This is a genomic window from Pseudomonas siliginis (genome assembly GCF_024072275.1).
Lineage (GTDB): Bacteria > Pseudomonadota > Gammaproteobacteria > Pseudomonadales > Pseudomonadaceae > Aquipseudomonas > Aquipseudomonas siliginis.
In genome coordinates this window covers 1,379,572-1,605,980 of sequence record NZ_CP099598.1, presented here as the reverse complement: position 1 = coordinate 1,605,980, position 226,409 = coordinate 1,379,572, and the positions used below count along the sequence as shown (strand labels likewise).

Annotated in this window: 214 protein-coding genes, 2 tRNA genes, 3 pseudogenes and 1 riboswitch (2 of these 220 only partly in view); of the genes and pseudogenes, 101 read left to right on the top strand and 118 right to left on the bottom strand. The window is 60.4% G+C overall.

Annotated features, from left to right (window positions below; translation table 11 throughout):
* The 4 genes from speB to NF676_RS07640 form a co-directional block, all read left to right on the top strand.
* Window positions 1–724 carry the 3' portion of an agmatinase gene (gene speB / locus NF676_RS07655; RefSeq protein ID WP_003222717.1) on the top strand. It extends 227 nt beyond the left edge of the window, so the window shows 724 of its 951 coding nt (coding positions 228–951); its start codon lies beyond the left edge, outside the window; the stop codon is at window positions 722–724.
* A gap of 9 nt (window positions 725–733) precedes the next feature.
* On the top strand, window positions 734–1,156 hold the full coding sequence (locus tag NF676_RS07650) for a YybH family protein (protein WP_150636595.1): 423 nt from the start codon (window positions 734–736) through the stop codon (window positions 1,154–1,156).
* Between the two features lie 51 nt (window positions 1,157–1,207).
* Window positions 1,208–2,710 carry a purine-cytosine permease family protein gene (locus NF676_RS07645; RefSeq protein WP_056783681.1) on the top strand — a complete coding sequence of 501 codons (1,503 nt, stop codon included), beginning with the start codon at window positions 1,208–1,210 and terminating at the stop codon, window positions 2,708–2,710.
* 159 nt (window positions 2,711–2,869) lie between these two features.
* Window positions 2,870–4,249, top strand: coding sequence for a sodium:solute symporter family protein (locus NF676_RS07640; RefSeq protein ID WP_252887479.1), 1,380 nt, complete (start codon window positions 2,870–2,872; stop codon window positions 4,247–4,249).
* 161 nt (window positions 4,250–4,410) lie between these two features.
* On the opposite strand, the gene NF676_RS27570 is transcribed toward NF676_RS07640, so the two are convergent.
* Both NF676_RS27570 and ptrR read right to left on the bottom strand, forming a co-directional pair.
* Window positions 4,411–4,539 (bottom strand): PA1414 family protein, encoded by a 129-nt coding sequence (locus NF676_RS27570; RefSeq protein ID WP_003184145.1) that lies wholly within the window; start codon window positions 4,537–4,539, stop codon window positions 4,411–4,413.
* Window positions 4,540–4,681: 142 nt separating this feature from the next.
* Window positions 4,682–5,575: a putrescine utilization regulator PtrR gene (gene ptrR / locus NF676_RS07635; RefSeq protein WP_252887478.1), complete on the bottom strand. Its 894-nt coding sequence runs from the start codon at window positions 5,573–5,575 to the stop codon at window positions 4,682–4,684.
* Between the two features lie 103 nt (window positions 5,576–5,678).
* Here ptrR and NF676_RS07630 point away from each other — a divergent pair, with 103 nt between their 5' ends.
* Window positions 5,679–6,860 (top strand): MFS transporter, encoded by a 1,182-nt coding sequence (locus NF676_RS07630; RefSeq protein WP_252887477.1) that lies wholly within the window; start codon window positions 5,679–5,681, stop codon window positions 6,858–6,860.
* Here the strand turns inward: NF676_RS07630 and NF676_RS07625 are convergent.
* From NF676_RS07625 to NF676_RS07615, 3 genes are all read right to left on the bottom strand, one after another.
* Window positions 6,808–7,737, bottom strand: a complete 930-nt coding sequence (locus NF676_RS07625) for a DMT family transporter (protein ID WP_252887476.1) — start codon at window positions 7,735–7,737, stop codon at window positions 6,808–6,810. The two genes, NF676_RS07630 and NF676_RS07625, sit on opposite strands and share 53 nt — an antisense overlap.
* Before the next feature lie 252 nt (window positions 7,738–7,989).
* Window positions 7,990–8,382 (bottom strand): DUF2177 family protein, encoded by a 393-nt coding sequence (locus NF676_RS07620; protein WP_150636587.1) that lies wholly within the window; start codon window positions 8,380–8,382, stop codon window positions 7,990–7,992.
* A 96-nt stretch (window positions 8,383–8,478) separates the two neighbouring features.
* The gene (locus NF676_RS07615) at window positions 8,479–9,315 is read right to left on the bottom strand and encodes a CvfB family protein (RefSeq protein ID WP_016771157.1); all 837 of its coding nucleotides are present in this window, start codon (window positions 9,313–9,315) and stop codon (window positions 8,479–8,481) included.
* 339 nt (window positions 9,316–9,654) lie between these two features.
* Between NF676_RS07615 and NF676_RS07610 the strand changes: the two genes are divergently transcribed.
* The 3 genes from NF676_RS07610 (at window position 9,655) to NF676_RS07600 (ending at window position 11,710) form a co-directional block, all read left to right on the top strand.
* Window positions 9,655–9,843: a PFL_1563 family small protein gene (locus tag NF676_RS07610; RefSeq protein ID WP_016985943.1), complete on the top strand. Its 189-nt coding sequence runs from the start codon at window positions 9,655–9,657 to the stop codon at window positions 9,841–9,843.
* Window positions 9,844–10,046: 203 nt separating this feature from the next.
* The gene (locus NF676_RS07605) at window positions 10,047–10,763 is read left to right on the top strand and encodes a TorF family putative porin (RefSeq protein ID WP_252887475.1); all 717 of its coding nucleotides are present in this window, start codon (window positions 10,047–10,049) and stop codon (window positions 10,761–10,763) included.
* A 77-nt stretch (window positions 10,764–10,840) separates the two neighbouring features.
* Window positions 10,841–11,710, top strand: coding sequence for a DUF6279 family lipoprotein (locus NF676_RS07600; protein WP_252887474.1), 870 nt, complete (start codon window positions 10,841–10,843; stop codon window positions 11,708–11,710).
* Between the two features lie 120 nt (window positions 11,711–11,830).
* Here NF676_RS07600 and NF676_RS07595 read toward each other — a convergent pair whose 3' ends face one another.
* The gene (locus NF676_RS07595; RefSeq protein ID WP_095180673.1) at window positions 11,831–12,223 is read right to left on the bottom strand and encodes a transcriptional regulator; all 393 of its coding nucleotides are present in this window, start codon (window positions 12,221–12,223) and stop codon (window positions 11,831–11,833) included.
* A 174-nt stretch (window positions 12,224–12,397) separates the two neighbouring features.
* Here NF676_RS07595 and NF676_RS07590 point away from each other — a divergent pair, with 174 nt between their 5' ends.
* The 3 genes from NF676_RS07590 (at window position 12,398) to NF676_RS07580 (ending at window position 13,950) form a co-directional block, all read left to right on the top strand.
* Window positions 12,398–13,141 carry a DUF899 domain-containing protein gene (locus NF676_RS07590; protein WP_252887473.1) on the top strand — a complete coding sequence of 248 codons (744 nt, stop codon included), beginning with the start codon at window positions 12,398–12,400 and terminating at the stop codon, window positions 13,139–13,141.
* Between the two features lie 256 nt (window positions 13,142–13,397).
* Window positions 13,398–13,571, top strand: coding sequence for a YhfG family protein (locus tag NF676_RS07585; protein ID WP_110645024.1), 174 nt, complete (start codon window positions 13,398–13,400; stop codon window positions 13,569–13,571).
* A 103-nt stretch (window positions 13,572–13,674) separates the two neighbouring features.
* Window positions 13,675–13,950 carry a hypothetical protein gene (locus tag NF676_RS07580; RefSeq protein ID WP_041478956.1) on the top strand — a complete coding sequence of 92 codons (276 nt, stop codon included), beginning with the start codon at window positions 13,675–13,677 and terminating at the stop codon, window positions 13,948–13,950.
* Between the two features lie 53 nt (window positions 13,951–14,003).
* On the opposite strand, the gene NF676_RS07575 is transcribed toward NF676_RS07580, so the two are convergent.
* On the bottom strand, window positions 14,004–15,344 hold the full coding sequence (locus NF676_RS07575; protein WP_024012040.1) for a DEAD/DEAH box helicase: 1,341 nt from the start codon (window positions 15,342–15,344) through the stop codon (window positions 14,004–14,006).
* A 191-nt stretch (window positions 15,345–15,535) separates the two neighbouring features.
* Between NF676_RS07575 and NF676_RS07570 the strand changes: the two genes are divergently transcribed.
* Entirely contained in the window at window positions 15,536–16,834 is a 1,299-nt protein-coding gene (locus tag NF676_RS07570) for a mechanosensitive ion channel family protein (RefSeq protein WP_252879612.1), read from the top strand.
* Between the two features lie 106 nt (window positions 16,835–16,940).
* Here NF676_RS07570 and NF676_RS07565 read toward each other — a convergent pair whose 3' ends face one another.
* From NF676_RS07565 to NF676_RS07555, 3 genes are all read right to left on the bottom strand, one after another.
* Window positions 16,941–17,807, bottom strand: a complete 867-nt coding sequence (locus NF676_RS07565) for a carboxylate/amino acid/amine transporter (protein WP_252887472.1) — start codon at window positions 17,805–17,807, stop codon at window positions 16,941–16,943.
* A 619-nt stretch (window positions 17,808–18,426) separates the two neighbouring features.
* On the bottom strand, window positions 18,427–19,026 hold the full coding sequence (locus NF676_RS07560) for an FMN-dependent NADH-azoreductase (protein WP_252887471.1): 600 nt from the start codon (window positions 19,024–19,026) through the stop codon (window positions 18,427–18,429).
* Between the two features lie 232 nt (window positions 19,027–19,258).
* Window positions 19,259–19,573, bottom strand: coding sequence for a hypothetical protein (locus tag NF676_RS07555; RefSeq protein ID WP_016771198.1), 315 nt, complete (start codon window positions 19,571–19,573; stop codon window positions 19,259–19,261).
* A gap of 49 nt (window positions 19,574–19,622) precedes the next feature.
* Between NF676_RS07555 and NF676_RS07550 the strand changes: the two genes are divergently transcribed.
* The 4 genes from NF676_RS07550 (at window position 19,623) to NF676_RS07535 (ending at window position 23,852) form a co-directional block, all read left to right on the top strand.
* A complete protein-coding gene (locus NF676_RS07550) occupies window positions 19,623–20,546 on the top strand; it encodes a PA3225 family LysR-type transcriptional regulator (RefSeq protein ID WP_016771199.1) in 924 nt (307 codons plus the stop codon).
* Window positions 20,547–20,560: 14 nt separating this feature from the next.
* The gene (locus NF676_RS07545) at window positions 20,561–21,364 is read left to right on the top strand and encodes an alpha/beta fold hydrolase (protein ID WP_252885531.1); all 804 of its coding nucleotides are present in this window, start codon (window positions 20,561–20,563) and stop codon (window positions 21,362–21,364) included.
* A 3-nt stretch (window positions 21,365–21,367) separates the two neighbouring features.
* Window positions 21,368–21,931, top strand: coding sequence for a peptidylprolyl isomerase (locus NF676_RS07540; protein WP_252887470.1), 564 nt, complete (start codon window positions 21,368–21,370; stop codon window positions 21,929–21,931).
* Between the two features lie 88 nt (window positions 21,932–22,019).
* Complete coding sequence (locus tag NF676_RS07535; RefSeq protein WP_252887469.1) at window positions 22,020–23,852, top strand: ABC transporter ATP-binding protein; 1,833 nt, start codon at window positions 22,020–22,022, stop codon at window positions 23,850–23,852.
* A gap of 118 nt (window positions 23,853–23,970) precedes the next feature.
* Here NF676_RS07535 and NF676_RS07530 read toward each other — a convergent pair whose 3' ends face one another.
* Window positions 23,971–25,095 (bottom strand): GNAT family N-acetyltransferase, encoded by a 1,125-nt coding sequence (locus tag NF676_RS07530; RefSeq protein WP_252887468.1) that lies wholly within the window; start codon window positions 25,093–25,095, stop codon window positions 23,971–23,973.
* A gap of 280 nt (window positions 25,096–25,375) precedes the next feature.
* Between NF676_RS07530 and NF676_RS07525 the strand changes: the two genes are divergently transcribed.
* A complete protein-coding gene (locus NF676_RS07525; RefSeq protein WP_252887467.1) occupies window positions 25,376–26,698 on the top strand; it encodes a putative porin in 1,323 nt (440 codons plus the stop codon).
* Window positions 26,699–26,955: 257 nt separating this feature from the next.
* Here NF676_RS07525 and NF676_RS07520 read toward each other — a convergent pair whose 3' ends face one another.
* The 5 genes from NF676_RS07520 to aceK form a co-directional block, all read right to left on the bottom strand.
* Window positions 26,956–27,195 (bottom strand): anti-sigma factor family protein, encoded by a 240-nt coding sequence (locus NF676_RS07520; protein ID WP_056783624.1) that lies wholly within the window; start codon window positions 27,193–27,195, stop codon window positions 26,956–26,958.
* Entirely contained in the window at window positions 27,189–27,800 is a 612-nt protein-coding gene (locus NF676_RS07515) for an RNA polymerase sigma factor (protein ID WP_041478829.1), read from the bottom strand. The genes NF676_RS07520 and NF676_RS07515 overlap by 7 nt, the downstream gene beginning before the upstream one ends.
* Before the next feature lie 135 nt (window positions 27,801–27,935).
* Window positions 27,936–29,057 (bottom strand): beta-ketoacyl-ACP synthase III, encoded by a 1,122-nt coding sequence (locus NF676_RS07510; protein ID WP_056783622.1) that lies wholly within the window; start codon window positions 29,055–29,057, stop codon window positions 27,936–27,938.
* Between the two features lie 403 nt (window positions 29,058–29,460).
* Entirely contained in the window at window positions 29,461–33,372 is a 3,912-nt protein-coding gene (gene hrpA / locus NF676_RS07505) for an ATP-dependent RNA helicase HrpA (RefSeq protein ID WP_150636562.1), read from the bottom strand.
* 274 nt (window positions 33,373–33,646) lie between these two features.
* Complete coding sequence (gene aceK / locus NF676_RS07500) at window positions 33,647–35,368, bottom strand: bifunctional isocitrate dehydrogenase kinase/phosphatase (protein WP_056783617.1); 1,722 nt, start codon at window positions 35,366–35,368, stop codon at window positions 33,647–33,649.
* A 214-nt stretch (window positions 35,369–35,582) separates the two neighbouring features.
* Here aceK and NF676_RS07495 point away from each other — a divergent pair, with 214 nt between their 5' ends.
* Complete coding sequence (locus tag NF676_RS07495; protein ID WP_252887466.1) at window positions 35,583–36,491, top strand: DMT family transporter; 909 nt, start codon at window positions 35,583–35,585, stop codon at window positions 36,489–36,491.
* Window positions 36,492–36,604: 113 nt separating this feature from the next.
* Here the strand turns inward: NF676_RS07495 and NF676_RS07490 are convergent, their stop codons facing one another.
* The gene (locus tag NF676_RS07490; protein WP_252887465.1) at window positions 36,605–37,468 is read right to left on the bottom strand and encodes a DMT family transporter; all 864 of its coding nucleotides are present in this window, start codon (window positions 37,466–37,468) and stop codon (window positions 36,605–36,607) included.
* Window positions 37,469–37,914: 446 nt separating this feature from the next.
* On the opposite strand from NF676_RS07490, the gene NF676_RS07485 reads away from it, so the two are divergent.
* Both NF676_RS07485 and NF676_RS07480 read left to right on the top strand, forming a co-directional pair.
* A complete protein-coding gene (locus tag NF676_RS07485; protein WP_056783608.1) occupies window positions 37,915–38,451 on the top strand; it encodes a hypothetical protein in 537 nt (178 codons plus the stop codon).
* Window positions 38,452–38,494: 43 nt separating this feature from the next.
* Window positions 38,495–38,671 (top strand): hypothetical protein, encoded by a 177-nt coding sequence (locus NF676_RS07480; RefSeq protein WP_191622380.1) that lies wholly within the window; start codon window positions 38,495–38,497, stop codon window positions 38,669–38,671.
* Between the two features lie 46 nt (window positions 38,672–38,717).
* Here NF676_RS07480 and NF676_RS07475 read toward each other — a convergent pair whose 3' ends face one another.
* Together NF676_RS07475 and cysK are read right to left on the bottom strand one after the other, a co-directional pair.
* Window positions 38,718–39,656, bottom strand: coding sequence for an aspartyl/asparaginyl beta-hydroxylase domain-containing protein (locus NF676_RS07475; RefSeq protein WP_041478836.1), 939 nt, complete (start codon window positions 39,654–39,656; stop codon window positions 38,718–38,720).
* 184 nt (window positions 39,657–39,840) lie between these two features.
* Window positions 39,841–40,815 carry a cysteine synthase A gene (gene cysK / locus NF676_RS07470; RefSeq protein WP_041478837.1) on the bottom strand — a complete coding sequence of 325 codons (975 nt, stop codon included), beginning with the start codon at window positions 40,813–40,815 and terminating at the stop codon, window positions 39,841–39,843.
* A 141-nt stretch (window positions 40,816–40,956) separates the two neighbouring features.
* Between cysK and NF676_RS07465 the strand changes: the two genes are divergently transcribed.
* Complete coding sequence (locus tag NF676_RS07465; protein ID WP_056783605.1) at window positions 40,957–42,033, top strand: DUF748 domain-containing protein; 1,077 nt, start codon at window positions 40,957–40,959, stop codon at window positions 42,031–42,033.
* Here NF676_RS07465 and NF676_RS07460 read toward each other — a convergent pair.
* On the bottom strand, window positions 42,030–42,527 hold the full coding sequence (locus tag NF676_RS07460; RefSeq protein ID WP_095180658.1) for a helix-turn-helix domain-containing protein: 498 nt from the start codon (window positions 42,525–42,527) through the stop codon (window positions 42,030–42,032). The two genes, NF676_RS07465 and NF676_RS07460, sit on opposite strands and share 4 nt — an antisense overlap.
* Before the next feature lie 225 nt (window positions 42,528–42,752).
* Between NF676_RS07460 and NF676_RS07455 the strand changes: the two genes are divergently transcribed.
* Complete coding sequence (locus NF676_RS07455; RefSeq protein WP_007911294.1) at window positions 42,753–43,598, top strand: AAA family ATPase; 846 nt, start codon at window positions 42,753–42,755, stop codon at window positions 43,596–43,598.
* Between the two features lie 12 nt (window positions 43,599–43,610).
* The gene (locus tag NF676_RS07450; protein WP_016771218.1) at window positions 43,611–44,789 is read left to right on the top strand and encodes a vWA domain-containing protein; all 1,179 of its coding nucleotides are present in this window, start codon (window positions 43,611–43,613) and stop codon (window positions 44,787–44,789) included.
* Between the two features lie 88 nt (window positions 44,790–44,877).
* Here NF676_RS07450 and NF676_RS07445 read toward each other — a convergent pair whose 3' ends face one another.
* The 4 genes from NF676_RS07445 to NF676_RS07430 all read right to left on the bottom strand — a co-directional run bounded on the left by NF676_RS07445 (window position 44,878) and on the right by NF676_RS07430 (window position 48,600).
* Window positions 44,878–45,801: a 5-oxoprolinase subunit C family protein gene (locus NF676_RS07445; RefSeq protein ID WP_252887464.1), complete on the bottom strand. Its 924-nt coding sequence runs from the start codon at window positions 45,799–45,801 to the stop codon at window positions 44,878–44,880.
* Complete coding sequence (locus tag NF676_RS07440; RefSeq protein ID WP_252887463.1) at window positions 45,798–46,502, bottom strand: 5-oxoprolinase subunit B family protein; 705 nt, start codon at window positions 46,500–46,502, stop codon at window positions 45,798–45,800. The genes NF676_RS07445 and NF676_RS07440 overlap by 4 nt, the downstream gene beginning before the upstream one ends.
* A complete protein-coding gene (locus tag NF676_RS07435; RefSeq protein ID WP_252887462.1) occupies window positions 46,499–47,251 on the bottom strand; it encodes a 5-oxoprolinase subunit PxpA in 753 nt (250 codons plus the stop codon). The genes NF676_RS07440 and NF676_RS07435 overlap by 4 nt, the downstream gene beginning before the upstream one ends.
* 62 nt (window positions 47,252–47,313) lie before the next feature.
* Window positions 47,314–48,600, bottom strand: a complete 1,287-nt coding sequence (locus NF676_RS07430; protein ID WP_095180653.1) for an MFS transporter — start codon at window positions 48,598–48,600, stop codon at window positions 47,314–47,316.
* Window positions 48,601–48,759: 159 nt separating this feature from the next.
* Between NF676_RS07430 and NF676_RS07425 the strand changes: the two genes are divergently transcribed.
* Window positions 48,760–49,674 carry a LysR family transcriptional regulator gene (locus NF676_RS07425; protein ID WP_252887461.1) on the top strand — a complete coding sequence of 305 codons (915 nt, stop codon included), beginning with the start codon at window positions 48,760–48,762 and terminating at the stop codon, window positions 49,672–49,674.
* A gap of 254 nt (window positions 49,675–49,928) precedes the next feature.
* Here NF676_RS07425 and NF676_RS07420 read toward each other — a convergent pair whose 3' ends face one another.
* From NF676_RS07420 to NF676_RS07410, 3 genes are read right to left on the bottom strand one after another with little or no spacing between them, the layout of a single operon-like run.
* Complete coding sequence (locus NF676_RS07420; RefSeq protein WP_016771223.1) at window positions 49,929–50,471, bottom strand: DUF2937 family protein; 543 nt, start codon at window positions 50,469–50,471, stop codon at window positions 49,929–49,931.
* Between the two features lie 12 nt (window positions 50,472–50,483).
* The gene (locus NF676_RS07415; protein ID WP_252887460.1) at window positions 50,484–51,260 is read right to left on the bottom strand and encodes a class II glutamine amidotransferase; all 777 of its coding nucleotides are present in this window, start codon (window positions 51,258–51,260) and stop codon (window positions 50,484–50,486) included.
* 15 nt (window positions 51,261–51,275) lie between these two features.
* Window positions 51,276–51,773 carry a hypothetical protein gene (locus tag NF676_RS07410; RefSeq protein WP_041478845.1) on the bottom strand — a complete coding sequence of 166 codons (498 nt, stop codon included), beginning with the start codon at window positions 51,771–51,773 and terminating at the stop codon, window positions 51,276–51,278.
* Between the two features lie 236 nt (window positions 51,774–52,009).
* Between NF676_RS07410 and NF676_RS07405 the strand changes: the two genes are divergently transcribed.
* Together NF676_RS07405 and NF676_RS07400 are read left to right on the top strand one after the other, a co-directional pair.
* Window positions 52,010–54,064 (top strand): S9 family peptidase, encoded by a 2,055-nt coding sequence (locus tag NF676_RS07405; protein ID WP_252887459.1) that lies wholly within the window; start codon window positions 52,010–52,012, stop codon window positions 54,062–54,064.
* Window positions 54,065–54,299: 235 nt separating this feature from the next.
* Window positions 54,300–54,773: a cyclic nucleotide-binding domain-containing protein gene (locus NF676_RS07400; RefSeq protein WP_016771227.1), complete on the top strand. Its 474-nt coding sequence runs from the start codon at window positions 54,300–54,302 to the stop codon at window positions 54,771–54,773.
* On the opposite strand, the gene NF676_RS07395 is transcribed toward NF676_RS07400, so the two are convergent.
* Entirely contained in the window at window positions 54,770–55,054 is a 285-nt protein-coding gene (locus tag NF676_RS07395) for a hypothetical protein (RefSeq protein ID WP_016771228.1), read from the bottom strand. The genes NF676_RS07400 and NF676_RS07395 overlap by 4 nt on opposite strands.
* Before the next feature lie 80 nt (window positions 55,055–55,134).
* On the opposite strand from NF676_RS07395, the gene NF676_RS07390 reads away from it, so the two are divergent.
* The 4 genes from NF676_RS07390 (at window position 55,135) to NF676_RS07375 (ending at window position 57,354) form a co-directional block, all read left to right on the top strand.
* Complete coding sequence (locus NF676_RS07390) at window positions 55,135–55,821, top strand: spermidine synthase (RefSeq protein WP_056783581.1); 687 nt, start codon at window positions 55,135–55,137, stop codon at window positions 55,819–55,821.
* Window positions 55,822–55,870: 49 nt separating this feature from the next.
* Window positions 55,871–56,242: a YajD family HNH nuclease gene (locus NF676_RS07385; RefSeq protein ID WP_003222612.1), complete on the top strand. Its 372-nt coding sequence runs from the start codon at window positions 55,871–55,873 to the stop codon at window positions 56,240–56,242.
* A 182-nt stretch (window positions 56,243–56,424) separates the two neighbouring features.
* On the top strand, window positions 56,425–56,895 hold the full coding sequence (locus tag NF676_RS07380; RefSeq protein ID WP_007911337.1) for an RNA methyltransferase: 471 nt from the start codon (window positions 56,425–56,427) through the stop codon (window positions 56,893–56,895).
* An 81-nt stretch (window positions 56,896–56,976) separates the two neighbouring features.
* Complete coding sequence (locus NF676_RS07375; protein ID WP_236167964.1) at window positions 56,977–57,354, top strand: YgaP family membrane protein; 378 nt, start codon at window positions 56,977–56,979, stop codon at window positions 57,352–57,354.
* A 121-nt stretch (window positions 57,355–57,475) separates the two neighbouring features.
* Here the strand turns inward: NF676_RS07375 and NF676_RS07370 are convergent, their stop codons facing one another.
* From NF676_RS07370 to NF676_RS07350, 5 genes are all read right to left on the bottom strand, one after another.
* Window positions 57,476–57,925, bottom strand: a complete 450-nt coding sequence (locus tag NF676_RS07370; protein ID WP_016771232.1) for a YcgN family cysteine cluster protein — start codon at window positions 57,923–57,925, stop codon at window positions 57,476–57,478.
* A gap of 254 nt (window positions 57,926–58,179) precedes the next feature.
* Window positions 58,180–59,112, bottom strand: a complete 933-nt coding sequence (locus NF676_RS07365) for a D-2-hydroxyacid dehydrogenase (RefSeq protein ID WP_041478849.1) — start codon at window positions 59,110–59,112, stop codon at window positions 58,180–58,182.
* A gap of 105 nt (window positions 59,113–59,217) precedes the next feature.
* Window positions 59,218–59,511 carry a YcgL domain-containing protein gene (locus NF676_RS07360; RefSeq protein WP_041478850.1) on the bottom strand — a complete coding sequence of 98 codons (294 nt, stop codon included), beginning with the start codon at window positions 59,509–59,511 and terminating at the stop codon, window positions 59,218–59,220.
* Complete coding sequence (gene rnd / locus NF676_RS07355; RefSeq protein WP_056783576.1) at window positions 59,508–60,641, bottom strand: ribonuclease D; 1,134 nt, start codon at window positions 60,639–60,641, stop codon at window positions 59,508–59,510. Before rnd ends, NF676_RS07360 begins: the two co-directional genes overlap by 4 nt.
* 163 nt (window positions 60,642–60,804) lie before the next feature.
* The gene (locus tag NF676_RS07350) at window positions 60,805–62,454 is read right to left on the bottom strand and encodes a phosphoethanolamine transferase (protein ID WP_056783573.1); all 1,650 of its coding nucleotides are present in this window, start codon (window positions 62,452–62,454) and stop codon (window positions 60,805–60,807) included.
* 403 nt (window positions 62,455–62,857) lie between these two features.
* Here NF676_RS07350 and NF676_RS07345 point away from each other — a divergent pair, with 403 nt between their 5' ends.
* Both NF676_RS07345 and NF676_RS07340 read left to right on the top strand, forming a co-directional pair.
* The gene (locus NF676_RS07345) at window positions 62,858–64,030 is read left to right on the top strand and encodes a cyanate transporter (protein WP_252887458.1); all 1,173 of its coding nucleotides are present in this window, start codon (window positions 62,858–62,860) and stop codon (window positions 64,028–64,030) included.
* A gap of 176 nt (window positions 64,031–64,206) precedes the next feature.
* Window positions 64,207–65,142 (top strand): LysR family transcriptional regulator, encoded by a 936-nt coding sequence (locus NF676_RS07340; RefSeq protein WP_252887457.1) that lies wholly within the window; start codon window positions 64,207–64,209, stop codon window positions 65,140–65,142.
* Between the two features lie 3 nt (window positions 65,143–65,145).
* Here the strand turns inward: NF676_RS07340 and NF676_RS07335 are convergent, their stop codons facing one another.
* The 6 genes from NF676_RS07335 to NF676_RS07310 all read right to left on the bottom strand — a co-directional run bounded on the left by NF676_RS07335 (window position 65,146) and on the right by NF676_RS07310 (window position 70,850).
* On the bottom strand, window positions 65,146–65,511 hold the full coding sequence (locus tag NF676_RS07335) for a 5-carboxymethyl-2-hydroxymuconate Delta-isomerase (RefSeq protein WP_041478855.1): 366 nt from the start codon (window positions 65,509–65,511) through the stop codon (window positions 65,146–65,148).
* 164 nt (window positions 65,512–65,675) lie between these two features.
* The gene (locus NF676_RS07330; protein ID WP_056783563.1) at window positions 65,676–66,596 is read right to left on the bottom strand and encodes a LysR substrate-binding domain-containing protein; all 921 of its coding nucleotides are present in this window, start codon (window positions 66,594–66,596) and stop codon (window positions 65,676–65,678) included.
* Window positions 66,597–66,685: 89 nt separating this feature from the next.
* Complete coding sequence (locus NF676_RS07325; RefSeq protein ID WP_252887456.1) at window positions 66,686–68,791, bottom strand: DUF6311 domain-containing protein; 2,106 nt, start codon at window positions 68,789–68,791, stop codon at window positions 66,686–66,688.
* Window positions 68,788–69,174 (bottom strand): GtrA family protein, encoded by a 387-nt coding sequence (locus tag NF676_RS07320; protein WP_252877648.1) that lies wholly within the window; start codon window positions 69,172–69,174, stop codon window positions 68,788–68,790. The genes NF676_RS07325 and NF676_RS07320 overlap by 4 nt, the downstream gene beginning before the upstream one ends.
* Window positions 69,171–69,881, bottom strand: coding sequence for a class I SAM-dependent methyltransferase (locus NF676_RS07315; protein ID WP_252887455.1), 711 nt, complete (start codon window positions 69,879–69,881; stop codon window positions 69,171–69,173). The genes NF676_RS07320 and NF676_RS07315 overlap by 4 nt, the downstream gene beginning before the upstream one ends.
* A gap of 3 nt (window positions 69,882–69,884) precedes the next feature.
* The gene (locus NF676_RS07310; protein ID WP_150636528.1) at window positions 69,885–70,850 is read right to left on the bottom strand and encodes a glycosyltransferase family 2 protein; all 966 of its coding nucleotides are present in this window, start codon (window positions 70,848–70,850) and stop codon (window positions 69,885–69,887) included.
* Between the two features lie 275 nt (window positions 70,851–71,125).
* Between NF676_RS07310 and NF676_RS07305 the strand changes: the two genes are divergently transcribed.
* Window positions 71,126–71,317 (top strand): YegP family protein, encoded by a 192-nt coding sequence (locus tag NF676_RS07305; RefSeq protein ID WP_016771242.1) that lies wholly within the window; start codon window positions 71,126–71,128, stop codon window positions 71,315–71,317.
* Window positions 71,318–71,430: 113 nt separating this feature from the next.
* Here the strand turns inward: NF676_RS07305 and NF676_RS07300 are convergent, their stop codons facing one another.
* Together NF676_RS07300 and NF676_RS07295 are read right to left on the bottom strand one after the other, a co-directional pair.
* On the bottom strand, window positions 71,431–72,408 hold the full coding sequence (locus NF676_RS07300; RefSeq protein ID WP_252887454.1) for an SDR family oxidoreductase: 978 nt from the start codon (window positions 72,406–72,408) through the stop codon (window positions 71,431–71,433).
* 152 nt (window positions 72,409–72,560) lie between these two features.
* A complete protein-coding gene (locus tag NF676_RS07295) occupies window positions 72,561–74,138 on the bottom strand; it encodes a histidine kinase famiy protein (protein ID WP_252887453.1) in 1,578 nt (525 codons plus the stop codon).
* A 196-nt stretch (window positions 74,139–74,334) separates the two neighbouring features.
* On the opposite strand from NF676_RS07295, the gene NF676_RS07290 reads away from it, so the two are divergent.
* Window positions 74,335–75,333: a ribonuclease Z gene (locus tag NF676_RS07290; protein WP_252887452.1), complete on the top strand. Its 999-nt coding sequence runs from the start codon at window positions 74,335–74,337 to the stop codon at window positions 75,331–75,333.
* 23 nt (window positions 75,334–75,356) lie between these two features.
* Here the strand turns inward: NF676_RS07290 and NF676_RS07285 are convergent.
* The 7 genes and pseudogenes from NF676_RS07285 to dapA all read right to left on the bottom strand — a co-directional run.
* A pseudogene (locus NF676_RS07285) lies at window positions 75,357–75,491 on the bottom strand (hypothetical protein); the annotation flags it as partial.
* A gap of 40 nt (window positions 75,492–75,531) precedes the next feature.
* Window positions 75,532–76,887: a chromate efflux transporter gene (gene chrA, locus NF676_RS07280; protein WP_252887451.1), complete on the bottom strand. Its 1,356-nt coding sequence runs from the start codon at window positions 76,885–76,887 to the stop codon at window positions 75,532–75,534.
* Window positions 76,888–77,007: 120 nt separating this feature from the next.
* Window positions 77,008–77,097: transfer RNA gene (locus NF676_RS07275), tRNA-Ser, on the bottom strand.
* An 84-nt stretch (window positions 77,098–77,181) separates the two neighbouring features.
* Window positions 77,182–77,895, bottom strand: a complete 714-nt coding sequence (gene purC, locus NF676_RS07270; protein ID WP_016771262.1) for a phosphoribosylaminoimidazolesuccinocarboxamide synthase — start codon at window positions 77,893–77,895, stop codon at window positions 77,182–77,184.
* A 28-nt stretch (window positions 77,896–77,923) separates the two neighbouring features.
* Window positions 77,924–78,685: an MBL fold metallo-hydrolase gene (locus NF676_RS07265; protein WP_024012002.1), complete on the bottom strand. Its 762-nt coding sequence runs from the start codon at window positions 78,683–78,685 to the stop codon at window positions 77,924–77,926.
* Window positions 78,686–78,691: 6 nt separating this feature from the next.
* Window positions 78,692–79,807 carry an NlpB/DapX family lipoprotein gene (bamC, locus tag NF676_RS07260; RefSeq protein ID WP_076566403.1) on the bottom strand — a complete coding sequence of 372 codons (1,116 nt, stop codon included), beginning with the start codon at window positions 79,805–79,807 and terminating at the stop codon, window positions 78,692–78,694.
* A gap of 17 nt (window positions 79,808–79,824) precedes the next feature.
* Window positions 79,825–80,703, bottom strand: coding sequence for a 4-hydroxy-tetrahydrodipicolinate synthase (gene dapA / locus NF676_RS07255; protein WP_016771265.1), 879 nt, complete (start codon window positions 80,701–80,703; stop codon window positions 79,825–79,827).
* Window positions 80,704–81,031: 328 nt separating this feature from the next.
* Between dapA and NF676_RS07250 the strand changes: the two genes are divergently transcribed.
* Window positions 81,032–81,592 carry a glycine cleavage system transcriptional repressor gene (locus NF676_RS07250; protein ID WP_024012001.1) on the top strand — a complete coding sequence of 187 codons (561 nt, stop codon included), beginning with the start codon at window positions 81,032–81,034 and terminating at the stop codon, window positions 81,590–81,592.
* Between the two features lie 10 nt (window positions 81,593–81,602).
* Complete coding sequence (locus tag NF676_RS07245) at window positions 81,603–82,076, top strand: peroxiredoxin (RefSeq protein ID WP_041478861.1); 474 nt, start codon at window positions 81,603–81,605, stop codon at window positions 82,074–82,076.
* Between the two features lie 119 nt (window positions 82,077–82,195).
* Here the strand turns inward: NF676_RS07245 and NF676_RS07240 are convergent, their stop codons facing one another.
* Complete coding sequence (locus tag NF676_RS07240) at window positions 82,196–83,266, bottom strand: AI-2E family transporter (protein ID WP_041478862.1); 1,071 nt, start codon at window positions 83,264–83,266, stop codon at window positions 82,196–82,198.
* Window positions 83,267–83,298: 32 nt separating this feature from the next.
* Window positions 83,299–83,538, bottom strand: coding sequence for a sulfurtransferase TusA family protein (locus NF676_RS07235; RefSeq protein ID WP_041478863.1), 240 nt, complete (start codon window positions 83,536–83,538; stop codon window positions 83,299–83,301).
* 96 nt (window positions 83,539–83,634) lie between these two features.
* On the opposite strand from NF676_RS07235, the gene NF676_RS07230 reads away from it, so the two are divergent.
* Complete coding sequence (locus NF676_RS07230; RefSeq protein WP_252887450.1) at window positions 83,635–85,068, top strand: M48 family metalloprotease; 1,434 nt, start codon at window positions 83,635–83,637, stop codon at window positions 85,066–85,068.
* An 81-nt stretch (window positions 85,069–85,149) separates the two neighbouring features.
* Here the strand turns inward: NF676_RS07230 and NF676_RS07225 are convergent, their stop codons facing one another.
* The 4 genes from NF676_RS07225 to rpoE form a co-directional block, all read right to left on the bottom strand.
* Window positions 85,150–86,583: a DegQ family serine endoprotease gene (locus tag NF676_RS07225; RefSeq protein WP_150742398.1), complete on the bottom strand. Its 1,434-nt coding sequence runs from the start codon at window positions 86,581–86,583 to the stop codon at window positions 85,150–85,152.
* 208 nt (window positions 86,584–86,791) lie between these two features.
* The gene (locus NF676_RS07220) at window positions 86,792–87,757 is read right to left on the bottom strand and encodes a MucB/RseB C-terminal domain-containing protein (RefSeq protein WP_252887449.1); all 966 of its coding nucleotides are present in this window, start codon (window positions 87,755–87,757) and stop codon (window positions 86,792–86,794) included.
* A gap of 8 nt (window positions 87,758–87,765) precedes the next feature.
* The gene (locus NF676_RS07215; RefSeq protein ID WP_008077804.1) at window positions 87,766–88,353 is read right to left on the bottom strand and encodes a sigma-E factor negative regulatory protein; all 588 of its coding nucleotides are present in this window, start codon (window positions 88,351–88,353) and stop codon (window positions 87,766–87,768) included.
* Window positions 88,354–88,383: 30 nt separating this feature from the next.
* Window positions 88,384–88,965: an RNA polymerase sigma factor RpoE/AlgU gene (gene rpoE, locus NF676_RS07210; protein ID WP_003172477.1), complete on the bottom strand. Its 582-nt coding sequence runs from the start codon at window positions 88,963–88,965 to the stop codon at window positions 88,384–88,386.
* 556 nt (window positions 88,966–89,521) lie between these two features.
* Between rpoE and nadB the strand changes: the two genes are divergently transcribed.
* Window positions 89,522–91,138 carry an L-aspartate oxidase gene (nadB, locus tag NF676_RS07205; RefSeq protein ID WP_150742396.1) on the top strand — a complete coding sequence of 539 codons (1,617 nt, stop codon included), beginning with the start codon at window positions 89,522–89,524 and terminating at the stop codon, window positions 91,136–91,138.
* Here the strand turns inward: nadB and NF676_RS07200 are convergent.
* Both NF676_RS07200 and NF676_RS07195 read right to left on the bottom strand, forming a co-directional pair.
* Entirely contained in the window at window positions 91,107–91,559 is a 453-nt protein-coding gene (locus NF676_RS07200; protein WP_252887448.1) for a protein YgfX, read from the bottom strand. The two genes, nadB and NF676_RS07200, sit on opposite strands and share 32 nt — an antisense overlap.
* Window positions 91,543–91,797 carry an FAD assembly factor SdhE gene (locus tag NF676_RS07195; RefSeq protein WP_007911418.1) on the bottom strand — a complete coding sequence of 85 codons (255 nt, stop codon included), beginning with the start codon at window positions 91,795–91,797 and terminating at the stop codon, window positions 91,543–91,545. The genes NF676_RS07200 and NF676_RS07195 overlap by 17 nt, the downstream gene beginning before the upstream one ends.
* 150 nt (window positions 91,798–91,947) lie before the next feature.
* On the opposite strand from NF676_RS07195, the gene ygfZ reads away from it, so the two are divergent.
* Both ygfZ and NF676_RS07185 read left to right on the top strand, forming a co-directional pair.
* Window positions 91,948–92,889 carry a CAF17-like 4Fe-4S cluster assembly/insertion protein YgfZ gene (ygfZ, locus tag NF676_RS07190; RefSeq protein WP_252887447.1) on the top strand — a complete coding sequence of 314 codons (942 nt, stop codon included), beginning with the start codon at window positions 91,948–91,950 and terminating at the stop codon, window positions 92,887–92,889.
* A gap of 34 nt (window positions 92,890–92,923) precedes the next feature.
* Window positions 92,924–93,745, top strand: a complete 822-nt coding sequence (locus tag NF676_RS07185) for an HDOD domain-containing protein (protein WP_016770675.1) — start codon at window positions 92,924–92,926, stop codon at window positions 93,743–93,745.
* Between the two features lie 129 nt (window positions 93,746–93,874).
* Here the strand turns inward: NF676_RS07185 and NF676_RS07180 are convergent, their stop codons facing one another.
* Complete coding sequence (locus NF676_RS07180) at window positions 93,875–95,260, bottom strand: sensor histidine kinase (RefSeq protein ID WP_039760888.1); 1,386 nt, start codon at window positions 95,258–95,260, stop codon at window positions 93,875–93,877.
* Window positions 95,253–95,924 (bottom strand): response regulator, encoded by a 672-nt coding sequence (locus NF676_RS07175; RefSeq protein ID WP_252885513.1) that lies wholly within the window; start codon window positions 95,922–95,924, stop codon window positions 95,253–95,255. Before NF676_RS07175 ends, NF676_RS07180 begins: the two co-directional genes overlap by 8 nt.
* A gap of 445 nt (window positions 95,925–96,369) precedes the next feature.
* Between NF676_RS07175 and NF676_RS07170 the strand changes: the two genes are divergently transcribed.
* Genes NF676_RS07170 through NF676_RS07155 form a run of 4 tightly spaced genes read left to right on the top strand, consistent with a single transcriptional unit; the run spans window position 96,370 to window position 100,404 of the window.
* Window positions 96,370–97,347 carry a Bug family tripartite tricarboxylate transporter substrate binding protein gene (locus NF676_RS07170; protein WP_024011991.1) on the top strand — a complete coding sequence of 326 codons (978 nt, stop codon included), beginning with the start codon at window positions 96,370–96,372 and terminating at the stop codon, window positions 97,345–97,347.
* Window positions 97,348–97,402: 55 nt separating this feature from the next.
* Window positions 97,403–97,861, top strand: a complete 459-nt coding sequence (locus NF676_RS07165) for a tripartite tricarboxylate transporter TctB family protein (protein ID WP_095180598.1) — start codon at window positions 97,403–97,405, stop codon at window positions 97,859–97,861.
* 1 nt (window position 97,862) lies between these two features.
* A complete protein-coding gene (locus NF676_RS07160) occupies window positions 97,863–99,377 on the top strand; it encodes a tripartite tricarboxylate transporter permease (protein WP_016771277.1) in 1,515 nt (504 codons plus the stop codon).
* A complete protein-coding gene (locus NF676_RS07155; protein ID WP_056783516.1) occupies window positions 99,370–100,404 on the top strand; it encodes an AbrB family transcriptional regulator in 1,035 nt (344 codons plus the stop codon). Before NF676_RS07160 ends, NF676_RS07155 begins: the two co-directional genes overlap by 8 nt.
* 119 nt (window positions 100,405–100,523) lie before the next feature.
* Here NF676_RS07155 and ung read toward each other — a convergent pair whose 3' ends face one another.
* Window positions 100,524–101,216 carry a uracil-DNA glycosylase gene (ung, locus tag NF676_RS07150; RefSeq protein ID WP_252877641.1) on the bottom strand — a complete coding sequence of 231 codons (693 nt, stop codon included), beginning with the start codon at window positions 101,214–101,216 and terminating at the stop codon, window positions 100,524–100,526.
* Window positions 101,217–101,348: 132 nt separating this feature from the next.
* Here ung and dspII point away from each other — a divergent pair, with 132 nt between their 5' ends.
* Window positions 101,349–102,461: an enoyl-CoA hydratase/isomerase DspII gene (gene dspII / locus NF676_RS07145; protein WP_095180596.1), complete on the top strand. Its 1,113-nt coding sequence runs from the start codon at window positions 101,349–101,351 to the stop codon at window positions 102,459–102,461.
* A gap of 64 nt (window positions 102,462–102,525) precedes the next feature.
* Here the strand turns inward: dspII and NF676_RS27565 are convergent, their stop codons facing one another.
* The 4 genes from NF676_RS27565 to NF676_RS07120 form a co-directional block, all read right to left on the bottom strand.
* On the bottom strand, window positions 102,526–108,057 hold the full coding sequence (locus tag NF676_RS27565) for a calcium-binding protein (RefSeq protein ID WP_290128314.1): 5,532 nt from the start codon (window positions 108,055–108,057) through the stop codon (window positions 102,526–102,528).
* A gap of 2 nt (window positions 108,058–108,059) precedes the next feature.
* Window positions 108,060–108,914, bottom strand: a complete 855-nt coding sequence (locus NF676_RS07130; protein WP_217852417.1) for a hypothetical protein — start codon at window positions 108,912–108,914, stop codon at window positions 108,060–108,062.
* Window position 108,915: 1 nt separating this feature from the next.
* The gene (locus NF676_RS07125) at window positions 108,916–110,160 is read right to left on the bottom strand and encodes a glycosyltransferase family 4 protein (protein WP_252887446.1); all 1,245 of its coding nucleotides are present in this window, start codon (window positions 110,158–110,160) and stop codon (window positions 108,916–108,918) included.
* 196 nt (window positions 110,161–110,356) lie between these two features.
* Window positions 110,357–110,761 carry a hypothetical protein gene (locus tag NF676_RS07120; protein WP_039760873.1) on the bottom strand — a complete coding sequence of 135 codons (405 nt, stop codon included), beginning with the start codon at window positions 110,759–110,761 and terminating at the stop codon, window positions 110,357–110,359.
* Between the two features lie 349 nt (window positions 110,762–111,110).
* A riboswitch (guanidine-I (ykkC/yxkD leader) is annotated at window positions 111,111–111,211 on the top strand.
* Between the two features lie 63 nt (window positions 111,212–111,274).
* Between NF676_RS07120 and NF676_RS07115 the strand changes: the two genes are divergently transcribed.
* From NF676_RS07115 to NF676_RS07060, 12 genes are all read left to right on the top strand, one after another.
* On the top strand, window positions 111,275–112,342 hold the full coding sequence (locus NF676_RS07115) for a putative urea ABC transporter substrate-binding protein (protein WP_252887445.1): 1,068 nt from the start codon (window positions 111,275–111,277) through the stop codon (window positions 112,340–112,342).
* An 18-nt stretch (window positions 112,343–112,360) separates the two neighbouring features.
* A complete protein-coding gene (locus NF676_RS07110; RefSeq protein ID WP_041478876.1) occupies window positions 112,361–113,176 on the top strand; it encodes an ABC transporter permease in 816 nt (271 codons plus the stop codon).
* Window positions 113,173–113,961 (top strand): ABC transporter ATP-binding protein, encoded by a 789-nt coding sequence (locus NF676_RS07105; protein WP_150742388.1) that lies wholly within the window; start codon window positions 113,173–113,175, stop codon window positions 113,959–113,961. Before NF676_RS07110 ends, NF676_RS07105 begins: the two co-directional genes overlap by 4 nt.
* Window positions 113,962–113,974: 13 nt before the next feature.
* Window positions 113,975–114,700, top strand: coding sequence for an urea amidolyase associated protein UAAP1 (locus tag NF676_RS07100; protein ID WP_016771290.1), 726 nt, complete (start codon window positions 113,975–113,977; stop codon window positions 114,698–114,700).
* Between the two features lie 11 nt (window positions 114,701–114,711).
* Window positions 114,712–115,353, top strand: coding sequence for an urea amidolyase associated protein UAAP2 (locus NF676_RS07095; RefSeq protein WP_125917748.1), 642 nt, complete (start codon window positions 114,712–114,714; stop codon window positions 115,351–115,353).
* A gap of 278 nt (window positions 115,354–115,631) precedes the next feature.
* A complete protein-coding gene (gene uca, locus NF676_RS07090; RefSeq protein ID WP_252887444.1) occupies window positions 115,632–119,267 on the top strand; it encodes an urea carboxylase in 3,636 nt (1,211 codons plus the stop codon).
* Window positions 119,268–119,292: 25 nt separating this feature from the next.
* Window positions 119,293–121,065: an allophanate hydrolase gene (gene atzF, locus NF676_RS07085; RefSeq protein ID WP_252887443.1), complete on the top strand. Its 1,773-nt coding sequence runs from the start codon at window positions 119,293–119,295 to the stop codon at window positions 121,063–121,065.
* Between the two features lie 281 nt (window positions 121,066–121,346).
* A complete protein-coding gene (locus NF676_RS07080) occupies window positions 121,347–122,834 on the top strand; it encodes a sensor domain-containing diguanylate cyclase (RefSeq protein WP_236167983.1) in 1,488 nt (495 codons plus the stop codon).
* Window positions 122,827–123,057 (top strand): cysteine-rich CWC family protein, encoded by a 231-nt coding sequence (locus NF676_RS07075; RefSeq protein WP_236167984.1) that lies wholly within the window; start codon window positions 122,827–122,829, stop codon window positions 123,055–123,057. Before NF676_RS07080 ends, NF676_RS07075 begins: the two co-directional genes overlap by 8 nt.
* Before the next feature lie 33 nt (window positions 123,058–123,090).
* Complete coding sequence (locus tag NF676_RS07070; RefSeq protein WP_252868936.1) at window positions 123,091–123,783, top strand: pseudouridine synthase; 693 nt, start codon at window positions 123,091–123,093, stop codon at window positions 123,781–123,783.
* Window positions 123,784–124,099: 316 nt separating this feature from the next.
* Entirely contained in the window at window positions 124,100–124,984 is an 885-nt protein-coding gene (locus NF676_RS07065) for an alpha/beta fold hydrolase (RefSeq protein WP_236167986.1), read from the top strand.
* Window positions 124,985–125,141: 157 nt separating this feature from the next.
* Window positions 125,142–125,215 (top strand) — tRNA-Gly (locus tag NF676_RS07060).
* Between the two features lie 145 nt (window positions 125,216–125,360).
* Here the strand turns inward: NF676_RS07060 and NF676_RS07055 are convergent.
* Entirely contained in the window at window positions 125,361–125,531 is a 171-nt protein-coding gene (locus NF676_RS07055) for a hypothetical protein (protein WP_252887442.1), read from the bottom strand.
* Window positions 125,532–125,663: 132 nt separating this feature from the next.
* Complete coding sequence (locus NF676_RS07050; RefSeq protein ID WP_252887950.1) at window positions 125,664–125,951, bottom strand: helix-turn-helix domain-containing protein; 288 nt, start codon at window positions 125,949–125,951, stop codon at window positions 125,664–125,666.
* Between the two features lie 218 nt (window positions 125,952–126,169).
* Here NF676_RS07050 and NF676_RS07045 point away from each other — a divergent pair, with 218 nt between their 5' ends.
* Together NF676_RS07045 and NF676_RS07040 are read left to right on the top strand one after the other, a co-directional pair.
* Window positions 126,170–126,472 (top strand): type II toxin-antitoxin system HigB family toxin, encoded by a 303-nt coding sequence (locus NF676_RS07045; protein WP_252887441.1) that lies wholly within the window; start codon window positions 126,170–126,172, stop codon window positions 126,470–126,472.
* The gene (locus NF676_RS07040; RefSeq protein WP_252887440.1) at window positions 126,472–126,828 is read left to right on the top strand and encodes a helix-turn-helix domain-containing protein; all 357 of its coding nucleotides are present in this window, start codon (window positions 126,472–126,474) and stop codon (window positions 126,826–126,828) included. The genes NF676_RS07045 and NF676_RS07040 overlap by 1 nt, the downstream gene beginning before the upstream one ends.
* A gap of 66 nt (window positions 126,829–126,894) precedes the next feature.
* Here the strand turns inward: NF676_RS07040 and NF676_RS07035 are convergent.
* A pseudogene (locus NF676_RS07035) lies at window positions 126,895–127,253 on the bottom strand (DUF6124 family protein).
* Between the two features lie 343 nt (window positions 127,254–127,596).
* Window positions 127,597–128,367, bottom strand: coding sequence for a trans-aconitate 2-methyltransferase (gene tam / locus NF676_RS07030; RefSeq protein ID WP_056783474.1), 771 nt, complete (start codon window positions 128,365–128,367; stop codon window positions 127,597–127,599).
* Window positions 128,368–128,543: 176 nt separating this feature from the next.
* Here tam and NF676_RS07025 point away from each other — a divergent pair, with 176 nt between their 5' ends.
* Window positions 128,544–128,954, top strand: a complete 411-nt coding sequence (locus NF676_RS07025; RefSeq protein WP_016771301.1) for a low affinity iron permease family protein — start codon at window positions 128,544–128,546, stop codon at window positions 128,952–128,954.
* Between the two features lie 162 nt (window positions 128,955–129,116).
* Here the strand turns inward: NF676_RS07025 and NF676_RS07020 are convergent, their stop codons facing one another.
* The 6 genes and pseudogenes from NF676_RS07020 to NF676_RS06995 form a co-directional block, all read right to left on the bottom strand.
* Window positions 129,117–129,620 (bottom strand): DUF4142 domain-containing protein, encoded by a 504-nt coding sequence (locus tag NF676_RS07020; RefSeq protein ID WP_095180584.1) that lies wholly within the window; start codon window positions 129,618–129,620, stop codon window positions 129,117–129,119.
* 152 nt (window positions 129,621–129,772) lie between these two features.
* The gene (locus tag NF676_RS07015) at window positions 129,773–131,122 is read right to left on the bottom strand and encodes a sensor domain-containing protein (protein ID WP_150742381.1); all 1,350 of its coding nucleotides are present in this window, start codon (window positions 131,120–131,122) and stop codon (window positions 129,773–129,775) included.
* Window positions 131,123–131,197: 75 nt separating this feature from the next.
* The gene (locus tag NF676_RS07010; RefSeq protein ID WP_041478891.1) at window positions 131,198–131,836 is read right to left on the bottom strand and encodes a LysE family translocator; all 639 of its coding nucleotides are present in this window, start codon (window positions 131,834–131,836) and stop codon (window positions 131,198–131,200) included.
* 61 nt (window positions 131,837–131,897) lie between these two features.
* Window positions 131,898–132,029: pseudogene (locus NF676_RS07005) on the bottom strand (glutathione transferase); the annotation flags it as partial.
* Window positions 132,028–132,759, bottom strand: a complete 732-nt coding sequence (locus tag NF676_RS07000; protein ID WP_252887439.1) for a PA3715 family protein — start codon at window positions 132,757–132,759, stop codon at window positions 132,028–132,030. The gene NF676_RS07000 and the pseudogene NF676_RS07005, both read right to left, overlap by 2 nt.
* Before the next feature lie 348 nt (window positions 132,760–133,107).
* A complete protein-coding gene (locus NF676_RS06995; RefSeq protein WP_252887438.1) occupies window positions 133,108–134,412 on the bottom strand; it encodes an NHL repeat-containing protein in 1,305 nt (434 codons plus the stop codon).
* Window positions 134,413–134,630: 218 nt separating this feature from the next.
* Here NF676_RS06995 and NF676_RS06990 point away from each other — a divergent pair, with 218 nt between their 5' ends.
* Window positions 134,631–135,302, top strand: coding sequence for a hypothetical protein (locus NF676_RS06990; RefSeq protein ID WP_252887437.1), 672 nt, complete (start codon window positions 134,631–134,633; stop codon window positions 135,300–135,302).
* Here the strand turns inward: NF676_RS06990 and yiaY are convergent.
* The gene (gene yiaY / locus NF676_RS06985) at window positions 135,263–136,411 is read right to left on the bottom strand and encodes an L-threonine dehydrogenase (protein WP_056783452.1); all 1,149 of its coding nucleotides are present in this window, start codon (window positions 136,409–136,411) and stop codon (window positions 135,263–135,265) included. The genes NF676_RS06990 and yiaY overlap by 40 nt on opposite strands.
* A 154-nt stretch (window positions 136,412–136,565) precedes the next feature.
* Here yiaY and NF676_RS06980 point away from each other — a divergent pair, with 154 nt between their 5' ends.
* On the top strand, window positions 136,566–137,585 hold the full coding sequence (locus tag NF676_RS06980) for a DUF4917 family protein (protein WP_252887436.1): 1,020 nt from the start codon (window positions 136,566–136,568) through the stop codon (window positions 137,583–137,585).
* Window positions 137,586–137,749: 164 nt separating this feature from the next.
* Here NF676_RS06980 and NF676_RS06975 read toward each other — a convergent pair whose 3' ends face one another.
* The 6 genes from NF676_RS06975 to NF676_RS06950 form a co-directional block, all read right to left on the bottom strand.
* On the bottom strand, window positions 137,750–138,094 hold the full coding sequence (locus NF676_RS06975; protein WP_071174640.1) for a YegP family protein: 345 nt from the start codon (window positions 138,092–138,094) through the stop codon (window positions 137,750–137,752).
* 80 nt (window positions 138,095–138,174) lie between these two features.
* Window positions 138,175–138,756 carry a DJ-1/PfpI family protein gene (locus NF676_RS06970; protein WP_056783443.1) on the bottom strand — a complete coding sequence of 194 codons (582 nt, stop codon included), beginning with the start codon at window positions 138,754–138,756 and terminating at the stop codon, window positions 138,175–138,177.
* A gap of 200 nt (window positions 138,757–138,956) precedes the next feature.
* A complete protein-coding gene (locus NF676_RS06965) occupies window positions 138,957–140,183 on the bottom strand; it encodes a class I SAM-dependent methyltransferase (RefSeq protein WP_056783440.1) in 1,227 nt (408 codons plus the stop codon).
* Between the two features lie 177 nt (window positions 140,184–140,360).
* Window positions 140,361–140,978 carry a TPM domain-containing protein gene (locus NF676_RS06960; RefSeq protein WP_016771315.1) on the bottom strand — a complete coding sequence of 206 codons (618 nt, stop codon included), beginning with the start codon at window positions 140,976–140,978 and terminating at the stop codon, window positions 140,361–140,363.
* A 33-nt stretch (window positions 140,979–141,011) separates the two neighbouring features.
* Entirely contained in the window at window positions 141,012–141,764 is a 753-nt protein-coding gene (locus NF676_RS06955) for a TPM domain-containing protein (protein ID WP_252887435.1), read from the bottom strand.
* Between the two features lie 13 nt (window positions 141,765–141,777).
* Window positions 141,778–142,386, bottom strand: a complete 609-nt coding sequence (locus NF676_RS06950; RefSeq protein WP_095180575.1) for a LemA family protein — start codon at window positions 142,384–142,386, stop codon at window positions 141,778–141,780.
* Window positions 142,387–142,644: 258 nt separating this feature from the next.
* Between NF676_RS06950 and bglX the strand changes: the two genes are divergently transcribed.
* On the top strand, window positions 142,645–144,936 hold the full coding sequence (gene bglX, locus NF676_RS06945) for a beta-glucosidase BglX (protein ID WP_252887434.1): 2,292 nt from the start codon (window positions 142,645–142,647) through the stop codon (window positions 144,934–144,936).
* Between the two features lie 196 nt (window positions 144,937–145,132).
* Here bglX and NF676_RS06940 read toward each other — a convergent pair whose 3' ends face one another.
* From NF676_RS06940 to NF676_RS06920, 5 genes are all read right to left on the bottom strand, one after another.
* Complete coding sequence (locus NF676_RS06940) at window positions 145,133–146,281, bottom strand: phospholipase D-like domain-containing protein (protein ID WP_252887433.1); 1,149 nt, start codon at window positions 146,279–146,281, stop codon at window positions 145,133–145,135.
* Between the two features lie 8 nt (window positions 146,282–146,289).
* Window positions 146,290–146,880 carry a YceI family protein gene (locus NF676_RS06935; protein ID WP_039762684.1) on the bottom strand — a complete coding sequence of 197 codons (591 nt, stop codon included), beginning with the start codon at window positions 146,878–146,880 and terminating at the stop codon, window positions 146,290–146,292.
* A 170-nt stretch (window positions 146,881–147,050) separates the two neighbouring features.
* A complete protein-coding gene (locus NF676_RS06930) occupies window positions 147,051–147,347 on the bottom strand; it encodes an amidase (RefSeq protein WP_252887432.1) in 297 nt (98 codons plus the stop codon).
* Window positions 147,344–148,423: a serine hydrolase domain-containing protein gene (locus NF676_RS06925; protein WP_252887431.1), complete on the bottom strand. Its 1,080-nt coding sequence runs from the start codon at window positions 148,421–148,423 to the stop codon at window positions 147,344–147,346. Before NF676_RS06925 ends, NF676_RS06930 begins: the two co-directional genes overlap by 4 nt.
* 164 nt (window positions 148,424–148,587) lie before the next feature.
* Window positions 148,588–149,466 carry an acyl-CoA dehydrogenase middle domain-containing protein gene (locus tag NF676_RS06920; RefSeq protein WP_252887430.1) on the bottom strand — a complete coding sequence of 293 codons (879 nt, stop codon included), beginning with the start codon at window positions 149,464–149,466 and terminating at the stop codon, window positions 148,588–148,590.
* 153 nt (window positions 149,467–149,619) lie between these two features.
* Here NF676_RS06920 and olsB point away from each other — a divergent pair, with 153 nt between their 5' ends.
* Together olsB and NF676_RS06910 are read left to right on the top strand one after the other, a co-directional pair.
* Entirely contained in the window at window positions 149,620–150,375 is a 756-nt protein-coding gene (olsB, locus tag NF676_RS06915) for an L-ornithine N(alpha)-acyltransferase (protein WP_016771324.1), read from the top strand.
* A complete protein-coding gene (locus tag NF676_RS06910) occupies window positions 150,375–151,169 on the top strand; it encodes a lysophospholipid acyltransferase family protein (RefSeq protein ID WP_150636454.1) in 795 nt (264 codons plus the stop codon). Before olsB ends, NF676_RS06910 begins: the two co-directional genes overlap by 1 nt.
* 106 nt (window positions 151,170–151,275) lie before the next feature.
* Here NF676_RS06910 and NF676_RS06900 read toward each other — a convergent pair whose 3' ends face one another.
* Window positions 151,276–151,860, bottom strand: a complete 585-nt coding sequence (locus NF676_RS06900) for an acyl carrier protein phosphodiesterase (RefSeq protein ID WP_252887429.1) — start codon at window positions 151,858–151,860, stop codon at window positions 151,276–151,278.
* 168 nt (window positions 151,861–152,028) lie between these two features.
* On the opposite strand from NF676_RS06900, the gene NF676_RS06895 reads away from it, so the two are divergent.
* Genes NF676_RS06895 through NF676_RS06885 form a run of 3 tightly spaced genes read left to right on the top strand, consistent with a single transcriptional unit; the run spans window position 152,029 to window position 154,615 of the window.
* Window positions 152,029–152,331 (top strand): ArsR/SmtB family transcription factor, encoded by a 303-nt coding sequence (locus NF676_RS06895; RefSeq protein WP_016771327.1) that lies wholly within the window; start codon window positions 152,029–152,031, stop codon window positions 152,329–152,331.
* Between the two features lie 34 nt (window positions 152,332–152,365).
* Window positions 152,366–153,532, top strand: a complete 1,167-nt coding sequence (locus NF676_RS06890) for an MFS transporter (protein WP_252887428.1) — start codon at window positions 152,366–152,368, stop codon at window positions 153,530–153,532.
* Between the two features lie 33 nt (window positions 153,533–153,565).
* Window positions 153,566–154,615 (top strand): alkene reductase, encoded by a 1,050-nt coding sequence (locus NF676_RS06885; protein WP_016771329.1) that lies wholly within the window; start codon window positions 153,566–153,568, stop codon window positions 154,613–154,615.
* A 211-nt stretch (window positions 154,616–154,826) separates the two neighbouring features.
* Here NF676_RS06885 and emhR read toward each other — a convergent pair whose 3' ends face one another.
* Entirely contained in the window at window positions 154,827–155,459 is a 633-nt protein-coding gene (gene emhR / locus NF676_RS06880) for an efflux system transcriptional repressor EmhR (protein ID WP_016771330.1), read from the bottom strand.
* A 266-nt stretch (window positions 155,460–155,725) separates the two neighbouring features.
* Between emhR and emhA the strand changes: the two genes are divergently transcribed.
* The 5 genes from emhA to NF676_RS06855 all read left to right on the top strand — a co-directional run bounded on the left by emhA (window position 155,726) and on the right by NF676_RS06855 (window position 164,283).
* Window positions 155,726–156,883 (top strand): efflux RND transporter periplasmic adaptor subunit EmhA, encoded by a 1,158-nt coding sequence (gene emhA, locus NF676_RS06875; protein ID WP_039762673.1) that lies wholly within the window; start codon window positions 155,726–155,728, stop codon window positions 156,881–156,883.
* 3 nt (window positions 156,884–156,886) lie between these two features.
* A complete protein-coding gene (emhB, locus tag NF676_RS06870; protein WP_252887427.1) occupies window positions 156,887–160,051 on the top strand; it encodes an efflux RND transporter permease subunit EmhB in 3,165 nt (1,054 codons plus the stop codon).
* Entirely contained in the window at window positions 160,048–161,508 is a 1,461-nt protein-coding gene (emhC, locus tag NF676_RS06865; protein ID WP_252885491.1) for an efflux RND transporter outer membrane subunit EmhC, read from the top strand. The genes emhB and emhC overlap by 4 nt, the downstream gene beginning before the upstream one ends.
* Before the next feature lie 416 nt (window positions 161,509–161,924).
* The gene (locus NF676_RS06860) at window positions 161,925–163,184 is read left to right on the top strand and encodes an OprD family porin (RefSeq protein ID WP_252887426.1); all 1,260 of its coding nucleotides are present in this window, start codon (window positions 161,925–161,927) and stop codon (window positions 163,182–163,184) included.
* 292 nt (window positions 163,185–163,476) lie between these two features.
* Window positions 163,477–164,283, top strand: coding sequence for a methyltransferase domain-containing protein (locus tag NF676_RS06855; protein WP_252877615.1), 807 nt, complete (start codon window positions 163,477–163,479; stop codon window positions 164,281–164,283).
* Window positions 164,284–164,386: 103 nt separating this feature from the next.
* On the opposite strand, the gene pcaC is transcribed toward NF676_RS06855, so the two are convergent.
* The 11 genes from pcaC to pcaR form a co-directional block, all read right to left on the bottom strand.
* The gene (pcaC, locus tag NF676_RS06850) at window positions 164,387–164,779 is read right to left on the bottom strand and encodes a 4-carboxymuconolactone decarboxylase (protein ID WP_252887425.1); all 393 of its coding nucleotides are present in this window, start codon (window positions 164,777–164,779) and stop codon (window positions 164,387–164,389) included.
* Window positions 164,780–164,789: 10 nt separating this feature from the next.
* On the bottom strand, window positions 164,790–165,581 hold the full coding sequence (pcaD, locus tag NF676_RS06845; RefSeq protein WP_252887424.1) for a 3-oxoadipate enol-lactonase: 792 nt from the start codon (window positions 165,579–165,581) through the stop codon (window positions 164,790–164,792).
* 11 nt (window positions 165,582–165,592) lie between these two features.
* The gene (locus tag NF676_RS06840; protein ID WP_150742363.1) at window positions 165,593–166,957 is read right to left on the bottom strand and encodes a 3-carboxy-cis,cis-muconate cycloisomerase; all 1,365 of its coding nucleotides are present in this window, start codon (window positions 166,955–166,957) and stop codon (window positions 165,593–165,595) included.
* Between the two features lie 45 nt (window positions 166,958–167,002).
* Window positions 167,003–168,298, bottom strand: a complete 1,296-nt coding sequence (locus tag NF676_RS06835) for an MFS family transporter (protein ID WP_041478914.1) — start codon at window positions 168,296–168,298, stop codon at window positions 167,003–167,005.
* 262 nt (window positions 168,299–168,560) lie between these two features.
* A complete protein-coding gene (gene pcaG / locus NF676_RS06830) occupies window positions 168,561–169,127 on the bottom strand; it encodes a protocatechuate 3,4-dioxygenase subunit alpha (RefSeq protein ID WP_076566302.1) in 567 nt (188 codons plus the stop codon).
* Window position 169,128: 1 nt separating this feature from the next.
* Window positions 169,129–169,833 carry a protocatechuate 3,4-dioxygenase subunit beta gene (gene pcaH / locus NF676_RS06825; RefSeq protein ID WP_041478916.1) on the bottom strand — a complete coding sequence of 235 codons (705 nt, stop codon included), beginning with the start codon at window positions 169,831–169,833 and terminating at the stop codon, window positions 169,129–169,131.
* 36 nt (window positions 169,834–169,869) lie between these two features.
* Window positions 169,870–171,075 (bottom strand): 3-oxoadipyl-CoA thiolase, encoded by a 1,206-nt coding sequence (pcaF, locus tag NF676_RS06820; RefSeq protein WP_252887423.1) that lies wholly within the window; start codon window positions 171,073–171,075, stop codon window positions 169,870–169,872.
* Window positions 171,072–171,851 (bottom strand): CoA-transferase subunit beta, encoded by a 780-nt coding sequence (locus NF676_RS06815; protein ID WP_016771341.1) that lies wholly within the window; start codon window positions 171,849–171,851, stop codon window positions 171,072–171,074. Before NF676_RS06815 ends, pcaF begins: the two co-directional genes overlap by 4 nt.
* A complete protein-coding gene (locus NF676_RS06810) occupies window positions 171,851–172,708 on the bottom strand; it encodes a CoA transferase subunit A (RefSeq protein WP_024011937.1) in 858 nt (285 codons plus the stop codon). Before NF676_RS06810 ends, NF676_RS06815 begins: the two co-directional genes overlap by 1 nt.
* 269 nt (window positions 172,709–172,977) lie before the next feature.
* Window positions 172,978–174,324 (bottom strand): 4-hydroxybenzoate transporter PcaK, encoded by a 1,347-nt coding sequence (pcaK, locus tag NF676_RS06805; RefSeq protein ID WP_041478919.1) that lies wholly within the window; start codon window positions 174,322–174,324, stop codon window positions 172,978–172,980.
* A 293-nt stretch (window positions 174,325–174,617) separates the two neighbouring features.
* A complete protein-coding gene (gene pcaR, locus NF676_RS06800; protein ID WP_016771343.1) occupies window positions 174,618–175,460 on the bottom strand; it encodes a pca regulon transcriptional regulator PcaR in 843 nt (280 codons plus the stop codon).
* A gap of 631 nt (window positions 175,461–176,091) precedes the next feature.
* Here pcaR and NF676_RS06795 point away from each other — a divergent pair.
* Together NF676_RS06795 and NF676_RS06790 are read left to right on the top strand one after the other, a co-directional pair.
* Complete coding sequence (locus NF676_RS06795; RefSeq protein WP_008080067.1) at window positions 176,092–176,292, top strand: hypothetical protein; 201 nt, start codon at window positions 176,092–176,094, stop codon at window positions 176,290–176,292.
* Window positions 176,293–176,662: 370 nt separating this feature from the next.
* Entirely contained in the window at window positions 176,663–178,138 is a 1,476-nt protein-coding gene (locus NF676_RS06790) for an inorganic phosphate transporter (protein ID WP_016771345.1), read from the top strand.
* A gap of 975 nt (window positions 178,139–179,113) precedes the next feature.
* Here the strand turns inward: NF676_RS06790 and ccoM are convergent.
* The 3 genes from ccoM to NF676_RS06780 form a co-directional block, all read right to left on the bottom strand.
* Complete coding sequence (gene ccoM / locus NF676_RS27560; RefSeq protein WP_016771346.1) at window positions 179,114–179,227, bottom strand: cytochrome c oxidase subunit CcoM; 114 nt, start codon at window positions 179,225–179,227, stop codon at window positions 179,114–179,116.
* Between the two features lie 154 nt (window positions 179,228–179,381).
* Window positions 179,382–179,543: a hypothetical protein gene (locus tag NF676_RS06785; RefSeq protein ID WP_016771347.1), complete on the bottom strand. Its 162-nt coding sequence runs from the start codon at window positions 179,541–179,543 to the stop codon at window positions 179,382–179,384.
* 94 nt (window positions 179,544–179,637) lie between these two features.
* Window positions 179,638–179,979, bottom strand: a complete 342-nt coding sequence (locus NF676_RS06780) for a hypothetical protein (RefSeq protein WP_024011931.1) — start codon at window positions 179,977–179,979, stop codon at window positions 179,638–179,640.
* Between the two features lie 251 nt (window positions 179,980–180,230).
* Between NF676_RS06780 and rapA the strand changes: the two genes are divergently transcribed.
* A complete protein-coding gene (gene rapA, locus NF676_RS06775) occupies window positions 180,231–183,077 on the top strand; it encodes an RNA polymerase-associated protein RapA (RefSeq protein ID WP_041478023.1) in 2,847 nt (948 codons plus the stop codon).
* A gap of 110 nt (window positions 183,078–183,187) precedes the next feature.
* On the opposite strand, the gene NF676_RS06770 is transcribed toward rapA, so the two are convergent.
* Window positions 183,188–184,537, bottom strand: a complete 1,350-nt coding sequence (locus NF676_RS06770) for a spinster family MFS transporter (RefSeq protein WP_217864180.1) — start codon at window positions 184,535–184,537, stop codon at window positions 183,188–183,190.
* Between the two features lie 301 nt (window positions 184,538–184,838).
* Between NF676_RS06770 and NF676_RS06765 the strand changes: the two genes are divergently transcribed.
* Window positions 184,839–185,207, top strand: coding sequence for a YkgJ family cysteine cluster protein (locus NF676_RS06765; RefSeq protein ID WP_252877612.1), 369 nt, complete (start codon window positions 184,839–184,841; stop codon window positions 185,205–185,207).
* Window positions 185,208–185,357: 150 nt separating this feature from the next.
* Window positions 185,358–187,640, top strand: a complete 2,283-nt coding sequence (locus tag NF676_RS06760) for a putative bifunctional diguanylate cyclase/phosphodiesterase (RefSeq protein WP_252887422.1) — start codon at window positions 185,358–185,360, stop codon at window positions 187,638–187,640.
* Here the strand turns inward: NF676_RS06760 and NF676_RS06755 are convergent.
* Window positions 187,531–188,427 (bottom strand): NAD(P)-dependent oxidoreductase, encoded by an 897-nt coding sequence (locus NF676_RS06755; RefSeq protein WP_252887421.1) that lies wholly within the window; start codon window positions 188,425–188,427, stop codon window positions 187,531–187,533. The genes NF676_RS06760 and NF676_RS06755 overlap by 110 nt on opposite strands.
* Before the next feature lie 196 nt (window positions 188,428–188,623).
* Between NF676_RS06755 and NF676_RS06750 the strand changes: the two genes are divergently transcribed.
* The gene (locus NF676_RS06750; RefSeq protein ID WP_252887420.1) at window positions 188,624–190,822 is read left to right on the top strand and encodes a hypothetical protein; all 2,199 of its coding nucleotides are present in this window, start codon (window positions 188,624–188,626) and stop codon (window positions 190,820–190,822) included.
* Window positions 190,823–191,106: 284 nt separating this feature from the next.
* On the opposite strand, the gene NF676_RS06745 is transcribed toward NF676_RS06750, so the two are convergent.
* Window positions 191,107–191,412, bottom strand: coding sequence for a DUF2288 domain-containing protein (locus tag NF676_RS06745; RefSeq protein WP_252887419.1), 306 nt, complete (start codon window positions 191,410–191,412; stop codon window positions 191,107–191,109).
* Between the two features lie 351 nt (window positions 191,413–191,763).
* On the opposite strand from NF676_RS06745, the gene NF676_RS06740 reads away from it, so the two are divergent.
* The 10 genes from NF676_RS06740 (at window position 191,764) to NF676_RS06695 (ending at window position 200,797) form a co-directional block, all read left to right on the top strand.
* Window positions 191,764–192,891: a branched-chain amino acid ABC transporter substrate-binding protein gene (locus NF676_RS06740; protein ID WP_016771354.1), complete on the top strand. Its 1,128-nt coding sequence runs from the start codon at window positions 191,764–191,766 to the stop codon at window positions 192,889–192,891.
* A 229-nt stretch (window positions 192,892–193,120) separates the two neighbouring features.
* Window positions 193,121–194,044 (top strand): high-affinity branched-chain amino acid ABC transporter permease LivH, encoded by a 924-nt coding sequence (livH, locus tag NF676_RS06735; RefSeq protein ID WP_016771355.1) that lies wholly within the window; start codon window positions 193,121–193,123, stop codon window positions 194,042–194,044.
* Entirely contained in the window at window positions 194,041–195,297 is a 1,257-nt protein-coding gene (locus NF676_RS06730) for a high-affinity branched-chain amino acid ABC transporter permease LivM (RefSeq protein ID WP_016771356.1), read from the top strand. The genes livH and NF676_RS06730 overlap by 4 nt, the downstream gene beginning before the upstream one ends.
* A complete protein-coding gene (livG, locus tag NF676_RS06725) occupies window positions 195,294–196,061 on the top strand; it encodes a high-affinity branched-chain amino acid ABC transporter ATP-binding protein LivG (RefSeq protein ID WP_016771357.1) in 768 nt (255 codons plus the stop codon). Before NF676_RS06730 ends, livG begins: the two co-directional genes overlap by 4 nt.
* Window positions 196,062–196,763, top strand: a complete 702-nt coding sequence (locus NF676_RS06720; RefSeq protein ID WP_150636427.1) for an ABC transporter ATP-binding protein — start codon at window positions 196,062–196,064, stop codon at window positions 196,761–196,763.
* Between the two features lie 292 nt (window positions 196,764–197,055).
* Complete coding sequence (locus NF676_RS06715) at window positions 197,056–197,361, top strand: BufA1 family periplasmic bufferin-type metallophore (protein ID WP_041478029.1); 306 nt, start codon at window positions 197,056–197,058, stop codon at window positions 197,359–197,361.
* A 25-nt stretch (window positions 197,362–197,386) separates the two neighbouring features.
* Window positions 197,387–198,274: an MNIO family bufferin maturase gene (gene bufB, locus NF676_RS06710; RefSeq protein WP_252887418.1), complete on the top strand. Its 888-nt coding sequence runs from the start codon at window positions 197,387–197,389 to the stop codon at window positions 198,272–198,274.
* Entirely contained in the window at window positions 198,271–199,029 is a 759-nt protein-coding gene (locus tag NF676_RS06705) for an HvfC/BufC N-terminal domain-containing protein (protein ID WP_252887417.1), read from the top strand. Before bufB ends, NF676_RS06705 begins: the two co-directional genes overlap by 4 nt.
* Entirely contained in the window at window positions 199,026–199,502 is a 477-nt protein-coding gene (locus NF676_RS06700; protein ID WP_252887416.1) for a DoxX family protein, read from the top strand. The genes NF676_RS06705 and NF676_RS06700 overlap by 4 nt, the downstream gene beginning before the upstream one ends.
* Before the next feature lie 323 nt (window positions 199,503–199,825).
* The gene (locus tag NF676_RS06695) at window positions 199,826–200,797 is read left to right on the top strand and encodes an IS110 family RNA-guided transposase (protein ID WP_252867835.1); all 972 of its coding nucleotides are present in this window, start codon (window positions 199,826–199,828) and stop codon (window positions 200,795–200,797) included.
* Window positions 200,798–200,828: 31 nt separating this feature from the next.
* Here the strand turns inward: NF676_RS06695 and NF676_RS06690 are convergent, their stop codons facing one another.
* Window positions 200,829–201,743: a LysR family transcriptional regulator gene (locus NF676_RS06690; protein WP_056783386.1), complete on the bottom strand. Its 915-nt coding sequence runs from the start codon at window positions 201,741–201,743 to the stop codon at window positions 200,829–200,831.
* Between the two features lie 104 nt (window positions 201,744–201,847).
* On the opposite strand from NF676_RS06690, the gene NF676_RS06685 reads away from it, so the two are divergent.
* Complete coding sequence (locus tag NF676_RS06685; RefSeq protein ID WP_252868912.1) at window positions 201,848–202,447, top strand: short chain dehydrogenase; 600 nt, start codon at window positions 201,848–201,850, stop codon at window positions 202,445–202,447.
* A gap of 4 nt (window positions 202,448–202,451) precedes the next feature.
* Here NF676_RS06685 and NF676_RS06680 read toward each other — a convergent pair whose 3' ends face one another.
* Window positions 202,452–202,799 (bottom strand): hypothetical protein, encoded by a 348-nt coding sequence (locus NF676_RS06680; RefSeq protein WP_252877606.1) that lies wholly within the window; start codon window positions 202,797–202,799, stop codon window positions 202,452–202,454.
* Window positions 202,800–202,936: 137 nt separating this feature from the next.
* On the opposite strand from NF676_RS06680, the gene NF676_RS06675 reads away from it, so the two are divergent.
* Both NF676_RS06675 and NF676_RS06670 read left to right on the top strand, forming a co-directional pair.
* Window positions 202,937–203,590: a COG3650 family protein gene (locus NF676_RS06675; protein WP_130902004.1), complete on the top strand. Its 654-nt coding sequence runs from the start codon at window positions 202,937–202,939 to the stop codon at window positions 203,588–203,590.
* 96 nt (window positions 203,591–203,686) lie between these two features.
* Window positions 203,687–205,300: an NAD(P)/FAD-dependent oxidoreductase gene (locus NF676_RS06670; protein WP_041478036.1), complete on the top strand. Its 1,614-nt coding sequence runs from the start codon at window positions 203,687–203,689 to the stop codon at window positions 205,298–205,300.
* Between the two features lie 138 nt (window positions 205,301–205,438).
* Here NF676_RS06670 and NF676_RS06665 read toward each other — a convergent pair whose 3' ends face one another.
* The gene (locus tag NF676_RS06665) at window positions 205,439–206,533 is read right to left on the bottom strand and encodes a PLP-dependent cysteine synthase family protein (RefSeq protein ID WP_041478037.1); all 1,095 of its coding nucleotides are present in this window, start codon (window positions 206,531–206,533) and stop codon (window positions 205,439–205,441) included.
* A gap of 251 nt (window positions 206,534–206,784) precedes the next feature.
* Here NF676_RS06665 and nhaA point away from each other — a divergent pair, with 251 nt between their 5' ends.
* The 3 genes from nhaA to NF676_RS06650 all read left to right on the top strand — a co-directional run bounded on the left by nhaA (window position 206,785) and on the right by NF676_RS06650 (window position 209,549).
* Entirely contained in the window at window positions 206,785–207,969 is a 1,185-nt protein-coding gene (gene nhaA / locus NF676_RS06660; RefSeq protein ID WP_041478038.1) for a Na+/H+ antiporter NhaA, read from the top strand.
* 171 nt (window positions 207,970–208,140) lie between these two features.
* The gene (locus NF676_RS06655) at window positions 208,141–209,325 is read left to right on the top strand and encodes a colicin E3/pyocin S6 family cytotoxin (protein ID WP_252887415.1); all 1,185 of its coding nucleotides are present in this window, start codon (window positions 208,141–208,143) and stop codon (window positions 209,323–209,325) included.
* A complete protein-coding gene (locus NF676_RS06650) occupies window positions 209,322–209,549 on the top strand; it encodes a hypothetical protein (protein WP_056783366.1) in 228 nt (75 codons plus the stop codon). Before NF676_RS06655 ends, NF676_RS06650 begins: the two co-directional genes overlap by 4 nt.
* Window positions 209,550–209,676: 127 nt before the next feature.
* On the opposite strand, the gene NF676_RS06645 is transcribed toward NF676_RS06650, so the two are convergent.
* From NF676_RS06645 to dinG, 6 genes are all read right to left on the bottom strand, one after another.
* Window positions 209,677–210,141, bottom strand: coding sequence for an outer membrane lipoprotein (locus NF676_RS06645; protein ID WP_016771369.1), 465 nt, complete (start codon window positions 210,139–210,141; stop codon window positions 209,677–209,679).
* A 180-nt stretch (window positions 210,142–210,321) separates the two neighbouring features.
* Entirely contained in the window at window positions 210,322–210,969 is a 648-nt protein-coding gene (gene pdxH / locus NF676_RS06640) for a pyridoxamine 5'-phosphate oxidase (protein WP_150743359.1), read from the bottom strand.
* Window positions 210,970–210,993: 24 nt separating this feature from the next.
* Complete coding sequence (locus tag NF676_RS06635) at window positions 210,994–212,097, bottom strand: OmpA family protein (protein ID WP_252877605.1); 1,104 nt, start codon at window positions 212,095–212,097, stop codon at window positions 210,994–210,996.
* Between the two features lie 113 nt (window positions 212,098–212,210).
* Window positions 212,211–213,356, bottom strand: coding sequence for a serine hydrolase domain-containing protein (locus NF676_RS06630; RefSeq protein ID WP_150636404.1), 1,146 nt, complete (start codon window positions 213,354–213,356; stop codon window positions 212,211–212,213).
* Window positions 213,357–213,567: 211 nt separating this feature from the next.
* Window positions 213,568–216,036 (bottom strand): beta-galactosidase, encoded by a 2,469-nt coding sequence (locus NF676_RS06625; RefSeq protein ID WP_252887414.1) that lies wholly within the window; start codon window positions 216,034–216,036, stop codon window positions 213,568–213,570.
* Window positions 216,037–216,131: 95 nt separating this feature from the next.
* A complete protein-coding gene (gene dinG, locus NF676_RS06620) occupies window positions 216,132–218,276 on the bottom strand; it encodes an ATP-dependent DNA helicase DinG (protein WP_150636400.1) in 2,145 nt (714 codons plus the stop codon).
* Window positions 218,277–218,373: 97 nt separating this feature from the next.
* Between dinG and NF676_RS06615 the strand changes: the two genes are divergently transcribed.
* Window positions 218,374–218,838 carry a CopD family protein gene (locus NF676_RS06615; RefSeq protein WP_016771373.1) on the top strand — a complete coding sequence of 155 codons (465 nt, stop codon included), beginning with the start codon at window positions 218,374–218,376 and terminating at the stop codon, window positions 218,836–218,838.
* A gap of 200 nt (window positions 218,839–219,038) precedes the next feature.
* Here NF676_RS06615 and NF676_RS06610 read toward each other — a convergent pair whose 3' ends face one another.
* The 4 genes from NF676_RS06610 to NF676_RS06595 all read right to left on the bottom strand — a co-directional run bounded on the left by NF676_RS06610 (window position 219,039) and on the right by NF676_RS06595 (window position 221,740).
* Complete coding sequence (locus NF676_RS06610; RefSeq protein ID WP_056783356.1) at window positions 219,039–219,797, bottom strand: collagen-like triple helix repeat-containing protein; 759 nt, start codon at window positions 219,795–219,797, stop codon at window positions 219,039–219,041.
* Entirely contained in the window at window positions 219,790–220,071 is a 282-nt protein-coding gene (locus NF676_RS06605; protein WP_016771375.1) for a DUF1145 domain-containing protein, read from the bottom strand. The genes NF676_RS06610 and NF676_RS06605 overlap by 8 nt, the downstream gene beginning before the upstream one ends.
* Before the next feature lie 160 nt (window positions 220,072–220,231).
* Window positions 220,232–220,954 carry a PA1041 family peptidoglycan-binding anchor lipoprotein gene (locus NF676_RS06600; protein WP_150636395.1) on the bottom strand — a complete coding sequence of 241 codons (723 nt, stop codon included), beginning with the start codon at window positions 220,952–220,954 and terminating at the stop codon, window positions 220,232–220,234.
* A 90-nt stretch (window positions 220,955–221,044) separates the two neighbouring features.
* A complete protein-coding gene (locus tag NF676_RS06595) occupies window positions 221,045–221,740 on the bottom strand; it encodes a PA1041 family peptidoglycan-binding anchor lipoprotein (RefSeq protein ID WP_016770616.1) in 696 nt (231 codons plus the stop codon).
* Window positions 221,741–221,939: 199 nt separating this feature from the next.
* Here NF676_RS06595 and NF676_RS06590 point away from each other — a divergent pair, with 199 nt between their 5' ends.
* The 4 genes from NF676_RS06590 to NF676_RS06575 all read left to right on the top strand — a co-directional run bounded on the left by NF676_RS06590 (window position 221,940) and on the right by NF676_RS06575 (window position 223,713).
* On the top strand, window positions 221,940–222,437 hold the full coding sequence (locus NF676_RS06590; RefSeq protein ID WP_252868904.1) for a DUF6231 family protein: 498 nt from the start codon (window positions 221,940–221,942) through the stop codon (window positions 222,435–222,437).
* Window positions 222,438–222,441: 4 nt separating this feature from the next.
* Window positions 222,442–222,918, top strand: coding sequence for a YchJ family protein (locus NF676_RS06585; RefSeq protein WP_041478058.1), 477 nt, complete (start codon window positions 222,442–222,444; stop codon window positions 222,916–222,918).
* 100 nt (window positions 222,919–223,018) lie between these two features.
* Complete coding sequence (locus tag NF676_RS06580) at window positions 223,019–223,504, top strand: LEA/WHy family protein (RefSeq protein ID WP_252883290.1); 486 nt, start codon at window positions 223,019–223,021, stop codon at window positions 223,502–223,504.
* Window positions 223,505–223,509: 5 nt separating this feature from the next.
* Entirely contained in the window at window positions 223,510–223,713 is a 204-nt protein-coding gene (locus NF676_RS06575; RefSeq protein ID WP_003198420.1) for an SEC-C metal-binding domain-containing protein, read from the top strand.
* Window positions 223,714–223,859: 146 nt separating this feature from the next.
* Here NF676_RS06575 and NF676_RS06570 read toward each other — a convergent pair whose 3' ends face one another.
* Window positions 223,860–224,417 (bottom strand): cysteine hydrolase family protein, encoded by a 558-nt coding sequence (locus tag NF676_RS06570; protein WP_252887413.1) that lies wholly within the window; start codon window positions 224,415–224,417, stop codon window positions 223,860–223,862.
* A 201-nt stretch (window positions 224,418–224,618) separates the two neighbouring features.
* On the opposite strand from NF676_RS06570, the gene NF676_RS06565 reads away from it, so the two are divergent.
* Window positions 224,619–226,409: the 5' portion of a penicillin acylase family protein gene (locus NF676_RS06565; RefSeq protein ID WP_252887412.1), read on the top strand. It continues 660 nt past the right edge of the window; only the first 1,791 of its 2,451 coding nucleotides appear in the window; the start codon lies at window positions 224,619–224,621; its stop codon lies beyond the right edge, outside the window.

Below are 226,409 nucleotides of genomic sequence, written 5' to 3'. Positions count from 1 at the left end.
CGCCGCGCCGTTCGACTCGCTGTCGGTTGCCGACATCGGTGACGTGGCGATCAACACCTTCAACCTGCTCGACGCCGTGCGCATCATCGAAGAAGCCTACGACAACATCCTCGAGCACAACGTTATCCCGATGACCCTGGGTGGCGACCACACCATCACCCTGCCGATCCTGCGCGCGATTCATAAAAAGCACGGCAAGGTTGGCCTGGTACACATCGATGCCCACGCTGACGTTAACGATCACATGTTCGGCGAGAAGATCGCCCATGGCACCACGTTCCGTCGTGCCGTCGAAGAAGGTCTGCTCGATTGCGATCGCGTGGTGCAGATCGGTTTGCGTGCCCAGGGTTACACCGCCGACGACTTCAACTGGAGCCGCGATCAGGGCTTCCGCGTCGTTCAAGCCGAAGAGTGCTGGCACAAGTCGCTGGCGCCGTTGATGGCCGAAGTGCGCGAGAAGGTCGGTGGCGGTCCGGTGTATCTGAGTTTCGACATCGACGGCATCGACCCGGCCTGGGCGCCCGGCACCGGCACCCCGGAAATCGGCGGCCTGACCACCATTCAAGCGATTGAAATCGTCCGTGGCTGTCAGGGCCTCGACCTGATCGGCTGCGATCTGGTAGAAGTCTCGCCCGCTTACGACACCACCGGCAACACCTCGCTGCTGGCCGCCAACCTGCTGTACGAAATGCTCTGCGTACTGCCTGGCGTGGTTCATCGCTGAGGGTCGGTCATGCACGCACGTGATCAGGTTTTGCACGCGGCCGCCGAGTTGGTCGCCGCGTTTGCGCGTAACGATCGCGAAGCTTACTTCGGGGCGTTCAGCGCCGATGCCAGCTTCGTCTTCTACACCCTCGACCAGCCATTGCTGTCGCGCGATGCCTATCAGGCGTTGTGGGACCGCTGGCGTGCCGAGGATGGTTTCGAGGTGCTGTCGTGCACCTCGAGCAACGCCTTTGTCAGCCTGCAGGGTGACGTGGCGGTTTTCATCCATGACGTGGCCACCGAGCTGCGCATGCAAGGGGAGCAACATTTCAGCCAGGAGCGCGAGACGATTGTTTTCAGAAGACAAGCGTCGAGCCTAGAACAACAAGGCCTATGGCTGGCCTGTCACGAACATTTGTCCGCAATGCCGGAAGGGCTGCCACCCCCTTAGCCAATGGTGACGCTCACGCACGATGAGCGCGCCTGATGATCGGAGCAGATCATGAATAACAACAACAACGAAAAAAGCCTTAGCAGCATCGAAACAAACGGGGTCGAACAGATCCCGGATCATGAGCGCGACGCCCGGCCCAGCGACCTGTTTCGCTTGATCTTCGGCGGCGCCAATACGTTTGCCACCGCTGTGCTCGGCAGTTTCCCGGTGCTCTTCGGCCTGTCGTTTCAGGCCGGTGTCTGGGCGATTGTCCTGGGTGTGGTGGTCGGTGCGCTGATCCTCGCGCCGATGGGCCTGTTCGGCCCGCTCAACGGTACCAACAACGCCGTGTCTTCCGGTGCGCACTTCGGCGTGCACGGGCGGATTGTCGGTTCGTTCCTGTCGTTGCTGACGGCGATCGCGTTCTTCTCGCTGTCAGTGTGGAGCTCGGGTGATGCGCTGGTCGGCGGCGCCAAACGCCTCGTCGATTTGCCGGAAACCGACCTGACCCTGGGCCTGGCCTACGGTCTGTTCGCGCTGCTGGTGCTGACCGTGTGCATCTACGGTTTCCGCATCATGCTGTGGGTCAACCGCATCGCCGTGTGGGCCGCGAGCCTGTTGTTCCTGCTCGGCATCTTCGCCTTCGCCCCCGCTTTCGACAGCCAGTACGCCGGCAGCGTGGCGCTGGGTCAGGCCGGGTTCTGGGCGGCATTCATCGGCGCGGCGCTGGTGGCGATGAGCAACCCGATTTCCTTCGGTGCGTTCCTCGGCGACTGGTCGCGCTATATCCCGCGTGAGACGCCGAAGGGCCGGATCATGCTGGCGGTGATCGCCGCGCAACTGGCAACGTTGATCCCATTCCTGTTCGGCCTCGCCACCGCCACCATCGTCGCGATCAAGGCACCGGACTACATCGCCGCGAACAACTATGTCGGCGGCTTGCTGGCCGTGTCGCCGAGCTGGTTCTTCCTGCCGGTGTGCCTGATTGCGGTGATTGGCGGCATGTCCACCGGCACCACGTCGCTGTATGGCACCGGGCTGGACATGTCCAGCGTGTTCCCGCGCGTGCTCTCCCGGGTCAAGGCGACCTTGCTGATTGGCGTGCTGTCGATCGCCTTCATCTTCATCGGCCGGTTTGCGGCGAACCTGGTGCAAAGCGTGTCGACCTTCGCCGTGCTGATCATCACCTGCACCACCCCATGGATGGTGATCATGATCATCGGCCTGCTGGTACGGCGCGGCTTCTACTGCCCGGATGACCTGCAAGTGTTCACCCGCGGTGAACAGGGCGGACGCTACTGGTTCAACCACGGCTGGAACTGGCGCGGCCTCGGCGCGTGGATCCCCAGCGCACTGGTCGGCCTGTGCTTCGTCAACCTGCCGGGGCAGTTCGTTGGCCCGCTGGGCGAACTGGCCGGTGGCATCGACATCAGCTTACCGGTGACATTGGGCCTGGCGTCGGTGGTGTATCTGACGCTGCTCAAGCTGTTCCCGGAACCTCGGGAGGTGTTCGGGCCAACGGATGTGCGCAGTGAAGCCGCCATAAAACCCGAACTACGTCACGCCGCCTGACACGAATCCCCTGTGGGAGCGAGCCTGCTCGCGAAGACTTCAGCACATCCAACATTGGTGTGACTGACAGACCGCCTTCGCGAGCAGGCTCGCTCCCACAGGAAGCCTTGCAGACCCCATTTGCTTGACCATAAAAAAGACAATCGGAGACACGCCATCATGGCTTTGGATTTATTCGTCGTACTCATTTATGCCGCTGCGATGCTGATTCTCGGCTACTACGGCATGCGCAAGGCCAAGACCCACGAAGACTATCTGGTTGCCGGGCGTAACCTGGGGCCGTCGCTGTACATGGGCACCATGGCAGCAACCGTACTCGGCGGCGCGTCCACCGTCGGCACGGTCCGTCTGGGCTACGTGCATGGCATTTCCGGTTTCTGGCTGTGCGCGGCACTGGGCTGCGGCATCGTCGCGCTGAACCTGTTCCTCGCCAAACCCTTACTGAAACTCAAGGTATTCACCGTCACCCAGGTCCTGGAGAAGCGCTACAACCCGATGGCGCGCACCGCCAGTGCGACGATCATGCTCGCTTACGCGCTGATGATCGGCGTGACCTCGATTCTGGCGATCGGCACCGTGCTGCAAGTGTTGTTCGGTCTGCCCTTCTGGATTTCCGTACTGCTGGGCGGCGGTATCGTGGTGATTTACTCAACAATTGGCGGCATGTGGTCGCTGACCTTGACGGACATCGTCCAGTTCGGCATCCAGACGGTGGGCCTGATGTTCCTGCTGCTGCCGATCTGCCTGTACCGCGTAGGCGGCTGGGATCAACTGGTCGCGCAACTGCCGGCGGCCAGCTTCAACTTCACCAGCATCGGCTGGGACACGATCATCACCTACTTCATGATCTACTTCTTCGGCATCCTGATCGGCCAGGACATCTGGCAGCGGGTGTTCACCGCCAAAAGCGAAAAGGTCGCCAAGTACGCAGGCACCTCGGCCGGGATCTACTGCATCATTTACGGTCTGGTCTGCGCCTTGATCGGCATGGCTGCGCATGTGCTGATTCCGGATCTGGACAACGTCAACAACGCGTTCGCCGCCATCGTCAAAGTCTCGCTGCCCGACGGCATCCGTGGCCTGGTGATCGCTGCCGCACTGGCGGCGATGATGTCCACCGCCAGCGCCGGCCTGCTCGCCGCGTCCACCACGCTTACCGAAGACCTGCTGCCGAAACTGCGCGGTGGCAAACAGTCCAATATCGCGGTCAGCCGCCTGTTTACGCTGCTGACAGGGATCGCGGTGTTGGGCATTGCTCTGGTCGTCAATGACGTGATCAGTGCGCTGACCCTGGCTTACAACCTTTTGGTCGGTGGCATGCTGATTCCGCTGATGGGGGCGATTTTCTGGAAGCGTGCGACTACTGCCGGGGCGATCAGCGCCATGACGCTGGGCTTTGTCACTGCGCTGGTGTTCATGGTCAAGGACGGCATGGACGCGAACACGCCGATCTATTACAGCCTGGGTGTCAGCCTGGTGAGCTTCGTACTGGTCAGCCTGTTCTCGCCGCGCCCGGCGACCGTGGCCACTGCGGTGTGAATCGACTGTAACGAGGTGATGTTTTCTTCAGCGGGTGTGGCGTCGGTAGCCACACCCGTTTTTTTCGCTTGGCGAAAAGCAAAAGATCGCAGCCTTCGGCAGCTCCTACCATTTGTAGAAACTGCCGACGGCTGCGATCCTGAAATCTCTGATCGGAGGTATTAACGGCGACGTGGCTGGCGCCGACGCTGTTCGTCGTCCGTGCGAATCGGTACCGGTTGCAGAGGCGGTTCGATCAAACCGAGGGCAACTCCCAAATCGTGCAGCCAGTTCTGGATTTTCTCTTTCATCGTCATGCCCCCTTCAGGGTGGTGCTGAGCGGCCGGAATTCTGAGGCCGCTTCGCACTGATAATAGTCCGAAGTCCTACGCAATGCTCGGCCAAATCCGCAATGATCTGTTACTGAATTGAACAGAATCTGTTGCGATTGGTTCACGCGGTTTCCCGCACTTCATGCAAAGCCACGGGATAGACCGCTTGCTGCACGTCGATCCAGGCATTCAGGTTGGCCCCGGCCATACCCTTGCGCCACATGAGCCACGTTGTCGCACCCGCGAACGGCTCGGCCAACGGATGCACGGCGACGCTTTCGCGACCCGGCAGGCTGGCCAACATCGACTCGGCCATCAACGCCACACCACTGCCGGCAATCACACAGGCGAGCATGCCCTGATACGACTCGATCTCCATCGCCCGGCCCATCGCCGCATGGTAGTGAGAGAACCATGCCTCCAGGCGCATGCGATATGAACAACCCTGGCGAAAAGTGAACACCGAGCGCCCTTCCACGTCCCGCGCGGTGCGTACTGGCGGATGGTCGATTTCAGTGATCAGCACCAGCCGTTCCTCGCACAACGGCACGCCATCGAGCCCGGCCAGTTGCAGCGGTCCGTCGACCAATGCCGCGTCAAGGCGACCGGTGAGCAAACCTTCGAGCAGTTCGCCGGTCGGCGCCGATTGCACCTGCAAATTCACTGTCGGGTATTGCTTGTGATAACGCGCCAGCAACGCCGGCAGATGAATCGCCGCCGTGCTGTACATGGTGCCCAGCACGAAGTCGCCGGCCGGTTGCCCGCCCATCACCGCCGCACTGGCCTGATCGCGCAGAGCGAAGAGTTTGCCGGTGTAGTCGAGCAGCACCTTGCCCGCCGGCGACAACTGCAAACGCTGCCGTTCGCGCACGAACAGCTCAACGCCGAGCTGCTCTTCGAGCTGTTTCAGGCGCGTCGACAGATTCGACGGCACACGATGCAGGCGCTCGGCGGCGCGGGTGATCGAGCCTTCCTCGGCGACCGCCTGAAATATCCGCAGTTGGCTGAATTCCACTGCTTTCTCCTGAACAGAACAAGTTACTCACTATTATTCAATTTTAAAGAAAGTCAATCGATCCTAGCCTGACGGTCATCGCTCCCTTGAAGGAAGCCCGACCATGTCGCCGCTGATACGTTTATCCGCCTGTTTCGTTGCCCTGATGATGGCCATGGGCATCGGCCGTTTCGCCCTGACGCCACAGATGCCGCACCTGCTCAGCGAAGGGCAGATCGACCTCACCGCCGCCGGGCTGATCGCGGCGGCCAACTACCTCGGCTATCTGCTTGGTGCTGTGGATGCGATGTTCGCGCAGCGGCCGCAGCAGGTGCAGCGACGGCTGCATGGCGGGCTGTGGCTGTGCGTGCTGCTGACACTGGCGTCGTTCTGGGCCAGCGGTTTCTGGTCGCACCTGCTGTTGCGCTTTGGCACCGGGGTGGCGAGTGCCTGGGTGCTGGTGATGATTACTTCGCTCAGCCAGCCGCTGGCGGCGGCAGCGGGTCGCCCGCGCTGGGGTGCTCTGGTTTTTGCCGGGCCGGGTCTGGGGATTTTTCTCACAGGCTTGCTGGCGCTGGTCTCGCATCGATTGCAGCAGACATCGGCAACCCTGTGGCTGATTTACGCGGCGGCTGCGCTGCTGATGATGCTCGGCGTCTGGCGGTTGTTACCGCAGCCCACGGCGGCAGCGAGGCCAGCGACAATGCATGTGAAAACAGCGAATCGAGGCATTGGCCGACTGGCGCTGGTGTATGCGCTGTACGGCATCGGCTACATCATTCCGGCGACGTTTCTGGCGCAAATGGCCAACGCGCAGTTTCATGGCCAGTGGCAGGCAGATCTGTTCTGGCCGTGTTTTGGCCTCGGCGCGGCGATCGGTGTGTGGCTGGTGAGCTTGCGTCGGCATGATCCCGAGACCACGCGGCACTGGCTGATGGCGACGCTGTGGATGCAAGCGGCCGGAGTGTTCGCCTGTCTGCTGGGCAGCGGCCTCGGCCTGGCGTTGGGGGTGATCCTCTGCGGCACGCCGTTTCTGGCGTGCATGCAACTGGTCATGCAGCGTTCGCGAGAGCTGGCGCCCCACGCCACTCAGCGCAACGCCGGGATGCTCACGGCGTGCTTCGCCGTCGGCCAGCTCAGCGGCCCGCTGCTGGCGGCGCTGAGCAGCCATTTCAGCGGCGGTTTGCAGCCGGCGCTGCTGATCGCCGGCGCCGGCCTGTTGCTGGCCGGCGCGCTGGCGATGCAGGCCAAGGCTACTGGCCCAGCGCCTTGCGCAAACGCCGACGCAGCCACTGCTCGGCGCTGACGAAAGTGATGCCGAGCAACACCAGCACGGCGCCGATGACGAAGTTCAGGCTCAACTGGTCGCCGAGCAGCAGCACGCCGAAGGTCACGCCGAACAACGGCGTCATGAACGAAAACACCGCAAGGTTGGCCGCCAGATAACGGCGCAACAGCCAGAACCACACCAGGTAACTGAAGAACGACACCACCAGGCCCTGGAACAGCACACTGGCCACCGCCACGGTGGTCAGGCTGACGTGGGTGATCTGGCCGCTGAACAACGCGATCAACAGCAGACCGATAAAACCGACCAGCAACTGATAGAACAGGGTCAATGTCACCGGCGCTTCCGACAGTCGCGAGGCCCGCACCACCACGGTGGTCGCGCCCCAACAAGCGCCGGCCAATACGCCGAAGGCATCGCCCAGCAGCATGCGCCGATCAAGGTTGTCCCACGACACACCGCCGGCGAAGGCAATCGCAATGCCGATGAACGCCAGCAGAATCCCCAGCCATTGCAACGGGCGCAACCTCTCGCTGGCGAGCAGGAAATGCACGCCGAGTGCGGTGAAGATCGGCGCGGTGTAGAGGAACACCGACATGTGCGCGGCGGTGGTCAGTTGCAGGCCTTCGGCGATGAACAGGAATTCCAGACCAAACAGCGCACCGGCCAGCAAACCGCCGCGCCAGGTGCTGCCGACCTGATCCCAGCCACCCTTCCAGCAGATCAGCAAACCGACCAGCAACGCAGAAATTCCCGAGCGCCCCGCCGCTTGCATCACCGGCGCGATGTCAGTCGCCGCCCATTTGATCAGGACTTGCTGCACACCCCAGATCAGGCACAGGCCGATCATCACTTGCAGGGCAAAACCGTCGGCATTGCGCCGCTCGGCACTCACCGCAACACCTCGAACACACACAACATGGCAGGCCATCCATTGGTCAGGAAACAGTGTCGGGGATTATCAATCAGATGCGCGGAAAAAGCCGTCTGGAAAAGACCTTTATTTGGTCAGTGGCGTCAGCGCTGAATGGTTGACGGCTGCGCCGTCATTCGCGGGCAAGCCCGCTCCCACAGAGGGTTCGGTGAACATGTGGGAGCGAGCCTGCTCGCGAAGAGGCAGCATTGCCAACACAACTGCCGGAGCAGCTCAGGCAAACCGCTTCGCCACCAAATAACCCACCGTGCAAGCAACGGCCGTCGCCACTGTCCCCCACGCCCAATCCATCAAACTCACCTGCACCGACCAGTCGCGCAATGTCGCCCAATTGGTCAGGTCATAAGTGCCGTACGCCACCAGCCCCAACAGCGCACCAAGCTTCGCCGCTCGCTGCCAGCTCAGCGCCGGCAAGACCACGAATACCACGCAGCCAATAACGTACAGGCAATAAAAAACCGCTGCGGGCAACAGCAGCGGTTTATCCAGCATCAGCGAACCGAGCAGTTCGCGATAGGTCGGCGCCATCAGCAGCCCGAGCCAGATCCCATCGAGCAGCAGAAACGTCAGTAGCGTCGAGACGTATGCGATCAGCGCCTTTTTCATTGGCTCACCCCTTTTAGATGTGGGAGCCGCCGATTTTCAAGATCAAGATCAAAAGATCGCAGCCTTCGGCAGCTCCTACCATGGGCCTGCGGTGAGTCAGGTTAGTTCAATACGATCGGCGTGGATCACGATCTTGCCTTCCTTGTACAGCGAGCCGATGGCTTTCTTGAAGTTGCCCTTGCTGACGCCGAACAGGCTGCTGATCAACGCCGGATCACTCTTGTCACTGACCGCCAGGGTGCCGTCGTTTTCGCGCAACTTGCCGAGGATCTTCGAACTCAGGCTGCTGGCCGCTTCCTGGCCAACCGGTTGCAGGCTCAGGCTGATCTTGCCGTCGGCGCGCACTTCCTTGATGAAGCCTTTCTCGCGCATGCCCGAACGCATGAACTTGAAGATTTCGTTCTTGTGGATCAAGCCCCAGTGCTTGTTGTTGATGATCGCCTTGAAGCCCATGTCGGTGGCTTCGGCAACCAGCAGATCAACTTCCTGGCCCGGGCTGTAGGTGGCCGGGGTCTTGTCCAGGTAACGATCGAGGCGCGCGGTGGCGGTGATGCGGCGCGTGTGTTTGTCGAGGTAGACGTGCACCACGCAGTATTCGCCAGCGGTCATCTGGCGCTTTTCTTCCGAGTACGGCAGCAACAGATCTTTCGGCAGGCCCCAGTCGAGGAACACGCCGATGCTGTTAACTTCAACCACTTTCAGGCTGGCAAATTCGCCGACCTGAACTTTGGGTTTTTCCGTAGTGGCGAGAAGTTTGTCTTCGCTGTCCAGATAGATGAATACGTTGAGCCAGTCTTCATCTTCGCTGGGAATATCTTTGGGGATATAACGGTTGGGCAAAAGAATTTCGCCGTCGGCACCGCCGTCCAGATATAAACCGAAGTTAGTGTGTTTAACCACTTGCAAACTGTTGTAACGCCCGACTAAAGCCATTTCCGAAACCCTCAATACGTGGGCGGCATTCTACCCGTTTTTGCCGCAAACGTCGGGCGACAGATCCTCGCAGCGGAAAATCTGCGTCAACCTGTTGATTTTGCTTGATCACTGCCCGGTGAGGTGCCGCTCGTCAGTCCGGCCCAGCGGCTTACGGCTGCGCACAATTGCCTCACGCCGATTCGATGTTCTTATTTAAAACAGGGAGTTAGCTAAAAATTAACAGTGTCGATCAGGCAATAATACAGCGCTGGGCTTGGTTATTCCGGGGGATATTTACCAAGCTATTGTCAAGTTATTCCTGTACGATGCCTGGCCGAGTTACTTTTCTAAAGGTTAATGGCCGCCATGCGTGTAAAAGCATCCACCAGCAAAGCAAAGCCAGCTCCAGCCGTTGAAACCAGCGAATCGATCAACGATCAGATCGCAGCATTCCTCAAGTCCGGCGGCGAGATCCAGCAAATTGCCAAAGGCGTCAGTGGCCAGACATTCGGCCCGTCCAAGCAGATCAGCCTGGGCAAGAAGTAACACCGGTTTTACCCCGTCCAGAGGCGCTTTGAGCTTCGAAGCGCCTGGACTGGCACCGCGCAACACCCCTTCGCTTTAAACAAAAATCCTCAAAAATCGACGAACGGCCATCAATGCCGGGCATTCGCCGGTATCCTTGCACGCGTCTAGATCAAGCGTTTCAGCAGGCCTTCGCCCTGCGCTCGCGGTTCATGGAGTGACGCATGCGCCCATTTCCCTGTTTATTGTTCGTCAGCCTGCTGTCAGGCGCGAGCGCGCACGCGCAGGTTTTTCAGGGTGAACTGGGTGATTTCGATCTCAAGCTCGGCACCACGCCCAGCCGCAGCATGGCCCAGGGACTGGTCAAACCGGCGGCGGTCGGCTCGTTCCACGGTGGCCTTGATCTGAGCCACGACAGCGGCGTGTATTTCGGCCAGTACGCGCCGAGCATGGGCATCACCCCCGGCAAAAACCTCGAGATCGATTCCTACGTCGGCTTCAAGCAGCCTTTCGATCAGGTGCTCGGCTACGAAGTCGGGATGATCCATTACAGCTACCCCCGCGTGGACACCCTCGACAGCCAGGAGCTGTTCGGCGGTCTGACTCTGCTCGGCAGTCGCTTCGGCATCGCATTGAGCAACGACCCGGATAAACAGAACAACACCTTGTTTGCCGACCTCACTGGCAATCAGCCGTTCGGCATCGGCGTGAGCATGAAATACACCACCCATCAACTGAACACACCGGTGGCGGTGGACGGTGGTTATGTCAGCAGTTTCACCGATTGGTCGGTGAAGCTGTCGCGACCATTCATGGGTGTCGATCTCGATCTGATCTACAGCAATTCCAGCCTCAGCGGCAGCGATTGCTCGGCCTATTCCGGGCACAACAGCGAGTGCGACGGCCTCGTCACCCTCAAGGCTGTACGCACGTTCTATTGATCGGCTGAACTGCCGCGTGCATCCTGCATCACATAAGAATCAGATTTCCGACGCCAGGCTCTCGCAAGGATTTGCCCATGTCTCGCTGGTTCAAACAGATTGCCGCCCTGCTCATCTTCACCCTCGCCCTCGGCGCTTGCAGCCGCGTGGGCCTGGCCTACCGCAACCTCGACGTGATTATTCCATGGTCGCTGAGTGACTACGTGGACATGAACGGCGAGCAGAAAGACTGGTTCAACGACCGGCTCAAAGAACACCTGAGCTGGCACTGCACCACGCAGTTACCGGGTTACCTCGACTGGCTGGACCGATTGCAGGCCATGGTCGAGAGCAATCAGGTCAGCGACGCCGCCCTGCAGGAGCGCACCGCCGAAGCCAAGCAGGCCATTGCCGAAACCGCCCGGGAAATCACCCCTTCGGCCATCGAGTTGCTACAAGGTCTGGACGATAGACAGGTGGCAGAAATGAATGATGCGTTTGCCAAGGATCTGCGCAAACGCCAGCAGGAATACGTCAAACCGCCGCTGGCCCAGCAGATACAGGAACGCGGCGAGCGCATGGAAAAACGCCTGAACGACTGGCTGGGTCCGCTCAGCGACACACAGAAACAACGCGTCGCGGCCTGGACCAACGCCTTGGGCGACCAGAACACTCAATGGATCGCCAACCGCGCGCACTGGCAGCAACAGTTCAGTGCCGCCGTTGCGCAACGCCAAAGCCCGGAATTCCCACAACGCATCGAGACACTTCTAGTCAACCGCGAGCGGTTGTGGACAGCGGACTACCGCGAGGCCTACGCCAACACTGAAGCCCAGGCACGCTCGCTGTTTGTCGATCTGATGGCGCAGAGCACGCCGCAACAGCGTGAGCGGTTGTTGAAGAAAATCGAGAAAGTGCGTAAGGACTTCAATGACCTGAAATGCCTGAAGGCCGCGCAGAAACCTTGAGATTACTGGAATCCAATGTGGGAGCGAGCCTGCTCGCGAAAGCGGTGTATCAGACAGTTCAATGTCACTGACAAACCGTATTCGCGAGCAGGCTCGCTCCCACAGGGGGATTTCGCTGGCTCAGGCGATTTGAGCCTTTGAAGCGACTTCATCAAATGTCACCTCATCCAGCGCATCCTCCTGCTCATCCAGCACCTGACGCGGGTGGTCGTTGCCGGGGATGCTGCTGTCGATCAGGCTCAGCAGGCTGGAACCGCGCTGCGTCAGAATGAAATTGTTGCCGGTACTGCCTTCATGATCCGGACGCGGCTCGATATAACCACGGTCAAGCAGCAGACTTTCATACTCACAGGCCAACGTTTTCAAATGGTCGAGATTCTCGATCGGCTCGCCAGCGCTGGCTTTCTCGGCCGCGTAGGCTTCGGCATAAGCGCGGGGAGCGAAGCTCTGTCCAGCGCTGTTCTGCACTTCATGCAGCAAACGTTCAATCAAATCCCAGTTATAAGTTGTCATCCTGGTTCAACCTCCGGTGCGGGTGATTTGTGCCGCTTTCAAAGGTTGTGACCCAAGCGCTGCGCAGCCGTTCAGCCGCATATCTTCGCGGCGACCGACCGGCGGTCTGTCGATTCTCTCGCTGGTTAAACGACTAGTCTGAAACAGCCGGTTCAACCCGCAGGAGACATGGTCATGAACGTTGCAAACCATCCGGTGGTATCACGCGAAGAATGGCTCGCTGCCCGCCAGCAGCATCTGGCCCACGAAAAAGCCTTCACCCGGGAACGCGATCGCCTCAGCGCCGAGCGCCGCGCCCTGCCGTGGGTAAAAGTCGACAAGGACTATCACTTCCAAGGTCCGAACGGCGAACTGAAGCTCAATGACCTGTTCGGCAACAACAGCCAGTTGGTCATCTATCACTTCATGTTTGCCAAAGACTGGGAGCAAGGCTGCCAGGGCTGCTCGTTCCTCAGTGACCACATTGATGGCGCCAACCAGCACCTGGCCCACCACGACGTCGCGGTGGTTGCAGTTTCCCACGCGCCGTTCAACGAGTTTCAGGCGTTCAAACAACGCATGGGCTGGAAATTCGACTGGGTTTCGTCAGAAGGTTGCGATTTCAATTACGACTTCGGCGTCTGCGCCCGGGCTGAAGATGTCGCCGAGGGCAAGGCTACCTACAATTACGAAAAAACCGACAGCGCCGAGGAAGAAATGCCGGGGCTGAGCGTGTTTTATCGCAATGACGAAGGCGAGATTTTTCACACCTATTCAACGTACGCACGCGGTCTGGACATGCTGGTCGGCGCTTACCACTACCTTGATCTGACGCCCAAGGGCAGGAATGAAGACGAGATCATGGAATGGGTGCGACATCATGATCGGTATGACGGTGTGCCGAAGTCGGGTTGCTGTCATGGTGAGCAGCGATCTTGAGTTCACTGTGGAGAAAACACACGAGGACCTGTGGGAGCGAGCCTGCTCGCGAAAAACGATTACACGACAAGGCGGTGCTAACGTGTCGCCTGTTTCGCGAGCAGGCTCGCTCCCAAGGAGAACAATGTCTGGTTGGGAATTTGGCACGCACGTCGAAATGTTGTTCAACGCTGTATCGTTTGTGCCGTATTAAGCCGACAGGGCTCTGCGGATGTGCGTCCGCTATAATACGAGGTTCTGACATGGACAGGCGCCAATGCAAAAGCTCAGTTTAGAAACCAAAAAAATCTGGTTTGCCAAGCATCGCAAAGCCAACTTCGCAGCGAGTTTGCGTCTTGAAGGTTTCGTTCCGTCTGCTTGTGAAGGCGAGATCAAGCTGCCGACGCGAGAGGCCGCGTTGAAAGCTATCTTGCAATTAGCTGAAACGTAGCTGTGGACTTTGATCCGCATTCCTCCTGCGAAGCTTACTGAACTTTTGCCACGCTTCAGCCCTCAACCGGTTAACCCGCCTTAACCGGAACTGAGGCCTGCCCATGAAAATCCTGATCAAGCTCTCCCTCGCCGCCACTCTCGCCTGCGCCCTGCCCGTCTGGGCTTGCACGCCGGAAGAGGCGACGATCAAACGCGAACAACTGGCCAAGGAAGTCTCAAAGCTCACCGAGCAGAATCCGGAAAAAGCCAAGGAGATTAACGCCGAGTTGCAGAAAATGGATCTGGGCACGGCCAGCGCCGATCTGCCGGACAAGTGCCAGTTGATCGATCAGCGTCTGAAGGAACTGGGATCGGCGGAGAAAAAAGCCGACAGTTGAGGACGAAAAAAAAAACCGGACATTGTCCGGTTTTTTTATGCGCGTTCTAAAGCTTACTCAGCCGCAGGTTCTGCTGGCTTGCGACGCTTGAGCGGGGCCATGCCGTCGCTGCTCACCAGAGAATCCGGCTTTGGACGGTTGACGCTCTTGCGCTTGGTCGGCGTCTTGGCGGCGGTTTTCTTCTTGTCGCCCTTGGCGTCGGTCTTTTTCTTCTTCACGCCGACGGCTTTGCCCGAGGCCTTGACCTTTTTCGGCCCGCCGTAGGTGCCTTTGACTTCCTTGATCGTGCGGCGCTCGAAGCTTTGCTTCAGGTAGCGCTCGATGCTCGACATCAGGTTCCAGTCGCCGTGGCAGATCAGCGAGATCGCCAGGCCATCGTTGCCGGCACGGCCGGTACGACCGATGCGGTGCACGTACTCGTCGCCGCTGCGTGGCATGTCGAAGTTGATCACCAGATCCAGACCGTCGACGTCCAGACCACGGGCCGCAACGTCAGTGGCGACGAGGATCTTCACACCGCCCTGCTTCAGACGATCGATCGCCAGTTTGCGATCCTTCTGGTCTTTCTCGCCGTGCAGCACAAACGCTTTGTATTCCTGGGCCACGAGGCGGCCGTAGATGCGGTCGGCCATGGCGCGGGTATTGGTGAAGACGATGGCCTTCTGGTAGGTCTCGTTGGCCAGCAGCCAGTTCACAATCTGCTCTTTGTGCTGATTGTGGTCGGCGGTGATGATTTGCTGGCGAGTCGTCGAGTTGAGCTGGCTGACCGCGTTGAGCTGCAGGTGCTCAGGGTTGTTCAGGACCTTGGCGATCATTTCGCGCAGGCCGGAACCGCCGGTGGTCGCGGAGAACAGCATGGTCTGCTGACGGTTCGGGCACTCATCGACCAGACGCTGCACGTCTTCGGCGAAGCCCATGTCGAGCATGCGGTCGGCTTCGTCGAGGACCAGCACTTCGACTTCTTTCAGGTCGAGGTTGCCGGCATTGAGTTGCTCGATCATCCGCCCCGGGGTGCCGATGAGGATGTCCGGCACTTTGCGCAGCATTGCCGCCTGCACCTTGAAGTCTTCGCCGCCGGTGATCAGGCCGGACTTGATGAAGGTGAACTGCGAGAAGCGTTCGACTTCCTTCAAAGTCTGCTGGGCCAGCTCACGGGTTGGCAGCAGGATCAGCGTCTTGATGCTGACGCGGATCTTCGCCGGGCCGATCAGGCGATTGAGGATCGGCAAGACGAAAGCGGCGGTTTTGCCGCTACCGGTTTGCGCCGTCACCCGCAGATCACGCCCCTGGAGCGCCAGCGGGATGGCCGCGGCTTGCACTGGCGTTGGCTCGACAAATTTCAGCTCGGCCACGGCTTTGAGCAGGCGTTCGTGCAGGGCGAATTGGGAAAACACGGGTGCTACCTCGAAGATATGCAAAAAAACAGCTGCATAGGTTACCGGTTTCGAGCGCTCAGGCCGAGTTTCTTTGTGCAAACGCCGACAATCAGTGGTTTTTTTGTTGCCCGATTTGTCACTCGCTGCAATACACAGCGTCTTAAATGCTCTAATCGGCCCTCGCGTCTTACAGAAGAAACGTTTCGCTCATGGATATCAAACAGCTCTGGCTCAAAGCCCAGGACCTATGGGGCACGCTCGAAGAGCACCCACTTCTGCAATCGGGACTGGCGCTGCTGGTGTTGCTGGTCATCGCGCTGGTGCTCGGACGGGTGGCGCGTTACCTGATCCTGCACGCCAGCCGCATGCTCGGCCGCCAGCCGGCGCTGCACTGGATCAACGACTTTCGCCACAACAAAGTGTTTCAACGACTGGCGCAGATGACGCCGTCGCTGGTGATCCAGTTCGGCCTGCACCTGGTGCCGGAGCTGAGCAAAACCGCGATGAATTTCCTCGGCAACGTCGCGCTGGCCTTCACCATTCTGTTCCTGCTGCTGGCGGTCAGCGCCCTGCTCAACGCCCTGCTCGACATCTACGCGCGCACCGAGCATGCGCGTACACGCTCGATCAAAGGCTACGTGCAACTGGCGAAAATGGTTTTGTACGTGTTCGGCGCGATCATCATCGTCGCCACTCTGATCGACCGCTCGCCGCTGTTGCTATTGTCCGGTCTGGGTGCGATGTCGGCAGTGATTCTGTTGGTCTACAAGGACACCCTGCTGTCGTTCGTTGCCAGCGTGCAACTGACCAGCAACGACATGCTGCGCGTCGGCGACTGGATCGAGATGCCGCAAGTCGGCGCCGATGGCGACGTGGTCGACATCACGTTGCACACGGTCAAAGTGCAGAACTTCGACAAGACGATCGTCTCGATCCCGACCTGGCGGCTGATGTCCGAGTCATTCAAGAACTGGCGCGGCATGCAGCAGTCCGGCGGTCGGCGGATCAAACGCAGCCTGTTCATCGATGCCAGCGGCGTGCGCTTCATCCGCGACGACGAGGAAGAAAAGCTCTCGCAGGTGCACCTGCTGACCGACTACATGGGCCGCAAGAAAGCCGAGCTCAAGGCTTGGAACGAAGCGCAGGGCAATGTCGCAGCCATGTCAGCCAACCGCCGCCGCATGACCAATATCGGCACCTTCCGCGCGTATGCGCTGGCGTATCTGAAGAGTCATCCGGAGATTCAGCCGAACATGACCTGCATGGTCCGGCAGATGCAGACCACCGCGCAGGGCATTCCGCTGGAAATCTACTGCTTCACCCGCACCACGGTGTGGGCCGATTACGAGCGGATTCAGGGGGATATTTTCGATTACCTGCTGGCGGTGTTGCCGGAGTTTGGCTTGAGCCTGTATCAACAGCCGAGTGGCGGGGATTTGCGCGCCGGATTGCTGCCGGCGGTGTTGGGCTCGGCGAGTATTCCCGAGCCGGAAAAACACCTGATGTAACCCAAAGATCAAATGTAGGAGCGAGCCTGCTCGCGAATGCAATGTGTCAGTCGACCCATACTTATCTGACCCAACGCCTTCGCGAGCAGGCTCGCTCCCACAGGGGTTATGCGGCGGCCGGGGATTTGCGGATGCCCACCCGACTGATCCACACAGCCGCTAGAATCACACCCCCGCCAAGGAACAACCGCCCCAGTTCCTCATGCTGATTCCAGATCAGCAGATTCAACAGCAACCCCACCGGCACGTGCAGGTTGTTCATCACCGCCAGTGTTCCGCCGTTGACCATGCACGCGCCCTTGTTCCACCAGTACAGACCCAATGCAGTCGAGACCAGTCCGAGAAACAGCAACACCGCCCATTGCAGCGGCGCTTCCGGCAGGAAGTTCGACTTGCCGAACAACAGGAACGCTGGCAGCACAACCGCCAATGCACCGAGGTAGAAATAACCGAAACGGCGGTAATGCGGCAGGTCACTCGGATGCTTCGCCACCAGATGCTTGTACAGGACCTGCCCGGCGGCATAAGTGAAGTTGGCCAGTTGCAGCAGCAGGAAGCCCATGAAGAAGTCGGGACTGATGCTGTCGAAGCGAATCACCGCCGCACCCCCGACTGCTACCAGCGCAGCAATCAACGCCCACGGGTTGAAGCGGCGGTTCAGCGCGTCTTCGATCAACGTCACGTGCAGCGGCGTGAGAATCGTGAACAGCAACACCTCCGGCACCGTCAGCACACGGAAGCTCAGGTACAGGCAGACGTAAGTCACCCCGAACTGCAACGCGCCGATCAGCAACATGCCACGCATGAACGCCGGCTCCACCGAACGCCAGCGCGTCAACGGAATAAACACCAGCCCGGCCAGCAACACACGCACCAGCACCGCAAAGTAACTGTCGACATGCCCAGCCAGGTATTCGCCGATCAGACTGAAGGAAAACGCCTGGATCAGCGTGACAAAAAGTAGATAGCCCATGCTCGCCTCGAAAATCGAATGGCGGCGACGATAGCGGTTTTTCGGATGGGCTCCAACAGCAAACGGCGCCGGAATCAAAAGCCCCTCACCCTGGCCCTCTCCCGGAGGGAGAGGGGACTGACCGAGGTGGTTGGGCAAGCTACGCCGACATGAAATACCGCATCGAATCCAAAGAAGCCAAAAACCGGCCCTCCACCGCTCAACACAATGAGCGCAAGCTCGAGTACCGCTCTTGATCTTGATCCACCCGCCCCGTCGGCAGGCTGAGCGGAGGGATCGATCCCGCAGCGAAGGAACCCCGAGCCCCATCGAGCGGGCCGAACGTTGGGGCACAGACCTTTGGTTACTTTGGAGCGTTTGCCAAAGTGACCCGCTGTAAGAGCGGAACCGCCAGCCGCAACACCGCAGTAACGGATATTCACCCAAAACCCCAAGAGCCTGGTCGGCCCAAAGGCCGCCAAGAAAACCCAGACAAAAAAAAGCCCGATCTCGCTAAAGCGTTCAATCGGGCTACAGCACTCAGGAGCAAAAGTGCAAAGGGAGGTTCGATGCGCGTGGAACCTTGAAGGGGTTGCGCCAGGTCACTTAAACAATCGGCGATTATCTGGCGATTAACCGATCAAGCGACCTGAGACAATTTGGCGTTGGCCTGATTCAGGCCCTTCTCCTGGAAGTCACCGCCCAGGTTCATGCCCTCAGCATGGATAAAGGTCACGTCGTTGATCCCGATGAAACCCATCACCTGCCGCAAGTACGGTTCCTGATGATCCGCCGGGCCACCGGCATACACGCCACCGCGAGCGGTCAGGACAAAGGCGCGCTTGCCGCTGAGCAGACCTTGCGGGCCGGTTTCGGTGTACTTGAAGGTCACCCCCGCACGCAGCACATGGTCAAGCCAGGCCTTGAGCGTGCTCGGGATCGCAAAGTTGTACATCGGTGCAGCCATCACCAGCACGTCGGCGGCGAGCAGCTCATCAGTCAATTGGTTGGAGCGGTCCAGCGACGCCTGTTCGCTGTCGTTGCGCTGCTCGGTGGGCTTCATCCAGCCGCCCAGCAAGTTGGCGTCCAGGTGCGGCACCGGGTTCGCGGCGAGGTCATGCACGGTGATCTGATCGGCAGGGTGCGCGGCTTTCCACTGAGCGATGAAGGTCTGGGTCAGTTGACGGGAAACCGAATCTTGCTGGCGGGCACTGCTTTCGATGATCAGAACGCGGGACATGGTGTGTAGCCTCCATCCGAGAATGTTGTAAGTCGATGGAGTGAAGGTTAAACAGAGTCGAATCGATGAAAAAGCGCAAATATCCGCTGTAATCCATCGATAAATTCGTTTATAAGCTAAACCCATATCCCCTGTGGGAGCGAGCCTGCTCGCGAAAGCGGAATGTCAGTCACATCATCTCTGGATGACGCTCCGTCTTCGCGAGCAGGCTCGCTCCCACAGGGTATTAGCGTTATTTCGGGGTGCAGGTCAGTTTGATGCGCAGCTTGATGATCTCGCGGGTGAACTTGGCCGTGGCGTTTTTATGCTTGCCGGCCGGGACATCGATGCTGCGCGTGCGCGGTGCTTCCGGGCCGTTGCTGAACACCGCACGGCAGGTCGCGTCGACATCACCGTAGTTGGCCACACGGATCGAGCCGATGTCGTTGTCCGTGTCGTAAGTCTCGTAGTCGATCTTCATGCCGTTGAGATCCTTTTGCACATCGATCGGATAGGCAAACGCGGTCAACGGCAGCAGCGCCAGCACCACACAACAGAATTTTTTCATTCGGCAGTCTCCATGAGGGACGGCCAGCTTAGGACAAGAGGAGCTATTGATGAAAGCGCCCCGCGTGACCCTTGATCAATGGCGAACGTTGCAGGCCGTGGTCGACCACGGCGGATTCGCCCAGGCCGCCGAGGCCCTGCACCGTTCGCAATCGTCGGTGAGCTACACCGTCGCCCGCATGCAGGATCAGCTCGGCGTGCCGTTGCTGCGCATCGACGGGCGCAAAGCTGTGCTCACCGAGGCCGGCGGCGTGTTGTTGCGCCGTTCGCGGCAATTGGTCAAACAGGCCAGCCAACTCGAAGACCTCGCCCATCACATGGAGCAAGGCTGGGAAGCGGAAGTGCGGCTGGTGGTCGACGCCGCCTACCCGAGCGCGCGGATCGTCCGCGCGCTGACCGCGTTCATGCCGCAGAGTCGCGGCTGCCGCGTTCGTCTGCGCGAAGAAGTATTGTCGGGCGTTGAGGAAGTGCTGCTCGAAGGCGTGGCGGACCTGGCGATCACCGGCCTGAGCATTCCGGGCTACCTGGGTGCGGAGTTGAGCGATGTCGAGTTCGTCGCCGTTGCCCACCCTGATCATCCGCTGCATCGGCTCAACCGCGAGCTGAGCTTTCAGGATCTGGAAACCCAGATGCAAGTGGTGATCCGCGACTCCGGCCGCCAGCAGCCGCGCGATGTCGGCTGGCTCGGCGCCGAGCAGCGCTGGACCGTCGGCAGCCTTGCCACCGCCGCGACCTTTGTCAGCAGCGGCCTGGGTTTTGCCTGGCTACCGCGACACATGATCGACCGCGAATTGAAGGATGGTTCGCTCAAGCTGCTACCGTTGGATCGAGGCGGCAGCCGCAATTCGAGCTTCTATCTGTATTCGAACAAGGACAAACCCCTGGGCCCGGCCACGCAGATCCTCATCGAACTGCTGCGCACCTTCGACACCTTGCCGCTGGACGCACCGTTCGCCGCACCTGAACAAGCCTGACACGGAGTTCACCGATGGCGTATTTCGAGCACGAAGGTTGCAACCTGCACTACGAGGAATATGGCCACGGTGCGCCGCTGCTGCTGGTTCACGGGCTCGGCTCGAGCACCCTGGACTGGGAAATGCAGATCCCGGCGCTGGCCGCGCACTACCGGGTGATCGTCCCGGACATTCGCGGCCACGGGCGCTCGGACAAACCCCGCGAGCGCTACAGCATTGCCGGGTTCAGCGCCGACCTGCTGGCCTTGATCGAGCACCTGCGCCTCGGCCCGGTGCACTACGTCGGGCTGTCGATGGGCGGGATGATCGGTTTTCAGCTGGCCGTCGATCAGCCGCAGGTGCTCAAGAGCCTGACCATCGTCAACAGCGCGCCACAAGTCAAATTGCGCACCCGCGACGACTACTGGCAGTGGTTCAAACGCTGGAGCCTGATGCGCCTGCTCAGCCTGGAAACCATCGGCAAAGCCCTCGGCAGCAAACTTTTCCCCAAGCCGGAACAGGCCGATCTGCGACGGAAAATGGCCGAACGCTGGGCAAAAAACGACAAACGTGCTTATCTCGCCAGCTTCGATGCGATCGTGGGCTGGGGCGTTCAGGAACGACTTTCCCGGGTGTCCTGTCCAACGCTCGTCATCAGCGCCGACCGTGATTACACACCGGTGGCGTTAAAAGAAACCTATGTAAAACTGCTGCCGGATGCGCGGCTGGTGGTCATTGACGACTCGCGCCATGCCACCCCGCTCGATCAACCCGAACGCTTCAATCACACGCTGCTGGATTTTCTCGCCACAGCCGACCTTCACTCTCAGGATCACTGACCCATGCTGAAAAAACTCGCCCTCGCCGCCAGCTCCGTACTGTTTGCCGCCAACCTGATGGCTGCTACCCCGGCCAAGGCGCCCCACGTGCTGCTGGACACCACCAACGGCCAGATCGAAATCGAACTGGACCCGGTCAAGGCACCGATCAGCACGAAGAACTTCCTTGAATACGTCGACAGCGGTTTCTACAACAACACCATTTTCCACCGCGTGATCCCGGGCTTCATGGCTCAGGGCGGCGGCTTCACCCAGCAGATGCAACAGAAAGAAACCAAGGCGCCGATCAAGAACGAAGCCAGCAATGGCCTGCACAACGTTCGTGGCACCCTGTCGATGGCGCGTACTTCCATTCCTGACTCGGCGACCAGCCAGTTCTTTATCAACGTTGCCGACAACGCATTCCTCGATCCGGGCCGTGACGCCGGTTACGCGGTGTTCGCCAAAGTGGTCAAGGGCATGGATGTCGTGGACATCATCGTCAACTCGCAGACCACCACCAAAAGCGGCATGCAAAACGTGCCTGTCGACCCTGTGATCATCAAGTCGGCCAAGCGCATCGACTGAGTTTCGCCGGGCATATCGAGCGGCGTGGGGCTGAGCCTGCGCCGCTCGCACTGATAAAAGGAGAGCCCGGATTCCGGGCGGTTATCTGATGCTCTATCGCCGTTTCGAACAACTGATCGATATCTTCCGCGACGCCCCGACGGCGTCCCCGCCGGACCGCGTCTGGCCCTTCTATACCTATTACCTGAAGCAGGTCTGGCCGAGCTTCGCCGCCCTGCTCGTGGTTGGCCTGTTCGCCGCGTTGATCGAAGTGGCGCTGTTCAGTTACCTGAGCCGCATCATCGATCTGGCCCAAGGCACGCCCAACCCGAATTTCTTCAGCGACCACGCCCTCGAATTGACCTGGATGCTGGTGGTCGCCCTGGTGTTGCGACCGATTTTCTTCGGCCTGCACGACCTGCTGGTGCATCAGACCCTGAGCCCGGGCATGACCAGCATGATCCGCTGGCAGAACCACAGTTACGTGCTCAAGCAGAGCCTGAATTTCTTCCAGAACGACTTCGCCGGGCGCATCGCCCAGCGCATCATGCAGACCGGCAACTCGCTGCGCGATTCCGCCGTGCAAGCGGTGGACGCGCTGTGGCACGTGGTGATCTATGCGATCAGCTCGCTGGTGCTGTTCGCCGAGGCCGACTGGCGCCTGATGATCCCTTTGCTGACCTGGATCGTCGCCTACATCGGCGCGCTGTATTACTTCGTGCCGCGCGTGAAAGAGCGTTCGGTGGAAGCCTCTGACGCGCGCTCGAAATTGATGGGCCGTATCGTCGACGGCTACACCAACATCGCCACGCTGAAACTGTTCGCTCACACCAACTTCGAACAGCACTACGCCAAGGAAGCGATCGAGGAACAGACCGTCAAAGCGCAGATGGCCGGTCGCGTGGTGACCAGCATGGACGTGGCGATTACCACCATGAACGGCCTGCTGATCGTCGGCACCACCGCGCTGGCATTGTGGCTGTGGACGCAGTCGCTGATCACCGTCGGCGCGATTGCCCTGGCCACCGGCCTGGTGATTCGCATCGTCAACATGTCCGGCTGGATCATGTGGGTGGTCACCGGCATTTTCGAAAACATCGGCATGGTCCAGGACGGTCTGCGCACCATTTCGCAACCGGTCAGCGTCACCGACCGCGAGCAGGCCAAACCGCTGGCCGTGGCCTCGGGCGAAGTGCGTTTCGAGCACGTGGATTTTCACTACGGCAAGAAGAAAGGCATCATCGGCGACCTCAATCTGACGATAAAACCGGGGGAGAAAATCGGCTTGATCGGCCCGTCCGGCGCCGGCAAATCAACCTTGGTCAACCTGTTGCTGCGCCTGTACGACGTCGAGGGCGGGCGCATCCTGATCGATGGGCAGAACATTGCCGAAGTCGGCCAGGAAAGCCTGCGTGCGCGGATCGGCATGATCACTCAGGACACCTCGCTGTTGCACCGCTCGATCCGCGACAACTTGCTTTACGGCAAACCCGACGCCACCGACGCTGAACTGTGGGAGGCGGTGCACAAGGCTCGCGCCGATGAGTTCATTCCACTGCTGTCCGACGCTGAAGGCCGCACCGGTTTCGACGCGCATGTCGGTGAGCGCGGGGTGAAACTGTCGGGTGGTCAGCGCCAGCGCATCGCGATCGCGCGGGTGCTGCTCAAGGACGCGCCGATCCTGATCATGGACGAAGCCACCTCTGCACTGGATTCGGAAGTCGAAGCGGCGATCCAGGAAAGCCTCGAGACCTTGATGCAGGGCAAAACCGTGATCGCCATCGCCCACCGTCTCTCGACCATCGCGCGCATGGATCGCCTCGTGGTGCTGGAAAACGGCAAGATCGCCGAGAGCGGCACCCACGCCGAACTGCTCGCCCATCGCGGCTTGTATGCGCGCTTGTGGGCACACCAGACCGGAGGCTTTGTCGGCATCGACTGATGCCTGGCGGTGCGGTGAAAAAACTGTGGGAGCGAGCCTGCTCGCGAATGCGGTGGATCAGCGACAAATTCGTCAACTGACCCGACGCTTTCGCGAGCAGGCTCGCTCCCACAGGGATCTATGCTTGGCGATAGGGCAAGGCGGTTTTCGCTTCTTCGGCATAGGCGAGGATGCCGGCGCGTTCCTGTTGCAGGAAATCTTTTACCGCTGCCTTCAACCCCGGATGGCGCAGGTAATGCCAGGAATGGGTGATCACCGGTTCGAAGCCGCGAATCAACTTGTGCTCGCCCTGCGCCCCGGCATCGAAACGCTGGATGCCATGGGCAATCGCGTAATCCATGCCCTGATAAAAACACGTCTCGAAATGCAGCCGATCAAACTCGGCCAGGCAGCCCCAATAACGCCCGTAGAAACTGTCACCACCGACCAGGCTGAACGCCATCGCCACCGGCCGTGAGCCCTGTTTGGCCAAGACCACGCGAATCGCTTCGGGCATACGTTCGGCCAGCAGGCTGAAGAACTCCCGCGTCAGATACGGCGCCTGACGCCGCACCGCGTAGGTGTTGGCATAGCAGGCGTAAACAAAATCCCACTGTGCCTCGCCCAGCTCTCGCCCCTCCAACCACTCGAACTCGAAGCCCTGCCCCGCCACCTGCTCGCGTTCCTTGCGCATCTGCTTGCGCTTGCGCGAACTGAGGGCGTCGAGGAAGTCCTGAAAGTCGCGGTAACCACGGTTCTGCCAGTGATATTGACAGCCGATGCGCTGCAGCCAGCCCGGTTGCTCGGCCATCGCCGCATCGGTAAACGGATCGGTGAAATTGATGTGCGCGCTGGACAGTTCTTCGATCTGCAGATAGCCCGGCAGGCTGTTCAGCAGTTCGAAACCGTCCTCGACCTTCGCCGCCAGCAAGCGCGGACCGCTGACCGGGCTGAAGGGCACGGCAGTCAGGAGTTTGGGGTAGTAATCAATGCCGGCACGCGCGCAGGCGTCAGCCCAACCGTGATCGAAGACGTACTCGCCGTAGGAGTGCCACTTGCGATAACTGGGCAGTGCGGCGATCAGTCGATCATCTTCGATGTGCAGTAAATGTTCGGGCTGCCAGCCCGAATGCGGGCCGACACTGCCGCTGTCTTCCAGCGCGCTGAGAAAGGCGTGACGCAGGAACGGCTGGTTGTCCGGCACCAGCGCATCCCAGCTTGCCGGGGCGATTTCTGACAGGTCTTGCAGGCGTTGCAACGGCATTCACTGGCACTCCACAGCTTGGCGACAAAGCCCGGCGAGTATCGCTGATCGCGACCCGGTTGCACACGCTCAATCGGCCGACAGCGCTCTAACTCGATAGTTCACGCCTGATACGCATCGTCATCAACCTGCCATCACTGTGCCACCGCTCTGTCATAAACCATCGCGATACTGGCGCCTGTTTTTAGAGCGCCGGGTTCTAACCCGGACACAGTTTTCCGGCCTTCAGCCGGTTGTGCCCAGGATGGTTCAGCCATCCCCTTCATCTTCGGAGATTGCTATGCGTCTTGCTTCCACGAAAACTGCAGCGGCCCTGTGCGGCGGCTTGTTGCTGGCCATGAGCGTTCCGGCCAGTGCTGCAGTCGACGCCAAACTGCTCGACATGCTCAAGGCCAACGGGTCGATTTCCCAGGCGCAGTACATCGAGCTGCAAACAGAACTGGCCAAGGATCAGAAGGCTCAGCAAATCGCCCAACAGGCGCAGCAGGAAACCAACGAACAAGTGGCGGCGGTCGCGAAGAAGACCAACGAACAGAGCCTGTTCGACCAGAAACTGGCCTGGGCGGCCAAGACTCAGTTCAAGGGCGACGTACGTATCCGCCAGGAAACCATCAAGATCGACGGCGAGCCGAACAACGGCGGCCGCGACAAGGATCGCCAGCGCATCCGTGCGCGTCTGGGCGCCTACACCGAGATCAACCCGCAAGTCGACACCGGTATCCGCATCGCCACTGGCGGCGGTGACGACGCGCGCTCGACCAACCAGGATCAGGACAACTACTTCGACAAGAAGCAGATCTGGCTCGACCTCGGCTACATCGACTATCACCCTGATCAGATCAAGAACCTGCACGTGATCGGCGGCAAGATGCTGCAACCGTGGGTGAGCATGGGCGACGTGATCTGGGACAGCGATATCAACCCGGAAGGTCTGGCCATTACCTACAAGTATCCATTGGGCGGCAGCGCCGAATTGTTCGGCAGCCTGGGTAACTACAACCTCAAGGACAACGTTGACGGCGACGGCGTGCAATTCCGCCACGACCTGCGCCTGACCGCTGGCCAGTTGGGCAGCCGCTTCAACATCACCGACAACCTGAAAATGACCGTCGGCGGCAGCGTCTACGCCTACCAGAACGACGAAGACAGCCGCTGCACCGGCACCTCGACGCCGTGCGCCCTGGCAGTCAACGGCAACTCGGCGAACAACGAATTCCGTCTGTATGAAGGGTTCAGCCAGATCGACATCGGCGGCCTGCCAATGCCGCTGTCGTTCTACGGCCAGTACGTGAAGAACAACGATGCCGTGACCGATCAGGACACCGCATGGTTGCTCGGCGCCAAGTCGAAAGTCTTCGGCTTCAACCTCGACTACAACTATCGCGACGTGCAGCGCAACGCCGTGGTCGGCGCCTTCACCGACTCCGACTTCGCCAACGGCACCACCGGTTCGCGCGGGCACAAGTTCAAGGTCGGTTACGACATCGACAAGAACTTCGCCGTCGGCGCTACGTACTTCCTGACCAAGGCCGACTTCGCCAGCCGCAGCCAGCGCGATGCAGACGCCAACACCCTGCAGCTGGATGCTGAAGCGAAGTTCTAAAACGGTAGCTACAAGCTACAAGCTACAAGCCAAGAGCTGCGAGTGAATGCCTTTACTTGCAGCTTGAGGCTTGAAGCTTGAAGCTGCCTCACTCCGGAGCGGGCGGGACGATCCCCATCATCCGTTCGTTTCACCCGCACCGGGTTATTTCTGCAGGATGCAAAAACCCCTTTAGGAGCTGCCGAAGGCTGCGATCTTTTGATCTTGATACTGAAAACAAGATCAAAAGATCGCAGCCTCGTTTCACTCGACAGCTCCTACAGGGGGTTGTCTTTTCGTCGTTGCTCGGCCAGGCGTTCGGCCAAGGCATCGACGTTCTCGTCCGGTTTGTCCGGCAGCGCCTTCAGGGTTGCCTGCATCACGCGCATCTGCCGCATGAAGCGCCGGCAGTTCGGGCAGAACAACAGGTGATGACGCACCATCAGCGTCTCGCGAAAGCTCAGTTGGCCGTCGAGATAATCGCTGGATCGTGCCACTTGCTCCTTGCAGGTCAACATTCTCCTGTCTCCTCAAAATGTTCCACGGTCGCAAAGACCTTCAAGCGTGCCCGGTGCAGCAGCACGCGGACATTGGAGAGCGAAATCTCCAGAAGATTACAGATCTCTTCCAGCTCCAGGCCCTGGCGTTCGCGCAACAGCAGGACACTGCTCTGCAACTCGGACAGACTCAGCAAGGTGTGCTCGAGGCATTCGCGCAGTTCGTTTTCGGTGAGTAGCGCTTCGGGGGTGTCCTGATGCCAGGCAAATGGCGCGACCAGCCAATGACCGTCGCTCGAGGAAAATCGATCATCACCGATGGTGCCGTGGGGCGATGGCAGGTCGTCGAGCAGGACCTCCCGGCGATTGAGCTTGTAGCGACTCTTGGCCGAATTGGCGGTGATGGTCAGCAACCAGGTCTTGAGGCTGGAGCGGCCTTCGAAGCTGGCCAGATGACGCACCACCGACAGCCAGGCATCCTGCACCACTTCCTCGACATGACGCTGGCCGACAATCGCGTAAGCCACAGCGCGCATGGCGCTCTGATACGTGGTGACCAGTTCCTTGAAAGCCTTTTGCTCCCCCGCCAGCAGGCGCGTGAGCAGTTGGGTGTCGTCAGCCGCCATCCATCAATCCCCTTGTCCGGACTTCGAAAATGAACGCGGCAGGTGTGCACCTGCCGCGACGTCCGAAAAATTACAGCGTTTCAATCGCTTCGGATGTAGGAAAGATCGACGCGATTAAGGGGAAATTAACCTGTTTCAGCGCTTGCGCAGCAACACGCTACCGATCGAATAACCGGCACCGAAGGAGCTGAGCACCGCCAGCGAACCCGAGGCCAGATCATCCTGATATTTATGGAAAGCAATGACAGAACCGGCCGAGCTGGTGTTGGCGTAGCTGTCGAGAATCACCGGGGCTTCTTCTTCGGTAGCTTCGCGGCCGAGCAGCTTGCGCACGATCAAGTGGTTCATACTCAGGTTGGCCTGGTGCAGCCAGAAACGCTTCACGTCGCCAACGTTGAGCTGGTTCTCTTCCAGGTGCTCGCCAATCAGCTCGGCGACCATCGGGCAGACATCCTTGAACACCTTGCGGCCTTCCTGCACGAACAGCTTGTCGCGGGCACCGATGCCCTCTTCCGCCGCGCGGTTGAGGAAGCCGAAGTTATTGCGGATGTTGTTGGAGAACTTGGTCAGCAATTTGGTGCTGACCACGTCGAACTGGTACGCGGAGGTCGCCAGATCCGCGCGTTCGATGATCACCGCAGTCGCGGCATCGCCGAAGATGAAATGGCTGTCGCGATCACGGAAGTTCAGGTGCCCGGTGCAGACCTCCGGGTTGACCATCAGGATCGCCCGCGCCTGGCCCAGTTGCACGCTGTTGGCGGCGGCCTGGATGCCGAAGGTGGCGGAAGAACACGCCACGTTCATGTCGAAACCAAAACCTTCGATGCCCAACGCTTCCTGGACTTCGATGGCGATGGCCGGGTAAGCGCGTTGCAGGTTGGAGCAGGCGACGATCACGCCGTCGATGTCGGCTGCGGTTTTGCCGGCTCGCTGCAAGGCTTGCTCGGCTGCGCCAACGGCCATCTGGCAGAGCACCGACCATTCGTCGTTGGAGCGCTCGGGCAAGCGCGGGGCCATGCGTTGCGGATCGAGGATGCCGTCCTTGTCCATGACAAAGCGGCTCTTGATGCCAGAGGCTTTTTCGATGAACGCAGCGCTGGATTCTGTCAGGGCCTGGACTTCACCGCTGGCAATGGCCTCGGCGTTATCGGCGTTGAACTGGGCGACGTAGGTATTGAAAGACTGCACCAGCTCTTCGTTGGAGATGCTGTTGGCCGGTGTGTACAGGCCGGTGCCGCTGATGACGACGTTATGCATGGTCGTTTCTCTAATCTGTTCAGGCAGAAAGTGCTGGAACCGTCGTACCAACACGCAAAGGGTCTATTCCCATCCGGGGGACGCAAACCTGGCATCGTTTTATTCCGCAGCGCGACACGGCCGAAGGCTCTGGGTCGCGAAACGGCGGGTTATGGTGGCGAAGTTTGCCATAAACCCGAGGTTTTGGCGCCGTTCTCAAGCACAACTGCCATTCACCATATGAACTCAACTCTGTGGCGAGGGGATTTATCCCCGTTCGACTGCGAAGCAGTCGCCAACCCACCACGCTCGGTATAGCTGATGAACCGAGGTTGCAGTTTTTGGGGCGGCTTCGCCACCCAACGGGGATAAATCCCCTCGCCACAAAGCCCGCTTTCACAGGGGGATTGTGTATGGCTGCAGGTCAGGGCTCGACCTGACTCCACTGTTTGCTCAGGCGCTTGTCGGAGATCGGCACTTTCGTCCCCAACTGCTGAGCAAACAACGACACGCGGTATTCCTCCAGCCACCAGCGGTACAACTCCAGCTGCGGATCACGCTTGCCTTCCTGCGCATGCTTGGCCGCGCGGGTCTGGTATTGCGCCCACAGGCCAGCGAGTTCGCCACTCCAGACGCGATCCTTCTGCACCTGTGCGCCGAGTTTCTCGAAACGCTGCTCGACCGCTTTCAGGTAACGCGGCAACTCCTTGAGCCACTGCATCGGCGTCTCGCGGACGAAGCCTGGATAAACCAGATTGCCGATCTGCTGCTTGATGTCGTTCAACGCCACCGCTTGCGCCAGATCGATCTTGCCCTTGAAGCGTTTTTGCAGACCGTGCCAGATCTTGAGGATTTCCAGCGTCAGCCGCGCGACGCGCTCGGCGTGCTCGGTCCAGTTGCCGCGTTTGCGTTCGGCCAATGCCGCCAATCCGGCGCCATCGCGGGGCAACGGGTCTTCACCTTCGAGAATGCAGCTGTCGAGGCTGGCCAGCAGAATGTCTTCGACCAGCGCATCGACGCGGCCCAGTTCGCGATACAGCAGGCCCAGTTCAGTCTGCCCCGGCAACTTGCCCCGGAGGAATTTCGCCGGCTCGGCCAGTTGCTGCATCAACAAACGCTGCAAGGCCCGACGATGCTGGAACTCGGCTTCGGCCGGGGTCGAGAAGCGCCCTTCCTTGACCGCGCCGCCCTCTTCCACCAGCGCCGGGTACACCGTCATCGACAGCCCGGCGATCTTCTGCTGGGTCTTTTCTGCTACCGGCGCAAAGACTTTCGCCTCCACCGGCTGCTGACTTTTCGCACTCTGCGGCACCGCCAGCGCGGCCTGGCTGGCTTCGGCGAAGCGTGCGGTCAGCTCAGCCAGATCGCGGCCTTCGCCAAGGAACTTGCCCTCGCCATCGACAATTTCCAGGTTCATGCGCAGATGGCTTTCAACCTGCTGCGCCGCTTCCGCCCACGCCTCATCACTGACCCGCGCGCCGGTCATGCGCAGCAGCTCGCGACCGAGCGCTTGCGGCAGCGAACCTTCGGCGAAAGTCATGCGCTGCAACGCGGCCTTGATGAAGTCCGGCACTGGCACGAAGTTCTTGCGCAGGGCTTTCGGCAGGTTGCGCACCAGAGCAATGCACTTGGCCTCAATCAGCCCCGGCACCAGCCATTCCAGACGCTCCGGCGGCAACATCGGCAGCAACGGCGCCGGCACGCGCAAGGTCACGCCGTCGCGCGGGTGATTGGGTTCGAAATGGTAGGTCAGCGCCAGTTCCAGATCGCCGATGTGCAGGGTGTCCGGGTAATCACGGGCGGTGACTTCACTGGCCTCGCGGGCCAGCACGTCTTCTTCGCGCATGATCAGCAGCTGCGGGTCTTTCTGGCTGTTGACCTTGTACCAACTGTCGAAGGTCGCGGTCTGGTGGATCTCCGCCGGCAGACGTGCATCGTAGAAGGCGTACAAGGTTTCTTCGTCGGCGAGAATGTCGCGACGGCGAGCCTTGGCTTCCAGTTCGTCGAGCTGTTCGAGCAGTTTCTGATTGGCGCTCAGGCACTTGGCCCGCGACTGAATCTCGCCGCGCACCAGGCCTTCGCGGATAAACAGCTCACGCGACACCACCGGATCGACCGGGCCGTAATGCACCGGGCGGCGACCGACCACGATCAGGCCGAACAGGGTGATCTGCTCATAGGCTACGACCTGACCGCGCTTCTTCTCCCAATGCGGCTCGAAGTGATTCTTCTTGATCAGGTGCCCGGCCAGCGGCTCGATCCAGTCGGCATCGATCTTGGCGACCATGCGCGCGTAGAGTTTGGTGGTTTCGACCAGCTCAGCAGTCATCAGCCACTGCGGACGCTTCTTGCCGATGCCCGACGACGGATGAATCCAGAAGCGCCGTTGCCGCGCGCCGAGGTAATCGCCGTCTTCGGTTTTCTGGCCAATCTGGCTGAGCAAGCCGACCAGCACCGCTTTGTGCAGCTTCGGATAATCCGCCGGCTCTTTGTTCAGGCTCAGCTGCATGTCGCGGCAGATCAGGCTCAACTGACGATGAGAATCACGCCACTCGCGCAAGCGCAGGTAATTGAGGAAATTCTTCCGGCACCAGTTGCGCAGCGGATTGGCGGTCAGCGCCTGACGTTGCTCTTCGAAACCACGCCACAGATTGACCAGCCCGGCGAAGTCCGAATCCGGGTCCTTCCATTGTGCATGGGCCTGATCCGCCGCTTGCTGACGCTCCGGTGGACGTTCGCGCGGGTCCTGAATCGACATGGCGCTGGCGACGATCAGCACTTCCTGCAAGCTGCCGAGCCTGGCCGCTTCCAGGAGCATGCGGCCCATGCGCGGGTCGACCGGCAAGCGCGCCAACTGGCGACCGAGCGGCGTCAGCTGACTGTTGCGATCTACTGCCGAAAGCTCTTGCAGCAGGTTGAAACCGTCGCTGATCGCCTTGCCGTCCGGCGGTTCGATAAAGGGGAACGCGGTGATTTCGCCGAGGCGCAGATGGAGCATCTGCAAAATAACGGCGGCGAGGTTGGTGCGCAGAATTTCCGGATCGGTAAATTCCGGGCGGCCGAGGAAATCCTCTTCGCTGTACAAACGCACGCAGATACCCGGCTCGACCCGCCCGCAGCGACCTTTACGCTGATTGGCGCTGGCCTGGGAAATCGCTTCGATCGGCAAGCGCTGCACCTTGGCCCGATAGCTGTAGCGACTGATGCGCGCGGTGCCGCTGTCGATCACGTAACGAATGCCCGGCACGGTCAGCGAGGTTTCGGCGACGTTGGTCGCCAGCACTACACGGCGGCCCGGGTGCGACTGGAAAATCCGCTGCTGTTCAGCCGGCGACAGGCGCGCGTACAGCGGCAGGATTTCAGTGTGCTTGAGCTGGGCCTTGCGCAGCATGTCGGCAGCATCGCGAATCTCGCGCTCGCCGGGCAGGAACACCAGCACATCGCCGGGGCTGCGCCGTTCGCTGCGCTCGTAGGCGGCGATTTCGTCGAGGGTGGCGAGAATCGCCTGATCGACGGTCAGGTCATCCTCGACCCGGTTGCCCTCCTCGTCCTGCTCAAGCGTCAGCGGCCGGTACCAGGTTTCCACCGGGAAAGTACGCCCCGACACTTCGACGATCGGCGCGTCATCGAAGTGCTTGGAGAAGCGCTCCAGATCGATGGTCGCCGACGTGATGATGACCTTCAGGTCGGGACGGCGTGGCAGCAGGGTTTTAAGGTAACCGAGGAGGAAATCGATGTTGAGGCTGCGTTCGTGGGCTTCGTCGACGATGATCGTGTCGTAGCGTTCCAGATAACGGTCGTTCTGGGTTTCCGCCAGCAGAATACCGTCGGTCATCAGCTTGATCAGGGTGTTGGCATCGCTCTGATCCTCGAAGCGCACCTGATAGCCGACCAGCGCTCCGAGTGGCGTGCCGAGTTCTTCGGCGACACGGCTGGCGACGCTGCGCGCGGCAATCCGACGCGGCTGGGTATGGCCGATCAGACCGTGCTGGCCGCGACCGATTTCCAGGCAGATTTTCGGCAACTGGGTGGTTTTACCCGAACCGGTTTCGCCAGCGATGATCAGCACCTGATGTTGCTCCAGGGCCTTTTTGATTTCGTCGCGCTTGGCCGCGATCGGCAAACTGTCGTCGTAACGAATCACCGGCAGGCTCGCGCGACGCGCCAGTACCTGATCACAGGACGCCTGCATGCGCGTCACCCACTGGGCCAGTTTGGCCTCGTCGGGTTTCTTGCGCAGTTCAAGCAACTGCCGCCGCAGCCGGTGACGGTCGGCGAGCATGGCGTGATCGAGGTTTTTCAGCAGTTTGTCGATGGAGGGCGATTCGTCGGTCATCGGGTAGGCAATTCGGTCGTCTATTTATGCAGGAGCGGATTGTCGCAGATTTGGGGGGGTTGTGGCGTGTCAGGGGGATTGCGACCCTCACCCTAGCCCTCTCCCAAAGGGAGAGGGGACCGATTGGGGGATGCTTCAAAGGTACATCGACCTGAAAGAGCTTTGCCGAATCCATAATCGCCGAGCTCTTTCAGGTCGGCGTTTGACCCAAGACACCTCGGTCAGCTCCCTCTCCCTCTGGGAGAGGGCTTGGGGTGAGGGGCTTTTAAAAGAGCTACTCGTTGTCGAGGCCCTTGCGCCGATATGGGAAGACGTCTATCACCTTCCCCGCCCGAATCGCCTCCTGCAAGCCCTTCCAGTAATCGGCGTTGTACAACTCGCCATGCAACTGGTCGAATAGCTTGCGCTGCCCGGCATCGGCAAACAGGAACGGTGGAAACTCTTCGGGAAAAACGTCCAGCGGGCCGATGGAGTACCACGGCTCAGAGGCCATTTCATCCTCCGGCGTGCGCGGTGCCGGGATGTGGCGGAAGTTGGCTTCGGTCAGGAAGCAGATTTCGTCGTAGTCGTAGAACACCACCCGGCCGTGTCGAGTGACGCCGAAGTTCTTCAGCAGCATATCCCCGGGAAAAATATTCGCCGCCGCCAGCTGCTTGATCGCCAGGCCGTAATCCTCAAGCGCTTCACGTACCTGGGCGTCGTTGGCATTTTCCAGATACAGGTTGAGCGGCGTCATCCGGCGTTCGGTCCAGCAGTGGCGGATCAGCACGGTTTCGCCTTCGACCGAAACCGTCGACGGCGCCACCTCTAGCAATTCTTCCAGACACGCCGGATCGAACTTGCTCAGCGGAAAGCGAAAATCGGCAAACTCCTGGGTATCGGCCATACGCCCGACCCGATCGACGCTTTTCACCAGCCGATACTTTTCGATCACCGTGGCGCGATCGACGTTCTTCGACGGTGAGAAACGGTCCTTGATTATTTTGAATACGGTGTTGAAACCCGGCAGGGTAAACACGCTCATGACCATGCCGCGCACGCCCGGGGCCATGATGAACTGGTCGTCAGTGTTGGCCAGGTGATTGATCAGCGCGCGGTAAAACTCCGACTTGCCGTGCTTGTAGAAGCCGATCGAGGTGTACAGCTCGGCGATGTGCTTGCCCGGCAGGATGCGCCGCAGAAATCCGATGAACTCCGCCGGCACCGGGACATCGACCATGAAATACGAACGGGTGAAAGAGAAGATGATCGACACATCGGCTTCGTCGGTGATCAACGCATCGATCTGAATGCCCCGACCTTCGCGGTGCAACAACGGAATCACCAGCGGCCATTGCTCGTCGCGGGTGTAGATGCGCCCGACCAGATACGCGCCCTTGTTGCGGTAAAGCACCGAGGAAAACAGCTCGACGCTTAGCTCCGGGTCCTTGCACACCCAGTCCGGCAGGTTCTCGCGCAATTGCGCTTCGAGCCGCAGCAAGTCGCCGGGCAAATCAGCGTAATCCTCGCTGAAGCGGTAATCGGCGAAGATGCTGGCGAGCATCCCGGACAACTGGCCCTGCGGCTTGTACGTACGGGTTTGCGCGGCGCGGGCACGGCGCAGGCTTGGGCGCGTGGTGTGGATGAACATGCAGCCGTCGCTGATCAGGTCGTGGCTGAACAGCCCGCAGAAAATCGAGTTGTACCAGGTTTCGGACAGCTCATCGTCGAAGCGCAGGTCGATGACACTGATATAGGCGCTTTTCACCAGCGGCCAGCAGCTGACGTTCATCAGGGTCTCTTCGTCGAAATACTCGCGCAGGCGAGCGACGGTTTCGCCGACCTTTTCCTCATACAGACTGATCCGCGCCGCCGACGCGGCCTGCGCCTCCTGCCAGCGCGCCTGTTCGAAGCGCTCCCGCGCGCCATCGGTGATGCGGCGGAAATGCTCGCGGTAATCGTCGAAGCCGGCGAGGATCATCCGGGCGATCTCGGTGGCTGGCCATTGCTGCGACATAAATGAAACCTCGGCGGGAATTCGGTTGGTCTGAGCTTAGTCACGGAAGCGCTCGCAGGAAAAGCGCAATTTCTGCCAAAACCGATACAGCGCTGACCGTTGACGGTGTTTCTCGCGCAGGTTAATCCCAAGGCAGAATTAAAAGCCCGAATAGCGGTTGCCATGATCCGGACGCTCGGCAACACTCTCGTCCCGATCAAGCAAGGAGCCCGCCGTGAGCCCTGTCGATATTTTCCGCATGTTGTCGCTGGCCGCTATCTGGGGCGCGAGTTTTCTGTTCATGCGCATCATTGCCCCGGTGATCGGCACGATCCCGACCGGGTTCTTTCGCGTGTCGATCGCGGCTGCCGGGCTGCTGGTGATCCTTGGGCTGATGCGCATCAGTTGGGACTTCAAGGGCAAGCTGAAGACCGTGATGCTACTGGGCGTGATCAACTCGGGGATTCCGGCGACGCTGTATTCGGTTGCCGCCCAGGTATTGCCGGCCGGCTATTCGGCGATCTTCAACGCCACGACGCCGCTGATGGGCGTGTTGATTGGCGGTTTGTTCTTCAGCGAGAAACTGACGATCGCCAAGCTGGGCGGTGTGTTCCTCGGCCTGTTCGGCGTCGGCGTGCTGACACGCGCCGGTCCCGTGGCCTTCGACCTGCAACTGCTGATGGGCGCGGTCGCGTGCCTGCTGGCGACCACTTGTTATGGCTTTGCCGGTTTCCTCGCGCGGCGCTGGCTGGATCAGGCCGGTGGGCTGGACAGCCGTTTGTCGGCACTGGGCAGCATGCTCGGAGCGACGTTGTTTCTGCTGCCGCTGTTCGCCTACAGCGTGATCACTGCGCCGCCGGTCAGCTGGGGTGGCTGGCATGTCTGGCTGTCGCTGCTCGGCCTGGGCCTGGGTTGCACGGCGTTTGCCTACATCATCTATTTCCGCCTGCTCAGCTCGATCGGCCCGGTAAAATCGATGACCGTGACCTTCATGATCCCGCCGTTCGGCGTGTTGTGGGGGGCGTTGTTGCTGGATGAGCCGTTGTCGATGGCGCACATTTATGGCGGGGTGCTGATTGCGGCGGCGTTGTGGCTGGTGTTGAAGCCGGCGGTGGTGAACCCTGCAAACGCGTCAGTCCGTTAGATTTTCTGCCGCAGATATTCGCGAGCAGGCTCGCTCCCACAGAAAAATACATTCCAATGTGGGAGCGAGCCTGCTCGCGAAAGGCGGCGCAACAAGCGCCACCTGCCTATCGGCTATCCGGTTTTACGGAACACAAATACCAATCCGACAACAATCAGCAGCATCCCCAGCACACTCAACGCCGCCAGCCGATTACCGAAAATCAGGTAATCCATCACTGCCGTCACCGCCGGCACCAGATAGAACAGGCTGGTGACATTCACCAGATTGCCCCGCGCGATCAATCGATACAGCAACAGCGTCGCCAGCACTGAAACCACCAGGCCCATCCATAACACCGGGACAATAAAGCCTGCGCTGTGCTCGAAGTGAAACGGCTGGAACGGTACGAACACCGCGCACAGCAACAGGCCGGCCAGGTACTGCACTGGCAGCGTACCGAGCGGATTGTCGGTGATGCGTTTTTGCATGATCGAGCCGAGCGTCATGCTCGCCAGCGCCAGCAAACCGAACAACATGCCGGCCCAGGACATTCCGGCCAGACCGATGCCCTGATAAACCACCATGACCAGCCCGGCCAGGCCCAGCGCCAGGCCGAACAGGCGGCTCGCCGAACGCTGGCGCTCCATCAGCACCACGGTGAGAATCGGCTGAACGCCCATCAGAGTGGCCATCACCCCCGGCGTGACTTTGCAGTCCAGCGCCAGCAGATAAAAGATCTGATAGGCGCCCAACAGCACCACGCCGGTGGCGATCGCAAACAGCATCGGTTTGCCACCCTTGGGCAGCTTCAATTTCAGCAGCGGCGCCAGCAAGACCAGCCCGCACAGGGCGATGGCAAAGCGAATCAGCAGGAAGGCAAAGGGCGAAGCATGGGCCAGGCCCCATTTGGAGAAAATCGCCCCGCTGCTCCACAGCAGAACGAACAGGCTCGTGGACGTCGCCGCGAGCGCGGATTGTTTCGAAAGGACAAACATGAATACCACCTGTAGTCAGGCAAGAAGCCAACTCAGCCGAAGCTGAAATTCAGTAGGTTTTTCTGGCGGGCGCGGGGGTCAGCAGAAACTGCCGATCAGCCCCGAACACCAACGCCCGGCGGCGAAACGACTGCGCACACCGGCGTGCTACTGACAGGTGGAGGGTAATGACTGATCTGCACAGACTGCCGATTCCCGCACGGCACGACGCCAGCGTTGACCGCTGAATCGACTACCGCGTTGATGAGGGATGCAGGCATGGATGCTGATCTTTATTGAGGAAATGAAGGCGTGAGCATGGCGCTCAAGCGGGCTGACTATAACCAGCCCGGGACACAGATTGCAATGACTTGGGCAATGGGCCGGTAGCGACAGTGCGGCGCCGGGTGGGTAGGGTTATTGGCGTGGCAACGGATTGTCAGGAGACATGGAATGCAAGAGATCATATGCCAAGGAAACGGACGTATTTGCGGTATCAGGTTTATCGGTCGGAGGCGAGGAAGCGGGCGGCAGTTACATTTGCGAAGCTACACAGCGAACTCGAGGCGCGCGCAATTGTTGACGTTGATTATTCCAAGGTTCGCTTCGAGGCTATTGATGCGTCCGCCATGAAAGCTTATGAGCAATGGCTCGATCCGCATTTCTGCTGGGAGGAAATTGTCCGATGGAAAGCCAAAGAACCAATGAGCTTCGATCTGGCAATCTGGTTTGATCGTGAACTGTGCGGACTTTGTTTCGCCAATCCGAACCAAAGCCGACTGAGAGTCAAAATTGTGCGTCTTGAGGGGCACCCAAACGAACACCCGCTCAAGGGCCGAATAGCGACCTTCGCCCTGACTGCCGTCACTCATTTCGCACGTATCATCGGCAGCCAGCAAATCGAAATTCAGGAGCCTCTTTCGGGAGCTATACCTCTATACCGTCAACTGGGTTTCGAATTCGACTCTGAGGGCCGTCTTGTGAAGCGTATTGACCAAGTCTAGTATCTGAGCACCTGCTCATTTAGTGATCAACGTGGGAGATCCCATGAAAGCTGTCGTTGAAAAGAAAGCATCAAACTTCAAATCCAGAAAGATGGAGAAAAAGCAGCCATCTGTTGAATTATCTGAAACCGAGATGCATCGCATCAGGAATGCACTGGTCAATCCAGCCGTTGAAGAGCCAAGCGGCGCATTAGCCGGGTCGTCCTTTTCCTTCCGCTAATGAAAAACCGCTCCCAAAGAGCGGTTTTCTATTGTCTTATCCAGCCTCAACCAAACAACCAATACCCCAGCAACGTCAGCACCAACACCGCCAGCACCGGGCGCATTACCCTGTAGGCTTTGGGATGGCGACGTTTCCACTGCTTGACCACGCCGCTGAAACGGTCGCTGAAGTTCTTGCTCCAGGCATAAGCCTGGTTGATGCCGCCAACGCGCTCGTCATCAAGATTCTGCGGCGCGGTGGCGCGGCCGAGCCAGCCGCTGATGAAGCGGTTGATCCGGGTCATCAGGCGGTTGCTCAGCGGACGTTCGATGTCACAGAACAGAATCACTCGAGTCTGAGCGGTTTCATTCTTGACCCAGTGCACGTAGGTCTCGTCGAACATCACGTCATCGCCGTCGCGCCAGGCATAGACCTGACCGTCGACGAAGATCCGGCAATCATCGGAGTTGGGCGTCGACAAACCGAGGTGATAGCGCAGCGAGCCGGCGAACGGATCGCGGTGCGGGTTGAGGTGACTGCCGCCCGGCAGCAGCGCAAACATCGCGCCCTTGACGTTGGGAATGGCGCTGACCAGCGCCACGGTTTTCGGGCACAGGGCTTCGGCCGATGGCAACGGTTTGTCGTACCACTTCAGATAGAAACGCTTCCAGCCTTTCTTGAAAAACGAACCGAAACCGGCATCGTTATTCTTTTCGGCAGCGCGAATGTAGCCTTCGTCGAACAGGTGCATGGCTTCGTCGCGGATGGTTTCCCAGTTGTCGCGCAGAACATCCAGTTCCGGAAACTTGCTGCGATCCAGATACGGTCTGGATGGCACTGCGGAAAACAGGTACATCAACGCGTTGTAGGGCGCGAACAGCGCGGAGTGGTTGACGAACTGGCGCAATACCGGCAAACGCGCCTTGCCGCGCAAATGCACATAGAGCGTGCTGCCCAGAAACAGCAACAGCACAAACGCCTTGGCGGCAAACGAAACGGTCATCAACAACTCCTTGAATAAAGACAACGCTGCGCAATGCCCTTTACCCGGCATGGCAGCCGGCCATGATAAACACTACCGGCCTGCGGAAAAACCCGCCTGACACAAGATTCAGTGTTAAGCATTACGCAACAAAGCCTTTATTAGCATGCAGCACCTGAACCTCGGCTGACCTGAATCAACAGGCTTACTGCTGGTTCTCCTGCTCGGTAAACAGGTCACTGAACAGCATGCTCGACAGGTAACGCTCACCCGAATCCGGCAGCACCACGACGATGGTTTTACCCTGCATCTCTGGTTTCTCCGCCAGACGCACCGCCACCGCCATGGCAGCACCGCAGGAAATGCCGCACAAAATCCCCTCTTCCTGCATCAGGCGCAGAGCCATGGCCTTGGATTCTTCATCGGTCACCTGTTCGACACGATCGACCATCGACAGATCAAGGTTCTTCGGCACAAAACCGGCACCGATGCCTTGAATCTTGTGCGGGCTCGGCTTGATCTCGGCGCCGGCCAGAGCCTGGGTGATGACGGGCGAAGACGCCGGCTCGACAGCCACCGACAGAATCGGTTTACCGGCGGTGTTCTTGATATACCGCGAGACACCGGTAATGGTTCCGCCGGTGCCGACGCCAGCCACCAGCACATCCACGGCGCCGTCGGTGTCGTTCCAGATTTCCGGGCCGGTGGTCTTTTCGTGAATCGCCGGGTTGGCCGGATTATCGAATTGCGCCGGCATGAAATATTTATCGGTATCGCTGGCGACGATTTCCGCAGCTTTCTCGATGGCGCCTTTCATGCCCTTGGCCGGCTCGGTCAACACCAGTTCCGCGCCCAAGGCTTTAAGAACCTTGCGGCGCTCGATGCTCATCGATGCCGGCATGGTCAGCATCAACTTGTAGCCCCGCGCAGCGGCGACAAAGGCCAGACCGATACCGGTGTTACCGGAAGTCGGCTCGACAATGGTCATGCCCGGCTTGAGTTTGCCGCTGCCTTCGGCGTCCCAGATCATGTTGGCGCCGATTCGGCATTTGACCGAGTAACCGGGATTGCGCCCCTCGATCTTGGCCAGAATCGTAACCCCGCGCGGCGCGATGCGGTTGATCTGGACCAGCGGCGTATTACCGATGGAATGGGCGTTGTCAGCGTAAATACGGCTCATGGCTGGGTCCTTATGCAGCGTTGAATTCAGCCTTCCAAGGTAAGCCCGTTGCCGATCACAGTCCAGTCGGGTCGAACGTCTGCAAACGCGCGGAGTCAATCGCTTTGAATCGTCAAGCCACACTCTTGAAGGAACAATGGCATGAAACGTCGTTACAGCTGGCCGCTCTGGACCCTGGCGGGTGTCGTGGTGCTGCTGGTCGCCCTGCATTTCGCCCTGCCCTATCTGGTACGCGACTACCTCAATGACAAGCTCGCGGACATGGGCGATTACCGTGGCCAGATCACCGACGTCGACCTCGCGCTGTGGCGTGGTGCGTACAAAATCAACGGCCTGAAAATCGTCAAGGTCGACGGCAAGGTCCCGGTGCCGTTCGTCGATGCGCCGTTGATCGACCTGTCGGTGAGCTGGCATTCGCTGTGGTACGACCATGCCGTGGTCGCGCAGGTGCAATTCCTCAATCCCGAAATCAACTTCGTCGACGGTGGCCCCAACAAGCAGAACTCGCAAACCGGTCAGGGCACCGACTGGCGTGAACAATTGGGCAAGCTGCTGCCGATCACCCTCGATGAAGTGCAGATCAACGACGGCCGCATCACCTTCCGCAACTTCAATTCCAAGCCGCCGGTGAACATGAATGCCAGCAACGTCAACGCCAGCATCTACAACCTGACCAATGTGGTCGACAAGGAAGGCAAACGCGACGCCCGCTTTGAAGGCAAGGCCTTGCTGCTGGGCCACGCGCCATTGGAAACCACCGCCACCTTCGATCCGCTGAGCAACTTCGAAGACTTTGAATTCCGTCTGCGCGCTCGCGACATCGAGCTCAAACGCATGAACGACTTCGCCGCCGCCTACGGCAAGTTCGACTTCAACGCCGGCCACGGCGACGTGGTTATCGAAGCGAAAGCGGAGAAAGCCCGACTCACCGGCTACATCAAACCCCTGCTGCGCGACGTCGACGTTTTCAACTGGCAGCAGGACGTCGAGAACAAGAACAAAGGCCTGTTCCGCTCAATCTGGGAAGCGCTGGTCGGCGGCACCGAGACCGTGCTGAAAAACCAGAACAAAAACCAGTTCGCCACTCGCGTCGAACTCAGCGGCAATGTTCACCAGCAGAACGTCAACGCCTTCGAAGCGTTTTTGCAGATTTTGCGCAATGGCTTCATCCAGGCATTCAATGCGCGATATGAGCGGCCGAAGCCGGATGAGGGTTAATTTTTGCGGTTGACGACATATCGACCTGTGTCTTCGGCCGCTATCGATGAACGCTGTTGCAGCGAATCCCAGCCCAGACAGGCCAACGCCAAAGAACGTGGCACTGCTTCACGCCCATTGCTGTAACGGCTGATGCTGCGAGCGCTCACACCGAGCGCTTCGGCCGCATCATTGAGAGAAAGTCCGGTACGGGCGCGCCAATCGATAAAAATGCGCGTGTTCTCATCCTGGGCATTTTGCGCTAGCGCATCCATATACAACGTGTCTGCACCGATCTGTACGTCGGGATCAACCCATTCAACGATCCACCCCTCGTCCCCGACTACGGCAGTCGCAAAGACTTCGCGATCAAGCAGTGGCCGCAGACCTGGATAAGTATGAATATCCATCCCCAAATCAACTGTCAGTTCCTGACCATTGATAAATGTCAGCGCCAACCTGAAATCCGACAGGACGTGCGCAGATCGCAGACGCGGCCGTTTCATGGGTAACATCGATTTTCTGCCCTTTTTACTAACCAAGTAAGAAAGGCTATCGCCAAATCGGCGATACCGAAATACTGGCCATCCGCCGAGACTGAGTCAACATGTGACGCTCCATTCAGAGACTGAATAAGCCGTCTGCGTTCACAGTCGACCGGCGTGCGCGTTATAGTCGGGCATCCGATTATTCGCCCCGCCCTGCCCGCAAGGTCAGCGTTACCGTTCGAGGATTTGCAGATGAAGTTCGAAGGCACCCAGGCCTACGTCGCCACCGATGACCTGAAGCTGGCGGTCAACGCCGCCATCACCCTGGAACGGCCGCTGCTGGTCAAGGGTGAGCCGGGCACCGGCAAGACCATGCTCGCCGAGCAACTGGCCGAGTCGTTCGGGGCCAAGCTGATCACCTGGCACATCAAGTCCACCACCAAGGCCCATCAGGGTCTGTACGAGTACGACGCGGTCAGCCGTTTGCGCGACTCGCAGCTGGGCAATGAAAAAGTCCACGACGTGCGCAACTACTTGAAGAAAGGCAAGCTCTGGGAAGCCTTCGAGTCCGAAGAGCGGGTGATTCTGCTGATCGACGAAATCGACAAGGCCGACATCGAGTTCCCCAACGACCTGTTGCAAGAACTCGACAAGATGGAGTTCTACGTTTACGAGATCGACGAGACCATCAAGGCCAAGAAGCGCCCGATCATCATCATTACTTCCAACAACGAGAAAGAGCTGCCGGACGCCTTCCTGCGCCGCTGCTTCTTCCACTACATCGCTTTCCCCGACCGCACTACCCTGCAGAAAATCGTCGACGTGCACTACCCGGACATCAAAAAGGACCTGGTCAGCGAAGCGCTCGACGTGTTCTTCGACGTGCGCAAGGTACCGGGCCTGAAGAAAAAGCCTTCGACGTCCGAGCTGGTCGACTGGCTGAAACTGCTGATGGCCGACAACATCGGCGAAGCGGTGCTGCGCGAGCGCGATCCGACCAAAGCCATTCCGCCGCTGGCAGGCGCACTGGTGAAAAACGAACAGGACGTGCAACTGCTTGAGCGCCTGGCGTTCATGAGCCGGCGCGGCACCCGCTAAGAGGCTGCTGCCATGTTGCTCAACCTGTTCAACGAAATGCGTGCAGCCAAGGTGCCGGTGTCGGTACGCGAGCTGCTCGACCTGATCAACGCGCTGAAACAGCGCGTGACCTTCGCCGACATGGACGAGTTCTACTACTTGTCGCGGGCGATTCTGGTGAAGGACGAGCGCCATTTCGACAAGTTCGACCGCGCGTTCGGTGCCTACTTCAATGGCCTGGAGAAACTCGACGATCACTTGCAGGCGCTGATTCCCGAAGACTGGCTGCGCAAGGAATTCGAGCGTTCGCTGAGCGACGAAGAACGCGCGCAGATCCAGTCCCTTGGCGGGCTGGACAAGCTCATCGAGGAATTCAAGAAGCGTCTGGAAGAACAGAAGGAACGTCACGCCGGCGGCAACAAATGGATCGGCACCGGCGGCACCAGCCCGTTCGGTTCCGGCGGTTTCAACCCGGAAGGCATCCGCGTTGGCGATGCCGGCAAGCGTCAGGGCAAAGCGGTCAAGGTCTGGGATCAGCGCGAGTACAAGAACCTCGACGATTCGGTGGAACTGGGCACGCGCAACATCAAGGTCGCCCTGCGTCGTCTGCGCAAGTTCGCCCGTCAGGGTGCGGCGGAAGAGCTCGACATCGACGGCACCATCGACCACACCGCCAAGGATGCCGGCCTGCTGAACATCCAGATGCGCCCCGAACGGCGCAACACGGTGAAGCTGCTGCTGTTGTTCGACATCGGCGGTTCGATGGATGCGCACGTGAAGATCTGCGAGGAATTGTTCTCGGCCTGCAAGACCGAGTTCAAGCATCTTGAGTATTTCTACTTCCACAACTTCATTTATGAATCAGTGTGGAAGAACAACATGCGCCGCACTTCCGAACGCACCTCGACCCAGGATCTGCTGCATAAATACGGCGCCGACTACAAAGTGATCTTCATCGGTGACGCCGCCATGGCGCCGTACGAAATCACCCAGGCCGGTGGCAGCGTCGAGCACTGGAACGAAGAGCCGGGTTACGTGTGGATGCAGCGCTTCATGGAGAAATACAAGAAGCTCATCTGGATCAATCCGTATCCGAAAGATACCTGGGGCTATACCTCGTCGACCAACATCGTCCGCGATCTGATCGAGGATCAGATGTATCCGCTGACGCTGCGCGGGCTTGAAGAAGGGATGCGGTTTCTTTCCAAATAATCGTTAACTCGACGAACGCCTTCGCGAGCAGGCTCGCTCCCACATTGGAATGCTTTTACCTGTGGGAGCGAGCCTGCTCGCGAAGCTTTTAGCGATCTTTAAAGCGCTGCAAATACTCGACATGCTCGCGGTGCGCGACGTCCTGCACTACCGGCCTCAATTTCACCTTCGCTCCCGGCAGGCATTGCGCCAATCGCGCCAACGCCAGCGGCGTCAACGCGCCCAGGCGCGGATAGCCGCCAATGGTCTGGCGATCGTTGAGCAACACGATCGGTTGGCCATCGGGCGGCACCTGCACCGCGCCCAACGGAATCCCCTCGGAGATCATCGGCGCGCCCTGATATTGCAACGCCGAGCCGAGCAGGCGGATGCCCATGCGGTCGGCGCGACTGTCGAGTGTCCAGGTGCTGTTGAACACATCGAACAGGCTCTGCCCGCTGAACTGGCCGATCTGTGCGCCGAGCACCAAATCCAAAGGCGCGTGCATTTTGAAATCCGGCCGCAGCGCCGAAGGCATTTCCCGTACTGCCAACGCTTCGCCGCTGTAACCGAGCACCGCCCCTTTGGCGAGCGGAAGGCCCATGCCATCAAGCCCGCCCAATTCTTCGCGCACCACCGTGGCACTGCTGCCCAGTACCTTGGGCGCAGTAAACCCAAAGGGCGCGGCCAGATACGCCCGGGCGCCGAGCAAAGGCTGCGTGAACCGCAATGTCTGGCCTTTCGCCAATTTGAAACTGCGCCACGGCGCCAGCGGCTGGCCGTCGATCTGCGCGCCGAGATCCGCTCCCGCCAGCGCCAGCAGGCAATCCTCTTCAGCCACAACAGCAAACCCGCCGAGGGTGATTTCAACCACTGCTGCATCCAGCTCATTGCCGAGCAGCCAATTGGCCCAGCTCATCGAACACCAATCCGCCGCGCCGCCCTGGGTCACGCCCAGATGCCGCACGCCAAACCGCCCGGCATCCTGCAACAGGCACAGCGGTGTGCTGGCTTCGATCGTCAATCGACTCATGCCAACGCCTCCAGTGGTGTGTCATCGCCGCCCAAGCGTATGAATTCGGCGTGATCGACGGCTTCGAAGCGCACCGTGTCGCCCGGTTGCATCAGGCTGTAGCCGTCGCGATGGCGATCAAACAGTTGCGCCGGGGTGCGCCCGATCAGGTTCCAGCCACCAGGTGAAACTACCGGATAAGCCGCCGTCTGCCGCTCAGCGATGCCCACGCTGCCGGCGGCAACTTTCTTGCGCGGCGTGCTCAAGCGCGGCGCGGCGAGCATTTCTTCGACCAGACCCATGAAGGCAAAACCCGGCGCAAAGCCCAGCGCGAACACCTGATATTCCCGTGCGCTGTGCCGACGAATCACTTCCGCCACTGGCAGCCCGCTGCGTTCGGCCAACAGGCTCAATTCCGGGCCGACACTCAAGTCGTACCAGACCGGCAAGACGTGACACTGCCCGGCACGGCGCGCATTCGGCGCCAGATCGACCAGCGCTTCGGCGATCAATTCACGCGCCTGCGCCGGACTCAACAGCGTCAGGTCGTAATGCACCATCAACGTCGTATAGGACGGCACCAGATCGATCAACTGTGCACCAAACGCCGTGCGCAAACGCTCGCTCGCGGCGAGCAGCCACGGCATGTTGGCTTCGGCGATTTCATCGAACAGACGCAACATCAGGCAGTCGAGCGCCACCACTTCAATCCGTGGGTTCATGACGCACTCGACTGCTGCAAGGCCTGGCGAATGCGCTGCACGGCGGCCACGGAACTGGCGTTGTCGCCGTGGACGCACAAGGTATTGGCGCGCAGGTTCAAAGCGCTGCCATCGCTGGCGGTGAGCGCGCCGCCATTGGCGATGGTCAGCGCTTGCTCGACGATTTTTTCGGGATCGTGATGCACGGCGCCCGGCAGTTGCCGGGAGACCAGCCGGCCGGCGCTGTCGTAGGCACGGTCGGCGAATGCTTCAAACCACAGCGTTACGCCGTATTCATCGCCAATTTGCTGCCCCGCAGCGTTGTCTCGGGTCGCCATCAACATCAGCGGCAGATTGCGATCATAAGCGGCCACGGCCTGCACCACCGCGCGCAACTGCGCAGGGTTGGCCATCATGTCGTTGTACATCGCGCCGTGGGGTTTGACGTAGCTCACGCGCCCGCCCTGCGCCTTGCAGATGCCGTCGAGGGCACCGATCTGGTAATGCAGGATGTCTTGCAGCTCTTGCGCGGAATACGCCATGGAGCGTCGGCCGAATCCGACCAGATCCTGATAGGCCGGGTGCGCGCCAATCTGCACGCCGTGCTCGAGCGCCAGCGCCACGGTTTTGCGCATGATGCTCGGGTCGCCAGCATGGAAACCACAGGCAACGTTGGCGCAATCGATAAAGGGCATGACTTCGGTGTCCAGACCCATGGTCCAGCTGCCGAAGCTCTCGCCAATGTCGCAATTCAATAGCAGGCGGCTCACGGTGAACACTCCTGTAGCTGCTGGTCTTTTTATCTGTAGGAGACTTCTGCGCAGGGTATCAGTTACTGCGCGTCGAGTTGCTTGCCACGGGTTTCCGGCAGGCTCAGCGCCGCCAGAATCACCACGCCATAGGAGACCGCCGCGAAGGCGCCGATGCCCATGCTCAATGGCACTTTCTGGCTGAGCAGGCCGATCAACAGCGGGAACAACGCCGCCAGCGCGCGGCCGATGTTGTAGCAGAAACCCTGGCCCGAGCCGCGAATCCGCGTGGGGAACAGTTCGGTGAGAAACGCACCCATGCCGCTGAAAATTCCCGAGGCGAAGAAGCCCAGCGGAAAGCCCAGCCAGAGCATCACGCCATTGCTGACCGGCATCTGCGTGTAGAGCAGAACGATAGTGAACGAGCCGACGGCAAACAAAATGAAGTTCTTTTTCCGCCCCAGCAGGTCGGTCAGATAAGCGCTGGTCACATAGCCGACGTAAGAACCGACGATCACCATCGCCAGATAACCACCGGTGCCAAGCACGCTCAAACCGCGCTCGTTCTTGAGGAAAGTCGGCAGCCAGGAGGTAATCGCGTAGTAGCCGCCCAGCGCACCGGTGGTCAGCAACGAAGCGCGAAATGTGGTGAAGAGCATGCCCGGTGCGAAGATCTCGTAGAACTTCGCCGGGTTTTCCGGAGTTTGCGCGGCTTTGGCTTCGCGATAGATCTCCGGATCTTTCACCAGTCGACGGACAAAAATCACGAATATCGCCGGCACGATGCCGAGGATGAACAGCGCGCGCCAGGCATCTTCCGCTGGCAACACCGAAAACAGCAGCGCGTACAGAATCGCCGTCAGGCCCCAACCCAGCGCCCAGCCGGATTGCACCATGCCCACCGCTTTGCCGCGATCCTTGGCGCGGATCACTTCACCGATCAACACTGCGCCAGCGGTCCATTCACCGCCGAAACCGAAGCCCATCAGGGTGCGGGCGATCAACAATTGTTCGTAGTTTTGCGCGAAGCCGCAGAGGAAGGTGAAGAAGGCGAACCACAGCACCGTCAGTTGCAGGGTGCGCACACGGCCGATGCGGTCGGAGAGAATCCCGGCGACCCAACCGCCGATGGCCGAGGCGATCAGGGTGCTGGTGTGAATCAGTCCCGCTTCGCCCGTAGTGATGCCCCACATCGCGATCAGCGTCGGCACGACGAAGCTGAGCATCTGCGTGTCCATACCGTCCAGACCGTAGCCGATCTTGCAGCTCCAGAACGTGCGGCGCTCCTGCTGGTTGATGTTGCGATACCAGTCGAATGGCCCCGGACGCGCCGCAGGCTTGGATAAAGGAAGGGTGTCGGGAGCACTCATGGCAAATCTCCGCAGGGCTTTTATTGGTCTTGTTCGAAGCTCCGACGACGCCTATCGTGGGAACCGGATGCGCCGATTTTTCGTCGCCCTGCCCTGCGCCGTCCAACGAATAAAAACCCGCCTTAGGCATAAGAAAAATTTGTCACTCGAGCCTTGTCCATGAATCTGAAGTTTCTCGAGACCTTTGTCTGGGTCGCGCGTCTGAAGAGTTTTCGCCTGACCGCTGACAAGCTGTTCACCACCCAGGCATCGATTTCCAGCCGCATTGCAGTGCTCGAAGGCGAGCTGGGCGTAAAGCTGTTTTTGCGCGACTCACGCGGCGTCAGCCTGACCCCGGAAGGCCTGAAAGTGCTGGACTATGCCGAGCAGATGCTCGACACCATGGCGGCGCTGAAGCAGTCGATCGAGACCCGTTCGAGCAAGGTCGGGCGGGTGCGTATCGGCGTGATGGACACAGTGATCCATACCTGGCTGAGCCCGCTGGTGGCGCAGATGACCGATCTGTACCCACGGGTGGAAATCGAATTGATCGCGGATACCGCGCTGAACCTCTGCGATCAACTGCAAAAAGGCTTCCTTGATCTGGTTCTGCAAACCGATCTGGTCCGTCACGAAAGCGTGCGCAGCCTCGAGCTGGCAAGCCATCCGCTGGGCTGGATTGTCGCGAGCAATTCGATCCACAACCGTGACTACGCCGACCTCGCCGAACTGGCACAGGAGCGGATCATCACCTATTCGAAAAACTCACGACCGCATCAGGATATCGTCGCGCTGATGCAGGCCAGCGGCGTCATGGCGCCACGCTTGAATTGCGTGAACTCGGTGTCGGCGATCACCCGGTTGTTGCGCGATGGCTTCGGTATCGGCGCGCTGCCGCCGGTGCTGGTGACCGAGGAGCTGGCGCGTGGCGAATTGATCGTGCTCGACATCGAGCAGCGGCCGGCGAATCTGCCGGTGGTGGTGTCGTGGCGGGTCGGGGTTGAGTGGGTCGAGGAGATCGTGACGTTGTGTCAGCAGGTCCTGGCGGGGTATGCGCACAAGGTCGGCAAGGACTACATCACCCTTACTGAATGATTACGTGGCGAGGGGATTTATCCCCGCTCGGCTGCGCAGCAGTCGTGATTGCGGCCAACGCGGTCTTTCAGTGCAGGTTTTGGGGCTGCTGCGCAGCCCAACGGGGATAAATCCCCTCGCCACAGAACTCATTCACCACAGAACCCACTCGCCACAGAACTCATTCACCACAGAACCCACTCACCCCAGAGCCCACTCACCACAGAATCCCCCATGCCATAAGGCCTCTCTTGCCAGAGGGGATTGTGCAAGTCTTACAAACCGCGCACATCGCGATCTTCGATCGGTCGGCTCTGGCGCAGGCGGCGGCCGCCGAGGACGACCCAGTCGATCAGGCGGAACAGGCATTCGATGCCGAACGACAGCAGCAATGCGCCGCTCATGCCCCAGATCATCGCCTCTGGCGTCAGCAAAATCTGGTAGCTGTAGCCGTTCCAGGTTTCCTTGCGAATATCCGGATCGGCGGCCAGCACCACTTGCAGGAAGCGCACATACCACGGGCCTTGCATCGCCTGGAATTGCTTGTCCAGCGCGACCTGGCGGGTGAGCAAAGTATTCAGGCTGTCGGCATCGCTGCGAAAAATCGGGTCTTCGCTGGCACGGTAATGTGCGACCAGCGCCTGCATATCGCCTTTGAAAAACTGATCCGCCGTGCCCTGGAAACCACGCAGGCCGGTCTGCGCTTCGATCAGGTGCGCTTCGACACGTTGCGCGTAATCGTTGATGAACCCCGGCACCTGGACACCGATCAACAGGCCCGCCGCAAACAACACCAGCCGTAGATAACTGAGCAACATGGGTGCAAATCCTTATTCGGTCTTGCCCTGGCTGACGCATTCGCCGCGTCGCCACAGGCTCCATTGGCCCGGTTCGTAACGGGTCCAGGTTTCGTTTTCGGTCAAAGGCTCGGTGGCAATCACCGTGACCACGTCGTTGGGCGTGGTTTCGGCCTGGAAGTCGACGATCACATCGACATCCTTGAGCCGCGCCGGGCCGAACGGTGCGCGGCGGGTGATCTGGGCGAGTTTGGTCGAGCAGTAACAGAACAGCCAGTCACCGTCGCTGAGCAGGCAATTGAACACGCCTTTGCTGCGATATTCGGCGCACGCTGCGACCAGATCCGGCAGCAGCGTTTCGATATCGACCGGCTCGGGGAAGGCTGCGCGTACCCGGTTGAGCAAATCGCAGAACGCCGCTTCGCTGTCGGTATCGCCGACCGGTCGGTAGAAACTCTTGATCGCAGTGAAGTCGGCGAGCTGGCCGTTGTGCGCGAAACACCAGTTGCGCCCCCACAGTTCGCGGACGAACGGGTGGGTGTTGGACAGGCAGACCTTGCCGACGTTGGCCTGGCGGATGTGGCCGATGACCACTTCGCTCTTGATCGGATAACGCTGCACCAGGTTGGCCACTTCCGACTCGCTGCTCGCTGCCGGATCCTGAAACAGCCGCAGGCCCCGCCCTTCATAGAAGGCGATGCCCCAGCCGTCGCGGTGCGGGCCGGTGCGGCCGCCGCGCTGCATCAGGCCGGTGAAGCTGAACACGATGTCGGTCGGCACGTTGGCACTCATGCCCAGTAATTCACACATGTGCGGACTCTCGGGTTACAGACGCGGCTCGACCCGCATGCGCTGCGGATTGTTCGGTACTGGCGGGCGACCGTAGCGGTCGTCACCGGCGCCGCCGAACGGTTGATCATCGTCGCGCTCTTCGGCACGGGCCGCAGCCTTGGCGGCCTCGGCGCGTTCACGCCGTGCTGCCGAGGCACGCTCGATCGGCAGGCGGATCAAAACGAAAACCAGATACACCCCGAAGGCGATCATGCCGTACATGAACAGATCGGAAACCGCGCGCCAGGCGTTGTTGCCGACCTTGAACAGCATGTCCAGGGCGGTGATGGCGATGGCCGGTGCAACTTTGGCTTTCACCGGATCGACGATGGTCGGGCTGAACAGCAACACCGCCATCAGCACACGCAGCGGCTCGCGCAGCCAACGCCACATCCAGGTGGTCAGGCGCATCCATACCAGCAGGCAGCCCACGGCGGCAAAGGCGTAAAGGCCCCAGGCGATCAGATAGTCGTTCTCGGTCATGGTGTCCATGGCAAGGCAGGCAAATAGGCGCTTATAGTAACGACTTTTCGCCCATGCGGCTTGTCCCAATACCAGACGGCCAGCAGCCGCCCCTGTGGGAGCGAGCCTGCTCGCGAATACGGACTGTCAGTTGCAACAGCGTTGCCTGACACACCGCTTTCGCGAGCAGGCTCGCTCCCACACGGGCTGCGGCGCTTTCAAGACCTGCGAACAACCCAATTCCGAATATTGTCCGAGAGCCTTCCATGCCCCAATCCGCCAATGTCATGACTGCCCCGATTGCCCACCGGGCGCCCGGCGCCGACCCGTATGCCTGGCTGCAGGAACGCGATACCGACGCGGTGCTCGACTACCTCAAGGCTGAAAACGCTTATCAGGAAGCGCAAACCGCCGATCAGGCCGAGCTGCGTGAAAGCCTGTTCAACGAGATCAAGGGGCGGATTCTCGAGACTGATCTGTCCCTGCCCTCGCCCTGGGGCCCCTACCTTTATTACACGCGCACCACCGCCGGTGACGAATATGCCCGGCACTACCGCTGCCCGCGCCCGGCGGACGACAGCCTGACCCTCGATGAAAGCCGCGAACAATTGCTGCTCGACCCGAATGCGCTGGCCAATGGCGGCTTCTTCTCCCTCGGAGCTTTCAGCATCAGCCCCGATCACCAGCGCCTGGCCTACAGCGTTGATGCCTCGGGCGATGAGATCTACACGCTGTTCGTCAAGGAGCTGTCCAACGACAAGGTCAGCGAACTGGAATTCGAGGACTGCGACGGCAGCATGACCTGGGCCAACGACAGCCTGACCCTGTTTTTCGGTGTGCTCGACGACACCCATCGCCCGCATAAACTGTTCCGCTATCGTCTCGATGGCACCGCCGCTGAAGAAGTCTTCCACGAGCCGGACGGTCGGTTCTTCCTGCATTGCTACCGCGCCAGCTCCGAACAGCAATTGCTGCTGTCGCTGGGCAGCAAGACCACCAGTGAAGTCTGGGCGCTGGACGCCAACCAACCGCACCTGCCGTTCAGCTGCCTGGCGCCACGGGTCGAAGATCACGAATACGACGTCGACCACGGCCTGCTCGATGGCGTCTGGACATGGTTTATCCGTACCAACCGCGACGGCATCAACTTCGCCCTGTATCAGGCCCCGGACACTGGCGTGCCGCCGAGCGAGGCCGACTGGCAGAACCTGATCCCGCACAACGAAGAAGTGATGCTCGACGGTGTCAGCCTCAACACCGAGGCGATGACTTTGAGTCTGCGCGAAGGTGGCCTGCCGATCATCGAGGTTCACCCGCAGGGCTCGGCGCCGTATCGCGTGCAATTGCCCGATGCGGCCTACAGCCTCCACGTGCAAAACAGCCTGGAATTCGAGAGCGACCGCATTCGCCTGCGCTACGAAGCGTTGAATCGCCCGGCCCAGGTGCGCCAGTTGATTCTTGCCAGCGGCGAACAAACGGTGCTCAAGGAAACCCCGGTACTCGGCCAATTTGATGCCGACGCCTATGTCAGCCAACGCCTGTGGGCGACCGCCCCGGACGGTACGCAGGTGCCGATCAGTCTGGTGATGAAACGCGAGATGGTCGGTAAACCGGTGCCGCTGTATCTGTATGGTTATGGCGCTTACGGCTCCAGCCTCGATCCGTGGTTTTCTCACGCCCGCCTGAGCCTGCTCGATCGCGGCATGGCCTTCGCCATTGCCCACGTACGCGGCGGCGGCGAGCTGGGCGAAGCCTGGTATCGCGCCGGCAAGCAGGAACACAAACACAACACCTTCAGCGACTTCATCGCCTGCGCCGAATTCCTGATTCTCAACGGCATCACCACGGCGGAGAAACTGGCGATCAGCGGCGGCAGCGCCGGTGGCCTGCTGATCGGCGCGGTACTCAATCAGCGCCCGGACCTGTTCGGCGTGGCGATTGCCGAAGTGCCGTTCGTCGACGTGCTCAACACCATGCTCGACCCCGATCTGCCGCTGACCGTCACCGAATACGACGAATGGGGCAACCCGGAAGAACCGGACGTCTATGATCGGATCAAGGCTTACGCACCGTACGAAAACGTCACCGCGCAAGCTTATCCGCCACTGCTGGTGATCGCCGGCTACAACGACAGCCGCGTGCAGTACTGGGAAGCGGCCAAGTGGGTAGCAAAATTGCGCGCAACCAAGACCGACGACAATGTGCTGCTGCTCAAGACCGAACTGGGCGCCGGGCATGGCGGTATGAGCGGGCGCTATCAGGGATTACGTGACGTAGCGCTCGAATATGCATTTGTGTTCAAGGTTTTGCAGATTGCCTGAGGAACTCTGTGGGTGGCTTGGGTCTTACAGCAGACCCTTGTGGCGAGGGGATTTATCCCCGTTGGGCTGCGAAGCGGCCCCAAACCCTGCAAACTCAGTATTCCTGAAGCACCGAGTTGGCAGGATTTGCGACTGCTGCGCAGCCGAGCGGGGATAAATCCCCTCGCCACAAAAGCCCATTCCTACGGGATCCGTGTATAGCCTTGAAATGTGATAACAAAAAGACCGCATCGACATGTCTGAACCGACCTTTCTGAACAACGAAATCCGCGACTGGCTGATGGACTGTGGCCTGTTCGATCAATTGCAGCTGGCCGACTTCGCGGCCGCTTCCGGCTATTTCAGCATCAGCACCGTGGCTGAAGGCGAGGCGATTTTTCGCGAGGGCGATGCCGGCAGTTTCATGTGCATCATTCACACCGGCCAGGTCGCCGTGCAGAAAACCGGCGCTGACGGCCAGGTCATCACCATGGCCACCCTGCGCAGCGGCCGGGCCTTCGGTGAAATGGCCGTGCTCGATGGCGAGCGCCGCTCGGCTACCTGCATCGCGGCGAGCAATTGTCAGTTGCTCAATCTGGGCAAGGACTCGCTGGAGAAAATGCTCAACGACGCACCGAAAATCGCCGCAAAAATCATCCGCGCCCTCGCCGTCTCGCTGTCCAAACGCCTGCGCATGGCCGATGGCCAGCTCGCCGCGCAACAGGTTTAGCCGCCCGGGGATTTGACCTTGTTGCCGTTCGGCTCGATGCCCGGCACAGGTTGATCCTTGCTCGGCGGGCTGGGCATTTCAATCGGCACCAGTGGCGGGCTGCCGCTACCGGCGCCCGACTTGGGCAGGGTGATCGGGGTGATCTGCGGATACGGTGTCGGCGTCGCGGTGCCGGGCGAGCCGGGCTGCGGCGTCGGGCTGACCGGAACGCTCTGCTGGGCCTGCACTGCAGTAATCGCGAGCGCGGCCAGGGTAATGACCGTTAGAATGGTGCGCTTCATCAAGGGCTCCGTTTGGCCTTTAGTCTGTGCTCAGGCTACTCCCAACGCGCCTGCTTGCCTTCCCCCCTTTAGAGATTTCCATGAAACGTTTCGTTCTGCTCGACACCACCCCGATCCCTGAAAACGGCGGTGCCCTGTGCCTGTTCGAGTATGGCGAGGATTTCGTCATCAAGATCCAGGGCGGCGACGGCGGACAGTTGATGAACACGCGCATGCACGGTTCCGAGGACGCACTGGCAGAAATTCCCTGCCGCAAGGTCGCCGGCCGGTCGAATTCGCGGGTGTTGATCGGTGGCCTGGGTATGGGTTTCACCCTCGCCTCGGCACTCAAGCACCTGGGCAAGTCCGCCGAAGTGGTGGTCGCTGAGCTGGTGCCCGGCGTAGTCGAGTGGAATCGCGGCCCGCTCGGGGAGAAGTCCGGTCGGCCATTGCTTGACCCGCGCACGGTGATCCGTCAGGAAGATGTGGCCAACGTGCTGCAAAGCGAGCCGAACGGTTTCGATGCGATCATGCTTGACGTCGACAACGGCCCCGAAGGCCTGACTCAAAAGGCCAACAGCTGGCTGTATTCCGCCGCAGGTCTGAATGCCTGCGCCAAGGCGCTGCGCCCCAAAGGTGTTCTCGCGGTATGGTCGGCCAGCGCCGACCGACAGTTTTCCGACAAATTGAAGAAGGCCGGTTTCAAGGCCGAAGAAGTCCAGGTCTTCGCCCACGGCAACAAGGGCACCCGTCACACGATCTGGATTGCCGAGAAGCTCAAGGGCTGAGCTAAACTCTGCGCATAACCGTCATCAGTCTTTCTGCAAAGGTGAACCCATGAGTTCGTCCACCCCCACCAACACGTCGAAGCTGGACCGCATCCTCGCCGACAACCAGCGCGACAAGGAAATGGGCTACCGCGACAAAGCCCTGAAGATGTACCCACACGTCTGCGGCCGCTGCGCCCGTGAGTTTTCCGGCAAGCGCCTGAGCGAACTGACTGTGCATCACCGTGACCACAACCACGACAACAACCCGCAGGACGGCTCGAACTGGGAGCTGTTGTGCCTGTATTGCCACGACAACGAGCACTCGCGTTACACCGATCAGCAGTATTTCGGCGACGGCTCGCTGAGCACACCGAAGATCGCCAAGGCCACGCATAACCCGTTTGCGGCCCTGGCTGGCTTGATGAAAAAAGAAGATTGAAGATCTTCATCGCCTGAGCTGGCCCTTTCGCGAGCAGGCTCGCTCCCACAGTTGAAATGCGTTCCCCTGTGGGAGCGAGCCTGCTCGCGAAGGCGGCCGGCCAGGCACCACAAATCTCGAATCTGCCCGCCCTCCCCCAATCCCCGTATAATCGCCCTCTTTTTCCCGAAGGCACCCCGCTCGTGGCAGACAAACGGTACAGCTGCATTGGTTTGTATAACCCCAAATCACCGGAGAACGTCGGTTCGGTGATGCGCGCCGCAGGCTGTTACGGCGTGGCGTCGGTGTTCTACACCGGCAAGCGTTATGAACGCGCGGCCGATTTCGTCACCGACACCAAGCGCGTGCACTACGACATCCCGTTGATCGGCATCGACGACCTGAAAAAAATCCTTCCGCTCAACTGCGTGCCCGTCGCGGTAGAGCTGGTCGAAGGCGCACGGCCGCTGCCGGAATACACCCACCCCGACCGCGCCCTCTACATCTTCGGCCCGGAAGACGGCTCGCTGGATAAAGAGATTCGCGACTGGTGCGAAGACGTCGTGTACATCCCCACCACCGGCTGCATGAATCTCGCCGCCACGGTCAACGTCGTGCTCTACGACCGCATGGCCAAGGGCCTGAACACGCGCTCCGGGCCGAAATTCCGCTGAAGCGTCGCACATTCGATGGAACAAGCTGACCGCCATGGCAGTCAGCTTATCTATCAATCGCACCCTGCCTGGAGATAGATCATGAGCGAGCTCAAACGCGTAGAACGCATCGAATCCACCCCGTTCCAGTCGCCTTCGCACAAGAATGTGCATGGCTGGGAGCGCATCGGCTCGTTGACCGGCGGCGTGCTGATGGTCGGCAAGGGCCTGCGCCGTGGCGGCGTATTCGGCCTGCTGCAAGTGGCACTCGGCGGCATGGCCGTAGCCCGTGGCATCACCGGGCACTGCTCGGCGAAAAGCCTGTTGGAAAAAGGCCGTCAGGACATGAACAACGTGCGGGCGAAGATCGAACGCGCCGGGGAAGAACTGAGCAAGTTGAAGACCAATGCCGAAGTAGCCACCGAAACGGCAACCGTTACCGGCAATGATTCGCTGACCTCGCCGAAAGCCGGCGTCTGAGGCTTTAAAGCAAAAGATCGCAGCCTGCGGCAGCTCCTAAACGGAGTCACGTTTTCCATTGTAGGAGCTGCCGAAGGCTGCGATCTTTTGATCTTTACGGGTTCAACAACTCACCATCTCATCAGCCCGCGCGAAAAATCAGATGATCTTCCCAGTCATCCTCCGGCACGCTGCCTTCGGCGAGCATGCGCCCGGACTGGGAAATCCGCTCATGGTGCACCGCGTCGCGGTCGCCACACACCAGGTGATGCCATAACGGCAGATCCTTGCCCTCGCTGACCAGACGATAACCACAGGTCGGCGGCAGCCACTTGAATTCCTCCGCCTGACCCGGCGTGAGCTGAATGCAGTCAGGGACAAACTTGATCCGGTTCGGATAATCGCTGCACTGGCAGGTTTTCAGATCCAGCAGTTTGCAGGCGATGCGCGTGTAATAGACGCTGTTGTCTTCTTCGTCCTCGAGCTTTTGCAGGCAGCACAGACCGCAGCCGTCGCACAGCGATTCCCATTCCTCGTGATCGAGTTGATCGAGGGTTTTGCGTTTCCAGAACGGTTCGACTATGGCGGCCATGGCTCAAGCATCAACATCAAGGTGGTGAAATGGTCGCCAGTCTAGTGCCAGCGGGCGTGGGGGCCAAGCGCTGGCGACTGCCGGTAAATCCGCTTGTCCGCACCAGCGCCGCCCGCTGAGCAAACTGGTGGCTACACTTTGAAACCAAAGTGGGAGCGAGCCTGCTCGCGAAAGCGCTGTGTCAGACACGCTGTTGTCGACTGACACGCCCTCTTCGCGAGCAGGCTCGCTCCCACAGTGAAATCGGTGGAGAGTCAGTAACCGCGGGTGAAATCCACCTCGCCACGCAACGCCTCACCCGCCTCGTACGCTTTCAAGTTCTGCACAAACAAATCCACCATCAGCGCCGGCGAGGTCGGTGCCGAACTGTGCCCGGTCAGCAACAAGCCCCACGCGGTCCAGAACGGGTGACGTTGCGGCAATGGCTCCTGACGGCAAACGTCGATCACCGCGCCGGCCAGATGCCCTTCTTTCAAGGCTTCTACCAGATCGGCATCGACCACTGCGACACCACGCCCGGCGTTGATGAACAATCCGGTCGGCTTGAATTGCTTGAACAGCGCCGCGTCGTAGATATCGTGGGTGTGTTCGGTGTTCGGCAGCAGATTGACCACGTAATCCACTTCGCCCACCAATCGCGGAAGATCGGCCAGCGCGCCGACTTCGACAAATGGCGCCTGTTCGCGGGCACTGCTGGCGATACCGTACAGCTCGACGCCGAACGGCCGCAGAAACTGCGCAACGCTCTGGCCGATGTCACCGGTGCCGACGATCAGCACCTTGCGCCCTACCAGACTCTGGCCGCTGCGGTTGTCCCACTTGCGCTCGACCTGGCTGACCAGCCGCGCCAGCACTTCGCGTTCGTGGCCGAGGATGTAGGTCAGCACGTATTCAGCCATGACCTGACCGAAAATCCCCACGGCGCGGGTCAGACGATAGTCGCGGCGCAGGCCGTCGGCGAGCAGCGGCGTGATGCCGGCCCAGGTCGATTGCAGCCATTGCGGTTGATGGCCCTGGCGCAGCAAGGTCGCCAGCAGATCCGGCTGGCCCAGCCACACCGGGCAATCGGCGGCCTGACGCGCCAGTTCGGCGGAGTCGCCGCTGGTCAGGATTTCAAGCTCGGGCAGCGCCTGACGCAGCAGGCGGGCGTATATCGCGTAGTCGTGTTCGGCAATCAGAACGCGCATCTTCAAACCTTTCGCAAACCGTGCAGACAGCCGCCGGGTTCGGGCCGGCCATCGCGGTAAAAACAGTTCCAGGGTTAACCGAGGCCCAGAACAGGGCCTCGCGGGTCAGACCGGGTCGTTGCGTCGCAGCAACTCTTCGGGCAAGTGCTCGATGTACTCGTCCTCGGCCGGTGGCATTTGCAGGTGATAGCCCTGCTTGTCGAGGTTTTCCAGAACCACGGTGATGTCTTCGCTGGCCAGCTTGCGCTCGGGCGACAGCACCAGATCGAAGGAATGCTTCGCTTTGCCAAAAGCCGTCATCAGCGCTTCCGGCACGCGCTCGAGCGCATCGCTCTTGAGCACGTAGAGATACATGCCGCTGCGCTTGGAGCTTTGGTAGATGGAGCAAATACGTTTCAAGGCTGTTCTCCGGCGGTGGCCAGGCTGTCGAGCAGCTTCTGGCCGAGCAATTCGCGGCGCCAGCCACGCAGCGAATCGGGCAATTGGTAAGGCCCCTCGGGGAAGCCGCTTTTGACCAGGGCTTCGAGGGTTTTCTTGCGCAGCATCAGTTCCGGGGCAATACCCAGGCGTTCGGCCTCGGCCTGACCCAGCGCGCGCAGTTGCTTGATCAGCGCAGCGGCTTCGATCGGCAACGGCTCCGGCACTGCCGGCGGCCATTGATCTGGCCCCACACTGCCAGAGCGCTTGATCAGATCAAGCAGAAACTGACCGTCCTGACGTACGGTACGCGGGTGCATGTCTTCAATCTTGCCCAGCGCCGCGAGGTTATCCGGCTGCGTGCGGGCCAAGGGCCACAGCGAGTGTTCACGGACGATGCGGTTGCGCGGCAGGTCGCGGGCGCGGGCTTCTTTTTCGCGCCAGGCGCACAGCTCACGCAGCACGGCGAGTTGTGCACGGGACAACTTCCATGCCAGTTTCGCCTCGCGATACACCTCGTAAGGATCGGTTTCGCGGCGCAGGTTGGCGACCAGTTCGGCGCCATCCTCCAGCACCCAGGCGAACTTGTCGTCGGACAGCTTGGGCCGCAACTCGACGAACACCTCGGCCAGATGCACGGCATCTTCGGCGGCATAGCTGATCTGGGTTTCGGACAGCGGGCGCTGCAACCAGTCGGAACGGGTTTCGCCCTTTGGCAGGTCGATGCCGAGCACCTCCTGCACCAGACGCGAGTAGCCCATCGAAAAGCCGAGGTTCAGGTAAGCGGCGGCCAGTTGCGTGTCGAACAGAGGCGCCGGCAGGCTGCCGGTCAGGCGCAACAGTACTTCGAGGTCTTCGCTGCAGGCGTGCAGGACTTTCAGCACCGCCGGGTTTTCCAGCAACTCGGCCAGCGGTTGCCAGGCGTTGATGGTCAGCGGGTCGATCAGGTAGGCGCGTTTGCCGTCGCCGATCTGCAACAGGCCGGCAATCGGATAGAAGGTGTCGACCCGCATGAATTCGGTGTCGAGGGCAACGAACGGCAGCTGCTGCCACTCGGCGCAAAACTGCGCGAGGCTTTCGTTGTCGCGAATCCAGTGAATATCGATAGCCACACGGCTCTCCCTTGAAGAATGGCGCGCAGTATATATCGCCACCGACGATTTACGCGCCTTTGAAGGGCAAGAGCTGTAAGGAAATGTCTTGCCTGTCAGCAAGAATAGTCTGACAGCAGAAACAGAAAGGCCCGTCGCATTGGCGCGACGGGCAGGAAACGCTTCACTGCTTGGCCAACACGCCGTCGATCACCGCGCCACGACAGCCGGCAAACATGTCCAAGGCAGGTTGATAGACGCTGCTGCGTACTTCCAGCAGGCCGAGCATCGAGTGGAACAGATTGTCCTGGCTAAGCGGCTTGTCCCGGCTCAGTTGCAGGCAATGGGTGTCGACCGAATAGGCCTTCTGATAGCTGTCAGAGAACCACGCCAGCATCGCTACATGCTTCTGTTGCTCGGGCGCCAGCATATAAGGCGTGCCGTGCAGAAACAGGTTGTACTCGCCCAGCGATTCGCCGTGGTCCGACAGATAGAGCATGGCGGTGTCGACTTTGTCCTGATTGCTGCGCAGCACATCGATCAGGCTCGCCAGCACATGGTCGGTGTAGACCAAGGTGTTGTCGTAACCGTTTACGATACTTTCGCGGCTGCAATTGTTCAGCGCGTTACTTTCACAGACCGGAGTGAAGTGTTCGTACTCCTTGGGATACCGCTTGAAGTAGTCCGGGCCGTGACTGCCCATCTGGTGCAGAACCAGGACGGTGTCCTTGTCCAAGTGATCGATAAAACTTTGCAGCCCTTGCAGGAGGATTTCATCGCGACATTCGCTGTTGGCGCACAACGCCGGGTCTTGCAACTTGCTGACATCCTGCACCGTGACGCGGTCGCAAGTGCCTTTGCAGCCGGACTGGTTATCGCGCCAGATCACATCAATGCCGGCGCGCTTGAGCACATCGAGCAAGCCTTCTTCGTTCTTGGCCTTGCTGGCGTTGTAATCCTTGCGGCCCATGTTGGAGAACATGCACGGTACCGAGACTGCGGTTTCCGTGCCGCAGGAATGCACGTCAGTGAAGGCGATCAGGCCAGCCTCTTTGTCCAGTTGCGGGGTGGTGTCTCGGTCGTAACCGAGAATGCCGAAGTTCTGCGCTCGCGCACTTTCCCCCACTACCAGCACGGTGAGGGATTTGCGTGGCTGTAGCTGCAAGTCGGGGTTGCGCAGGGCATCTTCGCCGATCTTGATGAACGGCTGCTGCGCCGAGACAACTTGCTCTTGCAGATAACCAATGGATGCGCCGATGTAATTGCTCGGCACCAGCATCAGGCGAATTTCGTGGTGATTGCGAAACAGCGACGACAACCCTTGATAGTTGGCCAATGCCACAACACCGATTACCGCCGCCGAGGCAACACTGACAATAACTTTGCTGAACAACTCGCGATGCCAGCGCCGATAATTGACCGGTACCTTCCACAACAACAAACACGGCAAAACACCCAGCAAGAGAATATAAGCGAACAACTTCAACGAAAGCAGATCACGCACTTCCGTCGCGTTGGTCTCGGCAAAGTTGCGCAACATGCCCGCATCAATCATGACGCCATATTGGCTCATGAAATAAGCCACGCCGGCGCTGACTAAAAACAAAAGAGTCAAAAGTGGTTTAAGCAGTGGCCGGAACGCGAATATCGTCAGCACGATATTGAACGCGGCAAGGATCATCACGCCGAACGCCACGCGCATGGCGATGCCCTTGCCATCGGCGGCGGTGATCTCGAACAGGTGTTGCCAAAGCACCAGATTGAAACCGAGCAACAAAAAGGCGCTGGCAGACAACGTCACCCATTCCGGGCGCACGGCTTTTAACTTCAGCATGATGAGTGACTGTTCCTGAAAGAAGAGCCTCGTCAAGTGTGAAAACTTCATTCACCGAGGCATGCCAAACTTTAGGCAGGCATGGATCAATTTTTCGTGAAAAAGATGCTAATGATTAGTTGCCTCGGAGTACGAACGTGAAAGTTTGCGAGTATTTGAGAATGGTTCAGGGTTTATTCAGTTTCAGGCACTTCACAATGTCCTCTGTGGGAGCGAGCCTGCTCGCGAAAGCGCAATGTCAGCAAATGAATGTCTGTCTGGAGGAACGCATTCGCGAGCAGGCTCGCTCCCACATCGGGACAGGGGTGTTATCGAGTTTTTAGGTCTGGCCCGGGGTTTTCTGATTTGCCGATGCGCGCGCCGCGACGCCTAATCATCAGCCTCCCCACTCAAAGGCCTGCTGATGAATCACTCCCGCCCCGCCGCTTGGCTGATACTCGCGATCATTCTTGTTGCACTTAATCTGCGCCCCTCAATGGCAGCCATCGGGCCGCTGCTGTCGGCGATCCGTAGCGATATACCGTTGAGCTTCACGCTTGCCTCTTTGCTGACGATGCTGCCGGTCATGGCCATGGGGCTGGCGATGTTCTTCGGCCTGCGCATCAGCCAGCGTCTGGGCGAACAACGCACGGTGCTGCTGTCGCTGCTTGTCATCGGGCTGGCGAGCCTGTCACGGCTGTTTATCGATTCTGCGGGCGAGCTGATCGTCAGCGCGATACTGGCCGGTATTGGCATAGCCCTGATTCAGGCATTGATGCCGGCGCTGATCAAGACGCGCTTTGCTGACAACGTGGCGTTGTGCATGGGCATCTACGTGACTTCGATCATGGGCGGCGCCGCGATTGCCGCATCGTTCGCGCCGCTGGTGATGGTGCAGACCGGCAGTTGGCGCGTCGGGCTGGCCATCTGGGCGGCGTTGGCATTGGTCGCGTTGCTGGTCTGGTGCTTGCAGCCAGCGCAAGCCCTATCAAGGGTGACCCAGCGGGAGTCTTTCATCACGCGCCGTCGCGCCTGGTTGCTGGCGATTTTCTTTGGCCTCGGTACGGCGTCCTACACCTGCGTCCTCGCCTGGCTGGCCCCGTACTACGTGGAAAAAGGCTGGAGTGAACAAAACGCCGGGTTGATGTTGGGTTTTCTTACAGCGATGGAGGTCATTTCCGGGCTGGTAGTGCCGGCGATCGCCAATCGCAGTCGTGATAGGCGTGGGATATTGGCGGTTCTGCTGTTGCTGATCATCGGCGGTTTCTGCGGGCTGATTCTCGCCCCGCTAACTCTGGCCCTGTTATGGCCTTGTCTGTTGGGGTTGGGGATTGGCGGTCTGTTTCCGATGAGCCTGATCGCCGCGCTGGATCACTGCGACGAGCCGCAGCGCGCCGGTGGCCTGACCGCGTTTGTACAGGGGATCGGTTATCTGATCGCAGGACTGTCGCCGCTGTTGGCAGGGATCATTCGCGATCGGCTGGGCAGTTTCGAAGGTGCGTGGTGGGCGCTGACTGCGGTAATGGTGCTCATGCTGCTGATGGTTGTGCGCTTCAACCCTCGCGACTACACACGTCGCTTGCCCTGCCCGGGCTAGAGGCCTCTGGCCATCTTTTGCGCACGAGATTGGCAACGTCGTGTTGCTAAAAGTTTCTGTCCCACATGTGTCCGTGAAATGTCCTACAAAGGTTTCTCCTGGCACCATCGTTCCGTTAGGATCGTACGCACACGTTTGCGCGAATTCTGCGCAAGGGGCACAGCGAGACGGAACTCATGCTGAACAGTAATTTGCTTCGCAAGCTCGATATGCAGGACTTGATGGTATTCGTCGCCGTGTACGAGCAGAGCAGTGTCACCGATGTCTCGGAAACCCTGTTCGTCAGCCAGTCCACCGTCAGTTATTGCCTGAAGAAACTGCGCACCAGTTTCGAAGACGAACTGTTCATCAACACCCGCACCGGCATGCGCCCGACCTACAAGGCCTGCAGCATGTACGGCCATGTGCAGAAAATCCTCGAAAGCATCAACCTCTGCCACGCCGGTGCCCCGGCCTTCGACCCGAGCCGGCAGGCGGTGACTTTCAACATCTGCGCCCCGGAATACTTCGAGCAATTGATTCTGCCGCGACTGTTGAAGCGCTTCGATTTCGACGACTTGCCAGTGATGGTCAACATGCACAAGTTTGAAACCGACGTTCCGGCCGAAGAGTTGCGCGACGGCAGCCTCGATCTGGTGATCAGTTTCGGCCCGCACTTTCACCGCCAGCATGCGGATCTGAAATCCCGGATGTTGCTGGAAGATGACCTGGTCTGCGTCTTCGACAAACGCGCCACACCACTCGAACCGCGCCTGAGCCTGCAAGCATTCACCGAACGTCGGCATGTGTTTCCAACGCCGTGGACTTCAAGCACCAACATGGTCGACGGCTGGCTGGCGCGGCAAGCGCAAAAGCGCCAGATAGTGGCCCGATCGAACAGCTACAGCGCCGCGTTGAAGATGATCACCGGCACCGATTTCATCCTCACCCTGCCCCGGCGTATCCAGCGTCTGCTGACCAACGACGCAGTGTTCAACCACTGCGAAGCGCCCAACGGCCTGCCGGGTTTCACCCTCGACATGCAGTGGAGCCAGAGCGCCGATCAGGACAGCGCCAACGTCTGGCTGCGCGAGCAGGTGATTCAGGTGTGCAGCGAGCTGGAAAACGCCTGAACGTCAGATGCCGATGGCGGCTTTGCTGTAGGACTCGCGATCGATGTCGAGCAGTTCCACGCACAGTTGCACTTCGAGCCCGGCCGGCCATTCGCAGAGTTCCTGCAACACTGCCAGCAGACTTTGCGAGAGCTGCTTCTTGATCTCCGCCGAGCGCCCGCTGAGCAAGGCCAGTTTCACATGGACGAAGGCACGCTCGCCCTGCGCCGTGCCGACCTTGAAGTTGTCGATCTTGATCGCGCGGCTCTTGATATCGAACTCCGCGCCGAACTGACCGGAACCGACCAGCGTGTTGTTGAGCCGGATCAGGGCGATGTCAGCGTTCAACTGCGTCAGGTTGGCGGTGTATTCCATGTGCAGGTGTGGCATTGCGGATCTCCAGTCGGCGGATGCGGGGCGTACATATACCACAATCACACAGCGTCATTTGTGGGAGCGAGCCTGCTCGCGAAAGCGTCCTTTCAGTTTGCACACCCGCGCCTGCTGAACCGCTTCGCGAGCAGGCTCGCTCCCACAGGGATACGTGGCATCTGTTAGATCTGAATAAGCGGCCGTTCACTCATGAATGCTTCCAGCCGCGAGCGCAGCCAGCGTTCGGCAGGGTCGCTGTCGACGTGGCTGAGCCAGACCATCGACAGGTCCAGTGTTGGCGTCTTGAACGGGAACGGTTCCTGGAACAGCGCCCCGGACGCCGCCATCGCCGCTGCGGTGTAATCCGGCAGGCTGGCGATCAGGTCGGTGCCGGCCAGCAAAGCCGGCAGTGCGCTGTATTGCGGCACCGACAACACCACCTGCCGCGTGCGGCCCAGTTCCGCCAGCCACTCATCGGCGTAGCCACTGACATTGGCCGTGTGTGACACCAGCACATGCGGGCGGGCGCAATATTCGTCGAGGGTCAGCGGCGTATCAGAGGCATCGGCGCGCAGGATGCTTGGCTGGATATGCCGCAGCAGTTTGCGTTTGGCGTTGGCCGGCAGGCCACGGGTCTGGCTGATGCCGACGGTGATATCGCCGGCAGCGAGCAGGTCGGGAATGCGCCAGTAATCGACATGCTGCACCACGAACACCACGCTCGGCGCCTCTTGGCGCAACGCGCGCAACAGCGGCGGCAGCAGGCCGAATTCGACGTCGTCGGACAGGCCGATGCGAAAGGTCATGGTGCTCGTCGCGGGATCGAAATCGCGGGTCAGGCTCAGCGCCGCCGACAGTGAATCCAGTGCCGGTTTGAGATGGCGGTAAATATCTTCAGCGCGGGCCGTCGGCTCCATGCGATGGCCGACGCGGATGAACAGCGGATCGTTGAGCATCGTGCGCAAACGGTTGAGCGCCGAGCTGATGGTCGGCTGGCCGAGGAACAGTTTCTCCGCCGCGCGGGTCACGTTGCGTTCGAGCATCAGGGTCTCGAACACCACCATCAGGTTGATGTCGGCCTTGCGTAGTTCATTGCGGTTCATCCTTTGCCCCTGCTCCCCGGAATAGCGGCAGTGTAGAAAGGCCCAAGAACCGCGTCTATGGGCCGCTGCGCCGAACAGTCACTGAAGGGTCAATGAAGCGTCAACGCCAGAATGCCAATGGCCAGTTTGCGCGGATCGAGTCCCATGCCCAGCGCTCTCGGGCTGACGGCATCGGCGTGCTGGAAACGAATCACCAGCACGCCTTCACGCTCAATGCGCTGCTGGACTTCCGCTGGCAGATCAACGCTGACAACGTTCGCTTCGGCCTTGAGCAAGCGGGTGGAGAGCACCGGCACATCGTTGACGCTAATCTCCAGCCCCTGTTCGGTATGCGACGGCGCAATCAAAGCGTTGGCTTCCAGCACAAATGATCTCACCGGGGCCTCGGGCCGCAGAATGATTTGCGATTCACTGCCCTCGGACCACGTACCCCACGGTTCGCTTTTCGACCATCCGCTGCCGAGGAAAAACGTCGCCAGGCTGGTAACGTTGAAGGTCACGCGCTCGTTCGACTTCATTGGCGAAATCAGCGTAAGGGGATCCGCGGCCACGATGGGCGGGCAATCGGCGCAACGCTTCCAGCCGGGCGCCAGCACGTTCAAACCGTCGATTCTGGCGAGTACGTCAGTCTCGCGATTGAGAGTCAGCGCGGCCGGCAGCACAGTGCGGCTATCGAGTACATACAGCGTATCGGTGGCGTATTGACCAGAGCTGACCATCTGGTCGGCCACAGCTTGGGCCGCCTCGGTGGCCTTGGTACTCATGCGGCCGAGGTAGACCGCATTGGTCGGCAGATGATGGCGTCCCGCATACTCGGCCAGCGTTCGCCACTGCTCCGGATAATTCTCCGGGCGCAGCCAGCGCACCGCCTGATAATGGCGGGCTGCCTGATCCCAGAACGGATCAACCAGTGGCGTCGGCCATTGTGGCGCCGGCGTGGTCATGAACAGGTTGCGCGACTCTCCCCAGCCGGACCGCGTATCCGCCACTTGCAGCACCAGGGCAATGCCCAGCAGAACCCGCGCAGTGCGCGCAGCGTGCCCGCGAATCACCACGTACAGGATGGCGAAAATCGCCATGTACATGACAGGCCAGATCATCCGCCCCGAACCGCGAAAAATCGTCGCCACCGCCACCACCGCATCCGGCAGCGGGATGTGCAACTCGAATGGGCCGACCCCGATGTTGTTGGAAAACGCAAACAGCGCCAGGCCGGCGAGCGCGAGCAACAGCAACGGGTAGCGACGTGGCTTGAGGTGAACATCCGTGCCGCGTTGCAGCCATGCCGCGAAGGCGCAGATGAACAGGAACACCACACCCAAACCAAGGAAAGCAAAACCGTCACCATCGCCCAACACACCGGGCATGTCGCGCAGGGCAAACGACCAGGTTCCCGGGTCGAAAAAGCTCAGCACATTGGCGCGGAACAGACCGTAGCCCATCAGTGCCAGACCGTCATCGCCGACGCTGAAGTAGCCCGCCTGCCAGCAACACAGACTCACCAGCAAAAACAGACCGATCAGTTCGGCCACAGCTTTGCGCGGCGCCAGATGTCGCCGCAGGGTGTGCGCTGCGAGATCGGCGAGCCAGATCAGCGCAATCATCGCCAGCAGATAGGCGTGAATCAGCGCGGACGCCGCCAGCAACGTTCCCCAGGCCAGAGAGCGTTTTGGCGTGAATGGCCGCAGCGCCAGGTACAGCGCGGCCAGCAACATGAAATGCCCGCCCAGGGACAGGTGCACGCTCATGCGGATCAGCATGGCCGGAACGAATAAAAACAGCCCGGTGCCGAGCAACCGCAGAACCGCGTCGCGGGTCACCAGGCCGAGCAGTTTCCAGGCAAACCAGCTCTGCAGAATGAAGCAGGTCAGCAACCACAGTCCGAAATACTGAAACGGCTCCGGCAACAGCGCCGAAAACGGCTTGAACAGAAAGGCAAACAGCGGATTGGAATCGGAAAAGATCAAGCCATTGCTCAATTCAAGTCCATAAGACGGATTGAGCCCCAGCGGAAAGCTCCATGGCGAGTGCCGGAAAAACACCCAACCCTGGTAATGGGTGGCTGGGTCGCCGTCGCCCAGCCAGGCAATGTTCATCGGGTTCAACGCCCGTGGGCCGACCACGATAAAAAAGGCCAGAATGCCTAGCAGCACAGGCAACAGCGCAGCCGCCCGAGAGGTTGAGCAAAGCTTCATCGATACGTCCAGAAATTATGCAAAACGAATGTGAACGCCGGCACCGTCATGGCCACGGCACCGATCCCGAGCAGATAATGCAACCCCGCCACTTGCGCCGCCCAGGCAACCAGCATCGCCAATAGAAAACCGCCCGCCGAGACCGACACAAAGCGCAGTAACGTGCGCCCGTGCAGGCGAGCTGAAAAGCTCCAGGTGGTATTGATCACATAAGACACAACGGTCGCCACGGCAAAGGCGAAACCATTGGCCAGCGGCGGTTCGGGCGCGATGAAGCGGATGAACATCACGGCCACCAGCGCATGCAGCGCAGTGACGAACAGCCCGGTCAGGGCAAAGCGCAGACCACGGCGAACCAACGCTGAACGATCACTGTCGATCACGGTTTCTGCGCCAGCACAAAGACGCTCAAACCGGCCAGCCGGTTGCTGCCCATCAACGGCAACTCCAGTCGGCAAAGAGTCTTGAGCACGCTGTTGACCCACGGGTGATGACGCTTGAGTTGCGACTGCGGCCGTGCGGTTTGCGAACCTTGAGGTATCAGGCGCAACGCTGCGGCGATAGGAAACACCGCACCGAAATAGTAGGCGCCGCGCTGCACGGTCAAACCGGCATCGCCCGCCAGGGTTTCGAATTGCGTGAGGGTGTAGCGGCGCTTGTGCTCAAGAAAATCATCATGACCGCTCCAGAGAAACTGAAACGCCGGCACCGTCATCAGAAAACGACTGCCCGAAGGCACTTTATCGACATAGTTTTTGAGCAGGCCGAGGTCGTCGTCGACATGCTCGAGCACGTCCATCAGTAACACCAGATCGGCATCGATGCTGTCGATGCCGCGGCGGTAATGCACCGGTTTGCCCGCGGTGGTGGCGCTTGAATCGGCGGGGTAACTGATGTCGACGCACCACGCCTCATGCGCGTCGGTGTGGGTCAGCAGATGATGCGAGAAAAACCCCGAGCCGGCACCGACATCGAGTATTCGTCGGATCGGCATGTTACCCAGCAATCGCCGGGTCGCCGCCGCTTTGCAGCAGTAATACCAATGCTCATCGATGCTGTCGCCGAGGATGTCGGTTTCCTTGAGATCCATCTGTCAGTCCTTGGGGTCGTAAACGCGACGCACCAGAAAAACCGGCCGGCGTTTGGATTCGATATAGGTGCGGCCAAGGTATTCGCCGAGTACGCCAATGCCGATCAATTGCAGACCGCCAAGGAACGTGACTGCGACCATCAGCGAGGCATAACCAGGCAAGTCGACACCGTGGATCAGTGTGCGCAGGACAATGAACATGGCGAACGCAAACGACACCAGCGAAACCGTTGCCCCCAGGTAAGTCCAGACCCGCAGCGGCTCGGTGCTGAAACTGGTGATGCCTTCGAGGGCGAAGTTCCACAGCCGCCAGCCATTGAATTTGCTTTGCCCGGCCACGCGCTCGGGGCGCTCGTAGTCGACATGAGTGGTGCGGAAACCGACCCAGGCGAACAGACCTTTCATGAAGCGTCGCGACTCAGGCAGGGTCAGCAAGGCATCGACCACGCAGCGGTCCATCAAGCGGAAGTCGCCAACGTTCTCCGGCAACGGCTGTTCGGCGATGCGGTTGTGCAGGCGATAGAACCAGTGGGCCGAGGTCGATTTGGCCCACGTGTCGCTGCGGCGGCTGACACGATGCCCCAGCACCACTTCGTAACCTTCGCGCCAGCGCTCGATCATCTGCAAAATGACTTCCGGCGGGTCCTGCAGATCGGCGTCGATCGGAACCACGATCTGCCCGGTGGCCATTTGCAGACCGGCCGACAACGCCGCTTCCTTGCCGAAGTTGCGGCTTAGATCGACGATGCGCAGACGCGAGTCTTGCCGCTGCCGCTCAAGCAAGCGCTCAAGGGTGGTGTCGGTGCTGCCATCGTTGATGAAGACCAGTTCAAGATCGATCAGTGCCTGCGTCTGAAAGACGTCGTCGATGCGCGAAAGAAAGCTGTCGAGGCTGTCGGCCTCGTTGAAAACGGGGATCACCAGCGACAACGTCACCTGCCCGGCCTGTTGCGTTCCGTGCTCAGTCAAAGGAGTGCTCTTTTTATAGTTTGTCGGTCATCGAAAGTCTTTCGAGGCCATGAGCCGTGCCGTATTAAGCAGCAGCCGGCACGCACGTGCAAGCAGGACACGGCGTCATATCGGCCAATTCGCCGGGCAGTCGCGGCGCTCTGGCCAGCGTCTTTCAGAAACATCCGCGAACGATTGGAAACAAATCCGCGATAGCCAAAAAAACCCGCTGCGCTAGGCTTGCGTCGATGCGCCACACAGGTTGGCGCGCCTTTCTATCGCAGGGAGCGAACCCCATGTATTTCGAAATCTACCGACAAACCCGAGGCACCCCCAGCACTGGCAAAGGCCAGTGGCGCTGGCGTCTGCGTGCGCGCAACCACGAGACGGTGGCCAGTGGCGAATCGTATGTGAACAAGGCTGATTGCCTGCACGTGATCAATCTGATCAAAGCCGTTCAAGGCGAGACGCCGATCAAGGAGATTTAAGCGAAACCACATTCATCAAAGGTGCATGTGCTGCATTTGTTGCTTCCATGCACCCCAGCGCCTCTAGCAGCGGGCGCAGAGATGCGTCGACAGTGGAGCGAACCAGGAAAGCATCAGAGCTGTAACAGAACCACGCCGACCAATATGGCAATCACTGCCGATATCGCCAGCACTTGTGTCGAGGTCAAGGCCAGCGCCGCGTCCCTGGAACGGCCGACGAAGCGGCCGCGAATCTGATGCCGATCCGACTGCGCTTCGAACAGGTTGTCCGGGTGCTCGTTGTCTTCAGGCTCATTGGTCTGCTGACCGGACCATGCACTTCGCGCCATCAAACGGTCGAGCAGACCGGGCATGACCGACTGCCCAATAATAGCTTTGATCGTCGACCACCCCAGCCACAACTCTCGCGGAGGATGCTTTACCACACTGAAAATCGCCCGTGCCGCTACGTCGGGGTCGTGAATCGGTGGCACCGGTTGGGGACGCTTGGGCAATTTGTTGCGCGCCCAGTCGAACTGCGGGGTATTGATCGCGGGCAATTGCACCATGCACACGCGAATATGGCTGCGCTCATGCAGCAACTCACAGCGCAACGAATCGGTAAAACCGCGCACGGCAAATTTTGCCCCGCAGTAAGCGGCCTGCAACGGAATGGCCCGATAGGCCAGCGCCGAGCCGGCCTGAATGATCAATCCTTTGTTACGCGGACGCATCAACGACAGCGCTGCCAACGTGCCATGAACCGTGCCGAGATAGGTCACCTGAGTGACGCGCTCGATCTCGGCGGCGGACAATTGTTCTATCGGCGAGAGCACCGTGACCATCGCTGCATTGACCCACACCGCCAGCGGCCCGAGCGTGGCTTCCAGTTGCTGCGCGGCCTCTTGCACGGCGAGCGCATCGGCGACATCGACGCTGACTGTTTCAACCTGAACGCCATACGCTTGCAGTTCCTCTTGCGTGGCGGCCAGGCCCGCCGGATCACGCGCCAACAGTCCGATGCGGTAGCCGCCAGCGGCAAACCGATGGGCCACCGCGCGCCCTACGCCAGCACTGGCGCCGCTAATCACCACCAAAGATTGCTCCTGCATGAACCGTCCTCGTCGACGCTCAGTCGATCGGCCCGTTATTGATCATCAAGTCATCGCTCACTGCCAACATCTCCTCAGGGATCGGGTCCCTCACTGGTTGTTCAATGCAGTCTTTAGGATGGACGCCGAACGTGCGCCGTCAGTTCGTTTTTTCAGCCGAGCATCAAGCGCAGCTTGCGCAAAAGGTCCACCGGCGCGTAGGGCTTGGCGATCAATTCGAACTCATTGTCAGCCAGCTCATTGGGCGTCGACTCGTCCGCGCAGTACCCGGTCGTCAGCAGGATCTTCATGGCCGAATAGCGCTGGCTGATTTCCCGCGCCAGTGCCAGCCCGTTCATCTCGCCCGGCATGACCAAATCGGTGAATACCAGGTCGTATTCGCTACTCTGCAGCACGGCCAGTGCCTCGCTCGCATCTGCAGCGAGGTCGGTGTGGTAACCCTGTTCGGACAATACAAAGCGCGCCAGTTCAGCGACTTCGGCGCGATCCTCGACGATCAGGATGCGCTCCGTGCCCTTGAGATTTTCTGCGGCTTCAGCGGAGCCAGATGCCGATAGCTGACTGTCATCCGCCGGGAAGAACAGGCGCACCGTGGTGCCGAGTCCCGGCGTCGATTCGATTTTGACCACACCGCCGGATTGCTTGACGAAGCCGTAAACCATCGACAAACCGAGGCCGGCACCGTTGCCTTCCTCTTTGGTGGTGAAAAACGGCTCCATCACTTTGTCGAGATCGTCAGCGGCAATGCCCACGCCGTTATCGGCAACCGCGATGCAGACGTAACGCCCCGCCGCCAGTCCGCCTTGGTGAGGATCCGTCGAGTCCGGTACATCGACGTTGCGGGTCTGCACGGTGATCGCAGGTTGCTGCTGGTCAACCAGCGCATCGCAGGCGTTGGAGAGCAAATGGTTCAGCGCCATCTCCGCCTGCGCCGGGTCGAGCCGGCAGTTCCACAAGTCCTCGGCCAGTTCGAATCGCGGTTCCAGATCGGCGGATTCATGCGTCGGCAGCGTAGAGCGCTCAAGTAAGGCATTGAGATTGATCACCCGGCCTTCGAGCCGTTGTCGGCGGGAGAATGCCAGCAGATGCTGGGTCAGCAAACGTGCTTTTTCCGCCGCCGCGCGAGCGTGGCCGGCGCCGACCACGATGCGTTGCGGATCGATGCTCGGCCGCTTGGCGGTGTGCTGGATCAGCTCGATGTAGCCGATCATCACTTGCAACAGATTGTTGAAATCGTGGGCAATGCCTCCGGTCAACTGCCCGAGTGCTTCCATGTTTTCGCTGTATCGCAAACCGTCCTCGGCGTCACGGCGGCGGCTGACGTCCATTTGCGAAGCGAAGAAATACACCAGTTGTCCGCGCTCGTTGAATAGCGGCGCGATGAACAGCTCGTTCCAGAACGACGAGCCGTCCTTGCGATAGTTGAGCACCTCCACGCAGGTTTCGTGGTGATGTTTCAGCGCTTGCTTGACCCGTTGCAACACCGCGCGATCAGTCTGCTCGCCTTGCAGAAACCTGCAGTTGCGCCCGAGCACTTCTTCCAGCTCGTAGCCGCTGAGTTCAAGAAACGCATTGTTGGCAAAAATGATGGGATCGTCGGGCTGCGCTGGATCGGTGACAATCATGGCCATGCGGCTGACCTGCACCGCCGCGAAAAACACATCTTTGCGTTCTTGCGAAAGGGTCGCCGCATCGGCGCGGTCGACGATCGGCCTGGATTTTCTTGGCAAGTTGACCTCCGCTAAGTGACTCCGTTTCGCTGTGACCATCATCAGCGAGCGAAGTGCCAAGGCCAGAAGCCGACAGCGCGGGTGTCCGATGAATTGTCGCAGTCCATCGATGGATCCGAATCGCCTCGCTGATTGTCGAAAGCTCACCGAGAACTGCACGCAATATCTGAAATCCGATCCGCCAGGGAGAACCACCGTGGATTTGTTGTTTCTGGGCACGTCTGCCGGCGTGCCGACCCGCCAGCGCAACGTCAGCGCGACGGCACTGATCGCGTCTGCCGGCAAGGGCTGGTACCTGATCGATTGTGGTGAAGGCACCCAGCATCAGGTGCTGCGCACGCCGCTGTCGCTGAGCGAGTTGCGGGCGATTTTCATCACTCATGTGCATGCCGATCACTGCCTGGGCTTGCCGGGCCTGCTGGCTAGCACCGGCATGTCCGGACGCACGCGACCACTGGACATTATCCTGCCGACAGCGCTGCATCCCTGGCTGAAAATGAGTCTGGAGGTGACGCAATCGTATCTGCCGTTCGAGATCAACCTGCATGCTGTGGAAACGCTTACAGAGTGGCGCAGCGTCAACGTTCAGGTGCAGACCGTCGAGTTGTCGCACCGTGTGCCGTGTCATGGTTATGTGTTCACCGAGTCCGACCCGGAACCGCGTCTGGACGTGCAGCGCCTGGATGCCGAGGGTATCGAACGCGGCCCGCTCTGGGGTCAGTTGGCCCATGGTCAGGACGTGGAGGTTGACGGGCGGATGCTGCACGCTCGCGACTATCTGCTGAGTTCACGACCTGATCGACGCATCATTGTCTGCGGCGATAACGATCGGCCGGCACTGCTGGCCGAAGTGGCGCAATCGGCGGATGTGCTCGTGCATGAAGCGACATTCGTGCAGGCAGCAATCGACCGCGCTCGTGCCAGTTACGGCCACAGCAGCGCCGCCGCTGTCGCTGGATTTGCCGAATCAGCCGGGGTGCGCAATCTGGTGTTGACGCATTTCAGCGCGCGCTATCAGGCCAATCCGGCGGTGAGCCCGTCGATCGAGGATGTGCGCAACGAAGCGGCAGCGCTGTATCACGGCCAACTGATTCTGGCGCGGGATCTGCAGCGCTATCACCTCGACCGTTTGGGGCATTTGCAGCCCGTAGCGATCGAGCGCAAATCTTTGCAAGTCACGAACATTTCCCAGTGATCAACCGGGGCGCGCCGCCTGATGTCAGGCGCGCGCCTCATCAAGCGCTCATAGACGATCTTCGCCCGTGCTTCAGCTGCGATGTTGGAGCGCATGTCGGCGCCCTTGTTGAGCATGACGATGATCGAGCCAATGATCTCCAGGTGACTGAGTTCTTCAGGCCTCCAGCGCGCGATTCGATTTCCGGCGCCGCGACCACTAACGCAGCAAATGCACCACCAACCCAACCAACGCACAGCCCAGCAACACCTGAATCACTCCGCGTTTGAAGCGAAACAGCGCAATGGCCGCCGCAAGCGCAATCAACGCCGACGGCCAGTCCAGGCTGCCGCTGAAACCCGGCGGCCAGAGCACGTGGTAGCCGAAGAAACACGCCAGGTTGAGAATCACCCCTACCACCGCGGCGGTGATGGCGGTCAGCGGCGCGGTGAATTTGAGTTCGTCATGCGTAGACTCCACCAGCGGGCCGCCGGCGAGGATGAACAGGAATGAGGGCAGAAAGGTAAACCACGTCACCAGCGCGGCGGCGACCGCTCCGGCGAGGAACACCTGATCGGCGCCGAACACCTGCGACACATAAGCCCCGACAAAACCGACAAACGCCACCACCATGATCAGCGGCCCCGGTGTGGTTTCGCCCAGCGCCAGGCCGTCGATCATCTGGGTCGGGGTCAGCCAGCCGTAGTGACCGACCGCACCTTGATAGACATAGGGCAGCACCGCATAAGCTCCACCGAAGGTGAGCAGCGCTGCCTTGGTGAAGAACCAGCTCATTTGCGTCAACGTGCCCTGCCAGCCGAATAGCGCGGTCAATACACCCATCGGCAATGCCCACAGCGCGGCACCGATCACGGCGATCAAGGTCAGTTTCTTCCAGCTGAAACGGGCATGGGCCGGGGTTGGCGTGTCGTCATCGATCAACGCCGCGCCGAAAGACTTCTTCGCCGCGCTCTGCCCACCGGCCCTGAATTTCTCCGGCGCCATTCGACCGCCGAAATAGCCAATCACCGCCGCGCCCAGCACGATCAGCGGAAACGGCACATTGAACGCAAAGATCGCCGTAAACGACGCCGCAGCAATCGCCCACAGCCAGTTGTTCTTCAGCGCCCGCGAACCGATCCGATGGGCCGCCTGCACGACGATGGCCGTCACCGCAGGCTTGATCCCGTAAAACAGCCCGGCCACCACCGGCACTTCACCGAAGGCGATATAAAGCCACGACAGGAAAATCAGGATGAACAGCGAAGGCAGCACAAACAACGCCCCGGCCACAATCCCGCCCCAGCTTCGATGCATCAGCCAGCCAATGTAGGTCGCCAGCTGCTGCGCCTCCGGCCCGGGCAGCAACATGCAATAGTTCAAGGCATGCAGAAAACGACGCTCGGAAATCCAGCGCCGGCGCTCGACCAACTCCTGGTGCATGATCGAAATCTGCCCGGCCGGCCCGCCGAAACTGATAAAGCCCAGCTTCAACCAGAACCAGAACGCCTCGCGCAGACTCACGCTCTGCGGCCTAACGTCATCATCACCCGCCAACGGCTGAACTTCACTCATCGAGCTGTTCCTTTTATGCAGTCGGCAGGTTGTACCCGAAAAGCATTGCGAACAAAACGCCAGAAACGAAAAAGCCCCCGTAATCAGCAATGATTACGGGGGCTTCGTCTTGTTCAATAATGGCGGAGAGATAGGGATTCGAACCCTAGGTACCGGTGAAGGTACAACGGATTTCGAATCCGTCCCATTCGGCCACTCTGGCATCTCTCCAACGGCGCGCATCATAACAACACTTTCGTCGGTTGCGAACCCCCCAAACGAAATTTTTTCCGTGCTATCAGATGCTTGCGTCGATTAAAGCGGTACGCCCAGACGAGCGGCGACTTCTTCGTAGGCTTCGATGACGTCACCGAGGCCTTGGCGGAAGCGGTCCTTGTCCATCTTCTTCTTGGTGTCCTTGTCCCACAGACGGCAGCCGTCCGGGCTGAACTCGTCGCCGAGGACGATGGAGCCGTCGCTGAACACGCCGAATTCAAGCTTGAAGTCGACCAGCAGCAGGCCGGCGTCGTCGAACAGTTTGCTCAGGACTTCGTTAACCTTGAGCGACAGTTCCTTCATGCGCGCCAGTTGCTCGGCGGTGCCCCAACCGAATGCCACAACGTGGGATTCGTTGATGAACGGGTCGCCCTTGGCGTCGTCCTTCAAGAACAGTTCGAAGGTGTACGGGTTGAGCTTCATGCCCTCTTCGACGCCGAGACGCTTGACCAGGCTGCCGGCGGCGTAGTTACGCACGACGCATTCCACCGGGATCATGTCGAGCTTCTTCACCAGGCACTCGTTGTCGCCCAGCAGTTTGTCGAATTGGGTCGGCACGCCGGCAGCTTCGAGTTTCTGCATGATGAAGGCGTTGAACTTGTTGTTCACCATACCTTTGCGATCGAGCTGTTCGATGCGCTTGCCGTCGAACGCCGAAGTGTCGTTGCGAAACAGCAGGATCAAGCGGTCAGCGTCGTCGGTCTTGTAAACCGATTTGGCTTTGCCGCGGTAGAGTTCTTCACGTTTTTCCATGATGGGCTCCGCTTGCTAAGTAGGTGGGCTAGGCGATGTGGCGCCAGTCGAGCCCTGAATCTTGATCGGCCAGTTGCAGCCAGTCCGGGTCGCACCCGAGAGTGTCGACAAAACATTGCCGGGCCAGCTGCGGCAGGTTGTTCTTGCTGCTCAGATGGGCCAGGACCAGGTGTTGCAAGCCCTGCCAGCCCAACTCGGCCACCAGGAATGCCGCCTGATGGTTGTTCAGATGTCCGCGTTCGCCGCCCACCCGCTGCTTGAGAAAGTACGGGTAGTGACCACGGGCCAGCATGTCGCGGCAATGGTTGGACTCGATCATCAATGCATCGAGGTCCCGATAGCCATCCAGCACCCGCTCGCAGAACGATCCCAGGTCGGTCAGCAGGCCGAAGCGCCGCTGTTCCTGATCGCTGAAGACGTACTGGGTCGGCTCCTGCGCGTCATGGGCCACGGCAATGACCCCGACGTTCAGTGCGCCGATCTGCAGTTGCTCGCCGCCGGCGAGAAAGCCTGCCGGTTCCAGCGGTTTGCGCATCCCGCGCAGTGTGCCGCGACTGAGGTAGACCGGCAGATTGTAGCGCCGAGACAGCAAACCCACGCCATGCACGTGGTCGGCATGTTCGTGGGTCACGAGTATCGCGCTCAGTTGCGCCGGGTGCACACCCAGGCGCAACAGACGTCTTTCGGTTTCCCGCAGGGAAAAACCACAATCCACCAGCACGTACGTATCAGCACTGGCGATCAGCGTGCCGTTCCCTTGGCTACCGCTGCCGAGAACGGCAAAACGCATATCGGATCAGCCCAGGTTGTCCTGAATCACGCTCAACACTTTACGCGCGACATCGGCCGGCGCGACGGTGTTGATGTTCTTTTCGACGGTGACCTGGATGTTCTCGCCCACCTTGCTCAGGCGAACCTGATAACGCTCGGCGCGGGCTTCGACTTCTTCCTTGCTCGGCGCACTGCCGAACAGGCTGCTGAAGAAGCCAGGCTTGTCGTCTTTCTTCTCGGCTTTTTCGGCCAGGTTGATGTAGTAAAGGCCCAGGCTGCGGTTGATGTCTTCAACGCGCCATTCGCCCTGTTCCAGCGCACGGCCGACGCTCGACCAGGCGCGGTCCAGATCGGTACCGACGTTCAACACCGGGTTGCCGCTGCCGTCTTCGTTCAGGCTGACACGGCTCGGCGCGTCGAAATCACGCGAGGCCAGCATCGACACCGAGCCGCCCTTCTCGGAGGTGCGACTCATGCTCGCGAGCATGTCGTCGACCAGCGCAGCGTCCAGGCCAGTGTTGACCGAACGGTTGGTGAAGGCCACGTCGGCCGTGCTGCCGGCAGGACGCTCGGCGCTGACTACGTAGATTTCACTGGTGTTGCGCTGCACGCCCGGCTCGATACGTACGCGCACACGGGTTTCGCTGTCGCTGGCGATACCGGCCGCACTCAGGCGCTTGGCCATCGAAGCGGACAGCTCGTCGGAGTGCTGCCAGGTAGTGGTGAACTCGCCGGTCTGCGGACGTTGTTCATCCAGACGGAAACCGTTGTCCTGGAAGAACTGCAGCGCCACTGGCCAGACTTCGGCCGGTGGGTGCTGGGCCACGACCCAACGCGTATCACCGCTCTTCTGCAGCGAGTAATCCGTGGCATCGGCAACCGCCGACAGCGGCTGAGGACGCGGCACGACGTATTCGCCCGTCGCGGTGTCATCGGCCACATTGCGCGGGATCGGCAACAGCGGATCGAGACGCTTGGCAGTGCTCACATCCGGTGGCAATTGCATCGGTGCAGTCTGTTGCGCTTGCAGGTAATCGCTTCCACGGTCGCGGAAATAACCTTCCGGCCCCCAGACCCATCCGCAGCCACTGGTGCTGGAGATAATCAAGGCAAGTGCGGAAAGTCCGGCCATTCGCTTCATGCGTTGTACTTCCTCAATTAAACCAGGACGTTGCACTGGCGCAGGGCCGAGCGCAGCGTTTCATGACAAGGGGTGCTCAGCCAGGTCAGTGGCAGGCGGATGCCTTCGTGCATCAGGCCCATTTCGACCAAAGCCCACTTCACCGGAATCGGGTTGGCTTCGATGAACAGGTCCTTGTGCAGCGGCATCAGTTTTTCGTTGATTGCGCGTGCGGTATCGGCGTCGCCCTTCAGCGCGGCCTCGCACAGGTCAGCCATTTCGCGCGGGGCGACGTTGGCGGTGACCGAGATGTTGCCTTTGCCGCCCAGCAGGATCAGCTCGACAGCAGTCGGATCATCGCCGGACAGCACGATGAAATCCTTGCTCACGCCATCGATGATCGCTTTGGCGCGCTTGAGGTCGCCGGTGGCTTCCTTGATGCCGATGATGTTCGGCACGGTGGACAGGCGAATCACCGTCTCGGCCTGCATGTCGCAGGAGGTGCGGCCGGGAACGTTGTAGAGAATCTGCGGAATGTCGACCGCTTCAGCGATGTGCTTGAAGTGCTGGTACAGGCCTTCCTGGGTCGGCTTGTTGTAATAAGGAACCACCAGCAGGCAGGCATCGGCGCCGGCGGCTTTGGCGTTGCGGGTCAGCTCGACGGCTTCGCGGGTCGAATTGGCGCCGGTGCCGGCGATGACCGGAATGCGCCCGGCAACCTGTTTGACCACGGCTTTGATGACGGCGATGTGCTCTTCTACATCAAGGGTGGCCGACTCGCCGGTAGTACCGACGGCGACGATGGCATGGGTGCCGTTCTTGAGGTGGAAGTCCACGAGTTTGCTGAGGCTGTCCCAGTCAAGACGCCCTTGTGCATCCATGGGAGTGACCAGTGCCACCATACTGCCCGCAATCATGAAACCGCTCCTGCCGGAAAAAGAGAGCGGTAATGGTACTGGCGCCAAGATGCTTGCACAAGCGAAGTACTGCGCCGCTGCCATTCCCCTTGGCGCCGCTTTTCGCTACCCTTCAGACTTTGATCGGTACAGATCAGCTTGTACGCCGGGTTTCAGCTTCCCCTTTCGGCCTCCCAGGCCCCGTTCCTGCGTCGCATCGACGCGCTCCCGCACAGAGGAGCGAGCCGCGAACGCTGGCCGGGGCTCTTTATACGGACCGCCAGAACAGGCACGCCCGGCCACCAATGCCCGTCAACCTACCGACCGCTCATCGCTTTAGGAATGCTGCATGTCCACCCCCACAGTTCGCGAACAATTCCTTGTCATCAGTGCCCTCGGCGCCAACCCCATGGAGCTGACCAACGTCCTGTGCCGCGCCAGCCATGAAAACCGCTGCGCTGTCGTCACCTCTCGCCTGACCCGCCACGGCGAGTGCAGCGCTCTGGTGCTGGAAGTTTCCGGTAGCTGGGACGCCCTCGCGCGCCTCGAAGGCAGCCTGCCATTGCTGGCCAAGCGTCACGCTTTCACCGTCAACGTGGTGCGCAGCGCTGCTCTGGAAAATCGTCCGCAAGCGCTGCCTTACGTGGCTTACGTCAGCTCGGCGTATCGCCCGGACATTATCAATGAGCTGTGCCAGTTCTTCATGGACCATAACGTCGAACTGGAAAACCTCACCTGCGACACTTACCAGGCTCCCCAGACCGGCGGCACCATGCTCAACGCCACGTTCACCGTGACCCTGCCGGCCAACACGCAGATCAGTTGGCTGCGCGATCAGTTCCTCGATTTCGCCGACGCGATGAACCTGGATGCCCTGATCGAGCCTTGGCGCCCACAAAACCCAATGTAAGGAAGCTTTCATGGCCGTTGTCATCGACCAACCGGTTGCGGATTTCACCGCGCCTGCGACCAGTGGGCAGACCGTCAGCCTGTCCGAACTCAAGGGCAAGCAAGTGGTGATCTACTTCTACCCAAAGGACAGCACCCCGGGCTGCACCACTCAAGGCCAGGGCTTTCGCGATCAATATGCGGCATTCAAGGCTGCCAACACCGAAGTCTTCGGCATTTCCCGCGACAGCTTGAAGTCGCACGAAAACTTCAAAGGCAAACAGGAATTCCCGTTCGAGCTGATCAGCGATAAGGACGAGGCGGTTTGCCAGCTGTTCGACGTGATCAAGCTGAAAAAGCTGTATGGCAAGGAATACCTGGGCGTTGATCGCAGCACTTTCCTGATTGATAAGGACGGTGTGCTGCGTCAGGAATGGCGTGGTGTGAAGGTGCCGGGGCATGTTGATGCCGTGCTGGCGGCGGCTGAGGCTCTGAATAAAGCCTGATGCTTTTGCTGCGTCGTCACCGACGCCATCGCTGGCAAGCCAGCTCCCACAGGGTTCAGCACATACAAAACCTGTGGGAGCTGGCTTGCCAGCGATGAGGCCAAAAGCCTCACCCCGATTTAAAGCAACGGCGCCACCACCGGCTCCTTGCGCGGCCACGCATCGAGCACAGCCTTGAACAGCGTCGCCAGCGGGATCGCAAAGAACACACCCCAGAATCCCCACAACCCGCCAAACAACAGCACCGCGCAGATGATTGCCACCGGATGCAGATTCACTGCTTCCGAGAACAACAGCGGCACCAGCACGTTGCCGTCCAGCGTCTGAATGATTCCGTAGACCGCCATCAGGTAGATGAACTGATCGCTCCAGCCCCACTGGAACAGCGCAATCAGCAGCACCGGCACGGTCACCACTACCGCACCGACATACGGCACCACCACCGACAAACCTACCAGCAACGCCAACAACGCCGCGTAGTTCAGGCCCAGCGCGATGAAGGCGATGTAGGTCACGCCGCCGCAAATCACGATCTCGATACCTTTGCCCCGAATGTAATTGGCGATCTGCCGGTTCATTTCCTGGGCGACACGGGTGATCAGGGCGCGCTCGCGAGGCAGATAGCCGCGCACCCACTCACCGATCATCGCCCGATCCTTGAGGAAAAAGAACACCAGAATCGGCACCAGCACAAGGTAGATCATGATGTTCACCAGCAGCGGCAAACTCGACAACGAGAAAGTCAGTGCCCACTGACCGAACTTGCCAATCTCGCCCCGCGCCGCCTCGATGGCTTGCAAGACTTGCTCGTCGGACACCAGATGCGGATAGCGCTCGGGCAATAGAAGCAGCAGCGATTGCCACTTGGCGAGCATGCCCGGCAACTCGTTGAACAGCGTGATCAATTGATGCCATAGCAGCGGCAGGACCACGACGATGAACAGCATCAGCGCGCCCATGAACAGCGCAAACACCAGCCCCACCGCCACGCCGCCCGGCACGCGCAGCCGCTCGAGCGTCACCACCAGGCCCTGCATCAGATACGCCAGCACCATGCCCGCCAAGACCGGCGCAAGCATGCCGCCGAGGGTGAGCACGGCGGTGAAGGCGAGAACCAGCAGCACCGCCAGCACCACGGCTTCTTCATCGGAGAAGTAGCGCTGAATCCAGTCGCGTAACACTTTGAACATCAATAATCCCTTCGATCGTTAACGCGCTCGCGTCAGGCTTTTTTCAACCAGTAACGGTAGACGCCAGCCTCGTCTTCTTCGCGCAACAGCGCATGACCGGCCAGTTTGGCAAAGGTACGGAAGTCGCGTTGCGAGCCGGCATCGGTAGCGATCACCTTGAGCACAGCGCCGCTGTGCAGTTTGTTGAGTTCCATTTTTGCCTTGAGCAACGGCAACGGACAGTTCAGGCCACTGGCGTCCAGTTCCACGTCATGGGCTACAGCGTCAGTCATTGCGTCACTCCGGTTCGTTGTCGAGCTGCCTAGAATATCTGGTCGCGGCTTCGGTGTCCGGCTACAGTAAGGTCTTTGTCCTCCAAGGCTTTGTGCATGACTTTTCTGCGCCCTACCCTGCTGACGCTCGCTTGCCTGCTCGCCTCACCAGGCTTTGCCGACGATCTGCCGTCACTCGGCGACGCCAGCTCTGCCATTGTCTCGCCGCAACAGGAATACCAGCTCGGCCGCGCATGGCTGGCCATGCTGCGCAGTCAGGTTTCCCAGCTCAACGATCCGCAGCTCAAGGACTACGTCGAATCCAGCGTGTACAAGCTGGTCGAGACCAGTCAGGTTTCCGACCGACGTCTGGAATTCATCCTGATCAACAGCCCGCAACTCAACGCCTTTGCAGCGCCGGGCGGCGTGGTCGGGGTCAACGGCGGCCTGTTCCTCAACGCCCAGACCGAAGGTGAATACGCCTCGGTGCTCGCTCACGAATTGGCGCACTTGTCGCAACGCCACTTTGCTCGCGGGGTGGAAGCTTCACAAAGAATGCAGGTGCCGATGATGGCCGCGTTGCTGGCCGGCATTGTCATTGCGGCGGCCGGCGGCGGTGATGCCGGCATCGCCACCATCGCTGGCACCCAGGCTGCGGCGTTGCAGGAACAACGGCGCTTCTCGCGACAAAACGAACAGGAGGCAGATCGCATCGGCATCCTCAACCTGGAAAAGGCCGGTTACGATCCGCGCTCGATGCCGACCATGTTCGAACGCCTGATGCGCCAGTACCGCTTTGACGCCAAACCGCCGGAATTCCTCCTGACTCACCCGGTCACCGAATCGCGTATCGCCGATACCCGCAACCGCGCCGAGCAGGCGAAACCGGGCGGCATCGAAGACAGCATGCGCTACCAGTTGATCCGCGCGCGGGTGCAGTTGATCTACGAAGAAACCCCGGGACTGGGCGCCAAGCGTTTCCGCGCCCTGCTCGATGAGAACTCGAAAAACGATGTGGCACGTTACGGCCTCGCCATCGCCCAGATCAAGGGCGGCCAGCTCAACGAAGCGCGAGAGAACCTCAAGCAATTGTTGGCCAAGTCGCCAAACGAGATCATCTACAACCTCGCTCAGGTCGATCTGGACATCACCAACAATCGCCTGCCCGATGCGCAGTCACGGGTCGACCGCATGCTCACGCAGTTCCCGGGCAACTATCCGCTGAATCAGGTGCGTGTCGATCTGCTGTTGAAACAGAATCGCGCCGCCGATGCCGAGAAGGCGCTGGACAGCCTGCTCAAGTCCCGCCCGGATGATCCGGACGTCTGGTATCAGGTTGCTGAAACCCGTGGCTTGTCGGGCAACATCATCGGCCTGCACCAGGCGCGAGCCGAGTATTTTGCGCTGGTCGGCGATTACCGCCAGGCCATTCAGCAGTTGGACTTCGCCAAGCGCAAGGCTGGCAACAACTTCCCGCTGTCCTCGCGCATCGATGCCCGCCAGCGTGAGCTGATGGAACAGGAGCGTATGGTCAAGGACATGATGGGCTGAGTCTTTCCAGACAAGACAAAAACTTCAGACACAAAAAAACCGCCTCTTTCGAGGCGGTTTCTTTTTTACCTTGTTGCAGGCTTATTCAGCCAGTTTGAAGGTGATGAAGCTGGCACGGCCCTGACGCAGCACACGCATCGACACCGAACGGTTCTTCGGCAACGCCTTGGCGATGTCGGTGAACTCCTTGGCCGAGCCGATGGCCTGGTTGTTCAGGTGAGTGATCACGTCACCCGGTTGCAGACCGATCAGGGCCGCAGGACCGTCCTGCACTTCCTTGATCACCACACCACCTTTGAGGTCGTAGGCTTTCTTCTGCTCGGCGGTCAATTCGCCGACCGCAACACCCAAGCGGTTGCTGCTGCTTTCCGCGCCGGATTTCGGCAGTGCGTCCAGCTCTTTGTCTTCGTCCGGAATCGCGCCGACAGTCAACTCGACATTCTTGCGCTTGCCTTCACGAATCACTTCCAGATTGGCTTTTGCGCCAGCCTTCAGCGCGCCGACCAGATGCGGCAGATCGGCGGACATGACGATCGGCTGACCGTTCATGCTCAGGATCACGTCGCCAACTTGCAGGCCGCCCTTGGCCGCAGGGCCGTCATCCTGGATCTGTGCAACGAGCGCGCCAGCTGGCTTGTCCAGACCGAACGACTCGGCCAGATCCTTGTTCACTTCCTGAATGACCACGCCCAGCCAGCCGCGGCTGACTTTGCCACCGCTTTTGAGCTGATTGGAAACGTCCATCGCCACGTCGATCGGAATGGCAAACGACACGCCCATGAAGCCACCGGAGCGGGTGTAGATCTGCGAGTTGATGCCGACCACTTCACCGTTCAGGTTGAACAGCGGGCCACCGGAGTTGCCCGGGTTGATCGGCACGTCGGTCTGAATGAACGGCACATAGTTTTCGTTCGGCAGGCTGCGGCCGACAGCGCTGACGATGCCTTGGGTCACGGTGTGGTCAAAGCCGAATGGCGAACCGATCGCGACGACCCACTGGCCAGCCTTCAGATCCTGGGATTTGCCGAGCTTGAGCACCGGCAGATCCTTGCCTTCGATTTTCAGCAACGCCACGTCGGAACGTGGATCGGTGCCGACCAGCTTGGCTTTCATCTCACTGCGGTCAGCCAGACGGACGAGGATTTCGTCAGCATCGGCGATCACGTGGTTGTTGGTGAGGATGTAGCCATCCGGCGAAATGATGAACCCCGAACCCAGCGATTGCGCTTCACGCTGACGCCCGTCGCCACGCGGCGAGCGCTGCTGAGGCGGCATGCCGCGCTCGAAGAATTCGCGCAGCATCGGTGGCAGACCTTCCAGATCCGGCATCTGCTGATTCACGCGACGGTCCGGCAGTTTCTGCGTGGTACTGATATTCACTACCGCTGGCGACGCTTGTTCGACCAACTGGGTGAAATCAGGCAGATCGGCCGCTTGCGCAGCAGGGACCGCCTGACCGAGCAACAGCACGGTGGCGAAGATGGAAAGATAAGACTTCAAACTAGGTATCGACATACAGCTCCCGTTACGACGAGCAGGGTTAAGCGATATGGAGCAAAGGAACACCGGAAACCACAGACCGGTATTTTTGTTCCGGGAACAACAAACAAGGCCAGAGCCGTGAGGCTCTGACCTATAAAAAATTTTCAGGGGTTTTGCAAATGAAAATGCTCAGCAAACATTTCGACGTCTCGACGACGAGGTGGAAATGACTGAAATCAGCTCACTGCTTGCTGGTCGCAGCGCCATCGTTGTTACGCATCGATAGAGCGATTCGTTCGGCGGTGCCAATCGGGATTTCGCCAACCACCGTAACCATCATTTCACCTTGCGGTGTAGTCAAACGACGGGATACCGCGACGGTCGGACCCAACTGAGTGCGGGTGTCGGTGACGGTGGCACCGTTCAATGGCTCAAGGAACACCGAGAAACGCGCCAAGCCATCGTCATACATCAAGCTGCTGACCTGGGTCTTGGTCTGCGCATCCTTGTGCGAACTGCTGCTGGTCAGCTCGAAGCCTGGCGGCAGCCAGTCCGAACGCCACTCCTGCACGGTTTTCGCTGCAGAAGCCTTGTCGCTTGCGATGTTGATCGGCTTGCAATCGGCGTCTGCCAACAAGTCCTTGTCCGACGGGATTTCATCCGTGTCGAGGCTGGTGAACTGGAAACGTTCGAGCAGCTGTCCCTTGTCGTTCAACAGCAACGACTTGAGCGGCAGGCCGGTTTTCTTGTCCAGATGCAGCTCGAAACCGTATCGGTGCTGATCACGAGGGGTCAGCGACACGATCACTGCGTCACGGCCGGCCACGCGCGACTTGCCAATGACGGCAAGGTCATACCAATTCTTCAGCTTTTTGGGGTCCAGCGCACGGGCGGCAGCGTTGGGCGCGTCACCCAATCCCGCAATCAGGGTGCCGCTGACGCATTGAGTACGTCCATCAATGCGCACGACTTCCTGAGCCGAACCGTCGAGCTGCAATAACCGCTCGCGGACCTGGCCATTCTGGACACGATGCCAGATGTTGTGCGTGGAAAAACTGCCGTTGCGCTCATAAACGAAAGTACCGTGAAAGCTTTGCTGCTGCTCGGCCTGGCCCAGACGGGTCAACCAGTCCTGGGCCTCGTCAGCGTGGGCTGGAACGATGAACCAGCCGCTGAGCAGAAGCGAAAGTAGAGGGATGGCGCGCATGATCCTCCTTAACGGTTTTCCAGACTTGCGGCACGTGCGTATGGCAGCGCGCTTTCAGTTCCTTTGAGTGCAGCCTGCTGAGCGTGCTGACGCAGATAGCCTGGCAGACGCTGATCATGCCAGCCTGGCTGACCTTGCAGAACGCCGTTAGCCATAGGCCCAGTCGCTTCCGAGCTTTCGCTGTAACCAGCCAGAACTGCCGGACCTTTGACCTGTGGAGTGGCCAGAGTAGGCTGGTTCGACTGCTGGGCCAGTTCAACACCAGCGATTTCGTCCTGGTTGTACAGGCGAACACCGGCCAGAACGGCCACGGTTACCGAAGCGGCAACAGCGAGGCGACCCAGGTTACGCCATGGGCTGCGGGATACTTTGGCCGGAGCCGTTTCGTCTTCCAGCGCAGCGGATACTGCCGCAGCGATATCCAGACGCGGAAGCAGCAGATCCTTGTGCATGGCTGCCCGAGCGATCTGGTAACGAGCCCAGGTCTCACGGGTATCAACATCATCCAGTGCGCTAAGCACTCGACGCAATTCCAGTTCGTCCGCTTCGTTATCCATCACTGCGGACAGCGATTCCTGCAGGGCTTCACGACTCATGGCGTTCCTCTCTTGGCTGTCGCCGCTGTCTCAGTTTTCCTGCAACAACGGTTGCAGGGCTTTGTCGATGGCCTCCCGAGCGCGGAAAATCCGGGAGCGCACGGTACCCACCGGACACTGCATGACGCTCGCAATGTCCTCGTAACTCAGACCATCGAATTCACGTAAAGTTAAAGCGGTACGCAAATCCTCTGGCAGTTGCTGGATGGTCCGATGGACGGTGCCTTCGATCTCATCCCGCAGCAATGCACGTTCTGGTGATTCGAGATCCTTGAGGCCATGATCGCCATCGTAGAACTCTGCATCCTCTGAACTTACATCGCTATCCGGCGGCCGACGGCCGCGGGAAACCAGGTAGTTCTTTGCCGTGTTAATGGCAATACGGTACAGCCACGTATAAAACGCACTGTCACCGCGGAAATTTCCAAGTGCCCGATACGCCTTGATAAAGGCTTCCTGAGCAACGTCCTGGGCTTCATGGGTGTCGTGCACAAAACGCACGATCAACCCGAGAATTTTGTGCTGATATTTCAGCACCAGCAGATCGAAAGCTCGCTTGTCGCCACGCTGTACGCGTTCGACCAGCTGCTGATCCTCTTCCTGGGTTAGCATGAACACTCCTCGATAAGCCCGGAGGAGACTTGCATTACTAAACGACCAGACTTGCAAACATAGACTCGGGCTTTTCGCAAAAGTTCTCCCCCTCCAAGCAAGTTTCCTGCGAGCTCTGATTTGGCACGCACGAAAAACGCAGCGCGGGATAAACCGGCTGCGCGAATAATCTTGTTATCGGTTTCGCCGGCAGGAATCCAAACGCAGATTCCGCACTGAAGCCGACACTGTCCCTGGTTTCTGGCACCGTCTATTGATCTTGGGCCTTTGGCAAAAGTTCCAATTATTTATAGCCGCACCCACCTGACATTGCGCAACCCTGCTCGGAAAAGTCTGTTTCAGCGCCGATACAGGTGTCTTTTTCCCAAACCGGCAAAAAAACTTCCGACGAAGCACAGCGCTTTTTACCGCGCAGTAGTCTCACAATGCCATCTGGGCCTGGCTATTGTGCCGCCCAACCCCTCTATATACTAGTGGGCTGTGTGGCTGTCTTGACTCGCCGATCCAGCTGTCTTGCGCCAACCCCGACCCGGGTCGCTTTGAGCGGAATCCTGAAATGAGCCAACAGTTCCAACACGATGTTCTGGTGATTGGCAGCGGTGCTGCCGGTTTGACTCTCGCTTTGACCTTGCCCGGTCATCTGCGCATTGCCGTATTGAGCAAAGGCGATCTCGCCAACGGTTCGACCTTCTGGGCCCAAGGCGGCGTGGCCGCGGTGCTCGACGATACCGACACTGTCGAATCCCACGTCGACGACACCCTCAATGCGGGCGGCGGCTTGTGTCACGAAGACGCGGTGCGTTTCACCGTCGAGCACAGCCGCGAAGCCATCCAATGGCTGATTGACCAGGGTGTGCCGTTCACCCGCGACGAACAGTCCGGCACTGAAGATGGTGGTTTCGAATTTCACCTGACCCGCGAAGGCGGCCACAGTCATCGGCGCATCATCCATGCTGCAGACGCCACCGGTGCCGCGATCTTCAAAACCTTGCTGGCCCAGGCCAAAGAGCGTGAAAACATCGAATTGCTGGAACAGCGCGTCGCCGTCGATCTGATCACCGAACGCCGCTTGGGCATGGAAGGCGATCGTTGCCTGGGCGCTTACGTGCTGAACCGCGCCACGGGCGAAGTCGACACCTACGGCGCACGTTTCGTGATTCTGGCCTCGGGCGGCGCAGCCAAGGTCTACCTTTATACCAGCAACCCCGACGGCGCCTGCGGTGACGGCATCGCCATGGCCTGGCGCTCCGGTTGCCGGGTGGCGAACCTGGAATTCAACCAGTTCCATCCGACCTGTCTGTATCACCCGCAAGCCAAAAGCTTCCTCATCACCGAGGCCCTGCGTGGCGAGGGCGCGCATTTGAAGCTGCCCAACGGCGAGCGCTTCATGTATCGCTTCGACAAACGCGCCGAGCTGGCGCCTCGTGACATCGTCGCGCGGGCCATCGACCATGAGATGAAGCGCCTGGGTGTCGACTGCGTATATCTCGACATCAGCCACAAGCCTGAATCGTTCGTAAAAACTCACTTCCCGACTGTTTATGAACGCTGCCTGGGCTTCGGCATCGACATCACCAAACAACCGATCCCGGTGGTTCCCGCCGCGCACTACACCTGTGGCGGAGTGATGGTCGATCAGCACGGTCGCACCGACGTGCCTGGTCTCTACGCCATCGGCGAAACCAGCTTCACCGGCCTGCACGGCGCCAATCGCATGGCCAGCAACTCACTCCTGGAATGCTTCGTTTATGCCCGTTCGGCAGCGGCGGACATTCTCGCGCAACTTGATGAGGTCGCGGCGCCAAACGCCCTGCCCGCTTGGGACGCCAGCCAGGTCACCGACTCGGATGAAGACGTGATCATCGCGCACAACTGGGACGAGTTGCGCCGATTCATGTGGGACTACGTCGGCATCGTGCGCACCAACAAGCGCCTGCAACGGGCGCAGCACCGGGTGCGTCTGCTGCTGGATGAGATCGATGAGTTTTACAGCAACTATAAAGTCAGCCGCGACCTGATCGAGTTGCGCAACCTGGCACAGGTTGCCGAATTGATGATCAGCTCAGCCATGGAACGCAAGGAAAGTCGCGGGCTGCACTACACCCTCGACTATCCGGATATGCTGCCCGAAGCGCTCGACACTATTCTGGTGCCGCCCACCTACGCCGGCTGAACTTGAGCCGCACTCGCAGGCGTCGGTGCAGATCCGCCGCCTGCGAGTCACGTGGTACGCAGATCGACCTGACCCGCCACTCTCCGCGCAGGCGAAAGCGCAACACCACAATCAATGGCAGCGCCAGACTGTCCGGGCGCAGTTGCACCGCTTGCCAGCCATCAGCTTGATTCCAGACCTGCCAGCCATCGCCATCGCGCCGCAAGCCGCAAAATGCTTGCGGGTGGTTCAGCAGAATCTGCCGTGGCAGCACCCAAAAACCGTGCAGCGCACAGGCGCAAGCGCCGAGCAGGCTGGCCCAGAGCGGAATCGACAGCAGGAATAAAGAACCCATGGCGGACGCCTGGGCCAACAGATACGCCGCCAGCAACTGCCGTGAGGCATGCCAGCGGCATTCGAACGTATTACTTGGGCTGGACACGATCCAGAATCATCCGGACCATGCGTTGCAGCTCCGGATCTTCCGACTCGCTGCGCTCCATGAACCAGCCGAACATGTCCTGATCCTCACAGGTCAGCAAACGCACGTACAGATCGCGATCCACTTGATTCAACGTCGCGTAAACCTCCTGCACGAACGGCACCAGCAGCACGTCAAGCTCAAGCATGCCGCGACGGCTGTGCCAAAAGAGGCGATTCAGTTCAACTTGTTCGACCATAGAGCCCTCCTCGAATTTGCCGGGCAGTATACAGCCCCGGCGCGGGCCGCACAGTCGGCTTTGGTCGGGGACCCCTGATCCTTTATCAACTACCCATTTCAACCCTGCCCCCTTATGATGTGCCCCAGTCTATTTACCCTGCGATGACCCATGGCCGATTCTGCTTTTTTCTGCACCCTGTCTCATGAAGGCGTACTCGCGGTTCGCGGTGCGGACGCCGGAAAATTCCTGCAAGGCCAGTTGACCTGCAACATCAATTACCTGAGCGACACCCGCGCCAGCCTCGGCGCCCGCTGCACACAGAAAGGCCGGATGCAGTCGAGCTTCCGTATTCTGCTTGAAGGTGACGGCGTGGTGATGGCGATGGCCAGCGAGCTGCTCGAGCCGCAACTGGCCGACCTGAAAAAGTACGCGGTGTTCTCCAAATCGAAACTGACCGATGAAAGCGCCGCCTGGGTGCGCTTCGGTCTGGCACATGGCGATGCAGCCCTGACCAGCCTCGGTCTGGCATTGCCCGCCGAAACCGACAGCGTTGTGCGCCATGAAGGCCTGATCGCAATTCGCGTTTCGCCCGAGCGCGCCGAACTCTGGGTGCCTGCCGCTCAGGCGCAAAGCGTGCAAAGCCAACTGTCGACCACCCTGCCTGAGGCCGAACTGAATCAATGGCTGCTGGGCCAGATCCGCGCCGGTATCGGCCAGGTCATGCCTTCCACTCGCGAGCTGTTTATCCCGCAGATGCTCAATTTGCAGGCGGTCGGCGGCGTGAGTTTCAAGAAAGGCTGCTACACCGGCCAGGAAATCGTCGCGCGCATGCAGTACCTGGGCAAGCTCAAGCGGCGCCTGTACCGCCTGCGCCTGGACGCGGCCGAGTTGCCGGAGCCCGGCACTCAGTTGTTCGCCCCCAGCCACAACAGCTCGATCGGCGAAGTGGTGCTGGCGGCCAATGCCGAGGGAAACATTGAACTCCTGGCCGTGTTGCAGGCCGAAGCTGCCGAAGCCGGTGATTTGCGTCTGGGCGCCCTCGAAGGCCCCGCGTTGCACGTGCTCGACCTGCCTTACGAACTGGATCGCGACCGCGAAATCCAGCGTTGATCGCAGCATTGTTGCAACACCCTAGAGAGTCCAAATGAGCGAACTGGCGGAAAAGGTCCAACAGGATTTGGTTGCGGCCATCGATAACGATGACCTGGTTCTGCCAACGTTGCCGGAAGTGGCCCTGCAGATTCGCAAGGCCGCCGAGGATCCGGAAATCAGCGTCAGCGATCTGAGCAAAGTCATCGGCCGCGACACCGCGCTGTCGGCGCGCCTGATCAAAGTGGTCAACAGTCCCCTGCTGCGCGCTGCGCAGGAAGTCACCGACCTGCACACCGCCATCACCCGTTTGGGCATCAACTACAGCAGCAACCTGGCTATCGGTCTGGTGATGGAGCAGATCTTCAATGCCCGCTCCGAGGTGGTCGAACAGAAGATGCGCGAAGTCTGGCGCAGCAGTCTGGAAATCGCTGGCGTCAGCTATGCCCTGTGTCGTCGTCACACTCAGCTCAAACCCGATCAGGCGGCACTCGGCGGGCTGGTGCATCAGATTGGCGTGCTGCCGATTCTGACTTACGCCGAAGACCACAATGAACTGCTCTCCGATGCGGTCAGCCTGACCCATGTGATCGAGCAGATTCACCCATTGCTGGGCGAGAAATTGCTGCGGGTCTGGGAGTTTCCCGAGCGCCTGGTGCATTTGCCGTTGCTGTATCAAGACTTCAGCCGCGACTCGACGCGCATCGATTACGTCGATGTCGTGCAAGTGGCCAATTTGTATTGCCGCAAGGACACCGATCATCCGTTTGCGCGGATTGACCCGTTTAGCGTGCCGGCGTTCAGGAAGCTGGGGATTGATCCGGAGAACAAGCAGTTCTGCGCGGATCTGGAAGAATCGCGGTCGATGTTCTACTGACCTGCGGTGAGGGGATTTATCCCCGTTGGGTTGCGAAGCGACCCTAGACTCTGCGATCCGAACCGCGACTGCTGCGCAGCCGAGCGGGGATAAATCCCCTCGCCACAAAAACCCCTGGTCACAAAAGTATTACCCGGCAATAAAGCTGACCCGCACCTTCAACCCTGCCTGCTCGCCATCATGCAAGGTGATCTGCGCCAGATGCGCGCGACAGATCTCGCCGACAATCGCCAAGCCCAGACCTGAGCCGGCGACCTGCTGATTACGCCGGTAAAACCGCTCGAACACCCGATCGCGCTCATGCAGCGGGATCCCGGGCCCGTCGTCCTCAACCTCAAGCACCGCCGGCGCCGTCACCCGCAAAATCACATTGCCGCCTGGTGGCGTATGCGCCAGCGCGTTGTCGACCAGATTGCTCAACAGTTCGTTGAGCAAGGTCGGTTCACCACGCAGCCACACCGGTTCATCCGCCTCCAGCGCCAACGCCACACCCCGTTTGTGCGCCAAAGGCGCCATGGCCATGCCCAGCTCTCGGGCCAATTGACTCAGATCGAGCAACTGCGCGCCGCCCTCGGCAATCGCCCGCGCACCGTTTTCGACCCGGGCCAGCGACAGCAGCTGATTGGCCAGATGGGTCAGGCGATCGGTGCTTTGTGCGGATGACTCAAGGGTGGTGCGCCAGGTTTCCGGTTCGTTTGAGCGCAGGCCCAATTCCAGGCGTGCCTTGAGTGCCGCCAGCGGCGTGCGCAACTCGTGAGCGGCATCGGCGATGAACTGCGCCTGCCGCTCGAACTGGCCGCGTAGCCTTTCGGTGAAATGATTGAGCGCGCGGACCAAGGGTCCCAGTTCATGCTGCACTTCCACCAACGGCAGTGGCCGCAAGTCGTCGGGCTGGCGTTCCTCAACGGCGGTTCTTAACCGCTCCAGCGGGCGCAACGCCGCACTCACCGCGAACCACACCAGCAACAATGCGCCCACGGCCAGCATGCCCAGGCGCAGCAACGTATCGGCCGCCAGACTGCGCGCCATGCTGACCCGCGCTTCGTCGGTTTCAGCCACGCGGATCTCCGCCATGCCGTTCATGTTCGGCTCGCTTACGGCCTTGAGCAGACTGACCACACGCACGTTCTGGCCGTTGTACTTCGCGTTGTAAAAGCGCGCGAGCGCCGGATAGCTGTCGGTACGCGGCGTGCCGGGCGGTGGCCCGGGAAGATTTTCGTAGCCGGAAATCAGCTTCTGGTGAATGTCGTTGACCTGGTAATAGATGCGCCCGGCGCTGTCGTAGGCGAAGGTGTCCAGCGCCACGTAAGGCACATCGGCGCTGAGGCTGCCATCACGCTGCGACAACCCGGCAGCGATGGTGCGTGCCGAGGCCAGCAGCGTGCGGTCATACGCGGTGTCGGCGGCTTCGCGACCGTTCCAGTAAGCGCTCAAGCCGCTGGCGAGCATCAGCACCACCAGCAACCATCCAAGGTTCCACAGCAACCGCCAGCGCAGGCTGCTGGGCTTATGCATCGCGGCTTTCCAGCAGATAGCCGAGGCCACGGAAGGTGACGATGGCCACGGACTGGCCATCGAGCTTCTTGCGCAAGCGGTGCACGTAGATTTCGATGGCGTCGGGGCTGGCTTCTTCGTCGAGGCCGAACACCTGCGCGGCCAGTTGCTCCTTGCTCATCACTCGCCCCGGCCGCGCGATCAACGCTTCGAGAACGGCTTGCTCGCGCGAGGTCAGGGTCAGCAGTTCGTCGCCGAGGGTGAAGCGCCGCGTATCGAGGTCGTAAGCCAGCACACCACAGCGCTGCTGACGCTCGCCGCCCAGCACACTGCGGCGTAGCAAGGCTTTGACCCGCGCTTCCAGTTCCGTCAGTTCGAACGGCTTGGCCAAGTAGTCGTCAGCACCGAGATTGAGACCATGCACGCGATCCTTGACGTCGCTGCGCGCGGTCAGCATCAACACCGGCAGGTTTTTGCCGCGTGCACGCAGCCGCGCCAGCACCTCGAAACCGTCCATGCGCGGCAGGCCTACGTCGAGGATCGCTACGGCGTATTCCTCGCTGCCCAACGCCAGGTCGGCAGCTACGCCATCGTGCAACACATCCACCGTCAGACCGGTGCTCTTGAGCGCCTGAGCGACGCTTTCGGCCAGTTGCAAATGGTCTTCGACGAGCAGGACACGCATGGATTTTTACCTCGTTCAGGGTTGGCCGACGCCACGCTTTGTCGCGGAGTTTACAGCCGCAACCGCCGCTGTGAAGCCCGAAAAACCGTGAAAGACAATTGAAAGGTTGTTGAAAGGTTAGCCGGTTAGAGTCGGCCCACGGACAGTTTCGACTGTCGCCGCTGCCGCCACACAGCGCAACGCAAAACGCCATGAAGCGTTTTCGACTCATAAGAACAATAACGGAGTACCCCAGCATGCCCTCCATGCGCACCGAGGCTGTAATGCCTGCTCGCCTTGCTCGATTCCACCGTTGCACCGTCGGCTTCTCGCCGCAGTCCTGTTTCCCCTCCGTTGTTTCAGTCGTTGCGCGCGCGCCGCGAGAAAACTGCGCCTGCCGCTAGGTTTTCGCGTTGCCCTTTGGTCATTCGGTCCATCCATAACAACAACTCCTCTGGAGACTCAAATGAACGTATCACTGCGTAAAGTTGCTCTCGCCGCTGGCGCGATGCTGTTTGCCGGCCAACTCATGGCCGAGCCGAAACGTCCGGAATGCATCGCCCCCGCCTCCCCCGGCGGCGGTTTCGACCTGACCTGCAAACTGGTGCAGAGCGCACTGGTCAACCAGAAGTTGTTGAGCAAGCCGATGCGCGTGACCTACATGCCCGGCGGCGTCGGCGCGGTGGCGTACAACGCGGTGGTGGCACAACGTCCGGCGGATGCCGGCACGCTGGTGGCGTGGTCGAGCGGTTCGCTGTTGAACCTGGCCCAGGGCAAGTTCGGCCGCTTCGATGAAACCAACGTGCGCTGGCTCGCGGCCGTCGGCACCAGCTACGGCGCCATCGCAGTGAAAAGCGATTCGCCCTACAAGACCCTCGACGATCTCGTCCAGGCGTTGAAGAAAGATCCAGGCTCGGTGGTTATCGGCTCCGGCGGCACCGTCGGCAGCCAGGACTGGATGCAGACCGCACTGATCGCCAAGGCCGCCGGCATCAACCCGCGCGAGCTGCGTTATGTGGCACTCGAAGGCGGCGGTGAGATCGCCACGGCCCTGCTCGGCGGCCACATCCAGGTCGGCAGTACCGACATCTCCGACTCCATGCCGCACATCCAGAGCGGTGACATGCGTCTGCTCGCGGTGTTCTCGGACAAGCGTCTCGACGAACCGGAAATGAAGGACATCCCGACCGCTCGCGAGCAAGGCTACGACATCGTCTGGCCGGTGGTGCGCGGCTTCTACCTCGGGCCAAAAGTCAGCGACGAAGACTACGCCTGGTGGAAAGACTCGTTCGACAAACTGCTGGCTTCCGACGAGTTCGCCAAGCTGCGCGATCAGCGTGAGCTGTTCCCGTTCGCCATGACCGGCCCGGAACTGGACACCTACGTGAAGAAGCAGGTCGCCGACTACAAAGTGCTGGCCAAAGAGTTCGGCCTGATCCAGTGATCGTCTCTGTCTAGTGGCTGCGTCTCCTACGCGGGGACGCAGCACAGGAGCTCCCATGCTTATTCAACGCATTTTCGCCTCGGTGTTGCTGCTGGTGTGTGCCGGCCTGGCACTGATGGCGTGGCCGTACCAAGCGGCTTTTTCCTATGAACCCGTCGGCCCACGCGCCTTTCCGCTGCTGATGCTCGGCCTGATGGGGCTGGCGCTGCTGTACATGGTGGTTCGCCCGGCCCCCATCAAACACAACCCGGATGAGCCGCCGCTGGATCGCGAAACCCTGACCAAGATCGGTCTGTGCGTGGTGTTGCTGCTGGTGTTTGCCGGCACCTTCGAACCCCTTGGCTTCATCGTGGCCAGCATCATTACCGGCGTACCGATGGCCCGTCTCTATGGCGGCCGCTGGCTGCCGAGCGTGGTCATCATCAGCCTGATGGCGGTTGGTCTCTATCTGCTGTTCGATCGCTTGATGGATGTTCCGCTGCCCCTCGGCCTGCTCAGCGTCCTGGAGAACTGATATGGATACCCTTGGCTATTTGGGTCAGGGCTTCGGCGTCGCGCTGAGCCCGTACAACCTGGTGACCGCCCTGTGCGGCACCCTGATCGGCACCGTCGTCGGCCTGTTGCCGGGCCTTGGTCCGATCAATGGCGTGGCGTTGCTGATTCCGATCGCGTTCGCGCTCGGCCTGCCGCCGGAGTCGGCGCTGATCCTGCTCGCGGCGGTGTATCTGGGCTGCGAATACGGTGGCCGGATCAGCTCGATCCTGCTGAACATTCCGGGTGAAGCTTCCACCGTCATGACCACCCTCGACGGCTACCCGATGGCTCGTAAAGGTATGGCCGGTGTCGCGCTGTCACTGTCGGCGTGGAGTTCGTTCATCGGCGCGTTCATCGCCACCTGCGGCATGGTGCTGTTTGCGCCGCTGCTGGCGAAATGGGCGATTGCCTTCGGACCGGCGGAATACTTCGTGTTGATGGTGTTCGCGATTGTCTGTCTCGGCGGCATGGCTGGTGATCGACCGTTGAAGACCTTTATTGCGGCGCTGATCGGCCTGTTCCTTTCCACCGTCGGCATCGACGCCAACAGTGGCGTGTACCGTTTCACCGGCGACAACATTCACCTGACCGACGGCATCCAGTTCGTGGTGCTGGTGCTGGGTCTGTTCTCGATCAGCGAAATCCTCCTGCTGCTGGAAAAGACCCACCACGGCCAGGAAGCGGTGAAAGCCACCGGCCGGATGATGTTCAACTTCAAGGAAGCGGCGTCGGTTTTCGTCGTCAACGTGCGCTGCGGCGTGCTCGGTTTCATCATGGGCGTGCTGCCCGGTGCCGGCGCAACGCTCGCCAGTGCCGTGGCCTACATGACCGAGAAGCGCATCGCCGGCACCAGCGGCAAATTCGGTGAAGGCGATCCCCGTGGTCTGGCAGCGCCGGAAACCGCGATCGGCGGCGCGGCGTGCGGCGCTCTCGTTCCGATGCTGACCCTCGGCGTTCCGGGTTCGGGCACAACTGCGGTGATGATCGGCGCGCTGTCGCTGTACAACATCACCCCGGGTCCACTGCTGTTCCAACAGCAACCGGACATCGTCTGGGGTCTGATCGCGTCGTTGTTCATCGCCAACGTGATGCTGGTGATCCTCAACATCCCGATGATCCGCGTATTCACCCGCATCCTCGCCGTGCCGAACTGGGCGCTGGTGCCGATCATCGCGATCATCACCGGGATCGGCGTTTACGCGGTGCACGCGACCACCTTCGATCTGTTCCTGATGATCGGTATCGGCATCTTCGGTTACATCCTGCGCAAGCTGGATTTCCCGCTGTCGCCGCTGCTGCTGGGCTTCATCCTCGGTGGCCTGATGGAGCAGAACCTGCGTCGCGCGCTGTCGATCTCCAATGGCGCGTTGGAGATTCTCTGGTCGAGTCCGATCACCTTCGGTTGCTGGATCCTCACCGCGATCATGCTGCTGATGCCGCTGATTCGCATCTGGCGTAAACGTTCGGCGGCACGGCGCGTCATTGCCGATGTTTGATCGCTTGTCCCTGAAAGCCTGGTGGGGCACCCCGCTGGTCGGTCTGCTTGGCGGTTTCATCGCCAGCCAGATCGGCTGGCCGCTACCGTGGATGGTCGGCTCGTTGCTGGCGATCATCCTGGTGCGCTGCCTGACGCCGTGGCAACTGGCGGAAATCCCTGGCGGGCGCAAGTGCGGCCAGTGGATCGTCGGCATCGGTATCGGCCTGCACTTCACCCCGCTGGTGATGGAACAGGTGCTCAGTCATTTCGGTTTGATCTTCTTCGGTGCATTGGTTACCAGCCTGTCGGCGGTGGTCGGCGTGTGGCTGATGCGCCGCACCGGCGAGGATCGCGCCACGGCTTTTTTCTCAAGCATGCCCGGTGGTTCCGGGGAGATGGTCAACCTCGGCGCGCGTAACGGTGCACTGCTCAGCCATGTCGCGGCCGGGCAGAGTCTGCGGGTGTTGGTGGTGGTGTTGTGCGTGCCGGCGGCGTTCAAGTATCTGCTCGGTGACGGCACGCCGATTTCTCACGCCGGCAGCGTCGATTGGCGCTGGCTGGCGATTCTGTTTCCGGCGGGCGCCCTGCTCGCCTGGCTCTGGCAGCGTCTGCGCCAACCCAATCCATGGCTGTTCGGGCCGTTACTGGTCAGTGCGGCGGTGAGCATTACGTGGGATCTGCACATCGGTTTGCCCAATGGCGGCAGTCAGATCGGCCAATGGCTGATTGGCAGCGGTCTGGGCTGTCACTTCAATCGGCAGTTCTTCCGCCGCGCGCCGTCGTTCATGGGCCGGACGTTGATCGGCACGGCGCTGACCATGTTGATCGCGTCGCTGGCGGCGCTGGGCTTGAGTGCATTGACCCATCTGGATCTGCGTTCGCTGACCCTGGGCATGATGCCGGGCGGGATCGCCGAGATGAGCCTGACGGCGGAGACCCTGCAACTGTCGGTGCCGCTGGTGACGGCGATGCAGGTGATGCGGCTGTTGTTTGTGCTGTTTCTGGCGGAGCCGTTGTTCAAGTACTGGAATCGTCATCCCGCCTAAGTCTGCGAGATCGGGTCGCTCTTTTCGCGAGCAGGCTCGCTCCCACAGGGGGTTTGTGGCTTGCACACAATTCCTGTGGGAGCGAGCCTGCTCGCGAAGGGGCCAACCCGGTCGACACATCAAATCGGTGGCAAGCGCCAGTCGATCGGCGTTTCGCCATTCTGTTCGAGAAACTTGTTGGTCCGGCTGAAATGCCCACAGCCCAAAAACCCGCGATAGGCCGACAACGGCGACGGATGCACCGAGGTCAGCACCAGGTGCTTGGTCGCGTCGATCAGCTTCTGCTTGCTCTGCGCATGGGCGCCCCAGAGCATGAACACCAGATGCGGCTGCCGCTCGCTGACCACCTCAATGATGCGGTCGGTGAAGTGTTGCCAGCCCTTGTCCTTGTGCGCGTTGGCGTTGGCGCGCTCAACCGTCATGGTGGTGTTGAGCAGCAGCACGCCCTGTTCGGCCCAGCTCTGCAGGTAGCCGTGGTTGGGAATGTCGATATTGAGGTCGCGTTTCAGCTCTTTATAGATGTTGACCAGCGACGGCGGCGCCGGCACGCCCGGTTGCACCGAGAAACACAGACCGTGGGCCTGGCCCGGGCCGTGGTACGGGTCCTGGCCGAGGATCACCACTTTCACCTTGTCCAGCGGCGTTGAGTTCAGTGCGTTGAAAATCAGCGGTCCCGGCGGATAGATCTCCTTGCCGGCTGCCCGCTCCTGCTGCAGAAAGCTGCGCAACTCTGCCATGTAAGGCTGGTCGAACTCAGCACGCAGTGCCTCCTTCCAGCTCGGTTCGAGTTTGATACGGTCGTCAGCAGTCATGGTCATTTCCGGCAAAAACAATGGGGCGAACCCTAGGAAAGCCGACCACGCTTGTCAATTGATCTGACGCAGATCCGGCACTTTCCCCCATAGCGATCATACTGATCGCTCAAATTTCCGATCGAGGTCACGATGAATCTGCACTTCGAAGAACTTACCGGCACCGACGGCGCACGCATCGGCATCGCCAGCCTGGATGCCGAAAAATCGTTGAACGCGCTGTCACTGTCGATGATCAACGCCCTCAGCGACAAATTGAACGCCTGGGCCAATGACCCGCAAATCGTCTGCGTGCTGCTGCGCGGCAACGGCGCCAAAGCCTTCTGCGCCGGCGGTGAGGTGCGCAGCCTGGTCGAAGCCTGCCGCGCTCACCCCGGCGAAGTCCCGCCGTTGGCCGCGCAGTTTTTCAGCGCGGAATATCGCCTCGATTACAGCCTGCATACCTATCCCAAGCCGCTGATCTGCTGGGGTCACGGTTATGTGCTCGGTGGCGGCATGGGCCTGTTGCAGGGCGCCAGCACGCGGATCGTCACGCCGAGCAGCCGTCTGGCGATGCCGGAAATCACTATTGGACTGTATCCGGACGTCGGCGCCAGTTGGTTTCTCGCCCGATTGCCGGGCAAGCTCGGCTTGTTTCTCGGCCTGACCGGCGCGCACATCAACGGCCGTGATGCGCTGGATCTGGATCTGGCCGATCGCTTCCTGCTCGACGAACAGCAACCGCAATTGATCGAAGGCCTGCTGCAATTGAACTGGCAGGAACAGACCGCCATGCAGCTCAACAGCCTGCTCAAGGCTCTGCAGCAGGAGGCACTTGAGCAAATGCCCGAAGCGCAGTGGCTGCCGCGTCGCCAGCTGATCGACGAACTGCTCGACGTCAGCGACGTCACCTGTGCGTGGAAAGCCATCAGTCTGCACCGCGACAGCAGCGATCCATTGATCGCCCGAGCGGCGAAAACCATGACCGAGGGCTCGCCGCTGACCGCGCATCTGGTCTGGGAACAGATCAGCCGCGCGCGGCACATGTCGCTGGCCGAAGTATTCCAGATGGAATACACCCTGAGCCTCAATTGCTGCCGTCATCCGGAATTCAGCGAAGGCGTGCGGGCGCGTTTGATCGACAAGGATCAGAAGCCGCATTGGCACTGGCCGGACATCAATAACGTGCCGGATGCGGTGGTCGAGGCGCACTTTCATAAAGTCTGGGAGGGGCGGCATCCGTTAGCGGATCTGACCCAGTATTGAGGTGACGCGAGGCCCGCGATGGCGACTGGATTGCCATCGCGGGCCGGCTCAATCGGTCGTCCTGTCAGACATTCAGTTCGTAGAACTCAATGATTTCCTTGATTGCCCGCTGCGCTTCATCGTCGCCCTTTATCAAAATATCCTCGACATTCCTCAGTGGCGGAAGCGGGTGCAGACGTTCAGCAATCTGCGTCGCGCTGTAGTCTTGAGTCGCTGTTCCTTCGCTGACTCTTATGAAGCCAATAGCGTTTTCACCTTCGGCAAAATGACTGGAAACCCGGATTTTCGGTGCCATGCCGTAGTCGACCACGATCACCAGATCATCACGCTCACGGTGAAACTTCAGGTTGTCGATCGTCAGCATGCGCTCGGAAAAATCGATCCCGTCCAGGCCGCCTCCGTTGTTGATGATCACGTCTCTGCCGAGGCCATCGTATCGGTAGATATCATTTCCCGCGCCGCCGGTTAGCGTGTCATTGCCCGGCCCACCCAGCAGCAGATCATCACCGGGGCTGCCCGTGAGCACGTCATCCCCGTGCATGCCTCGGATCTCTCCCGCGCCGCTTATCGTGTCATTGCCGCGACCGCCCACGAGTGGCAGCGCTCGTCCGTCTCGCAAGGAAGTTGAACGGGTGGGATGGTTGACGATGACACCCGTATGAAAAGTCTCGGGCGCAGGTCCCAGCTGACTTGATTCCAGGAGCTGCTTCAAACTTGCGACCGACCCATCGGCGAACTTGACGAGTTCAATACCGGCCCCCTCAAGTTCACCGTTGTGGGGCCAGACGATGCGGACTTTCTGTGTCCCGCCCCATTGGATATCGAGCGTCGGATGGAGCATTTTCGCTCTCGGCGGGTTGCGGTAAGCCGCGCGACCCGGGTTGGGTTCCAGCTCGACATGAGTGGTCTCTATCAGCGCAGCACCCCAGCTCAATTGCAGTGCATCGCGCTGCGCATCTGCTGGAAGAACGACCGTGTCCTGATCGATCAATCCGTACTCGTCTTTCCACCCCGCTATGCCAACTTCTGCGCGGTGGAAAACAGGGTTCGGCACATCCGCAATCGTGGTGGTCGCTGCGGCGTGCGCTTGCACGATGTAGGTGTCGGCGCCGTCTTCGCCGTAGAGCCAGTCATCACCCGATCCGCTGAGCAGATAGTCGGCGCCCTCGAAGCCGAGCAAGGTATCGTCACCTGCACCTGCGGATAAAAACGCGCCCGGTGTTCTGTCGCCGACAGTGCCGTAGTCAAGTGGGGAGCCTGCATAAGCGACGATCAGATCATCACCCGCGCCGCCGTGGAAAACGTTTTCCACTTCGACGTTGACTCGCCCGCCGGCATCGTCGCCATGGACGATTTTGCGTTTGATCGTTTCAGTTGTGACATCCCAGCGAAACGCCTTGGGCACTGTTGCGCCCGAACTGAAGCTTGCCGCCGGATAGACGTACCAGCCTTCAAGCGCGCCGGATTCCTCTCGGTCCTCAACCAATACGTCGCCCGAATTGAATGAAAACCCGTTGGCCGAACCGGATCGATAATAGCGAAGCTCCTGACTTGAAGAGGCTGTCGCTCCCTCGGATTTCACCTGTTTATTTTCGACACGGGTTGTGGTTGTCGACTGCCTTTCACTGACCACGGCGTGCCCTGCATCAACCTTCATCCATGGCGGCGTTTCAGACAGTGTCCCCGCTTCGACGCTGCCATCGATCAGCTCCGTGTGAGTGGTGTAACCGGTGTCGCTGGTAGTGATATGGCTGCGAACCCAGACGCCTTGCTCATTCAAGGTAAAACCTGTGGCGTGTCTGCGGGCGGAGCGTTTTGACTTGATTTGCGCGAGGAACTCATCGGTCCAGTTGACCGTTTGAACAGACGCCACCGGGCCTTGCGCCGCAGCGGTCACATCATCTGGCTTAACCGGATCCGCAACATTGCTTTCAGGGGTTGCCGGGGCGGTGACAGGTTCTGGTACGAGTGATTCGGCCGTCTCTATCGGTGGCAATGTTTTGCGCAGGACATCCTCATAACCCAGTACAACACCATCGCTGAAACTGAATGTGGAATCCTTCCACCGCTCGTGATTCTTGATGAGTATTGCGTCGCCCGTGCCATTGGCCAGTCGCAACACCGTGCCGACGGTAGCGTCGATAACGTCGGCCTTCAGGCTTTGCGCGCAAAACCCTGCACCGAACCTGATGATGTTGCGGCCGCCGGCATCGGTGACGATATCCAGACCGTCGCCAGCGCCGAAATAGTAGATGTCAGCGCCATCCATGCCATCCAGCACGTCAGCACCGGGACCGCCATCAAACACGTTGTCGCCAGAATCGCCGCGAAGGTAGTCCGTCCCTTCCCCGCCCAGCAAGGTGTCGTTGCCAGCGCCTCCGAGCAGCGTGTCGTTGCCTGAGCCACCGTGCAGATAATCGGCATTCTGCTCGGCCTCAGCGCTGTTTTCGTAATCGCCGGCAAGGATGTCGTCACCCGCGCCGCCGTACAGCGTGTCGGCACCGAAACCACCCTGTAACGTATCGTTTCCTTCTCCGCCCTGAAGCACGTCGTTGTTGCTTCCGCCCGGTTGCAGGTCAGATACGTCGCCATCGAGGAAATCAGCCCCTGCGCCACCCGCCAGCGTATCTGCGCCGCCCATGCCTCGCAGGGTGTCATCCCCCGCGCCGCCATCGAGAAAGTCGTTGCCGTGATAACGAACCGGATGGTCAGGGCTGTCGCCGATCAGATCGTCATGGCCTTCGCCGCCGAAGAGCAGATCATCGCCACCGCCGCCCCAGAGCGTGTCATCGCCGAGGCCACCGTCCAGCAGATCATCGCCAAAAAAATGCGCGGCATCGCCTTCGACGCCGTCCAGTACGCCGTCATCACCCTGCAAAATGTCGTTGCCAGGGCCGCCATACAAAGCGTCGCTGCCACCGTTACCGCCGAGTGAATCATCACCACTGCCGCCGTCCAGCACATCGTTGCCATGGTGTCTGCTGGGCAGGCCACCGCCCCAATCGAGGTTGTCACCAAGCATCACGTCGTTGCCGCTGCCACCGGCCAGGGTGTCGTTACCTTGATCGCCTTTGAGAAAATCGTCGTCAGCTCCGCCGTCAAGCAGGTCCTCCCCCCAGCCGCCGTCGATAAAGTCCTTGCCACCCTGACCGTACAGCACGTCGTCACCGCCCTCGGAGGCACTGTTTATCGAGGCCTTTGAAAAGACCGTTCGGTGACTCGTCACACCGCCAGCAATAGTGACGGTAGCGTGTTTGACCGCCCAACCCTGCTCCAGCGCACCGGTGGTTTCGTCTCCGGATAACACATCGTCGCCAGCACCGCCGATCAAGGTATCCCGGTCATTGCCACCGAGCAGAACATCTCGGGATGCCGTACCGATAAGCAAATCGTCACCTTGTCCGCCGCCGAGCCAGTCTCCGCGACTTGCCTTGCCCTTGGCGTCACCGTCGGCCATAGCATTTTCGAGCGTCGTCTGCTTGTCGCCGAATAACCGATCGTCTCCAGCCTTGCCAAACAATCGATCAGAACCGCCCAGGCCGAGAATGACATCGTCTGCGGCGGAACCGTAAAGTACGTCGGCCTTGTTGCGCTGTTTGACCTTGGGCAGCAGCACCACGTTGCCCAGCTCATCAAAGGAGGGCTGATCGCCGGGGACAGTGGGATCGGCGTCTTTGGCTTTCCAGTCGCCCTGAAGCGTCAAATCCGCAGCAGTGAGCGGCTGCCCCTCGTATTCAGGGAGGCGGATGCCAAGCATCCCGGGCTGGAAGTTTTTGATCACCACCAGATCGCCCTGGCCGTATTTGATGTTGAGGGTGTTTTCAACAAGCGCCAGGGTGATGGACCGATCCTCGGTAGACCAGATGTTGCTCAGAGGCGCGCGGCGTTTGAGTGCGGGAATCGGTGCGCCGTTGATCCACAGCTGCCCATCGGCGTTGGCATCAAGAATCTCGTCGAGGCCATCGCCGCTGGCGAATTCATAACGGTCGTTGCCTTCGCCCCCGATCAAGGAGTCGTTACCCTTTCCTCCGATCAGAACATCGTCACCGGCCATCCCGTACAACTCATCATTGCCGTCACCTCCGGTTAGCGAGTCATTGCCGCGACCACCTTCAATTGCATCGTGACCGGCCATCCCATCGATGGAGTCATTGCCCTCGCCGCCATACAGATGATCGGCATTGGCGCCACCAGCGAAAGATCGCCCGCCGTCATCACCGAACATGGCCAACGAGTTCAGCACTCCGGTGGTCATCGGCGCCTGTTTGCCGGAGGCGAGATCGGAGTAGGAAAACTGCTGCAGCGAGTGTTCTCCAAACGAGCCTTGGGTTCGGGCAATCAAACGGGCGAGCATCTGCGCACGGTCCGCCAGCCACTGCGCGGTGATAAAGCCTTCGCCAGTGTGCGGATCGTAAAGCTCGAGGTTGCGGTCGGGATAACCGTCGGCTCGTTCTATGACGACTTCACTGAGTTGCTGCAAAGAGTTGCGCAATGCCAGACCGAGCGGCGTCGCCTCGCCTGCAAGTTTTGCCCATGCATCGGCATTACCGAACTCGCCTATTGTCCGGTTGACGATGCTTTGCGACTGCTCCGGGGAAAATGCCGAGAAGAAGGCGTAAGCGTTGCTGGCGAAGGTTTCGTTGGTGGTGGGTATGGCAGCAGAATCGCCGTCGTAAGTGCGCTTGAACATGTCGAGAAATTCGTTCTGGCCGTAGCGCAAGATCAGCTCGACCACGGCGGCAACAGGTGTGCCTTTGACTACATGCTGAATCAGCGGATTCACACTGCCACTGGCCAGCGCGATATTGATTTGCTCGGGTACGACCGAGAGCAGACTTTGCAGTGGATTGATGCCGAAATTGCTGATCGCCGCGCGCAGGCCGACGCTGTAGGCGTCGATGGCGAAGAGAATGTTTTTATAGTCGTCGAGCCGGTTGGCTTTTGCCTGAGTGGGTGGGCCGTCATCTTCCGCATTCGGGTCGCCAGCAGAGATCAGTCTCCACGTTTCATAGGGAGGTTTACCGCCCAGCAGGCTGAATCCGACTGTTCCAGACCAACCGGAGTTACGTTTCACGGCGGTGTCGTCCTCCCCGCAAACCTCCTTGAACAGAGCCTCGCCAATCGCGCTGGCGTCGATTTCAGCGATCTGGCTGATTGACGGAACCGTCCACGGCGCCAGTTGACCGGCAAGGGATCCGTTGATCAGGGTATTGATGAAGTTGACGGCAACCTGGTTGGATGAAAGCTGCATCAGGTCTTCACTGAAAATTGTATTCAGTCTCAGTTCACCCTGGCGGGAGGTGTAACCACGAATCAGGGCAGAGTAGGCACCGTTTCCACCGTTGGCATCAATGGCCACGGCAAGCCAGAGTCTGGCGCTTTTCAGCACTTCTCCGGCCTCTTTATCGGCAGTTACAACGTCAGAAACTTTTTCACCAATAATGTCGAATAGCTTTTGGTACAGGGGGGCGCAGCTTGCCCCTGCTATTTTCAGCGCATCGTACTGAATTTGTTTTGAGCTCAGCCTCATTCCTTTGCAAATATTAGCCGCGTTGAAAATCTCTGATTTTTCCATGTCGCTAAAAACATAACTCATTGTTACTTCCTTGTAATAACAGCCCGTGAAAGATAGCCACTGAGATACTTGAGCATCTCAGGTGCTTCGCGTAATGACGCTAATCCGAGTTTTACGCCACCGTGCCCACCAGCGAAGTCGAAGTTATCCAGATTGATAGCGCAGAAGAAATTCAGTTTGCCGAAATCAAGATTTTCCAATTCAGTTCTGCTGAACCTTGCCAGTTTCTCGTCAGTCAGCTTTTCCTCCGAAGCCGGGCGAATCAAGCCGTCACAGTTGATCAACCGAGGGGTTCCATCTCGCCGCGGCCAGCCAGTAATGACAAACGTTCTAACCGAATCTTCATTCTTGAAATGCGGTGGAGGTGCATCGAGCCAAATCTCCAGCCCCGGATAATTCTTTAGTTTCACAATCAACTCATCCGGCCAGTTGACGTGCCGATAACCCCGCTCATGGGGTTCGGTGGTTTCTTTCCTGGTAAAAAGTCCGGCGTTCAATTTATAGAGCCGCCAACTTTTGGGGATCGACTCTGCGCGCTGATCCTGGTACCGGTGCAGCCCCGTCCCGGTCCACCAGAAAAGCCCCTTCAGAGCAATCGCCAGACACGCTTTCTTGTTGACCATTTCAGGCATGCCTACGTAAAACTCAGGGACCAGCGTCTTATCTATATAGGCGCCGCCTAATATCGGCACTTGCTGCATGCTCGCCAGCTTGTTCTGGCAAGCTTTCTCGTTTGCCTGGTGAATAGCCGCCGACTCGGCAGTTTGTTCTTTGCGAATATAAAATTCCGCTACGCAGTAACAGACATAAAAGAACAATCCATACTTCAACAACCTTTTAAACCACTTGATCGCCTGCTTACGCGACTTCCTGGACATTTCAAACCTCCCGCTCAAACTGCGGAACGGTTGGTATGTCGCTATGCCCGGATATCGCGCTTGCAAAAACCTCAAAATATTGGCTCACGCCCGATTCCACACTGAACCGACCTGCCGTCAACTTCGCGGCGCTGGCAAGACCACCGTACTCACCTGCCGACTTCAAAACCTTGCTTACACTTCTGGCAATTTCTTGATGGTCAAAGAAATCCACCAATATTCCATTAGCCCCCTCGACAATGACTTCCCTTACCGGAGCCGTATCCGACGCAACAACCACACAACCGGACGCCATCGCCTCCAGTAACGACCAGGACAAGACAAACGGATACGTCAAATAGACATGAACTTTCGAACACTGCAGAACCGCTCGATAAGTCTGGTAGGGAAGTTTCCCTGTGAAATGCACTCTGGAGTGATCGAAACTGACCTTCGCCTCCATCCTGCTGCGCCAATCCGGGTACCCGACCGGCTTACTCCCATAACTGACACCGTCACCGCCAACCACGATGATCTGCGCATCTGGACACTCGGCCTGAATAAGCGGGATCGCTCGCATGAAACTGTGAAAGCCGCGATAAGGCTCAAGGTTTCTGGCGACATAGGTAACGATCGGCTGTCCGGCTTTGAGCTCGATTCCATTGGGCAATCTGACTTCCCCGACTTTCGCCAGGTCAGAATTTTGAATCACACCTTCGTGAATGACCCGAATCGCCGACCGGTAAGCGGCCGGAAACAGGCTGCGCTGCCACTGGGTAGGCGCGATTGCGATATCGCATTGTTGAAGATTCAACAGATGCAGCGAGTTGAGCACTCGCAGCCGTGACGACTCCCTTGCGGCTCGGCGGAATTCAGGGTCGAACCCGCAATCGGCGCCCTGCGCTCGATAGTAATACTCGCAATAGTGAATCAGCGGCGTATCGGCATAGACGTCCTTGGCAAACAGCGTCTCTCCCCATCCGGGATGACCAAGAATCACGTCTGGCTGATAGCCCGAACGTTTCAGCCTGCCCAGGATTTCAAAAACTTTCTGCCCGTCGATCACCGCTTGTTCGTAGCGGATCAGATACGGGTGAATATTGCCGGGCGCTCGGCTGGTCGCTCGATATCGATGGATTTCCACACCGGCGACGCCCGGTGCAGTGTCCCGACCTATCGCCACAACCTCATCACCGCGCTCCAGCGCCGCCAGCACCACATGACGGAACTGACCGGGAAAATTTTGATGAATAACCAGTAGCTTCATAGCGCTGAACGTCCATTTTTCGCCGCTATCGAGCTGAGGATTGCTCGCCTCGTTCGGCGTCCACGAACGCTAACAAACACCACGAAATGAAACTGTAGGACGCTTCCGGGATTGCCTTGGGAGATGGCCCACGGAACGCTTTCTCGCCGGGCAAAAAAAAGCGGCGCTTGATGCGCCGCTTGTTCGTTGCGGTGATTTACCAGCGGTTGCCACGGCCGTTGTAGTCACGGCGACCGCTGTGACGATCATAGTTGCCGCGACCCCGGTGGTCATTGTCCCAACCGCCCCGACGGTGGCCGTCCCAGCGTCCGCGATCGTTGCCGTGCCAGCGACGGCTTTCGTAATAACGCGGGGCCGGTTGATAGTGCCTGGGTGCCTGGTAATAACGCGGTTGCTGGTAGTAACGCGGCGCTGGCTGGTAGTAGCGCGGCTGGGTGTAATAGGTGCCGCCGCTGCGGTAATAGGAGCCGCCACCGCTGTAATAGGCCGGTGCGGGTGATGTGTAGACCTCTGACCTGTAGTAGCTGTCTCCATAGGAATAAGGAACGCATCCGCCAAGGGAAAAAAGCATCACGGCAAGCAGTACGATTCGGCGATACATGGCGGCCTCCTGGACCGCGGGTTGGCCACACCAGCGACGCTGGCAGGCGACCGTCAGCAATTGCGTGACTGTCGAAGAATCAGACAGCGGTTTCGGAATCTGGTGCGTTCCTGCAACAAGTTGAAACAAGTGATCATGAAATCTTGTTAATCCGCAAATCAACGCCCCGTGAACCCTGAACACGCTGCATGACGGTGCAACCACGCACCACCACGATGCGCTGTCGCTCGCCCCGCTCACCTCGGCAATCCAGCAGATCCCCGTCGCAGAGGCCTCGGCCCGACTTGGCACGCCTCTCGCTTTAGCAAACCCGTGCAGGAGTCATCACAGGTTCGCGGCACCACAATTTGCAATGGCTGACTAGGGTTCCGGCTCGCAAGCGCGAGTGGCTGGTCCGAGAGTTGGCGACCTCCAGTTGAGGTTACACGGCGGGACAAAAGCCCGGGAGACAAGCCACCGTTCGCGGTGCCGCGTTGCCTTCCTGTCCGCCCTCGATCAACTGGAGAATCCGCAATGATCCGACTACGTTTCCCCGCCCTGCTCGCCGCCGCCTTCGCCGCGCTCATCAGCACGCAATCTTCCGCCGCCCAGAAAGACCACTTCAGCGTGTGCTGGACAATCTACGCCGGCTGGATGCCATGGGAATACGCCGGCAGCCAGGGCATCGTCGACAAATGGGCGAAGAAATACGGGATCAAGATCGACGTCGTGCAGCTCAACGACTACGTCGAATCGATCAACCAGTACACCGCCGGCCAGTTCGACGGCTGCACCATGACCAACATGGATGCGCTGACCATTCCGGCTGCCGGTGGTGTCGACAGCACCGCGCTGATCGTCAGCGATTTCTCCAACGGCAACGATGGCATCGTGCTCAAAGGCGAAGGTAAAAAAGTCGCCGATCTGAAAGGCATGGACGTCAATCTGGTCGAGCTGTCGGTCTCCCATTACCTGCTGGCCCGGGCACTGGACTCGGTGGACCTGACCGAGAAAGACCTGAAGGTGGTCAACACCTCCGACGCCGACATTGCCGCCGCGTTCAACACCAACGACGTCAACGCCGTGACCACCTGGAACCCGATGCTCTCGGATATCAAGGCCAAACCCGGCGTCACCGAAGTGTTCAATTCCAGCCAGATCCCCGGCGAGATCATGGACATGATGGTGGTCAACAGCGCCACCCTCAAAGACAACCCGGCACTGGGCAAAGCGCTGACCGGGGCGTGGTTCGAAGTGGTCGCTTTGATGAACGCGAAAAATGCCGCGAGCAAAGCTGCGCTGGAGCACATGGCCAAGGCCTCGGGAACTGATCTCGCCGGCTTCCAGGCGCAACTGGACACCACAAAACTGTTCGCCACGCCGAGCGAAGCGCTGAATTTCGCCACCAGCAAACAACTGCCGGACACCATGCGCAAGGTCGCCGAATTCTCCTTCGAGCATGGTCTGCTCGGCGAAGGCGCGAAGGACCCGAGCGCGGTCGGCATGTCCTTCGCCAACGGCGTGACCAGCGGCGACACCGCCAATCTCAAGCTGCGTTTCGATCCGACTTACATGCAGATGGCCGCCGACGCCAAGCTGTAAGCCACGGAGGATTTGGCCATGCGCCTGATCAATCGCCACCCCGATCGCCCGAGTCGCCTGTTGCTGGTGATCCTGCCGTTCGCGCTGGTGCTGTTCGCCTACTTCACAGGCTCGGCCGAGCGCCTGGCGGACAACCCCAACGACAAACTGCTGCCCAGCGCCGTGCAGATGAGCGACGCGGTAAAACGCCTGGCCTTCAACGCCGACAGCCGCACCGGTGAATACCTGTTGTGGCAAGACACCGCGGCAAGTCTGCGCCGCTTGGCCATCGGCCTCGGCATCGCGGCGCTGGCAGGTCTTTGCCTCGGTATTGCGGCGGGCACCCTGCCGCTGTTCGGCGCGCCGTTGTCGCCGCTGCTGACGGTGCTGTCGATGGTGCCGCCGCTGGCGATCCTGCCGATTCTGTTCATCGTCTTCGGGCTGGGCGAGTTGTCGAAAGTCATGCTGATCGTCATCGGCATCACCCCGGCGCTGGCCCGAGATCTGGAACAGCGTGCCCGCGACATTCCGGTCGAACTGCTGATCAAGGCGCAGACCCTCGGCGCCTCGACCTGGACGCTGATGCTGCGCGTGGTCTTGCCGCAGCTGTTGCCGCGCTTGCTGATCTCGCTGCGTTTGATGCTCGGTTCGGCATGGCTGTTCCTGATTGCCGCCGAAGCGATCGCCTCCACCGACGGCCTCGGCTACCGGATCTTTCTGGTGCGGCGCTACCTCGCCATGGATGTGATCCTGCCCTACGTGGTGTGGATCACCCTGCTCGCCTGGCTGATGGACTGGGGCTTGAAGCAGCTGACCCAGCGCGCTTTCCCTTGGTACGAGGGAGCAGCGAAATGAGCTTCATCACAGTTAAGAACGTCTGGCAGCAGTACGCCGATCAAGTGGTTCTGGAAGGCTTGAACCTGAGCGTCAACGAAGGCGAGTTCTGCACCCTGGTCGGCGCCTCCGGTTGCGGCAAATCGACCTTCCTGCGCCTGCTGCTCGGCCAGGAAAGCGCCAGTCGCGGGGAGATTCTGCTCGACGGCCAGCCCTTGGCCAGCGAGCCGGATGCCAGCCGTGGCGTGGTCTTTCAGCGCTACTCGGTGTTCCCGCATCTGAGCGTGCTCGACAACGTCGCCCTCGGTCTCGAATTGCCGCGCGCGCCCGTGCTCGGCCGGCTGTTCGGCAGCGCTAAACGCGAGGCCCGCGAACAGGCGGCAGCACTGCTGAGCAAAGTCGGCCTCGGCCATGCGCTGGACAAGTACCCGGCGCAGCTGTCCGGCGGCATGCAGCAACGCTTGGCCATCGCCCAGGCGCTGATCATGAAGCCGCGCGTGTTGCTGCTCGACGAGCCCTTCGGCGCACTCGACCCGGGCATTCGCAAAGACATGCACGCGCTGCTGCTGGAGCTGTGGCGCGAGACGCAACTGACGGTGTTCATGGTCACCCACGACCTGTCCGAAGGCTTCAGCCTCGGCACGCGTCTGCTGGTGTTCGACAAGGTGCGCCTCGACCCGCACGCCCCCGGCGCCTATGGCGCCCGCATCACTTACGACATCCCGTTGAACAGCGACCGCCGCGCCCAGCGCGCCGCCGTCGAGGCCCTGCCGCTGCCGCTGGCGGGCACCCTTCGCACTGCTTGAGAGGACTGCTGCAATGACTGATTCAATCCAACTTTTCCCACCCTTCGCTGAGGAAATGCTGCCGGGCGGCGGCCACCGTTCGTTCGTGCTCAAGCGCGGCCAATTGCTGCGCCTGACCGACCTGCGCGGTGGCGCCAATGTCAGCCTGACCTTGCTCAATGCCAATGAAAAAACCGAGCGGCTGAACCTGCCCGACAGCCTCAAATGCCAACACACCGCCAAGCTCACTGCCGGCCACTGCCTGTACTCGGACATGGGCCGCGTACTCGCCGCGATCACCGCCGACACCTGCGGTTGGAGCGACAGCCTCGGCGGTGTGCTTTGCGCACAGGAAGTCGCCGAAAAGTACGGTCAGGGCCGCTATCAGGAACTGCGCAACGGCTTCTTTCGCAACGGCACCGACAACCTGCTGGTGGAACTCGGCAAGTGGGGCCTGGGCCTGTCCGACCTGCTGATGACACTCAACCTGTTCAGCCGTGTGAACGTCGATGAGGCCGGGCGTTTCCACTTCGTCGAAGGCAACTCGAAGGCCGGTGACTACATCGAGCTATACGCGCCGATGGACACCCTGGTGGTGCTCACCGCCCTGCAACATCCGATGGACCCGTCACCCGAATACGCTCCGAAACCCTTGAAGCTGAGCTGGATGAACGCCGACGCCAGCGTCGCCGAACACTGCCGTACTTCGCGCCCGGAAAACGAGCGCGGCTTCATCAACACCGACCGTTTGTTCGCCTGAGGATCGCAGCCATGTCACTCGCAATCGCCACTTCGCACAAGCAAGCCGACAGCGCGATCTACCGCGCGACCATTCCCGCCGGCGAGCCCTGGCTGATGGAAGTCAAGGCCGGGCAGACCCTGCGCATCCTCGATCTGGAAGGCAATCAGGCCGTCGACACTTTGTTTTACAGCCTCGCCAACCCCAAGGAACGCTACGACGTGCAACGCACCTTGCGCCGGCAGAACAGCGTCTACCTGAGCACCGGCAGCGTGCTGTATTCCAACCTCGGCCAGCCGATGCTGACCATCGTTGCCGACACCTGCGGGCGCCACGACACCCTCGGCGGCGCCTGCGCGCAAGAGAGCAACACCGTGCGCTACGCCCTGGAAAAACGCTACATGCACAGCTGCCGCGACAACTACCTGCGCGCCTGCGCCCACGACGGCCGATTGAGCAAAGGTGACATCGGGCCGAACATCAATTTTTTCATGAACGTGCCAGTGACGGCGGACGGCGGGCTGACGTTCGAGGACGGTATTTCCGCGCCGGGCAAGTACGTTGATTTGCGCGCGGAGATGGACGTCATCGTGCTGATTTCCAACTGCCCGCAGCTGAACAATCCATGCAATGCCTACAACCCGACCCCGGCGGAGTTGCTGGTATGGAACTGACCATCAGCCGTTTACGCCGTTGGCTCTTCGCCCTGTGCCAGGCGCGTGCCGGGCAGTGCCTGAAACCTTCAAGGCACTGATAGTCCTGTGGGAGCTGGCTTGCCAGCGATTGCGGTGTTTCAGTCACCAACAATGTTGGATGTGCCGACCTCATCGCTGGCAAGCCAGCTCCCACAGGAGTTTGCGGTGAGTTTGAGTGATGTTTTTTCCATCCGGGACGGCCCGGATGTCTGTCGAAAAACAGCGGGACGGCCCGCTCCCCCTTCAGGGGTTATGCCATGTTCGAAAAAATCCTCATCGCCAACCGTGGCGCGATTGCCTGTCGCATCCTGCGCACGATCAACGTGCTGAAGGCCCAAGGCGTCGCCGTGTACTCAGAAGCCGATGCTGCCAGCCTGCACATCTCCCAGGCCGCAGAAGCGCACAGCCTCGGCGAAGGCGCGGCGTCGGCGACGTATCTGGCCGTCGATAAAATCCTCGCTATCGCCAAACAAAGCGGCGCCACGGCGATTCATCCCGGCTACGGATTTCTCTCGGAAAACGCAGCGTTCGCCGAAGCCTGCGAAGCGCAGGGCATCGCCTTCATCGGGCCGACGCCGGAGCAATTGCGGGTATTCGGCCTCAAGCACACTGCTCGCGCGTTGGCCAAACAGCATGGCGTACCCATGCTCGAAGGCACCGACCTGCTCGACAGCCTCGATTGCGCGCTGAGTGCCGCCGAACAGGTCGGCTACCCGGTGATGCTGAAAAGCACCGCTGGCGGCGGTGGCATCGGCATGCGCGTATGCCGCAGCGCGAGCGAATTGAGCGAGTCGTTCGAAGCGGTGAAACGCCTCGGCCAGAACAACTTCAGCGATGCCGGCGTGTTCATCGAAAAGTACATCGAACGCGCGCGGCATCTGGAAGTGCAGGTGTTCGGCGACGGCTGCGGTGAAGTCATCGCTCTCGGCGTGCGCGACTGTTCGGTGCAGCGGCGCAACCAGAAAGTCCTCGAAGAAACCCCGGCGCCTAACCTGCCAGAAGGCATGGCCGATGAGCTGTGCGCGGCAGCGATCAAACTGGCGCGCGCGGTGAATTACCGCAGCGCCGGCACCGTCGAATTCGTCTTCGACAGCGAGGCCCAGCGCTTCTATTTTCTCGAAGTGAACACGCGCTTGCAGGTCGAGCACGGCGTCACCGAACAGGTGTGGGACGTGGACCTGGTGCGCTGGATGATCGAGCTGGCCGCCGGTGATCTGCCGCCGCTGAACGAGTTGTATCAGGGCCTGGAACCGCAGGGCCATGCGATTCAGGCACGTCTGTACGCGGAAGATCCAGGGCGTGATTTCCAGCCGAGCCCGGGCCTGCTGACCGCTGTGCAATTTCCGCCAGCCAACGGCGTTGCATTGCGCATCGACACCTGGGTCGAAGCCGGTGTGGAAATTCCGCCGTATTTCGATCCAATGATCGCCAAGCTCATCGCGTGGGCGCCGAGTCGCGAACAGGCTCGCGCCGAACTCCATCAGGCACTGGGCGATAGCCTGCTGTATGGCGTGGAAACCAACCGCGATTACCTGCGCCAGATTCTGCTCGATGCTCCATTCGCCAGCGGCCAGCCGTGGACCCGTTGTCTGGAAAATTTGCTGTATCACGCCAACACCTTCGAAGTGCTCAGCGCCGGCACGCAGACCAGCGTGCAGGACTATCCCGGCCGCCTCGGTTACTGGGCCGTCGGCGTGCCTCCGTCGGGGCCGATGGACAGCCGAGCGCTGCGCCTGGGCAATCGTCTGCTCGGCAATGAACAAGGCGCCGCCGCACTGGAAATCACCATGAGCGGGCCGATCCTGCGCTTCAATTGTGACGCGGTGGTCGCGGTGACCGGCGCGCCGATTCCCTTGACCCTTGACGCTGAACCGGTGCCGATGGACACCGCGCTGCTCATCCCGGCCGGCGCGACATTGCAACTGGGCAGCATCAGCGGCGCCGGCGCGCGCAGTTATCTGTGCCTGCGCGGCGGCGTGCAAGTGCCGGATTATCTGGGCAGCAAAAGTACCTTCACTCTCGGCCAGTTCGGCGGGCATGGCGGTCGCGCGTTGAGGGCCGGTGATGTGTTGCATGTGCCGGCATTGACCGAGCGCAGCGTCGGCCAGCAACTGGCCGAACAGCACATCACTGCGCTGCCGAGCGTGCGCCAGATCCGGGTGATCTACGGCCCGCACGGCGCCCCGGAATACTTCAGCGAAAACTACATCACCACGTTCTTCGCGACCCAGTGGGAAGTGCACTTCAACTCCAGCCGCACCGGCGTGCGCCTGATCGGACCGAAGCCTGAGTGGGTGCGTGAGGATGGCGGTGAAGCGGGTCTGCACCCGTCGAACATCCATGACAATCCGTATGCGATTGGTGCGGTGGATTTCACTGGCGACATGCCGGTGATCCTCGGCCCGGATGGCCCGAGTCTGGGTGGGTTCGTCTGCCCGGTGACGGTGATTGAGGCCGATCTGTGGCAGCTGGGGCAGCTCAAGGCGGGCGATAAAATTCAGTTCATTCCCGTCGACCTCGGCACCGCCCGCGATCTCGCCCTGAAATGGGATGCCCCCTGTGGGAGCTGGCTTGCCAGCGATGGTGCCCGATCTGACACCGCATCAACATCATCGCTGGCAAGCCAGCTCCCACAAGGGATTGTGTCGCCTGTGGTTCTTGAGTTGGGTCAGGGGGATCGGCGGCTTGTCGGGAGGGTTTCTGGCGACACTCATTTACTGCTGGAAATCGGCGAGCCCGAGCTTGATCTGGTCCTGCGCTTTCGCGCCCACGCGCTGATGCAGGCGCTGGAAAGCCAGGCCCTGCATGGGGTGATCGACCTCACCCCGGGCATTCGCTCGCTGCAAGTGCACTACCAGCCCGAGCAACTGCCGCTGGCCGATCTGCTCGGCATCATCGCTGGCGAATGGGACGCGGTGTGCGCCGCCAAGGACTTGCAGGTGCCTTCGCGCATCGTGCACTTGCCGCTGTCGTGGGACGACCCGGCCTGTCAGTTGGCGATCGAGAAATACATGACCACCGTGCGCAAGGACGCGCCGTGGTGCCCGAGCAACCTGGAGTTCATCCGGCGCATCAACGACCTGCCAAATCTCGACGAAGTGCAGCGCACGGTGTTCGATGCGAGCTATCTGGTGATGGGCCTTGGCGACGTCTATCTCGGCGCGCCGGTGGCCACGCCGCTCGACCCGCGTCATCGTCTGGTGACCACCAAGTACAACCCGGCACGTACCTGGACGGCCGAAAATTCGGTCGGCATCGGCGGCGCCTACATGTGCGTGTACGGCATGGAAGGCCCGGGCGGTTATCAGTTTGTCGGGCGCACCCTGCAGATGTGGAATCGCTATCGCGAAGTCGCCGCGTTCGACGGCAAACCGTGGCTGCTGCGCTTCTTCGATCAGATCCGCTTCTACCCGGTCAGCGCCGAAGAACTGCTGCGCATTCGCCGCGATTTCCCGTTGGGGCGCTTCGATCTGAACATCGAACACAGCCAGCTCAACCTCGCCGACTATCAGGCATTTCTCAGTCAGGAAGCCGCGGGCATCAGCGCTTTCCGTGCGCAGCAACAGGGCGCGTTCAAAGCTGAACGCGAGCGCTGGATCGCCAGCGGCCAGGCGCATTTCGACAGCGAAGAAGCCGTGCCTGACGCCAGCGAAGAAGCACCACTGGAAAACGGTGAACACAGCGTCGACAGCCACATCGCCGGCAATCTCTGGCAGGTGCAGGTCGAGGCCGGCCAGCGTGTCGCGGCGGGCGATGTGCTGGTGATTCTCGAGTCGATGAAGATGGAAATCCCTGTGCTCGCGCCGCTGGCCGGTGTGGTGCGAGAGATCCGCGTGCAACCCGGTTCGGCGGTGCGCGCCGGACAACGGGTGGTGGTGCTGGAACTCGACTGAAGCCATTTTTTATAAGGATCAACCGATGAATCTGCAACTCGATGCACTGCGCCAGGCCTATCGCAATGGCGACACCACACCGCGCCAACTGCTGCTGCAACTGCGCGAAAAAGCCGCTGCGCTGAATCCCGACTATCACCTGTTCATCCACCTGCTGAGCGTCGATGAACTGGAGCCGTACCTCGCCGCCCTCGACGGTCGTGACCTCGACAGTCTGCCGCTGTATGGCGTGCCGTTCGCGATCAAGGACAACATCGATCTGGCCGGCATTCCCACCACAGCCGCGTGCCCGGCGTTTGCCTATGTGCCGCAGCAGTCGGCGACCATCGTCGAGCAACTGTTGGCGCTGGGGGCGATTCCGCTGGGCAAGACCAATCTCGATCAGTTCGCCACCGGCCTCAATGGCAGCCGCTCGTCTTATGGTGCGTGCCCGAACAGCGTGCTGGCGGAGTATCCGTCCGGCGGTTCCAGTGCGGGTTCATCCCTGGCGGTAGCGCTGGGTGTGGCGAGTTTCGCCTTGGGCACTGACACCGCCGGTTCCGGGCGAGTGCCGGCGGCGCTGAATAATCTGGTGGGATTGAAGGCGAGCAAGGGCCTGATTTCCACCGCTGGCGTGCTGCCGGCGTGCCGCACGCTGGACTGCGTAACCACCTTCACCGCGACCGCCCGTGAGGCCAGTCAGTTGCTGGCGTTGACGGCCAGACACGATCCTCGCGATGAATACAGCCGAGGCAACCCGGCATGGAACGACGGCTCGGCCTTTGGCGCGCCACAGCCGTTTCGCTTCGGCGTGCCACGGGCGCAGGACCTTGAATTTTTCGGCTGCAACGAGGGGCCACAGTTGTTCGCAGCGGCCATCGAACGGCTCAAGGCCTTGGGTGGCGAAGCCGTCGAGCTGGACCTGTCACCGTTTCTGGAAGCAGCGCGGTTGCTTTACGACGGGCCATGGGTGGCCGAGCGCTACAGCGTCGCCGGTGAGCTGATGGAGCAGAATCCCGAAGCGGTGCTGCCAGTGATCCGAGCGGTACTGGCCAAGGCTCCGGCAGTGACCGGCGTGCAGACCTTCCGCGCACAATATCGATTGCAGGCGCTGAAGGCCCTCTGCGACGAGGCCCTGGAAAATCTCGACTGCGTGCTGACGCCAACCATCGGTCGTCCAGTGACCCTGGCCGAGCTTGCGGCCGAGCCGGTGCTGCGCAATTCCGAACTCGGTTATTACACCAACTTCATGAACCTGCTCGACTACGCCGCCGTCGCCGTGCCGACCGCGTTCATGAGCAACGGTTTGCCGTGGGGCGTGACGTTGTTCGGACGGGTGTTTACCGATCAGTATCTGTTGAGCGTGGCCGATGCCTTGCAACGCCAGCAGGACAGTGCCCTGCCAGCTCCGGCGAACCCTGCGCGCAATGACCGCGCTCGATTGGTGGTATGCGGCGCGCACCTGCAAGGGCTGGCGTTGAATTGGCAACTGACCCAGCGTGGCGGGCGCTTGCTGGAAACCACGTTCAGTTCGCCGGACTATCGACTGCACGCCCTCGCCGGCGGCCCGCCATTGCGGCCGGGCATGGTGCGGGTCAAGGACGGCGGCGTGGCGATTGCCGTGGAGGTCTGGGAGTTGCCGAGCAGCGAGCTGGGCTCGTTTCTCACCGGAATTCCGGCGCCGCTGGGGCTGGGCAAGGTGCAGCTGGCGGACGGGCGCTGGGAGAGCGGGTTTATCTGCGAGCCGTATGGCCTGGAGGGTGCGGTGGATATCAGTCATTTGGGGGGATGGCGGGCGTATCTGGCATCCCGGGGCTGATCCGAAAGCTCGCCCTCACCCTGGCCCTCTCCCCCAGGAGAGGGAACTGACCGAGGTGACTGTCCATCGGTTGCCATTGGCTGATACCGAGTCGATCACAGATTTTCCATCACCCTCAATCCAGCTCCCTCTCCCCCGGGAGAGGGCTGGGGTGAGGGGCTGCGATTTCCCTGACACACCCCCACGTCATATCCCCCGCCATTTCAGGCACAAATCCCGCAGTGTTTTCCCGACCATCCCACTAGAATGCATCCCATCGGGCCACTGCCAACGGATCTGCCATGCCGCTTCGTTCTCCCTTGTACTCGCAACGTTCACTGGTGCTCACGTTGGTCGCCCTGCTCGGCGCCGGGTTTCTCGCCACCTCGCTGTTGAGCTATTTCGCTTCCCGCGAGTCGATCCGCGACAACATCGTCAACACTGAACTGCCACTGACCTCCGACACGGTCTATTCGGAAATCCAGAAAGATCTGGTCCGGCCGATCCTGATTTCCTCGATGATGTCCCGTGACACGTTCATGCGCGACTGGGTGGTCAACGGCGAGCAGAATCCCGAGCAGATGACCCGCTATCTCGACGAGGTCATGACCCATTACGGCGCCTACACGGCGTTCTTCGTTTCCAATGCCACGCTCACCTACTACCACGCCAAAGGCGTGCTCAAACAGGTCAAAGTCGATGAGCCGCGCGACACCTGGTACTTCCGCGTGCGCGACATGCAGGACCCGTACGAGATCAACGTCGACCCGGATCTGGCCAACAAGGACAACCTGACGTTCTTCATCAACTACAAGGTCTACGACTACCACAACCGCTTCATCGGCGCGGCGGGCGTGGGCCTGACCGTGGACGCGGTGATCAAGCTGATCGACAAGTATCAACAGCGCTATCAACGCAGCGTGTACTTCGTCGACACCTTCGGCCGCCTCGTATTGACCGGCGCAGAAGGTGGTCCGGAAGGCGCGCACATCGGCCAGAGTCTTGGCGAACTGGAGAGCATGAAAAGTCTGGTCAGCCAGTTGCCCAAGCCGCACAGCGGCAGCTACGAATACTCCACCCACGGCCAGGGACATTTTCTCAACGTGCGGTTTATCCCCGAGTTGAACTGGTACCTGTTCGTCGATAAACGCGAAGACGGCGCGCTGAGCGAGATCCGCCAGTCGCTGTATCTCAATCTGCTGATCTGCCTGTTGGTGACGTTGATCGTACTGGCGCTGCTCAATCGGGTGATCAAACGCTTCCAGGCGAAGATCCAGGCGCACGCCACCCTCGACAGTCTCACCGAACTGCCGAACCGACGCGGCTTCGACATCCTCGCTGCGCAAGCGCTGCACGAGGCCCAACGGGAAACCAAGCCGCTGACCGCTCTGTTGCTCGACCTCGACCACTTCAAAGCCTTGAACGACACCTACGGGCACATGGCTGGCGACCAGGTGTTGATCGGTTTCGCCCGCGATCTGCAAAGTTGCCTGCGCCACGCCGATATCGTCTGCCGCTGGGGCGGTGAAGAGTTCATCGTTCTGTTGAAAGACACCGACGGCGAGACCGCGCAGAAAATCGCCGAGAAAATCCGTCAGCACGTCGAGCAACACGAATATGCCTACGATGGCCACAGCCTGCATCTGACCGTGAGCATCGGCGCCACCACCGTGCAACACGATGACACCTTGCACACTCTGCTGTCGCGGGCCGATCATGCGATGTACCGCGCCAAGCAAACCGGGCGCAACCGCACCTGCATGGAAATGCCGCACTCGACCTATGCCTGATAACGACGTCAAACCCGACCAATGCCCGGCCTGCGGTGCGCGCAACGATTGCAGCCTCGCCGACCCGCGCACCGCCGACCGCGAATGCTGGTGCTATGGCGTAACCATCGACCCGGCGGTGCTCGAAGCGCTGCCGGCCGCGCTGCGCAATCAAGCCTGCCTGTGCCCGCGTTGCGCCCAGGTCGAAGCGCAGTTGCGAGCAGACCGGCGGCCGATCCCGTAAGATGCGCGGCCCTTTGTCCGTTGAATCCTGACCATGCGCGTCGACCGCTTCCTCAGCAATCTGCCCCGCTACAACCGTCAGCAGGTTCGCCTGTTGCTGGTGGAAAAGCGCGTGCGGATTGACGGAAAAGTCGTCAGCGACCCGCACAGTGATGTGCTGGAATTCAGCCGGGTCGAAGTTGACGATGAGGTGCTGCAAAGCGGTAAGCCGGCTCGCTATTTCATGCTGCACAAACCGCCGGGCTGCGTCAGCGCCACCCGCGATCCGCAGCATGCGACCGTGCTCGACCTGCTCGATGAACCGCACAAGGACGATCTGCACATCGCCGGGCGTCTGGATTTCAACACCACCGGGCTGATGCTGATCACCAATGACGGCGCCTGGTCGCGGCGCCTGACGCAGCCGCAAACCAAACTGGCGAAGGTCTATTACGTCGAAACCGAACAGGACATCGACCCGAGCTACGCGCTGAAATTTGCCGAGGGCATCTACTTCGCTTTCGAAGATCTGACCACGCAACCGGCACAGCTTGAGCTGCTCGGCCCACGCTCGGCACGGCTGAGCATCGTTGAAGGCCGCTACCATCAGGTCAAGCGCATGTTTGGGTTCTTCAACAACAAAGTCCTGCGCCTGCACCGCGAATCCATGGGCAAACTGACCCTCGATCACGCGCTAAAACCGGGCGAGTACCGCGCTTTGCGCACCGAAGAGATTCATTTGTTCTAAGCCGGCGACCGCTCAGCCGAAGTTGTCGAACAATTCGCCGACGGCACTTGCGTGATCCTGAGTCCCCTGCTTGAATCAGGACGTCGGCCGAAATGTGACCGATGAGTCACCACATACTTCCAAGAAACTTTTTGTCGGTCGTCTGCCCTCAAGGGCTGCGCCTCAGCCGACAATCTGCCCGCCAATAACAACACCCGTCGACCTGCCGTACCGGATCGACATGGGCCAGCAAATTTCAGGCGTATGCCTACCTGTCACAAAGCTCGTGCAATCTCGATTGCGCGCATACCCGCTTGCTTGCCAGGAGTCTTATGACATGAGGCCAGAAATCGCTGTGCTGGATATACAGGGTCAGTATCGGGTTTACACGGAGTTCTATCGCGCAGACGCCGCAGAAAAGACCATCATTCTGGTCAACGGCTCGATGGCCACGACTGCGTCGTTTGCACAGACCGTGAAAAACCTGCACCCGCAATTCAACGTGGTCTGCTACGACCAGCCCTACGCGGGTCGGTCAAAAGCCCACAACCGGCATGAGAAACATCTGACGAAGGAAGTCGAAGGGCAGATTCTGCTGGAGCTGATCGACCACTTCGCCGCCGAACACGTGCTGTCGTTCTCCTGGGGCGGCGCCGCCACTCTGGTCGCCCTCGCCCAGCGGCCCCGGCGCATCGAAAAAGCCGTGATCAGCTCGTTCTCCCCGGTGATCAATGCGCACATGCTCGATTACCTTGAGCGCGGCGTCGATTACCTCGGCAGCCGCGACGGCGATCGGGTCGGCCATCTGGTCAACAACACCATCGGCAAACACCTGCCGTCGCTGTTCAAGCGTTTCAACTACCGCCACGTCAGCAGTCTCGCCGAGCATGAATACGGACAGATGCATTTTCATATCAACGACGTGCTGCACAGCGATCGCCAGTGCTATCTGAATGCGGCGAAAAAGATCAACGTGCCGGTGCTGTTTCTCAACGGCGAATGGGACGAATACACCGCCGCCGAGGATGCGCGACTGTTCGGCAATCACGTTGCCCACAGCAGCTTCACCACCCTGCAAGCCACCGGACACTTTCTCGACATGGAGCACAAGGCCGCCTGCCGCGACAGCCAGAACGCCCTGCTCGGCTTTCTGAAACCTGCGCCGCAAGCCAGCCGAACGCGCTACTCGTTTGTGCAGGATCAACATGCTTTGGCCATTTGAAACAGCGTCATCGCGGGCAAGGCTGCAAGCTTGAAGTGCCTGTTGCACCGGCGCAGCCCTTGCTCGCGATCGACCGTTTTCTGCGTGGCAAAGCCCTCGCAGAGAAAAGAAAACTTCAAATCCGTGGCCGAGTCTGGTACAAAGTCAGCCGCTCTGAGCGGGTATAGTTTAGTGGTAGAACGAAAGCTTCCCAAGCTTTAGATGAGGGTTCGATTCCCTCTACCCGCTCCACCGAATATTGATCTCGCGTTGTGTTGTCCGACGGGGGATGCAGAAATGAAAAACCGGCCTTGATGGCCGGTTTTTTTGTGTTTGGAAGTTGAAGCGTGTTGGCGGTGAAGACTTCCAGAAGATCGCTGAGCCCCTCCTCCCCGGATTACTTCTCGAAATCCTGATGCAGCCTCGCCAGTACATTGAAGATCGGTTCCCCGGCTTTGTGCGGGACATTCAATCGAGTGAATACTTTCTTCCAGTCGGCGAGCGCTGCGAGAGTCTGCTCGATGTATTCCTCGGCCTTGAGGTATTTGTAATCCTTGCAGATCTCCATGATTCGCTTGCGTGTAGGCGTGCCGGGAGTGCGGCCACCGAAGTCAGCGGCCCGCGACTTTGATCAGCTCACCAACCTTGGCACCCTCTTTCAAAACATTCAGCACTTCTGTGTGTTTGAAAGGCTTGATCATCAGCGCATCCCTCTCTTGCGTCTGGCATTCTTCAGCTCATCCAGCGAGCTCGGTTGCTCTGGTTTGAACAGCTTGGTCACAGCGTTGAGTTCATCAAGCGCAGTGGCTATCAGGATCAAAGCCTCCAACGTCACGAGCCCGGTCGCTTCGAATCGCTTGATGGTGGATTCGGAAACCCCCGCCTTTTCTGCGAGCGTCTTGCGGGAAAGGTTTTTGGAGAGCCGCAGGATTTTGGCGTTTTCTCCGACATTTCTAGCGATCTCAGCCGGCGAGTGAAGCAAATGCATGAATGACGTGGCAAACCCTTCAAGGCTTAATTGGTCTTTATGGAGCCATTGTGGATCGTTATGCTGAATTACGGATCTTTTATGAACCATTGCAAGAAAATTCATATGACCCATACATGCTTTGCAATTCAATGTTGAACGCCCGTTCACAAAGCACATTCAAGATTGCCCCTCCACTCAGTAACGACTAGTATCTCCCGTATCGGGAGGAGGCATGGATGCGGATAATTGCAAGAGCGACGCTAAGACAATTTTGGGAAAGCACACCAGCTCATGCTGATGCTCAGACACCTCTCGTTGAATGGTACCGCCATATGGAGAAGGCGATTTATCGAACTCCGCAAGAGGTTAAAGCTGAGCTGCGAACGGCTAGTGTCCTCAAGGGAGCCAGGGTGGTATTCAATATCGGCGGGAATAAATATCGAGTGATTCTGGCGATCGACTACCAACGGCAACTTGGTTTTATCCGCTTCGTTGGGACCCACGCTCAATACGACCAGATCAACGCGGAGACCGTTTAATGAACATCAAACCCATTCGTAGCCCGGAAGACCTGAGCGCAGCATTGCTGCGCATGGAACAGCTGTGGGGTGCAGAAATCGACTCGCCAGAGGGCGATGAGTTGGAAATTCTCGCTCTGCTGATTGAAAAGTATGAGGAGCAGCATTTTCCGATGCCGCCCTCTGATCCCATTGAAGCCATCAAATTTCGTATGGATCAGCAAGGCTTGACGCCGCGGGATCTCGAGCCCTTTATTGGCACCAGTGGCCGTGTTTCGGAAGTATTGAACCGTAAGCGCAAGCTGAGTCTGGCAATGATCAAACGTCTGCACGATGGCTTGCGTATTCCTTATGAATGCCTGCTCGCCAGTGTCTGAAGAAAACTATCGCATGCAAAACCGGTCGCAACGACCGGTTTTTTTTTGCCCGGAAATCAGCGCCGGCTAACCCACCGGCACCACATGATCCAGCACCTGATTCACCGCCAGCTCGCCCAGCATGACGACCTGGGCGATGCCCAGCAGGGTTTGCGCTGGCTGCCGTCGAGCAAGGCGGCGAAGTCGCCGAGCATGACGCTGGCCGAGCCGAGGGACTCGCTGGCGTTGACCAATAGCGACTCGGTGTCGGTGCCTGGATTAACCATGAACATGCTGCTGGCCTGGTATGGCGGTGAGCTGGTTTGCGGCGGGGTGAGATAGTGGTCGAGAGCGCGTTCGGCGGCTTCGTGGAGTGTTTTCGAATCGAGGGACTCGTAAGGAGAGGCCGGATCGGTTTCCGGCGGATTTGGCGTTACCTTGAACATGGAATCTTCCTGTAGTGGTAACTGCAACCATCCCGCTGCTATACGAAAGGGTGGCAGCTGTACGCAAGTTAGCAGACCGGTAGGAAGTCCAAAACCCGGCGCACCCGAGGGTGCCATGCGCACAGCCACCATCAAGCGCAGGCGAAGCCTGACTGGCAGGTACATGTGCAACCGTTGGTCAATCCTGGCCGGGCTGCTAAACCCGATCACTGCCCCAGCGAGCCCCTCACCCTAACCCTCTCCCGAGGGAGAGGGGACCGATCGGGTTGTTCTTGCGAGTTACGCCGACCTGAACCAATGCGTCGAACTCACGATAAAAAACGAGCTAGGCGAATGAATATTTTCAGCGGGTCGCAACAATAAACAAACGTGGAAACGGCAACAGCACCGAGCCGTCAGCCAAGGCCGGATAAGCCTTGGCAACTTCCGCCAGATACCGCTGCAGATACTGCGCCCGCTCCTCCTCGGTCAATGGGCTCAGGAATGGAATCAACCCGCTACCCTTGAACCACTCCACCACCCCCGCTGCACCATCGCGAAGTTGGTGGTGATAGGTGGTGCGCCACACATCGACCCGCGCGCAGTGCGGCCGCAGCATTGAAAAATACTCACTGGCACTGGCCATGTCGGTACGCTGCCCGGCAGCGTCTGCGAGCTTGCTCGCCCACGGCCCATTGGCGGCGACTTCACGCATCAAGCGGTGGGACGGTTCGTTGAGGTTGTCCGGCATCTGGATCGCCAGGCTGCCACCATCTGAAAGCTTGCTCGCCAGGGCTGGCAGCAACGAAGCGTGATCAGGCACCCATTGCAGCACCGCATTGGCGAAGATCACATCGAACGGACCCTCGTCAGCCCATTTGTCGACCTCGGCCACCTGAAACTGCACGTCAGGCAAGCGCTTGCGCGCGGCGGCAATCATGTCCGCCGAACTGTCGAGGCCACTGACGCTCGCCTCGGGAAAACGCTGCACCAGCAATTCGGTGGAATTGCCCGGTCCGCAACCAATGTCCACCACCGCCCGGGCCTGCGCCGTGGGTATCGCCGCCAACAGATCACGGGCCGGGCGGGTGCGTTCATCTTCGAAAGCGACGTATTGCTTGGCAGACCAACTCATTGCGTTCTCCTGTCGGGGCATGGCTTGAAACCGGGAAGTGCAGCTGCCCATACCATACAGCGATAAGGCCGATGAGCTCGCCTCGCCTCCGGCGTCCCGCCCGGTTATTTGTAATTAGAATTTTCAGCACAACACCGATGTCTGAATTTCAAGCTCCCAAAACAAGGACTTCCATCATGAAATTCGCAAAGATTGCCCAGAAACTTGCCCTGTGGGCCGGTAGCCCGAAAACGTTCATGGGGGCGTTGATTCTTATCGGGTTGTGGGGGTTGAGCGGGCCGATTTTTGGTTACAACGACACTTGGCAGCTGATCATCAATACCTCGACGACGATCATCACGTTCCTGATGGTGTTCCTGATTCAGAACACGCAGAACCGCGATACCGACATTCTGCATTTGAAACTCGATGAGCTGTTGCGAGTGAACAAGGAAGCGCAGAACGCGATGCTCGGGCTGGAGGCGCTGGATCTGAAGCAGCTCGAAGCGCTGCGCCGGCATTACCGCGCGCTGGGTGAGAATCAGGTGTTTGATCTTGAGGGGCTTGGCGACAAGAGCAAGCCAAAGCAGGATTTGAATGAGTGCTGAGCAAGTAAACACACCCTGTGGGAGCGAGCCTGCTCGCGAAGATGGCGGGTCAGTCAAAACATCATTGACTGACACACCGCTTTCGCGAGCAGGCTCGCTCCCACAGGGGAAGCATCGCATTTCAACTGAAGGTTTCGCTCGCGCTGCAACAACAAGGCGAAGTTAGCGACTGGCCTGCAACGCTCGAGCTTTCTCCAGATGGCTTTGCAGTTTCGGCAAAGTCTCATCGGCAAACGCTTTGATTTCCGGCACGTCGGTGGTCTGTGCCTGTTGCTCGATCTGAGTGATGGCCTCCTCGGTCGCCTTGACCTGACTGGCAGCGTAGGCCTGATCGAATGTGGTGCCGTCCTTCACTTCCGGCATCAGCTCTTTGGCCTTGTCGGCGAGTTCTTCGCGGGGGGCAACCGGCAGGTCGAGTTTCTTGGCGATTTTCGCAAGGTGCTGGTTGGCCGTGGTGCGGTCGTTGATCACAACGATGGTGTAATCCTTGACCTCTTTCGATTCGGTCTTGCCGTGGGCCAGACGACTGGCTTCGATGTCGGCCATGCCTTTGGCAGAGGCATCGTTGATGAATTCGGCAGGCGACTGGGCGAACGCACTGCTGGCGCACAGGCCCAGCAGGGTTGCAAAACTGACGTTACGTAAACGGGTGGCCATCCGGCTCATGGTCGCGCCCTCCTTCGTGGAAAATTCAAACGGGCCGTGATTCGCCCGCTGCTCAAATGTCGCGGCGGACAATTGTCCGCCTCAGTTAGGAATGCTTTAGCGGTCAAAGGTTTAGAAAATCTGCCTGAACCGCGACGAACGGCGCGCTCGCTTCAGCTGCCCAAGGCCCGATGATTCAGGCGTTTGGCCGCATACATGGCTTGATCGGCATGCCGAAACAGTTGCTGTTCTTCTTCGCCGTGTTCAGGAAAGCGCGCCACGCCGATGCTCGATTCGATCCGCAGGTCATGCCCGTCGAGGCGCATGGGCTGCGCCAGCACCTGTCGGATTTTTCCGGCGACGCTGTCGGGATCGCCGGCGGCATGCACGCTGTGCAGCAGCACGACGAATTCATCGCCACCGATACGCGCCACCGTGTCGGTTTCACGCACGCAGCCTTTCAGCCGGTTGGCCACGGTTTGCAGGAGCATGTCACCGACGGCATGGCCATGGGTGTCGTTGACCTGTTTGAAGCGATCCAGATCGACATACAGCAGCGCCATGTGTCCGTGCAGGGTTCGCGCATCGGCCAGCGCAGCCCTGAGCCGATCACGCAGCAGTTCGCGATTGGGCAGTTGCGTCAGTTGATCGTATTGCGCCATGCGCTTGAGCCGCGCGTGCAATTGCTGGCGCTCGATGGCTGTGGCGACTTGTGCGCAGACGTATTGCAGCAGTTCCTTGTCCTGCTCGGTGTAGCGTTCGCCGCCAGCGAGGCTTTTGACGATCAAGGCGCCGATGGTGCCGTTTTTTGAGTTCAGTGGTACGCCGAGCCAGCAAGGCGCGTTTTGTTCCGCCACCAGCTCAGCAAAATCGGGCGTGGCATCGGCGCTGTCCGGCGTCAGCAACATTGGCTGGCCGCTGCGGATCACTTGCGCGCAGAGCCGTCCGATGACGGTGCCGGGCTGCTCGGGCTGCAATTCGTGATCGTCGACGTGATAGGGAAAATTCAGCTGCGCGCAGTGTTCGTCGTACAGCGCCACGGAAAAATTCAGCGCCGGCAGCCACTCGCCAATCAGCAGATGGATGCGTTTGAACAGCGCCAGCAAATCTTCCGCCGCGTGCGCCGCTTCGGAAATGGCGTACAACGCCGCTTGCCGCGACTCGGCCTGCTTGCGCTCGGTGATATCGCGGGCGACGGCGATGCGCAGTTGATCGACTTCCGACCAGCGCGCCGACCAGGAAATGTGCGCGACGCTGCCGTCCTTGCGCAGATAGCGGTTCTCGAAATTGTGCTTCGGGTCGCCGCCCATGATTTCGCCAGCGGCCGCAAGGGTGCGCTGGCGATCGGCCGGGTGCACCAGCTCGATCATCGAGCGGCCGATCAGTTCGTCAGGCGTGTAGCCGAAAATCCGCTCGCAGGCAGCGCTGACGAAAACGAAACGGCCCTGTTTGTCGACCGCGCAAACGGCGTCCAGCAACAGGTCAATGTAGCTCGCCAGCGGCGCAGGGTTTGGGCTTGCCATGGTTCTAACGATTGTCCGCGCAGTGCAGCGATTTCAATCATCCATGATCGTGATTGCGCGTCCCTGCCCATTCCATCAAGTCTTGTTCGGCAGCAGCCCCGGCAGCGCGTGCATCAACGCGTTGATGGCGAAGCCGATAAACATCACGCCGCATAAACGCGTGATGAGCAGCTCATGCCGCTGATACACCATGCGCACTCGCTGTGCGCCGACCACGCCGATGAGGATAGCGTAAGCCAGTGCGCCGCCGATGAAACTCAGGGCGATCAGTGCAGGTAGCATCGACCAGTTGAGCAGTTCGGCGCGGCTCGACAACAGCGCCGTAAAGGTCGCCACCGCCACCGGATAGGCCTTGGGATTGGTCAGGCCGAAGACGATGCCGTGCCAGAACGGCTGCCGCGCCGCCCCTTGCGCCTCGTCGCCATTGCGGCGTTGGGCACGCACCGCACGCCAGCCGAGCCAGAACAGGTACAACGCGCTGAGCACGCCGAGCACATCGAACGCGGTGCTGCCGATTTCCCGCGCACCGACAATCGCCACCAGCGCGGTGCTGCACCAGATCACATCGCCGAGCAGATGCCCGCAGAGAAAACCCGCCCCGGCGCGCCGGCCATGGGCCGCGCCAATCCCGAACACCGCCAGCACGCCCGGCCCGGGCGTGATCCCGTAGATGAAACCCGAAGCCAGAACGGCCAACAGCAATGATGGAGTCATGAGAAACCTGCAAGCGCCAGAACACGTGGCGCAGAGTCTATATCACCGCGATTGAAGCGGATCAGGGTTCGTCGCAGAAACGCATGCCGGGGTACGGTTTCTGCCGACACGTAGCCAGCCGCGATTGCAAATCGCCGACGTGGACTTCCAGCTTGTGCCCGTCGGGATCGAGGAAGTAGAACGACGCGCCTTCAATAGCCTCTCAGATTTTCGGGAACGAAATATTGCTGTCCGTCATAGCGCAACGTGGTCAGCACCGGCTTTTCGTGGGTAGTTTTCGATTCGCAGGTGTCGGGTGGCCCCTCACCGACCAGGCCCATGGTGACTGAGCGGACAATGATATCGGCGTAACCATGGGAACTGGTTTTGCCCATCTCAAGCGTACGCACCGTCTCCGAGCGCTCTCCGGCGCAATTGCCATCCCACTCGCCACTGAAGCTGTAGACGACCAAGCGATCCAGCACCGGGCGCAGTTTGTCGCCTTCTTTCACGTAGAGCGACAGCAGGGTTTCATCCAGCGGATTGACGCGCGACGAGCCTTTGAAATGAGCGCGGACGCCGAATGCACGAAGGTCGGGCGTGAGTTTATAGCGCGCCGTGTCGAGTTCCAGACTCTCCAGCGCGATGGCATCGGAGAGAAACGCCGACCGCTGATGATAGGTCGCCAGCGGTTTGGGGCTGCCGGCCGTGATGATAGCCAGATCCAGATCGTACGAGCCCACGCTGCCGTCATGGCCATAGACCGGATCGGGCACGAACGTCGATAGCGCGGTAATCGTCAGCGACGGATAAGCCGGCCATTCTTTGCACAGCGAGAAATCCGCTTCCGCGCTGACCGCCGGCGGTGTGCAATCGGCCCAGGCCTGCCCAGCCATGAACCACCCGCAGAGCGCTGCGCTGATCCATACTGACTTCACTGTCATTTCCTGCTCCTTGAAGATATTTCCAGGCGCGCACTATCCCTTTCTGCATCGGAGGATTCAACAGATCTGGCCAGCGAATCTTCTCATGTGTCTGAAGTCGGAATTCGCGAGCAGGCACGCTCGCACAGGAAAGCGCATTCCAAAGTGGGAGCGAGCCTGCTCGCGAAGGCGTCATCACAGACGCCGCGAGTCTCAGAACTTATCCAGCGTGCGCAACTTCTGCGGCAAGCCGGGGTGGTGCTGCCGGTGAGGTCCTTGATGCGCGCCGAGCAAAACCTGGCTGACGATCCCGCCGAACTGGACAGGGTTCATCCGAGCCGGCAGGACAGTTCGGTTTACCTCTGGCGCTCAAAGGCCGATGCGGTCTCGCCGTTTTGTGACAGGCGCGGTCAGCAAGCGAACCAATTGCGCACCATCGTCCTTGCGTCCCAACACCAGAATTGAAGAGCCTTGCAGGCAGGCATCAATGGCTGACCATGAAATGTCTCTCGCGCCCTCGACATCAAACGAATCATCCACTGCGCCATCGACCAGAAAGCCTGCCGTCAACAAGCCTCGTGCGCTGCCCGAGGTCTGTCCGACCGCAACGATCCGTTTACCGGCGATGTCATCCAGCGCAAACCCTGCCTTCCAACCTCTCAGATCCCGCTCCTGCGCCGTCGGGGTGAGGACAGGATTGTTGAACGCGTCATCCATTTGGCCGGAGTAGGTAATACCACTGATGAACCCGTGTTGCAGTTTCCTGCCTTGCGTGGACTCGACCGCCGAACCGAGCAGAAGCAGGCGCTGCGCCGTTTGCACAGCAATGTCCATCACGCTGCTTTCGAGCGGCTGGCCATCACGCTGAATGTTCAACAGCAGTACACCCTTGTCGCCGAACGCTTGTGCAACTTTCCCGTTGTGGTCGAACGCCATGAGCAATCCCTGATTGGTGATCTCGGTTTTGCCATGCAGCAGAATCAGCCCATCGTCGAGCTGGATGATCCCGGACAGCGAAATGGCCACCCCTGGCAGTGACAGGGGCAGCCAACCGTTGCTGGCGAACGATAAATCGTCCGAGCCATCGAGATGGAATCGCGTCAACAGGCCACTGCCCTTTTGCGCGGTCACGAACAGCAGCCGGTCCGGCTGCGCAAGCTGCGGATCGGATTTGGCCAGCAGCAGTTGCCCATGCGTGGCCCCAAAAAGTGCCGGAATCCGCATGGGCACAATCCGGTAGCCATTCCTGTCGCCGCCGAACTCGATGTCCGGCGAGCCGTCGGGCAGAAACCGGGCGATGACTTGCTGGTATTCAAGAGTCTGGTCTTTGACGACACCAATCACACCGCACATCCAGATCCGTCCGAGCGCATCAACGATCAATGGCCCGCCTTGCGTGAGCGAGCCTGTGCCGAACTGGCCGCTGAGATATCCGCCGGTGCCGAAAGCCGGATCCGGATTGCCATCGGCATCCAGGCGCGCAAGGCCGTAGTACGAATGGCCCGATTGCTCGACGGTAGCGCTGACCATGATCTGCTCCGAAGGCGTGATCGCCACGCCTTTGGCAATGGTCTTGCCCGCTCCGGGGAATTTCAGCGTTCGCAGACCAAAGAGCGCATCCAGCTCCCCGGCTGACTGCACGTTTGGGGGCAATTGCGCGGTGGATTCCGGCATGTTTGCATTCTCCTATGGGATCGACATCGATCCCCTCGTAGCGAGCATTCGACCCGAAGCCGCCACGCCGGACAACTGACAGAAATGACAGTTTTTTAGAAGAAAAAGAAATTACCTACTGTGTAAAAAAGACTGAATGACTGGTAGTTCTTACAGGTTCGAATTCAGGCACGTCATGCCAACCTCAGCGTTCAAATCAGCCATGGACGAGAAGCATGATGAGCACTCGCGACGAGCAAACTTCACAACCGGCCCCGACCATCACCTATCCCGAAGAGGCCAGCACGACGGGACCTGCGACATTGTTGCTCGGCAGCGGCATACCCAATGCTCTTGTGCAGGTCTGGAACATTGAAAACACCCATTCGCTTGGCGAAGGGCTGGTCAGCGCAAATGGACGATGGGCGTTCAGCATCACCGGCGTTCAGGCCCAGGGCCAGCAGAGGATTCACGCCCACCAGACCTATGCAGGCATCACGTCCGAATGGAGCGAAGAGCGCGGATATGAGGTGCGACTGCGGCCCGAGATCGACGTCCCGGTCGTTGTCGAACCGATTGAGGGCGCGCCGGTCGATACGCCTCTGATCTTTTCGGGAGATGTCATGCGAGCCGAGGGTTTCGTCAGTATTTTCGATCTGGACACTGGCCTGGAGATTGCCAGAGCAGCGGTCGAAAGCGACCGGAAATGGCAAACCCCGGCAGCACCCTCCCTGGCGGTCGGGCAGTACCGTATCTCCGCCGTCCACAACATCGCCGGCCAGGTTTCAGATTGGGGCCGTGTGCGGACATTTGCCGTGGTCGCAGAAGCAAGCGAAAGCTTGTCCGACTTCGCTCGCCTGCGCGCCTTCATTCAAAACGCATTGCGGAAAATTTCCTCGATCTGGCGCTGATCCGCCGCCCGTGGATTGGTCAGTCCACAGGCGTCCTTCAAGGCGTTGGTGGCGAGCACCGGGATATCGCTGAGTTTCGCGCCCAGCTCACGCAGTCCGCCGGGAATCTCGACGTCCTTGGCAAGGTTGCGAATGGCATTGATCGCCGCCTGTGCGCCCTCCTCCGCGCTGAAACCACGAATATCCGCGCCCATGGCGTGGGCGACATCCCTGAGTCGGTCAGCACAGACCAGCGCATTGAAACTCTGCACATGCGGCAACAGCACGGCATTGCAGACGCCGTGGGGCAAGTCGTAGTAGCCGCCGAGCTGATGCGCCATGGCGTGGACAAATCCGAGCGAGGCGTTGTTGAACGCCATGCCGGCGAGGAACTGCGCGTAAGCCATGTTCTCCCGCGCCGCCAGGTCGCTGCCGTCGCGCACGGCCAGACGCAGGTTGCTGCTGATCAGGCTCATGGCCTTCAAAGCGCAGGCGTCGGTGATCGGGTTGGCGGCGGTCGAGACGTAGGCTTCGATGGCGTGGGTCAGCGCGTCCATGCCGGTGGCGGCGGTAAGGCCTTTGGGCATCGCGACCATCAACTCCGGGTCGTTGACCGACAGCAGTGGCGTGACGTTGCGGTCGACGATGGCCATTTTCACGTGGCGCGATTCGTCGGTGATGATGCAGAAGCGGGTCATTTCGCTGGCAGTGCCGGCGGTGGTATTGATGGCGATCAGCGGCAATTGCGGCTTGCTCGAGCGGTCGACGCCTTCGTAGTCGCCGATCTGCCCGCCATTGGTTGCGCACAGGGCGATGCCCTTGGCGCAATCGTGCGGCGAGCCGCCACCCAGCGACACGACGAAATCGCAACGGCTTTCCTTCAGCAGCCCCAACCCGGATTCGACATTGGCCGTGGTCGGGTTCGGTCTGGCGCCATCGAAGATCACCGAATCGATGTCCTGCATCGCCAGTTTCTCGGCGATCATTGCGGCGACGCCAGCCTTGGCCAGCCCGGCGTCGGTGACAATCAGCGCCTTGCGAAAGCCATAATTGCGAATCGCGACCATGGCTTCGTCGAGGCAGCCGCTGCCCATGATGTTGACCGCCGGAATGAAGAAGGTGCTGCTCATCGTGTGTCTCCTGACTGAAGCCGGATCGACTGCCTCGATTCGGCGGGTGCGCACAGAATCGACCGATCGGTCACGAGCGATGTTGATCTGGCTCAATGTCCGCTCGTGATAAAGTCGCCGTCCATCTGCCCTTTGTTTTGAGACCGCCCACGCAATGACCGATTTTCTCAATGTCGACGCCACCCTCGAAGACTGGAACGCCTTGCGCGCCGCGAACGATTTCCAGGGTTTGCTGGTGGGCAATGGCGCCAGCCGTGCGGTTTGGGATGACTTCGGCTACGACTCGCTGTTCGAAAACGCCCGTACGGTCGAAGAGAAACCGCTGAGCCCATCGGAACTGGCGGTGTTCGACGCGCTGCAAACCCGCAGCTTCGAGCAAGTGCTGGGCGCCCTGAAAACTACCAGCCGGGTCAACAAGGCCCTGGCGGTCAGCTCGGCGGCGCCGCGCAATCGCTATTACGCGATCAAGGAAGCGCTGATCAACACCGTGCATGCGGTGCACATCCCGTGGCGGCTGGTGCAGCCTTCGACACTGACGGTGCTCAATGCTGAACTGGCGCGCTATCACACGGTGTTCACCACCAACTACGACCTGCTCAATTACTGGGCACTGCAACATCCCGGCGAGACCATCGACGACCTGTTCAACGGCGCCGACGCGAGTTTCGATCTGAGCCAGAGCGCCACCGACAAACCGCGTCTGCTGTACCTGCACGGTGGTCTGCATCTGGTGCGCAATCAGGACGGCACCGCACGCAAACTGACCTCGACCGAGGGCACCCTGCTCGGCAGCTTCGCCATCAACAACACGATCAAGACGCTGGATGACGTGCCACTGTTCGTCACCGAAGGGCCGAGCGCTGACAAGCTCAAGACCATCCGCAGCTCGGATTATCTGTCGTTCTGCTACGAGCAGTTACTGGCCCATGGCGACAGCCTGTGCATCTTCGGCCACGCGCTGGGCGAGCAGGATGCGCATCTGGTGCGCGCGTTGCGCCTGGCCCGACCGAAGTGCGTGGCGATCTCGATTTATCCGCGCAGTGCCGCGTTCATCCAGCATCAGAAGCGTCACTACGCCAAGGTGTTTGAAGGTACCGGGGTTGAGTTGCGGTTCTTTGATGCCAAGAGCCATGCGTTGGGTGATCCGAAATTGTCGGTACCGGTTGAGGTTTGATATTGGCCGGGCTGACGCCTTCGCGAGCAGGCTCGCTCCCACAATGGAATGCGGTCACCTGTGGGAGCGAGCCCGCTCGCGAAGACGGCATATCAGCCAACCCAAAAGGTGACTGGAACACCGCTTTCGCGAGCAGGCTCACTCCCACAGGTTGATGTCGGATTTCAGAGCACCGGCAGGGTCTTGTCCTTGATGGTTTTCGTCGGGCCGTTGGCCTTCACGCTGGCAATGCCCTTGTCACACGCGCCATCCGATGAATACGACTCGCTGCTGCCGATGACCTGGTGATTGGCCGCCTTCAGGTTGAAGTACGGGTGGCCGTCCTTGGTCGATTTTTTCTCGTAACGTTCGTCCAGCGGGCTGTTGGCCTGCACCGAGGCAATCCCGCCGTCGGCGCCGGCGCGGGTGCTGTAGAGCTCGCTGGTCAGAATCGTTTCGGCGTTCGCCGCTTTCAACACGAACCTGAATTGGCCGTTGCTGCTTTTGCTCACTTCGTACCATCCGGACATGTCTGTTTCTCCTGGGGGCGATTGAGAGATTTCGCGCTTCAGAGTAAAGACCAGCGCCTGCGATCTGTCGCCTGCATCGACTACAAGGTGATTTTCGTACCGAGCAGACCGAGGAAACCGGCCAGCCATTGCGGATGCGCCGGCCACGCCGGAGCGGTGGCGAAATTTCCCTGAACATGGCCGTCGGTCACCGGAATGTCGATGTAGGTGCCGCCCGCCAACCGGACTTCCGGGGCGCAGGCCGGGTACGCGCTGCACTCACGCCCTTCGAGCACACCCGCCGCCGCGAGCAGTTGCGCGCCATGGCAGACCGCTGCGATGGGCTTGCCAGCGTTGTCGAAGGCGCGCACCAGCTCGAGGACTTTGTCGTTCAGCCGCAGGTACTCCGGAGCGCGACCGCCGGGAATCAGCAGCGCGTCGTAATCAGTTTCGCGGGCCTTGGCGAAGTCGAAATTGAGCGCGAACAGGTGACCGGGTTTTTCGCTGTAGGTCTGATCACCTTCAAAATCATGAATCGCCGTGCGCACGGTGCTGCCGGCGGACTTGTCCGGGCACACGGCGTGGACCGTGTGGCCGACCATCTGCAGGGCCTGGAACGGCACCATCACTTCGTAGTCTTCGACGTAATCGCCGACCAGCATCAGGATCTTTTTCGCGGCCATGGGAAAACTCCTCGGGGAAAGGTCTGGGAGTATTCAAGGTAGACCGTATCCAAGGGTTGCGGTAATTCCAGGCTTACTACGCTCGATCGCGATAAATGTAGGAGCCGCCGAAGGCTGCGATCTTTTGATCTTGCATTTAAATAACCAGGATCAAAAGATCGCAGCCTTCGGCAGCTCCTACAGGGGTGTATTTCAGGCTATCAGGCGAGAAAACCGTCAGCGCGCAGCAGTGTTTCCAGACAATGTTCGCTGATGTGGTAGAACGCTTTCAGCTCTTCGATCTTTGCCAACAATTGCGCTGGATTAACCGGCTCGGCGCGTTTCACCGCGAGAATCATCTTGTTCTTGTTGGTGTGTTCCAGCGAGATGAATTCGAAGACTTTGGTCTCGTAACCACAGGCTTCGAGGAACAGTGCACGCAAGCTGTCGGTGACCATTTCCGCCTGTTGGCCGAGGTGCAAGCCGTATTGCAGCATCGGCTTGAGCAGCGCCGGGCTCTGGATCTGCAGGCGGATCTGTTTGTGACAGCACGGCGAGCACATGATGATCGACGCACCCGAGCGGATGCCGGTGTGGATCGCGTAATCGGTAGCGATGTCGCACGCATGCAGGGCGATCATCACGTCCAGTTCGCTCGGCGCCACCGTGCGCACGTCACCGCACTTGAACACCAGCCCCGGATGCTCGAGCTTCGCCGCTGCGGCGTTGCACAGGTTGACCATTTCTTCGCGCAGCTCGACGCCAGTGACTTCGCCCTCGGCCTTGAGCGTGTTGCGCAGGTAGTCGTGAATGGCGAACGTCAGGTAGCCCTTGCCCGAACCGAAATCGGCGACCCGCACCGGTTTGTCCAGCGCCAGCGGCGACGAGGTCAGGGCATGGCTGAACACTTCGATGAACTTGTTGATCTGCTTCCACTTGCGCGACATCGCCGGGATCAGCTCGTGTTGTGCATTGGTCACGCCCAGGTCTTTGAGGAAGGGGCGGCTCAATTCGAGGAAGCGGTTTTTCTCGCGGTTGTGCTCGGCGGACGGCGCTTCACGTAATTGCTGAGGTTTGCTCTTGAACAGCGAACTCTTGCCCTTTTTGCTGTATTCCAGCTGCGCTTCGTCGGTCAGCGCCAGTAAATGAGCATTTTTGAACGAGGCCGGCAGCAGCCCGGCGATCAGCGCCACGCCTTCGCTCAGCGGCAGGTTCTTGGTGATGTCGCGGGTCTTGTAGCGATAAACGAATGACAGGCACGGCTGCGCCTTGACCGTCACCGGTTTGATGATGACCCGTTGCAGATCCGCCTCTTCACCGACGTACTTGGCCAGCACCAGTTTGATGAAACCGCTGTCGTCGAGGCTGGCTTGCAGCAGCTCGATGAACTGGGCGTGGTGATCGGCGGCCGGTTTGGCGGACGGCGCGGAAGCAGCGGAAACGGACATGGACAAGCGGCCTCGGACGGGCGGAATCGGGAATGGCGGGTATTTTAGGGGGGATGGGGGTTGGGGACACCCTCTTATTTACCCAACGGCGAAAATCAAAAGATCGCAGCCTTCGGCAGCTCCTACAATTGGAATGCATTCTCCTTTAGGAGCTGCCGAAGGCTGCGAGCTTTTGATCTACCCCAACACCACCAACCGATTCGGCAACTCGTTCCGCACCTGCGTCACCGGCACGTGCACCTTCAACAACTCACCACACGCCTCCACGCACGTGACAAACCCTTCCAGCGTGCGGCCCTGGCGGACCTGTTCGGTGAACGCTGCGACAATCGCGTCCCAGTTGCTGTTATCCAGCCGTTTGGAAATCCCCTCGTCCACCAGAATCTCCACATAGCGCTCAGCCTCGCAGACAAAAATCAGCATGCCGGTGCTGCCCACGGTGTGGTGCAGGTTCTGTTCGAGAAACTGCCGCCGCGCCAGGTTGGAGGCGCGCCAGTGGCGCACGCGGCGCGGGACCAGATGCGTGGTGATTTTCGGCAGACGAAACAGCAGGCACAGGACGATGAACATGCCCCATTGCACCAGCAGCAGACTGCGCAGGGTCAGCCAGCCCGTGAGGTAGTGGACGATGCCCGGCAACACCAGGGCCAGCAGACTGGCCCAGAGCAGCGGGATGTACGCGTAATCGTCGGCACGGGCAGCGAGCACCGTGACCAGTTCAGCGTCGGTGTCGCGTTCGACCCGGGCGATGGCCTCGGCGACTTTGCGTTGTTCGTGTTCAGTCAGTAATGCCATGTCGAAAAGTGCCTGCTCATTATTCTTTTGATCTCACCAGCCGCCGGACGAACCGCCGCCGCCGAAACTGCCCCCGCCACCGCTGAAGCCGCCACCGCCACCGCCGCCGAATCCGCCGCCACCGCCAAAGCCGCCCCCTCCTCCGGAGCCGCCCCGGCCGGCAGGCAGGATACCGAGCATCTGGCAGACAAACACCGTCACGATGAACAACATCACCAGGAACACGAACAGCGCCGGGTGCCGCGAGATGAAATCATCCGCCGGGTCGCCGCTGGATTCGTACACGGTTGAGGGTTCGTCCAGCGGATTGCCACCGAGCACCACCAGCATCGCCGCAACGCCGTCGCTGATGCCTTTGCTGAAATTGCCGGCCTTGAACGCCGGCGTGATGACCTGATGAATGATCACCGACGACTGCGCATCGGTCAGGCGATCCTCCAGGCCATAGCCGACTTCGATGCGCAGTTTGCGCTCGTCACGCGCGACGATCAGCAAGGCGCCGTTGTTCTTGTCTTTCTGACCGATGCCCCAGTGCCGACCGAGCTGAACGCCGAAATCCTCGATGGTGGTGCCCTGCAGATCGGGCAACGTGACCACCACCAATTGCTCGCCGGTGGCCTGCTCGTGCGCCTGCAATTGCTGGCTCAGTTGCGCGCGAATCGATGGCTCGAGCATTTGCGCCTGATCGACCACGCGCCCGCTCAGCGGCGGAAACGTCAATTCGGCCCGGGCGCTGACGGCGAACAGCCAGAGCAGCAGCACCAGGCTTAGTTTCAACACACGCATGGACGACCTCGAATCAGAATTTCACTTCCGGGGCCTTCTCCGCGCCGGGCGTGGTGGCTTCGAAGGTCTCGCGCATCGGCAGATCGCTGTACATCACGCTGTGCCACAAGCGACCGGGGAAGGTGCGGATCTCGGTGTTGTACTTCTGCACCGCCAGAATGAAGTCGCGACGCGCCACGGCAATCCGGTTTTCCGTGCCTTCAAGTTGCGACTGCAAGGCGAGGAAGTTCTGGTTGGCCTTCAGATCCGGATAGCGCTCGGAGACCACCATCAAACGGCTCAATGCGCCGGTCAGTTGATCCTGCGCCTGCTGGAACTGCTTGAGCTTCTCGGGGTTGTCGAGGGTGCTGGCATCGACCTGAATCGACGTCGCCTTGGCCCGCGCTTCAATCACGGCGGTCAGGGTTTCCTGCTCATGGGCGGCATAGCCCTTCACGGTTTCCACCAGATTGGGGATCAGGTCGGCGCGGCGCTGATACTGGTTCTGCACCTGGCCCCAGGCGGCTTTGACCTGTTCGTCGAGGGTCGGGATATTGTTGATGCCGCACGCGGTCAACAGCGTGGCGAACACCAGCAACGTGGCGATCTGTAGCCGTGAACGGGAGGTTGAGCTGATATTCATTGCAGTGATGCTCCATGACACATTTGATTTAAAAACCGAGCGCTGGGCATTCCCGGCCAGCGGTTGGGGCATAATCGGCGCCGCCACTGGCATGCGACGGGTTAATCGGCTAAAAAGTGCCCTTCGCGTTCACGTTGCCGCTGTCGGCTGCGGTTTTCCGGCTCAGGATTTTGCGCCGGCACCCGAACAACAATAGTCGCTCCCTACATTTTGGCTGGCCGGTGTTACATCACCGTTTGGGCTCTAGAGAAAAAATTCATGAAGAAGCTGTGTTTGCTGGGTCTGTTCGTCAGCCTGGCCAGTCATCAGGTACTGGCCGCCACGACCCCGGTACCTTTGGAAAACAAGGACGCTTTCATCAGCAACCTGATGAAACAAATGACCCTCGACGAGAAGATCGGCCAGTTGCGCCTGATCAGCATCGGCCCGGAAATGCCCCGCGAACTGATCCGCAAGGAAATTGCCGGCGGCAACATCGGCGGCACGTTCAACTCGATCACCCGCGCGGAAAACCGTCCGATGCAGGACGCTGCCATGCGCAGTCGCCTGAAGATTCCGATGTTTTTCGCGTACGACGTAATCCACGGTCACCGTACGATTTTCCCTATTCCGCTGGCCCTTGCGTCGAGCTGGGACATGGACGCCATCGGCCAGTCCGGTCGCGTTGCGGCTAAAGAAGCCGCCGCTGACAGCCTCGACATCACCTTCGCGCCGATGGTGGATATCTCCCGCGATCCACGCTGGGGCCGCAGCTCCGAAGGTTTCGGCGAAGACACCTACCTGACCTCGCGCATCGCCAAAGTCATGGTCAAGGCCTATCAGGGCGAGACCCCGAGCGCCGCCGACAGCATCATGGCCAGCGTCAAGCACTTCGCCCTTTACGGCGCGGTCGAGGGCGGTCGCGACTACAACACCGTCGACATGAGCCCGGTGAAGATGTACCAGGATTACCTGCCGCCCTACCGCGCTGCGATCGATGCCGGCGCTGGCAGTGTGATGGTGGCGTTGAACTCGATCAACGGCATTCCGGCCACGGCCAACACCTGGCTGATGAACGACCTGCTGCGCAAGGACTGGGGCTTCAAAGGTCTGGCGGTCAGCGATCACGGCGCGATCTTCGAACTGATCAAGCACGGCGTCGCTCGCGACGGTCGCGAAGCGGCAAAGCTGGCGATCAAGGCCGGCATCGACATGAGCATGAACGACACCCTCTACGGCAAAGAGCTGCCGGGGCTGCTCAAGTCCGGCGAAATCGAACAGAAAGACATCGACAACGCTGTGCGCGAAGTGCTCGCGGCCAAGTACGACATGGGCCTGTTCAAGGACCCGTACCTGCGCATCGGCAAAGCTGAAGATGACCCGGCCGATACCTACGCCGAGAGTCGCCTGCACCGCGCCGAGGCCCGCGAAGTCGCGCGGCGCAGTCTGGTGCTGCTGAAGAACCAGAACGAAACCCTGCCGCTGAAGAAAGACGCGAAAATCGCGCTGGTCGGCCCATTGGCGAAAGCCCCGATCGACATGATGGGCAGCTGGGCCGCCGCCGGACGTCCGGCGCAATCGGTCACGCTGTTCGATGGCATGAGTTCGGTGATCGGCGACAAGGCCAACCTGATCTACGCCCGTGGCGCCAACATCACGGGCGACAAGAAGGTCCTCGACTACCTGAACTTCCTCAACTTCGATGCCCCGGAAGTGGTCGATGACCCGCGCCCGGCCAACGTGCTGATCGACGAGGCAGTGAAAGCGGCGAAAGCGGCTGACGTGATCGTTGCAGCGGTGGGCGAGTCCCGTGGCATGTCCCACGAATCCTCGAGCCGCACCGACCTGAACATCCCGGAAACCCAGCGCGAATTGATCCGTGCGCTGAAAGCCACCGGCAAGCCGTTGGTGCTGGTGTTGATGAACGGCCGTCCGCTGACGATTCTCGAAGAAAACCAGTCGGCCGATGCGATTCTGGAAACCTGGTTCAGCGGCACCGAGGGCGGTAACGCCATCGCCGACGTGCTGTTCGGCGACTACAACCCGTCGGGCAAACTGCCGGTGACCTTCCCGCGTTCCGTGGGCCAGATCCCGACCTACTACAACCACCTGAGTATCGGCCGGCCGTTCACCCCGGGCAAACCGGGCAACTACACCTCGCAGTATTTCGATGACACCACCGGCCCGCTGTTTCCGTTCGGTTATGGCCTGAGCTACACCACGTTCGCCCTGAGCGATATGGCGCTGTCATCGACCACCCTGAACGCCAGCGGCAAGCTCGACGCCAGCGTCATGGTCAAGAACACCGGCAAGCGTGACGGCGAAACCGTGGTGCAGTTGTATATCCAGGACGTCACCGGTTCGATGATCCGCCCGGTGAAAGAGCTGAAGAACTTCCAGAAGATCATGCTCAAGGCCGGCGAACAGAAGGTCGTGCACTTCACCATCACCGAGGAAGACCTGAAGTTCTACAACGCCCAGCTTAAATACGCAGCCGAGCCTGGCAAGTTCAACGTACAGATCGGCCTGGATTCGCAGGCGGTGACGCAGCAGAGTTTTGAATTGCTGTAACAGCAAGCACACCGCCCCCCTGCACTGATCGTTCCCACGCTCTGCGTGGGAATGCAGCCCGTGACGCTCCGCGTCACTGGACGCGGAGCGTCCCTAGAGGCATTCCCACGCGGAGCGTGGGAACGATCAAATGACACACCGCTTTCGCGAGCAGGCTCGCTCCCACATTGGATTCAGGGTGTATTCAAAATCGTGGTTATCCGCGTCTATCGAGAATATTCACCACCAACCGATCCACCCAGCCCCACACCCGCTGCTTGACCCGCCGCCACAACGGTCGGCGCTGCCATTCCTCCAGACTCACCAGCTGACTCAAGCCGAAGTCCTTCACAAAGCTCGCCTCCACCGCTGCCGTCAACGCCGGGTCCAGCGCCTCCAGGTTCGCCTCCAGATTGAAACGCAGATTCCAGTGATCGAAGTTGCACGAACCGATGCTTACCCATTCGTCGACCAGAACCATTTTCAGGTGCAGGAAGCACGGCTGGTATTCGAAGATCTGCACCCCGGCCTTGAGCAGGCGCGGGTAGTAGCGATGGCCGGCGTAGCGCACTGACGGGTGATCGGTGCGCGGGCCGGTCAGCAGCAAGCGCACATCGACGCCGCGCGCGGCAGCCTTGCGCAGCGAGCGGCGGATTTTCCAGGTCGGCAGGAAGTACGGCGTGGCCATCCAGATGCGTTTTTGCCCGCTGTTCAACGCACGGAACAACGACTGCAAAATGTCGCGATGTTGACGGGCATCGGCATACGCCACGCGGCCCATGCCTTCGCCCTTGTCCGGTACGCGGGGCAGGCGCGGCAAGCCGAAATGCGCCGCCGGGCGCCAGGCGCGGCGGTAACGGTTGGCGATCCACTGGCGATCAAACAGCAATTGCCAATCGATCACCAATGGGCCGCTGATCTCGACCATCACTTCGTGCCACTCGCTGACATCATGGCCCGGCGTCCAGAATTCATCGGTCACGCCGGTGCCGCCGACCACTGCGAGGCATTGGTCGACCAGCAGCAATTTACGGTGGTCGCGATAGAAATTGCCGACCCAGCGCCGCCAGCTCAGGCGATTGTAGAAACGCAGCTCGACCCCGGCCTGGGTCAGGCGCTGGCGCAGATGCAGCGTGAACGCGAGGCTGCCGTAATCATCGAACAGGCAACGCACGCGCACGCCGCGCTCGGCCGCCGCGACCAGCGCCTGGACGATGGCTTCGGCGCAGGCGCCCGCCTCGACCAGGTACAGCTCCAGTTCGATCTGTTCTGTAGCTCCAGCGATGTGCTCGAGCATGCGCGGAAAGAACTGCGGGCCGTCGATCAACAGTTCGAAACGGTTGCCGTCACGCCAGGGGAACAGCACCGCGCATGTCAGCGCGCCGTGAAAATCAGCACCGCACCCACCGGCACCGACAGACTGATCGCCGACAGATCGGCGAGTTTGCGCAGGTTTTCCAGGCCAGGCGCCAGATCGAAATCCTCGGCGTTGATCACCAGCGGCTCCAGCGTCACCACCTGAAAGCGCCGATCATCCAGACGCGTGGCGAGCAACTCGGCCGGGTATTCGTGCTGCTTGCCGTGCAGGCTGACGGTCAGCGGCAGGCGCAACTCCAGCTGCGCGCCGGGGGCCAGATCGTTGATCGGGCGCAGGTCGATTTGGGTGGTGATGGTGGCTGCGGGAAACTGCTCGATCTGGAACAGCTCCTTGCGCATGCGCTCATCGCGCAGGGGGATGCCGCTGTTGATCGATTCGAGCTCTACTTCGACCTCGGCGCGACCGTTGGGGTCGACCTTGCCGTGCAGCACCAGAAAGCGCTGCACCTCCGACACGCTGGCATTTTTGGTGCTGACGAACGACAGCCGCGACGACTCGCCGTCCAGATACCAATTGGCCTGGGCCGGCAGCGCAGCGGCGGTCAACAGCAGACTGGCGAAGGTTGTATAGAGGGAGCGGTTGAACATTGAACACTCGTGGGGGCGATAAACCTGCACGAACCTTAACCGCCCGCCAAGTTATTGCAAGCCCTGTGGGAGCGAGCCTGCTCGCGAATGCAATGCTCCCCGCACAGCATGTATTGCGGCTTGCGACGATTTCGCGAGCAGGCTCGCTCCCACAGGGGAGACCAGATAATTCAAGGATTCAGGCGACAGCCCTGGCGTTCGCTCAGCCACTGCGCGCTGTTGCTGCGGCCCATGCCGCTGACGGTGATGGTTTTGCTCGATGGATCATCGGTAAAACCGCTGGTTGGCAGCCATTGCTTCACATAGCCACGGCAATACCCGGCGTCGTTGTTCATCACATAACGACACGAGCAATATTCCTTGGCGGTGTAGGCGCTGATGATGTCCGGGAAAGCCCGGAGATTCTCCCGCTCATACCAACCCCAGCCGAGCAGCACGACCAACAGCAACAATAGAAAGCGCTTCATCGCCGCACCGCCTGCAACACGCGTTTGAGCAGTTCGTTGTGCCGGTAGCTGCCATCGCGGTCATCGCCGTAACGCACGATCACCAGCTTCTGGCTGGGCATCACGTACAGCGCCTGGCCCCAGTGGCCGAGGGCGGCGAAGGTGTCGGGTGGGGCGTCGGGCCATGGTGATGTGGCGCCGTCGACAGGACGATTGAGCCACCAATGGCCGCCGGGTATGGCTTCGTCCTGATGCGCCTTGTAGCCGGCAAACGGTGTGAGGTTGAACGCGAGCCAATCCTCGGACAGCAACTGCCGATCGTTCCAGCGCCCGCCGCGCGCCATCAACAGACCGACCCGCGCCAGATCCCGCGCGGTGAGATAGGCATAGGACGAGGCGACAAAGGTGCCGCTGGCATCGCTTTCCCACACGGCGTGGCGAATGCCCAACGGCTCGAACAATGCTGTCCACGGATAATCGGCATAACGCTCTGCGCCGACCATGGTTTTCAGGGCAGCGGCGAGCAGATTGCTGTCACCGCTGGAATAACGGAAAGCCTGACCCGGCGCGGCGTAGGCGTCGTGGCCCGCAGTGAACGCGGCCATGTCGCGATGGCCGCGGGTGTAGAGCATCGCCACCACCGAAGATTTCAGCGGCGCGTATTCGTAGTCTTCCTGCCAATCCAGACCGGAGGCCCAGTTCAGCAGATGGCCGAGGGTGATCGCCGGGTGTTTTTCCAGCGCTGGGTAGAACTTCAGCGCCGGATCGCCGAGCTTGAACCGGCCTTCGCCGTAGGCCACGCCGAGGACCGTTGCCAGCAGGCTTTTGCTGATCGACCAGGTCAGATTCGGTGTCTGAGCAGTGGTCGGAGCGGCGTAGCGTTCGTAAATGATCTGGCCGTCGCGGATGATCAGCAAGGCGTCGGTGCGGATGCCGTCGCGGGTGGCGTCGTTACGGGGCGCGAAGGCGTAGTTTTCCAGCGCCTCGACGGCCGGGCCGGTGATCTGCGGGGCGATGGGCCATTGCTCGCCGGGCCATTGTTCGGCGCGGACGGTGAGGCTGATCAGCAGCAGGAACAGGGACAGGCCTTTGAACATGGTGGGCGCTCAGGGAATGAACCTGTCGAGACTAGTCGGGGTTTATGACAGATGTATGGTGATTTTGAGGCCGCCTTCGCGAGCAGGCTCGCTCCCACAGTTGATCGCATTTCAATTGAAGAATACCGTCCCTGTGGGAGCGAGCCTGCTCGCGAAGGGGCCGCTCAGGTCACCGCCAAAGCCTTGGCCAACCGCTTCGCCCTCGCCCCTGCCGCCAACTGCATCACGCCCTTGTCCCGCTGCCACATCTGCGCCCACTCCACCGGGCCATTGCCCAATGCCTGGTCCACCTCCCCCGCCAGCGCTTCAAACTGCGCAAACAACCCGCCCAGCAGCACATGCCCGGGCGGATTGTTCGGCGCTTGCCGGCTGGCCTCGGCGCACCCGGCCAGCAGCGCCAGCAAACGCAATTGCAGGGCCTGCGGCCAGTCGCTGTCCTGGCCGACGCCGTACAACCACGCGGTCATGGCGCTGAGCACGTAGACATCTTCAAGGGTGCGAAACGGTTTGACGTAGGCGTCCCAGCCATCGCCAGCGAGCAATTCGCACAGGGCGCCGTCGAGGTACAGGCGACCGTGGCTGATGTCCGGCATCAACGGCAACGCCGGAAGTTTTTCCACCTTCACGCCGGGCTCGCCGGGATACACCACCGCCAGACTCAGGCGCGGTGTTTCGCCAGGCTCCTCACTGCGCGCAGCCACCAGTAACCAATCGGCGGCGTCGCCTGCGGTGACGAAATCCTTGCGCCCACTCAAGCGCAAATCGCGCAGCCGCGTTTGCATATCGGCCGGACGCAGGCTGCGTTGCTCGGTCGCGCACAAGGCGCCGAGGCTCAGCGGCGCGCTCGGCCACAACATGCGCAGCGCCGCCTGATAACCCACCAGAAACGCCAGCCCCGGCGTCGCCATCCGCCGCCCGCCGGCCACCGCCAATTCGAACGGCGTGACGTTGCCCAGCGTCTGCAACAACGTTGCAAAGCCCTCGGCCAGATCAGCAGCGACGGGCAAGCGTTCACGGTGGTGCAGCAGATCTGGCCAGGGCATGGGCGCCTCCTTGTGGGCTGTCATATAAGCATCACCGAACGTTCATGGCGATGACACCGGGGCTACATAGCCTGACTTTGCACAACACGGCTGCATAAAGAAAGTCGATCGGCTGCAACCCACGACGGGTTAAAGGCCCGTACGGAGATTCACATGACGCAAATCGCCCGCATCAGCGACACCGGCAATGAACGCCGCCTGCAAGCCGAACGCCTGATCGGCGCCGAAGCCTTGCAGCAAGCCCAGGCCCTGCGCTTCGCCGTCTTCAGTGGCGAGTTCAACGCCAAACTGAAAGGCGCCGAACTGGGTCTGGACATGGATGATTATGATGTTCACTGCAGCCACATCGGCGTGCGTGATCTGAACACCGGGCGCCTGGTGGCGACCACGCGTCTGCTCGATCACACCGCCGCCAGCAGCCTCGGCAAGTTCTACAGCGAAGAAGAATTCAGCCTGCACGGCCTCGCCCATCTGCAAGGTCCGATCCTGGAAATCGGCCGCACCTGCGTCGATCCGGCGTACCGCAACGGCGGCACCATCGCCGTGCTCTGGGGCGAATTGGCCGAAGTGCTCAATCAGGGCGGCTACAGCTATCTGATGGGTTGCGCGAGCATCCCGATGCAGGACGGCGGCATTCAGGCCCACGCGATCATGCAGCGTCTGCGCGAACGTTATCTGTGCACCGAACACCTGCGCGCCGAGCCGAAAAATCCGCTGCCGACGCTGGATATCCCGTCCAACGTCATCGCCGAAATGCCGCCGCTGCTCAAGGCCTACATGCGCCTCGGTGCGAAGATCTGCGGCGAGCCGTGCTGGGACGAAGACTTCCAGGTCGCCGACGTGTTCATCCTGCTCAAGCGCGACGAACTCTGCCCGCGCTACGCCAAGCACTTCAAGGCGGCGGTGTGATGAGCCGGTTGCGGGTGTACGCGCGAATCGCGCGAGTGCTGCTGGTGGTGACGCTGGGGCTGACCATGGCCAGCGTCTTCGGCGTGTTCGAGCGCATTGGTCTGGCGCACTCGATGGAGCGGCGTCAGCGCTGGTCGCGCTTCTTCATGGCGCGGCTGAGCAACGCCCTGCCGTTTCGCGTGAGCGTGCATGGCGAGCTGCCGAAACAGCCGATGCTTTGGGTCAGCAATCACGTGTCGTGGACCGACATTCCGCTGCTGGGCATGCTCACGCCGCTGTCGTTTCTGTCCAAGGCCGAAGTGCGCACCTGGCCGGTGGCCGGCTGGCTCGCAGCCAAGGCCGGCAGCCTGTTCATCCGCCGTGGGTCGGGCGACAGTCAGTTGATCCGCAAGCAGATGACCCGCCATCTGCAAACTGAACATGCACTGCTGATGTTCCCCGAAGGCACCACCACCGATGGCCGTTCGCTGCGCACCTTTCATGGTCGCCTGCTGTCGGCGGCGATCGATTCCGAGGTGATGCTGCAACCGGTGGCGATCCGTTATCTGCGTGACGGCGAAATCGACACACTGGCGCCATTCATTGGTGACGATGATTTGCTCTCGCACCTGATGCGCCTGTTCAGCAACGACTGCGGCGATGTCGAGGTGCATCTGCTCAAGCCGATTGCCTGTCAGGGCCGCGAGCGCGCGGCGCTGGCGTTCGAAGCGCAGCAGGCGGTGCAGAAGGTGTTGTTTGGTGAGGTGGCGAAACCTGCCGAACCGCGTCGCGCAGGCGATTTGATCGCCGCCTGAAAATACAAATCCCCTGTGGGAGCGAGCCTGCTCGCGAAGGCGTCGTGCCATTCAGCATCTATATTGGCTGAGACACCGCATTCGCGAGCAGGCTCGCTCCCACAATTCAGATTTTCGGTGGTCTCGTGTTTTGTGCGAAATCCTGCAATTGCGGGTAGAACAAGCTGAAGTCTTCACTCAACGGCTCATACAACCGCCGCAACTCCGCCATTGCCCCCGCCAATTCCTCCGGCCTGGTCAGCCGTCGCGAGATCCCGCGCAGCACCTGTTCCAGCACCTCAAATTCGCGATACGAGCCCAGCCAGTCGTTGGCGACCATGTGCGGGGCGATCTTTGCCAGCCGTTCCGGCAACTGTCGTTCGCGGGACAGCACCTGATAGACGTCTGCGGTGAACTGCTCCAGCGGTCGGTCGGCATACAGCGTCCAGTCCCGCGCCAGGCAATGATCGAAAAACACATCGAGGACGATTCCGGCATAGCGCCGCCGCGTTTCGCTGAAGCGCCCCAAAGCAATGTCCACCAGTGGATGCCGATCGGTGAACACGTCGATGCGCCGATGCAGCGCAATCGCCGCCTCTACCTCGGGGTCGAACTGGCCTTGCAGCCGACCTTTGACGAAGTCGCCATACAGGCTGCCGAGTAACTGACCAGGGCGCTGGCCGCCGAGATGCAAATGCGCGAGATAGTTCATGGGCGCAGCTTAGCACTGCGGTCGCTGCTCCAGCACCCTCGTATCGTTATAACCCGATATAGCGATTTATGCGTTCGTCAGACCGAATTCATATTGGTATATCGCGATCCAACGATTTAAAGTTCGCTCCATCGCGATATATCGCTACTGCCACCACGAGCCCAAGCCATGAACCTCGACCTCGACGAAATAATAAAAGCCCTGGCGCACCCAGTACGGCGAGACATCCTCAACTGGCTGAAAGACCCGAAAGGCGAATTCCCCGAGCAGTTGCACAACCATGAATACGGTATTTGCGCCGGGCAGATCGATCAGCGTTGCGGCCTGTCGCAATCGACCGTGTCGGCCCACCTGGCGACGTTGCAACGGGCCGGGCTGATCAGCAGCCAGAAGGCCGGGCAGTGGCATTTCTTCAAACGTAACGAGGACGTCATCCAGGCGTTTCTCAGCACTCTCAGTAAAGAGCTCTGACCCTTAACGTCAGTCAGCCGACAAGGAAACCTGCATGCCCCTTTCGCTTCTCATCCTCGCCCTGAGCGCCTTCGCCATCGGCACCACCGAATTCGTCATCATGGGCCTGCTGCCCGACGTGGCGGCGGATCTCGGTGTGTCGATTCCCGGCGCCGGCTGGCTGGTCACCGGTTACGCCCTGGGCGTGGCCATCGGTGCACCGTTCATGGCGCTGGCCACCGCCAAGTTGCCGCGCAAGGCAGCGCTGGTAGCGTTGATGGGCATCTTCATTGTCGGCAACCTGCTCTGCGCCATCGCCAGCGACTACAACGTGCTGATGTTTGCCCGGATAGTCACCGCGCTGTGTCACGGCGCGTTCTTCGGCATCGGCTCGGTGGTGGCGGCCAATCTGGTCGCGCCCAACAAACGTGCCTCGGCAGTAGCCTTGATGTTCACCGGCCTGACCCTGGCCAACGTACTTGGCGTACCGCTGGGTACCGCATTGGGTCAGGAAGCCGGCTGGCGTTCGACCTTCTGGGCAGTGACCGTCATCGGTGTGATCGCGCTGATCGGCCTGATCCGCTTTCTGCCGGCCAAGCGTGACGAAGAGAAACTCGACATGCGCGCCGAACTCGCCGCCCTCAAAGGCGCCGGCATCTGGCTGTCACTGAGCATGACCGCGCTGTTCGCCGCCTCGGTCTTCACCCTGTTCACCTACGTCGCCCCACTGCTTGGCGAAGTCACCGGTGTGTCGCCACGTGGCGTGACCTGGACGCTGATGCTCATCGGTCTGGGCCTGACGGTCGGCAACATCATCGGCGGCAAACTCGCCGACAAAGGCATGGCCGCCACGCTGATCGGCGTGTTCATCGCCATGGCCGTGGTGTCCACGGTGTTGAGCTGGACCAGCGTCGCGCTGATCCCGACTGAAATCACTCTGTTCCTCTGGGCCACCGCGTGTTTCGCCGCTGTGCCGGCGCTGCAGGTCAACGTGGTGACCTTCGGCAAGGCTGCCCCGAACCTGGTTTCGACCCTGAACATCGGCGCTTTCAACGTCGGCAACGCCCTCGGCGCCTGGGTCGGCGGCAGCGTCATCGCCCACGGCTACGGCCTGACCAGCGTGCCACTGGCTGCCGCCGCGCTGGCTGTACTGGCCCTGCTGGTAACCCTGATTACCTTCCGCCAGAACGGCAATGCCGAGCTGGCCCCTGCTTCCAACTGATCAACTTCCTTTATTAAAGAGAGGCTTTTAGACATGGCGACTATTTTCGACCCGATCAAACTCGGCGACATCGAGCTGAACAACCGCATCATCATGGCCCCGCTGACCCGCTGCCGCGCCGACGAAGGCCGTGTGCCGAACGCGCTGATGGCCGAATACTACGTACAACGCGCCTCGGCTGGCCTGATCCTCAGCGAAGCCACTTCGGTAACGCCGATGGGCGTCGGCTACCCGGACACCCCGGGCATCTGGTCCAACGATCAAGTGCGTGGCTGGGCCAACGTGACCAAGGCGATTCACGGCGCCGGCGGCAAGATCTTCCTGCAACTGTGGCACGTTGGCCGCATTTCTCACCCTTCGTACCTGAATGGTGAAGCACCGGTTGCGCCAAGCGCCATCCAGCCAAAGGGCCACGTCAGCCTGGTGCGTCCGCTGGCCGACTACCCAACGCCGCGCGCGCTGGAAACCGCTGAAATCGCCGACATCGTCGACGCCTACCGCACCGGTGCCGAGAACGCCAAGGCCGCCGGTTTCGACGGCGTGGAAATCCACGGTGCCAACGGCTACCTGCTCGACCAGTTCCTGCAAAGCAGCACCAACCAGCGCACCGACCAGTACGGCGGCTCGCTGGAAAACCGTGCGCGCCTGCTGCTGGAAGTGACCGACGCCGCGATCGAAGTATGGGGCGCTGGCCGCGTTGGTGTGCACCTGGCACCGCGTGCCGATTCCCATGACATGGGCGATGACAACCTTGCCGAGACCTTCACCTACGTCGCCCGTGAACTGGGCAAGCGTGGCATCGCGTTCATCTGCTCGCGCGAAAAAGAAGGCGCCGACAGCCTCGGCCCGCAACTGAAAGAAGCTTTCGGTGGCCCGTACATCGCCAACGAGAAGTTCACCAAGGAAAGCGCCAACGAGTGGCTGGCCAGCGGTAAGGCAGACGCCGTAGCGTTCGGCGTGCCGTTCATTGCCAACCCGGACCTGCCGGCACGTTTGCAGGCTGATGCGCCGCTGAACGAGCCGCATCCAGAGACTTTCTACGGTAAAGGTCCGGTCGGCTACATCGACTATCCGACCTTGTAATCAGGCTGTAGCGCAGAAATGAAAAAGCCCCTGACTTTTGAGAGTCAGGGGCTTTTTGCTATTGGCGCAGGACAAGCGCAAGCAAACACCGTTTAACAACAGCGACACAATTTCCCTACAAAATCTGCGACTCGCTACGTTTAAACTCCCCGCCGCGATGATCAGCCATGGCGGCTGATTGACATCCTGCCGGGCAATTGCGCATTTTGTTTCATTTGCGCAGGCTTGGGCTCAGGCGCAGCATGTCCAGCCCGGTGTCGACCCAGCGTTCAGCCTCGGCGTGCAGCTCGAAGCTGTCCGGGGCCAGCAGCCAGCCGTACAGCAGGCCGTCGATGTAGGCATGAATGCTGATGGCCGCGCGGGCAGTGTCGAGGTCTTCCGGCAACTGGCCGCGATTCACCGCATTACGCAGGGTCAGGCCGATGCGCAGATTGCAATCGAGACTGGCCGTCCGGCGCTGCTGGCGCAGATCGCACATTTCATCGGTGAACTCGCACTTATGAAACAGAATTTCGTTGATGCGCCGGGTTTTCGGGTCCAGTGCAACTTGATGAAACAAATGAATCAGCAACTGTCGCATGCAGCCCAGCGGGTCCGGTTCGTCCTCGCTTTCGCTGGCCTTGGCCAGTTCATCCAGCGGTTCGTGCAGGCTGTCGAGCATCGCCTGGACCAGATCGGCCTTGTTGCTGAAATGCCAGTAGATGGCGCCACGCGTTACGCCGGCGAGGGTCGCGATGTCCGCCAGGGTGGTGCGGGCAACCCCCCTTTCATAAAAGGCTTTCTCGGCCGCTTCCAGAATCTGGCTGCGGGTTTCCTGAGCTTCCTCTTTGGTACGACGGACCATGGCAGTAAAACCTCAAACAGGATGTTTCAGGGATGGCTGAATATCCGCTGAATAAAGAGGGGGCGATCTCTCGTGAATCGACTCCCCGGCCTACAATTTCAAACCTTGCGACGACTTTTGTATCAGGGTGGGTACGCGGCGCAGGTGTTTACAAACAACCATGAACGTAAGTATATTACTTAGCAAGCTACTTATCCACCCGGTGCCCGATTTTTACTCTTTCACACTTCTTGTGCGCTTCATGCGCGCCTGACCCGAGGATCTTCATGCAATTCAAGCCAGCTGTTACCGCTCTGGTCACTGCCGTCGCCCTGGCATCGCTGCTCAGCGGATGTAAAAAGGAAGAAGCGGCCCCTGCCGCTCCGCCCCCTCAGGTCGGCGTCGTCACCCTGCAACCACAAGCCTTTACCCTGACCTCGGAACTTCCGGGCCGCACCAGTGCGTTCCGCATCGCTGAAGTTCGCCCGCAGGTCAACGGCATCATTCTCAAGCGTCTGTTCAAGGAAGGCGCCGACGTCAAAGCCGGTCAGCAGCTTTATCAGATCGATCCGTCGGTCTATGAAGCGACGCTGAAAAGTGCCGAAGCCAACCTGCGTTCGACCAAGTCGATCTCCGACCGCTACAAGCAACTGGTCGATGAGCAAGCCGTAAGCCGTCAGGAATACGACACCGCATTGGCCAACCGCCTGCAATCGGAAGCGTCGCTTCAGACTGCGCAGATCAACGTGCGTTACACCAAGGTCTATGCGCCGATCTCCGGCCGTATCGGCCGCTCTTCGGTGACCGAAGGCGCACTGGTCAGCAATGGCCAGGCCGATGCAATGGCAGTGATTCAGCAGCTCGATCCGATCTACGTCGACGTCACCCAGTCGTCGGTGGAACTGCTGGAACTGCGCCGCGAACTGGAAAGTGGCCGTCTGCAGAAGGCTGGCGACAACGCCGCCGCAGTCAAGCTGACCCTGGAAGACGGCAGCCAGTACAAGCTCGACGGCAAGCTGGAATTCTCCGAAGTCTCGGTTGACCAGACCACCGGCTCGGTGACCCTGCGCGCAGTGTTCCCCAACCCCGATCACACCCTGCTGCCAGGCATGTTCGTCCACGCCCAGTTGCAGGCCGGCGTCAACAGCGCAGCGATCCTCGCGCCACAGCAAGGCGTGACCCGCGACCTCAAAGGCACCCCGACCGCACTGGTGGTCGGCGCCGACAACAAGGTCGAACTGCGTCAGCTCAAGGCCAGCCGCACTGTCGGCAGCCAGTGGTTGATCGAAGACGGCCTGAAAGCCGGCGATCGTCTGATCACCGAAGGGCTGCAGTACGTCAAACCGGGCGTCGAGGTCAAAGCGACCGAGGCGACTAACGTCGGCACCAAGAACCCGGCCCCCGCACAGGCAGCTGACAAAGCCGCCGGCGGCAAAGGGGAGTAACCCATGTCAAAATTCTTCATCGACCGTCCGATTTTCGCCTGGGTAATCGCCCTGGTGATCATGCTGGTCGGGGCACTTTCGATCCTGAAATTGCCGATCAACCAATACCCGAGCATTGCGCCACCGGCCATTGCGATCCAGGTGACCTACCCGGGTGCGTCCGCACAAACCGTGCAGGACACCGTGGTCCAGGTCATCGAGCAACAGCTCAACGGTATCGACAACCTGCGTTATGTGTCGTCGGAAAGTAACTCCGACGGCAGCATGACCATCACCGCGACCTTCGAGCAAGGCACCAACTCCGACACCGCGCAGGTCCAGGTCCAGAACAAGCTGAACCTGGCCACCCCGTTGCTGCCGCAGGAAGTCCAGCAACAGGGTATCCGCGTGACCAAGGCAGTGAAAAACTTCCTGCTGGTGATCGGCGTGGTGTCGCGTGATGGCAGCATGAGCAAGGACGACCTGTCCAACTACATCGTGTCGAACATGCAGGACCCGATCTCGCGCACCGCCGGTGTCGGTGACTTCCAGGTCTTCGGTGCGCAGTACGCGATGCGTATCTGGCTCGACCCGGCCAAGTTGAACAACTTCAACCTGACCCCGGTCGACGTGAAGAACGCCATTGCTGCGCAGAACGTCCAGGTGTCGTCCGGTCAGCTCGGTGGCTTGCCTGCCGTGCAGGGCCAGCAACTGAACGCGACGATCATCGGCAAGACCCGTCTGCAGACCGCCGAGCAGTTCAAGGAAATCCTGCTCAAGGTCAACAAGGACGGTTCGCAGGTTCGCCTCAAAGACGTGGCTGAAGTCGGCCTCGGCGGCGAGAACTACGCGATCAGCGCCCAGTTCAACGGCAGCCCGGCTTCCGGTCTGGCGGTGAAACTGGCCAACGGCGCCAACGCCCTCGATACCGCCAAAGCGCTGCGCAACACTATCGACAGCCTCAAGCCGTTCTTCCCGCAAGGCATGGAAGTGGTGTTCCCGTACGACACCACCCCGGTGGTGACCGAGTCGATCAAAGGCGTGGTGCACACCCTGGTCGAAGCGATCGCGCTGGTGTTCCTGGTGATGTTCCTGTTCCTGCAGAACTTCCGCGCCACCGTCATCACCACGATGACCGTGCCGGTGGTACTGCTCGGTACGTTCGGCATCCTCGCCGCCGCCGGTTTCAGCATCAACACCCTGACCATGTTCGGCATGGTGCTGGCCATCGGTCTGCTGGTGGACGATGCCATCGTCGTGGTGGAAAACGTCGAGCGGGTGATGAGCGAAGAAGGCTTGTCACCGAAGGAAGCGACGAAGAAATCCATGGGCCAGATCCAGGGCGCACTGGTCGGTATCGCCCTCGTACTCTCGGCGGTACTGCTGCCGATGGCATTCTTCAGCGGCTCGACTGGTGTGATCTACAAGCAGTTCTCGATCACCATCGTGTCGGCCATGGCCCTGTCGGTACTGGTTGCCCTGATCTTCACCCCGGCGCTGTGCGCGACCATGCTCAAGCCGATTCCGAAAGGCGAGCACGGTACCCCGAAGAAAGGTTTCTTCGGCTGGTTCAACCGCAACTTCGACCGTGGCGTGCGCAGCTACGAGCGCGGCGTCGGCAACATGCTGACCCGCAAGGCGCCGTACCTGCTGGCGTATCTGCTGATCGTCGTCGGCATGATCTGGCTGTTCACCCGCATCCCGACCGCGTTCCTGCCGGAAGAAGACCAGGGCGTACTGTTCGCCCAGGTGCAGACCCCGGCCGGTTCCAGTGCCCAGCGCACGCAGGTGGTCGTGGATGAAATGCGTGAGTACCTGCTGCGTCCGAACAAGGACGGTGGTGAGGCGGACGCGGTGGCTTCGGTGTTCACCGTGACCGGCTTCAACTTCGCCGGCCGTGGGCAGAGCTCGGGTATGGCGTTCATCATGCTCAAACCGTGGGGCGAGCGTAACGCCGACAACAGCGTGTTCAAGCTCGCCGCGCGTGCCCAGCAACACTTCTTCAGCTTCCGCGACGCGATGGTGTTTGCCTTCGCCCCGCCAGCGGTTCTGGAATTGGGTAACGCCACCGGTTTCGACGTGTTCCTGCAAGACCGCGCCGGTATCGGTCACGAAAAACTGATGGAAGCGCGCAACCAGTTCCTTGGCATGGCGGCGCAAAGCAAGGTGCTGACCCAGGTGCGTCCGAACGGCCTGAACGATGAGCCGCAGTTCCAGCTGGAAATCGACGACGAGAAGGCCAGTGCCCTCGGCATCACCATCAGCGATATCAACAACACCCTGTCGATCGCGCTGGGCAGTAGCTACGTCAACGACTTCATCGACCGTGGTCGGGTGAAGAAAGTCTACGTGCAGGGCCAGCCGGATTCGCGCATGAGCCCCGAAGACCTGAAGAAGTGGTACGTGCGCAACGCCGAAGGCACCATGGTTCCGTTCTCGGCGTTCGCCAAGGGTGAGTGGGTCTACGGTTCGCCGAAACTGGCGCGTTACAACGGTGTGGAAGCGGTCGAGGTCCTCGGGGCTCCGGCGCCGGGCTACTCCACCGGTGAAGCGATGGCTGAAGTCGAAGCGATTGCCAAGAAGCTGCCGGCCGGTGTCGGTATCTCCTGGACCGGTCTGTCCTACGAGGAACGTCTGTCCGGCTCGCAAGCGCCAGCGCTGTACGCCCTGTCGCTGCTGATGGTGTTCCTGTGTCTGGCGGCGCTGTATGAGAGCTGGTCGATTCCGATCGCGGTCATGCTCGTGGTACCGCTGGGGATCATCGGTGCACTGATGGCTACCAGCCTGCGCGGTCTGTCCAACGACGTGTACTTCCAGGTGGGCTTGTTGACGACCATCGGTCTGGCGGCTAAAAACGCCATTCTGATCGTCGAATTCGCCAAGGAACTGCATGAACAGGGACGCAGCCTGCGTGAAGCGGCAATCGAAGCCTGCCGCATGCGTCTGCGCCCGATCATCATGACCTCGCTGGCCTTCGTTCTCGGTGTTGTGCCGCTGGCGATTTCCACCGGCGCCGGCTCAGGCAGTCAGCACGCGATCGGTACCGGCGTGATTGGCGGTATGCTCACGGCCACGATCCTGGCGATCTTCTGGGTCCCACTGTTCTTCGTTACTGTGTCGTCCATCGGTCAGCGTAAAAAGACCGACTCGGATGAGACTACTGAAACTCCTAAAGAGGCTGGCCAATGAGCAAGTCGCTACTCTCCATCGCAGTCGCCGCCTTCGTGCTGAGCGGTTGCTCGCTGATACCTGACTATCAGCAGCCTGAGGCTCCGGTCGCAGGCCAGTACCCGCAGGGGCCGGCATATTCGCCGGCCCAGGCTCCGGCGCAAGCCGCTGCCGAACAGGGCTGGAAGCAGTTTTTCCATGACCCTGCCCTGCAACAGCTGATCCAGGTCGCCCTGGAAAACAACCGCGACCTGCGTGTCGCGGCGCTGAACATCGACGCTTACGCGGCGCAGTACCGCATCCAGCGCGCCGACCTGTTCCCGGCAGTGTCGGCCAATGCCGCCGGCAGCCGCCAGCGTCTGCCGGCCCGTGCCTCGCAGACCGGCGAGTCGATGATCAGCAGCTCCTACTCGGCTACCGTCGGCGTCAGCGCCTATGAACTCGACCTGTTCGGTCGGGTGCGCAGCCTGAGCGAGCAAGCGTTGCAACAGTACTTCGCTACTGAAGAAGCACGCCGCAGTACGCAGATCAGTCTGGTCGCCAGCGTCGCCAATGCTTACCTGACCTGGCAAGCGGACAAGGAACTGCTCAAGCTGACGCAGGACACCCTCGGTGCCTTCGAAGAAAGCTACAAGCTGACCAGCCGCAGCAACGAAGTCGGTGTGGCCTCGGCGCTGGATCTGGCGCAGTCGCGCACTTCCGTGGAAAACGCCCGGGCACAATTGGCGCGTTATACCCGCCAGGTCGCGCAGGACGAAAACAGCCTGACCCTGCTGCTCGGCACCGGTATTCCGGCCAATCTGCAAACGGCCAAACCGCTGTCTGATGACCTGCTCAGCGACGTACCGGCCGGTCTGCCTTCGGACCTTCTGCAACGTCGTCCGGACATCCTCCAGGCCGAGTACAACCTGAAGGCGGCCAACGCTAACATCGGCGCGGCGCGGGCAGCGTTCTTCCCGAGCATCAGCCTGACCGCCAACGCGGGCAGCCTGAGCCCGGATCTGTCCGGTCTGTTCAAGGGTGGCTCGGGGACGTGGCTGTTCCAGCCGCAGATCAACCTGCCGATCTTCAACGCCGGCAGCCTGCGCGCCAGCCTCGACTACGCCAAGATCCAGAAGGACATTGGCGTGGCGAACTACGAGAAGTCCATTCAAACGGCCTTCCAGGAAGTCGCCGACGGCCTGGCCGCGCGCCAGACCTACACCGAGCAGCTGCAAGCGCAGCGTGACTTCGTGCAGGCCAACCAGGATTACTACCGCCTGGCCGAACGTCGCTATCGCATCGGCGTCGACAGCAACCTGACCTTCCTCGATGCCCAGCGTCAGTTGTTCAGCGCACAACAAGCGCTGATCACCGACCGCCTCGCGCAGTTGACCAGTGCGGTCAACCTGTACAAGGCCCTGGGCGGTGGCTGGAATGCGCAGACCGCGCAGAACGAAGCGCTGAAAGAAGAAGCGCCGAAGATGAAGCTGTTCTGATCATCGGCTGACTACATCAAGCCCACCTTATTGGTGGGCTTTTTGTTGCCTGTCGCAAAGGTTTCGCGGCCGAACTGGCCTCTTCGCGAGCAGGCTCGCTCCCACAGGGAAACGCATTCCAGTTGTGGGAGCGAGCCTGCTCGCGAAGAGGACCTCACACTCACCACAAATCCGCATGAATCTTGCGTTCGATAACCGCCCAAAACCCGCTTTCAGCAATTGAACCCGAACACACAGGCCCTTCACCATTCGAACCAGAAAACCAATAACAACAAGGTTCGACACCATGCTCCAGCGCCCTGCCCCGCCCGGCTGACCGCCACCGCTGCATCTCAGACCTGCATCACGTTGCCTGCGCCGCATCCGCCGCGACAGCGCAGCCGTTCGCCCTAAAAAAACAAGAGAGACCCAAGTCCATGACAGTTTTCCCTGTGCCCTACGCATTGCCCGCTGTGATCGCCCTGGCCATCGCCGGTCTGGCCCTGCCGGCAAGCGCCGAAGAAGGCGGCTTCGTTGAAGGCGCCAAGGTCAACCTCAACCTGCGCAACTTCTATATCAACCGCAACTTCACCAACCCGACCAAGACCCAGGGCAAGGCTGAAGAGTGGACGCAGAGTTTCATCCTCGACGCCAGATCCGGCTTCACCCAAGGCACCGTCGGTTTCGGCATGGACGTACTCGGGCTGTATTCGATCAAGCTCGATGGCGGTAAAGGCACGGGCGGTACGCAGTTGTTGCCGCTGGACCATGACGGGCGCCCGGCGGACAACTTCGGTCGCACCAACGTCGCCTTCAAGGCCAGACTTTCGCAGACCGAGGTCAAGGTCGGCGAGTGGATGCCGGTATTGCCGATTCTGCGTTCGGACGACGGTCGCTCGCTGCCGCAAACCTTCCGTGGCGGCCAGATCACCTCCAAGGAAATCGCCGGCCTGACCCTCTATGGCGGCCAGTTCCGCGCCAACAGCCCGCGCGACGACAGCAGCATGAGCGACATGTCGATGACCGGCAAAGCCGCGTTCACCTCTGACCGTTTCAACTTCCAGGGCGGCGAATACCTGTTCAACGACAAGCGCACACAGATCGGCTTATGGAATGCGCAACTCAAGGACATCTACAGCCAGCAGTACCTCAATGTGCTGCACAGTCAGCCGCTCGGCGACTGGACGCTGGGCGCCAACCTCGGCTTTTTCTACGGCAAGGAAGATGGCAGCGCGCGTGCCGGCGATCTGGACAACAAGACCTGGTACGGGATGTTTTCGGCCAAGTACGGCGGCAACACGTTCTACCTCGGCCTGCAGAAACTCACCGGCGACAGCGCCTGGATGCGCGTCAATGGCACCAGCGGCGGCACCCTGGCCAACGACAGCTACAACGCCAGTTATGACAACGCTCAGGAACGCTCCTGGCAGCTGCGCCACGACTACAACTTCGCCGCCATGGGCATCCCCGGTCTGACCCTGATGAACCGCTACATCAGCGGCGACAACGTGCACACCGGGACGATCACCGACGGCAAGGAATGGGGTCGCGAATCGGAACTCGGTTACACGGTGCAGAGCGGGACTTTGAAGGATTTGAACGTCAGATGGCGCAACTCGACCATGCGCCGCGACTTCAGCAACAACGAGTTCGATGAGAACCGATTGATCGTCAGCTACCCGATCAGCCTGCTTTAACCAAACATGCTCCACTGTGGGAGCGAGCCTGCTCGCGAAAGCGCTGCTTCAGTCGACATCTGTGTCGAATATGAAATGGCCTTCGCGAGCAGGCTCGCTCCCACATTTGATTCCCATCACAGATGCATGCCATTGGTCAGGCCATGTAGCGCTTTTGCGGGCGGCGGTTACAGTGAGCAAACCTGAAGGACTCAGGTGCTCCAACCCTTCACGCTTCCGTTTCGTAGTCGGTCTCCAGCTGTGCACCAGGTTGTCATCGGAAGACACCACTTGATCACCGGAGGATCACCTCATGATCACGCGCCGCACCACTGCACCCGATTGGGACGCCAAGGCGTACCAACAGTTTTCCCGTCTCAGACAACGTCCGGTCAACGAATTGCTCGACCGCGTCGACCTGCACAACCCGCAACGCATTTACGACCTCGGCTGCGGCACCGGCATTGCCACGCAGTTGTTGGCCAAACGCTGGCCGCGCGCGCAGTTGCAGGGCGTCGACAGCTCCGCGCAGATGCTCGATGAGGCACGCTGCCTGCCGATCCGGGCGCTGTGGAAACATTGCGACCTGCTTGATTGGCAACCTGAGCAACCGGCGGATCTGCTGTTCGCAGCCGCCGTGCTGCACTTTATCGAAGGCCATGAAAAACTGCTGCCGCGCCTGCTCGGTTATCTGAATCCCGGCGGCTGTCTGGCGGCGCACATGCCGGACTGGCGCGATGCGCTGTGGTATCGGCTGATGCTCGACACCCTCGAAAACGGCGGCCCCGGTGGCACACCACTGGGCACACCTGAACTGCGCCAGCGCATGGCGGCGCGGCCGTTATTGGCACTGGAGGATTACTATCGGTTGCTCGCGCCCATGACTACGTCGCTGGATATCTGGGAGACCGAGCAGTTGCAGGTGGTTGACGGCAAGTCGCCGCTGTATGACTGGGTGAAGGTCTCGGCGCTGCGGCCGGTGATGCAGGCGTTGAGTTCAGCGGAACAGGCGCGGTTTATCTATCACTACCTGATGCGGGTGCATGAGCATTATCCGCAAGAGGGGGATGGGCATACGTTGTTTGCATTCAAGCGAATATTTATTGTCGCCAGGGTGTGATTCGTTACGGCCGCTACCGCTTTCGCGAGCAGGCTCGCTCCCACAGGGAAATGCATTCCAATGTGGGAGCGAGCCTGCTCGCGAAGGCGTCAGTGCAACAACCTCACTCGCGGGATTCAACCCCGAGTTCATCCCACACCGATTCGGCCAGATGAAACGTCGCGTTCGCCGCCGGTATGCCGCAGTAGATTGCGCTCTGCATGATCACTTCCTTGATCTCGCCACGGCTGACGCCGTTGTTGGCTGCCGCGCGCAGGTGCAGTTTCAGTTCGCCCTCGCGGTTCATGCCGATCAGCATGGCGATGGTGATCAGGCTGCGGGTGTACCGGGGCAGGCCCGGGCGGGTCCAGATGTCGCCCCATGCGTGGCGGGTGATCATCTCCTGGAATTCCGAGTTGAACTCGGTCAGCGTGGTCAGGCTGCGATCAACGTGGGCATCGCCCAGCACCGCGCGGCGTACTTGCATGCCTTCGTCGTAACGTTGTTTCTCGTCCACAAATTCTTCCTCACTGAGCCTGCAAAAACGCCAGCACACGGTCGCTGAAAGCGGCACCGGCCTGCACGTTGGACAAATGCGCCGCATGGAACTCGGCGTACTCGGCACCGCGCACGTGGTCGCGAATGAAGTGCCCGCCGGACGGCGGCGTCACCGCATCTTCGCTGCCGGCAATGACCAGCAACGGCACGTTGATCGAAGCCAGTTGTTCACGGAAATCGGCATCGCGCACGGCCGCGCAGTTGGCCGCATAGCCTTGTGGATTGGTTGCGGCAAGCATGTCGGTAATCTTCTTCGCCGCCTCGGGATGCGCTGCGGAAAAGTCCGGGGTAAACCAGCGCGCAATCGAGGCATCACGCAGCGCGACCATCGCCGCCGGGCCGTCGCGCAACACGGTTTCGATGCGTGGATTCCATACCGACGGATCGCCGATTTTCGCCGCTGTGTTGCACACGATCAATTTGTGCAGACGATGGCCTGAGTTGATGCCCAGCCACTGACCGATCAGCCCGCCCATCGACAGTCCGCAAAAATGCGCGCGCTCGATATGCAGCGCATCGAGCAGACCGAGTACGTCATGGCCCAACTGCTCGATGCTGTACGGCCCTTCGGTGACCAGCGATTGCCCATGGCCGCGCGTGTCGAAACGCAGCACGCGGAAATGCTCGGTGAACGCCGGCATCTGCGCGTCCCACATGTGCAGGTCGGTGCCCAGCGAGTTGGACAGCACCAGCACCGGCGCAGCGGCCGGGCCTTCTATTTGATAGTGCAGTTCGCCATCGGCGAGTTGAACGAAAGCCACAGCCCTCTCCTTCAGACAGTCAAAGCGTTGTGTTCAGCCACCGCACGCTCGACCCAGACTTGCGCCTGGCCGAGGTAATGCGCGGGGTTGAGAAGATCATCGAGTTCAGCGCCACTGAGTTCGGCGGTGACTTGCGGCTCGTCAGCGAGCACCGCACGCAGATGGCGCTGCTCGGCCACTGCGCGTTTGCAGCATTGTTCGAGCAGATGATGCGCGGTGTCGCGGCCGACGCGTTGGGCGAGGACGATGCTCACAGCTTCGGCCAGCACCAGGCCTTGGGTCAGTTCGAGGTTGCGGGCCATGCGCGCCGCGTCGACTTCCAGACCGTCGGCCAGCAAACGCGCCTGTTGCAGCGAACCGGACACCAGGCAGCAGATCTCCGGCAGGGTTTCCCATTCGGCGTGCCACAAACCGAGACTGCGTTCGTGTTCCTGCGGCATCGCGCTGAACAGCGTCGACACCAGCCCCGGCACCCGCGTGGCCGCGCCGATCAGCACCGCCGCGCCGACCGGGTTGCGCTTGTGCGGCATGGTCGACGAACCGCCCTTGCCCGGTGCCGCTGGCTCAAAAACTTCCGCTGCTTCGGTCTGCATCAACAGGCTGATGTCGCGGCCGAATTTGCCGAGGCTGCCGGCGATCAGGCCAAGCACAGCGCCGAATTCGACGATGCGATCACGCTGGGTGTGCCACGGTTGCTCGGGCAGGGTCAGTTGCAGCTCTTCGGCCAAGGCCTCAGCGATTGGCAACGCCTGTGCCCCCAGCGCCGCGAGCGTGCCGGAGGCGCCACCGAATTGCAGCACCAGCAGACGTGGCTTGAGTTGTTGCAGACGCTGACGGCTGCGCGTGACGGCACCCAGCCATCCGGCGATTTTCATCCCGAGGGTCACTGGCGTCGCGTGTTGCAGCCAGGTGCGACCGGCCAGTGGCGTGGTGGCGAAACGTTGTGCCTGAGTGGCGAGCGAGTCGGCCAGTTGTGCCAGTTGGTTTTCGATCAGCGCCAGCGCCTGGCGTAATTGCAGGACCAGCCCGGAATCCATCACGTCCTGACTTGTCGCGCCCAGATGCACATAGCGCTCGGCTTCGGCATCGCTCGAGGCGATCTGCTTGCCCAAGGCCTTGACCAGCGGAATCGCTGAATTGCCGGCCGTGGCAATCGCCTCGCCCAGCGCTGCGAAGTCATACAGACCGGCGTCGCACGCTGCGGCAATCGGCGCCACAGCGGATAAAGGAATCAGCCCGACCCGCGCCTCGGCCCGAGCCAGCGCCGCTTCGAAATCGAGCATCGCCTGCACCCGGCCCTGATCGCAGAACACTTCGCGCATATCGCGGGCGGTGAAGTAGGCATCGAACAATTGATTGCCCGGTCGCTGAGTCATAAACAGTCCTTGCCGGCGCGGGCCTCGCAGCCCGCGCACATGGGTTTACAGATCGTGGTGCAGATACTTCGCCTGCTTGGGCAAACGCAGGCTGAACAGGAAAGCCACCGCCATCATCGCCGTGACGTACCAGTAGAAGGCGTTTTCCATGCCGCCAGCCTTGAGGCTCAAGGCAACGAATTCCGCCGAACCGCCGAAGATTGCATTCGCCACCGCGTAAGCCAGGCCGACACCAAGCGCGCGGACTTCCGGCGGGAACATCTCGGCTTTTACCAGACCGCTGATCGAGGTGTAGAAGCTCACAATCGCCAACGCCAGGGTGATCAGCACGAAGGCGAGGAACGGGCTGCTGATACTTTTCAGGCTGAGCAGAATCGGCACGGTGAACAGCGTGCCGAGGGCGCCGAACCAGAGCATCGAGTTCCGTCGGCCGATCTTGTCGGCAAGCATGCCGAACAACGGCTGCATGCACATATACAGGAACAGCGCGCCGGTCATGATGTAGCTGGCGGTCTTGGCATGCATCCCGGCGGTGTTCACCAGGTATTTCTGCATGTAGGTGGTGAAGGTGTAGAAAATCAGCGAGCCGCCAGCGGTGTAACCGAGCACGGTGATGAACGCCGCTTTGTGATCGCGGAACAGTGCAGTGATGCTGCCGGCGTCTTTATGCGCACGGGTTTCCTTATTGGTGGTTTCCTTCAGCGAACGACGCAGGAACAGCGAAATCAGCGCCGCCACCGCACCGACCACGAACGGAATCCGCCAGCCGTAGGCACGCAGGTCTTCTTCAGTGAGGAACTGTTGCAGCACCACCACCAGCGACACCGCCAGCAGTTGTCCGCCAATCAGCGTCACGTACTGGAACGAAGCGAAGAATCCGCGCTGGCCCTTGAGCGCGACTTCGCTCATGTAAGTCGCGGTGGTGCCGTACTCGCCGCCCACCGACAGACCTTGCAGCAAACGCGCGAACAGCAACAGCACCGGCGCCCAGACGCCGATGTCCTTGTAGGTCGGCAGACAGGCGATCAGCAACGAGCCGAAGCACATCATCAGAATCGAGATGAGCATCGAGTTCTTGCGCCCGTGCTTGTCAGCGACCCGGCCGAAAATCCAGCCACCAATCGGCCGCATCAGGAACCCGGCGGCGAATACGCCAGCGGTGTTGACCAGTTGCACAGTGGGGTTATCGGAAGGGAAGAACGCCGGGGCAAAATAGATCGCGCAGAAGGCGTAGACGTAGAAGTCGAACCATTCGACGAGGTTGCCGGAGGAAGCGCCGACGATGGCGAAGATGCGCTTGCTGCGCTCTTCGCCGGTGTAGTGAGAGGTGGTGGTTGTCATTGTTTTTTCACTCGATAGGGACAGTCACAGTCTAGACATACTTTGCAACAGTCCCGTTCCACATCGGATCTTCACCCACGTCTGGATCAGCCTTTGTGGCGAGGGGATTTATCCCCGCTCGAGTGCGAAGCACTCGCAAATCAGATACACGCGGTTCATCTGAATACCGCGCCGACTGGTTTTTGGGGCTGCTTCGCAGCCCAGCGGGGATAAATCCCCTCACCACAGGGACTCTGTCCTACAGGGGATTTGGGGTGTTCTCTCAATAATCGAAGAACACCGTCTCGGCATCGGTGCCCTGCAGAACCACATTCCACTGGTAAACACCCGACGCATCCGCCTTGGCCAGCAACGTCTGGCGACGCTCCGCCGGCACGCACTCGAGCAACGGGTCAGCAACGTTTGCCGGTTCGCCCTCGAAATAAATCCGCGTCAGCAAATGCTTGACCAGACCACGGGCAAACACCAGCACCACCAGATGCGGCGCTTGGGTCGAGCCTTTCAACCCTGGCACGGTGCCCGGTTTGATCGTGGTGAAACGGAAGCGCCCTTCGGCATCCACCGGCACCCGGCCGAAGCCTTCGAAATTCGGGTCGAGCGGTTTGTCCTGCTGATCTTCCGGGTGGTCGTACTTGCCGGCGGCGTTGGCCTGCCAGACTTCGAGCATGGCGTCGTTGACGACATCGCCATTGCCATCCACCACTTGGCCGGTGATTGCCACGCGCTCGCCGAGGGTCAGCTCGTTGGCCAGGGTTTCGCGGTTCAGCCAGGTCAGGCCGATGTGGTAATACGGCCCGACGGTGTGGGACGTGGTCGCATAGAGCGTCATCTTATTTCTCCATCGGCGTGGCTTCACGGCCGCGCAGCACGATGTCCCAGCGGTAACCGAGGGCGTAGGACGGAATGGTTTTTTCCAGATCGAAACTGGCGATCAGGCGTTCCTTGGCCGAAGTGTCCGGCACGCAGTTGTAGATCGGGTCATACGCCAGCAGCGGGTCGCCGGGGAAGTACATCTGCGTGACCAGACGCGTAAGAATGCTCGGCCCAAACAGGGAAAAGTGGATGTGCGCCGGGCGCCAGGCGTTGTGGTGGTTGCCCCACGGATAGGCGCCGGGCTTGATGGTCTGGAACTGGTACCAGCCATCGGCATCGGTGACGGTGCGGCCGGTGCCGGTGAAGTTCGGGTCCAGCGGCGCGTCGTGCAGGTCACGGGCATGGTTGTAGCGGCCGGCGGCATTGGCCTGCCAGATCTCCACCAGAATTCCCGGCACCGGCAGGCCGTCTTCGTCGAGCACGCGGCCGTGAATGATGATGCGCTCGCCCAGCGGCTCGCCGTCGTGCTGAGCGGTCAGGTCATTGTCCTTCTCGGCAACGTGTTCGGCGCCGATGGTCGGCCCGGTGATTTCCGAGAGTGAATGGGGCAGGTGCACCAACGGCTTGGACGGCGAGCGCAGGTTGGTGGATTGATACGTCGGGTGCAGGTAGTCAGGCTGAGTGCCTGCCTGTGGGCGACGGTAACCAGGCTTGTCAGTCATTTCGCTTTCCTCAGTTCTTGTAAGTGCCGCAGTGCGTCAGACACGTTCGATGGCCAGGGCCAGACCCTGGCCAACACCGACGCACATGGTCGCCAGACCTTTCTTGCCGCCAGTCTTTTCCAGATGATGCAGGGCGGTCAGCACCAGCCGCGCACCGCTCATGCCCAACGGGTGACCGAGGGCAATCGCGCCGCCATTCGGGTTGACCTGCGGCGCATCGTCGGCCAGACCCAACTCGCGCAATACCGCGAGGCCCTGGCTGGCGAACGCTTCGTTGAGCTCGATCACGTCGAAATCGCTGACCGCGACGCCAAGGCGCTCGGCGAGTTTGCGCACCGCCGGCACCGGGCCGATGCCCATCACCCGTGGTGCGACACCGGCGCTGGCCATGCCGAGCACTTTCGCGCGGGCGATCAGGCCATGCTTTTTCACCGCTTCGGCGGACGCGAGAATCAGTGCGGCAGCACCATCGTTGACCCCGGAGGCATTGCCGGCGGTGACGGTTTTGTCCGGGCCGTTGACGGGTTTCAGCTTGCTCAGTGCTTCAATCGTCGTATCGGCGCGCGGATGTTCGTCCTGGCTGACCACGGTTTCGCCTTTCTTGTGGGCGATGTGCACTTCGACGATTTCGTCAGCGAAGTAGCCCGCAGCCTGCGCGGCGGCAGTACGTTGCTGACTGCGCAGGGCGAACGCGTCCTGATCGGCGCGCGACACTTTATAGTCGTCGGCGACGTTGTCGGCGGTCTGCGGCATCGCATCGACGCCGTACTGCGCCTTCATCAGCGGGTTGATGAAACGCCAGCCGATGGTGGTGTCCTCCAGCTTCATGTTGCGCGAGAACGCCGCGTCGGCCTTGCCCATCACGAATGGCGCGCGGGACATCGACTCGACGCCACCGGCAATCGCCAACTCCATCTCGCCACTGGCGATAGCGCGGAATGCGGTGCCGATCGCGTCCATGCCCGAAGCGCAGAGGCGATTGAGCGTAACGCCGGGCACGCTGTCCGGCAGTCCCGCCAGCAGCAGCGCCATGCGCGCAACGTTGCGGTTGTCTTCGCCGGCCTGATTGGCGCAGCCGAGGAACACCTCATCGACGGCATTCCAGTCCACCGATGGATTGCGCTCCATCAGGGCCTTGATCGGCACGGCGGCCAGGTCGTCGGCGCGCACGGCGGACAATGCGCCACCGAAGCGGCCAATGGGGGTGCGAATCGCGTCGCAGATATACACGTCACGCATCATGCTTCTCCCGGTGCCTGACCGTGGGCGGCAGCGGTGCGCGCTTCAAGATCACGCAGCGCCGTCAGCTCGACTTCGGTCGGCTCAGCGGTGGTTTCAACAGAGTCGGCAAAACGAATCGCCCAACCGGTGGCGGCGACCACTTGCTCGCGGGTCACGCCCGGATGCAGCGCGGTGACCACGAATTCGTGGGTACCCTCCTCCGGTTCCATGATGCACAGGTCGGTGATAATGCCCACCGGCCCAGCGCCCGGCAGGCCCAGCCGTTTACGCGAATCGCCACCTTCGCCGTGACCGACCGAGGTGATGAAATCGAGCTTGTCGACAAACGAACGCGCCGACTGTTTAAGGATGATCAGCACGCTTTTCGCCGAACCGGCAATCTCCGGCGCGCCACCGGCACCCGGCAGGCGCACTTTCGGCGCGTGGTAGTCGCCGACCACGGTGGTGTTGATGTTGCCGAAACGGTCGACCTGCGCGGCGCCGAGGAAGCCAACGTCGATGCGCCCGCCCTGCAACCAATAGCGAAAAATCTCACCGGTCGGCACCACGGTGTCGGCGGTCTCGGCCAGCTCACCGTCACCGATGGACAGCGGCAGTACGCTCGGCTTGGCGCCAATCGGGCCGGATTCGTAGATCAGCACCACGTCCGGCGATGAAGTCAGGCGCGCGAGGTTGGCGGCTTTCGATGGCAGGCCGATGCCGACGAAGCATACCGAGCCGTTCTTCAGGCGCCGGGCCGCCGCGACGGTCATCATTTCATTGGTGGTGTAAGTCATTACTTGGCCTCCGAAGCAGCGGCCAATTTGGCCTGGAATTCGCTGAAGTCAGCGCAGCCATGGATGTATTCGTTGATCCACGCGGTAAACGTCTCACGGTCGCGAGCGATCGGGTCCCACGCCTGATAGAAACGATTGTCACGCTCGGTGTAACCGTGGGCGTAGGACGGATGCGCGCCGCCCGGCACGTGGCAGACCGCGCTCAAGGCCCAGGTCGGCAGTACGCAAGCGTTCATCGGTGCGTTGAGGTCATCGACGATCTCTTCCACCGTGACGATGCAGCGCTTGGCCGCCAGCGCGGCTTCTTTCTGCACACCGAGAATGCCCCAGAGCAGCACGTTGCCTTTGCGGTCGGCCTTTTGCGCGTGGATCACGGTGACGTCCGGGCGCACCGATGGCACTGCCGCCAGCACTTCGCCGGTGAACGGACAGGTCACGGTTTTGATCAGCGGATTGACCTTCGGCAGGTCGGAACCGGCGTAGGCACGCAGCACCGCGAACGGCAGCCCGGACGCGCCGGCGACGTAGGCGTTGGCGAGGTCGGCGTGGCTGTGTTCTTCGATTTCCAGCGCGTGTGGCCACTGCTTTTCGACCGCGTCACGCAGACGGTGCAGCGAACCCACACCCGGGTTGCCGCCCCAGGAGAAAATCAGTTTGCGCGCGCAACCGGCGCCGATCAGTTGGTCGTAGATCAGGTCAGGCGTCATCCGCACCAGCGTCAGATCTTTCTTGCCTTGACGAATGATTTCATGACCCGCTGCTGTAGGGATCAGGTGCGTGAAGCCTTCGAGGGCGACGGTATCGCCGTCGTTGACGAATTGCTTCACCGCGTCGTGCAGCGAAAGGATCTCAGCCATGGAGCGGGCTCCTGTTCTTGTAAGGAATCGCCAGTGATAAAAAGGCGCGAGGTTCAGCGCCGGAGTCACTGAAGATTAAGCTCGGGAACATCGCCAAACAATCCGATAATCGACTGAGTGTTCGTTTATCGAACGGATTGTTGTTCAGCTAACAATCAGATCAAAAGCTTCGCGAGCAGGCTCGCTCCCACCTTGGAATGCATTCCAGAATGTGGGAGCGAGCCTGCTCGCGAAGGGGCCAGCCTGTTCAATAACGATCTGCGCCCGATTCAGGTCGCATCCGCATGACTGACCATGCCCTTGATCAACACCGCCGCCGTCGCCAACCCCGCCGGGATCACCAGCGCGGTCAGCACTTGCTCGAAATTCCAGCCCAGGCCGAGCAAGGTTGCGCCCATCCACGCGCCAAGAATCGCGCCGAAGCGGCCGATGCCGAGCATCCACGACACCCCGGTCGCACGGCCCTGGGTCGGGTAGAAGCGCGCTGCCAATGACGGCATCGCCGATTGCGCGCCGTTAACGCACATGCCCGCCACCAGTACCAGCGTCGCCAGCAAAGTGATGTTGCCCAGGCTCTGCCCCACGGCGTAGGCAAACACCCCGGCCAGCAGGTAGAAAATGCCGATGACCTTGTGCGGATTGAAGCGGTCCATCGCCCAGCCCACCCCGACCGCGCTCAACACGCCGCCAAACTGGAACAACGCGCCGATGAACGCGGCCTGTTCCATGCTCGCACCGCTGTCGCGCATCAGCGTCGGCAGCCAACTGGTCAGCAGGTATACGATCACCAGGCCCATGAAATAGGTCAGCCACAACAGCAGCGTGCCGGTGCTGTAAGTGCCGGAGAAGATCACCGCGAAGACATTGCGCGCCTTGACGGTTTTCTGTTCCGGCACGCTGAAGCTCGCAGCCTGGGCGACGGTAATTGGATCGATCGGTGCCAAGGTCTTGCGAACTTTGTCGGTGCCGCGGTTGCGTACCACCAGGTAGCGCGCCGACTCCGGCAGCCAGAACACCAATACCACCGCGAGGATCAGCGGCAGGATCCCGCCGATCATCAGCAGCGCGTGCCAGCCGAACGCCGGGATCAGTTTTGCCGAGATGAAACCGCCGCCGGCCATGCCGAGGTTGAAACCGCAGAACATGCTGGTCACCAGCAGCGACTTCTTGCGCTCCGGGGTGTATTCCGAGAGCAGCGTCGTGGCGTTGGGCATGCCCGCGCCGAGACCGAGGCCGGTGAGGAAGCGCAACACCAGCAGTTGTTCAACGTTGGTGCTGTAAGCCGAGGCCAGGCTGAAGCCGCCGAACAGTATCACCGCACCGACGAGTACGACTTTTCGCCCGAAGCGGTCAGCCAAAGGGCCGGAGCCGAGCGCGCCGAAGACCATGCCGATCAGCGCGGCACTCATCACCGGGCCGAGGCTGGCGCGATCAATGCCCCAGTCTTGCGACAGCGCCGGGGCGATGAAGCCCATGGCGGCGGTGTCGAGGCCGTCGAGAAATACGATCAGGAAACACAGGATCACCACTCGCCACTGGTAGCGCGAGATCGGTTGGGCGTTGATAAAGGTCTGCACATCGAGGCAGTTACCCACAGCGGACTGAGGCTGGTTCATTATTTTTATTCCACGCAAAAAACGCAGTCGAACGGCGGCCGGCCAAAGGAAGGCACGGTCACAAGAATAGAAGGTTGTTATCAGGCGTTGCGGTGAACCCGGCAACAACGGGCGGGATACAGACAGTCGGGGAGCGAGCGCATGGTGAGTTGCCTCTTGTCATTATTATGGGGTCGACAGTCCGGCGAGCTCATTCACATCAGCGCCGGATGACGCTGCCGCGACATTAATGATCCGAGGGTTTTAGCGTCAATTCGATAAACGCAACACTGTGCGTTTATCGAACAGCTTCCTCAGGCGAACAACTGCGCACTGAGGTCGCGGCTGGCGCTGAGCAGGCCGGGCAAGAAGCGCTGCTCCAGCTCGGCGCGACTGACTCGCCCGGCGTGGGTGCTGACATTCAGCGCGGCGACCACTTGCCCGGAGGCGTCGTACACCGGCACAGCGATCGAACGCAGACCCTGTTCCAGTTCCTGATCGACAATGCACCAGCCCTGCTGCCGCACCTGTTGCAAACATTCAAGCAACGCGTCGGGCGTATGAATGGTGCGGCTGGTCTTGGCCACCAGTTCGGCGTGGTCGAGGTATTCGCCCAGGGAGGTGTCATCCAGTGCCGCTAGCAGAATCCGCCCCATCGACGTGCAATACGCCGGCAACCGCCCACCGACGGAAAGGTCGACCGAGATCAATCGCTGAGTGGTCGCCGAACGCGCGATATAGAGAATGTCATCGCCCTCCAGCGTCGCCATGTTGCAGGCTTCGTGCAATTGCTCGCTCATACGGTCGAGATACGGCTGTGCGGAAACGGCCAGCGGGGTTGAGGACAGATAGGCGTGGCCGAGGGTCAGCACTTTCGGCAGCAGCGAATAGGTGCGCCCGTCGGTGGTGGCGTAGCCGAGTTTGATCAGCGTGTGCAGGCAACGGCGCACGGCGGCGCGGGGAATTTCCGTGCGATGACTGATCTGCGCGATGGTCAGGTGGCGTTTACGCTCCTGAAACGCCTGCACCACCGCCAGACCACGGGCCAGGGACGTCATGAAATCCGGATCACCGGTCAGCGCCTGAATGCGCTTGGCCGGCGAAGCGACGATGGGCGGCGCCACCGACGTGAAGGAGTTGCGCATTTGATCGTTCATTTCTTGTCCTTGTCCGGCACGCATCGATGCCTAGTCAAACGGCTCGCCGCGCGATGCACAAGCATCGCGGCGCCAACATTGGGCGATTATCGAACCGCCGACCGATAATCGCAATCCAGCCGCCCGCCCTCCTCTTCATCCTTGAGGCAGCTTTAGCGATTCTGCTCGCAACTTAGTTGTTCCAGTTAATGGCGCCAAAAACAGAACGCCTGTTCTATAACGCGGTCTTTACACTTAACTAGCGGTAAAAGTTGCCGGTAACAAAACCCTCACACATTCAGAACCGTTTTTAACTTGGCAAAGATAGTCATTCCCGAATCGGCCGCTATAATGCACCCTAGTCGCGGCGCTTTAATCAAAAGCCCGCGACTTGCTGAAACGAGGTCCTTCGTCTCAGCTCCGGCCAGCGCCCGGCGCCCATCACACATGCAACGCCAGCGCTCGCTGAAACAGGAAACTGATGCTGCGTCAGTTTTTATCTGGTGCCGTAGCCGCCTGTAACACGGAAGTCTTGATCGCCTCTGCAATGTCTCCGCGCCTGATCGGGCTGTGGATGACTGGCGGGTTCGCTCAATTGACTCGTTGCAGTGTGTTTCACCGGATATTCAATTCAACTCATACAGGTAGCACCGTGACGAAAGACGAACTGCGCGCGGAACTAGAGCGCCAGGAACAACGTTACAAGGAAGTTTACGGCGGGGAAGTCACCACCTACGCCGCTCAGCCGGAACCGGAACGCAAGGCATGGCGCAAGCGCCCTACTGTTCAGGATCAGGTGTTCAAGCAGGAAATCGAAAAGATCGAAAAGGAACTCAAAGCCGAAGAGCCATGAGCCACGGCGGTTGAGCATTCGAAAGTCGGCGTCCGCCTGAGCCACAGCGCGGTGGAAGACGACACCTCGCGCGCCCGCTAACCGCGGGCAGCGGCTGCATCGCTGTTCTACGGCTTATGAACGAGCGTCCCACAGGTTTCAGAGATATTTCAGACAAGCGTTTGAGCCTTTGCGATGTCTGAAAAAACGGCTCGAAAATATAGTTTATTCAATAAAATCAAGTAGTTGAAAAACCCTGCGTGCTGCTTGGTTTTCACGCCCTGCAACAAATTAAATCGAAGAAGGGTGTGACCAGTGAGCAGACGGGGCATCGATTTCCTGTCTTTTCTGGCATAATCGCGCCCCCTTACGACCGGGTCAGAAAACCTTCATGATCGATTTATTCAGCGGACTGGATGCTTGGGTGCTTGTGAGCCTCTTGCTCGCCCTGACGTTTGTCCTCGCCTTCGAGTTCATCAATGGATTTCATGACACCGCTAACGCGGTAGCCACTGTTATCTACACCAAAGCCATGCCGCCACACCTGGCGGTGTTCTTTTCCGGTGTGTTCAATTTCCTCGGCGTGCTGCTGGGCGGCGTTGGCGTGGCTTATGCCATCGTCCACCTGCTGCCGGTTGAACTGCTGATCAATGTGAACACCGGCCATGGCCTGGCGATGGTGTTCTCGTTGCTCGCCGCGGCAATCGCCTGGAATTTGGGCACCTGGTACTTCGGTATCCCGGCTTCCAGCTCGCATACCCTGATCGGCTCGATCCTCGGCGTCGGTCTGGCCAACGCGCTGATCAACGACATTCCGTTGAGAGATGGCGTGAACTGGCAGAAAGCGATCGACATCGGCGCCTCGCTGGTGTTCTCGCCGATGGCCGGCTTCCTCATCGCCGCGCTGGTGCTGATCGGCCTGAAATGGTGGCGCCCGCTGTCGAAGATGCACAAGACGCCGGAACAGCGCCGCAAGATCGACGACAAAAAGCACCCGCCGTTCTGGAACCGTCTGGTCCTGGTGATCTCGGCCATGGCCGTGAGCTTCGTGCACGGTTCCAACGACGGCCAGAAAGGCATCGGCCTGATCATGCTGGTGCTGATCGGTATCGTCCCGGCGCAGTTCGTACTCGATCTGAACAGCACCACCTACCAGATCGAACGCACCCGCGACGCGACCCTGCACCTGAGCCAGTTCTACCAGCGCAACGCCGATTCGCTGGGTGAGTTCCTGGCCCTGGGCAAGAGCGTGGAAGGCGACCTGCCGGAGAAGTTCCGCTGCAACCCGCAGCAGACCGAACCGACCATCACCGCCCTGCTGCATACCCTCAAAGGTGTAGCGGACTACCATTCGCTGTCGTCGGACAGCCGCATCGAAGTGCGTCGCTACCTGCTATGCCTGGACGACACGGCCAAGAAAGTCGGCAAATTGCCTGGCCTGGAAGCTCGTGAAAAAGCTGACCTCGACAAGCTGCGCAAAGACCTGACCACCACCACCGAATACGCGCCGTTCTGGGTGATCCTGGCGGTCGCCCTGGCACTGGGCCTGGGCACCATGGTCGGCTGGAAACGTGTGGTGCTGACCATTGGCGAGAAGATCGGCAAGCAGGGCATGACCTATTCCCAGGGCATGTCGGCGCAGATCACCACCGCCAGTTTGATCGGCATGGCCAACATCTTCAGCCTGCCAGTGTCGACCACTCATGTGTTGTCTTCGGGTGTGGCCGGGACCATGGTTGCCAACAAGAGCGGCCTGCAGGGTGGCACGGTCAAGACTATTCTGCTGGCCTGGGTGTTGACCTTGCCAGCGACCGTGGCGCTGTCGGCCGGGTTGTTCTGGTTGGCTTCGAAGGCTTTGGGTAGTTGATCGATTGTTGCTTGTGAAGGAGGCGCGATTCTTTGGAATCGCGCCTTTTTTGTTTTTTGGATTGGGGGCATATCCGTTGCTGCGGGTGCTGCCGCTGGCGGTTTCGCTCTTACAGCGAGTCACCTTTTCCAAACGCCGAAAAGGTAACCCAAAAGGCTTTGCCCCGGCGTACGGCCCGCTCGCTGGAGCTCGGGGTACCTTCGTTACGGGACCGATCCGGGCGCAGCGGCTCCGGTTGGCTTCGCTGCACCTACACTCGCTGTGTACGACTGCGTCGTACGGTCGCTACGCTCCCACCCCCGGATCGATCCCGTAACGAAGCCTGCCGAAGGGGCAAAAGATCAAAAGCAAAAGCCAAAGCCAGATCAAGAGCCCCTCACCCTAGCCCTCTCCCAGAGGGAGAGGGGACTGACCGAGGTGTTTGGGCGAAACACGCCGACTTGCGATACCGAGTCGAATGCAGGTTTTGAACACCGCAAAAATCGGCTCCCTCTCCCTCGGGAGAGGGCTGGGGTGAGGGGCGAATCCACCGAAAATCTCAAGCCATGCGACGCTTCTAACCACTCAACAATGAGCGCAAGCTCGAGTGCTTTTGATCTACGGGCGACGTCGGAAGGCTGAGTGGAGGGATTGATCCGGGCGTGGGAGCGCAGCGACCGTCTGGCGCAGCCAGACACAGCGGAAGGAGGTGCAGCGAAGCAAACCGGAGCCGCTGCGCCCGGATCAGTCCCGGAGCGAAGGGACCCGAGCCTGCGAGGGCCGAACGCAGGAGCTAGCGTTTTTTGCTTACTTTTTTAGGCGTTTGTAAAAAAGTAAGTCGCCGTCAGGCGAAACCGCCAGCAGCCGCTACCGAAGCAACGGATATTCACCCAAACCCCCAACAGCCTGGTCGGCCCAAAGGCCGCCAAGGCACAAAAAAAAGGGGCAACCGAAGTCGCCCCAAAATGCCTTGCGTGCCCATCAATCCAGAAGAACTCACTTGCGCCGCTTATGCGCATCCTTCCAGATAAAAAATCCAAACCCTGCAAAAAACAGCACCATGAGCCCCACCGTGAGAACCCCGGCAAACACCACGTTATCGAAAAACATGACTGACCTCCCGGCCCTGCTTTGCTTTGCTTTGCTGCGATGGATTCAAATTAACAAACACACAGGCGCACATATTGACCAGGATCAATATCCGCAACGAAGGGAAATAAAGGAGGGGAAATAACTGATCTGCATCAACCAATGCAGCGGGAGATCAACGCTTTTTCGGCTTGTTCTTCGACTTTTTCTTGGCTTTTCCCAACGGCATCGCCTGCTCGAAAGCCTGGCGCACTTCGTTCAGGCGCTTTTCGTTGAGGTCATGCACTCGCTTGGCGCGTTCAGTGCTGAGGTCGATCAGTTTGTCGTCTTGGCTCATGGCGTCCGGCACATCGCAGAAGAGATCACAGCTGCCGTCACCGACAGGATTGCGCCAATCATGCCGCTTGGCGCAGGCGCTGACCAGTCGCTGCTCAAATCTCGATATCAACCCACAAGCCCTGACGCGGCTGATCGTCTATCAGCGGCACCACCGGCACGGTGTTATCGGCATTGAGCTCAGTGCCGGGCACCGCCAGATGCTCTTCGGGATCTTCATCGGCCTCGCGACGTCGGCGGTCACGTTCTTGTTGACGACGCTGTTCTTCGCGCGCGAGCAGACGATCCTCTTCCGGATCACGCTTCTGCAGATCGATCGTGCTTTCGTTGGAGCTTTCCTGCACCGGCACCACTGGCGGGATGTCCGGCCGCTGGCGGATCGGATCCTGCTGGGAAGTGATCGGCACGGCGCTCAAGGGGAGCATCGGTGGCAACATATAAAGGTCTCCTGTCTGCAGGCTATCGGCTGGGGTGCAGGCGCCTTGAGCCGCCTGTCGCAATTGTGTGATGCACCTCGCACCTGTAGGAGCTGCCGCAGGCTGCGATCCTTATCAGACAGCTCAAACCTGAAGGGTTCTCAAAGATCAAAAGATCGCAGCCTTCGGCAGCTCCTACGCCAGTAATCTTTGGCCCTGAAGCCCTCATTCCGTTAAGATAGCCCGCTTTTTCAAGGTGGGAGTCAGGCAGCATGGCGCAGCAGTATCAACCGGGGCAACGCTGGATCAGTGACAGCGAAGCAGAGCTTGGTTTAGGCACCGTTCTGGCACAGGACGGCCGCTTGCTGACCGTGCTTTACCCGGCCACTGGCGAAACCCGCCAGTACGCGCTACGGAATGCGCCCCTGACCCGCGTGCGGTTCTCGCCGGGCGACTCCATCACCCATTTCGAAGGCTGGAAGATGACCGTGCAGCAGGTCGACGACGTCGACGGGCTGATGGTCTATCACGGCCTCAACGGGCAGAACGAAGTCGTCACCCTGCCGGAAACCCAGCTGTCGAACTTCATTCAGTTCCGTCTGGCCAGCGACCGTCTGTTCGCCGGCCAGATCGACCCGCTGCCGTGGTTCTCCCTGCGCTACAACACCCTTGAACACACCAGCCGCCAGTTGCAGTCCTCGCTGTGGGGCCTGGGTGGCGTGCGTGCGCAACCGATCGCGCACCAGCTGCACATCGCCCGCGAAGTCGCCGACCGTATCGCCCCGCGCGTATTGCTGGCGGACGAAGTAGGTCTGGGTAAAACCATCGAGGCCGGTCTGGTGATCCATCGCCAACTGCTCTCGGGCCGCGCCAATCGCGTGCTGATTCTGGTCCCGGAAAACCTCCAGCATCAGTGGCTGGTGGAGATGCGCCGCCGTTTCAATCTGCAGGTCGCGCTGTTCGACGAAGAACGCTTTATCGAAAGCGATGCCACCAACCCGTTCGAAGACACGCAACTGGCGCTGGTCGCGCTGGAGTGGCTGGTCGACGACGAGAAGGCGCAGGACGCCTTGTTCGCTGCCGGTTGGGACCTGATGGTGGTGGACGAAGCGCATCACCTGGTCTGGCATGAAGACAAGGCCAGCGCGGAATATTCGCTGGTCGAGCAACTGGCCGAAGTGATTCCCGGCGTGCTGCTGCTCACCGCCACCCCGGAACAACTCGGTCAGGACAGCCACTTCGCCCGTCTGCGCCTGCTCGACCCGAATCGTTTCCACGACCTGGCCGCGTTCCGCGCCGAGAGCGACAACTATCGCCCGGTCGCCGAAGCCGTGCAGGAACTGCTCGACAAGGGCCGTCTCTCGGCCGAAGCGCACAAGACCATTCACGGTTTCCTCGGCAACGAAGGTGAAGCCCTGCTCACCGCCGTCAACGATGGCGACACTGAAGCCAGCGCCCGCCTCGTCCGTGAGCTGCTCGATCGCCACGGCACCGGTCGCGTGCTGTTCCGTAATACCCGCGCGGCCGTGCAGGGTTTCCCGGAGCGCAAACTGCATCCGTACCCGTTGCCGTGCCCGGACGAATACCTCGAACTGCCGCTGGGCGAACATGCCGAGCTGTACCCGGAAGTCAGCTTCCAGGCCCAGCCGGAAGCCAGTGAAGAAGAGCGCTGGTGGAAATTCGACCCGCGCGTGGAGTGGCTGATCGATCAGCTGAAAATGCTCAAGCGCACCAAGGTGCTGGTGATCTGCGCCCACGCCGAAACCGCGATGGACCTGGAAGACGCGTTGCGCGTGCGTTCCGGCATCCCGGCCACGGTGTTCCACGAAGGCATGAACATCCTTGAGCGTGACCGCGCCGCCGCCTACTTCGCTGATGAAGAGTTCGGCGCGCAAGTGCTGATCTGCTCGGAAATCGGCAGTGAAGGTCGCAACTTCCAGTTCGCTCACCATCTGGTGCTGTTCGATCTGCCGTCGCACCCGGACCTGCTCGAGCAGCGCATCGGCCGTCTCGACCGGATCGGCCAGAAGCACATCATCGAACTGCACGTGCCGTACCTGGAAACCAGCCCGCAAGAGCGCCTGTTCCAGTGGTACCACGAAGCGCTCAACGCCTTCCTCAACACCTGCCCGACCGGCAACGCCTTGCAGCATCAGTTCGGCCCACGCCTGCTGCCGCTGCTCGAAGAAGCCGATGACGGCGAGTGGCAAGCGCTGATCGACGAAGCACGCGCCGAGCGTGAGCGTCTCGAAGCCGAGCTGCACACCGGTCGCGACCGTCTGCTGGAATTGAATTCCGGCGGCGCTGGCGAAGGTGAAGCGCTGGTCGAGGCGATTCTCGAGCAGGACGATCAGTTCGCCCTGCCGATCTACATGGAAACCCTGTTCGACGCGTTCGGCATCGACAGCGAAGACCATTCGGAAAACGCCCTGATCCTCAAGCCGAGCGAGAAGATGCTCGACGCCAGTTTCCCGCTCGGCGACGACGAAGGCGTGACCATCACTTACGACCGCAACCAGGCGCTGTCGCGCGAAGACATGCAGTTCATCACCTGGGAACACCCGATGGTGCAGGGCGGCATGGATCTGGTGCTGTCCGGTTCGATGGGCAACACCGCCGTAGCGCTGATCAAGAACAAGGCGCTGAAACCAGGCACCGTGTTGCTGGAATTGCTCTACGTCAGCGAAGTGGTCGCACCGCGCTCGCTGCAACTGGGTCGCTACCTGCCACCGGCGGCGCTGCGTTGCCTGCTCGATGCCAATGGCAACGACTTGTCGCCACGGGTGTCGTTCGAAACCCTCAACGATCAGCTGGAAAGCGTGCCCCGCGCCAGCGCCAACAAGTTCATCCAGGCTCAACGCGATCAGTTGACGCCACGGATCAATGCCGGCGAAGAAAAGATCGCCCCGCGTCACGCCGAACGTGTGGCCGAAGCGCGCCGTCGTCTGGCCGCCGACACCGACGAAGAACTGGCGCGCCTGACCGCCTTGCAAGCGGTCAACCCGACCGTGCGCGACAGCGAACTGGAGGCGTTGCGCACTCAGCGTGAGCAAGGTCTGGCGATGCTCGACAAAGCGGCGTTGCGCCTGGAAGCGATTCGGGTGCTGGTGGCGGGCTAACCGCCCCGCTCCACCGCTGAAAACCAAGAGGCCCGCAGTGATGCGGGCCGATCGTTCCCACGCTCTGCGTGGGAACGATCATGTGGGAGCGAGCCTGCTCGCGAAAACGGTCAGGCAGTCGCCGCAGAAATTTCAGGCTCAACCACCGCCACCAACCCCTCCTTCATCCGCTGTGCATCGCGAACAAAACACCGCGATGCCAGAAACAGAAAGACCATGGTCAGGAACAGCGCTACCGGGATCAGGTACATAGCGTCGTGCAGGCCGACAGCCTTGAACGCTTCGGTCATCTGCTCAGCCCCTGCCGCCAGCATCGCCGTGTGCGCGAAGTGATCCGACAGACCACCCACGACCACCGGCCCCAACCCGCCGCCGAGCAGATACAGACCGGCGAAGAACAACGCCATCGCCGTGGCCCGCAGGCGCGGTTCGACGACGTCCTGAATTGCCGTGTACACGCAGGTATAGAAGTTGTACGCGAACAGCCAGCCAACGCTGAACACCGCGACGAACACGCCGATCTCAATGCGCCCGGCATGCAGCGCCCAGGCTGTGCACAACGTCGAAATGATCAGACTGAACGCGGCGAACAACAGCCGCCCACTGGCGAAACGCTGATGGATCTTGTCGGCGATCCAGCCGCCAAGGGTCAGCCCGACCAATCCCGTCACGCCAACGATGAGACCAGTTGCCACCGCCGCCTCCTGCAACGGCATGAGGAAATAGCGTTGCAGCATCGGCACCAGAAACGAGTTGCAGGCATAGGTCGCGAAGTTGAAGCACAGCCCGGCCATCACCAGCCACAGGAAGGTCGGCACAGCGAGAACGCGGCGGATCGGTTTGTCGACTTTCTCTTGCGAGACCTGCACGGTTTCAGCCGCGCCGCGTTTCGGCTCTTTGATGAAGAACATGAACACCGCGAGGATCAGCCCCGGCACGGCGGCGATGAAGAACGGCGCGCGCCAGCTGTCGAAGGCCTTGACCATCGCGCCGATGGTGAAGAACGCCAGCAGCAGCCCCAGCGGCAGGCCAAGCATGAAAATACCCATCGCCCGCGCCCGACGGTGCGCCGGAAACAGATCGCCGATCAGCGAGTTGGCCGCTGGTGCATAACTGGCTTCGCCGATGCCGATGCCCATGCGCACGATCAAAAAGCTCCAGAAACTGCCGACCATACCGTTGACCGCAGTCAGCGCACTCCAGGTGGCCAGGCCCCAGCCCATCAGTTTGCTGCGTGAACCGGTGTCGGCCATGCGCCCGAGTGGCAGGCCGGCAATCGCGTAAACGATGGTGAACGCAGTGCCGATGATGCCCAGCTGAAAGTCGCTGAGGTGCCATTCCATGCGGATCGGTTCGATGATGATCGCCGGGATGGTGCGATCGAAGAAATTGAACAGGTTGGCGAGGAACAGCAGGAACAGAATGCGCCAGGCATTCGCCGCTTGGGTCGAGTTCTGCATGGGTCCGTCTCTTTATTGTTATGAGGGCTTCACTGCCAGCGCGTCGAGCCCGGAACCTGCAATCTAGTCAGCCGCGCGGGGGCTGTCTGTCATCATTCGTCAGCCTGATATCGACCCATCGCACTGTAACGAAACGTAAGCCCTTGATAAGTCTGGAATCCGGCGCCATACGGGGCTTTCGCGGCAAAATCCGGCGACAAAAAAATAGTTTCACACCCCCCTTCCCAACGCCATGGCAAAGCCTAGAATGGCCACCGGATCCGTCCGGATCTTCCGATCAATCCCTTTGATACCCCCGCCCATGTCCGAAGCCAGTCCGTGTCTGAATTGCGGTGCCTGCTGTTCCCATTTTCGCGTGTCTTTTTTCTGGGGTGAGTGCTCATCCTCTGGCGGGACGGTGCCCGATGAACTGGTCGCGCAGATCACCCCGAGCCGGGTGGCAATGATCGGCACCGATCGCAAACCGGCGCGTTGCATGTCCCTGGCGGGTGAGGTCGGCAGTGCCGTGGCCTGCACGATCTATGACAAGCGCTCGAGTACCTGCCGCGAGTTCGAGGCGTCGTGGGAGAACGGCGAACACAACCCGGACTGCGACAAGGCCCGCGCTGCCCACGGCCTGCCCCCCTTGCCGCCACACTGGAATAATCTGCCGCTGGAGCGCATTGCCTGAGCCTTAGCGCAAATCGCTATGAGGCTAATGGCAAAATCATTACCACCAATGTGCCACTACGCCTTGCAGCGTGAAAACCGCCTCTATACTCCATCCATTCGCCTGCGTTGATTGACGCACGGGCCAGATGAATCCGAGACGGGGCATGCTATGGAGTGGCTTGGTTTGCAGTTTGTTGCCGAGCTGCCGGCGAGCGGGCAGATTCTCCTCGATTGCAGCCACAACCCTTTGTTGGTGATGGTGGCCTATCTGGTCGCCTGCGCGGCGAGTTTCGCCACCCTGGACATGGCAGAGCGCCTGGTGCATGCCGAAGATCCGGGGTCGCGGCGGATCTGGCGCTGGATCGGCGCGACCTGCCTGGCCGGCGGCATCTGGGCCATGCACTTCATCGGCATGCTGGCCTTCCAGACCCCCATCGATATTCAGTACGACCTCGGCATCACCCTCTTGTCGTTACTGATCGCCCTGCTCGCCTCGTGGCTGGCCATGCATACCCTCAGTGAGGTGCAGCCGAGCGCGCTGCATTGCCTGAAGACCGCGTGTGTCATCGGTTTGGGCATCGCTGGCATGCATTACGTCGGCATGGCCGCGATGAAGTCGAGCGCCACCGCCTACTATCAGCCAGGGCTGTTCGCGCTGTCGGTGCTGATTGCCATCGGCGCCAGTTTCACCGCGCTCTGGGTGGCGCGCTATCTCAGCGAAGGCAGCGGGGTCGCGCATCAATTGCTCAAGTACAGCGCGGCGCTGATTCTCGGCGCCGGCATCATCAGCATGCACTTCACCGGCATGGCTGCGCTGGATCTGGTGCTTCCCGAAGGTGCCCTGGCAGCGAGCGGCAGTGAAACCGGGCATTTGCAACTTGGCCTGACCGTGGCGCTGATCATCCTGTTGATCCTCGGCAGTGCGATCAGCGCCGCCCTCGCCGACAAGAAGCTGCAGAACAAGGAAAACGACCTGCGCCGGGTCAACGCCCTGCTCAGCCAACTCGATCAGGCGCGCATGTCCCTGCAGCAAGCGGCCAATTACGACGCGCTGACCAATCTGATCAACCGCCGTGGTTTCAACCAGATGTTTGCCGAAAAACTCAACCAGAAAGCCAGCGAGGGCGGCATGCTCGCGGTGATGTTTCTCGACATCGACCACTTCAAGCGCATCAACGATAGCCTCGGCCATGATGCCGGTGACGCGCTGCTCAAAGTCATCGCCCAGCACATCAAAAGCTCGGTGCGCAGCCACGAAGACGTGGTCGCGCGGTTCGGCGGCGACGAGTTCTGCATCCTCATCAGCCTGCGTGACCGCGAAGAGGCGCGCGGTATGGCGCAGCGCATCATGCACAAGATGAAAGAGCCGATCGAACTGGCCGGCCGGCGCATGGTGATGACCACCAGCATCGGCATCAGCCTGTTTCCCGAAGACGGCACTACCTGCGAAGAGCTGCTCAAACACGCCGACCTGGCCCTGTACCAATCCAAAGGCGCCGGGCGCAACGGTCTGCACTTCTTCAATTCCAGCCTGAAGACCCGCGCCAGTTTCGAGCTGCAACTGGAAGAAGAACTGCGCAGTGCGCTACGGCAAGACAACGCGCTGATGCTCTACTACCAGCCGATCTTCGAAGTGAAAACCGGACGCGTGACCAAGCTCGAGGCGCTGATTCGCTGGCAGCATCCGGTTCACGGTTTGCTCACACCGGATCGCTTCATAGGTATCGCCGAGAACAACGGTTTGATCGCAGAACTGGACAATTGGGTGCTGCGCCGCGCCTGCAAGGATCTTGGCGAGCTGTCGCGGCATGGTTGTGCCGAATTGAAAATCGCCTGGAACTGCTCGCCGCTGAATCTGGCGCGCGAAGAGCTGGCCGAGGAGATTGAGCACGCCTTGCACACGGCGGGCGTTGCCCCGGAACGCCTGGAACTGGAGGTCACCGAAAACGCCTTGATGGGCAATATCGCCGACACTCTGGTGCTGCTGCGGCAAATCCGCGCCCTCGGTGTGTCGCTGTCGATCGATGATTTCGGCACCGGCTATTCGTCGCTGGCCTACCTCAAGCGCCTGCCGCTGAACACCCTGAAAATCGACCGCTCGTTCATCCTCGACATTCCCACCGCTACGGCGGACATGGAGATCGTGCAGGCGATCATCGTCATGGCCCACACCCTGCATCTGCAGGTGGTCACCGAGGGCGTCGAGAGCCTGGAGCAATATGAGTTTCTCGAGCGTTCGGGCTGCGACTTCATTCAGGGTTATCTGCTCAGCCGCCCGGTGCCGCTGGACGAATTGCGCGCGGTGCTCGATGAAATCAACCAGCGCAAACCCGTGCTCGGGGTCAATCCGTTGAGTCTGGCGCGCGATACATTTGCACCAGCGTCGCTGGATCCTTCGCTAAAAAGCCTTGCGCCCCATGCAGGCGCATCAACTGTGCGGCCAATCCGCTGATTGGCGTCGCCGAGCCCTGCTCGCGGGAAAATTTCACTGCTGTGTCGAGATCCTTGAGCAGCGTGCGCACGTGCCACTTGACCGGTTCGAAACGGCTTTCGGCCATTTGCGGGGCAAGGATCTGCAACGGCTTCGAATCAGCAAAGCCACCGGCCAGCGCCTCGGCGATCAGGCTGGCATCGACCCCGGCCTGTTCGGCCAACGCCACCACTTCGGCAATCACCAGCGCATTGCACGCGACGATCATCTGGTTGCAGGCCTTGGTCACCTGGCCGGCGCCAACGCCGCCCATGTGCGTGACGCGCTGACCGAGGCTGAGCAGCACCGGGCGTACGCGCTCAAGATCTGCCGCTGCACCACCAACCATGATCGCCAGACTGCCGGCCTCGGCGCCCACCACGCCGCCGGACACTGGTGAATCGAGCCAGCCCATGGCGGTTTTCTCGGCCAGCGCTGCGGCCATCTCGCGAGTCGCGGTCGGTTCAAGACTGGAGAAATCCACCAATAGCTGGCCGTTTTTCGCACCTTCGGCAACACCGCCAGTGCCAAACACCACTTCACGCACCACGGCGGTATCGGCCAGGCACAGCATAACGATGTCGGCGTGTGCGCACAGTTCGGCGGGGCTCGATACCTGGCGGGCGCCGGCCGCAACCAGCGGTGCGCACTTGTCCGGGTTGCGGTTCCACACCGCCAGCGGGTAACCCGCCGCCAGCAGACGCCGGCACATCGGCAGGCCCATCAGGCCGATTCCGGCAAACCCCAACGAAGGTAGCGTTGACATCATTTCGCCTCTTTTCGATTAAAGATCACCGAATCATGGCCGATTCATCAACGATCAGGAAAGGATTCCGCCCGGCGATCAGACCAGCCAGCACTACGACGCCCGGGCCGTATTCGCGCACACAAGACGCGAGATCTTATTCCGTGAGGTTCGCCGGCACTGTTCGGCGGGCCAACCCAGTCCAGGTAAATGGCGCACCATGACCTCTAAAAACAACCCCGCCAGTGCAACAGCCGATCTGACCCTGAGCCCCGCCGCGAACAGCGCGTCATCATCCAGGCCGACGCCGCCTTCGCGCCCGCTGTCGACCCAGCAATACCTGTACTTCACCGAAACCAACACCGACCGCATCCTCGATAACCTCGACGGCCTGCGCGATTCGGTATTCCCGCGCCCGGCGCATCAGGAAGGCGACAACGAGCAGCACAACGACCAGGAATTTCCCTCGGTGTGCCTGATCGGCCTCGGTCGCTGCGGCTCCAACATCGCCCTCGACGTGGCGGAACTGGTGTACAACGCGCGCAAGTTCTACCTCAACGAATTCAACAACGAAGACCGCCCGAGCGACCGACGCCTGGCCGACAAGGGCTACAGCCCAGCGCAGTGGATCAAGAACAATCTGCGCATCGGCACCAGCAAATCGACCAAACCGGTGTTTCTGGTCGAACCGCTGGTGATGCTTGGCGACCTCGACAAGGACATCGCCGGGCGCATCCGTTTTTCGCGCAAGGGCGAGAAAAGCGGCTTCCTGCGCGACTACAGCAAAATGAAGATCATGGACTTGTCCGAAGTCCACGCCGGTGGCGCCGGTAACGCGCCGATCCTCGGCCAGTATCTGGCGAAGATCATCCTCAACAAGGACACCCAGCGCTTCTCCAGCCCCGACTGGAAAATGATCCACTCGTACCTGATCGACAGCTGCGGAATCAAGGCCAACCAGTCGCGCCTGTATTTCTCGATCTTCAGTGCCGGCGGCGGTACCGGTTCGGGCATGGCCTCGGAGTTCGGTCTGGCGCAGCAGCACTCGTACATGAACAAGACCTTCGACACCAAGCCGATGGACGAGCATGACGGCAAGAGCGGTCATTCGTTTGTCTTCGAGCCGATCTTCACCAGCGGCATCTGCGTGCTGCCGAACATTTCCGACCACCGCAGCGAAATGTCCGAGGCGCTGCATATCAACGCCGGGCGCCTGCTCTGCAAATACCTGTCGGAGGAATGGGATTTCTCCTACAACTTCGCCAACGAAGACAGCAGCGAAGCCAGCGTGATGGGGCGTATCCGCCCGTGGAACGCGATGATGCTGATCTCCAACGACATCATGCGTTACGCCGAAGAAAGCGATGACGGCAACATCCAGAACATTGATGTCAATGCCATGGAGAAGCATGCCAACCAGTACATCTCGCAGCAGATCTTCAATATTCTGACGGCGCAGGCAGTCACCACCGACTACGACCAGAATTACTTCCGCCGCGCCGGCATCGACATCGGCGAAACCATCCGCCTGGATGCCAACGACCTGTTCATGAGTCTGGCCGGGCCGGTGGCGATTGCCTACGCCGAATCGGTGGTACCGGAAACCCCGCCGCCGAGCAGCGACAAGTTCAAGGTCTTCGATAAAGAGCCGCAGCGCCTGAACATCGACGACCTGTTCTTCCGTTCGATCGACCTGCCGCACTTCAACAAGGTCACTCAGGCCATCGAAGGCATCAGCCTGCTGCCGATCGAATCCAAGCGTTATCGCGCTTCGCTTGAGCAGTACAAGAATTCCGGCTACGACGCCGCCGCGCTGCACGATTTGCACTTCTTCAAGAATTGCTCGTCGGTGGTCTCGATCGTCTCGCTGCCGAAAGACTACAAACTGTCGTACATGGATCTGAACCGGTTGAAGACCCACCTCAACAGCCTGTTCCCCAACACCACGCTCAAGCGCTATGCGCTGGTGATCGGCGCTTCGACCAACCTGTCGCTGACCACCCTGATCGCCAAGAGCCCGTGCCTGTCGGACGACTTCCTCACGCTGATCGTGGCGTTCATCAAGCGCTGCTTCGCGAAGAATCCGTACCGTTTCGACGAGACGCTGGATAACTCGATTCTCGACTTCATCATTCAGGAAGACTTCGACGAAGAGCGGATCGACGACCTGCTCAACGAATTCGAAAACCCGGCGAAGATCCTCGATACCAATTGGTACGCGATCAAACCGATGTACGAAAAGAAATACCGTGAGTTGATCAACGACAAGGACAAGTTCGTCTCGATCAATGACATCCGCCTGTCGCGTGATTGCGTGAAGAAGTCGATCAAGTACCTGCGCGAGATCTACCGCCACCGGATTGGCAAGACCAAGGTGATTTCGCTGAATAACCATACTGGGAAGACGTTCTCGGTCTGATCCAGCACCGAGTTGCCCCATTCGCGAGCAGGCTCGCTCCCACAGGGAAATGCATTCCAGTGTGGGAGCGAGCCTGCTCGCGAAGGCGCCCTCGACTTCACCGACAAATTCCCGCTTTGCGAACATCCAGAAACAATTAAGCGACCCTCAGGCCGCTCAATAAACTGTTCCCGTTACGTTTACGTCACCGTGAGGCGTGGCATTTCTCCACGGCAAGGTGCCATCACGCTACTCCGCTACACACTTGCGGTGCGGCAATCGAGGCACCAAAAGGGTGCAGACAATTAAACGGCCGCCCTTTCCTGGATCAGAATCCACGGCGAAACCACCACGGCCCACAGCTGCGGATCACGTTCGAAAAAATCCAGCGCCCGCGTTTCAGACAGCTTGGCGACCTTGTCGTCGGCCAGCCAGGCCGCGACTTTCTCGCCTTCATCCGAGGCCACGGCCTCGGCGGCGGCGATCAAATCCAGGTCAGGGTCGACCCACAATAGGGCACCCTTGGCGAAGAACGGCTCCAGCTCTTTCCAGGTAATAGATGCCGTTTCACCAAGCAGCTTGGCATAGAGGGTGCTAGGTTCTTGATTCATGGGAGCTGTCCGGAAAAGAAATCGACGCGAATGATAACGTCGGTGGTCCGGCAGAAAAACCCGGTTGCAAATCGCTGCACCGAACGAAAAGAGCAGGAACGCCAGGGAATGCTGCCTTTTGGGATATATGCCCCCGATTGCCCCGCCGCAATTCTGTCTCTTTCATTCAAAAATGCGACACCCCCAAGTTTTGCCCCGTGGCGCCCGCTTCCCAGTTGATCAAGCGGCGCTCTACACTGTACCGGTACAGTTGCCGGGGCATTTTCCGGAGGGTATCGCAAAGATATCTGACCCGGTTCTGCTGCTACGGCGCCAGAACTCTAAAAAATACAACAGTAAGAGTGGAGCACTATGACTAAGGCTACTAAGCAGATTTCCAAACTGTTTGCCGCTATGGTTCTGGCCGGGGTTGCCAGCCATTCGTTCGCAGCTGACACCATCAAAATCGGTATCGCCGGTCCTAAGACCGGTCCAGTAGCCCAGTACGGCGACATGCAGTTCAGTGGCGCGAAGATGGCCATCGAGCAGATCAACGCCAAGGGCGGCGTCGACGGCAAGAAACTCGAAGCCGTTGAATACGACGATGCCTGCGATCCGAAACAAGCGGTAGCGGTAGCGAACAAGGTCGTCAACGACGGCGTCAAGTTCGTGGTCGGTCACCTGTGCTCCAGCTCCACTCAGCCCGCTTCGGACATCTACGAAGACGAAGGCGTGATCATGATCACCCCGGCTGCCACCAGCCCGGACATCACCGCCCGTGGCTACAAAATGATCTTCCGCACCATCGGTCTCGACAGCGCCCAAGGCCCTGCCGCCGGCAACTACATCGCCGATCACGTGAAACCGAAAGTGGTTGGCGTGCTGCACGACAAACAGCAGTACGGTGAAGGCATTGCCACCGCCGTCAAATCGACCCTTGAGAAGAAAGGCACCAAGGTTGCCGTCTTCGAAGGCGTCAACGCTGGCGACAAGGACTTCTCCGCAATCATCGCCAAGCTCAAGCAAGCCGGCGTCGACTTCGTCTACTACGGCGGCTACCACCCGGAGCTGGGCCTGATCCTGCGTCAGGCTCAGGAAAAAGGCCTGAAAGCCCGCTTCATGGGTCCGGAAGGCGTGGGTAACGACTCGATCACCCAGATCGCCAAGGATGCGTCCGAAGGCCTGCTGGTGACCCTGCCGAAATCCTTCGACCAGGATCCGGCCAACGTTGCCCTGGCTGACGCGTTCAAGGCCAAGAAGGAAGATCCGAGCGGTCCGTTCGTGTTCCCGTCCTACTCGGCAGTGACCGTGATTGCCGAAGGCATCAAGGCGGCCAAGTCCGAAGACGCGACCAAAGTGGCTGAAGCCATCCACGCCGGTTCGTTCAAGACCCCGACCGGCGACCTGAGCTTCGACGACAAAGGCGACCTGAAGGACTTCAAATTTGTCGTGTACGAGTGGCACAACGGCAAACCTAAAACCGAAGTTTCGCCTCAGTAAGGCCTTGCCCGACTGACTGCCAATAAAGCCCACGGCGTGCCGTGGGCTTTGTTTTGCGAATGTATGGGCCGCGCTGGCGTGATCCGCCAGTCTGCCCACCTGAAAATCTCAAAACCGTCATCAGCGGTTCGCTGGCAAAACCCGGATTCGAAGTGGATAGAGATCCACGGGGCCGGGCGGGAAAATGACTCCACCAGTGAAATGCGTACAGGTTTTTAGGAGCGCTGTAATGCCTGACCTCTATCACTTCTTCCAACAGCTGGTTAACGGCCTCAACGTTGGCAGCATGTATGCCCTGATCGCCATCGGCTACACGATGGTCTACGGCATCATTGGAATGATCAACTTCGCCCACGGCGAGGTGTACATGATCGGTTCCTACGTGGCCTTCATCGCCATCGCCGGGCTGACCATGATGGGACTCGACAGTGTCCCGCTGTTGATGACCGCGGCGTTCATCGCCAGCATCGTCGTCACCAGTTCCTACGGTTACAGCATCGAACGGATCGCCTACCGCCCCCTGCGCGGCAGCAACCGTCTGATCCCGCTGATTTCTGCCATCGGTATGTCGATCTTCCTGCAGAACACCGTTCTGCTGGCGCAAGACTCCAAGGACAAAGCTATCCCCAACCTGATCCCGGGCAACTTCGCCTTCGGTCCGGGTGGCGCACAAGAAGTGCTGATTTCCTACATGCAGATCGTGGTGTTCGTGGTGACCCTGATCGCCATGCTCGGCCTGACCCTGTTCATCTCCCGTTCCCGCTTGGGCCGCGCCTGCCGCGCCTGTGCCGAGGACATCAAGATGGCCAACCTGCTCGGCATCAACACCAACAACATCATCGCCCTGACCTTCGTCATCGGTGCTGCGCTGGCGGCGGTCGCTGCGGTGCTGCTGAGCATGCAATACGGCGTGATCAACCCCAACGCCGGTTTCCTCGTCGGCCTCAAGGCCTTCACCGCTGCGGTACTGGGCGGCATCGGCAGCATCCCCGGGGCAATGCTCGGCGGCTTGGTGCTCGGTGTAGCGGAAGCGTTCGGTGCCGATATCTTCGGCGACCAGTACAAGGACGTCGTTGCGTTCGGCCTGCTGGTTCTGGTGCTGTTGTTCCGTCCGACCGGCATTCTGGGCCGTCCGGAGGTTGAGAAAGTATGACTAGGAATCTTAAACAGGCACTGTTCAGTGCCTTGCTGGTGTGGGCGGTGGCCTACCCGGTACTGGGTCTGAAACTGACCATCGTCGGCATCAATCTGGAAGTGCACAACACCAGCCCTGCGGTACTCGCGACCATCGCGATCTGCTCGGTGCTGATGTTCTTGCGCGTGCTGTTCAACCAGCAGATCAGCAAGGCCTGGCGCTCCTCGCCGGGCATGCCGCTGATCCCGGCCAAGGCCAGCAACTTTCTGACCCTGCCAACCACCCAGCGCTATTTCATCATTGCGCTGATTCTGATCGCCCTGGTCTGGCCGTTCTTCGGCTCCCGTGGCGCGGTGGATATCGCAACGCTGATCCTGATCTACGTGATGCTCGGCCTGGGCCTGAACATCGTCGTCGGTTTGGCCGGTCTGCTTGACCTCGGTTACGTCGGTTTCTACGCCGTCGGCGCCTACAGCTACGCGCTGCTGTCGCATTACTACGGTTTGAGCTTCTGGATCTGCCTGCCGATTGCCGGCCTGATGGCGGCGACGTTCGGCTTCCTGCTGGGCTTCCCGGTGTTGCGTCTGCGCGGCGACTATCTGGCGATCGTGACCTTGGGTTTCGGCGAAATCATCCGTCTGTTCCTGCGTAACCTGACCGACATCACCGGTGGCCCGAACGGCATCAGCAACATCGAAAAACCGACGTTCTTCGGCCTGACCTTCGAGCGCAAAGCCGCCGAAGGCCTGCAGACGTTCCACGAGTATTTCGGCCTGCAATACAACTCGATCAACAAGGTGATCTTCCTTTACCTGGTTGCGCTGTTGCTCGCACTGGCCGCGCTGTTCGTGATCAACCGTCTGCTGCGCATGCCGATCGGCCGTGCGTGGGAAGCACTGCGTGAAGACGAAATCGCCTGCCGCGCGTTGGGCCTGAACCCGACCGTGATCAAGCTCTCCGCCTTCACCCTGGGCGCTGCGTTCGCCGGTTTCGCCGGCAGCTTCTTCGCTGCACGTCAGGGGCTGGTAACGCCGGAGTCGTTCACCTTCATCGAGTCGGCGATCATCCTTGCCATCGTCGTATTGGGTGGCATGGGCTCGCAATTGGGTGTGATTCTGGCGGCGATCGTGATGATCCTGTTGCCGGAAATGATGCGTGAGTTCAGCGAGTACCGCATGTTGATGTTCGGTGCGCTGATGGTGCTGATGATGATCTGGCGTCCACAAGGTCTGCTGCCGATGCAACGCCCACACATGGAGTTGCGCAAATGAGCCGGGAGATCCTTAAAGTCGAAAATCTGAGCATGCGCTTCGGCGGCTTGCTGGCGGTCAACGGCGTGGCGCTGACCGTCAAGGAAAAACAGGTGGTTGCCCTGATCGGCCCGAACGGCGCCGGCAAGACCACCGTGTTCAACTGCCTGACCGGCTTCTATCAGCCTACCGGCGGCAGCATCCTGCTCGACGGCGAGCCGATCCAGGGCCTGCCGGGCCACAAGATCGCGCTCAAAGGCGTGGTGCGTACCTTCCAGAACGTGCGTTTGTTCAAGGACATGACTGCGGTCGAGAACCTGTTGATCGCCCAGCACCGTCACTTGAACACCAACTTCCTGTCCGGCCTGTTCAAGACCCCGGCGTTCCGCAAAAGCGAGCGCGAGGCGATGGAATTTGCCGAATACTGGCTGGAAAAGGTCAACCTCAAAGAGTTCGCCAACCGCACCGCCGGCACCCTCGCCTACGGCCAGCAACGGCGTCTGGAAATCGCCCGCTGCATGATGACCCGTCCGCGGATTCTCATGCTCGACGAACCGGCCGCCGGCCTGAACCCGAAGGAAACCGAAGACCTCAAGGCGCTGATCGGTGTGTTGCGCGAAGAGCACAACGTCACCGTGCTGCTGATTGAACACGACATGAAACTGGTCATGAGCATTTCCGACCACATCGTCGTGATCAATCAGGGCACGCCGCTGGCCGACGGTACGCCGGAACAGATCCGCGACAATCCTGAAGTGATCAAAGCCTACCTGGGGGAAGCGTAAATGCTGCAGTTCGAAAACGTTTCCACCTTCTACGGCAAGATCCAGGCCCTGCACAGCGTCAACGTCGAAGTCCGTCAGGGCGAGATCGTGACGCTGATCGGCGCCAACGGTGCCGGCAAATCCACGCTGCTGATGACACTCTGCGGTTCGCCGCAGGCGCACAGCGGCAGCATCCGCTACATGGGTGAGGAACTGGTCGGCCAGGACTCGTCGCAGATCATGCGCAAGAGCATCGCCGTGGTCCCGGAAGGTCGTCGGGTGTTTGCCCGTCTGACCGTGGAAGAAAACCTGTCGATGGGCGGATTTTTCACCGACAAAGACGACTATCAGGAACAGATGGACAAGGTCCTCGGACTTTTCCCACGCCTGAAAGAGCGTTTCAACCAGCGCGGCGGCACCATGTCCGGCGGCGAACAGCAGATGCTCGCCATCGGCCGTGCACTGATGAGCAAGCCCAAGCTGCTGCTGCTCGACGAGCCGTCGCTGGGTCTGGCGCCGATCATCATCCAGCAGATCTTCGACATCATCGAACAGCTGCGCAAGGACGGTGTGACGGTGTTCCTGGTCGAGCAGAACGCCAACCAGGCGCTGAAAATCGCCGACCGCGCCTACGTTCTGGAGAACGGCCGCGTGGTCATGCAAGGCACCGGTGAAGCGCTGCTGACCGACCCGAAAGTGCGCGAGGCGTACCTCGGCGGTTGAGTGTTATCGCTGCACAGAAAAACGGCCTTCGGGCCGTTTTTTTATGCCCAAACGAAAAACACCGATCCTCTGTGGGAGCAAGCCTGCTGGCGAAAGCGATGTATCACGCACCAATAATGTTGAATGTCACACCGCCTTCGCGAGCAGGCTCGCTCCCACAGGGATACTGCTGAATCCGAAATTTTTTATAAATTTCTCGCCCCACCTGTAACGCATCCCCCCACCCGTTCTCTAGAGGGACAAGCAAGCGCAAACCGCTTGCAGAAACCCTGATAAAAACTGGAGAAACATCATGACTGCGACTACCCGTACCCTGTCCGCTACCGCCCTGGTTCTGGCCCTCGGTTCCGCTCTGAGCATCGCCACTGTCTCCACCGCTCAGGCCGCTGATGCCAACATGGAAAAATGCTTCGGCGTAGCCCTGAAAGGCAAGAACGATTGCGCCGCAGGTGCCGGCACCACCTGCGCCGGCACGGCGAAAATGGACTATCAGGCCAACGCCTGGAAGCTCGTTCCGAAGGGCACCTGCGCCACCACCGAGAGCAAAACCTCGCCGACCGGTTTCGGTCAGCTCGAAGCCTTCAAAGCCAAGTCCTGATCCACGGCCTGCCTGAGTGACGCCCATGTTCAGTCATCACGAACCGTCCCTGCCGCGCACTCAGGCAGCTCGCACCGAGCTCCCTGCCCGCGCCGGGCTGGGGCTCAAGACCGGGCACTTCCTTGATGTGCTCGGCTCCGTACCGGACCTCGGTTTCTTCGAGGTCCACGCCGAAAACTACATGGTGGCCGGCGGCCCGTTTCATCATTTTCTCGGTCTGATTCGCGAACAGTACCCGCTGTCACTGCATGGCGTTGGACTGTCGATCGGTGGCGAAGGCCCGCTGGACAGCCAGCACCTCAAACGCCTCGCCGAGCTGATCGAGCGCTATCAACCGCAAGCCTTTTCCGAACATCTGGCATGGTCGAGCCACGGCCCGGTGTTCCTCAATGACCTGCTGCCACTGGCTTACGACACGCCGACGCTGAACCGCGTCTGTGCGCACATCGACCAGGTGCAGAACACTCTGAAGCGACCGATGCTGCTGGAGAACCCGGCGACCTATCTGGGGTTTGAGCACTCGACGATCGACGAGGCCGAGTTCATCGCCGAAGTAATCCGCCGCAGCGGCTGCGGCTTGTTGCTCGACGTCAACAATGTCTACGTGTCGTGCATCAATCATCAGCGCGATCCGTCGGCCTACCTTGATGCGTTACCGCTGCACGCAGTCGGCGAGATTCATCTGGCCGGCTTCGCTGAAGATTGCGACAACCTTGGCGACCGCTTGCTGATTGACGATCACGGCGCGCCGGTTGATCAGGCCGTCTGGGATCTGTACCGGCAAGTGCTGCAACGTATCGGCCCGGTGGCGACGTTGATCGAACGCGATAATCAGGTGCCGGCCTTCGACGTCTTGCTCGCCGAAGCGCAGCAAGCCGAGACGCTGTTGCGCCGCGCGGAGCGTGCGGCATGAGCACGCAAGCGGACTTCGCCGCCGCCCTGCTCAATGCGCAACTGCCGCATCCCAAGGGCCTGTGCAGCCGCAATGGCGCTGATCCGTCGCGGCGTTTCGCGGTCTATCGCAACAACGTGCAAAGCTCGCTGATCAATGCCCTGGCCGACAGTTATCCGGTGGTGCTGCAATTGGTCGGCGAGGAATTCTTCCGCGCCATGGCGGCGATTTTCGTCCAGAGTCAGCCGCCTCACAGTCCGTTGATGAGCCTCTATGGCGAGGACTTCGCCGACTTCATCGCACAATTCGAACCCATTGCCGGCGTGCCTTATGTCGCAGACGTCGCGCGACTGGAGCACTTGCGTACTGTTGCCTACCACGCCGCCGATGCGCAGCCGATCCGGCCTGAACAAGTCAGTGCCGCGCTGGCCGATCCGCAGACGCTGAGTGAACTGTGTTTCGAACTCCATCCCTCGCTGCACCTGCTCGACTCTGCTTTTGCGGTGGTGGCGATCTGGGCCGCGCATCAGCAGGAGCCAAGTCTCGCGGGCATTGGCCTCCATCAAGGCCAGCATGCCCTGGTGCTGCGCAACGGTCTCGACGTTGAGGTGTTCGCTCTTGAGGCGGGTGCGAGCGTGTTCATTGGTCATCTGCTCCAGGGCTCGCCACTGCTCGCGGCGGCAGAAAACAGCCCGCCGTTCGATCTCGCGCAAACCCTCGCCTTACTGATTGCGCATAACGCGATCACCCAGCTGAATTACAAGGAGTTGCCATGAACGCTTTTATCCCGCGCGTCATCGCGCTGTTGGAAAAAATCCCGCACAGCCTGATTGCCTTCATCGCGCGTTTTTCCATCGCTGCGGTGTTCTGGAAATCCGGGCAAACCAAGGTCGAAGGCCTGGCCGTCGATTTGATTGACGGCACCTTTGAACTGGGCTGGCCGCGTTTGGCCGACTCGACGATTCCGCTGTTTCAGAGCGAGTACAACCTGCCGCTGCTGTCGCCGGAAATTGCCGCGCATCTGGCGGCGTTTGCCGAACATGTGTTTCCGCTGCTGATCCTGCTCGGCTTCGCCACACGGTTTTCGGCGCTGGCATTGCTCGGCATGACCCTGACCATTCAACTGTTTGTCTACCCGGATGCCTACCCGACCCACGGCACCTGGGCGGCGGTGTTGCTGTACCTGATGGCGACCGGGCCGGGCAAACTGTCGATCGATCACCTGATTGCCCGCCGATGCCAAGGCTGACCTGAAACTGTAGGAGCTGCCGAAGGCTGCGATCTTTTGATCTTGCTTCTAAAAATCAAAAGATCGCAGCCTTCGGCAGCTCCTTGTATCTCGACTAACGCTCCGTCAGGAGCGATAGTTCTCGACTGATCATCGAGGGAGGGACTTGGAAGCCGCGCAGCTCCTTAGGCTTTTTGCCTGTGACGTAGATCGTGCTCCAGCCCTCCACACTCACTCGTACAGTTCGCACGGTATCTTGGGCCCGCCTGCGGCGAGAGCCCGCATTCGCAAGGTTGGACAGAGTGACGTGATGATCGCAACAGGGAACAAGTGGAGAAACGATCATGTCCGGTTTCGTTGGCGTCGACATCGCAAAGAACACCTTTGATATCGCTACACACCAGCCCAACGGCAAGCACAAAACCAAGGCCAAGCTGGCCAACGATCCAAAGGGCTTTAAAGAGTTTGAGGCGTGGCTAGAAAAAAACGCCGAGCGTTCGGCCCTGATCGTGATGGAAGCCACCAGCGTCTACCACTTGGAGCTCGCGGAATTCGTTTACAACAAAGGCTTCCGGGTCTGCGTCGTGAACCCGGCTACGACCAAAGCGTACGCTGACAGCGAACTGCGCCGCATCAAGACCGATAAAAGCGATGCCAAACTGATCGCCGACTTTGCCCGGGAAAAGGATCAAAAACTTCACCCATGGGCGCCTGAGCCGCTGAAATACCGCCAGTTAAAAGCAATGGTGCGCCGCCTGGATGACCTTCAGGAAATGGAACAAATGGAGCTTAATCGTCTGGACGTTTCCGACGAAAAGGTCAAAGACTCGATCAACTCCGTTCTGCGCCATATCGAAAAAGAGATCGTAGAAACGCATAAGGCGATCAAAAAACACATCGATGACGACCCGGATATGCGTCAGATGCGGGATCTCATCGTAACCATCGACGGCATCGGACAAAAAACGCTTGAACGATTGCTCGCCGAACTGGGTGACCTGCGCAAATACAGTGATCCTCGCCAACTGGTCGCTGCCGCAGGGCTCAATCCAAAGCTGCAGGAATCAGGAAAGCTCAAAGGTCACACCCTGATCTCAAGAGTAGGGTCAGCACGGCTGCGTGCAGGCCTTTACATGCCTGGCATGGTGGCGCTGAAACACAATAAGGCGATCAAGGCGATGAAAGAACGCCTGGAAGCCAATGGCAAGGCCCCCAAGCAGATCATCTGCGCAGCAATGCGCAAGCTGCTGCACTTCATTTACGGAGTGCTCAAGTCAGGACTGCCATATGACCCGAAACTTGCGCTTGCCCGGTGAGGCTCAAGACGGTATCTACACAGGTTCGGTGTCAGCGCTGGAGTCGATCCAGCGCCTCGCCACTGCGCTTGAACCAGCCCATCAAATAATCCGCCAACACCTGCGTGCGCTTGGGCAATCCACCCTGATACGGGTGCACCAGATACATCGGCATGCGTCGGGTCTGGTAATCGCGCAGCAACCAGCGCAAGCGGCCGTCAGCCAGTTCCGCTTGCAGTAGATACGACGGCAAACGGGCGATGCCGGCGCCGGACAGCGCTGCTTTCTTCAACAGGCTGTAGTGATTGCTGGCAAACGGACCCGAAACCCGCACCCGCAACAACTCGTGCTGCTGGTGATACAGCCATTCTTCGCGACCGCTGTAATGGCTGTTGAGCAGACAACGATGCTCGGCCAAGGCATGGGGCGTCGCCGGCTCGCCGAAGCGCTCGAGGTAGGCCGGGCTGGCGCAGGTCATTTCGTGCCACGCCAACAACGGCTTGGCCACCAGCCGATCGTCATTGGCGACTTCGGCGCGAATCGCCAGATCAAAGCCATCGCGCGACAGATCGCGATAGCTGTTGTTCAGCTCCAGCTCGATTTGCACCTCGGGGTATTGCCCGGAAAACTCCAGCAGCAAGCCATCGAAGAAGGTCTCGCCGAGCGACACCGGAACCGTCATGCGCACGGGGCCGGCCATGTCGTCCTTCAACCGCGCCAAAGCCTGCCGTGCGCGTTCGACCTGGACCACCAGCGCCTGGGCCTGCGGCAGCAGCGCCGCCCCCGCCGCCGTCAGACTCAAGCGCCGGGTGGTGCGTTGCAGCAATACCACACCGAACTGCGCTTCGAGCTGGCTGATGCGCTTGGACAACTGGCCTTTGCTGCAGCCCAACTGCTGCGCCGCAAGGGTGAAACTGCCGGCCTCGATCAGCACAGCGAACGCGGCGAGATCATCCATTTCGCTCATGGATTGTTTCCAATTGAAAACCAAAGGTTGCCTATTAGTGCGCTTATCCGCTGAAAAAACCACCCTAGACTGAAACCTCATTCACACACATGGGGTACAGCACGATGAAAATTCTGTTGATAGGCGCAGGCGGCACCATCGGCTCAGCGGTGGACAAAGAATTGTCGCAACGCCACGAGGTCATTCGTATCGGTCGTAACAGCGGTGACTTGCAAGTGGATATCAGCGACAGCGCCTCAATCCGCAAGCTGTTCGAACAGACCGGCAAGTTCGATGCGCTGATCTGCGCGGCGGGCAACGTGACTTTTGCAGCGCTGGACGACATGACCGAAGACAGCTTCGCCCTCGGCCTGAAAGACAAACTGATGGGTCAGGTCAATCTGCTGCTGATCGGCCGCGAGTACGCCAACGATGGCGCTTCGTTCACGTTTACCACTGGCGTGCTCAGCCACGACCCGATTCGCAGCGGTGCCTCGGCAGCGCTGGTCAACGGCGCCATCGACAGCTTCGTCCGCGCCGCCGCCATCGAACTGCCGCGTGGCCTGCGGGTGAACTCGGTGAGCCCGACCGTACTGACCGAAGCCCTGGGCAAATACGCGCCCTACTTCCGTGGCTTCAAGCCGGTTCCTGCCGCGGAAGTGGCATTGGCCTACGCGAAAAGTGTCGAAGGATTGCAAACAGGGCAGACGTTTCACGTGGCCTGAATGATTAATCGATCAAGGTAGGTAAAAGCCGTTTGGCGACAGACCGCGACATAGAGATCCTGAACTCCCCGCCCAGCTCGGATCGCACTGTCGCCGTGGAAATGTGCTGGCCGTTGATCGAAAGACTCAATGGCTGGCCCATCGCCTCATGACTGATTGCCTTAGCCCTCGCAGTGGCTACGGGTGTCAACACCAGGGATAGTTCGACAAGATCCGGATTAGGCCCCTGATCATCCTTGAGCAGCATTACCATCTTTGTGAAATCAACCCCTGAAGAGAAAGCCAAATCGGCTGCCTGGACGCTGACAGCGCTTGCAGATGCCAACAGCAACAGCGCAATTTTCCATCTCATTTAACACTCCCTGATCTATCAAAAAACGTGCAAGAGACTATGCGATGCTCCCACGCCCGACTCAATAGTGGCAGACCAGACCTTGTGATAGGCACTCAGCCTGCGTAACGTGGCAGCACTTGTCTGGAGAGCCAAAGATGCGTGTTGCCCGTTCGTTCGTCCTCGTTGCCCTGCTGCCGATGTTTGCCGCCTGCCAGTTGTTCGACGGCCAGCGTGAAAGTGTGTCCCATGCCGGACAGACGCGAATGCAGGGGCAACTGACCGCCGCCGACGGCAAACTGGTGTTCCAGCCGTGCCAGGAGCAGCGGCAACTGGTGGTCAACGACATCGGCGGCACCAGCGTCCTGCAAGAGGCCGCCACCTTGGCCGACGAGCAAGGCAAGTTGTTTGCCGATGTGCGCGGCAAGGTTTCCGGCGACCGCCTCGACCTCGGCCAGTTGTATCGCGTCGAGCGCTCGGGCACGGCCTGCGACGACCCAAATTTCAAACTGCTGATCCTGCGCGCTGCCGGCCATGGCCCGGAGTGGAACGTCAAGGTCAGCGGCAAAGGCATGGTCATCGAGCGTGACGGCCAGGCTCCACTGGCGGTGCCGTATGTGGAAGAGCAACTGGGCGACGGCCGCTTCAATCTCAGCAGCGAAGCCAACAACCAGCGCATCGAATTGTGGGTGGCGCCACAGCGCTGCGTCGACAGCAGCACCGGCAGCGTGCAGCACATGAGCGCCGAGTTGCGCATCGACGGTCAGGTGCAGCGCGGCTGCGGCTATTTCGGCGGCGCGCGTAACGACTGATCGTTTTTCCCCCACGGATCCGCTCGCGGCGGCTTATAATCGCCGCCTTCAAACGCCTTGGCGCAGTTGTGCGCCCCGCGAATCCGGATCCCCGCCATGTTACGAATCACTGAACTCAAGCTGCCAATCGACCATCCCGAAGAAGACCTGCGCGCCGCCATCGTGCAACGTCTGGGCATCGCCAGCGATGATCTGCTCGATTTCACCTTGTTCAAGCGCAGCTATGACGCGCGCAAAAAGTCCTCCGAACTGTGCTTCATCTACACCATCGACCTCAACGTACGCGACGAGGCCAGAGTGTTGGGCAAGTTCGCCGACGACCGTAACGTCAACGTGGCGCCGGATGTCAGCTACAAATTCGTCGGCCAGGCACCGAGCGATCTCGGCCAGCGGCCGATCGTCGTCGGTTTCGGCCCCTGCGGCATCTTCGCCGGTCTGCTGCTGGCACAGATGGGCTTCAAACCGATCATTCTCGAACGCGGCACCGAAGTCCGTCAGCGCACCAAGGACACCTGGGGCCTGTGGCGCAAAAGCGTGCTCAATCCCGAGTCCAACGTGCAGTTCGGCGAAGGCGGCGCGGGCACGTTCTCCGACGGCAAGCTGTACAGCCAGATCAAGGACCCGAAATTCCTCGGCCGCAAAGTCCTGCACGAGTTCGTCAAGGCCGGCGCACCGGAAGAAATTCTCTACGTCAGCAAGCCGCACATCGGTACGTTCCGCCTGACCGGTATGGTCGAAAACATGCGCGAACAGATCCGCGAACTGGGCGGTGAAGTGCGCTTCCAGGAGCGCGTCAGCGACGTGCTGATCGAAGACGGCCAACTGGTGGGGGTGCAACTGGCCAGCGGCGAAACCCTGCATTCCAAACACGTGGTTCTGGCCCTCGGCCACAGCGCCCGCGACACCTTCCGCATGCTCCATAGCCGTGGCGTGTTCATGGAAGCCAAGCCGTTCTCGGTGGGTTTCCGCATCGAACATCCGCAGTCGCTGATCGACCGCGCGCGCCTGGGCAAATACGCCGGCCACCCGAAACTTGGCGCGGCCGATTACAAACTGGTGCACCACGCCAAGAACGGGCGTTCGGTGTACAGCTTCTGCATGTGCCCGGGCGGCACCGTGGTCGCTGCGACGTCGGAACCGAATCGCGTGGTCACCAATGGCATGAGCCAGTACTCGCGTAACGAGCGTAATGCCAACTCCGGCATCGTCGTCGGCATCACCCCGGAAGTCGACTATCCGGGCGGCCCGCTCGCCGGTATCGAGTTGCAGGAGCGCCTGGAATCCCACGCGTTCATCCTTGGCGGCAGCGACTACAAGGCTCCGGCGCAACTGGTTGGCGACTTCATCAACGACATTCCATCGACCGAACTGGGCGAAGTCGAGCCGTCGTACAAGCCGGGCGTGGCCTTGGGCGATCTGGCCTTGGCGCTGCCGGACTTTGCCATTGAGGCGATCCGTGAAGCCTTGCCGGCGTTCGAGAAGCAGATTCGCGGTTATTCGCTGCACGACGCCGTGCTGACCGGAATCGAGACGCGCACTTCATCGCCGCTGCGCATCACCCGCAACGAGTCGCTGCAGAGCATGAACGTCAAAGGCCTGTTCCCGGCCGGTGAAGGCGCGGGCTATGCCGGCGGGATTCTCTCGGCGGGTGTTGACGGGATTCGCATTGCCGAGGCAGTGGCTCGCGATATCCTCGGACTGGAAGCCTGATCAGCATCAGCTGACCCAACACAAAACCCTGTGGGAGCGAGCCTGCTCGCGAAAGCGGTCTGTCACTCAACGAAGTTGTTGAATGTGATTCCGCCTTCGCGAGCAGGCTCGCTCCCACAGTGGTTTCTGCGTTGAGCTTTAGATATTCGCGCGCAGCACCGAGGTCGGGAGCGCCTCTCCGCGCTCGGCACTTGCCGCCACCGCTGCAATCAAGTCACCCAGTTCATAACCCTGCGCCTTCAGCCATTGCTGATCGTAATACGTGTCGGCATAACGCTCGCCGCCATCGCACAGGATCGCCACGATCGACCCCGACTGCCCCGCCGCTTTCATCTGTTGCGCCGCCATCAGCGCACCGATCAGATTGGTCCCGCTCGACCCGCCGACATGCCGCCCTAAACGCTGCGCCAGATAATGCATGGCCGCCAGCGACAGGGCGTCCGGCACCTTGACCATCGCATCGATCACCTTGGGCAGGAACGACGCTTCCACCCGAGGCCGGCCAATGCCTTCGATGCGTGAGCCGCAATCCAGACGCAGGCTGGCATCTCCCGTCTGGTAAAAATCGAAGAACACCGAACGCTCGGCATCGGCACACAACACGCGGGTGCAGTGCTGGCGATAACGCACGTATCGACCAAGGGTCGCTGTAGTCCCGCCAGTGCCGGGGCTGGAAATCAGCCACGTCGGCTCAGGGTGCTTTTCGTAGCGCATCTGCTGGAAGATCGACTCGGCGATGTTGTTGTTCGCTCGCCAGTCGGTGGCACGTTCGGCGTAGGTGAACTGATCGATGAAGTGACCGCCATGCTCGCGGGCCAGGCGCTCGGATTCGGCGTAGATCTGCGTCGGATCCTGCACCAGATGGCTCTGCCCGCCGTAAAAAGCAATCTGGGCAATCTTCTCTTTCGAAGTCGTCGCCGGCATTACTGCGATAAACGGCAAACCGAGCATGCGCGCGAAATACGCTTCGGAAATCGCCGTCGACCCACTGGACGCTTCGATCACTGGCGCGCCGGGTTTCAGCCAGCCGTTACACAGCGCGTAAAGGAACAGCGAACGGGCCAGGCGATGCTTGAGGCTGCCGGTCGGGTGGCTGGATTCGTCCTTGAAATACAACTCGATGCCGGCAAAACCGGGCAGCGGCAAAGGGATCAGGTGGGTGTCGGCGCTGCGCTGGAAGTCCGCCTCGATGATGCGGATGGCTTCGCGTGCCCACTGTCGGTTGTCGCTCATGGTCTCGGTTCTCATTGAATCAGCCAGGAGATCGGTCTCCTGAAAAAGGTCTGGCGCAAGCTTAGGAAAAATCCCGCAGGCGGCAAAGATACAGCTGAGTCTCAATGTGTCAGGCAACTGCTAGGCTCAGTGCTGCCCGAGCCAGACAGCCTGTAACGACATATAACAAAAAAGAATATAACTTTTGTTTTAACAACTAACGGTACGGGTTAGGGTGTTTCACCTTTTTCTTGATTCGATGGAGAGCGACCTTGCCTCTGCGTAGCACTTTCACGCGTTTCTTTCAGTTGGAAGCCGCCAGCGGTCTGCTATTGATCGCCGCAGCCGTTCTCGCGCTGATCATCAACAACTCACCGCTGTCGTGGCTGTACACCGGCCTGCTCGACACCCCGGTGGTGGCGCAGATCGGCGCGTTGAAAATCGCCAAACCCCTGCTGCTGTGGATCAATGACGGCCTGATGGCGATGTTCTTCCTGCTGATCGGTCTGGAAGTCAAACGCGAAGTGCTCGACGGCCAATTGTCCAAGCCTTCGCAGATCGTCCTGCCCGGCGCAGCGGCGATCGGCGGCATGCTGGTGCCGGCGCTGATCTACTGGTTCCTCAACCGCGACAACCCCGCCGCCCTGAGCGGCTGGGCCATTCCGACCGCCACCGACATCGCCTTCGCCCTCGGCGTATTGGCCCTGCTCGGCAAACGCGTTCCGGTGTCGCTGAAACTGTTCCTGATGACCCTGGCGATCATCGATGACCTGGGCGCCATCGTCATCATCGCAATCTTCTATTCCGGCGAACTCTCGACCCTGTCCCTTGGCCTGGCGGCTGCGTGCATTGCCGCGCTGGTGGCGATGAACCGGCTCGGCGTGGTCAAGCTCGGGCCGTACATGATCATCGGCCTGATCCTCTGGGTCTGCGTGCTCAAGAGCGGTGTCCACGCGACACTGGCCGGCGTGACCCTGGCTTTCTGCATTCCCCTGCGCACGAAAAACGCCGAGTCGTCGCCGCTGCTGACCCTCGAACACGCGCTGCACCCTTGGGTCGCCTACGGCATCCTGCCGCTGTTCGCCTTCGCCAACGCCGGCCTGTCACTGAGCGGCGTCACCGTCGAAAGCTTCACCCACGACGTACCGATGGGCATCGCCATCGGCCTGCTGCTGGGCAAGACCATCGGCGTGTTCGGCCTGACCTGGCTGGCGGTCAAGATTGGCATCGCCGCCCTGCCCCAAGGCGCCAACTGGGGTCAGGTCCTCGGCGTGGCAATCCTCTGCGGCATCGGCTTCACCATGAGCCTGTTCGTCGGCTCGCTGGCCTTCGAACCGGGCGTGAGTGATTACGCCGGCATGGATCGCATGGGCATCCTCACCGGCTCGATTCTCGCGGCGGTGATTGGTTATGCGGTGACGGCGGCGGCGAGTCGCAAGAATTCACAACTGCAATGACCCCTGTGGCGAGGGAGCTTGGCCCTCGCCACAGATTCCTCGCCTGACAGTTACGCAGCGAACAATCCCCACGTCATTAGCGACCCGTCCTACAGCCACACTTTCTCCGCTTCGATAACGTCCTGCAGCCCCTTTCCGAGGGGCTGTCGATGATGAACGAAGGGACGATCAGTGGCGCGGAACAAGGACATTCCCCGGGTGCAAAACCCGCCGGAGGGCGACGGACATCACGTTACCTGGCGGTATATGACGGCGGCAGAACTTGCCGAGCGCGAAGCCGGGCAAAACGCTTACGACGCGATGCTGGCGCGGCAGGAGGCTTTCGAGCACAGCCGTGAAGTGGCTGCGAAAAAACCTGAAGCCGTGCGTGCCGGCTGTGTATTCGCCAAGTCCTGCAAGTTGCCGGATGCGATTATCGATTACAGCAATCCTTCCGGCATGGTGCCGACCGACAGCCTGAAGGATTACGGCGAGCTGATCCTGCTCGGCGCTCGCGAAGCCGACGCAAGCGGCGGCATTCCTCTCAAGAAAATCAGCGCCAACACCATCCCGGTCGGGTTCGGCAGTCTGGCCTTGGCAGGCTCGGCTTTTGAAGTGCTACCGGCGCTCGCCTCCCCTGCGGCGGCTGCGACTTTGGTGGGGCTGGTTGCGCTTTTGATGCCATCCAGCCTGGGCGACAGCGCGCTCTACACCGATGAGCAACTGAGCACACTCAAACAAGCCCGAACCCGCGTGCGCCTGCGCGTCGAGCAACAGGCCGATGGCAGCCTCAAGGGTTACGGTTTCTACACCGGTAAGAACCGCGATTGGGAAATGGTCGATGTCGTGCAGTTCATTGCGCGTGGCGACCGGTTCGTTGCCGATCTGGGTGAAGGCGTCGAACTGCTCTGGACCCCGGCGGTGGATGGCTCGGACATCCTAGGCATTCCAGCGCTGGAGGCCGCACCGCAGGCACCGCATATCTGGGTGTATCCACCGACGAAGGCGGCGGACGGGATACTGGTGAATCCGGTCTATCCGCCGGAGTATCGGGATTTTATTTTGGTCTTCCCTGCGGCAGCAGGCATGAGGCCGCTCTATATAGTGGCCAGTATTTCGCAGGGAAATTACCATCAAAAACCCAAAAATTTGCCTGCATATCCGGATGCTCGATGGGCTACCCCAAAAACACCAATAAAGGGTGGCGGAGGATTACGGCCACGCTGGAAAGATAGAGAGGGAATAATTTACGAATGGGATTTCCGACATGGCGCCATTGAGAAATATACAAAGCGTGGAAGGCATCTCGGGGAATACAACCATGAAACAGGCGAACAAACGAAACCAGCAGATCCTACAAGAAGGATAGAACCGTGAAGCATCGAATCATGGGCGTAGTAAAAGGTGACGACTCTGCTGTATTTGAGCAAGCGCTCTCCATCCCCACGTCCAATTTGAAAGTCATTATGGGTTGGAGTACGGAAGAAGACCTTCTTTACGATTACAAGCTGACGGAGCAACAGATCACTGATATTGAACAAGCATGCGCCGTAAAACTGCCTCGACACCTTGACCTATATCTATCCACTGAAGACCAATGACTTAGCAAATACAGGGGCCTCGAATACTTCATGGGCACCTGCGCCACATACTGAATGAGCAATTCACAAGCAAAGAAAAACCCCGATCAGTCTCCTGATCGGGGTTTTCTTTTACCCGGCTTCCCGCTTAGTGCGAAACGCGGCTGGTTCCGCCAACGGTGGAAATCCGCACCCGCTCGCCAACGCGGAATACTTCATTCTCCTGAACCTGCTGCACATAGGCGCGCATGCTGCCGTCGTCTTCGCGGACGGTGATTTCCACGCCCTGGGTGCGGGTCAGGCCTTCTTCGGTGGCCGAGCCAAGCAGGCCGCCGGCCACTGCCCCGATGACCGCAGCCACAATGCTGCCCTTGCCGCCGCCGATAGCGCTGCCGCCGACGCCGCCGACCACTGCGCCTGCTGCGCCGCCGATCGGGGTCTTGGTGCCTTCGATTTTTACCGGTCGCAGGGATTCGATGGTGCCCATGCGAATCGTCTGCACACGACGCGCTTCGTCACGGGAGTAGGAGTCGCCGGTGAGGCTCGATTGGCAGCCGGTCAGCAACATCGCCATCGTCGAAAAGGAAGCAACCAGCAGAACAGACTTACGCATAGCATCAACTCCGAAAGAACATGTGTTCATTAAACCCCGTGGCCTGGCGCCTGTCACGACACCATCCGGATAAAATTGGCTTCCATTCAGGCCTGGTACAGATGCCCGCGAGCGTCCACTCAAGGTAGCGTCAAATCAACGATCCTGCGCCATCCGCGTTTATCTCGCTCGGTAGACTGCTCAGGGTGCCAGACGTTCCAGAATCCATTCGGCGCCCTGGAGGCGGTAGTTGAGGCGATCGTGCAGGCGGCTCGGACGGCCTTGCCAGAACTCGATGCGCTCGGGCAACAAGCGGTAACCGCCCCAATGTTCCGGGCAGTGCGGCTGGCTGTCGCTGAAGCGTTGCTCGGTGGCCTTGAGCAAATCCTCCAGTTCGCCACGACCGTTGATGACCCGGCTCTGCGGCGAGGCCCAGGCGCCGAGGCGGCTACCCAGCGGACGCACCTGATAATACGCGTCGGACTCTTGCGTCGTGACCTTGACCACCCGCCCTTCGATGCGCACCTGGCGCTCCAGGGTGGGCCAGAAGAAGGTCATGGCGGCAAACGGGTTGGCCGCCAGATGCTGGCCCTTGGCGCTGTCGTAGTTGGTGAAGAAGGTGAAGCCCTGCTCGTCCAGGCCCTTGAGCAACAAAATGCGGCAATGCGGACGACCGTCGGCATCGACCGTGGCCAGGGTCATGGCATTGGCTTCCACCGGCGCCTGCTCGGTTTTCACCGCATCGGCGAACCACTGGTGAAACAGCGCAAACGGCTCGGCCGGGGCTTGCGCCTCGGTCAAACCGTCACGGGTGTAGTCGCGACGCATATCGGCCAGAGCTTGGGTCATGGCGGATTCCTTTTCGTTAGCGGATCACTTCTTGGCAGCGTCGGCTGCGGCGACTTTCTTGTCGGTCGCGGCGGCTTTGGCTGGTGCAGTTTTTTTCGCTGGAGCCTTGGCCGGAGCCTTCTTCGCCGGAGCCTTGGCGGCGGTTTTCTTGGCTGGCGCCTTTTTCGCCGCCGGCACAGCGGCTTTTTTCGCCGCAGGCGCCGGGGTAACCGGTTTGGCCACTGGCTTGACGTCTTGCGCAGCAACCATCGTCACCGGCTTCGGCGCTGGCATGTTGTATTTGCTCAGCAGCGCAACCATGGTGTTTTGCGGAGTCACCAGCAGTTCGACACGACGGTTCAAGGCGCGGCCTTCAACGCTGTCGTTGGCCGCACGCGGCGCTTCGGAACCCATGCCGCGCAGCATCAGGCGATCACGTTGCAAGCCGCTGAGGCGGAAGATCGCCGCCACCGATTGCGCACGCTCCTGGCTCAGTTTGACGTTGGCCGGCGCAGCACCGCTGGTATCGCTGTGACCGAGCACCAGCACTGCGGTTTTCGGGTCGGCTTCAAGGATTTTCGCCACGCGAGTGAACGGGCCAAGAGTGACCGGCAGCAGCATCGCCGGGCGATCCGGGTTGAACGAGCCTTCGACCGGCGCCGTCACTACCAGCACATTGTCGCGACGTTCGAGTTGCAGATTGCTGTCCTTCACCGCTTCACGCAGACGCGGTTCGTAGTCATCCAGCCAGGCCTGAGTCACCTTCGGATCCGGCATCGGCACGGCTTTGGCGGTTGGCTGGTCCTTGCCGCCGAACGGCCACCACCATTTGCCATTGGACTGCGCCTCGGCTTTGGCCACCTCGACCGGTTTGGCTTCAGGTTTGACCTCGGCTTTCAGATCAGCCTTGACCGCTTCATCGCTGGAACCGAACGGCCAGTACCACGGGTTGCTGCTCTCGGCCTTGGCCACTGGCGCGGTTGCCGCCGGTTTCAACGGGGCCGGGGCCGGGGCCGAATCTTTGGCCGCGACTTTGTCGGGAGAACCGAACGGCCACCAACTGCCGCCGTCTGCATCGTTTTTCGGAGTCTGTGCGCAACCGGTGATCGCTACACACAGGGCCAGGGCGAGGGTCTTTTTAGATGACATTGAAAATCCACAAAATGAAGTAATGAAAAATCAGAGCACTTTCGCCCGGATAAACAGCCGTTTTGAAACGAAAATCCCTTCGAGGTTCCGACCCTGGAACCTCAGTTGAAGCTTTACAGACAAGTGGCAAGCACCCGCGCCAGCTTTTGTGCACGCGGATCCATCAAAACGTAAGGCCCCAGGGTATTTGTCACGAAACCGAAAGCCACATCGTGCTCCGGATCAGCAAAACCGATCGAGCCGCCCGCTCCCGGATGACCGAACGCGCGTGGTCCGAGGCCGTAGGTGGCGTTGGGCACGTCCGGTTGATCGAGCATGCAGCCGAGGCCGAAACGGGTGCGGGTGAGCAAGGTCTTGTCATCGCCAAGGCTGTGCTCGCGGGTCAGCTCTTCGAGCATCTCGCTTTCGAGCAGGCTGCCGTCCAGCAGGCCGGCGTAAAACCCGGCGAGGCTGCGCGCATTGCCGTGGCCGTTAGCCGCAGGCTGGTGCATGCGGCGCCATTCCGGCTTGTTGGTGCTGGTCAGCACTGACGGCGGATTGGTGAAGGCGCGGGTAGTCATGGCCGTCGGTTCGCGCATGGTCACTTGCAGCAGGCGCTGAGCCGCAGCGTCGCCGGCGTTGCCCTTGCCACGGGCGATGTGCGCCACGCGATGAAACTCTTCGTCGGCCAGGCCCACATGGAAATCCAGGCCCAACGGTTTGGCGACCCGAGCGACGATCGACTCGCCCGGCCCACGCCCGTCAGCGCGGCGCAGCAATTCGCCGACCAGCCAGCCGTAGGTGATCGCGGCATAACCGTGACCGGTGCCCGGCGTCCACCATGGCGCTTCGGCGGCGAGGGCGTCGACCATGGTTTGCCAGTCGTAAAGGGCTTCAGGGGCGAGCAGTTCGCGCAGCGCCGGCAAGCCGGCCTGATGGCAGAGCAATTGGCGCAGGGTGACGGATTCTTTGCCGGCGGCGGCGAATTCCGGCCAGTAGCGGGCAACCGGGGCATCGAGTTGCAACTTGCCTTCAGCCACCAGTTGCAGCGCGGTAACGGCGGTGAAGGTCTTGGTGCAGGAGAACAGGTTGGCGATGGTGTCGCTGTGCCAGGCTTCGCTGCCGTCCTTGTCGGCGGTACCGGACCAGAGGTCGAGGACGGTTTCTCCACCGACCTGGATGCACAGGGCTGCGCCGCGTTCCTGGGGATCGTCGAACAGTGCGGCGAAAGCCTCGCGCACCGCTTCGAATTGAAGCTCGTAATGTCCCTGAATCTGCACCCGCAACTCCCCCGCGAAAACGCTCTACAAAGTGGCCCGCATTGTTCCAGCCCTTGAGGGATTTGGGAACAGGCGCGGGCCAGACGGTTGATCGGCAATTTGTGTTGATCCCTTCGCGAGCAGGCTCGCTCCCACAGGGGGATCTCCGCTGCTGTTGATATCCAGTGTGGGAGCGAGCCTGCTCGCGAAGAACGATAACGCGGTCTGAAACCTAGTGACCATTCCCCGAATGCCCACCCGCCTGTGCAGCCTCCGCAGCTTTGCCAGCCTCGGCCTTGCGCCCGCCTTCCACTTCCGCCGCCGGGGTTTTCTGCGCCTCCTTGCCCAACTGCTCCAGCGCCTGCAGATTGCTTTTGCGCACCGCCTCGACAAATCCCTGATACGGCAGATCGGTCACACCGACCAGACCGAAATGGCCATTCTCGCCGTCGAGCAAACGCCCGGTCACCGGTTGGTCGAGATACTGGAACCAGTGCACGCCGACAATCGACGGTTCGCTAAGCGCCTGTTTGAGGAAGTTGGCATAGGCCGGGCCGCGATCTTCCTCCTTGGCCAGCTGCGTCACGCCGCCCCAGAACGGACCTCGGTCGGCCGAGCCGAAGTTGAATTCGGTGATCAGCACCGGTTTGTCCAGGGCTGCCAGCGCGGCGAAGTCGTAGCCGTCCTGCGGCTTGAGCGTGTACATGTTGAAGCTCAACACATCGCAATACTGTGCGCAGGACGCCACGGCTTCAGGGGTACTGATGGCGAAACGACCGCCAAGGAGCATCTGGTTCGGCGCGTGCCACTTCAGCGAATCGGAAATGGTCTTGAAATAGGTATCGGCGAAGACCTTCTGGAAGTATTTGAAATCCGCTTCGATCTCCGGATGCTCCGGGTTCGGCAGTGGCGGCACGAAGCCAGGGTCTTCCATCAATTCCCACGCCGGCAACTCGATGCCCCAGGCCTTGGACAGTCCGGCCTGATTGCGGTACTTGTCGCGCAATTGCTTGAGAAAGGCGCGTTTGGCCGGCACGTCGGTGGTCATTTTCAACGTGCCGTAGGCCAGCGCGTAGCGAGCTTTCGGATCGTCGCCAGGGCCAGCCCAGGCCAGTTCGTTGTCGGCGTAATAACCGATAAGCCACGGATCGTCACGGTGATCGCGGGCGGCAATGGCCACGGCGCGCTCGGTGGCCATGGCGAAACGCGGATCGAACGGATCCGGCATGCCGCCCCACCAATCGCTGCCGGTGCTGATGCTGGTGTAATCGCCGACGATCGACAGCGGCAAGGTGTACGGTACGCGCTCAGCATCCGCCAGCGACGGCGCGCTCCAGTTGCCCACTGTGTTGAAGCCCCAGGCTTGCAGCCGATCGAGGGTATGCCGGGTCCAGCGTTCTTCATCAATTGCGGCTGTGCACGGAGTGGTTTGCGCGCTGGACGCTTGCACCGCATCGGTCTGCGCCGCTTCGGCAATTCCGGATTTTGGCTCGGCAGGCACCGCCGCAGTCTCAGCAGCCTGCACCGAATTGGCCTCAGCCGCCCCAGCCTTCGCCGCTTCGGCAATCCCGGCCTTGTTGTCGCTGTCTGCCTTGCACGGTTCGCCGTACAGGCGTTGCAGATTGGCGCCATAGAAGTCGTACCAGCGGCCGTTGCCGTAGCCACGCCCCTGGTCGGCGCCATTGCCGCCACGGTTGTCACCCTCGCCAAAATGCGCGGCCAGCGGGTCGTCGTTCTTCGGCAACGATTCGAACATGTATTCACGGCCGGCGACGTAGGTCTGGTTGACCTGCGGGCTGACTGTATTGACGCCCAGCGAATAGAACGGGTGGCCTTCAGGAGTCACCAGATACCAGCGGCCATCGCGTTTTTCCGTGCGGAAGAATCCGCTGGCCTTGAACGCCGGGCCTTTGTTCCAGCCGCCGAACTTGTCCAGCGAAACCTTTTCACGCTCGGCCAGCCACGTATTCAGCTGTTGCTGCTCTTTGCTGGCGGCGCTTTTCAGTTGTTCGTCGCTGCTGACTTTTTCCGGCCATTTACTACGGGTTGACTGACCGTAGGCGTCGACCAGATTGCCGTACACCGCCCGCGTCACCGATTCGCCGTCCTGCACGCCGAACCGCTCGAGCAACAGGCTCTGCGCAACTTTCGGCTGATCCATCGACAGACTCAACGAGACCACTTGGCTGCGGTCGATCTCGCCAGTGCTGCTGGCCAGCAGGATGCGTTGGCCATCGACGGTCATCGGCATCGGCGGCCCGGCTTTCATGCCCTGGCTCAGCGGCGTCGAAGCCACCAGCGGCACCAGCAAGGTCTGCGCGGGGCCGGCCGGCAGATCGACGCGGCTGACCAGAGTGCGGCCATCGTTGCTCTGGATCTGCACATAGACTGTGACCGCCCAATTCATCGCACTTTGCAGACGCAGGGTCATCATGTCGGACTGCGACCAGTCCCAAGCGCCGGTCTGCGGGGTCAGGCGCAAGGTCGGCCGGGCGACCGGGTTGAACGTCACCCGGCGCAGCACTTCGCCTTCCGCGGTCTGTTCGGCATTGGCCTGCGGCAGGTCGGCGTTTTCCGTGGCGACCTTGACCACGTCGGCCGGGCGTACGAAGTTGAACAGCGTCTGCTGACCGGCGGGCGCAGCCAGCAACGGCGCGGCAAAGATCAAGGCGAAAACAGCGGGCAACGAACGGCGGATCATAAGAACGGAGTTCTCCCTAACGACCAGTCAAGGCCAGTGGAAAAGCGGTGGCAGAGAGATAGACAACGCGGCGGGCCAATCGGCCCACCCGTGTCTCAGGATATTTCACGACGGAAAGGAGGCAACGCATTGAGGATCGCCTTGCCGTAGCGCTGAGTGACCAGACGCCGGTCGAGCAAGGTGATGGTGCCGCGGTCTTCTTCGGTGCGCAGCAGACGGCCGCAGGCCTGGACCAGTTTCAGCGAGGCATCGGGCACGGAGATTTCCATGAACGGATTGCCACCGCGCGCCTCGATCCACTCCGACAACGCGGCCTCAACCGGATCATCGGGCACCGAGAACGGAATCTTGGCGATCACCACGTGCTCGCAGTAGGCCCCCGGCAAATCGACACCTTCGGCAAAACTGGCCAGCCCGAACAGCACGCTGGAATCACCGCCGTCGACCCGCGCCTTGTGCTTGTTGAGGGTCTCCTGTTTCGACAGGTTGCCCTGAATGAACACTTGCTTGCGCCAGTCGCGGTCGAGGCCGTCGAATACGTCCTGCATTTGCTTGCGCGAGGAGAACAGCACCAGCGTGCCACGGGAACCGTCGACCAGATCCGGCAGTTCGCGAATGATCGCCGCCGTGTGGGCGGCGGCATCGCGCGGGTCGGCCTTGAGATCCGGCACGCGCAGCACGCCGGCATCGGCATGATGAAACGGGCTCGGCACCACCGCTGTGACAGCTTTTTTCGGCAGACCGGCGCGCATGCGGAAACGGTCGAAGGTGCCCAGCGCCGTCAGCGTCGCCGACGTCACCAAGCAGCCGTAAGCGACGTTCCACAAACTGCGACGCAAGGTTTCCGCCGCCAGAATCGGGCTGGCGTTGACCTCGATGTCGAACAGCGAGCCGCTTTCGGCCAGGGTCAGCCAGCGTGCCATGGGCGGGCTGTCTTCCGGGTCTTCGGCGGTGAACGCGGTCCACAATTCCCAGTTGCCGGAAGCGCGGGACAGCAGGCTGCCGAACAGCGGATACCATTCTTCGGCCTGATTGCTGGCGATACCGATGTTGACCTCGCCGTCCATGCCTTCCTTGAGCAGGTCGGTCAGGCGTTGAAACAGGTCGTTTAGGCGCGAATAGCCTTTTTTCAGCTCGATGCCCATCTCGCGCATGTCCTCCGGAATCACCCCGCCGACAAAGCGATGACGCGGGCGCTCGCGGCCTTCGACGTCTTCGCCCGGTTTGAAATCGGCGATCTGCTCGCAGGCGGTGAACATGAACTGCTGCTGCGTCTTGATCTCCCGCGCCAGCTCGGGCACCTGCTCAATCAGCTTGCCGAGATCGCCCGGCAACGGATGCTGGGCCAGCAGCTTGGTCAGGTTCTTGGCGGTGGTTTCCAGCCAGTCGGCGGTGGAACGCAGGCGCGTGTAGTGAGCGAAGTGGCCGATGGCCTTGTCCGGCAAATGGTGACCTTCGTCGAACACGTAAATGGTGTCGCGCGGGTCAGGCAACACGGCGCCGCCGCCCAGTGCCAGGTCAGCCAGGACCATGTCGTGGTTGGTAACGATCACGTCAACCTTGCCCATGCCTTCGCGAGCCTTGTAGAAAGCGCACTGGCCGAAGTTCGGGCAATGACGGTTGGTGCACTGGCTGTGATCGGTGGTCAGGCGCGCCCAGTCGGCGTCTTCCAGCGCGTTAGGCCAACTGTCGCGGTCGCCGTCCCATTTATTGCCGGCGAGCTTTTCGATCATGCTGGTGAACAGCTTCTGACTGGCCTCGTCGACTTCGATCTTGAAGCCTTCTTCTTCGAACAGCTGCGCGGTGGCGGTTTGTGCGTGGCCTTCCTGCAACAACATGTCGAGCTTGGACAGGCACATGTAGCGACCACGGCCCTTGGCCAGGGCAAAACTGAAATTCAGCCCGCTGTTGCGCATCAGGTCGGGCAAATCCTTGTAGACAATCTGCTCTTGCAGGGCGACGGTCGCGGTGGCAATGACCAGACGCTTGCCGGCCAGTTTCGCCGTGGGGATCGCCGCCAGGCTGTAGGCCACGGTCTTGCCGGTACCGGTGCCGGCTTCCACCGCGACAATCGCGGGGTCGCCACTGCGCCGGCCTTCGTCATCGGTGTCGATATCCCCGAGGACCTTGGCGATTTCGGCGATCATCAGGCGCTGGCCGTAACGCGGCTTGAGGCTCTTGGCCTCTAGAAAACGCGAATAGGCGCCCTGGATCGTGGTTTTGAGTTCAGTGCTGATCATTGAGTGTCGGGCGCAAAACGCTGGATAAATTTTCAGTGGTTTGATTCGGCGGCTATCATACCCCGCTAATCGATCCCGCGCAGAACGGAGTGACCCAATGACACCTTTTAGCCTCGTTTACCCCCTGCATGTCCTCGCCGCTCTGGTGTGGGTCGGCGGTATGTTTTTCGCCTGGATGGTCTTGCGCCCTGCGGCTGTGAAGGCCCTGGACGGCCCCGCTCGCCTGACCCTGTGGGTGGAAGTGTTTCAAGGTTTTTTCCGTTGGGTCTGGGTCGCCGTGATCCTGTTGCCGATCAGCGGCGTGGGCATGTTGCATCTGCAGCAGGTCGGATTTGAAACCGCGCCGAAGTACGTGCAGGTGATGATCGGTTTGTATGTGGTGATGACGGCACTGTTCATCCGCATTCAGGGGTTGATGCTGCCAGAGTTGCGCAAGGCGGTTGAGGCGAAGGATTGGCCGGCGGGTGCGGCAGTGCTGGGGCGGATTCGCCGGGTGGTGGGGCTCAATCTGCTGGTCGGGTTGGTGCTGGTGGCGGTGGCGGCGGCGAGACCGATGCTCTGAATCGCACTATTTTTCTGCTGTGAACACAGTTGTGGCGAGGGGATTTATCCCCGCTGGGTCGCGAAGCGGCCCCGCTCTAAAAATCAAAAACGGGACTGCTACGCAGCCCAGCGGGGATAAATCCCCTCGCCACATAATTTCACTCACCAAAGATCTTCACTCACCAAAGCACTTTATTGATCAGAGAGTGGGTCGCAGTTTTAGAGCCGTTGCACGGTAACCGAACCCGCCGCTCCCACCGGCCCCGGCTGGCCATCCGCACCGGCCTTACCGTTCTTGCCGCCATCAGCGCGATAGACCAGGCAGCCCTTGGACTTGCCACCCTTGCCCGCCTTGCCGCCAACACCCGCCGGGCCGCCGGCACCGCCAGCCACGTTGACCTTGATCAGCTCGGCCGGAAAATCCCGTGGTACGGCGAGTCGCACCAGCGCACCCGGCGCGCCTGGCTGGCCATCGCTGCCGTCACTGCCATCGGCGCCGTGGCCGGCCGATCCATAGGTGCAGCCCGGATCTTCACCGTTGCCGCCGTCGAGGCCGACGAAACCCGGCGCGCCCCTGCCGCCACGGGCATCGACCGTCAGTTGCGGCGCGCTCAGGGCCTGAAATTGCAGGTTCAGATTGCGCCCGGCCCGGGCCGCTTTTTCATAAGTGCCGGGGGCGCCGCGCGCGGTGATCTGGCTGCCCTCGCTCAATTCAGCGCGCTTGACCTTCACTTCCAGCGCTTGTTCAGCGGGAACGATAGCAATACGTGCTTCATGGCCCAGGCGCAGTTCATTGATGTTCAATTCAGTCACGTTGGACGGGATCAGCAAGGTGCCGTAATCGGCGACTTCCAGTTTCTCCAGTTGCAGCGTGCTGGTGGTGTTGGGCAAGCGCATCAAAGAATTGCTTTGCACGTTGACCACCTGGGCGCAGGCCAGTGGACTGATGAATGCAGCGAGCAGGCAGAGTTTACGCATGGGAAGAAGCCTCCGGAGCGGCCGGGGCCGGGATGGTTTGCAGGTGGAAAACGCCGAACAACAGGATGCGGCCACGATCACGCCAAGGGTGCGGACGGCCCTTGAGGCTGCGGTTGCACAGCAGCACTTCGAGTAGATGAATCAGCAACAACAGAGCGCCGGCCAGATTGACCAGCAGATGCAGCGGATGAACAAACGGCACCAGCTGATTGGCCAGCACCACGCAGCAGAACAGCAGGGTCAGCAAACGCCCCAGCCCCCAGAACACCTTCATACGCTCCCCCGTGTTGCGAATTATTCTTTGCACGCACAGTACCGGCTTCTGCGGGGGATAAGCCAGAGGGAAAAATGAAATTTGTGCAAACGCGGATGAAATGGCTGCCGGGGCGACGATCTCGACCCGGCAGCTCTAGCCTGCGTACTACAGACGGTTGCTAACGATTGATGTGCAGCTCGACCCGGCGATTTTCCGCGCGGCCTTCATCGCTGGCGTTATCGGCGACCGGCTCACTCTCGCCTCGGCCCTCGCTGGTGAGCTTGTTCGGCGCCAGCCCCTGACTCAACAGATACGCTGCGACACTGCTCGCGCGCCGCTCGGACAAAGCCTGGTTATAGGCGTCGGAGCCTTTACTGTCGGTGTGCCCGATGACCTTGATGCTGACCACATCGGCATTGCGCAGCTTGTCCATCAAGGTGTCGAGCTGGGCTTTGGCCGCCGGGGTCAGATCGGACTTGTCGAAATCGAACAGCACGTTGCCGGCATCGCTCAAGGTGATCACTTCAGATTGCGGCGCCGGTTCGACCGGTTTGACTGCCACCGGATATTGCGGCAGCGGGCAGCCACGGTGATCGACTTCGGTGTTTTCCGGAGTGTCCGGGCAGCGGTCGCGGCGGTCGAAGACGCCGTCGCTATCTTCGTCGCCATCCTGGGCGTAACAGATCAGCCCGCCGGTGACGATACCCAATGCCGCGCCGCCGCCGGCCCAGCCGGCGCTTTCAATGGCGCCAAGACCGCCGCCGACCAGACCGCCAAGCAGGCTGCAGATCGGCCACGTACGTTGATTGAGGGGGGCGGTGCCATCGCTGTGAGTGGCACAACCGGTGAGCAAGCTGCCAAGCAGCAGCACCGGCAAGACGGACCTTGAGAAAAGACGCATTTGTGAACGCTCCTGTGTACCGGCCCATACCGGTTACACAGGAGTAAAGACCCGCATCCGCGACTGCACAAGCCGCGGATGCGAGAGGGGCTAGCGGACGATTTTGATTTCGGTGCGACGGTTCTGTGCACGACCATCAGCCGACTTGTTGTCAGCCACAGGCTGGCTTTCACCAAGGCCCGACACCGAAACGAAGCTGGCACGTGGCACGCCCTGCTGGATCAGGTATTCCACCACCGAGTGCGCACGACGATCCGACAGTTTCTTGTTGTAGGCATCGCTGCCGACACTGTCGGTGTGACCGGTCACGGTCAGTTGCGCGGTAGAGGATTCCTGTTTCAGGCGATCGGCGACCTTGTCCAGCACTTGCTTGTCAGGGCCGGTCAGCGTGGCTTTGTCGAACTCGAAATGCACATCACGAATGACGATGGTTTCTTCCTTGACCACAACCGCTTCTTCGACCACTGGCGCAGGCGTCGGTGGCGGGCAACCGTCAGCATCGACCTGCACGCCTTTTGGCGTGCCCGGGCACTTGTCGCGACTGTCCGGCACGCCATCGCCGTCTTCATCGCCATCGCCATGCACCCAGCAGTAAGCCGCTGCCGTACCGCCGACGATCAGTGCACCGTAGCCAGCCCACGATGCGCTTTCCGTCGCGCCGAGACCGGCACCGACCACACCGCCGACCGCCGCACAGGTCGGCCAGTCGGTTTTCTGCAAACCTGCGCAACCAGTCAACACACTGGTTAGCAGAACCAAGGGTAATGCTGTCCGAACTATGCTCATCTAGTTTTCTCCTGAGGGATCGGCTTAAAACCGATTCAGGGAGTAAAGACCGGAGTTTTAATCTCCGCCAGCAATAGGCCACCGCTGTTTGCGACCGTGTTCACAGGGGTTTGCCTCTTTTGGCGAAAACCACCGCCACCGGGCGCTTTGCCGACGCAGTCTGGCAGGCTAGTCTTGGCGGTCTGACTGAGGAGCTTCGATGAACGTCGCCATTTCTTCGCGCACGCCACAACAGGCGTTGGCCGCTTTGCTGGATCGCTACGCCCCGGCCCGACTGCTGCTGATCGGCGCCAGCGAGTTTCCCGCCTTGAGCGCTTTCAAGGACGCGCATCCAGATACCGTGGTCGCCCATGCCGCACCCGGCGGTCTGCCCGCCGAACTGGCCGCGCAACGCTTCGATCTGGCGCTGGTGGTCGATTGCCTGGAACATTTGCCCAAACGCGATGGCCTGAATCTGTTGGGCGGCATCCGCAATCTCAACACCAGTCGCATCGCAGTGCTGGCGGATCTGGCGGCCAGCGGCTGGCAGGAAACCGACTTCTATTCGCTGGCACTGCAGGCCAGCGAGCGTTTTCAGCGCGACGCGCAGGTGCTGACCCTGTTCACCTACGATCTGCTTGACTACAAACAAGTCCCCGACTGGCTCAATTCACGCTTCTGGGCCAATCCGGAAAACTTCGGGAAATACTGGTGGTAATGCAATGAGTACAGCCATTTGCCCTTGCGGCAGCGGCAATCTGCTGGATGCCTGCTGCGGCCCTTATCATGACGGCCACCCGGCGCCGTGTGCCGAAGCCTTGATGCGTTCGCGGTACAGCGCTTATGTGCTGGGGCTGATCGACTATCTGGTGGCGACCACCCTGCCCGCGCAGCAGGCGGGGCTGAACCGACAATCGATCAGCGACTGGAGTGCGCAAAGTACCTGGCTCGGCCTTGAGGTGGAAAGCTCGGAGGTTTTCGGCGGCCAGCCGGAACACGCTTTTGTGACATTCACCGCGCGCTGGCATGACAGCCAGGGCGAGCACAGCCATCGCGAGCGCTCTTCGTTTGTGCAGAACGGCGGGCGCTGGTACTTCATCGATCCCACGGTGCAGCTGAAGCTGGGGCGCAATGACGGCTGCCCTTGCGGCAGCGGGCAGAAGTTCAAGAAGTGTTGTTCGGGTTATTTCGGCGCTTGAAAGCCAAGATCAAAAGATCGCAGCCTTCGGCAGCTCCACGGGATTAGCCGAAGGCTGAAATCTTTTAAGGTCTAGACTGGGCACAAAGGGAGTCAATTTCATGCTCGGTCGTCGGCGCACATTACATTTCCTGCTGTTGATGCTGATCGTAAACCTCGGCGGCTGTGCCTCGTGGTTCAGCGATGACAGCGTCGAGCCTGCCGTGCATCTGGTGAAAGTCGAGGTGGTGCGGGCCAAACTGCTCGAGCAAAAATTCATCCTGCACTTTCGCGTCGACAATCCCAACGACAGCGATCTGACCGTGCGCGGCCTCGAATACCGGATTCACCTGGCGGACATGCTGCTCACCGAGGGCGAGCATGAGCACTGGTTTACCGTCGGGCCAAAGCGCAGCGCTTACTTCAAAGTGCCGATCCGCACCAACCTGTGGCCGAAGATCAAACACGTGGTGAAACTGCTGAAAAATCCGAACCAGCAGATTCCCTATCAATTGCAGGGGGAAATGGAAACCGGTTTATTCATCGCCCACTACGTGCACCTTGAGCGCAATGGCGTGATAATCCCCGCCGATCTAACTCCGGAGTGACCTCGATGACCCAGCAACCCCATGTCCATGGCCCTGACTGCAACCACGATCATGACCACCATCATGATCACGACCATGGCCATGTCCACGGCCCGAACTGCGGCCACGCCCACCAGGAACCGGTGCGCAACGCCCTGAAAGACGTCGGCCGCAATGACCCTTGCCCATGCGGCAACGGCAAGAAATTCAAGAAGTGCCACGGCGCTTGATGTCACTGGCGAAGATCTTCTTCGCCTGACACACCGCTTCGCGAGCAGGCTCGCTCCCACAGTGAATTGCATTCCTTCTGACGAAATGCGCTCGAATGTGGGAGCGAGCCTGCTCGCGAAGGCGGCGGCACATACGCTACAAAATTTCAGCCCGCCGCCAGAATCTGTGAAGAGCCGACCACCGTCGCATACTCCCCATGCAGATTGCCCAGCGACATCCCGTGCACCTCTTCAGCGGTACGCGGTTTGCCGAAATAATCGGCCTTGTCGAAGGTAAAGCACGCATCCTCTGCCACCCATGTGTCGAAACCAAGGTTACCCGCAGTGCGCGCCGTTGATTCCACCGAGTTGTGTGTTGCCACGCCGACAATGAGCACCTGACCAATCCCCGCCTCGCGCAACTGCCGTTCCAGCCCCGTCGCACAAAACGCATCGGGCACCTGTTTCTGGATCAGCCATTCAGCGTCCTGCGGCATAAAGCGCGGCTGAAACTCCACTCCGTCCTGCTCCGGCCAGAACACCGAGTCAGGTGAGCGCGACAAATGCTGCACGTGAATCACCGGGCGCCCGCGCAGGCGCCACAGCGCCAATAACTCAAGCATTCGCTCTTCGGCCTGAGGATTATTCCGCCGCCCCAGACGCGGATGCAGAATGCCTTTCTGCTGGTCGATGATGATCAGCGCAGCGTTGCTTTGAAGCTCCATAGCGATCTTTCTCCTGACAGGTCTCGGGACTCATTCCGCAGTTCAACATCAGCGCTTTCCCACAAGCAACTGTCACAGCTTTGACCGATCAGCCGACAACAGCACAAATAACCGCTCGCCCCGCTTGCGCGGCCCTCGCGCCCTCACTAACGTAGCGGCTTTATTGCGCCCCCAGCCTTATACCCCCGCAGGAGCTTCGCCATGGCCTCGCCAGCCCTTACACATTTTCTTCCCCGGTTCGGCGTTGCCGCAGCAGTGGCCGGTGTTCTCGGCCTGTCCGGTTGCCAGACCTGGAACGCCCAGGACAGCCTGCCGCCGACCTCCGGCGTACAACCGCTCAAGGGCCTGGCGCAGAACGTGTCGGTGCGGCGCAATGCGATGGGCATGCCGTTGATCGAGAGCAACAGCTTCCATGACGCGCTGTTCAGCCTCGGCTATGTCCACGCCAGCGACCGCATCAACCAGATGGTCACCCTGCGCCTGTTGGCCCAGGGCCGGCTGGCGGAAATGTCCGGCGCGTCGATGCTCGATGCCGACCGCTACATGCGCGCGGTCAATCTGAAGAAGAGCGCCGGCGAGCTGTACAAGGCCTCGTCGCCACGGCTCAAGCGCTTCTTCGAAGTGTATGCACGGGGCGTCAACGCCTACCTGTTCCGCTACGCCGACAAGTTGCCGGGCGACCTCGCCGCCAGCGGTTACAAGCCCGAATACTGGAAACCGGAAGATTCGGCGCTGATTTTTGCCCTGCTGAATTTCAGCCAGTCGGCCAACCTGCCGGAGGAAATCCAGTCACTGGTGCTCGCGCAAACCGTGACCACTGACAAACTCGCCTGGCTGAGCCCGTCGGCGCCTGATGAAAACCTGCCAGTGGCTGAAGCCGACAAACTGCAAGGCCTCAAGCTCAACGGGCAGATTCCGGGGCTGACGGAATTGAGCAACGCCAGCCAGCAACTGTCGTCGCTGAACCTGCTCGCCACACCGACTGCGAACAATTGGGCGATCGCCCCGCAACGCAGCCGTAGCGGCAAGAGCCTGCTGGCCAGCGATGCGCACGGGCCGCTAGCCGCACCGTCTCTGTGGAGTTTCGTGCAGATCCGCGCGCCGAAATATCAGGCCGCCGGCGTCACGGTTGCCGGTCTGCCGATGGTGCTCGGCGGCTTCAACGGCAAAGTGGCGTGGAGCATGACCAGCGTGCTCGGCGACAATCAGGACCTGTTCCTCGAGAAAATCCGCCGTCAGGGCAGCAGCCTCACTTATGAAGTCAACGGCAAATGGCAGCCGTTGGGCGTGCGCAACGAAACCTATTTCGTCAAAGGCCAGCGGCCGATTCGTGAAGCCGTTTACGAAACCCGCCACGGCGCGCTGCTCAACAGTGCCCAGGCAGCGGCGCAAGGCAACGGTTTCGGCCTCGCCTTGCAGACGCCAAGCTTCACTGACGACAAAACCCTGGATGCCTTCTTCGACCTGACCCGGGCGCAAAACGTCGAGCGCGCCTCGGACGCCAGCCGCGAAATCCGCGCCATTACCCTGAATCTGGTCTTTGCCGATGCAAGCAATATCGGCTGGCAAGTCACCGGGCGCTTCCCCAACCGTCGCGAAGGTGAAGGCCTGCTGCCCTCGCCGGGTTGGGACGGTCGCTACGACTGGGACGGTTACGCCGACCCGATGCTGCACCCCTACGATCAGGACCCGGCACAAGGCTGGCTCGGCACCGCCAACCAGCGTGTAATTCCCGACGGCTACGGCATGCAGTTGTCGAAATCCTGGGCGGCACCGGAGCGCGGCGAGCGCCTGGCGGAAATGGCCGGCAGCGGCAAGCACGACAGCCGCAGCGTGATCGCCATGCAGTACGACCAGACCACCACGTTCGCCGCCAAGCTGAAAAAAGTCTTCGAAGCGCCGGGCATGAAGCAACCGCTGAAACAGGCGATCGACGCCCTGCCGGAAGCCGAACGCAGCAAGGCCCGCGAAGCCTTCACGCGCTTGATGGCG

Excerpts from the sequence above, each read along its gene's own strand:
- NF676_RS07025 (WP_016771301.1), top strand. The coding sequence starts at position 128,544 with ATGAAATTCGCAAAGATTGCCCAGAAACTTGCCCTGTGGGCCGGTAGC.
- NF676_RS07045 (WP_252887441.1), top strand. The coding sequence starts at position 126,170 with ATGCGGATAATTGCAAGAGCGACGCTAAGACAATTTTGGGAAAGCACA.
- NF676_RS07630 (WP_252887477.1), top strand. The coding sequence starts at position 5,679 with ATGTCGCCGCTGATACGTTTATCCGCCTGTTTCGTTGCCCTGATGATG.
- NF676_RS07170 (WP_024011991.1), top strand. The coding sequence starts at position 96,370 with ATGAACGTATCACTGCGTAAAGTTGCTCTCGCCGCTGGCGCGATGCTG.
- NF676_RS07240 (WP_041478862.1), bottom strand. The coding sequence starts at position 83,266 with ATGTTCAAAGTGTTACGCGACTGGATTCAGCGCTACTTCTCCGATGAA.
- NF676_RS06670 (WP_041478036.1), top strand. The coding sequence starts at position 203,687 with ATGTTACGAATCACTGAACTCAAGCTGCCAATCGACCATCCCGAAGAA.
- NF676_RS07000 (WP_252887439.1), bottom strand. The coding sequence starts at position 132,759 with ATGACAGTGAAGTCAGTATGGATCAGCGCAGCGCTCTGCGGGTGGTTC.
- pcaK (WP_041478919.1), bottom strand. The coding sequence starts at position 174,324 with ATGAACCAGCCTCAGTCCGCTGTGGGTAACTGCCTCGATGTGCAGACC.
- NF676_RS06810 (WP_024011937.1), bottom strand. The coding sequence starts at position 172,708 with ATGGCTGAGATCCTTTCGCTGCACGACGCGGTGAAGCAATTCGTCAAC.
- NF676_RS07265 (WP_024012002.1), bottom strand. The coding sequence starts at position 78,685 with ATGCGTTTTGCCGTTCTCGGCAGCGGTAGCCAAGGGAACGGCACGCTG.
- NF676_RS06750 (WP_252887420.1), top strand. The coding sequence starts at position 188,624 with ATGACCTCTAAAAACAACCCCGCCAGTGCAACAGCCGATCTGACCCTG.
- NF676_RS07650 (WP_150636595.1), top strand. The coding sequence starts at position 734 with ATGCACGCACGTGATCAGGTTTTGCACGCGGCCGCCGAGTTGGTCGCC.
- NF676_RS07300 (WP_252887454.1), bottom strand. The coding sequence starts at position 72,408 with ATGCAGGAGCAATCTTTGGTGGTGATTAGCGGCGCCAGTGCTGGCGTA.
- NF676_RS07305 (WP_016771242.1), top strand. The coding sequence starts at position 71,126 with ATGTATTTCGAAATCTACCGACAAACCCGAGGCACCCCCAGCACTGGC.
- NF676_RS07555 (WP_016771198.1), bottom strand. The coding sequence starts at position 19,573 with ATGAAAAAATTCTGTTGTGTGGTGCTGGCGCTGCTGCCGTTGACCGCG.
- pcaG (WP_076566302.1), bottom strand. The coding sequence starts at position 169,127 with ATGACGCTCTATGCGACCACGTCCCACACCGTCGGGCCGTATTACCAC.
- NF676_RS07245 (WP_041478861.1), top strand. The coding sequence starts at position 81,603 with ATGGCCGTTGTCATCGACCAACCGGTTGCGGATTTCACCGCGCCTGCG.
- dapA (WP_016771265.1), bottom strand. The coding sequence starts at position 80,703 with ATGATTGCGGGCAGTATGGTGGCACTGGTCACTCCCATGGATGCACAA.
- pcaF (WP_252887423.1), bottom strand. The coding sequence starts at position 171,075 with ATGATGCGTGACGTGTATATCTGCGACGCGATTCGCACCCCCATTGGC.
- NF676_RS06705 (WP_252887417.1), top strand. The coding sequence starts at position 198,271 with ATGAGCACGCAAGCGGACTTCGCCGCCGCCCTGCTCAATGCGCAACTG.
- NF676_RS06610 (WP_056783356.1), bottom strand. The coding sequence starts at position 219,797 with ATGCGTAAACTCTGCCTGCTCGCTGCATTCATCAGTCCACTGGCCTGC.
- NF676_RS07010 (WP_041478891.1), bottom strand. The coding sequence starts at position 131,836 with ATGACTCCATCATTGCTGTTGGCCGTTCTGGCTTCGGGTTTCATCTAC.
- NF676_RS06575 (WP_003198420.1), top strand. The coding sequence starts at position 223,510 with ATGACCCAGCAACCCCATGTCCATGGCCCTGACTGCAACCACGATCAT.
- NF676_RS06770 (WP_217864180.1), bottom strand. The coding sequence starts at position 184,537 with ATGCAGAACTCGACCCAAGCGGCGAATGCCTGGCGCATTCTGTTCCTG.
- NF676_RS07420 (WP_016771223.1), bottom strand. The coding sequence starts at position 50,471 with ATGTTGCTCAGTTATCTACGGCTGGTGTTGTTTGCGGCGGGCCTGTTG.
- aceK (WP_056783617.1), bottom strand. The coding sequence starts at position 35,368 with ATGTCGCAGCAATGGCCAGCCACCGAGATCGCCCGGATGATCCTCGCC.
- NF676_RS07480 (WP_191622380.1), top strand. The coding sequence starts at position 38,495 with ATGAAAGCTGTCGTTGAAAAGAAAGCATCAAACTTCAAATCCAGAAAG.
- NF676_RS07340 (WP_252887457.1), top strand. The coding sequence starts at position 64,207 with ATGCTGAACAGTAATTTGCTTCGCAAGCTCGATATGCAGGACTTGATG.
- NF676_RS07445 (WP_252887464.1), bottom strand. The coding sequence starts at position 45,801 with ATGAGTCGATTGACGATCGAAGCCAGCACACCGCTGTGCCTGTTGCAG.
- NF676_RS06720 (WP_150636427.1), top strand. The coding sequence starts at position 196,062 with ATGCTGCAGTTCGAAAACGTTTCCACCTTCTACGGCAAGATCCAGGCC.
- NF676_RS06890 (WP_252887428.1), top strand. The coding sequence starts at position 152,366 with ATGCCCCTTTCGCTTCTCATCCTCGCCCTGAGCGCCTTCGCCATCGGC.
- NF676_RS06635 (WP_252877605.1), bottom strand. The coding sequence starts at position 212,097 with ATGTCATCTAAAAAGACCCTCGCCCTGGCCCTGTGTGTAGCGATCACC.
- NF676_RS07580 (WP_041478956.1), top strand. The coding sequence starts at position 13,675 with ATGAAAATCCTGATCAAGCTCTCCCTCGCCGCCACTCTCGCCTGCGCC.
- NF676_RS07490 (WP_252887465.1), bottom strand. The coding sequence starts at position 37,468 with ATGTTTGTCCTTTCGAAACAATCCGCGCTCGCGGCGACGTCCACGAGC.
- NF676_RS07230 (WP_252887450.1), top strand. The coding sequence starts at position 83,635 with ATGACTTTTCTGCGCCCTACCCTGCTGACGCTCGCTTGCCTGCTCGCC.
- NF676_RS06840 (WP_150742363.1), bottom strand. The coding sequence starts at position 166,957 with ATGACTCAGCGACCGGGCAATCAATTGTTCGATGCCTACTTCACCGCC.
- NF676_RS06895 (WP_016771327.1), top strand. The coding sequence starts at position 152,029 with ATGAACCTCGACCTCGACGAAATAATAAAAGCCCTGGCGCACCCAGTA.
- NF676_RS07645 (WP_056783681.1), top strand. The coding sequence starts at position 1,208 with ATGAATAACAACAACAACGAAAAAAGCCTTAGCAGCATCGAAACAAAC.
- atzF (WP_252887443.1), top strand. The coding sequence starts at position 119,293 with ATGAATCTGCAACTCGATGCACTGCGCCAGGCCTATCGCAATGGCGAC.
- emhR (WP_016771330.1), bottom strand. The coding sequence starts at position 155,459 with ATGGTCCGTCGTACCAAAGAGGAAGCTCAGGAAACCCGCAGCCAGATT.
- NF676_RS06625 (WP_252887414.1), bottom strand. The coding sequence starts at position 216,036 with ATGATCCGCCGTTCGTTGCCCGCTGTTTTCGCCTTGATCTTTGCCGCG.
- NF676_RS07155 (WP_056783516.1), top strand. The coding sequence starts at position 99,370 with ATGTTTGATCGCTTGTCCCTGAAAGCCTGGTGGGGCACCCCGCTGGTC.
- NF676_RS06595 (WP_016770616.1), bottom strand. The coding sequence starts at position 221,740 with ATGAGCATAGTTCGGACAGCATTACCCTTGGTTCTGCTAACCAGTGTG.
- NF676_RS07105 (WP_150742388.1), top strand. The coding sequence starts at position 113,173 with ATGAGCTTCATCACAGTTAAGAACGTCTGGCAGCAGTACGCCGATCAA.
- NF676_RS06790 (WP_016771345.1), top strand. The coding sequence starts at position 176,663 with ATGATCGATTTATTCAGCGGACTGGATGCTTGGGTGCTTGTGAGCCTC.
- NF676_RS07570 (WP_252879612.1), top strand. The coding sequence starts at position 15,536 with ATGGATATCAAACAGCTCTGGCTCAAAGCCCAGGACCTATGGGGCACG.
- NF676_RS07460 (WP_095180658.1), bottom strand. The coding sequence starts at position 42,527 with ATGTTACCCATGAAACGGCCGCGTCTGCGATCTGCGCACGTCCTGTCG.
- olsB (WP_016771324.1), top strand. The coding sequence starts at position 149,620 with ATGACGCAAATCGCCCGCATCAGCGACACCGGCAATGAACGCCGCCTG.
- NF676_RS07195 (WP_007911418.1), bottom strand. The coding sequence starts at position 91,797 with ATGGTCGAACAAGTTGAACTGAATCGCCTCTTTTGGCACAGCCGTCGC.
- NF676_RS07175 (WP_252885513.1), bottom strand. The coding sequence starts at position 95,924 with ATGCGTGTCCTGCTCGTCGAAGACCATTTGCAACTGGCCGAAAGCGTC.
- NF676_RS07450 (WP_016771218.1), top strand. The coding sequence starts at position 43,611 with ATGTTGCTCAACCTGTTCAACGAAATGCGTGCAGCCAAGGTGCCGGTG.
- NF676_RS06900 (WP_252887429.1), bottom strand. The coding sequence starts at position 151,860 with ATGAACTATCTCGCGCATTTGCATCTCGGCGGCCAGCGCCCTGGTCAG.
- NF676_RS07610 (WP_016985943.1), top strand. The coding sequence starts at position 9,655 with ATGGCCGCCATGCGTGTAAAAGCATCCACCAGCAAAGCAAAGCCAGCT.
- NF676_RS06980 (WP_252887436.1), top strand. The coding sequence starts at position 136,566 with ATGACCGATTTTCTCAATGTCGACGCCACCCTCGAAGACTGGAACGCC.
- NF676_RS06700 (WP_252887416.1), top strand. The coding sequence starts at position 199,026 with ATGAACGCTTTTATCCCGCGCGTCATCGCGCTGTTGGAAAAAATCCCG.
- NF676_RS07055 (WP_252887442.1), bottom strand. The coding sequence starts at position 125,531 with ATGGAGATCTGCAAGGATTACAAATACCTCAAGGCCGAGGAATACATC.
- NF676_RS07015 (WP_150742381.1), bottom strand. The coding sequence starts at position 131,122 with ATGGCAAGCCCAAACCCTGCGCCGCTGGCGAGCTACATTGACCTGTTG.
- ccoM (WP_016771346.1), bottom strand. The coding sequence starts at position 179,227 with ATGTTTTTCGATAACGTGGTGTTTGCCGGGGTTCTCACGGTGGGGCTC.
- NF676_RS07585 (WP_110645024.1), top strand. The coding sequence starts at position 13,398 with ATGCAAAAGCTCAGTTTAGAAACCAAAAAAATCTGGTTTGCCAAGCAT.
- nadB (WP_150742396.1), top strand. The coding sequence starts at position 89,522 with ATGAGCCAACAGTTCCAACACGATGTTCTGGTGATTGGCAGCGGTGCT.
- dspII (WP_095180596.1), top strand. The coding sequence starts at position 101,349 with ATGAATCTGCACTTCGAAGAACTTACCGGCACCGACGGCGCACGCATC.
- NF676_RS06970 (WP_056783443.1), bottom strand. The coding sequence starts at position 138,756 with ATGGCCGCGAAAAAGATCCTGATGCTGGTCGGCGATTACGTCGAAGAC.
- livG (WP_016771357.1), top strand. The coding sequence starts at position 195,294 with ATGAGCCGGGAGATCCTTAAAGTCGAAAATCTGAGCATGCGCTTCGGC.
- NF676_RS06615 (WP_016771373.1), top strand. The coding sequence starts at position 218,374 with ATGACACCTTTTAGCCTCGTTTACCCCCTGCATGTCCTCGCCGCTCTG.
- NF676_RS07120 (WP_039760873.1), bottom strand. The coding sequence starts at position 110,761 with ATGTATCGCCGAATCGTACTGCTTGCCGTGATGCTTTTTTCCCTTGGC.
- chrA (WP_252887451.1), bottom strand. The coding sequence starts at position 76,887 with ATGAGTGAAGTTCAGCCGTTGGCGGGTGATGATGACGTTAGGCCGCAG.
- NF676_RS07330 (WP_056783563.1), bottom strand. The coding sequence starts at position 66,596 with ATGAACCGCAATGAACTACGCAAGGCCGACATCAACCTGATGGTGGTG.
- NF676_RS06860 (WP_252887426.1), top strand. The coding sequence starts at position 161,925 with ATGACAGTTTTCCCTGTGCCCTACGCATTGCCCGCTGTGATCGCCCTG.
- NF676_RS06955 (WP_252887435.1), bottom strand. The coding sequence starts at position 141,764 with ATGCGTGTGTTGAAACTAAGCCTGGTGCTGCTGCTCTGGCTGTTCGCC.
- NF676_RS07080 (WP_236167983.1), top strand. The coding sequence starts at position 121,347 with ATGCCGCTTCGTTCTCCCTTGTACTCGCAACGTTCACTGGTGCTCACG.
- NF676_RS07530 (WP_252887468.1), bottom strand. The coding sequence starts at position 25,095 with ATGCCGTTGCAACGCCTGCAAGACCTGTCAGAAATCGCCCCGGCAAGC.
- NF676_RS27565 (WP_290128314.1), bottom strand. The coding sequence starts at position 108,057 with ATGAGTTATGTTTTTAGCGACATGGAAAAATCAGAGATTTTCAACGCG.
- NF676_RS07560 (WP_252887471.1), bottom strand. The coding sequence starts at position 19,026 with ATGTCCCGCGTTCTGATCATCGAAAGCAGTGCCCGCCAGCAAGATTCG.
- bamC (WP_076566403.1), bottom strand. The coding sequence starts at position 79,807 with ATGAAGCGAATGGCCGGACTTTCCGCACTTGCCTTGATTATCTCCAGC.
- uca (WP_252887444.1), top strand. The coding sequence starts at position 115,632 with ATGTTCGAAAAAATCCTCATCGCCAACCGTGGCGCGATTGCCTGTCGC.
- NF676_RS07620 (WP_150636587.1), bottom strand. The coding sequence starts at position 8,382 with ATGAAAAAGGCGCTGATCGCATACGTCTCGACGCTACTGACGTTTCTG.
- NF676_RS07070 (WP_252868936.1), top strand. The coding sequence starts at position 123,091 with ATGCGCGTCGACCGCTTCCTCAGCAATCTGCCCCGCTACAACCGTCAG.
- NF676_RS06675 (WP_130902004.1), top strand. The coding sequence starts at position 202,937 with ATGCGTGTTGCCCGTTCGTTCGTCCTCGTTGCCCTGCTGCCGATGTTT.
- emhC (WP_252885491.1), top strand. The coding sequence starts at position 160,048 with ATGAGCAAGTCGCTACTCTCCATCGCAGTCGCCGCCTTCGTGCTGAGC.
- NF676_RS07515 (WP_041478829.1), bottom strand. The coding sequence starts at position 27,800 with ATGGCGGCTGACGACACCCAACTGCTCACGCGCCTGCTGGCGGGGGAG.
- NF676_RS06745 (WP_252887419.1), bottom strand. The coding sequence starts at position 191,412 with ATGAATCAAGAACCTAGCACCCTCTATGCCAAGCTGCTTGGTGAAACG.
- NF676_RS07385 (WP_003222612.1), top strand. The coding sequence starts at position 55,871 with ATGAGTTCGTCCACCCCCACCAACACGTCGAAGCTGGACCGCATCCTC.
- NF676_RS07520 (WP_056783624.1), bottom strand. The coding sequence starts at position 27,195 with ATGTTGACCTGCAAGGAGCAAGTGGCACGATCCAGCGATTATCTCGAC.
- NF676_RS06920 (WP_252887430.1), bottom strand. The coding sequence starts at position 149,466 with ATGCCCTGGCCAGATCTGCTGCACCACCGTGAACGCTTGCCCGTCGCT.
- NF676_RS07225 (WP_150742398.1), bottom strand. The coding sequence starts at position 86,583 with ATGTCGATACCTAGTTTGAAGTCTTATCTTTCCATCTTCGCCACCGTG.
- NF676_RS07545 (WP_252885531.1), top strand. The coding sequence starts at position 20,561 with ATGGCGTATTTCGAGCACGAAGGTTGCAACCTGCACTACGAGGAATAT.
- NF676_RS06835 (WP_041478914.1), bottom strand. The coding sequence starts at position 168,298 with ATGACAACCACCACCTCTCACTACACCGGCGAAGAGCGCAGCAAGCGC.
- NF676_RS06755 (WP_252887421.1), bottom strand. The coding sequence starts at position 188,427 with ATGATGTCAACGCTACCTTCGTTGGGGTTTGCCGGAATCGGCCTGATG.
- NF676_RS07235 (WP_041478863.1), bottom strand. The coding sequence starts at position 83,538 with ATGACTGACGCTGTAGCCCATGACGTGGAACTGGACGCCAGTGGCCTG.
- NF676_RS07605 (WP_252887475.1), top strand. The coding sequence starts at position 10,047 with ATGCGCCCATTTCCCTGTTTATTGTTCGTCAGCCTGCTGTCAGGCGCG.
- NF676_RS07115 (WP_252887445.1), top strand. The coding sequence starts at position 111,275 with ATGATCCGACTACGTTTCCCCGCCCTGCTCGCCGCCGCCTTCGCCGCG.
- NF676_RS07390 (WP_056783581.1), top strand. The coding sequence starts at position 55,135 with ATGAAACGTTTCGTTCTGCTCGACACCACCCCGATCCCTGAAAACGGC.
- NF676_RS07335 (WP_041478855.1), bottom strand. The coding sequence starts at position 65,511 with ATGCCACACCTGCACATGGAATACACCGCCAACCTGACGCAGTTGAAC.
- pcaR (WP_016771343.1), bottom strand. The coding sequence starts at position 175,460 with ATGAACGATCAAATGCGCAACTCCTTCACGTCGGTGGCGCCGCCCATC.
- NF676_RS06570 (WP_252887413.1), bottom strand. The coding sequence starts at position 224,417 with ATGGAGCTTCAAAGCAACGCTGCGCTGATCATCATCGACCAGCAGAAA.
- NF676_RS07375 (WP_236167964.1), top strand. The coding sequence starts at position 56,977 with ATGAGCGAGCTCAAACGCGTAGAACGCATCGAATCCACCCCGTTCCAG.
- NF676_RS07415 (WP_252887460.1), bottom strand. The coding sequence starts at position 51,260 with ATGTGTGAATTACTGGGCATGAGTGCCAACGTGCCGACCGACATCGTG.
- NF676_RS06925 (WP_252887431.1), bottom strand. The coding sequence starts at position 148,423 with ATGTTCAAAGGCCTGTCCCTGTTCCTGCTGCTGATCAGCCTCACCGTC.
- NF676_RS06690 (WP_056783386.1), bottom strand. The coding sequence starts at position 201,743 with ATGAGCGAAATGGATGATCTCGCCGCGTTCGCTGTGCTGATCGAGGCC.
- livH (WP_016771355.1), top strand. The coding sequence starts at position 193,121 with ATGCCTGACCTCTATCACTTCTTCCAACAGCTGGTTAACGGCCTCAAC.
- NF676_RS06590 (WP_252868904.1), top strand. The coding sequence starts at position 221,940 with ATGAACGTCGCCATTTCTTCGCGCACGCCACAACAGGCGTTGGCCGCT.
- hrpA (WP_150636562.1), bottom strand. The coding sequence starts at position 33,372 with ATGACCGACGAATCGCCCTCCATCGACAAACTGCTGAAAAACCTCGAT.
- dinG (WP_150636400.1), bottom strand. The coding sequence starts at position 218,276 with ATGATCAGCACTGAACTCAAAACCACGATCCAGGGCGCCTATTCGCGT.
- NF676_RS07065 (WP_236167986.1), top strand. The coding sequence starts at position 124,100 with ATGAGGCCAGAAATCGCTGTGCTGGATATACAGGGTCAGTATCGGGTT.
- emhB (WP_252887427.1), top strand. The coding sequence starts at position 156,887 with ATGTCAAAATTCTTCATCGACCGTCCGATTTTCGCCTGGGTAATCGCC.
- bglX (WP_252887434.1), top strand. The coding sequence starts at position 142,645 with ATGAAGAAGCTGTGTTTGCTGGGTCTGTTCGTCAGCCTGGCCAGTCAT.
- NF676_RS07325 (WP_252887456.1), bottom strand. The coding sequence starts at position 68,791 with ATGAAGCTTTGCTCAACCTCTCGGGCGGCTGCGCTGTTGCCTGTGCTG.
- NF676_RS07430 (WP_095180653.1), bottom strand. The coding sequence starts at position 48,600 with ATGAGTGCTCCCGACACCCTTCCTTTATCCAAGCCTGCGGCGCGTCCG.
- purC (WP_016771262.1), bottom strand. The coding sequence starts at position 77,895 with ATGGAAAAACGTGAAGAACTCTACCGCGGCAAAGCCAAATCGGTTTAC.
- ygfZ (WP_252887447.1), top strand. The coding sequence starts at position 91,948 with ATGGCCGATTCTGCTTTTTTCTGCACCCTGTCTCATGAAGGCGTACTC.
- yiaY (WP_056783452.1), bottom strand. The coding sequence starts at position 136,411 with ATGAGCAGCACCTTCTTCATTCCGGCGGTCAACATCATGGGCAGCGGC.
- NF676_RS07365 (WP_041478849.1), bottom strand. The coding sequence starts at position 59,112 with ATGCGCGTTCTGATTGCCGAACACGACTACGCGATATACGCCCGCCTG.
- NF676_RS06965 (WP_056783440.1), bottom strand. The coding sequence starts at position 140,183 with ATGTCCGTTTCCGCTGCTTCCGCGCCGTCCGCCAAACCGGCCGCCGAT.
- ung (WP_252877641.1), bottom strand. The coding sequence starts at position 101,216 with ATGACTGCTGACGACCGTATCAAACTCGAACCGAGCTGGAAGGAGGCA.
- NF676_RS06680 (WP_252877606.1), bottom strand. The coding sequence starts at position 202,799 with ATGAGATGGAAAATTGCGCTGTTGCTGTTGGCATCTGCAAGCGCTGTC.
- cysK (WP_041478837.1), bottom strand. The coding sequence starts at position 40,815 with ATGAGCCGTATTTACGCTGACAACGCCCATTCCATCGGTAATACGCCG.
- NF676_RS07565 (WP_252887472.1), bottom strand. The coding sequence starts at position 17,807 with ATGGGCTATCTACTTTTTGTCACGCTGATCCAGGCGTTTTCCTTCAGT.
- NF676_RS06910 (WP_150636454.1), top strand. The coding sequence starts at position 150,375 with ATGAGCCGGTTGCGGGTGTACGCGCGAATCGCGCGAGTGCTGCTGGTG.
- NF676_RS07165 (WP_095180598.1), top strand. The coding sequence starts at position 97,403 with ATGCTTATTCAACGCATTTTCGCCTCGGTGTTGCTGCTGGTGTGTGCC.
- NF676_RS07615 (WP_016771157.1), bottom strand. The coding sequence starts at position 9,315 with ATGGCTTTAGTCGGGCGTTACAACAGTTTGCAAGTGGTTAAACACACT.
- NF676_RS06930 (WP_252887432.1), bottom strand. The coding sequence starts at position 147,347 with ATGAAGCGCTTTCTATTGTTGCTGTTGGTCGTGCTGCTCGGCTGGGGT.
- NF676_RS06960 (WP_016771315.1), bottom strand. The coding sequence starts at position 140,978 with ATGGCATTACTGACTGAACACGAACAACGCAAAGTCGCCGAGGCCATC.
- NF676_RS07095 (WP_125917748.1), top strand. The coding sequence starts at position 114,712 with ATGTCACTCGCAATCGCCACTTCGCACAAGCAAGCCGACAGCGCGATC.
- NF676_RS07130 (WP_217852417.1), bottom strand. The coding sequence starts at position 108,914 with ATGTCCAGGAAGTCGCGTAAGCAGGCGATCAAGTGGTTTAAAAGGTTG.
- NF676_RS06765 (WP_252877612.1), top strand. The coding sequence starts at position 184,839 with ATGTCCGAAGCCAGTCCGTGTCTGAATTGCGGTGCCTGCTGTTCCCAT.
- NF676_RS06645 (WP_016771369.1), bottom strand. The coding sequence starts at position 210,141 with ATGCGTAAGTCTGTTCTGCTGGTTGCTTCCTTTTCGACGATGGCGATG.
- NF676_RS07410 (WP_041478845.1), bottom strand. The coding sequence starts at position 51,773 with ATGGACACCATGACCGAGAACGACTATCTGATCGCCTGGGGCCTTTAC.
- NF676_RS07160 (WP_016771277.1), top strand. The coding sequence starts at position 97,863 with ATGGATACCCTTGGCTATTTGGGTCAGGGCTTCGGCGTCGCGCTGAGC.
- NF676_RS07595 (WP_095180673.1), bottom strand. The coding sequence starts at position 12,223 with ATGACAACTTATAACTGGGATTTGATTGAACGTTTGCTGCATGAAGTG.
- NF676_RS07510 (WP_056783622.1), bottom strand. The coding sequence starts at position 29,057 with ATGCATAACGTCGTCATCAGCGGCACCGGCCTGTACACACCGGCCAAC.
- NF676_RS06600 (WP_150636395.1), bottom strand. The coding sequence starts at position 220,954 with ATGCGTCTTTTCTCAAGGTCCGTCTTGCCGGTGCTGCTGCTTGGCAGC.
- NF676_RS06975 (WP_071174640.1), bottom strand. The coding sequence starts at position 138,094 with ATGTCCGGATGGTACGAAGTGAGCAAAAGCAGCAACGGCCAATTCAGG.
- NF676_RS07040 (WP_252887440.1), top strand. The coding sequence starts at position 126,472 with ATGAACATCAAACCCATTCGTAGCCCGGAAGACCTGAGCGCAGCATTG.
- NF676_RS06885 (WP_016771329.1), top strand. The coding sequence starts at position 153,566 with ATGGCGACTATTTTCGACCCGATCAAACTCGGCGACATCGAGCTGAAC.
- NF676_RS07345 (WP_252887458.1), top strand. The coding sequence starts at position 62,858 with ATGAATCACTCCCGCCCCGCCGCTTGGCTGATACTCGCGATCATTCTT.
- NF676_RS07100 (WP_016771290.1), top strand. The coding sequence starts at position 113,975 with ATGACTGATTCAATCCAACTTTTCCCACCCTTCGCTGAGGAAATGCTG.
- emhA (WP_039762673.1), top strand. The coding sequence starts at position 155,726 with ATGCAATTCAAGCCAGCTGTTACCGCTCTGGTCACTGCCGTCGCCCTG.
- NF676_RS07485 (WP_056783608.1), top strand. The coding sequence starts at position 37,915 with ATGCCAAGGAAACGGACGTATTTGCGGTATCAGGTTTATCGGTCGGAG.
- NF676_RS07020 (WP_095180584.1), bottom strand. The coding sequence starts at position 129,620 with ATGAGCCGGATGGCCACCCGTTTACGTAACGTCAGTTTTGCAACCCTG.
- NF676_RS07220 (WP_252887449.1), bottom strand. The coding sequence starts at position 87,757 with ATGCGCGCCATCCCTCTACTTTCGCTTCTGCTCAGCGGCTGGTTCATC.
- NF676_RS06605 (WP_016771375.1), bottom strand. The coding sequence starts at position 220,071 with ATGAAGGTGTTCTGGGGGCTGGGGCGTTTGCTGACCCTGCTGTTCTGC.
- NF676_RS07465 (WP_056783605.1), top strand. The coding sequence starts at position 40,957 with ATGAAACGTCGTTACAGCTGGCCGCTCTGGACCCTGGCGGGTGTCGTG.
- tam (WP_056783474.1), bottom strand. The coding sequence starts at position 128,367 with ATGAGTTGGTCTGCCAAGCAATACGTCGCTTTCGAAGATGAACGCACC.
- pdxH (WP_150743359.1), bottom strand. The coding sequence starts at position 210,969 with ATGACCCAAGCTCTGGCCGATATGCGTCGCGACTACACCCGTGACGGT.
- NF676_RS07400 (WP_016771227.1), top strand. The coding sequence starts at position 54,300 with ATGTCTGAACCGACCTTTCTGAACAACGAAATCCGCGACTGGCTGATG.
- NF676_RS06695 (WP_252867835.1), top strand. The coding sequence starts at position 199,826 with ATGTCCGGTTTCGTTGGCGTCGACATCGCAAAGAACACCTTTGATATC.
- NF676_RS07440 (WP_252887463.1), bottom strand. The coding sequence starts at position 46,502 with ATGAACCCACGGATTGAAGTGGTGGCGCTCGACTGCCTGATGTTGCGT.
- NF676_RS07185 (WP_016770675.1), top strand. The coding sequence starts at position 92,924 with ATGAGCGAACTGGCGGAAAAGGTCCAACAGGATTTGGTTGCGGCCATC.
- NF676_RS07600 (WP_252887474.1), top strand. The coding sequence starts at position 10,841 with ATGTCTCGCTGGTTCAAACAGATTGCCGCCCTGCTCATCTTCACCCTC.
- NF676_RS06760 (WP_252887422.1), top strand. The coding sequence starts at position 185,358 with ATGGAGTGGCTTGGTTTGCAGTTTGTTGCCGAGCTGCCGGCGAGCGGG.
- NF676_RS27570 (WP_003184145.1), bottom strand. The coding sequence starts at position 4,539 with ATGAAAGAGAAAATCCAGAACTGGCTGCACGATTTGGGAGTTGCCCTC.
- NF676_RS07550 (WP_016771199.1), top strand. The coding sequence starts at position 19,623 with ATGAAAGCGCCCCGCGTGACCCTTGATCAATGGCGAACGTTGCAGGCC.
- NF676_RS06580 (WP_252883290.1), top strand. The coding sequence starts at position 223,019 with ATGCTCGGTCGTCGGCGCACATTACATTTCCTGCTGTTGATGCTGATC.
- NF676_RS07125 (WP_252887446.1), bottom strand. The coding sequence starts at position 110,160 with ATGAAGCTACTGGTTATTCATCAAAATTTTCCCGGTCAGTTCCGTCAT.
- NF676_RS07535 (WP_252887469.1), top strand. The coding sequence starts at position 22,020 with ATGCTCTATCGCCGTTTCGAACAACTGATCGATATCTTCCGCGACGCC.
- NF676_RS06740 (WP_016771354.1), top strand. The coding sequence starts at position 191,764 with ATGACTAAGGCTACTAAGCAGATTTCCAAACTGTTTGCCGCTATGGTT.
- NF676_RS07075 (WP_236167984.1), top strand. The coding sequence starts at position 122,827 with ATGCCTGATAACGACGTCAAACCCGACCAATGCCCGGCCTGCGGTGCG.
- NF676_RS07425 (WP_252887461.1), top strand. The coding sequence starts at position 48,760 with ATGAATCTGAAGTTTCTCGAGACCTTTGTCTGGGTCGCGCGTCTGAAG.
- NF676_RS06730 (WP_016771356.1), top strand. The coding sequence starts at position 194,041 with ATGACTAGGAATCTTAAACAGGCACTGTTCAGTGCCTTGCTGGTGTGG.
- NF676_RS06715 (WP_041478029.1), top strand. The coding sequence starts at position 197,056 with ATGACTGCGACTACCCGTACCCTGTCCGCTACCGCCCTGGTTCTGGCC.
- NF676_RS06950 (WP_095180575.1), bottom strand. The coding sequence starts at position 142,386 with ATGAATATCAGCTCAACCTCCCGTTCACGGCTACAGATCGCCACGTTG.
- NF676_RS06665 (WP_041478037.1), bottom strand. The coding sequence starts at position 206,533 with ATGAGCGACAACCGACAGTGGGCACGCGAAGCCATCCGCATCATCGAG.
- NF676_RS06585 (WP_041478058.1), top strand. The coding sequence starts at position 222,442 with ATGAGTACAGCCATTTGCCCTTGCGGCAGCGGCAATCTGCTGGATGCC.
- NF676_RS07590 (WP_252887473.1), top strand. The coding sequence starts at position 12,398 with ATGAACGTTGCAAACCATCCGGTGGTATCACGCGAAGAATGGCTCGCT.
- NF676_RS07405 (WP_252887459.1), top strand. The coding sequence starts at position 52,010 with ATGCCCCAATCCGCCAATGTCATGACTGCCCCGATTGCCCACCGGGCG.
- NF676_RS07315 (WP_252887455.1), bottom strand. The coding sequence starts at position 69,881 with ATGGATCTCAAGGAAACCGACATCCTCGGCGACAGCATCGATGAGCAT.
- NF676_RS07525 (WP_252887467.1), top strand. The coding sequence starts at position 25,376 with ATGCGTCTTGCTTCCACGAAAACTGCAGCGGCCCTGTGCGGCGGCTTG.
- NF676_RS06995 (WP_252887438.1), bottom strand. The coding sequence starts at position 134,412 with ATGCCGGAATCCACCGCGCAATTGCCCCCAAACGTGCAGTCAGCCGGG.
- rapA (WP_041478023.1), top strand. The coding sequence starts at position 180,231 with ATGGCGCAGCAGTATCAACCGGGGCAACGCTGGATCAGTGACAGCGAA.
- NF676_RS07540 (WP_252887470.1), top strand. The coding sequence starts at position 21,368 with ATGCTGAAAAAACTCGCCCTCGCCGCCAGCTCCGTACTGTTTGCCGCC.
- NF676_RS07640 (WP_252887479.1), top strand. The coding sequence starts at position 2,870 with ATGGCTTTGGATTTATTCGTCGTACTCATTTATGCCGCTGCGATGCTG.
- NF676_RS07395 (WP_016771228.1), bottom strand. The coding sequence starts at position 55,054 with ATGAAGCGCACCATTCTAACGGTCATTACCCTGGCCGCGCTCGCGATT.
- NF676_RS07250 (WP_024012001.1), top strand. The coding sequence starts at position 81,032 with ATGTCCACCCCCACAGTTCGCGAACAATTCCTTGTCATCAGTGCCCTC.
- rpoE (WP_003172477.1), bottom strand. The coding sequence starts at position 88,965 with ATGCTAACCCAGGAAGAGGATCAGCAGCTGGTCGAACGCGTACAGCGT.
- NF676_RS07475 (WP_041478836.1), bottom strand. The coding sequence starts at position 39,656 with ATGACCGTTTCGTTTGCCGCCAAGGCGTTTGTGCTGTTGCTGTTTCTG.
- NF676_RS06935 (WP_039762684.1), bottom strand. The coding sequence starts at position 146,880 with ATGTTCAACCGCTCCCTCTATACAACCTTCGCCAGTCTGCTGTTGACC.
- pcaH (WP_041478916.1), bottom strand. The coding sequence starts at position 169,833 with ATGACTGACAAGCCTGGTTACCGTCGCCCACAGGCAGGCACTCAGCCT.
- NF676_RS07110 (WP_041478876.1), top strand. The coding sequence starts at position 112,361 with ATGCGCCTGATCAATCGCCACCCCGATCGCCCGAGTCGCCTGTTGCTG.
- NF676_RS07215 (WP_008077804.1), bottom strand. The coding sequence starts at position 88,353 with ATGAGTCGTGAAGCCCTGCAGGAATCGCTGTCCGCAGTGATGGATAAC.
- NF676_RS06815 (WP_016771341.1), bottom strand. The coding sequence starts at position 171,851 with ATGACTTACACCACCAATGAAATGATGACCGTCGCGGCGGCCCGGCGC.
- bufB (WP_252887418.1), top strand. The coding sequence starts at position 197,387 with ATGTTCAGTCATCACGAACCGTCCCTGCCGCGCACTCAGGCAGCTCGC.
- NF676_RS06780 (WP_024011931.1), bottom strand. The coding sequence starts at position 179,979 with ATGTTGCCACCGATGCTCCCCTTGAGCGCCGTGCCGATCACTTCCCAG.
- NF676_RS06990 (WP_252887437.1), top strand. The coding sequence starts at position 134,631 with ATGAGCACTCGCGACGAGCAAACTTCACAACCGGCCCCGACCATCACC.
- NF676_RS07350 (WP_056783573.1), bottom strand. The coding sequence starts at position 62,454 with ATGCTGAAGTTAAAAGCCGTGCGCCCGGAATGGGTGACGTTGTCTGCC.
- NF676_RS06785 (WP_016771347.1), bottom strand. The coding sequence starts at position 179,543 with ATGAGCCAAGACGACAAACTGATCGACCTCAGCACTGAACGCGCCAAG.
- NF676_RS07180 (WP_039760888.1), bottom strand. The coding sequence starts at position 95,260 with ATGCATAAGCCCAGCAGCCTGCGCTGGCGGTTGCTGTGGAACCTTGGA.
- NF676_RS07455 (WP_007911294.1), top strand. The coding sequence starts at position 42,753 with ATGAAGTTCGAAGGCACCCAGGCCTACGTCGCCACCGATGACCTGAAG.
- NF676_RS07370 (WP_016771232.1), bottom strand. The coding sequence starts at position 57,925 with ATGGCCGCCATAGTCGAACCGTTCTGGAAACGCAAAACCCTCGATCAA.
- NF676_RS07050 (WP_252887950.1), bottom strand. The coding sequence starts at position 125,951 with ATGCATTTGCTTCACTCGCCGGCTGAGATCGCTAGAAATGTCGGAGAA.
- NF676_RS06685 (WP_252868912.1), top strand. The coding sequence starts at position 201,848 with ATGAAAATTCTGTTGATAGGCGCAGGCGGCACCATCGGCTCAGCGGTG.
- NF676_RS06855 (WP_252877615.1), top strand. The coding sequence starts at position 163,477 with ATGATCACGCGCCGCACCACTGCACCCGATTGGGACGCCAAGGCGTAC.